Genomic DNA, 207888 nt, shown 5'->3' on the forward strand with positions numbered 1-207888 from the left:
TTTCTGTATTTCTGTATTTCTGTATTTCTGTATTTCTGTATTTCTGTATTTCTGTATTTCTGTATTTCTGTATTTCTGTATTTCTGTATTTACATCATAATCGAAATATGTTACTGTTTTTGATAAAATTTTATTTCATCTTTTTAGTCAGGAGGTTGTATGTCTAAAATTCAAAATCAACCTCATAAAGAGGGGAAAAAACTATCTGCAAAAACTGAAAGCTCATTAAATTTTAAGGTTAGTCCAGAAGAAAAAAGAGAATTTAAATTATTTGCAGTTGAACAAGGAATGACTATGCTCGCCTTGTTAAAAGAGGGATTTGAACTATCAAAGGAAAAGCGTAAAAAATGACTACTGATAGCTCTATTTCTGATAACAACACTGATTGGCTTTTTCAATTTAGCACAAATAGAGAACCACCCATTGTAGAAGGTTTGGTTTATGTAGATTCGTATACTCCTGTTGATCATCCTCCTGAAGTTGTTTCCGTAATGGAAAAGGCTCAGTTATTTGGTGCAAAAGCTGTTTTATTTGAATCTGAACAAAATGGACGGCTTACCCCTCAAGCTTTTATTTTTAGTGCTTCAGAAGGTGATTCTGATCAAGAATTTGCTATGTTACACAAACGCCTTTGGAGTTGGGGGGGAGTCCCTTTAATCTATAGGGCGACTTCTGGCTGTATTCAACTTTTTCGTTGCGCACATAAACCAGATTTTATAAAGAATAATAATGAACAACTTATTTTTAATCCTATCCGGACTTTAAAGTTAGGTACAAAAATTGCACAGAGCGAATTATGGTGGGATATTACACGACTTCGTAATGGTACAATTTGGGATAATAAACAGGCATGTGATTTGTTGTTATCTGCACACAAATCTGCACATCGTAAATTAGTAGAAGAAGTTAGGTCTCTAAGCAACTTATTAACAAAGAAAAATTTGCTAAATAGCAGTTTGCGCAGAAGACTACTTATTTTATCATTATTAATTGCTTATCTAGAAGAGCGCTCTATTTTATTACCTACCGATTTTGAAAAAATTAAAACTAATGCTAAAAGTTTTTTTGATATCTTACAGGATGGCTCTGCCCTTATAGACTTACTGTATGTTCTTGAAGACCGATTTAATGGGCATGTGTTTTCTTTAACAGATGAGGAACGCAGTTTACTTCTGAACAGTAATGATCTTCATTACTATGCCACATTAATTAATGGTTATACTGATTCAAATGGTCAACTTAACTTTTGGAAACTTTACTCATTTAAAGATCTTCCTGTTGAGTTGATTAGTAATATATATCAACTTTTTGTAAATGACACAGCTAGCTCTATCTATACTCCCCCTGCTTTAGTTCGATTAATATTAGATGAAACCTTAAGCTGGAAACGGCTTGATGATTTAATGGCAGGCACTGGTATAATTCTTGATCCTGCTTGTGGTTCAGGTGTCTTTCTAGTTGAAGCATTTAAAAGGCTTATTCTTCACTGGCGTTTACGAAATAATTGGAAAAAACCAAATGTTGATACTTTACGGCTATTAATCCAAAAAGTACATGGAATCGATCTGGAACGAGGTGCAGTCGAATTAGCTGCTTTTAGTTTATGTTTAAGCCTTTGTGATGCATTAGAACCAGAAGATATTTATAAAACCCATAAACTTTTTCCAAATCTAATGGGAAATACATTACATGCCAGCTGTTTCTTTGAAGCAAAAGAACTAGGTTTAGTTAAACAACCAATTTCCATTGTAATTGGTAATCCGCCTTTTATATCTTCACTATCGACAGAAGGAGCTAAACGTAGCTATCACTCATATTCTCTTCAACATGGAAAATTACCAGATAAACAATTAGCATACCTATTTTTACATGATGCTATGGAGATGATTTCCAGTGGTGGCATATTGGCGATGATTGAACCATCAGGGTTTATATATAATCAAAATGCTAATCAATTCCGCAATGATTTTCTTTTAAAATGGAAAGTACGGGAAATATTAGATTTCGTATCTATTAGAGGGTTATTTAAAAAAGGTGATGCTGATCCCAAAATTGTGATTGTTATTGCTGAGTCTTTAAAACCAATATCTGATGATAAAATACTGCATGCAGTATTTAGACGAAATGGTCGGGCAAAAGCGGAACAAAGATTTGATATTGATTATTACGATTTGCATTGGTTAACAAATGAGTTAGCTATTAAATCAAATTACATTTGGCGTGCGAATTTATTTGGTGGGAGACGTTTTTTATCCTTTATTGAAAGATTACAAAAATATCCTACTTTACGTGAATATGTAAAACAAAATGATTGGGATATTGGTGAAGGCTATATTGCAGGATTACAAAGCAAGCACAAACCTATAGATCATTTAATTGGTAAACCGTTACTACCCACAAATGCTCTTACAAATCAAGGGATTGATAATTCTTTAATTACCACTGTTCCTAATAGAACAATTGAAAGCCCTAGATCCGTAAGACGCTTCACTCCACCATTACTATTAATAAAAGAAAGTGAAAATTTACAAAATGATCTTTGGACTGATCATTATTTAACATATAAGAATGAAATTGTTGGCATCTCCTGCTCAACGAATGACATAAATAAACTTCAGAATGTAAAAACTTGGTTAGATAAAGAATCCATTGCTTTGCAAGCTTATGTTGCAGGTATAAGCTCTAGACTTATTACTCAAAGGGCTACTGTCATTTTTGCAGGCGATATTTTCTCTTTGCCATATTTAGAAAATGGAGATCTTGATCTTAGTATTAACGATAAAATAATTGCTGAAGATATTGTTAACTATCAAAGAGATTATATTCGTCTCGGCTTAGATTCTATTCTTATGGATCAGGTAAAAGAGGATGAATTAGCATCCTTTGATTCAGTCTTTACATCTCTAATTAATAAAATCTATTATAAAAATCAATTGAAAGAGATTGATTCTCACACTTGGTCTGGTGCAATTTGTAAAGTTTATGCTTTTGGCGAAGGTAAGATAGATTGGACAGGCTCTGAAGAGTTGCATAATAAAATCGACCTATTATTAAAAGAGCATCATGGGACATCTTTATCCATCACTCGTATAACACGTATTTATGATCAAAATTTTATATTTTTATTAAAACCAGATAATCATAGATTTTGGACTAGATCTATAGCCTTACGAGATGGTGATGATGTATTAGCCGATCTTCGGCTACAGGGGTTTTAAAATGTTGGCAGATAAAAATAACTACCAAAGCCTTACAGGAAGATTAAGCAAAGGAACTCATCTTCCAGGTGAGTGGCTAGCTACTTTAACTAAATTTATTTTCGATACATTAGTAGAATGGCGTGACAATCCTTTACGCCCAAAAGAAAGCAGTGAAACTATACTATCATCACAATTATGTAGTGATCTAAATAGTGCATCAAGACATCAAGGATGGGATTTTGTACAATTCAAACAAGAAGAACCTGACGGTGTCTACACAAATAGAAGAATTGATCTAGCTGCCACACCATGCGGTACTATAATTTGGCTCGAAGGAGTCCAATATAATCAATATCAAACTTTACTTCCCATAGAATGTAAACGCCTCCCAATCCCTACAGACCCCAAAAGAGACCCTAGAGAATATTTATATACCAATCTGTCAAGTACAGGTGGTGTTCAACGCTTTAAAACGGGGCATCATGGAGCAAAACATATACATGCTTTAATGATTGGCTATGTGCAAAAGCAAAATATTTTATATTGGAATAAACAACTAAATGAATGGGTTCAACAGCTATGTGATGAAAGCTTGCCAAATTGGTCACTAGATGATCAATGTATATTAACTGAACATAAAATGACGGAAAAAGTAGCAAGGTTAAATTCCATACATAGCCGGAGCACTCCACTTCCACCGATTAACATCACTCATCTCTGGGTGGAAATGTAAAAATCTATATCATCAACTTTAAGAAAATCTATAACGCTGATTAACTTTAACAAATTGCTTATTCAAGTATATATTAATCTGAACTTTTTTTGCTCATCGGCTCATTCAATTTAGCAATACTTAGTCCATATTTATGAGCATTGTATTGCCACACTACAAACTGCTCTAACAGCATAGCGTTTTCTTTTTCCAGTCTGGCATTCTTGACTTCCAAAGCCTCAATTCTAGTTTGAGCAATTTTTAAACTAGGAGGTAATTTCTGTGTTGGATTACTCTTAACCCGTGTAGATTTTGGTTTTTTGCATTGATCATAGGCATTCTTAATTCGTACATATTTCTGTAATGTTTGACGAGTTGGCGCAGGCACAAACTCTAGCTGTAGCTCAATAGCGTTACATAGGAGTTCCCAGGTCAATTTCTGATCTAAAGGCCAATAATCAAGAAGCTCTACAATATTCTCGATGTCTTTATCGGTTAAATGCTGTGCCATATCAAATCCATAAATCCATTTGCAATGCAGGACTGAGCAAATGTGGTTCATCCTCTATCTTTTTACGTTGAGTATTCTCAATAACGGGGATACGTTTATGACCTGCTTTTTGATATGCTAAATCGAGATGTGTAACATCGTCAGAAGGGGGCAGACTCAAAGGTGTTCCATCGGGAATGTTTGGATCATCCAGTAGAGTAATCATCTGTTCACAACGTTTGATTGTAAGCTCTCTAGTTTGCAACCAGACCGTTGCACCAGTAACATTTTTACTCACAGCCTCTTTATCCTTTACCCATAAGAGTTTTTCTTTTCTAAGTCGATCTTGAAGCCGTTTTTTCTTTTCTTCATCCCCCTTAATACAGACATGCTCTGTACAATTCAAACAGTTTCTATACTTTAGGCAGGGCTCATCAATATATGAATGTGTGCAAAGCCCAAACTCAGTTGTATGCATGGACAATGTTGTTCTAGTATTTAACTCCTGTAGAGTTCGAGGTGTAGCGATCTGGAATGCAAATGTACTATCAGTATTTACTGAACCAACCTCATTTTTCTGCATCTCAATTAAGCCATAATTACGATCTTCAACAGTTGTATGGTCATATACTCGATTTTGCTTCATATCAGCTCGGCCTGACCATTTGGCGAGTAATATGCTATCCATTCCATTAGTATTTGCTATCGTATTCAATAAATGTCGAAACTGATGGGTAGACATACTATAGTCACCATATCCCCACCGTTGAAAAATAGATTGGACATTTGATAACTCATCTTTTCCTCTTAATTTCTTTTTGGTTGGTGATAAATCTTCATTTAAGGTATCAATATGTGGTATCCATAATTCTGAGAAAATAGTCGCTTTATCACTATGGAATTGGTTTGCGAAACAACAAAATAAGGCTTCTGACCATTTAACCTGAATACCATTACCTGTTTTAAAAGGTATATAAGGAAAACCTTTAGGTAATCTATTTCTCAGAATAATATTTAAATCATTTAGGCAGACTTCGTAATCACTAATAGGAATACCTCTTGTTTTTAAAAACTTTATACCGGCGTTATTCGAGTTTTCATAAGAAGATATATCCAATCCCATCGCTAATAGTACATCAGAACGCTTTAAGAACTGATCATCAGGCACTTTAGGACAAAGCTCATGTCTTGGAAATTTATCGCTTGTCTCAAGCAAATATGCTAAATGTCTAGGCTTTTCTGACATCTTTTTTAAACGTGCAATTGCCCGTTTGGCCGTTGGAATCATGGTACTCGGAATATATTTAATGTCATACCCAAAATTTTTTTGTCCATACCATCTAATACCGAATACTTTTTCAAGATTAGAACCATCTGCCACAAGCCCTAAACTGCTCTTAGAGAGCGCTTGGACTTCTTCTTCGTGGATACAATTATGCTTTAAGAAAAACAGTTCTGATGCTCGTTCTGGTGCAGATAGAAGCAACCCAACAGCACTGGTGACAAAAATATCTCTATCTGACAACTCAGAATCTTTCCGTGAGAAAATATCAGCTAATGCAAAAATCGCATCTTCATCTGGAAGTTTAGATGCTCTATGTTCCTCGGACTCTGTATCTAATACAATTGATTTATCAGAAGGCTTTTTAATCGGATTTTTCCATTCTGGTAAAGCAACTATTTTTAATTTCCGAATAAAGTCCAATAGAATTTTTAATTGTCTACCTACATGATACGCAGAACTTGCTTTATAGTTTATCTTTGCATTCTCAGCAGCTAAGTCAAAATCTGCAATAACCAATTTAGTTAAATCAACTTCACCATATCGGTCTAAGCATATTTGTTCTATTGCCCGAATTGAAAGAATTGTATCTTGCGTTTTTAACTTACTATTAGTCCTTTGATACTTAACATACGCCTTGGCAAACTCTATAATTGAATGATGCAAAAGATTTTCAGGTGATCTATCTTTGGATGAAATACCTGTTTTGACAAAGTTTACTTCGCCTTTCCAATAATTCTTTTCAAATCTAATATCTTCATTTAATTCTGGTAACTGTTTAACAAAATCAATAAACCGCTTAATTTCGGAGTAAGGAGACTGGATTTTATCAGATAGAAAATATATTAAATTATCCATGATTAAACTCCTTACAAGCATCAATTACTTGCTGAACAGCAATAATTGTTCGATCATTCACGGCAACGATTTCAAGGTTACACCCCATCTTAACTAGATCATCTCGTTCTTGAATTAATTGCTCTAAAATCAGATGATGCGGTGCATTTGCCCAAGGCATAAACTTACTACATAGATAACATGCGATTGGCGCATAATCGTTACAGTATTGATGCGTACCACATGAGCCAACGTCACAATCCTGCTCTACGCAAGAAATTCTATTAGCATCTTTAATTTGTGATTGGGCTTCTATCTCATCCTTTACAACTTTTCCCTGAAAAGCATCTGCATATTTGCGTAAACTCTCATCCATGATAGATGATATTTGCTGTGCAATTTCTGGCACACTTTGTACATAGCAATGTGCATTTTGGGTGTCATGGTGATCCAATAATTTTGCAATGACATTTACGCCTGCTTTTTGCCTCGCAGCATTTGTACCAAGCGTATAGCGGAACCTATAAGAAGTTACGAATATTGGTTTACCTGTTTCCCTTGAACGAACCCCAAGCTTTCTTACCGCATCTTTTAATTTTTGGGTGAGTTGAACCGTGGGCAAATGAATAATTTCATTCGGTAAAATTTGCGAAATTTCCTTTTCATTGCCCCAATCTAACTCTGTTAGTTTTTCAAGATCATAAAATAATGGTAGTTCATCAACTTCCTGTTTTAATAATTCTCGATTAATTGCATTACTCAATATTTGTTCCAGAATCCGAATATGCTCAAATAAAATTTGAGCGATACTTTCACGAATTCCAACTTCACTAAAAGCAAATCGGAATCCACTAGCACTTCTAACTTTAGCTCTCGGAATGTTAAGTATATGAACTTCATTTTTATCATTAAAATTATACTTATCCGATACGTATAAGTCTTTTATCTTTAATCCTGCAATTTGGATTGGTCTTCTACCAGTCGCACAGAAAATACGAATTAAAGCAGCCTCGTAATAAGAAATCTTATTTTCTGCTAAATATTCGTTGGTTCTAGTGATAATTGCTTGAAATTCAAATGGGCTAAATGGGCCTTCATCTGGATCAAGGGAAAGGACTGCTGCTCCTTTTTCATTGCCACTTAATCTCCATGAATCCATTAAATCATAAATTTCATCATCTACTGAGGAAAAACCCAAATCATATAGTTTTTTCAAAAAAACTCTTAGCATTGCTACTTTGTATTCATCCTTTTTTGATGAATAAAAATTTTTATAATTTAAAAGACCTTTAATTGAAAAATGATCTTCTCCTGTAATATCGGAATATTTAACAATATATTCACACATGTTTGCTGTATGTGAACTTGAGCTATACTTAGCAAAATGAGCCAAAGTCATGACAATTTCTGATTGAACAGAAAATTCATAATTTCGTACTCGAGAGATATCTATAGTTTTATTGATATCTAATACCCATTTCTGATCATCGATAGTAAATTCATATCCTTTGAATGAGGTAAAGGTATTTTGTGATTCATCGAAACTATCGGTTTGAATTGATTTATTCATTTTCATCCTCAAATTTTTCTTGGATACTTAAATAAATCTCTACAGCACGCTTATTCTCTGCACGTCTTGAATATCTTCTTGCACTTTGTGAGTTAGGTATCCATCCCATCAGATATGCACGATCATTTTCAACTTGTGATTCTGTGGTTTTGCCTTTTTCCACTAGGATTTGTGACTTCTCAGAAAATTTATCATTCCAAGTATGTCTAAATGCATGAGCATGTACATTGAATAAAACAACTTTAGAAATTTCATAAAATATTTTATCTAAAGCATTGATTGATAAAGGCTGGCCTTTATTTGATAAAATCAAAAAGTCTGTTAGCTCTGCATTAGGTACTGTTGACCTATAATTTAAAATATAAGTTTCTAATTTTCTCTTCAGATTTTGATTGACTGCAATTGATCGACTTCTGGTTTTAACCAAAGGTTGATATAGCCTAGAATCACGTTCATCATGAGGATTACGCTTAATAGTAAGATATGATGTAACACCTTGAGAGGGGGTTATATCTGTAATCTTTAAATTTAATAATTCACCTTTACGACATCCAAGATATAAAAACAAATAGATAATTAGCTCATTTCTATAAGTAAGATAATCTGATGTCCAGATACGATTCTGATTATCAGGATCAACCGCCTTGAGAATTTTATTTAATTGATTACTATCAAAAGATTTGTATTCAGACTGAATATCCATGAACTTACGAGGTCTACGAGATTTTAACAAACGTTTTGTACTTGTTATTGCTGATGAATGAAGATGCGTCTCAAACCATCCAATATATTCAGCAAAATTAGTTAACCGCCTATATATTAATTGTTTAGATACATAGTCCTGAGTAACAACCAATTTTGCTCTAGATCGCTCTTTATTATTACTTTTTGGAAAACTTATGATCTTTGTTTTTGAATCTGCCCCACCTAATCGACTGCGATTGAAACTGGTTAAATTTACTATGGCTTCTATTTCGTTTAGTTTTAAAAAATCTTTACTTTTTATCCTTTGTTCCAAGTCAATTCCTAACTTATCCAACAACTGAAAGAGCAACTTAATATCTTCCAAAATAGCTGAAATTGTATTGATTGATTGACCACGATTTCTTAAATGAATGATCGTATATAAATTTGGATAAGTCATAGGAACACCATCACTATTCAAAAGAACAGCGAATCGCTCACCACTACTCATTACAAATCTTTTAACAGACATCATGGTTAAATTTAACAAAATATCTCAGTATCAAATATCATAATATATAAGTAAAAAAATTTACAGAACCATTTCTAGTATCTGTAAATTTTATTTGTAACTAACTACTAATAAAGAATAATTTAATAAACTTTACAAAACATAGTCTCTAGGGTGTGTCAGAACGGTAAATCGTCGTCTAAATCCGCAGGTGCTGCTGCAGCCGGTTGTGGTGCGGCTTTTGGTGAATTAAAACCATTACCTGCTTGAGGGCTACCTGCATAATTGCCTTGATTGCCACCAGCTTGACCATAACCACCTTGGTTGTTGTTATTGTTATAACCGGTATTTTGGTAACCGCCACCTTGGTTATTATTGTTGTTAAAACGGGGTTGGTTAAAATCACCACCGCTCTGCTCGCCTTGCTGACGGCTATCGAGCATTTGCATTTGATCACCACGGATTTCAGTGCTGTAACGCTCTTGACCATTTTGGTCTGTCCATTGACGGGTACGCAATGAACCTTCGATATACACTTTTGAACCTTTACGTAGATACTGCTGTGCAATTTCACCTAAACGGTTATGCAACACGATACGGTGCCATTCTGTTTGCTCTTTACGCTCACCCGTACTTTTATCCATCCACGATTCACTGGTTGCAATCGAGAATTGAGTTAATGATCCACCATTTGGAAAGGTTTTAGTTTCTGGATCTTTACCTAAAGTACCTACTAAAATAACTTTATTCACACCACGCATTAGCTGTCTTCATCCTATATATTTCTATGTTTTACTTTATAAGAGTTATGATTAAATGGCTACCTCTTTGCCAATCAAGTGCGTTAAATCTTGTCGCCCAGCATCATCAATGCACTGTTTATCGACTTTTATATACGCAACTTGCTGTTCTGGCATCACCACGACTTCTTCAATACCACGAATCGCCAACAGTTTTGAAGTCCATTCATCTGTTTGTATTGCTTGAGGTAAAGGCAACACAATGGAAGATAAATATCTTGGCTGAGCCAGACCAAAACTAATCAGCAGCCATATTATAGCAATCCCCGTCAGCACACTCCACCCGAGCGCAGTATTCTGTAACATCAAAAGCTGCCCACCCAAAGTTCCGCCAAAGAAGGCACCCAAGAACTGGCTACTGGCATTGACACCCATTGCAGTGGCTTTAGATTGAATCGGTGCGGCTTTAGACAGCCACGAAGGCAATAACGCTTCCATCACATTAAACGCGATAAAGAATAATCCCAACCCTGCCAGCAATACATATTTAGACTCATAGCCAAAAATCAGAATCAGCAAACCACCGATAAGCCCTGCAATTGCAGTAAGAAAAATGCCGCGCATTTTGCGATATTTTTCCGCAATGATAATGCTTGGAAAAGCAAAGAACAGACTAATCACTAATAGAGGTAAATAGACTAAACCATGCTTTGCTAAAGGAATTCCAGCATATTCGATTAGCTGTGAAGGCACATAAATAAACATGGCTGTTAGCAATAAATGTAGTGCAAACACCGACACATGCAAACGGTTCAACTCACCCATTTGGATGACTTGCTTGAGCTGATTCAGATAGCCTTGCTGATAGTTACGATGGTGTCGCGTGACTTTAGGCACCAATAACAACATCGAAATCGCAGCCAAGCCCATAATCGTGGTCACAAAAAATAAGCCCGAAATGCCGACTAAACTGGTCAGCCACGGCCCTAGACTAAATGCCACCACAAAAGAAAGACCAATACTCATGCCCATTACGGCCATGGCTTTGGTGCGTTGTTCTTCACGGGTGACATCGGCCAGCAATGCCATCACTACCGCTGAAACTGCACCTGCACCTGCAATCGCACGGCCAATAATCACGCCATAAATGGTGTCGGATAGACCAGCAATGGCACCGCCAATGGCGAATAACAATAAGCCAAGCACCACCAAAGGCTTCCGGCTGAAGCGATCGGCCAATAGGCTAAATGGAATTTGTAAAATTGCTTGGGTTAAGCCATAGACTCCCACCGCGAGACCAATTAAGGCAGGTGTGGCATATTGATAGGATTGTCCTGCAACTGAAAATACAGGAATAATCATGAACAAGCCCAACATGCGTAAGGCAAAAATGCTACTTAAGGCAAAGGTTGAACGGCGTTCTAAAGCATTCATTATTGATAAGACACTATAACTGGCTCAGCGAATTATAAGCCATTCGCCTACAAAGGTTGTAAGTAGATTATGAAAAACACAATCTTTCTGCAGAGAAAAAATAAAGGAGCGATATTCGCTCCTTTATTTACACTAGCTGATCAAACTGAAAACAAGCTTAAGAGGCTTGTTGTTCGCGCTTGCTATATTGAATCGAAGCCAACACCGCCCACACAATAAAGGCCACCCCGATCAAACCCGTGACCACTTCAGGTACATGTAAGCCTGTACCACTGGCAATCATGATGAATGCCAGTGCACCAATCGCATAATGCGCACCATGCTCTAAGTAGATATACGCATCCAAAGTGCCTTTCTCCACCAGATAAATGGTCATTGAACGGACAAAGATCGCGCCGATTGCTAGACCCAGCATGATGATTACCACATCACTGGTAATCGCAAATGCACCAATCACACCGTCAAAGCTGAAGGATGCATCTAGTACTTCAAGGTAGAGGAAACCACCAAAACCAGCTTTTACCACACCCGAAGCTGCACCACTTGAGTCATGGCCAATGGCATTGCCATTTTCATCAATCTCAGGCTCACCACCCAATAAATGACTCAAGACCTGTACACCGATATACACCACGATGCCCCAGATTCCGGCCATGGTCACAGCCAAACGAGCAGACTCATCGACATTCGCCGCCATGATAATCATCGCGATCAAGGCCAAGAACACCGACATGGCAGGCACGTTAGCCAAATGGGCTAATTTCGCTTCCAACCATTTAAACCAATGAGTTTCTTTACCATCGTCAAAGAAGAAGTTTAAGAACACCATCAATAAGAAGGTCCCACCAAAGGCTGAAATTTCAGCATGATGCGCCATCAAACGCTCTGAATAGGTTTTTGGATCATTCAGGGCCATTTTGGCGACTTCAACCATGCCCATATCGGCAGTTACCGCGACAATCACCACAGGGAAGATTAAACGCATCCCAAATACGGCAATCAGGATACCGACGGTTAAGAAGATCATTTTCCAGAAATGATCCCAACCCCGCAATACTGAGGCATTCACCACCGCATTGTCGAAAGAAAGAGACACTTCCATCACCGCTAGAATGGCAGTAATGGTCAGTGCTTTTAGCATGGTGGCGACACCCGCTTCAGGGCCATGCGTATAGCCCCAGTAGGCCGAAAGTGCTAAACACACAATCGTAAAAAATATTGAGAAACGGAAATGCTTCATGAGCAGCCTTTTATCCAAATGCAGAGTGATAAAAATGTGCTTATTGTAGGCGAGTTTTGACCCAAAAACAGAAAAGATTGTTGGACTTGTTTTGGCAAAAAAACCATCCCGACCAGACTCTGCTATAGTACGAACAGGTTTATTTTCGTGTTTTAAACAGGTTCAAATCCATGACGTTTTCTCAAGATGTTTGGCAACGTAATCAAGATTTATATCAAAAAATATTAGCACTGCCTTTTAATCAAGAACTTGCGGCGGGCACACTTGATCGTTCAGCCTTTTGTCATTATGTGATTCAAGATGCACATTACTTATTGGCCTATGGACGTGCCCTTGCTGTGGCTGCCGCAAAAGCCTATGAAGCCGATGATGTGATTCAATTTTCTGAAGCAGCAAAAATTGCCATTATTGTGGAACGCAGCTTGCACAATGATTTTATGCAGGAATTTGAGATCAGCAAAACCGAGTTTGAAAGCACACCGTTGACGTTGGCCTGCCATCATTACACCTCATTCTTGACGGCAACAGCATGGTCAGAAAGCTATCCTGTGATTCTGGCGGCACTCCTGCCATGTTTCTGGATTTATGCCGAAGTGGGTAAAGACATCGTCAGTCAATCGGTTGCCAACAACCCTTACCAAGCATGGATTGATACCTATGCAGGGGAAGAATTTAATACCGCGGTGCGTAATGTGATTGCGACGGTTGATAAAGTCGCTGCGCGGTGTGATGAGGATACCTTAGCCAAGATGCATGCGGCTTATACCATGGGCGCAAAACTGGAGTGGCTGTTCTGGGACAGTGCTTACCAACAACGTCAATGGTTAGGGCTGGATTAAATTATCCTTATCCATTCGCTCGTAAAAAGGAGGGGAAACCCTCCTTCTACCCAATAGATAAAAGCGGATTCAAATATTTAATGCCTGCGCCATTTTCCCCAATTCAAAAAAATGGTTGCGGCAATAATGACCAGAAAAATAAGAAATTTAGCCTCGAAACGGGCAAAACTCAATTCATAACTACGACTTTTTTGTTGGAACGAATTCTGCATTTGTTCAGCATCCATTTTCTGATGGATATTGAGTGCTAATACTTGAGGCGTTTTATCCCCTTCCCCGATCACCAAATAAGCTGCTTTGATTTCGAAATCTTGTCGATTTGCAATACCAAAGCTGATTTTAGCGGGCTTTTGTAAGTTATATTCAGGAATCCAATCCATTACCTGCCCATAAACACGAACATTATCGGCATCACTCAATACAGGGTCTTGCACTTTCTTTCCCGTTTGATCTTCAATTTCTTCAACCAAATCATCAAACTCTTTAAAAGAATAGTTTTGCCGTACTGATAAATTATTGGCAACTAAACTTACAAGCTCAGTTGGATTCGCTGGATGCTGTTTATTAATAACCCCCTCACCACTGATCACAAAATCAGCTTTTGTATCCATTGCTGCAGATTTTGGAACACCTATTAAATAAAAAGCAGTCCACAATTGGGAACTTGGATTGAGATTTTGTAGCTCTAATTCATAAAGTTCATCATGATTTAAATTAAAGACCTGATCAAATCCAAGAATTTTTGTCTCCTGTGCCGCCACCCCAAGGCAAAAAAACAATCCACATCCGAATAACACGATTTTTCTTAACATTATTATTACCCCATTTATCTTATTAATTTTAATGTATTTATTTAAAAATTCAGAAGACGATTTTTGATTTTATTCATACGATATGACCAAAAATGGTAACTTATGGCACTCCTTTATCCATAATTCCCAATCTTGCTCTTTATCAAGATGTCATTAGCACAAACGATTTTCTCCAGACATAAAAAAGCCCCAATTAAGGGGCTTAGTCGTATATCGTATCGTCCGATATACTGTATGAGGCTCATCTCAAACTGAGCGCATTAAAGCATAAATCAGCTTAAATGCCTACTTTTATTGCTGGGTTAAAAAACATTCACCACGATTAAAGCAATCAATGCAGGCACAGCCTGAATATAGATAATCTTTTTACTCGCAGTGAGTCCACCATAAATCCCTGCAATCAACACACAAGCTAAAAAGAAATTGGCAATTGCGGTCGCATAAGCGGTGGGTGCCAATAATGACCAAAATAAACCGGCGGCAAGGAAACCATTATACAGCCCCTGATTTTGTGCCAATACTTTGGTCAGTTGTGCTTTTTCCAGACTATTGCCAAAGGCTTTTAAACCATAAGGTTTGTCCCACAAAAACATTTCCAACACCAAAATATAGACATGTAATAATGCGATGAGTCCGATGAGTAATTGTCCAAGCATCTGATTTTTCCTTTTTATGATAACGAGATCGGAAGTGGCCAGCCTCACGGCTGGCGGTGAGTAGCTGAGTTATGGTTGTAACAACACCTTACCCTGACGCGCGCCTTGAGTTGCTTTCAACGCGGCAGTTTTAATCTGGTCAAAACTGAAGACACCTTCAACTGGTAAAATTAGTTTTTTCTGCGTCGCCAATGTAATCAGTTCTACAAACAAAGCCTTTTTACGTTCCACTGGCATTTCTTTATTGACCACACTGGCCCAGAATCCTTTAACTGTGGCTTGCTTAAAAATCAGATCACCCGATGAGATCTGCATGGTCTCGCCAGTCATACTGCCAAACGACACCAATAGGCTATTTTCACTGAGTAAACTCAACATTTCCCCGCTGGCGCTGCCGCCAATTGAATCCACGCCAGCAATTAATGGCTGATCTGCATGAATCGCTTTGACTTGTTGCTTCCAATCTGACTGATCCGTCGCCAGCACATGCTGAATCCCCAAGGCCTGCATTTCTGCAATCGCATCAGTACGGCGAACCAAATTAATCACTTGTAGTCCACGAGCTTGAGCAATCATGGCGACGGTTTTACCCACCGCACCATTTGCGGTATTTTGAATCAACCATTGGCCTGCTTGCAGATTAACAAAATCAAGTAGCATCAAGGCACTGATTGGCATGCCGATCAGTTGAGCTGCCGTTTCATTATCAATTGCATCATTTAATGGAATGATGCTTTGTGCAGGTGCAATAAAATATTCTGCCCAACTGCCATGTACGCCAGCAACCGCAACACGCTGTCCCAGTTTACTTTCATCGACACCTTCACCGACTGCATCGACAATCCCCACCGCTTCGCTGCCACCAATGGCTGGGAGCGTTGGCTTATAGCCATAGCTACCACGTACGGTCCAAACATCATGGTTATGCATAGGAGACATGATGGTTTTAATACGAACCTCACCTGCTTTAGGTTCAGGCTGTGGCATTTCTGCCAGCTGCAATACCTCTACAGGTTCACCAAAACTTTGATGGATAATACTTTGCATGGTTTATTCCTTAATCGGCTGTAACAGCTGTTGTGTGGTTTCTAAAGCTAAATGTAGCGGTGCTTTGTCTTGCGCTAACTTGGTCATCAGGGCCGCACCCAGCCACAATTGATACATCACCTGAGCTGTTTTAAGTGGGTCAAGATGGGCGGGAATCGAGCCTTGTTGTTGCCCTTCTTGTAATAACAAGGCCACACGTTGCGTCAATCGATGCACGCCGAGATTGAGAATTTCACGCATGTCCTCGGACAAATCAGCAACCTCTGCCGCCAATTTCACAATCAGGCAGTTCTCAGCCCAACTGCCATAAACTGGGTCCTCAATCCACGCTTGCCATAACGCCATCAAACGCGCATAGGCACTTTGTTCGGTATGTTGCCAAAGCTTTTCGACACGGACTTTATAATCCGCCATATATTGTTCGAGCAAAGCACAGCCAAATGCTTCTTTAGAAGCAAAATAATGGTAGAACGACCCTTTCGGGACATCACAGGCTTTGAGAATCTCTTGCAAACCAACACCGACAAAACCCTTACGCAACACCAATTCAAAGCTGGTATCGAGAATATGTTGTCGAGTGGTTTCACTTTTATTTGATCGTTTCATGCACACACTATAAATCAATATTAGACCAGTCGTCTAGTAAATTATGTATTTTAATCCGTGATCAATTTTTACATGGCAATCTGTGGCATTGAATGCTAAAAATACTAGGCGCATCGCGTGAGATAAATGTGAACCAGTTCATTAACCGTCACAATTTGTCGTTTTAATTATTTTTATACCACTTGAACGATTTTAAATCGCTATCATATACATGTTTTCATATTCAGCTTATTGAGATGTATTTATGAGTCAAAGTCATATCCGTATTCGAGGCGCACGTACCCATAATTTAAAAAATGTGTCACTCGATATTCCACGTGACAAGTTTGTGGTAATTACGGGACTTTCTGGCTCAGGAAAATCATCCTTGGCCTTTGATACCTTGTATGCCGAAGGTCAGCGTCGTTATGTCGAATCACTGTCGGCCTATGCGCGCCAATTCCTATCACAAATGGAAAAACCAGAAGTCGATTCGATTGAAGGTCTCTCCCCTGCGATTGCCATCGAGCAAAAGTCAACCAGCCATAACCCACGTTCTACTGTGGGAACGATTACTGAAATTTACGACTATTTGCGTTTGCTTTATGCCCGTGTCGGTACACCTTACTGCCCTGAACATGATTTGCCGATGGTGGCGCAAACCATTTCAGAAATGGTTGATGCAGTAAAAAGCCTTGAAGAAGGCACCGCCTTGATGTTGCTTGCGCCTGTGGTGCGCGAGCGTAAAGGTGAATACACCCAACTGTTTGAACAGCTGCAAGGCCAAGGCTTTGTGCGTGCCCGTGTCGATGGTGAAATCATTGATATTGATACCCCACCTGAACTGGACAAGAAGAAAAAACATACCATTGAAGTCGTGGTCGATCGCTTTAAAGTGCGTGACGATCTGGGTAACCGTATTGCAGAGTCGTTTGAAACCGCATTACGTTTAGGCGGTGATATTGCGGTGTTATCGTGGATGAACGGTGAGCATCCTGAACGTGTGTTTTCAGCTAAACACTCCTGTCCTGAGTGTGATCGTGCCGTAGCTGAACTTGAACCACGTCTGTTCTCATTCAACAACCCATTCGGTGCCTGCCCGGTTTGTGATGGTTTGGGTACGCGCAGCCATTTCAGTTCAGATAAACTGATTCCAAACCCTGAGGTTTCAATCAGCCAAGGTGCGATTCGTGGTTGGGATCGACAACGTCCGTATTACTACACCATGCTGCAAAAAGTCGCGGATCATTTCAATATTGATCTCGATCAACCGTGGAACACACTGGATAAAGACACGCAAAAGAAATTCCTACAAGGCTCAGGCAAAGAGAAAATCGACCTGAGTTATATTGATGAACGTGGTCGTAAACACAGTCGTGTGCAAGCCTTTGAAGGGATTTTGCCGCATTTAGAACGTCGCTATCGCGAAACTGAATCCAATTATGTGCGTGATGATCTGGCGCAATATCTGTCGAATGCAGCTTGTGATGCCTGTGGTGGTTCACGTCTCAATGAAATTTCTCGCCACGTGCGGGTCAAAGACAAAACCATTGCCCAAATCACTAAGATGTCAATTGGTGATGCGGAACACTATTATCAAGACCTGAATCTTGAAGGTGCCAAAGGTGAAATCGCCGATAAAATCTTTAAAGAGATTCGTGAGCGTTTACACTTCTTGGTCAGTGTTGGTCTGAACTATCTCAGCTTGGCACGTTCCGCAGAAACCCTTTCGGGTGGCGAAGCGCAACGTATCCGTTTAGCCTCACAGATCGGTGCTGGCTTGATGGGCGTGATGTATGTGCTGGATGAACCGTCAATTGGTCTACATCAACGTGATAATGATCGCCTGCTACAAACCCTAATTCGTTTACGTGATCTCGGCAATACCGTGTTGGTGGTTGAGCATGATGAAGATGCAATTCGTGCGGCTGACCATATTATTGATATCGGACCAGGTGCGGGTATTCATGGCGGTGCGGTGATTGCTGAAGGGACTTATGATGAGTTGGCCAATCATCCTGACTCACTTACAGGTCAATATCTTTCAGGTAAATTGAAGATTGAAGTGCCGAAACAGCGTACTCAATCGCCACGTCCAGATGAAGTCATCAAATTGTCTGGCGCAAGCGGACATAACTTACAGAATGTCGATTTGACTATCCCATTGGGCATCATGACCTGTGTCACAGGGGTTTCAGGTTCAGGTAAATCAACGCTGATTAACCGTACCTTATTGCCTTTGGCAGCGACTCAACTGAATGGTGCAACTACGCTGACTGCGGAAAAATTTGATTCAATCGATGGCTTACAACATTTGGATAAAGTGGTCGATATTGACCAAAGTCCAATTGGTCGTACCCCTCGTTCAAATCCAGCAACTTATACGGGTTTATTCACACCGATCCGTGAATTGTTTGCGCAAACGCCTGAAGCCAAAGCACGTGGATATAGTGCAGGCCGTTTCTCGTTTAACGTGAAAGGTGGACGTTGTGAAGCCTGTGAAGGCGATGGCATGATCAAGGTCGCGATGCACTTCCTACCTGATATGTATGTGCCATGCGATGCCTGTCATGGCAAGCGTTATAACCGTGAAACTTTAGAAGTCGGTTATAAAGGCAAAAACATTTCTGATGTACTGGAAATGACGGTAGAAGATGCAGCGGAATTCTTTAGTGCAATTCCAGTGATTCATCGCCGCTTAGATACCTTAACCCAAGTCGGGCTCGGCTATATTCGTTTAGGACAAGCAGCAACCACGCTTTCTGGTGGTGAAGCACAACGGGTCAAACTGGCACGTGAGTTGGCAAAACGCGATACAGGTCGAACCTTATATATCTTGGATGAACCGACCACAGGTCTGCATTTCCATGATATTGCCAAGTTACTCGACATCCTGTACGAGCTCCGCAATAAGGGCAATACCATCGTGGTGATTGAGCATAATCTGGATGTGATCAAGACTGCCGATTGGGTGATTGATCTTGGCCCTGAAGGTGGTTCGGGTGGTGGTCAGATTATTGCTGAAGGAACCCCTGAGCAAGTGGTGAAATCTAAAATTTCACATACAGCGAAGTTCTTAAAACCTTTGTTGAAATAAAAGATCACGTTCCAAGCCAAGTGATTAACATTTCATCAAATGACTCTATCTGTGCGAACCTTAAAGAAACCGAGTCAAACTCGGTTTCTTTTTTGACTTGATTTTATGCATGTGTGTCCTGAAGTTTATGTACAACCCCTGAATGTGGAAAAACAACATCATTCGATTGATAAATATGAAATTCAAAATCAGCAACCGTTTTCAGACGATCAAATTTAGCCTCAAAAACCTTATCCCCAAAGAATTTTTTGACATCATCTTTGGATGAAATGGCTTCAATATTGACAACCGTTTTACCATCAAGGCTTTTCGCTAAATTGCTCCATAAAAAGCCCTCTTTAAACGATGCATAATGCACAATTTCCTGAATAATTTTAAAAGCTTGCTCCTGTTTTTCTGGGTGAGCATGGATAACATTCACCACAAAAACAGTCGGTACAGGTTCTGATTGGAACTGGGTAGATGTAAGAATATGACTCATTTTTCTAACCTGATTCAAAATTAAGTAGAAATCAGAGTTTAGATTCACTTGGAATATTGAAAAATAGGTTAAGATTCTAAGGAATACGGAAAAATATTCCAGAATAAAAATTATGGATCGTTTTAGTTCTTTAAATGTCTTTATTCAAGTTGCTGAGTTTCGAAGCTTTACACTGGTGGGGCAAAAACTAGGTTTGTCTGCATCTGCTATTGGAAAAATCATTGCGAAACTTGAAAAGAAATTAAATGTCAGGTTGTTCCACCGCTCTACACGCAGCATTCAACTTACCCCTGAAGGTGCGCTCTTCCTTAAACGATGCCGTCAAATATTGACCGAAGTTGAAGAAGCCGAATTAGAATTATCACAGATTAATCATGTCCCTCAAGGACGGCTAAGAGTCAGTTTACCTTTAGTTGGAATGTTAATGATGCCAACGCTCACTCAGTTCATACAAGCATGGCCAGCCATCCATTTAGATCTCGATTTTTCCGACCATCTCGTTGATGTAATTGAGGAAGGGTTTGATGTTGTGATTCGTACAGGTGCGTTGACTGACTCACGCTTAATGGCAAAGGTATTAGGTACTTATCACTATCAAATAGTGGGCTCACCTGCTTATTTTGTTGAACATGGCATACCACAGGCTTTAGGTGAGCTTGCAACAAGACATTGCTTACGCCATCGTTATCCGAGTACAGGTAAAATCGAGGCTTGGCCCTTACAAGAACAAGGTAAACCCTACATCATGAATTTACCTGTCTCCACTGTGGCCAATAACATTGAATCTATTATTTATATGGTTGAACAAGGATTAGGTATTGCTTGTTTACCTGATTTTGCTATTAAAGATCAGATACAATCTGGACGACTCATCAGTATCATGCACGACAACATCATCCATGCTGGGCATTTCAATATTGTGTGGCCATCAAATCGCTACCTTTCGCCCAAAACTCGAGTATTTATTGATTTTATGCAGCAATATTTATTCCCTGAGGGCAAAGAAAATGACTCATTTCATTAAATAAAAGATGTGGTTAATGTATTAAAAGGTCATTCTTAATCACTTAGGTTGATTCAATCACGGGCAATTTAATATTCCACCACATTCTTCCCTTTTGCCTTCGCTTTTAACAATGACTGATCCGCTTTTTCTAACAGCTCTAACCAACTATTTGCGCCAATCGCAACCCCGATACTGACCGAAACATGAATCGACTCAGCTACATTCGGGATCACAATCCTTTCTTTTAAAATAGCCGAACGAATACTCTCTGCCACAACTTTTGCAGCGGTCATCTGAATATTCTCGATTACGACCAAGAACTCATCACCGCCATAACGCACAATTAAGTCAGATGCTCGAACATTATGTTTGAGCTGATCAGCAATCATGCTAATCACCTGATCCCCGACAATATGCCCATACTGATCATTTACAAACTTAAAATTATCAATATCAATCGCAATCACACAAGTCTGAGACAAAGCCTCAGGCTTGGATTCAAGAAACTGAATATATTCATCTAAAGCCAAGCGGTTTGCGACACCTGTTAAAACATCAGAATTTGCAATCTGCTTCAGTTGCAACTCCATGGCATCGCGCTGTTTTAACATCCCTTTTAATTTATCAATCGCTTCAAACAACGAGAAAAACTCTTCCTTATTATTTTTTCCTGAAGGAAGTTCATCCGAAGTTCCAGATAAGCGCAAAATCATATCACGGGCATGGATCAGTGGACTAAACACCTTGCGCTTGGCATAAATCATGGTGAAAATTGCAATCAATAAAGATAGGCTAGAAATAATTAAAGTAAAAATAAACTGCCGCTTTGCGAATTTATTTTCATTCACTGCAACTTGGATGCTGTAATCCAGAATATAGTTTTGCAAGTCCATGACTGGTGTAAATTTCCCCACCATTCGCTCTGTCAATTGTGTCCCAGACAGAAAGTACGCTTTATTATTTTTACTTTCATCCAATAAGCGCGCAATGATCGGTAAGCCTTTATCTAAAAACTCCGTTTTAACACGACGATATAAGTCTACATATTCAAGCGTCTTCGACTGTTCAGGCTGGATCGTATCAATTAACTCCCACAGATAAATCGCTTGATGTTGTGTCTGTAATGAGCGCGCTCGATTTTCATCCGAAATTTTATCCCCAAATGTCACTGGTGCCATGACATTAGATGCAACTCTACCTGCCTGATCACGCATATCAGTGAGTACTAAAATTGAGGTGAAATAATTCGACATCTTGCTGTTCTTACTATTGGAACGAACCAATAACCACGTTAAGAACTCACGGCTTTCATCCCAAACACTAAACATGGATAAAATCGCATGATCATATTGCTTGGATGTTCGCTCAGCATGTGGCGTGCTGGCATATGCATCAACAATGGCTCGTGCTGCAGCCAATTTAACTTTTAAATCAGTTTCCAGTTCATAAGCAATCAGCCTAAACCCGTTTTGTTTTAAAACTTCAATGCTGTTATCAATTTCTGCATCAACAATCTTGCGATACTCGAATAATTCTTTTTGATTTTCCAATAACGCATTCGCTTCGCTCGACATCACTTTATTGGAAGGTGCCCGTTCTCTGGAAATTTTATTGGCTGTTTTAACTAATGTGCGAAGGCAAGTAATTTCAGTGAGTGTTTGTTCTGATTTTATATATTCTTGATAACTATTAATAATTAAAGGGATGGAGAGATAAAAAATCGAAAAGATAATGACTATCATGCAGAAAAAGAGACGACGACTAATCTGCTCAGAACGTAATTTCGAGCTTTTTAATTCACGCCCCATTCATGCACCTTGTACTTTTCAAAAACGATCTCAATTGATTTTTAAATAGAACTTAATTTTACCTGAATTATAAAACGCACTACCACGCTTAAACCGAGGTTTTTGGTTACATTAATCGCGACTGACTTTATTAAATCGTTATTTCAGTCTGGCAATTATTTTTCAAAATTGATTATGAGAATGATTTTTATTTAATTAAATTTATCTAAGTGACTTATATTATTAAAATAAATTTTTTGAATTTAGGCCAAGGTTCAATAGTGAATCGGGAATCAAAGCATTTTTTTCTGAATCACCTTATCTAAAATGATCTTAGAATTAATACTCATAATGCCCTTAATCTTATTCAATTTATTAATAATGAATTGTGAAAAAGCATTCAAGTCTTTGGTGGCCACATGCAGCACATAATTCGACTCGCCTGTAATCACATAGGCATTCACCACTTCTTCAAAGTCCTCAATCTGTTTCAAGAACAAATTATGATCAGTTTCAGTAAGTTGAATCAATTTTATTTCAACTATTGCCTCAATTTTAATGCCTAATTTTTCATAATTGAGTCTGGCTTGGTACTTCTCAATAACACCATTGCTTTCCAAAAGCTTGACCCGTCGATGACAGGCAGAGGGTGAAAGATTCACCAGATCGGCCAATTCCTGATTGCTCAGGCGTGCATCGTTCTGCAAGAAATTTAGAATTTTAAGATCAATCGCATCAATATTCATATTCGGAAATTATTCTAATAATTTAAATATTATTGAAATCATATCCTAATTTTTAACTTTATCTACTGATTTTATCGGATAAAAAACAAAAATTGCAGTGATAAAATTTAACAGTGGAATTCAATAAATATAGGGATGCAATTCAATATGGTGACACAAGAACAATGTCTTTATTGGGATAAACAAGATGAGCTCAGCGCATTTAAAAATGACTTTGCCTTGCCTAACAATGTGATTTATCTAGACGGTAACTCTTTAGGTGCAAGACCGAAGCAGTCTTTAAATTATGCGCAGCATATTATTCAACAAGAATGGGGTGAAGATCTTATTAACAGTTGGAATAAAGCAGATTGGTGGGGCTTACCAACTCGTTTAGGTGATAAAGTCGGGCAACTAATCGGGGCCAATGCTGGCGAAACCGTGATTTCTGATTCGACCACCTTAAATTTATTTAAAGTGCTATCCGCTGCAGTCAAAATTCAGGCCGAGAAGCATCCACAACGTAAAATCATTGTCGCGGAAAAAGACGCTTTTCCCACCGATATTTATATTATCGAAGGCTTCATTGACTTGATCAATCAAGGCTATCAGGTCGAATTGATTGAGGGTGCGGCAGGTTTAAGCGAAATTTTAACGACTGAGGTCGCTGTGGTGGTGCTGTCTCATGTCAATTATCGCACCGGTTATTTCTATGATATGACCGCGATTAATCAGCAAATCCATGCCCATAATGCCTTAATCATCTGGGATTTATGTCACTCTGTTGGCGCTGTACCGATGGACCTCAATCAAAGTCACAGTGATTTTGCCATTGGCTGTACCTATAAATATCTCAACGGTGGTCCAGGCTCGCCTGCGCTGCTCTGGGTCAACCCCAAACATCGGGATCAGTTCTGGCAACCACTTTCTGGCTGGTGGGGACATCAAAAGCCTTTCGCCATGGCTCAGCATTATCAGCCAGCCAACAATATTCGCCGTTATCTATGCGGCACTCAGCCGATTATTTCCATGAGTCTAATCGAATGTGGGGTGGATATTTTCCTGAAAGCCAACATGCAGAAAATTCGTGAGAAATCGCTTCAATTAACCGACCTATTTATTGCGTTGGTTGATCAGGAATGTGCCGAGTATGGTTTCGAGCTGATCACACCGAAAGCGCATCAACATCGCGGCAGCCATGTCAGCTATCAACATCCACATGGCTATGAAATTATTCAGGCACTGATCGCCCGTGGCGTGATCGGAGACTATCGTGAACCTGAAGTGTTACGCTTTGGCATTACCCCGCTCTATCTTGGATTTGAAGATATCTGGCATGCGGTGCAACATCTCAAAGCCATCATGCAGCATCAAGAATGGAACAATGAAAGCTACCTGGTACGGGGGGAAGTGACCTAAGTCGTCACTTTCGGATTGAGCTGATGGCTAGGAGAGGCCGATGAATAATTTTGACAAGATTCAAGCACGTGAAGCAGGACTACATAAAAAATTATCCGCCAAGCAGATGGCAATGATTGCGATTGGTGGCGCGATTGGAACGGGGCTGTTTATGGGGAGCAAATTTGCAATTAGCTTTGCTGGCCCTGCTGTCATTTTGAGTTATGCCATAGGCGGGCTGATTGCCTTTGCGCTGATGGCATGTCTCGCCGAAATGACAGTACAGCACCCGACTTCAGGCTCATTTGGAGCCTATGCTGAACATTATATCAGCCCCTTGGCGGGTTTCTTGGTGCGCTACAGTTATTGGGCCTGTATCGTACTGGCGGTTGGAACCGAGATCACCGCCGTCGCAGACTATATGAAAATGTGGTTTCCCGATCTGCCCGCATGGATCTGGATCGTGTTTTTTTCAGGTACTTTGCTTGCAGTGAATGCTTATAGCGTCAAAGCATTTGGACTGGTGGAATACTGGTTTTCCACCATTAAAATCTTTGCCATTATCGTGTTTATTCTGTTGGCAATCGGCATTCTGACTCAAAACACTCAGCAAAGTCATCATGTGCTGACTAATCTGACTGGACACGGTGGCTTCTTTCCCAACGGATTCAGTGGCGTCTGGATTGGGGTGATTATTTCGATTTTTAGTTATTTAAGTATTGAAATGATTGCCGTCGCTGCAGGTGAAGCATCGAACCCAGAAAAAGCGGTCAAATACGCCTTTAAGAGTACCGCACTGCGTCTGATTTTATTCTATTTACTGTCCCTGTCTTTAATCGTGGCACTGGTTCCATGGACAGAACTGATTGGCAAAGATGCTAGCAGCCCTTTTGTGACCGTGATGAAAATTGTCGGGATTCCATATGCTGATAGCATTCTCAATTTCATTGTGATTGTCGCCGCCCTCTCTGCCATGAATAGCATGCTGTATATTTCAACCCGAATGTTATTTAGCTTGTCACGGGCAGGTGATGCACCTCAAATCTTCGGCAAAATCCGTCCTAATGGCGTGCCCATCAATGCACTATTTTTATCCGCCATGGGGATTGCTGTTGCAAGCGTGGTGTATACCATCAATCCTGAATCGGCCTTCCCCATCATGATTGCCTTATCGATGTTCGGCGCTTTATTTACTTGGGGCAGCATCTTTGTGACCCATATCTGTTTTAGACGGCATATGGCGAAAAATGGCATTGGATTAAAATACAAAATTCCAGCAAGTCAGTTCATTTCACTGTTTGGTTTATTCAGTATTCTGAGCATTACCCTCACCACGTGGTTTACTGCCGAATTTAAATCTACACTACAGTTTGGCATTCCCTTTATTGTGCTGTTAATCGTTTTTTATATGCTAAAACGCAGCTCGGCAAAGCTCGATTTAAGCACAAATACCGAAGCTTCTGAGTAAACACGCCATGAAGCTTTATGATAATTCTCGAACGGTTGCAAATGAGCAGGATATTCTGATGGACTTTCAACAGCGTAGTCTGTTGAGCTATCAGCAACACCCCTGTATTCAGAATATTGCCTATGCCGAAACAACTCGATCGTGCTTAGATCTCTTTCCTTTAGCGCAGGCACGCAAAACCGTCGTGTTTGTACATGGCGGCTATTGGCAATGGTGCAATAAATCCGATTTTGCCTTTATCGCCACTGATGTTCTTGCCAACAATATGCAGTGTGTCTTGCTTGAATATGACTTGGCTCCACAACGCAGCATCGGCGAAATCGTCAAGCAAATCCAACAAGCGCTTGATTTCATCCAACAACAAGCATGGAGAACTCAAGACATCATACTGGTTGGGCATTCTGCTGGGGCTCATTTATCTGCATTAATGCTCACCCATCCTGTTGTAACTGAAGCCGTTTTATTGAGTGGCATTTATGATCTCGCGCCCATTCAACAGACTCATTTAAATACAGCATTGAATCTCTCGGAACACGAGATTCGACAATATAGTCCCATCCTGCTCGAGGCCGCTGTCCCAAAGCCTTATGCCATTTTCTGTGGCGCGCAAGAGCTCGATGAGTTGATTGGGCAAAGCCAGTCGTATTTTCATAATAGGAAAGCCATCGACCCAGACTTTGTCTCCTTCCAACTACTGAATAACACACATCATTACAATATCTTAGATGAATATTTTCATCGGAGATTAACCGCTCACCCTTAAATCTATACACGGACGTATTTGAAAATGGTTAAGTTCAAACTTCAATACCATCGGGTTTTTATTGCCCTGAGTTTTGCACTCTGCTCTTCGGCATTTGCACAAATTGAATTGATCAATCAAGATCAGATTCTCAATGAGCAGGACAACTTTAAACTGAGCAGTGCCGGCAGTCTCAGACTGCAAGCCCTGAATTTCGATCAATATCAGCCTTCCAATGCAGGCCAGAAATATCGTCGCAATGGCTATAGCGCAACCAGCAGGATCTATCTGAATAGCGACTATAAAATTAATGATGATCTCCGTTTGATCACGGGTTATCAAAATTTTATTAATCCAGCCAAAATTTTAGATTGGGATGGGCATTATCAAAACAATGATGAGCGTCTAACCACAGAACAAGCCTATGCGGGAATCTCGAGCCATCATTATGGCAGCTTAAAATATGGAAAAATTTATAGTCTGTATTACGATGTGGTTGGGGCTAAAACCGATCTTTGGGATTACAGTACACTAGCGCAACCACAAACATGGAGCCCTTTTGCTTATTTCGATGGGACTCAAGCGGCCAGTAAGACTTTAAGATATGAGAAAAAAACCAAAAAAATTGATTTTTATGCAGCTTATTTATTTGAAGATCACACCTCGTTAGATCAGCTCCGTTATCAACGTAAATCTGGTCAAGAAGCCGCTGTCGATATTCACTTAAATAAAAACTTAAACTGGGCGATTTCATGGAAACACAACAAAGCTCAGCTGCAATCTGATCATGCAACATCTAAGCTCTCTCAAGACATGCTTGCGTCTGCCCTGTTCTATTTTGATGGGACATGGATGCTCAGTACAGGTGCAGGCTGGTATAAAAATCTATTGCCAAACTTTGATGCACTCAATCGAACATCCACACAATCTGTTGAAAGCCTGTTAGACACAGAGGCTTATGGACTTGAATATTATGCAGGCTACCATGTCGAGCTTGACCATCATGGCATGAAATACATCCAGCCTTATCTGATGGGAAATTATTTAAAATATCGTAGCGGCTATGATTTCTCTCGACGTGACCATGGCATTGGCGTGGCGATTCGTTTCAATCACGGTTTTGGCTTTGACTATGAACGTCTATATACCCAAGACAGCAACCATACGCCTGACATGCATTTATTTCGCTTACGCTACGAGTGGTAATCACGAAATTTAATTCACTCATCTGGGCCAAACGTTTTGAGTCTCATTACACATGCCAAGTGATCTAAACGTTTTGCCACTGAATTTATATTTTAAAGATAATCAATCATATTTCACTTGGGTTATGCGCTTGCTTTTCCACGCTTGAATGCATTTAAAAATCGAAAAAAACTATTCTAAGTATATAAATTATCAATTTTACAAATTACTTTCCAGAGAACATAATTTAAGCATAAAGAGATTACAGAATTTAAACCCCTAACCCTCTAGGATGTTTTCTCCCCCAAGCTAAACATCCTTTCTCAGCCCAGCTTTCCCCAAAAGCTGGGTCTTTTTTTGCGTATTTAATGGGCTAACAACCCCAACTCTTGCAAGGCTTGATACACAATCACTTTGCGTGCATCTGCATGTTCAGGCTGACTCATTTGCATATTCAGTGAGAAGGCAGTGATCTTACCATTTGGTTGTTCAATCCAGCCTGTCCACCATCCCACTTGCGGGCTGACATCCATGCCCCAACCACTTTTGGCATAGATTTTGGTTCCCTGAATTTGATCCACCAATAACATCGCTTTGACTTGTTGCTGGGTCGGCTGGTCAAAGGGCAGTTTCTGTTTTGCCAGCGCATAGGCAAAGCGAACTTCTTCTACGGGGGTGATTTTTAATGGGCCAACTAACCAGAAATTATCGACTTGCGTCCCGATATTTTTATTGCCATAACCCACACGCTTCACTTCATGGGTCATCAGTTCCAGACCAATACGTCGCGCCAGTTCTTGATAAACGGGTACCGCCGATGCCTGCATCGCCTCAGCTAAGCTTAAATCTTTTTCCCAACTGCTGAATGCCCGCTTTTTGCCATCCCATTTAAACACTTCATCTGATGTAGTCTTATGATGTTGTATCCCAATCAAGGCATTCAACATTTTAAAAGTTGAAGCAGGGATATAGCGCTGTTCTGCACGATCAAGATCATTGCCATAGCTGTGAATTTTCTTGCCATCATAAATCACCAAAACACCACTGGTTTGGGCACTCTGGAATAAACTTGAGATCTGCTGCTGCTCATTTTTTTGTATCGAGAGTTGTTGCTTTTGTTGGCTAAAATTTTGACAAGCGACCATGGGAATTGCAAAAAAGATGGCTGTAAAAAGGGCCAGACCTTTTAATTTTTTCGACATCATCATAAAGCTGGAAAAGTAGAATAATCTGTCACTATAAGTGTTTTGTCGCTGTTGTTCTGTAGTGTTATTTTCATCAATACTTTGTAAAAAACAGACAAAAAAAAAGCTCAGCCTTGGGGAAAGCCGAGCTAGTAAAACGATGATGTAAAAACATCAAAAAACTCAAAAGAAAATGTTATGAGATATTTAAATGCAAATTAGATATCCCTTGCTTTGTATTATGTGAATTAGCTCTCACAAAGTAAAGTTGATTAAATAGATCGGGTTTATCGTTACAATCGATTTTGTTGATTGTTCATTTAAAATCAGATTTATTCGATGCTTTTGGTTTATATTAATGCACAGTCAATAATATGAAATTATGCAAAGTAGGTCTCATAAAAACAGTAGAACAATATTTCAATACACACTTTTATCGTCAAAATTATGACAATAACAAGAATGACTTAAATGAAAAAATCGATCACAATGATTGAATAAACCAATTGAAATATTTACGGATGACATTATTATGACATCACTTATCTTGTTAAAAAATAAACATATCTATTTGTTAGATATATATTTTATAAAAGGTTGACAGTGTTTTTCCTAATTGTTCATTTATTATACACCGCCTGATCGGTATTTGTTCATTTATCGGAAGCTCAAATTTATTACATTGACTTCATACTTTGTTACAATACAATGACTCCAACTTTACTCTTTATTGTTTTAAAGCTGGAAATTATTATGAAAAAACTCGGTTTAGCCACTGCTTTAGTTTTAGCCATGACCGGTGCTCACGCATACCAAGTAGAAGTTCAAGGTCAGTCTGAATTCATCGATGCAAAAAGCAACAATGACAAAGACTTCACTGGTGCTGCTCAAGGTACTTACTACTTCAAAAATGTAGATGCTTCTAAAGGTCCTTTAGCTGAAGCTGCATTCTTAAACCAAGCATCTAATGTTTCTGTAGCTTATAGCTTTGCAGAATTAAGCGGTGACGAAGTTGCAACTGTTAAGAACAATTCTTTCGGTGCAAAAGGTGAAGCTTACCTTCCAACTCCTTACTTACCTGTGTATACAAGTGCTGCATACAGCCACTCACAAACTAAGTCTGAAGGCGAAAAAGACAATGGTGACCGTTTCGCATTAGAAGTCGGTACGATGCTTACTCCTAATTTCTTAGTTGCTGTTGGTTATACGAACATTGCTGATCAATTTGCTTTAGACGCAAACAGCGTCCTTTCAAATGGTATTGCTAAATCAGTCGCTCAACCATTAGTTATCGGTGAAGACCAAGATGCGATCACTGCACGTACTAAATACGTAGGTAACATCGATGGTACAAACATGGCTGTAGGTTTTGAAGCTGGCCTTGTTTACGGTGACTTCCAAGCATACGAATTGAAAACTGACGTATATGTGACTCCTAAGTTAAGCGTTGGTGCTTCTTATGCTGAAGCGAATTTCAGCTCTAACCCAGCAAATGAAGACAACTTCTCTGCAATCAATTCTGCTTGGGGTGCAAACGTAAACTACTTCATCACTCCAGCAATTGCTGTAGGCGCAACTTACGTTAACGCAAATGCGAAACATGAAAGCACTGATACACAAACTGTTGGCTTAAACGCGAAGTTCCGTTTCTAATATTGGATTTGGGTTCTACATAGAACATCTCATTCATCATAAAAAACCAGTTCCTAGGAACTGGTTTTTTATGATCTCGTATTCTACAAAATGAGAAATGGGCTTTCTCATTGCAATACATTACATCTTTTTATCTTCAATATTTAAGGCACTAATCGCCAAGACCGCCTGAGTACGATTTTGTACCCCCAGTTTACGGAAAATTGCGGTGACATGTGCTTTGATTGTGGCTTCTGAAACTTCTAATTCATAAGCAATTTGCTTATTCAATAAACCTTCGGCCACCATCATCAATACGCGGAACTGCTGTGGCGTGAGTGATTGTAAACGTTCGGCTAAAGCTGTTTCATCTGCTGCACGCGGATCAAAGCCTGCATGAGTCGGTAAGTTCGGTGGTAACCAGATCTCACCTTCCAAAACATGCTTAATCGCTTCACCAATATGGCTTGGATGTGAAGATTTTGGAATATAGCCCATTGCCCCATGTGCAATCGCACGCTGAATAATTGAAACTTCTTCATGTGCTGAGACCACAATAATCGGAATTGCGGGGTATTGTGCGCGCACATACACCAAAGCAGAGAAACCCGACGCACCCGGAAGATTCAAATCCAGCAACACCAGATCAGGCTCTGCACCATGCTCTAAACGTGCATAGAATTCATCTACATCTGCAGTCTCTTGGATCTGCGCCTGAGGCAGGCTATAACGAACCGCTTGAATCAAAGCATGTCTAAATAAAGGATGGTCGTCTACAATTAAAATATTCATAAGCGCTTAAGCTATCTGCAAGTACGTCACTGTACGATGTTTATTTAAATTCAATCCGCTTAAGCCTATTTTCAATTCAAGGCTAGGTCAAGCACAAGACATGATTTATTTCCTTTTCCCGCAAAATAAATCAAATATTGATATAACTTGATTAAAATCATCTTTGCATAAAACAGATTCGAAAATCTTGAATAGAAACAGAAAATTAACGACCTAAAATTTGATATTTATTGTGATTTATCGACATATCTTTAAAAAAGATAAGCTTGCAGCATTTCCTTATTTTACAGCTTGGCATGCGGTGTAGATAAATAAATAGCAATTCGAAATGATCTTTTAGGCCGTTATTATGTCCAATCACAATACCCTCTCAACCCCCCTTAATATTGTTGCCGTATCTGGTGGTTTAAATAGTCCCTCAAAAACAGAAAGTTTAGTTCAGGCGATTCTGGATGAGCTTTCTGAAGCGATTAATATCAAAGTGCATTTCGTCAAGCTCAGTGAAATTGGACCTTTATTGGGTGGGGCCATTTATCGTAATCAGCTGCCACAACGCGTACAAGATGATCTCGCAGCGGTAGAAGCCGCAGATGCACTGATTGTGGGTACCCCTGTTTACCGTGCTTCGTTTACGGGCTTATTTAAGCATTTCTTCGATTTTGTTGAACAGACGGCTTTGGTCGATGTACCCGTCCTACTGGCGGCTTCTGGTGGCAGTGACCGTCATGCACTGGTGTTAGAACATCAATTACGCCCTTTATTCAGTTTCTTCCAAGCACAAACCTTACCGATTGGCGTCTATGCCACTGATCGTGATTTCACGCCTGAATATACGGTTAAAAGCGAGCAATTGTCTGATCGCGTGACCTTAGCCGTGGCACGTGCCTTACCCATTTTAGAATGGGCACCAGCCAAAGGCCAACGTGCAGCGGCCATCAAAACCAAAACTGAGCAAGCCAATCAAAATCTCGGGATTAACAAACAGATTGAACAAGCAGAAGTCTTACCATCTGCGGCAGTACCCAATCTGGATGCAGCTGAATCTCGCTTACACCCGAAGTCAGCCAAGAATTTAACCCACGTCGCATAAACCATATCTGTTATGGAGGATACAACGATGACAATAACAGCATCCGCAATTAAATTTGCCTACTGGGTTCCGAATGTAAGTGGCGGTCTCGTTGTAAGCAACATTGAACAACGTACAGACTGGAGCTATGACTATAATGTGCGCTTAGCACAAGCAGCGGAACGAAGCGGCTTTGAATATGCCCTCACCCAAATCCGTTTTACCGCTGGCTATGGCGCAGAAAACCAACATGAATCAGTCAGTTTTAGCCATGCTTTATTAGCAAAGACCGAAAAACTCAAAGTCATTGCGGCGATCCTGCCTGGTCCTTGGAAGCCTGTACTCGCGGCTAAACAGCTGGCAACCATTGACTACCTTAGCCAAGGGCGTATTGCGATTAATGTCGTCAGCGGCTGGTTCCGTGGCGAATTTGATGCGATTGGCGAACCTTGGCCTGAGCATGATGAACGTTATGTTCGTTCCGAAGAATTTATTCGTACCCTCAAAGGTATCTGGACCACTGACAATTACAGCTTTGAGGGCAAATATTACCAATTCCAGAATTACACGCTTAAACCGAAACCATTGCAAAAACCTTATATCGAAGTGTTTCAAGGCGGCAGTTCCCGTGCCGCACGCGATATGGCTGCACGTGTATCGGACTGGTATTTTACCAATGGCAATAGCGTTGAAGAAATCAAAAAGCAAGTTGATGATGTCCGCAGCAAAGCAAAGTTAGCCAATCGACAAGTCAAGATTGGGGTCAATGCTTTTATTATCGCACGTGATACTGAGGAAGAAGCCAAAGCAGTCCTCAATGAAATCATTGCTCAAGCCAATGTCGAAGCGGTGAATGCCTTCGGTGATGCGACTCGTGAAGCAGGTGCAGCAGCCCCTGAGCGTGAAGGTAACTGGGCAAAATCGACCTTTGATGATCTGGTTCAATACAATGATGGTTTTAAAACCAATCTAATTGGTACACCGCAACAAATTGCTGAACGGATTGTGGCTTTGAAGAATGTTGGCGTTGATCTGGTTCTTTCAGGCTTTCTACATTTTATTGAAGAAGTAGAATATTTTGGCGAGAAAGTACTGCCACTGGTTCGTCAGCTTGAACAACAACAGGAAATTCAATTGGAGGCAAAATCAGCATAAGCTTGGCATTAAATAAGAAGAAAAATAAAAGCGATTGAATATTTCTCCCCAAGGCTCGGCTTGGGGATTTTTAATTTAAGCAGTCTCAATTTCCCGCATGACCGTTTCAACCGAATATCGGCACCACTGCGACAGTTGCTCAATAAACTCATTTAATTGTGATGGATTAAAATGGCTGACAATCATATAACAGGCATTACCGAGAATTTTAAAACATTCATCCACCTGCTCGTATTGTTTAACCAGTAATTCAACTTCGACAAACGCTTGCTGATCATTCATAAACAATTGAATAAACTGCTTATGTTCATACTTAATCGCAATGGTGTAATTTTTGATGATGCCTGCATCCATCAATTGAGCAATCCGCGCTCCAACAGCTTGCCCAGTACGGTGCACTCGCTGTCCTATTTCTTTATGGCTTAAACGCGAATCTTGTTTCAGCAATTCAATAATTTTTAGGTCAATCGGATCAAGTTCAATATTCATTTTTCATTAGGAAAGAAAACCAGCAACAATGCTTTCATCTGAATATAGCCGATTTCTGCATTTCACCCTACTCTTGTTTTATCTTAACGCTGGAAGAAAAAATGATGAAACAAGCCTTACTGATTATTGATGTCCAAAACGATTATTTTAAAAATGGCAAAATGGAATTGGTCAATCCAGACCTTGCTCTAGCGCAAACCAATCTATTAGAAGATCATTTTATTCAAAACAATTTACCCATTATTTACATTCAACACATAAACCCTGCCTCTGCCAGTTTCTTTCAGGAAAATACAGTGGGTGTTGAATTACATCCACAACTTAAAGTCACAGAAAGCTCACTCATTGTCGAAAAGCATTTTCCTAATAGCTTTCTAGAAACCAATCTTCAAGCCATCCTTGAACAGCATCAAGTTGAACAGTTAGTGATCACAGGTATGATGACCCATGTCTGTATTGATTCAGGGACACGTGCAGCCAAAGAACTCGGCTATCAACCGATTGTGATTGCAGATGCCACTGCAACCCGTGATCTCGAATATGCGGGTAAAACCGTCAAAGCAGCAGATGTGCAAACGGCGTTCTTATCTGCACTGGGTTTCTTCGCCACTGTACAAAACACGGCAGATTTTTTGGCGCACAATTAAATAATACAGATAAAAAAAAAGAGCGCTCCATCGAACGCTCTTTTCACATTTGCATCGGGTTTATCGGTTTGGATAAACCGTGGCAATCAAATGTTCAACCACAGCAGGTTCAGCCAACGTTGAGGTATCCCCCAAAGTATCCAATTCATTTGCCGCGATCTTTCTTAGGATACGGCGCATGATTTTACCTGAACGAGTTTTTGGCAAAGCGGGTGCCCAATGTAGTGCATCTGGGGTGGCCACAGGCCCAAGCACTTTACGCACCCAATTGACCAACTCTTTACGTAGCTCCTCAGATTCAGCCACATCGGCTTGTAAAGTGACAAAAGTACAAATCCCCTGTCCTTTAATATCATGCGGCATACCCACCACCGCAGCCTCAGCCACTGCCACATGCGAGACTAAGGCACTCTCAATTTCCGCAGTCCCTAAGCGATGACCTGATACGTTGAGTACATCATCGACACGTCCGGTAATCCAATAGTAACCATCAGCATCACGACGTGCACCATCACCTGTGAAATAGTAATTCTTAAAGGTCGAGAAATAAGCCTCGATAAAACGTTGTGGATCACCCCAAATGGTCCGCATTTGACCTGGCCAAGAATCCTTAATCACCAGATTGCCTTCAGTCGCACCGTCTAGCTCATTGCCCTCTCCATCCACCAGTGCTGGTTGAACACCAAAGAATGGACGTGTTGCAGAACCTGGTTTTAAGGCAGTTGCACCCGGTAATGGTGAAATTAGAATGCCGCCTGTCTCTGTTTGCCACCATGTATCGACAATTGGGCAACGACCTTCACCCACCACTTCATGGTACCAGTTCCATGCTTCTGGATTGATCGGCTCACCCACCGAACCAAGTAGGCGTAAACTACTCCGATCACTTTCACGTACATAAGCATCGCCTTCACGCATCATGGCGCGAATCGCAGTCGGTGCCGTATACAGAATGGTGACGTTATGCTTATCAATCACATGACCGATACGTGCCCAAGTTGGATATTGTGGAATCCCCTCAAACATCACCGTGGTGGTGGCATTACTGAGTGGCCCATAGAGTAAATAACTATGTCCTGTAATCCAACCGACATCTGCGGTACACCAATACACATCATCTTCACGCAGATCGAAGACTTCTCTAAAGGTGGTATTCACATACACCAGATAACCGCCTGTGGTATGTAACACACCTTTCGGTTTACCTGTTGAACCTGAAGTGTACAGAATGAAGAGCGGATCTTCTGCTTTCATCGGTTCTGGCGGACAGTGTTCGTCTACCTCCATGATGGCAAGGTGATACCAAACATCTCGTGGGGCATTAAACTGAATTGGATTCCCTGTACGATGCACCACAATCACGTTTTCAACACTGCTGGTACCATCAATTTCTAAAGCGGCATCCACGTTTTCTTTCAGTGGCAGTAACTTTCCACCGCGCATGCCAGCATCCGCAGTAATCACTAGTTTTGCTTGGCAGTCTTCAATACGACTGGCCAAGGAGTCTGGCGAGAAGCCACCAAACACCACACAATGCACGGCACCAATACGTGCACAGGCCAGCATGGCAATTGCCGCTTCAGGCACCATCGGCATATACAGCACTACACGATCACCTTTGCGAATACCTTGCTTCTTTAACACATTGGCAAAACGGCAGACTTCATCATGCAGTTCAGAAAACGAAATGATTTTATGACGCGAAGGGTGGTCACCTTCCCAAATAATCGCTGGCTTTAATGGATTATCTTTAAGATGTCGATCTAAGCAGTTGGCTGAGACATTCAGCTCACCATCCGCAAACCATTCAATTTTAAAATTATCTTGATTAAAACTGGTATTTTTGACCTGTGTAAATGGTTTGATCCATTCAATCTTGCTGGCTTCCTCTGCCCAAAATGCTTCAGGTTGCTCAATCGAATGCTGGTAACGTTTGAAATAGTCTGCTTCAGAGATTCTTGCCGTTTCTTTGAATTTATCAGGCACTGGGTAGATTTCTTTCATAGCTCACTTCCTTGGTTTTTTATCTCATACCTTAGATGTTCTCATCTATTACACGGGTATGTTTTGTTCTCACTTGCAGTATTGACACCATTTACAAGCGCAAACAATGCGGCTTTGGTCGTAGAAATGTCAGGGCTTTTAATCTTTCAATCTTGTCTTAGTTTTAGGCTAAAATAGCAAAACCGACGCTTTTACGATCCATTTCTTTTCAAAAATTTACTCAAAATAATTTAAATTTGAACTGCTTGTCTATGCTTTTTGTTCTTAAAATAAGTGATTATTTTGATCATTGCCAAAAGCTTAAAAGATTTAATAATCAAAAAAATAGGAATGCACTATGTTTGACCCTGTAATAACGCCCCAAGTACAACCAATCAATGACCATCCACTTTCTCCTAAAGGTCGTTTTAACCGTCTCAGCTATTTAGGTTGGTACGGTTTGCTCAGTTTGGCTTGTCTGGCTGCATTTATCTTGATCTTTGCTTTCGCGGGTATTTTTGCAAGCCGCAACGTCGATGAAGCCATATTTAGTGCGTTTCCAGGCATGCCTGTCTTTGCCATGATTGCAGTGTGGTTGGGTGCCTTTTATTTGCAAATCGTGCTTTTGATTCGTCGCTTACATGACTTGAATAAGACTGGCTGGCTATGCTTGTTGCTATTGGTGCCCGTGATTCAACTGCTGTTTACCTTATACGTTTTGCTTGCACCAGGAACACCGCATCGCAATGACTATGGTGATGTTCGCCCATCTCGTGGATGGGAAAAAATACTGGCATGGCTGATGATTTTGGTCACCTTACTGATGATGTCTGGTATCTTCATTTTTGCGTATTATTTTGCCAGTCCAGATCTCTGGGAAGCACCAACCCAAATCATTCAAAATACCACCGAATATTTTTAAACGACCGCATCCAGCGAATTGATTTAATCATCATGGGAAGTAAAGACTGAATTTTCACATGCGTAATGGGTATAAATTCATTATGATTGCTTCCCTCATTTACTCCTTCCTTTGCGAAATAGAGATCTTGCTGTGGCAAACGAACAAACAACATTGACTGAAGTGGCAAAAGATACAGGTGCGCTGATTCATCAAGCCAGCACCAAGACCACTGAAACGGTCTTGGCTCATACTGAAAAGTATCACGATGCCTATACCACCATTGATAAAATTATGGACAGTTTTTGGGAGCGTATTCCCTATATCGGTATCGCGATTACAGTTTTCATTATCTTTTGGCTGCTCACCAAGTTGTTTAAACTCTTTATTCGGAAGACTTTAGAAAATCGCAGCTATACCCGTCAAAACCTAGTCCTAGTACTCAATCGTGTCGGTAGTACCTTTATTATCTTCTTTGGCTTCTTGATTGCGTTGGTGATTGCCATCCCAGGCTTTACGCCAAGTCAATTGATTGGTGCTTTGGGGATTGGTTCGGTTGCGATTGGTTTTGCTTTCAAAGACATATTCCAGAACTTATTGTCCGGGATTCTGATTTTGATCAGCGAACCGTTTCGTATCGGTGATGATATTGTCGTAAATGGCTTGGAAGGAAACGTTGAAGATATTCAAATCCGAGCAACTTTCTTACGCTCTCCAGATGGCCGTCGCATCGTGATTCCCAATGCTACGGTGTACACCAGTGCAGTCACAGTCAACAATGCCTATCAACGTCGTCGTTGTGAATTTGTGGTTGGTATTGGCTATGAAGATGACATGCAAAAAGCCAAGAAGATTATTCTCGATATTCTGGATCGTAATTTGAATGTACTGAGTCAACCAGGTTTCTCGGTCAACGTCACCGCACTGGCAGATTTCTCAATTAATTTAACAGTACGCTGGTGGGTCAATACCACTGAAACCACTACCTCAGCCTCTATCAGCGAAATTCAAGAATTGGTGGTGACTGCTTTTGACGAAAAAGGAATTTCAATTCCTTATCCAGTGCAGGAAGTCAAAGTCTATCGTGGTGATCAATCTGAGCTGAGCGATGCTTTAGACAAATAATCGCCCTAAAATATTCGATACGGCTGTTTCAGTTCGCAAAATTCGGTTGCCTAAGCTCATCGCTTGGCAGCCGTTTTTTATCAGCAGATCAACCTCATAGGGAATAAATCCTCCCTCTGGACCAACGATCAAACTACAAGACTGTTGAATTGCATACGGCATTGGCTGCTCTGCATAGGGATGCGCCACAAAAGCAGGCTGTTCTGCGCTGATCAACGTCGGTAAAACATCTTCCACAAAAGGTTTAAAGCGTTTATACAGTTGGATTTCGGGTGCAATAGTATCGCCCGCTTGTTCTAAACCTAAAGTTACATAATCATTCAGTTGCTGTAAAAACGGTGTTTGCCAATAGCTCTTATCCACTCGATAACTATGAATCAGGCTAATCCGTTCCACGCCCAAGGTCACAGCATCCATAATGATGCGACGTAATACTTTAGGACGTGGCAAGGCCAGAATCAGATGCACGGGAAGCTTTGCAGGAACCACTTCTGTTTGTACTGGACGAACCCTAATGCATTCTTCGCTGATAGCCACCACCTCAGTTAAGTAGCGCTGATCTGCACGAATCCCAACCTTTAAGGTATCACCAACATTCAGCTGTAAGTGCTGAGCTAAATGCTGTAATTGTCTGGGCTGGCTAATCTGCCAGACCTCCGCCGAAACACACTGATCTGGCTCGAGTAAAACAATATTCATGACGATATGGTTTGCTGTAAATAGTGATCAAGACACTGAATATGCTGTTGTAGTGAGCCTTTATTTGCTTGTAGAACCCGCTGAGCCTGTGTAACCAGTTGCTGAGCCTGTGCAGTATCCTCAAGACAAGACAATAGCTGTTGCCCGACTTGCTCCGCATCCGCTCCAATCAAAATACCCTGTTGCGCCACAAACTCATCCACAATGGTTTGAAAATTGAAATAACGCGGACCAATGACGGTGGGTACATTCAATACCATCGGCTCTAAAATATTATGCCCACCACCTGGTTCATTCAGTGAACCACCGACAAAACAGGCTTGGCTGAGAGCGTACCATAACCACATTTCCCCCATACTATCAGCAAGGAAGACTTGAGTATCCGCTTGAATCAGTTGCTGCAGACTACGGCGTTGGGTTTTTAAATTTAAACTTTGGCAAACTTGATATACCTCATCAAAACGTTCAGGATGACGCGGCACCACAATACACAGTAAAGCTGGATTTGAATTTAAATGCGGCTGCAATTGTTGCAGTAAATTTTGCTCTTCGGGCGCATGCGTACTGGCTAAGCTAATAATCTGACGATCCGCCAATTGCCAATCTTGTTTCAACTGCTGTGCTTGTTGCAGACACTGTTCTGGTGCTGAAATATCAAATTTAATATTGCCAACCACCTGACTTTTGACCGAATCAAGACCTAGATCGACATAGCGTTGTTGCGTTGCCACATCTTGGGCCAGTAGCCAAGTCAACTGTTGCAGCATGGGTTGAGTTAAACGACGGACCTTGCCATAACCTTTGGCCGATTTTTCGGAAAGGCGTGCATTCAATAAAATACAGGGAATCTGTTGCTGTTGTGCTTCGGCAATTAAATTGGGCCAGATCTCTGTTTCAACCAATGCCAATAGCCGAGGTTGATACAGATTAAAAAAACGTTTTAATAATGCTTTTTGATCGACAGGCAAATATACCGCCTGAAATAAATCCAGATAGGGTGCTTTTAAAAACAGGGATTTTGCACGTGCTTGCCCCGTCTTAGTGGTATTGGTCACTAAAACGGGATGACCTAATTTTAGATAATGCTCTATCAAAGGTTGAGCCGCGTTGGTTTCACCGACAGATACCGCATGGAACCAAATTGCCCCTAAATTTTTAGCAGGCTGAAACGGCCCAAAACGCTCGATACATTCCTGCTGAAACAGCGCATCACTTTCTGCCCGTTGTTTGATTTTCCAGCGGTACAACGGTTTGATACAAGCCAGTAGAACGTTATACCAAAACGGTGTTTGCTGTGCTGCTGTGTTCTGCGCCATCCGAGACCATAATTGACAATCTGATTCCCGTTCATTATGCGGAAATTTGTGATGTTTTGACAGTTAGACTTTTAAATGTGTTTTGAAGGAATATGGATTTCCTGTCTATATGCTTAGGCCAAATTATCTTGTAAATTAGCCAATTGCGTGATTTAGTCAATGACTTAAAGAATTGATATGTTTTCACTCTAAAAGAAAAATCTATTTGAAATTTCATTAGATCACGACACAACCATGAAAAGAAAAAAACGAACAAGGGGGTTAAGCAAATGTATACTGTCAATAAACAAAAAGGATGTTTTCCAGCTGGAACTCGTATTATCACAGAGCAAGGTCTAGTTCCGATACAAGACATTAAAGTGGGTGATATGGTTCTGTCCAAGCCAGAATCTGGTGAGGGCGAGCTTTGCTACAAACCTGTTATAAGCACAGCTTCTTATGAAGATAAAGAAATTTGGGATTTATGGTATTTTGAAATAAAGGCTAATACAAATCTTGCACAGCTCAATAAGGACAAATTACTACGACTCTCTCGTAAAGGTAAATTGAACGGAATTGCTGCAACACCAAATCACCTATTTTGGGTCAAAGACATCGGTTGGACTCGTCTAGATAAATTAAAAAATGGTCAAACCCTCAGAACACATGACGAAGAAACTTTTGCTTTGATTCTTATGGTGAGTCCTTTACGTAGGACTACACTTTTAAATGTTGCTGGTAGTTATCATGTTCGTAATATTCTAGATGCTGAGCGTAAAGGTTTTGATGCTGACGATGTTGAATACTTTGATTTATGTGAATACGATGAAACAGGCTTATATAAAATTCTAGGATGCGATGTATCTAGTCCATTTAATGTGAATCATCAAGAAATTCATGTTTTAACGGGAACATTTCATCAAAAAGTCTATAATTTCGAAGTAGCTGATCATCAAACTTATTTTATTACAGAAAAAGGGCTATGGGTTCACGATACCAATTGTGTAGATATTCCTTCTGATTTATTACCTTATAATTTAGCCAATCATTTTGAGAGTTAAATAAAAAACTCATGCAATTTTGGTAAATCACATGAGTCATTTTTTTAAGTTTTAAAGCAAATTATGCTTCTAGCTGTTCAAAGGCCGGATAATCAGTATAACCCTCTGCACCATCACCATATAGCGTTTGTGGCTGAAGTGGATTTAAAGGCAAATCGTGTTGTAAACGTTCAAATAAATCCGGATTCGCAATATATTGTTTACCGAATGAAACTGCATCGGCTTGGCCTGTCGCCAAAATACGTTTCGCAGAATCCGCGGTTAAACCTTCATTGGCAATCCACACGCCTTTAAATTTCGGGCGTAATTTTGGTAACACACTATCCTCAGCTTCATATTCACGCGTGAAAATAAAACCAATCTTGCGTTGATCTAATTGCTCAACCACATAACCAAAAGTTGCTAATGGATTTTCATCGCCCATATCATGCGAATCACCGCGTGGCGCAAGATGTACACCCACTCGACCAGCACCCCATACTTCGATGAAGGTATCTACAACTTGTAGTAATAAACGCGCACGGTTTTCAATTGAACCGCCGTATTCATCATCACGTTGATTGGTTGTGCTTTGCAGGAATTGATCAATCAGATAACCATTGGCTGCGTGTAATTCCACACCATCAAAACCAGCTGCTTTGGCCTGTTCAGCTGCATTTCTATATTGCGCAACGATTTCTTGAATTTCTTCATGCGATAAGGCACGTGGTGTCACAAAAGGACGCTTTGGACGAAGTAAGCTTACTTCACCCGCAGGTTGAATCGCACTGGGTGCCACAGGCGTATCACCATCCAATAAGTCTGGATGTGAAATACGACCGACATGCCACAGCTGAACCACAATTTTTGAACCTTGTGCGTGCACGGCTTCAACAATTTTATGCCATGCCTGTGCTTGTTCTTGTGACCACAAACCTGGCGTATTGGCATATCCCGCTGCTTTTGGGCTAATCACCGTTGCTTCGGTAATAATAAGACCAGCATTGGCACGTTGTTGGTAATATTCCACCATCAAATCGTTTGGAATACGCTGTGCACCACTACGCGCTCTGGTTAAAGGAGCTAAAACCAAGCGGTTTTTAATCGTGAAATCACCTACTTGCAAAGTAGAATTTAGTTCAGCCATGATCGCCTCAACTTACACTTCTTCGATTTAAAGTGCTTGTTTTAAATGTTCGATATATTGCTGAATCAAAGCTTCATTGCGCGTGAAATAAGACCACTGTCCATATTTCTCAACCTTAATCAAACCTGCCTGTTGCAATACAGACAAATGATTCGACATGGTCGATTGTGCAACTTTTCCTAAACGTTCGATGTGCCCTGCACATACACCCCGTTCAAAACTACCACCACATTGCTCAACGGGTAGAAATTGCTCAGGCTCTTTTAGCCATTGCAAAATCTGTCGACGTAATGGATTGGCTAAGGCTTTGCTTATAACATCAATATCCATAGACACACCACGTTTCTCAAGCGGCAACGCTTTGTTCAGCACCTGAAACCAGTATATCGAACTTTTCAAATATTAATATCTATTTTTTTCGATATTAATATCATATTTTTTCGATTAACCAGCCGATGCTGAACGAGATTGCCGTTTTAATTGGATTAAAACTTATAAACCTTGCTTCAAACTTGCTTCGATGAACTTATCCAAGTCACCATCTAACACTGCTTTGGTATTGGAATTTTCCACACCTGTACGCAAGTCTTTAATGCGTGAGTCATCTAGGACATAGGAACGAATTTGACTTCCCCAACCGATATCTGACTTTGAGTCTTCTAAGGCTTGAGCAGCTTCATTACGTTTGCTCATCTCGAGTTCATAGAGTTTGGCACGTAATTGCTTCCACGCATGGTCACGGTTGGCATGTTGTGAACGTTGGTTCTGACAAGCCACTACAATGCCTGTCGGTGCATGCGTTAAACGAACCGCAGAATCGGTTTTGTTAATGTGCTGACCACCCGCACCCGAAGCACGGTAAGTATCGGTACGGACATCGGATGGATTGATATCAATTTCGATATTGTCATCAATCTCAGGCGAGATAAACACGGCTGAGAATGAAGTATGGCGGTTGTTGTTACTATCAAATGGTGACTTACGGACTAAACGATGTACGCCACTTTCAGTACGTAACCAACCATAGGCAAATTCACCATCTACACGAATGGTTGCTGATTTAATCCCAGCGACATCACCATCTGACACTTCCATCAATTCAGCTTTAAAGCCATGACGTTCGATCCAGCGTAGATACATACGTAATAACATTGACGCCCAATCCTGTGCTTCTGTCCCACCTGAACCAGATTGGATTTCAAGGAAGCATGGATTTGGATCCATTGGATTACTGAACATACGACGGAATTCAAGATTACCTAAGGCCTGTTCAGCACTGTCTAATTCTGCTTGAACATCCAACAATAAACTTTCATCATCCGCTTCAACCGCAAGGTCTAGCATCGCTTTGGCATCATCTAACTGTTCAGCAAGACGATCAAATACACCTAATGTGTTTTCTAAACTGCCCTTTTCTTTTGCGATGGCCTGAGCACGGCTTTGATCATTCCAAATCGCAGGGTCTTCTAATTCTCTTAAAACTTCTTCTAAACGCTCAGCTTTTAGATCGTAGTCAAAGATACCCCCGTAGTGTTTGGCTACGATCAGATAAGTCTTTCAATTGAATTAAATACGGATTAATTTCCACGCGTCTTTTCTCACACTATTTTTTCACTTAATCCGCTATTTTAACATAACTGTTTTAGTCGACACAGCCATGTCATTTTGAATACATTTATTTATTAAAATGGATTTTTTAAATTACTTAATTTTATGCCTGAAATGTTTAGTTAGATTTCTCCGACCCTAGTTTTTGTATAAAAATTAGACCAATTACACTAAAACACACAATCTCTCCTAAGTTTTAATAAATCAAAACATTGATTTTTTATTGATTAATATCAATTAGATAAAATGTCAAAATTACAAGTCAATTACATTCGTACTGTTCGATTACCTTATCAAGATTGACGATATTGAAAATTACTCTAGACTCAAGTTGTAACAAAACATGTATCAGTGTTTAACACTTGGTTTAAATCTTAATGAGGAAACAACCATGAAAAAATTAGCAATTGCATCAGCACTTTTATCTGCCATCGCAGTAACAGGCACTGCTCATGCTTATCAAGCTGAGGTAGGTGGTTCTTATACCTATAAAGACCAAGATCGTTTTGGTGACAATGATCGTTTCAGCGTAGACGGCAAATATTACTTTAACCCAGTACAAACACGTAATGCACCTCTTGCAGAAGCAGCGTTCCTTGACCGTGCGAGCAATGTAAAAGCACAATACGCTCATGAAAAAGATGATGCATTCAAAAACAATCAATATGGCGCAGGTATTGAATACTTTGTTCCAAACAGCGATTTCTATTTAAGCGGTAATATTGGCCGTGAAGAAATCAAACCGAATTCTAAATATGCAACTGACGAAGACAAATTAAAAATCAACCATTATTCAGCAGAAGTTGGTTACTTACCAGCACCAGGTTTATTGGTTGCTGCGGGTGCAAAAACGGTTGATGTGAAAGATGGCGACCGTGAAACTAGTCCAACACTTCGTGCCAAGTATGTAACTAAAATGGGTCAAAATGACGTAAATTTAGAAGCATATACTGCTTTTGGTGACAACAAAGAAGTGAAGTTAAAAGGTGATTACTTCATCGACAAAACTTTAAGCGTTGGTGTGGATTATCAAAAACTTAAGTATGACGACACAATCGTTAACTCAAATGAATGGGGTATTTCTGCGAAGAAATTCTTCAATCAACAAGTGAGCTTGGAAGGTCGTGTAGGTTTCGGTAACGATAAATCATATATTGATAATGACTACACTTCATTCGGTCTTCGTGGTGCATACCGCTTCTAAGACTTGAATAGCAATTTGTAATATCGGAAACGCCCTGAATCATTCAGGGCGTTTTTTATTGCCAACCCCGTTTTCTTATCATTTTCAATCCTCCCCATTTTGATTTTTTCCCAGCTTAATCCTGTATTTAAGAATTGACGCTTAGCTATTTTTGAATACACTACTCCGTGTAACAAAATATGTATGATTTTTAATCGGGGGAAATTCGAATGAAAAAACTAAGTCTTCTTGCAACACTGATAAGTGCTTGCTTTGCCATCAATGCCCATGCTTATCAAACCGAAGCCAACGGTGCATATGAACATATCAACATGGATGATGGGAAAGGCAACAGCGCAGTCATCAGCGGGAAATATTATTTTAACCCTGTGCAAACCCGTAATGCACCTTTAGCAGAAGCTGCTTTCTTAGATAAAGCATCGAATATCGGTGGCGGCTATGCCTATAGCAAACTGAAAGATGACGAAGATTTCGGTGACTTACAATTCAATATTATCGGCCTTCAAGGTGAGTTCTACGTCCCTAACTCACAATTTTATCTTTCTGGTGCCTTACATCGCACCAATGTCAAAGCAACAATTAATGGTTTAGGCTCTCATTCCGAAAATGGCGATGGCTATAGTCTTGAAGCAGGTTTCTTACCCATCAATGGATTACTCCTTGCAATGGGTGTTGCAGATTTATCTGATAGCCTAAATCCAGTTCAGGTTGCTCAATACGGCTTTACCAATACGCTTTCAAACGCTGCAATTGTGTCTGGCGAGAATGACGATACCGCCGTTTCTTTACGTGCAAAATATGTTTCACAGATTGGCGGTTACTATACCAATTTTGAAGCACTGAGTTATATTGGAGATGAAACGACCTATCGCCTAGGCGCTGATCTTTATCTTGATCCAACCCTCAGTGTCGGCATCTCATTTGCAGATTCTACCGCTGATGATTCAGACAGTGTTTTCAATATTCACGCGCAAAAATTCTTTACGCCACAATTTGCTTTAGGCGTCGGTTATACCACAACAGATGGTGTTGATTCTTATGGTCTCAACGGTACTGTCCGCTTCTAATCAATAGCGTGTAACGGTTAAAAAATCCGCTCATCAGAGCGGATTTTTTATTGTTTTAAATAAGCGATTTGCAATTGTAAACGGGTATTACCATTAAAGACATTCCGCTCCAAGGTATAGACTAAATCCACATAGCCCAGCATGGGATTAAATTCAAAACGGTCCATCGCATGAAATGCAATTGCATCTATGGAATGAGACCCGACTGCCAATTTGAGTTTTAAATGTTGCTCTTTGAGCCAACGATAATCGATCACTTTGAATCGCCCCTCAAATTGAGGCAGTGGAAACTTCTGCCCCCAGGGCCCAAGTTGTTCAATCCAATCCAAAGTCCCTAAATGTAAATCTGAATCGCCCAGCTCACCATCCGTCCATAAGGTCGCCGTGAATAATTCATCATCCATTTCGGCAATCGCTTGGGTGAAAGCCGTTTTGAATGCATCAAAATTTTCTTTCTTCAGGGTTAAACCCGCGGCTGCAGCATGCCCGCCAAAATGACTGACCAAATGTGGATATTGTTCTGCAACTTGCTCAATGGTATCGCGAATATGAATCCCATCAATCGACCGTGCTGAACCTTTAATATGGATCCCATCTTCATCAGGCGCAAACACTAAACTTGGACGATGAAATTGCTCCTTTAAACGTCCAGCCACGATTCCGATGACACCTTGGTGCCATTGTTGATCAAACATCACCAATGCTGCAGGTAAATGCTCTGTTTCCAACTGAATATGTTGCAAAGCACTTAGCGCTTGCTGCTTCATTTCAGTTTCAACTTGGCGGCGCTCGATATTGAGCTGATTCAACTGTTGTGCAATCGGATAAGCGGTTGCCATATCAGCCGCAAGTAAACACTCAATTCCGATCCGCATGCTTTCCATTCGACCTGCTGCATTGATTCGCGGGCCCACCACAAAGCCTAAATCTTGTGCACGTAAACTGGCTGCGTCACGTCCTGCAATATCCAGTAAGGCTAAAATACCTGCACGACATTGATATTGCTGAATCCGCTTTAATCCGGCATCAATCAAAATACGATTGTTATAATCCAAACTGGCGACATCGGCATAAGTCCCTAATGCGACCAAGTCGAGATACTGGGTCACTTTACTGCTGCTTTTAGCTTGCTGAGTTCGTAAACTTGCCAGTCGAGCCAGCACATAAAAAGCCACACCTACCCCAGCCAAAGCCTTACTTGAAAACCCACAACCGAGTTGGTTCGGATTAACCACTGCCTCAGCACTCGGTGTTGGCTTGGTGGTTAAGTGGTGATCAGTAATGATCACCTGCATCCCTAACGCTTGGGCCGTATCTACACCTGCATGGCTGGATATACCATTATCCACGGTAATCAAAAGATCTGGCTGATAGCTTTGCTTGGCCAATTCAGCAATGGCGGGCGTGAGCCCATAACCATACTTAAAACGATCAGGCACCAGATACTCAACCCTAGCACCCATATCTTGCAAGACAAGAACCATTAAAGCGGTACTGGTCGCACCATCGGCATCATAGTCCCCTACAATCACGATCTGTTTTTGCTGATCAATAGCTTGATCGATCAACGCAACTGCCTCTGCTAAGCCTTTAAGCTCAGGGGAAAGCAAATGCTTGAGTTTGAGTTCCAGCTCTTGCTCAGACTGTACACCACGTCTTGCTAAAATTTCGGCAATAAAAGCAGGCACGCCCTGAAACTGTTCAGGGCGTGTCAGCAGTGGTCTTTTTTGAATTTGAATCTGGGTCATTTATGGCATCAAACGTTGGATAGTCCAAAGACCATTTTGTTTTTCATAACTTAAACGATCATGTAAGCGATTTGGTCGCCCTTGCCAAAACTCATAATAATCAGCTTCTAAGCGATAACCGCCCCAAAACTCAGGCTTATCCAGTTCATCTTGAACTTGACTTTGCAGCGCTTGAAAGCGTTGTTGTAATAACTCACGACTTTCAATCACCCCACTTTGTGGGGTACTGATATGCGCAGCAATCTGACTGTCACGTGGACGTTTATGGTAGTAATCCGTCGATTCTTGTTCAGAAATCTTGATGACCTTGCCACCAATACGGATCTGACGCTCTAAACTTGGCCAGTAAAACAGCAGCTCAGCATACGGATTGTCAGTTAAGTCTACACCCTTTTGGCTGTCATAATTGGTATAAAAATCATAACCTGCTTCTGTCGCACCACGTAACAAAACTGTACGCACATGCGGTCGACCCTGAGCATTTGCTGTCGCTAATGACATCGCATAGGGTTCATGTAAATTGGCAGCTAATGCATGATTAAACCAATTCAGAAACTGTAAATGCGGCTGTACGCTGATCTGGGATTCATGTAATTCACCTTGCTCATAGCTCAAACGCAACTCACTCAGGTCTTTAATGACATCACTCATGATGGCTCCCCCTTAAGCAGCTTGGGCTTGAGCGCGTACTGCATCTGCTAAATGATTCGCCAACGCCTCAACTTCTTGTTGCTGATCACCTTCCACCATGACACGAATCACAGGCTCGGTACCTGACTTACGAATCAACAAACGACCACGACCTTTCAATTGCTGTTCCGCTTTTTCAAATTCTGCAACCAAGGCTGGAATTGAATATGGATCAATCATGTGTTGTAGACGAACATTGACCAGTACTTGCGGGAATAACACAAAGCCTTCAACCAACTCATGCAGTGCTTTGCCTTGTTCCACCATCACAGTGAGCACTTGTAACGCTGCAATGATCGCATCACCCGTCGTGCTCTTATCTAAAGTGAGAATATGACCTGAAGGTTCACCGCCTGTGACCCAATTATTTTCTTCTAGGGCTTGTAATACATAGCGATCACCAACTTTAGCACGAACAAAGCCAACCTTAGCTTGTTCTAGGGCCAACTCGAGTGCCATATTACTCATCACGGTACCTACAACACCCGCTGGCTTATTCTTCGCCTGTGTTGCAAGAATATAGAGAATATGGTCACCATCAATCAATTGACCATTTTTATCCACCATGACCACACGATCAGCATCGCCATCGAAAGCAATACCGACATCGGCTTGATGTTCCAACACTGCTTTTTGTAGTTGTTCTGGATGAGTCGAACCGCAATTTTCATTAATGTTTAAACCATCAGGTTCATTAAATAAAGGAATGACTTTAGCACCGAGCTCACGGAATACCGATGGGCCTACGCTATAGGCCGCACCATTGGCACAGTCCACTACGATTTTTAAATTACGTAAGTCAAAATTGTACGGGAAAGTCGATTTACAGAATTCGATATAACGACCATTGGCATCTTTAACACGAACACTTTTACCCAAATTTGCAGTGTCTTCAATCACTAAATCTTTTTCGAGTTCCTGATTGATTTCATCTTGCAAAGTATCAGGTAATTTCTTACCTGCACTTGAGAAGAATTTAATACCGTTATCAAAATACGGGTTATGTGATGCTGAAATCACGATCCCAGCATGTGCGTGTAATGCGCGAGTTAAATGTGCAATGGCAGGTGTTGGGAGCGGGCCCAATAAATGTACATAAACACCCGCTGCATTCAGACCTGCCTGTAAAGCCGCTTCTAAAATATAACCCGATAAACGCGTGTCTTTCCCCAACACCACAATCGGTTTATTTTTAGGACTATTTCTTTTTAATACTTTCCCTGCAGCAAAGCCAAGTTTTAATGCGAACTCTGGGGTAATTGGCATTTGCCCAAATTTGCCGCGAATTCCATCAGTACCAAAATAGCTCATCTTTTACTCACTTTCTTATCTTTTATATGGTGTGGAACCATATCTTTCTTCATCTGATTCACTTTACACCAAAACGAAAAAACCGTCAGTGGACTGACGGTTTTTCTGTCAACAAAATTACCAAAAATCAACCAACTCGATAGTTTGGCGCTTCCTTGGTAATTGTCACGTCATGAACATGTGATTCTGACATGCCTGCTGAAGTAATTTTCACAAATTTTGCATTTTGACGAAGATCTTCAATGACAGATGAACCCGTATAACCCATTGATGAACGTAAACCACCCATCATTTGGTGTACGATGTTACCCATTGGGCCTTTGTACGGCACTCGACCTTCAATACCTTCTGGTACCAACTTTTCCGCACCCGCTTTAGCGTCTTGGAAGTAACGGTCAGCAGAACCAGATACGCCTGCCATTGCACCCAATGAACCCATACCGCGGTATGCTTTGTAGTAACGGCCTTGGAAGAATTCAACTTCACCTGGTGCTTCTTCTGTTCCAGCGAGGAGTGAACCAACCATAATCGTGCTCGCACCTGCGCCAATTGCTTTCGCCATATCGCCAGAGAAACGAATACCACCATCTGCAATTAAAGGAATTTGATCTTTCAGTGCATTTGCAACACTATCAATTGCAGAAATCTGTGGCATACCAATACCAGCCACAATACGTGTCGTACAAATTGAACCAGGCCCGATACCGACTTTCACCGCATCTGCACCTGCATCAAGCAATGCCAATGCTGCATCACCAGTTGCAATGTTACCGCCAATGACTTGAACTTGTGGGTAGTTGGCTTTTACCCAACGAACACGTTCAATTACACCAGCTGAGTGACCATGGGCAGTATCCACCACAATCGCATCTACACCTGCATCGACCAAGGCTTCTACACGACTTGGTGTTTCTGCACCTGTACCCACCGCAGCACCCACACGTAAACGACCCAAATCATCTTTACAGCTGTTTGGATAACTTTCAGCTTTACGGAAGTCAGTTACGGTAATTAAGCCTTTAAGCTCATGGTTTTCACCAACGACCAATACTTTTTCAATACGGTGTTTTTGCAATAATGCTTGGATATTTTCTTTCGACTCGCCTTCACGAACAGTCACGAGGCGGTCCTGACCTGTCATGATGTTGCTTACAGGCTGCTCAAGATTGGTTTCAAAGCGTGTATCACGACCTGTGACAATCCCCACCACTTTGCCATCTTTTACAACAGGCACACCACTAATATTATTCGCTTGGGTAATCGCAATCAGCTCACGCACTGTCGTTTCAGGGCCAACAGTGATTGGATCTTTCACCATACCAGCTTCAAATTTTTTCACACGGCGAACTTCAGCGGCTTGCGCTGCGATATCCATGTTTTTGTGCAAAATACCAATACCACCATTTTGCGCCATTGCAATTGCCATACGTGACTCAGTCACCGTATCCATTGCAGCAGAAACGAGAGGGATATTAAGTTGAATTCCGCGAGTTAAACGTGTCTTTAAGGAGACATCTTTTGGGAGAACAGTTGAGTAGGCAGGAAGTAATAAGACATCATCGAAGGTTAGCGCTTCTTGAACGATGGTCAGCATAACAATCTCACTGGTAATTTCCGTGAGCTATTATAAACAAATTTCGATGTGATTTTCATTTTCTATGATGAAAATAATTTTAATTGATCCTATTAGTGATTTTCGAGACAATAACTTTTAGCTCTAAATCCTAAAAATTCAATTCAAGCAAAAATTAATTATTAATATAAATTTCAATAACATAAAAACAAAAATATCAAGTCAACCGATAGAACAGCGACGTCGCTGCCCTACCACGCATAAAACGTTACATTTCACTTACCATGAGTTAACTCATTTCAGTCGGTAAACTAAAAACATATTCATTCATCAAATCTACGCCACATTCCAGCGTTTCGATCCAGTCTAGAAATTGATTAATCATCTCTTTACCAACAAAAGCGGTTCCATGTTGCGGCACAATCATGTCGATATCCATTTGGCGAACCATATTGACCCATAAACGAATCACCTTATTGGAACACATATAACGTTGATGAAAGCCTTTCATCTTTTTAATATGGGCTTCAAAATCTGTAATCGGTAGGCTTGCATCATCAACGATCGAAGCCCCCATATCCCCTGAAAATAAGATTTTTGCTGTTGGATCATAAAACTGGAAATTACCAACGGAATGCAGGAAATGTGCAGGCACTGCAACAATCGTAGACTCACCTAAAGAAATAATTTGTCCCGTATCTGACAGTTCGATCAAGCGCTCTTCCCAATTCCCCTTCATACGCTCACTCATAAAAGCAGAGTTAAGATGCGGTAAAAAACGTGCCCACAGCTTAGAGGCCACCACTTTGGCATCGGTATAGACTAACCAACGCGGCATCGAGGTAATAATGTCAGGGTCTTGATGCGAGGCCATAACATAATCCAGATTTTTCAGTTTGGTATAGCGATTAAGTTCCATAGTTAAAGGAACATAAGTGAGATCACCACCCGGATCCAAAACCGCGGCACGCTCATGATCAATAATTAAAAATTGATTGGCCTGAATGCCTTCCCCCTTGACTAAACTGGTAAAACTAATGCATTTATGTGTGCCATTATCAAATAATATTTGCGATGTTGTCCGCTCAAAACTCATAACTACCCCAAAAAAATTCTTTAAATATGAAATATTTTTAATTCCATAATAAAATAATGGGATTTAGTTCATGTTTCAATCAGATATTTGACTTTTATCCTAAATTTATAAGAAAAAACCCATCTCTTCTAGATGGGTTTTGATGGATTTGAGATTCAATCCGATTAAAGGAAATAGTGTTGTACCAAAGCTGAAACACCAACGATCAAGAAAATTGCAGCCCCAATTTTATGAATCAATGAAATCGGCAATTTATCAGCTAATTTATCACCAATAAATACGGCAGGCGCATTGGCAAGCATCATACCGAACGTAGTGCCCAACATCACCCAAAACACACTGTCGAAACGTGCTGCTAAAGCGACTGTCGCAATCTGGGTTTTATCACCAATTTCAGCCAAGAAAAACAGGATGAAGGTTGCACCAAATACCCCAAACTTCTGCCATTTATTGATGTTTTCAGTTTCATCCCCCAATTCATCTGGAATCAACATCCAGATTGCCATACCAATAAATCCAAGCGCCAAAATCCATAATAGAATTTCAGGACTGAGTACAGTGGTAATCCATTGTCCCAAGACAGCAGAAATACCATGGTTGATCGTGGTGGCCAGTAGGATGGCAATTAGAATCGGAATTGGTTTACGGAAACGTGCTGCAAGCAAGAGAGCGAGTAGTTGCGTTTTATCGCCCATCTCAGCGAGGGCAACAATGGAAGTGGAGATGAGAAATTCATACATAGTTGAATGCTCTGGCTAGCAAAATATACCGATGACCTACCCCTCCTGCTAGCCAAAATCAAATAGATTGATGCAGAGTGGTAAATCAAAGGTCTTGCCAACAAAAGCACAGCTGAGAAGCTGTTCTTGGTTCTTTGCTATGATGACCATGTTCAGTTGAACAATTATGTTGATCATCACCTCTTTACTTTGCGTAAAGAGCGGCTACTCCCCAATGAAGTGAATCTATTCTATCAAACAATAAAATGCTTTTGAATGCTTATACCCAAAATTTTTGGTAACTCCAGATCAACACCCGTAAAAAACCAAGCAAAAAGGCCAAATAGGCACTTAAACCAAGAAATCCGAAACTGCCCCAACCGCTGGCTCCGCCTACATCTTGTGCTTGATATTCCATCGCCATCACAACAGTCGCAAGCAGGACTTCAAGTCCCATGACCACATACATCACCCAATCCCATGGAAAATGTAGAACGCTGACCCACAAGCCCATCGCCACAAAAACAACCAGCAATAAAGGCAGCATCACCCGATAAATCACCAACATCCCTGCTCCCTCTGGCAATGAAATTTTATTCTCAGCTCAACATAACATACATCTATTCATTTTTTGTTCAGCCTAAAAACAGAAAACCCCGCTTCTGCGAGGTTTTCCAAGTTCAAAAATAATTAGAGCAATAAACTACGAATATCTTTTAACAATTTAGTCAGCTTATTGGTAAAACGCGCTGCATCGGCGCCATTAATCACACGATGGTCATAAGACAATGACAACGGCAACATTAAGCGCGGATCAAAGTCTTTACCATTCCACACAGGTTGCATCGTGGCAGGTGAGATACCTAAAATCGCAACTTGCGGCCAGTTCACCAATGGTGTGAATGCTGTTCCACCAATACTGCCTAAGCTGGTAATGGTAAAGTTGGCACCTTGTAGATCTTTCGGTGACAATTTACGATCACGGGCTTTTTGGCTGAGTTCAGCCAATTCTGCTGCAATCTGCTTAATTGATTTTTGATCCGGATTACGCAATACAGGCACTGTTAAGCCATCTGGAGTCGCAACTGCAATACCCATATGAATTTCGTTACGCAACAACACTGACTTCTGATCATCAGCCAAATGCCCAGCAAAGTACGGCTCTTCTTTTAACAAATGTGCAACCGCTTTGGCAATAAAGGCCAAAATAGTTAAGCTCAAACCTTGCTTTTTAAAGCCATCTTTCAGTTCACCGCGCCACCCTTCAAGCTCGGTAATATCCGCCAAGTCAAACTGTGTCACTTGTGGAATGAAATTATTCAATGACAATTGCGGTACAGACACTTGCTGTAAACGCGTCATCGCTTTCACTTCACCGCCACCAAATGCATTAAAGTCTGGCAACTTTGGTAAGCCTGAAGCCACTGCTGCAGCTTGTGGGGCAGCGGCGGGTTGTGGTGCGGTCAGACGTGTTTTCACATAGGCAAAGACATCGTCCTTCATCACACGACCGTGCTCACCTGATGCTTTGACCTGTCCAAGAACCACACCTAACTCACGTGCCAGTTTACGCACGGCTGGACCCGCGTAGACTTTGGCATTGTCTGCTTCTTGCTGTTTAGTCAACTTCTCAGCTTGTGCAGGTTCAGTTGGTGCCGCTGTCACAGTTGCCGTTGGTTTTGCTTGCGCTGTCGTTGTTACTGGTGCAGAAGGAGCTTGAGTTTTTGGTGCAGATGCTGGAGCAGCAGCCTGACCACTCACTTCAATCGTTGCCAAAGCCACGCCTTGACGCACTTCTTGATTGGCAGAAACATGAATCGCTTTCACAATCCCCGCTACCGAGCTTGGCACTTCAACCGATGCCTTGTCCGACTCAACCACGCATAAGCTTTGTTGCGCTTCGACGCGATCACCCACATTGACCAGAATTTCTGAAACAAGTGCTTTTTCTACACCTAGATCAGGCACTTCAATTTCAACATTACCTGTTGAGGTATTCGTTGCAGTTGGTGCTTCTGTTGTTACTACTGGCGCTTCTGTTTGAGCGGGTGCTGCTTGTGGTTCTGGTGCAGCAGCCGAACTCGCAGTCTTGACCTGAATCAAGACCACGCCTTCCTTAATGCTATCGCCTTCTTTGATTTGAATGGCTTCAACCACACCTGCAACCGAGCTTGGTACTTCTACAGTTGCCTTGTCAGATTCAACCACAACAATACTTTGTTCAGGTTCAATCTGATCACCCACTTTGACCAACACTTCTGCAACCAACGCTTTTTCTACACCAATATCTGGAACTTTTACATCCACAATCTGGCTTGAAGTCGCTGCTGGAGCAGCAACTGGTTGCGCTTTTGTTTCAGCTGCCACAGGTTTTGCTTCGGCTTTCGGTGCTTCGTTCACAGGTGATTCAGCAGCAGACTCAGACTCTAATTCAATGAGTGCGACACCTTCAGTGACTTCATCGCCCTGTTGAACCAGAATACTTTTCACGATACCTGCCGCAGTACTTGGTACCTCTACCGTTGCCTTATCTGATTCTAGAACCAGAAGACTATCGTCAACTGCAACATGGTCGCCTACTTTGACTAAGATTTCTGCAACCAGTGCTTTATCTACGCCAATATCAGGTGCTTGGATTTGCATGATTATTTCCCCTCACCTGTTTGCGTTTCATTGTATTCAGCAACGGCCTGAACTTCTGGATGCGCTTGTGGCGCCCACGCCACTGGACGGTCCGTATCTAACTCAAAGTTAGAAATTGCATCTTTGACTAAACGTGCGTCTACTTCGCCTTCATCCGCTAATTTTTTCAATGTCGCAACCACGATATGTGCAGCATCAACCCCAAAGAAACTACGTAAGTTGGCACGTGTATCTGAACGACCGTAACCATCTGTACCTAATGCAACAAATGGACGACCATCCGGAAGATATGCACGGATCTGTTCGCTGTACGCACGCATATGGTCTGTCGCAGAAACGACGATACCTTCTGTTCCACGTAACTGTTTAGATACCCAAGATTCTTTCACATCTTCAGTCAGTGGGTGTAGGCGGTTGTATTCTTCACATGCCATACCATCACGTGACAACTCATTGAAGCTGGTTACGCTCCACACGTTTGAGTGAATCTGATATTCATCACGCAAGATTTTCGCCGCTTTAATCACTTCACGCAGAATGACACCTGATCCCAGTAATTGAACCGTTGCTTTTTCATCTTTTTCGAACAAGTACATACCACGTTTAATGCCTTCCTCAGCGCCTTCTGGCATTGCAGGATGCTCGTAGTTTTCGTTCATTACGGTTAAGTAATAGAACACTCGCTCTTGGTTCACATACATCCGTTGTAAACCATCGTGTACGATCACAGCCAATTCATAACCAAAACATGGATCATAAGATACACAGTTTGGAATAGTGTTCGCCAAGATATGTGAATGACCATCTTGGTGCTGTAAACCTTCACCGTTCAATGTGGTACGGCCAGCAGTCGCACCAAGCAAGAAACCCTGTGCCTGTGCATCACCAGCAGCCCATGCAATATCACCAATGCGTTGGAAACCAAACATTGAGTAGTACATGTACATTGGAATCATCGGCAAGTTATTGGTTGAATAACTGGTTGCCAACGCAGCCCATGCACTCATCGCACCCGCTTCGTTAATGCCTTCTTGAAGCATGTGACCATCACTTGCTTCACGGTAATGCATTAACTGTTCTTGGTCTTCCGGAGTATATTTTTGACCGTGAGCGGCATAAATACCGAGCTGACGGAACATCCCTTCTAAACCAAAAGTACGCGCTTCATCTGGGACGATTGGTACGACGCGGTCTTTAATTGCTTTTTCTTTCAGTAAAGCCGCAATTAAACGCACCATCAGCATCGTGGTCGATTGTTCTTTACCACCGGAACCATTTAATACAGCATCAAATACAGAGAGTTCAGGAATCGCTAAAGTGTCACTCTCACGACGACGTGCTGGTAGGTAACCCCCTAATGCTTCACGACGCGCCTTCATATACTTCATTTCTGGAGAGTTTTCACTTGGGCGGTAGAATGGGAGTTCTTCTAACTTATCATCTGTAAATGGCAGGTTAAAACGGTCACGTACATATTTCAAAGAGTCGATCTGCATTTTTTTGATTTGGTGAGTTTTGTTCACCGCTTCAATTTCCTCAGACAGACCGTAACCTTTAACCGTTTTCGCAAGAATAACGGTGGGTTGACCTTTGGCTTTCATTGCTTCTGCATAGGCAGCAAAAACTTTGTACGGATCATGACCACCACGGTTAAGATTATCGATATCTTCATCACTTAAATCTTTGACCAGTTCCGCAGCTTCTGGATACTTGCCAAAGAATTTCTCACGGGTATATGCACCACCTTTTACTTGATAGCGCTGATATTCACCATCAACTGTTTCGTCCATGACCGCTTTTAAAGCGCCTGAATTATCTTGAGCAAGGAGTGGATCCCAATGACGGCCCCACACCACTTTAATCACACGCCAGCCCGCACCACGGAATAAAGATTCTAATTCTTGAATAATTTTACCGTTACCGCGTACAGGACCATCGAGACGCTGTAAGTTACAGTTCACCACCCAAATGAGGTTATCAAGCTTTTCACGACCAGCAAGTGAAATTGCACCCGTACTTTCTGGCTCATCCATCTCACCATCGCCAAGATAAGCCCAGACTTTACGATCTTCTTCTTTGATCAAACCACGATTCATCAAATACTTTTGAATGTGTGCTTGGTAAATCGACATAATTGGACCCAAACCCATCGATACGGTTGGGAACTGCCAATAGTCCGGCATTAAATAGGGATGCGGGTAACTCGGAAGACCATTGCCACCCACTTCACGGCGGAAATTATTTAATTGATCTTCAGTTAAACGCCCTTCCAAGAACGAACGTGCATAGATACCAGGAGCACAGTGACCCTGATAATAGATCATATCACCGCCAAAGTTATTGCTGTTTGCGCGGAAGAAATGGTTGAAGCCCACATCATACAAAGTTGCAGATGATGCGAAACTTGCAAGGTGACCACCGAGGTCATCGCCTGTTTTATTGGCACGTAATACCATCGCTAAAGCATTCCAGCGAATCAATGCACGGATACGGCGTTCCATATCCTGATCACCAGGCATCGCTGGTTGCTCTTCAACTGAAATGGTGTTGAGGTAAGGTGTATTTAAGCGCTGGATTGGCACATGTTTCGCAATTGCCCGTTGATAGAGTTTTTCTAGTAAGAAGGCAGCACGTTCCGTGCCCATATGTTGTAATACTGAATCAAATGCTTCTTGCCATTCTTGGGTTTCTTGCGCGTCAGAGTCGCCATAAAACGCCATACAATTCACCTTTTCCCTTAAGTTATTTGTCGACCCTATTTTTATCATGTTTTGCTGTGATAGAACTATTGCCCCAGATGAATGCAAAACGCCTTATTATTTTCTGACAAAATAGTCATTGACCTAAATGAAACAAAACACATAAAAAATCGCCAATAAAGGCGATTTTTTTGAATATTTATATACAACTGTTAACAAATTACATTAAGGCAACATTGCTAAGTAAGTTGATGGATTTTTACGTTGGCCATCTTTTACAACTTCAAAGTGTAAATGTGGTCCAGTACAACGACCTGTACAACCGACATTGGCAATATGCTCACCAGCACTGACGCGATCACCCGCATTCACGATTAAACGTGATGCATGGGCATAACGAGTGATATAGCCATTACCATGATCAATCTCGACATACTGACCATAGCCTGTACCCCAACCCGACTTCGTCACGACACCAGGGCCAGTTGAGTAAATTGGCGTACCAGAGGGTGCAGCAAGATCAACACCAGAGTGATGACGTGTTGAACCTAATAGGGTGCGGTTACCCCAAGAAGAGCTGACTCGACCTTCTTGCAATGGATGACTCACTAACCAAGAATAACCTGTGTTTGCAGAGAATGAAGGGGCGTTGTCTTGAGATGAAATCGCTGAACGACCATATTTCTTCTCAATCGTTGCATTGTTCAATTCAATGGTTTTTTCACGTAATTTAACTGAGACATTCGATACGGCTGGCAGATCCATATCAGCAGAATGAGTATAAGAACCTTGAGCTAAGGTTTTTGATAATTGCTCTAAGCGGTCATCACCTGTGGCTTGACCAATGTTCTGATAATCTGCGAAAGCAACCGAAGCAGCTGAAGCAGCCAACGAAAATGCGAGTAAAATACGACGCGTATGATGCATAAAAAACCTCTTGAAACCGTCCTTCAAACGTTCCTTTATCATCTGTTCCTTGATAACAGCTGAAGCAAACGCTTAAGATGGACACATCACCTCCGAGGAAGTTCTATGTCTGACCCTAACAACGTTTTCCAACAGAAAGGACAACACATAAAAACTGGAAACTTAACGTTTCTGACGACGCAAGTCACACAATGGAAACAACTTACGAAAATTATTCAACCTTTACTGCCCCAACCAGAGCAATGGCAGGTTGTTTGTTATCAACATGGTGTGTTGATCATCACTGGTGAAAATCAAGCAATGATTAGTCAACTCAGCTATTTACAAAGCCACTATGTTGCGCAGTTAGCTCAGCTCGAAGGACTCAAGGAATTACGAAAAATTCAAGTTCGGTTAAGAAACAAAACAGTTGTCTCTCGTGAACCCTCTCCCCCAACAAAAACACTAACATCAGAGACCCAAGAGCAATTGCGCAGCGCCGCTGAATATGTGAGCGACCCTAAGCTTAGCCAAGCTTTACTACGTTTGGCAAGCAATAAAAAGTAAACTTCATATATTAAGTGTTGGAATACACACTCTTTTTATGTGACAAAATTCTCATATTCATTTGTTATAATATAACATAGGCAATAAAAGACAATGACTTATGTCACACTCACATAAGGAATTGGACAATCACTCTCGTTATTAAATGTTACAATTTCATAGCTGCTTGGGTCGTTTTGAACATTGCGTAATAGCTGATTGTTCAGCGCATGCCCTGATTTATAGCCATCAAACTTGGCAATAATTTGATGTCCAAGCAAATATAAGTCTCCGACCGCATCTAGAATTTTATGACGTACAAACTCGTCGGCAAAGCGTAAACCTTCTTCATTGACCACACCTGTGTCATCAACACCAATCGCATTTTCAAGACTCGCACCTAAAGCCAGATTATTGGCTTTTAAATAGTCCAAATCTTTCATAAAGCCAAAAGTTCGCGCCTCACTCACTTCGTAGACGAAAGTTTCCGTCGAGAAGTCGATCGTGGCTGATTGATATTCTTTGGCAAAGGCAGGATGATCAAAATCGATGGTAAAGTTCAGCTGAAAACCTGAATGTGGTGAAAAAATGGCCTTCTTGTCGTCAATTAAAGCCTCAACAGGCTTTAAAATGCGAATGAACTTCTTTGGCGCGTCTTGCTCCGCCAATTCACCTTGCATCAATAAATAAATAAAAGGTCCTGCACTGCCGTCCATAATCGGTACTTCGGATGCAGAGACTTCAACAATCAGATTATCAATTCCCAGTCCTGCAATCGCACTCATGACATGCTCAATCGTACCGACTTTGATATCTTCACGGACCAGATTCGAGCACATAAAGGCTTCTTGAATCAATAAAGCATTGGCGGGAAGGTCAATCGGGGGATTTAAGTCGATACGGCGAAAGACAATACCTCCATCAATATGATGTGGAACAAAATTAATCAGCACCTTTTGACCACTGTGCAGACCAATACCGCTCGCTTTCACCACACGTTTGAGAGTACGTTGTTTCAACATGCCATACCAACTTCATTTGCAAAAACCGATATAACTTAGCATATTTTGCCATTTTAAAAAAATAAAAAAGGGGGTAATTACTTACCCCCTTTCTCTAAATATATGATTTTATTATTTACGCTGTTGATTTTTCAGATAGTCTTGAATGCTCATTGGCGATGAACGTGGCGTAGAACTTGCCGTTGCGCCGACTGGTGCATCCGTATTTGCACGTTTGCTGATCGCAGGAACATCATCTTCATCAACAGGTTGCTGAGCTGCTTGAGCAGACGGTGCATGTAAAACTACAGCACGTCTTTTCTGATCAACTTCACTTGCATTACGCGTTAAGCCAGTTGCGATAACAGTCACACGAAGCTCATCACGCGCATCCGGATCAAATACCGTACCATAGAAGATCTCACCTTCATCCAAATCAACGATCTGGTTGACGACATCCGTAATGATTTCAGTTTCACGCAGGGTAATATCATCCCCACCCGTAATGTTAATCAATACACCTTTTGCATTAATAATATTCACATTATCAAGCAATGGGCTACGGATTGCTTGCTCAGCAGCTTGGCGAGCACGATCTTCACCACGACCTAAACCAGCACCCATCATGGCATAACCACGTGTACTCATCGCTGTTTTCAAGTCAGCAAAGTCAAGGTTAATATGACCACGGTTTACCACAAGATCAAAAATACTACGTACTGCATTCAGCAACACATCATCTGCCTTTTTATAGGCATCTTTCATTGAAATATCACCATAAACGCTGAGTAAGCGCTGGTTTGGAATGATGATCAATGAATCAACATGTGCTTCTAAGGCATCAATACCCTTTTCAGCAGACTTTTGACGACGACGGCCTTCAAAGTTGAATGGTGTAGTCACCACACCTACGGTCAGGATACCCATCTCTTTAGCAACTTCTGCAACCACTGGTGCAGCACCTGTACCTGTACCACCACCCATGCCGGCAGTGACAAACACCATGTCAGTACCTTCAAGATGCTGACGAATCACTTCACGACTTTCTTCCGCTGCGATTTGACCCACTTCTGGATTCGCGCCTGCACCTAAACCACGTGTACTTTGTTCACCCAATTGAATTTTGAATGGAGCGTTCATGCTATCCAATGCTTGTTTGTCTGTATTTGCACAAACGAACTTTACACCTTGGATATCAGATTGCGCCATGTGCTGCACGGCATTACCGCCACCACCACCAACGCCAAATACTGTGAAACGGGCTTGACCGTTGCCATTGTCTAGTTCATCTTCTATAAATTCAAATGAGGCCATGACCTTTAGATTTCCTAATATTAATGGCAGTTACTTCAGCCCGTTACTGCCCTGATTTTTAAACAACTGATGTTTAGGATGCTGTTCAATAATCGCTAGCTTGTCAAGTACAGTGGCTGATTTAGAACAACTTCCTAACAAATTTTCCCAAAAATAACTACAACTTAAAAGATGGCCTTTAATTTGCTATTTAATGCATTCCAACCATTGGCAACACGATCAACAAAACTACGATCATTTGCTTCTTCTGGCTCTTCAACCGTATCTTGCAAATCACTTTGGCTAAACATCAACAAGCCAGATGCAGTTGCGTACATTGAACGACGCAATGCAGCTAAATGTTGATCATCTGCATAAACCTGTAATGGCGGGTTGCCCAAATGCGCAGACACCCCCAACATTCGACGTGCCAAATTCACCATACCTTCAATTTGACAAGAATCGCCTGTGAGGACCACACCATGATAGAGACCATGAATCGCACCGCTATGTTCCAATTCTTCACGGATTAAAGTAAAGATTTCTTCATAACGCGCAATGATGATTTCTGCAAGCTCAATACGACTGATGGTTTGCGTACCATCAATCCCCTGCACCTGAATCATGTGATCAGGTTTCACCACACTCAAATCAACACAACCATGTAAAATCTTGATGCGTTCCGCTTCTTCCGTGGTGGTCTGCAAAACGGCAGCAATATCACGCGTCACATTCTCACCACCACGCGGCAAGGTCCGTGCTAAAGCCAAACGGCCATCCAGATACACCGCGATATTGGTAATACCTGCACCGATGTCAACCAGACACACGCCATATTCTTTTTCGTCTTTGAGCAGACTCGCTTCAGCGGTTGCCAAGCAAGACACCACCATTTTCTCCACCCCGATATTCGCCCCTTTCATGGCACGATCAAGGTTTTGCATGGTACTGATCGGCATCATCATTAACTGATAATGCCCCGTCATACTATGCGCCGACATATTGACTGGGTTTTGTACCCATTCCGCTGAATCACCCAACTCAAAACCCAATGGCACAGCACTGGCAAGATAGTAATCTGGCGAGACATGACTGGCTTTGGCCAACTCTAGCGCACGCACCACTTCATTTGTCGTAATAATATGATCGTGGTTGGCAACAGGCGTACGGCCTGAGGCATAAAAACTTTGTAATTCAGTACTTGGAATCGACACCCACGCACTATGAATACGACACTCAGCCATATCCTCGGCTTCGGATACCGCATTCTTAATCGCCGCAATGACCTTGTCTAAGCTAACAATCTTGCCTTTAACCATACCTCGGTTGCGAGCAGTTGCCATGCCAATGACTTGGATCTTATCTGGTGCATGGATCTTACCAATCAAAACTGAGACTTTATGAGTCCCAATATCAATCGCAACAACTGAGGGAACAGCTTCACTCATTACTTCAATACCATATCTTTAGTGTTGTTTAGGACGATTGCCCTTTATTTTAAGCCACGTATTATGGCTTTGCCTGAATTGCCCCTGCAAGGCTTGTGTCATCAATCGTTACAACTAACTGACCGTTGACAATCTTCGGCGGAGATGCGTTTTTCCACTGAATGGCAAGACCATTCCGATAACGCAAATCAATTGCCGTGATTTTTGACCATACAGGTTTTAAATCCGTTTGTGCCAAATGGCTTAAGCGTTGCAGCTTATTCATGGTCTGATCTTGGTCTACAATAATCCGTAAGCCCGAATCAAACTGCATGAACCACGTCATACGCTCGGTTAAATACAATTCTTTTAATCTCAAATTCGCTGGATGAAATAACTGATTAATTTCATTATAGCGACGCATCATCATTTTGGATTGGCTGGCTGGCCCATGTAAAAGCGGCAAGTTTGGATGTGCGGTTGGCACGGCCTCACTAAATACATCGCCATTGTCACTGAGCAAACGCCCTGTTCCCCAACGTGCAATCGCATGGCGCGGCATCACCCGTACCCGAATTGCATTTGGCCAAGCCCGTGACACTACCACACGATCAACCCATGACACTTTTAACGCTTGATCTCGAATTTGTTCTAAATCTGAAGTGAAATAGTTATCTTTAATAATTGGACTCAGATATTGAACCAACTGTTGGTTCTCAATATCAGAATTGGTTCCAACCACCTGCAACTGCGCCGCTCTTGCATCGGTCATGACTTTATATAAGCCAAACAAACCCAATCCCAAAACAGCAAACGCAATCACCAGCAAGATCCAACCGCCCGCATTCACCATTTTTTGTTTAGGCGAAGGCGGTTTCTCGTGAATCGAGCTAATGGCTGGCCGCGTTTTACGGCGCATCGAGGCAGGAAGCTGAGCCATAAATCGTTAAGCCGACGTAGCTAAGGTTTGCTCTAAAATTGCAACACAGAGCTGATCAAAACTATAACCTACAGCTTGCGCTGCTTTTGGCACTAAAGAGTGACTGGTCATTCCCGGAACAGTATTCACTTCCAACAACCAGAAGGCACCTTGCTCGTCTTGCATCGCATCAATACGACCCCAGCCTTCAGCACCGACCGCCTGGAAAGCACGTAAGCACAATGCTTGTAAGCTTTTCTCTTCTGACTCGCTTAGACCACAAGGAATGCCATATTCCACATCATTACGCTGATACTTTGCTTCATAGTCATAGAAGGCAACGTCTGCGGGTGGTTGTAAACGAATCACCGGTAATGGCTGACCATTCAAGAATGAAATGGTGAATTCACGACCTGTGATCCATTTTTCTGCCATCACCACTGCATCATGCTGCGTGGCTTTCTCAATCGCTGCAGCAAAGTCTTCAGCTTTTTCAACCTTACTCATGCCGACACTTGAGCCTTCATGTACAGGTTTGATAATTACTGGCAAGCCCAATTCAGCAATTACTGCATCAAGATCGGTATCTTTAGTGACAATACGATAAGGTGCTGTTGGCAAATCACTGCCTTGCCAGATTTGCTTGGTTTTGACTTTATCCATGCCGATCGCTGAACCTTGCACACCCGTACCAGTATAAGGAAGGTTTAACCACTCCAATACACCTTGGATCTGACCATCTTCACCACCACGACCATGCAATACGATAAAAGCACGATCATAAGCAACCAATTCAGTCACACTACGATCTTGTGGGTCAAATGCTTCTGCCTGAACGCCCGAACGTAATAACGCCTCTAAAACAGCTTGACCGCTGTCCAATGACACAGCACGCTCAGCCGACTTCCCACCAAACAACACAGCAACTTTGCCGAATTTTGCAGCATTTGACACGTTTATATCCTTAAAACTTTTAATATTCACAAAACAAAATTATTTGGCATACAAGCGATGCTGAGCCAATTCTACCGAAATTGCGCCAACGTTACCCGCGCCTTGTGTTAATAACAGGTCATTTGCTTGTAACACTTTTTGTAAAACGTTCGGTAAATTGCCTTCCACTGGATCAACCAAAATCGGCTCAACATCACCACGTAGACGAATACTACGCGCCAAAGCACGACTATCAGCACCCACAATCGGCTTTTCACCTGCTGGATAAACTTCCAGTAATAACAACTGATCCACTTGTGATAACACATCAACAAAGTCATCAAAACAATCACGGGTACGGCTAAAACGGTGCGGCTGGAACAGCATCACTAAACGACGGTCTGGATGGCTGGCACGCGCTGCCTTAATGGTTGCTTCAACTTCTTTTGGATGGTGACCATAGTCATCCACCAATTTCACCAAGCCTTCATCAACCTCAAATTCACCCTGAACTTGGAAGCGACGACCGACACCACTAAAACCTTCTAAGGCACGGCAAATCGCGCCATCAGACACGCCTTCATCAGTTGCTACACCAATCGCAGCCAATGCATTCAAGACATTATGCAAGCCAGGTTGATTAATGGTGACACGCAATGGCTCACGGTCTTTACGCAATACGGTAAAATGCGACTGCATACCTTCTTGTGCAACATCCACCGCACGGATGTCATTGTCTTCAGCAAAACCATAGGTTAAGACTGGACGACCAACACGTGGCAGAATCTCACGAATATTGGCATCATCGCCACAAACCACAGCCAAGCCGTAGAATGGCAAGTTATGTAAGAACTGAATAAAGGTATCTTTTAACTTATCAAAGCTGCCCTCATAAGTATCCATATGATCCGCATCGATATTGGTCACGATCGCAGCCATCGGTTGCAAATACAAGAATGAGGCATCTGACTCATCCGCTTCTGCCACGATAAAACGGCTTTCGCCCAATGCAGCATTTACACCCGTACTATTCAGCAAACCGCCAATCACATAAGTCGGATCAAGGTTTTCTTCTGCCAACATGGTGGTCAATAAGCTTGTCGTTGTGGTTTTACCATGTGTTCCGGCAACCGCAATCCCGTGGCGGTAACGCATCAACTCACCCAACATTTCCGCACGGCGTACAATCGGGGTACGTTGTTCAATGGCTGCTTTAATTTCTGGATTTTCAGGATCAATCGCCGTCGACACCACCAGTACATTGGCATTTTTAATATTGTCAGCTGAATGACCAATAAATACTTTAATCCCATTGGCTTCGAGTTGAGCCGTGGTTTTCGACGCTTTAATGTCTGAGCCTGAAATTTTATAACCTTGGTTACTCAATACTTCGGCAATACCGCACATCCCCGCACCACCAATACCAACAAAGTGGATATTTTTAATACGGCGCATTTCTGGCACTTTAATCAGCTTTTTGGCTTGGCTTGGATTTGTAGGAGACATAGATAAACTCGAATTACAATTTTTTAATCAGATCAACCACATGCTGTGTTGCATTCGGTTGTGCTTGTTGACGTGCTTTAACTGCCATTTCAGACAGGAGTTGGCGATTTAATAAGGTTGCTAACAACTCATCCAAAACAGCAGGTGTCATGTCTGCTTGCTGGCAAATCTTGGCAGCACCTGCATTGGCCAAAAATTTCGCATTTGCGGTTTGGTGGTCATCTACCGCAATCGGTAAAGGAACAAAGATTGCAGCCAAACCTGCGGTTGCCACTTCTGTTACCGTTAAAGCACCGGCACGACAAATAATCAAATCAGCTTCACTATAAGCCTTGGCCATATCCTGAATAAAAGGTTCAACCTGAATATTCAAACTGGCAGGGGCATCTTGATACAGTGCACGCGTGGCATCTTGCTTGTTTTGACCGCATTGATGAAATACCTGCAGCGGCACAGTGACCTTTTTCAAGGCCTCAGGCAAACGCTCATTCAGTGCCTGTGCACCCAGTGAACCACCCACAATCAAAACATTCAATGGCAGTTGTTCTTGTTCGCGAGTTTGATAGCGCCAAGAAGGATTCAAAATCGCAGTGATTTCCGCACGTACCGGATTGCCGGTGGTCACGACTTTATCACTGTTTGGGAAGGTATTTGGAAATGCCTGACATACGGTCTTGGCAATACGTGCCAATTGAGTGTTGGTAAAGCCTGCAATCGCATTTTGCTCATGAATCACGACAGGAATACCGAGTAAACGTGCAGCCAAACCACCTGGGCCTGCCACATAACCACCGAAACCCGCCACAGCATCAATCTTGAGCTGTTTCATATAGCGCATAGCGCTTAAAGTCGCTTTTAAAATTTTAAACGGTGCACTGATTTTACGTAACAGGCCATTACCGCGTACACCTTGAATATCAATCTGATAAATCGGAATATTTTGATCTTTGAGTAACCGATTTTCCATTCCTGTCGGAGTTGCCAGCCAAGAGACCTGACAGCCCTCTTGTTGCAGTTGTCTAGCAACAGCAAGTGCAGGAAAAACATGTCCACCTGTACCAGCGGCCATCATCATGACATGTTTAGGTTTGTTTTGTGGGGAATTGGTCACGGTGTAATTCTTCAACTCAAAAAAGAAGGTTATCGTCTATTGTTTTCGGCAGTTATTTTAATCCTAAAGCTTCATTCACGAAAAGCGAATTTCACCTGTTTACAACAGAAAGCTGTGCTTTTTTCGATTCTTTGTTAAAAACAAGGTTCTGCCGATATACAAAAGCCCGTTTGCCTGCCAATTATGCTGACATTCAAACGGGCAATTCGGTCAAAAATACAACTTTTTAGTTTTTACGACCAGCTTCTAAAACATCAAAAAGATCATCGGCAATTGACGTCCCAAACTGTGCATCAATCTCACGGATACAGGTTGGACTAGTAACGTTAATTTCAGTCACATAATTGCCAATCACATCCAAACCAACAAAGACCAGCCCTTTTTCACGCAGGAATGGACCGACTTTTGCCACAATCAATTTATCATTTTCAGTCAGTGGACGGGCCTGACCTAAACCACCAGCGGCTAAGTTCCCCCGCACTTCACCATTTTGCGGAATACGCGCCAAGCAATATGGAATCGGCTCACCATTGACCAACAAGATGCGTTTATCACCTTCGACAATTTCAGGGATATAGCGTTGCGCCATGATTGGACGCGTGCCCATTTCAGTGAGCATTTCCAAGGTTGAACCAATGTTCACGCCATCTTGGTATAGGCGGAAAATCCCCATGCCGCCCATGCCATCCAAAGGCTTCACAATTACATCGCCATGTTCTTTGATAAATTCACGAATCAGACTTTGTTGTGAGGTCACCAAGGTTGGTACTTGTAGTTCTGGGAATTGGGTCGCGAACAGCTTTTCATTACAGTCACGTAGCGATTGTGGTTTATTGATAATCCACACCCCTTCACGCTCGGCTTGTTCCAAAATATAAGTGGTATAGACAAAGTTCATGTCGAATGGCGGGTCTTTACGCATCAACACCACATCGTAATCCGCCAACGATTCTTTGCGCTGCTCGCCCAACTCATAGTAATGGTTATAGTCTTCAAATACTTTCAGCGGTGAGATCAGGCCAAAGGCTTTACCTTGATCGATATATAAATCGTGCTGTAATGCATAACCCAATTCATGTCCGCGACGGCTGGCCGCCCATAACATTGCCATGGTTGAATCTTTTTTGAGATTCACAGTTTCAATCGGGTCCATCACCACCAGTACACGCATATTCTGACGCTCGTATTTTTAATCTTGGCAAAAAGTATAGCGAAGTTTGCGGTCAATCGTGAAACAAGTTGTATAAATCTTAAAGATTAAAAAATCTATTTCGTTCAATTAATTACAACATATTAAAAATATTCAGCTTTATGATTTAATTTGTTTCGGATGAGGAAATCACCAGTGGATGCATCGTAGACCAGTTATTTCCATCTTCCTCATTTTCTAGGCTATTTATCGCAAAAGCTTTTGAATATCTTTGGCAATTTTTTCAGGTTTGGTGATTGGGGCATAGCGTTTGACCACTTCACCGTTTTGATTGATCAGAAACTTAGTGAAGTTCCATTTAATGCTGCTGCCTAATAAACCTTTGGCTTCAGAAGTGAGGTATTGATATAAGGGATGTGCGGTTGGGCCATTCACATCGACCTTGGCAAACATCGGGAAAGATACGCCATAGTTACGTTGACAGAAGCTGCCAATTTCTTCATTGCTGGATGGATCTTGGTTGGCAAATTGGTTACATGGAAAACCAAGAATCACCAGCCCTTGTTGTTGATAGTCCTGATATAACTTTTCCAAACCTTCAAATTGTGGTGTTAGGCCACACTGACTGGCCGTGTTCACCACCAATAAAACTTTGCCTTGGTAATCCGCAAGGTTCTTTTGTTCGCCTTCTAACAGTTCAGCCTGAAAATCATAAATCTTGCTCATAAGTGTTCTCTCATCTATCCAATGGTGGAATGGCTCATAATAATTTGCTGAATCATTCAGCTTGCTTATTTAATATTGCACACAACCATCTTGTGCGCAAGTTTATTATGCACAATGTACTTTTAAAGCAATCCAATTTATACTGAATGTTCAACAACCGAGTCGAGGACAGATCATCATGGCTGACGTTTCATTTTTGGATAACCAAGTGTGTTTTGCCATGTATTCCGCGACCAATGCGATGATTCGCCAGTATCGCCCTTTGCTGCAGGAATATGATCTGACCTATCCGCAATTTATTGTATTGCTGGCTTTGTATGAACAGGACAATGTGATGTTGTCTGAAATCGGGCAAAAGACTTTTTTTGATTCAGGAACGTTGACACCGATTATTAAAAAACTCGAAGAAAAACAGTTTTTAAAGCGTGTTGCGGTCAAAGAAGATGAGCGGATGAAAAAAGTTATCTTACTGAAAAAAGCACTGACTGCAAAAGATGAAATTACCCTCATTCCGTTTAAGCTCGCCTGCTCGTTGGGTATGGAACCGAATGATCTAGTGGCGATTCATAATCTTTGCCATCGTTTTTTAAAGGGTTTGGAACAATCTAAACTCGAGAGTCTGGAAAATTAAATGCAGCAAGCCATTGTCGGTTTTCATCTCGATGAGGAAGGACATTGGGTTGCTGATCTCGCCTGTGGGCATGGGCAACATGTGCGTCATGACCCACCTTGGCAGAATCGCTCTTGGGTGTTAACCGAACAAGGGCGTAGAGAGAAATTAGGGGTGATGTTGGAATGTAAAAAGTGTGAGGATGTATAATTCGGATAAGAGATTTTATGTTAAATGAGAAATTAGATAAAAATTTTGATATGGATATATAGGCAAAAATTTATTCGACCTTGAAAGTAATGAATTGGGTCATGTTATAGTTAATGGAAATTACAAAGTACCAATTTTCATAATGATTTTACTTCTTGACATAGATGGAGTTTTGGAAACTTCTCCTTCTTGGAAAAAACCAGAGTTCCTAGAAGACAAATTCTATAAATTCAATGAAAACTCTCGAAAAAACCTCATTGAAATTATTGACAAAATAAACCCTGAAATCATTTTGACAACCACTCACAGAATTAATTACAACTTAATGGAATGGAATCAAATTTTTGAATTGAGGGGTATACATGTTGGTAAAATATCTAAAATAAATGACGCGAAAAAAGCAATCGACATTAAGATGAGAAATGTTGAAATTGAAGAATGGTTTTCAAATAATAAAACTGCTGAATTTTTAATTCTTGATGATGATAAAAGTCTAAACGAACTAACGGATAATTTAAAAAACCGTTGGATACAAATAGACTCTATGCTTGGAATCACCGAATCAATAAAAAATCAAATATTGGAAAAAATAAATAATTTCAACTACCGCTAACATGGTATTGCCAAAAGCGGGGCTAAAGTGCAATTTTTTTATTGGCTAATGCTGTTTTTACTTCAGTTTCAGTGATTTTAGAATATTTTTCATCGATGTCATACTTTTCAAGATAAGTTTATATATATGCCAAAGCGAATTCTAGAACTATAGGTTTAAGTCTTGACCTCAAGTCGACTTGAGCTTTTATAGTGACCTTTTAATCTAAAATATGGATAGATGGATGGATAACTCAAATAAAACGTTTCTCATATACGGCGTCAGTAAAGGTTTAGGCAAAGCCATTGTTCAGGCTGTACCAAAGCCAACAGATACCATCTATGGCGTATCTCGCAGCCGACCACAAGAAATGCCGAATTTAAACTGGATTCGTGCTGATCTATCCAAACCAGATCAGGCTGTAAGCGATGTAAAAACAGCAATTGGGCAGCAAAAACTTGATGTACTGATTTACAATGTGGGCATTTGGGAGCAACAAGCTTTTAGCGAAAACTATAATTTTGAAGATGTCTCTGCTGCTGAAATCAACCAAATCATCAATACCAATATCAGCACATGTATCCAGTCGATTCAATCATTAATTGAAAATCTCAAACTCTCCGATAATGCCAAAATCATTCTAATCGGCTCAACGTGGGGTGTTGATAATCATAACGGTAAAGAGCTTGTTTTCTCAGCTACCAAATTTGCTCTAAGAGGTATTGCACAATCACTACGAGAAATCTTACGTGAGCACTTGATTGGTGTCAGCGTACTGAACTTGGGCTATCTGGCCAGTGAATATGAAATAGATAAACCAACTCAAGACGTTTTAGAAGAAACTAAATACTCTCTTATTCCATTGGCCGATGTGATTCAGGCGATTCATTTTATTATTTCAACCACTAAGGCAAGCTGTGTTAAAGAAATCTTGATGCCGGCGATGTTGGATCAGAATGTTTAAATTCTGGTCTACATGGTCACAGGCATCATCATCATTTTATATTCTCTTGTTTATAAAGACACCTCTGTATACTATGCTCTTGAAATAACCGCTTATAAGCTCAACTTTCCAAAACGATTAGATCAACGCAGATGTACAGAATAATTCCAATTCTCTTTTTATGTGGGCTATCTACCGCCTGTATGAATGCAAAATATATTGATGATCCAGATCAATATTTTGATCTTTTGGGTGAAACAACAGAAAGTAAAAATTTTGAGCTATTTGTTCATCAACTCGAACCCAAAGAAATGCCCCAGCTCAGCAATCAATTCTGGAATGACGAATTTCCTAAGCTTGATTTCTATGATCAAAGCTTAATGTTTCCTCAAAATGGCATCGAAATGCTGTTAAAGAATAAAAAAATTGTCTCGATCAAGTTATATCTACCTGATCAAGAGGTTTCATTTGCAAACTATAAAGGACACAAGTTACCCCTCGGTCTTTTCAGTGATGACAGCGAAAAAGAAGTGACGGAAAAACTAAAGACTCACAAAGACACCAATACCAATCCTCATCGGAACGTCAAAGAATTTGAAACTGAAAAAGCCAGTGTTGCGATTGATCAAGCAACCGGAAAAATAATTTACATCGAACTACATGAGCACCCCCTACAAGACTAAAACATTAAGCAATTAATTAAATTGGATAATTTTGAATGAAAAGCACACTTAAATATGTATTTGCCAGTATCGTTTTACTGCAATCGAGTCACAGTTTTGCAGATAAAAAGATCAGTACAGAAGAAAAGGCCGTTTATCAAGATATCGGTGCATTACTATTCGGTCAGTCAAAAGATACTCAAGTTACATCCACCCCCGATGGTGTTTATATTGAATCACTATTTTGTCGAAAACAGACGCCCCCTTTTACAACGTTATTAAAAGGGCAACTGGCTATCAAACAGGATCAGGCCTTAATTTCTCTTTTTCAAAATATGTTCTGCGCACCTGCAGATGCCGATTCGCAAGTAAGCTTAAGTGCTTTTTCAAACCAGATTCAGGATTCACTTCCCTTTAGTTTGGCCTCTTATATGGGGATGCAAGAGTTAGGACACTGGTCCCTCAAGGATTCTATTGTCCTTTCCAATACCCCAGCCAAACAAGTTGAAGTCAATATGTTTGGATTAAACCCTAGACAGGTTTCAAGCTCAGTGGTTTTTTGGCAGGTTATTTCACCCACACATGTCCGGGTGTGGTTTGGTATGTTTAAAATGGCCCCTTCAGATGCCATTATCTATGAATTTAAATTTAAAGATCAGCGCTGGAAACTTACCCATCTATGGATGAGTACTCGTTTGTAAAATATAGACGAGATAAAAAATTGCTCAGCGGAATAGTCGAATATTTTTTGTGAAAATACTAACTGGGAACGACTAAAAATAATGGTCCGATTCACGTTTATAGACGCGCTCTTTCTTATTCCTGTGCTATTTTGGCCAATCACTCAAGTTGTATTGGCGATTCAATCATTGATCGAAAATCTCAAACTCTCCGATAATGCCAAAATCATTCTAATCGGCTCAACGTGGGATGTTGATAACCATAACGGTAAAGAACTTGTTTTCTTCACAACCAAATTTTCGTTAAGGGGCATTGCGCAATCCCTTCGAGAAATCTTACGTGAGCACTTGATTGGGGTCAGTGTGCTGAACTTGGGCTATCTGGCCAGTGAATATGAGATTGATAAACCAACTCAAAACGTTTTAGAACAAACTGAATATTCTCTTATCCCTTTAACCGATGTGATTCAGGCGATTCATTTTATTATTTCAACTAATAAAGCAAGCTGTGCTAAAGAAATCTTGATGCCTGCAATATTAGATCAGAATGTTTAGGTTTAAATTTCACATTATTAATCACAAAAAATCAGCAAAAGCTTTGACACCCTATACAAAAACATATTAATCAATTATTCTCAACAGAAAATGCCAAAATAAATAAATATTAATTTTTCTATTTTTTAACAAAAAGAAAATATAATATATTGTTATTCATAAAAAATAAATTTTACCTTTTTTTCAAAAAAGACCCAAAATGACAATAAAAGTAGATTTATGCGTAAAAAAACAAATAGAAAAACCAACCACTTGATAAAATAAATTTTACATAACCATCAAAATATATAACATTAAAAAAACTAACAACCAGCCAAATGTGAGAAAAATAATGCTATCAATTGAATCCAATGAAAAAGAGAAAGTTATTAATGAAATAAAAGAATTTGGCTTTTCTAATGTAACAGGAAAATCATTTTCACTTTCAGGAGGTTTTCTTGAGTTCATTGAATTTAGTCAAAGTTGGGAAAATATGCCAGAGGATATCTATTTTGGGCAAAAAGATTCAGGACGTCGATTCAGAAGATATAGTGACTTTGACTATGACCCTGTCACAAAAAAAATTAGCCAACTTGAGCATAGGCTATACCATCAATCTACAGAATTAAATAAATATGTAGGGGGAAAAGATAGGCATTTTGGAGATTTCGAGACCGAAATAATAAAACACCCTATTTTAAAGCAACTAATTGATATTAATTTTGAAATTTTTTCTGGCTTATTAGATGAAAACCTAAAGAAAGAAATTTGGCAATGTCAAATCCATCAAATAAGAATTGAAATATATAAAAACAAAACTTTAGAAATCACACCAGAAGGTATCCATTCAGATGGCTATCCCTACAGTGGTGTACATTTCTGGGGAAGAGAAAACGTTAATGGTGCGGAAAGTCAATTGTTTGACAAGGATAAAAATCAATTAGCAGCAACCACTTATAGTCAAATATTAGATACGACTTTTTTCCTAGATAAAGAAATGCTTCACTACGTAACACCAACAACTGCTACACAGGAAAATGCATATCGCCAAATTATTGCTGTTTCATTTTCTCGACCGGGGACCGATTATGCCACTAAAATCTAAGGAAGATAATTTTAAATATCATTTAGAAAAAACAATGCCTCCCCAAGATATTGTAAATTTTTTTAGTCATCATTCAGAAGTATCGTTCGTATCCCAAAGTTCTATAGATGAATTTAAAAAAATTATACAAGAGCCTAATACTATTATTGTTACAGCAAGTAATGAGTTTAATCAAATAGTAGCTATCCTAATCGGTGGAACTTTAGGAACCCGAGCTACAATAAATCATGTCGCTATCAATAATGCTTATCGAAGATATGGTATAGGAACAGTATTAGTCAATAAATTTGAGATAGAGCTTCGAAATAGAGGTATAGCACGTTACTTTCTTTTTGTAGAAAAGAATAATGCTATTGCTAATAAGTTTTGGGAAAAAATGAACTTTTACACAACTTCTAACGCAGAAGTAACTTACGAAAAAAATTTGATCTAGATGAATATTAAAAGCTTTATCGAAGATTTTTCAGTTTCCGCTTTTGCAGCTGGTTTCACTACAGTCCTTGTGGGTGTGACCAGCTCGATTATTATCGTCTTTCAAGCAGCTACTGCTTTAGGAGCGAATTCAGCAGAAATTGCATCATGGATTTGGGCGCTTGGTTTAACACTCGGATTATCAAGTATAGTTCTATCCCTTTATTATAAGATTCCACTTATTGCTGCTTGGTCTACACCAGGTGCAGCATATTTAGCAATTAATGGCCATCAGACCACCTTAAATGAAGCTATCGGAGCATTTATAATAAGTGGCCTATTAATTACAATAGCTGGATTTTCATCATTATTTAAAAAAATAATTAGCCACATCCCTACTACAATTACATCAGCTATGCTAGCTGGAATATTACTTCCTTTCTGTTTAAAAATAATTGAAATGTATTCAAAAAATACAAGTTTAATCATAGCAATGACTATTTCATACTTTTTAAGCAAAGTATTCGTTCCAAGATATAGCATATTAACAACATTAACTATAGGCGTTTTTTTCACCCTTTACCAAGGAGGTCTCAACAATATACCAATATCATTTGAATTAACAAAGCCTATATTTATTAATCCAATTTTCAACCTTCATTCTATTTGGAATATCACTATTCCACTTTTTATTATCACAATGGTTTCTCAAAATCTAGTTGGCGTCTCCATAATCAAATCATTTGGTTATCCTTGCCCTACAAATCAAGCCGTTGGAATAACTGGTTTTTTCAATACCATTTTTGCACCTTTTGGGGCATTTTCAACAAATTTAGCTGCCATAAGTGCTGCATTATGCTTAAGCCCTGATGTACATGAAGATAAAAGTAAACGCTACATCGCTTCTGTTATTGCAGGCTTTTTTTACGTCTTGGTTGGTATTTTAGGTGCTACCATAACATCACTTTTATTTTTATTTCCTAAAGAGTTTGTGATCACATTAGCTGGTTTAGCATTATTATCAACACTTATAAATAGTTTCTTAGATGCTTTTAGTGTAAAAGGCGAACAAGAACCAGCAATACTCACTTTTCTAATTACAATATCTGATATAAAAATTTTTGGAATAAATTCAATTATATTAGGAATGCTTTTTGGAATGGTCTTATATTTTATTTTAAGAAAAAAACAGCAATTTATAAAAAAAATTAAACTTAGATCCTTATAACAAAAAAGGAAGCCTTTGCTTCCTTTTCTTTTACATCTAAAACTTAGATGCCATATTTTTCACGATACGCCTGCATATTGGCTAAAGCATCTTTTTCGCCTTTTGCATCTAAATAATCCATCAAATCTTTCATGGTAATCAATGCATGCACAGGAATTTCGAGTTCTTTTTGTACTTCCTGAATCGCAGAAAGCTGACCTTGACCACGTTCTTGGCGGTCTAGCGCCACCAATACACCTGCAATTTCAGCACCTGCATTTTTCAAGATCGTCACGACTTCACGAATCGCAGTCCCCGCAGTGATCACATCATCAATGATCCAGACTTTTTGACCTGCGACCGATGCACCCACCAACACACCGCCTTCACCATGATCTTTAGCTTCTTTACGGTTAAAGCCCCACGGTACACTTTTGCCATGCACTTGAGACAATGCCACAGCTGTTGCCGCAACAAAAGGGATTCCTTTATACGCTGGACCAAAAATCACACCAACATTGTCACACTGTACCAACTTATCAGCATAGCCTTGCGCTAATAAAGACAGTGCTTCACCATCGTTTAACAAACCTGCGTTAAAGAAATAAGGACTGACACGGCCTGATTTTAAGGTAAACTCACCAAATTTAAGCACTCCACGTGATAATGCGAGTTCGATAAAAGCTTGCGGATGAAATGACACAGGCGTTGTCATATAAAGTGCTCCAAATTCTTCAATTGAGGTTAAACAGACGTATGATACCAAAGGATAGCTATCCAAGTGATGTAAAAATTCTTCGAGTCGTTTCAATTAACGTAAATGGCTTGCGCTCATCAGTCACCAAAGGCCTGCTCGAATGGTTAGAACAGTCGGGTGCTGATGTGGTGTGTATGCAGGAAAGCCGCATCACCCATGAACAATGGACCGATAAATTTAAACCCGAAGGCTGGTATACCCACCTGTTCCCTGCTGAACGCGCAGGTTATGCAGGCACAGCGATTTATAGCCGTCTGCCATTCGTGTCGGTAAAAGATGGTTTAGGCTTTGAACTCGCCGATTCCCAAGGTCGTTTTATCAGCGCTGAATTTGATTTAGGCTTGTCACAAACTGTTCATATTGCCTCGTTATACTTACCATCAGGATCAAGTGGTGACGAAGCGCAAGCACGCAAAGACGTGTTTTTACAAGAATACGCCAAAATACTCAAACAGTGGCGAGATGAAAATAAATCAATCATTGTCTGTGGGGATTACAATATCGTGCATAAACGCATCGATATTAAAAACTGGTCAGGCAACCAGAAATCTTCTGGGGTACTGCCACATGAACGTGCTTGGCTCGATCATATCTATGATGAGTTGGGTTATGTGGATAGCTTCCGCGAAGTTCGCCCTGAAGCAGAATTGTATTCATGGTGGTCAAATCGCGGTCAAGCGCGTGCGAAAAATGTTGGGTGGCGTATCGACTACCACGCATGCTCTCCAGACTGGAAAGCACGCACAACAAATGCATGGGTGTATAAAGAACAATGGTTTAGCGACCATGCACCGGTGATTATCGACTATAAAATACACGAATAAGTGAACACTTGTTCACTTTGACCGCTTCTTTAGCTTACATAACTTGTCGCTTTTGTATATTTTTATTTCACTTCTAGAACGGCATTATAGCTTCACGGCACAGGGAAGCGGTCAGGATGACCAAAAAGGGATAGGACGCCGTAGGAAGATAAAATAAACTTAGATTAAGTTTATTTGCATGGATGAGACATTGGACGTTGAAATGAGACCCGCATAATCAGGAAGATTATATGCGGGTTTTCTCTTTTTTAGATCTTAGATTTTCTTGCTTTGATTTGTCTTTAGCGGGTTTGCTCAAAGCACATGATCATTTTCGTCATTTCTGCTTCATACACATGACCGATCAACATGATAAAAAATTTCAACTGGTACATCCCCCTTCTTTTACGTTAGGCTTTAGCTTATATCTTTTATTGTTTTCTATGGTTTTTCACATGTTCAAAATTTATGGTATTAAAAATTGTAATTCGATGAAAAAAGCCTTTGATGCATTACAAGCCAAAGGGATCCATTACGAATTTCATGATTATAAAAAACAAGGCATTGATGCAGACACTTTAACGATCTGGCTAAAAGACATTGGCGCAGATAAAGTCCTCAATAAAAAAGGCACCACATGGCGCAAATTAAGCGTGGATGAGCAAACACATGCCACCAACAATGAACAGAACCTGATTGACACCCTGATCGCACAGCCCAGCCTGATTAAGCGTCCTGTACTGCAAACCCCACAAGGTTTTGTGATTGGCTTTGATGAAGCCACTTATCAAGCTTTATCCGCTTAAATGCTATAAATAAGCGGCAATAAAAAACCGAGTCTCATGACTCGGTTTTTTTTATTATTTAAATCTGGCTTAGTTGGTACGAATCCAAGTCTGGTTACGACCTAAAGCAGCGACACCAATATAGCCACGTAATTTCAGCTTTTTACCACCTTCGATAATTTCAGCTTTCAATTTATAGGTTTTACCATTTTTAGGATCGATAATTGAACCACCATCATAATTCACACCACCGACATTTTTCAGGCTATGTACAATGGTGACACCTTTGAGTGGTTTGTTGTGATAGGTTCCTTCACATTTAGAGCAGGCATTTTCTTGGCCAGCCACTAAATACTTTTGAATCGACGCAGTCAGAGTTCCATCCTTTTGCTCCGTGAACTTCACGATCGCCTTTGGCTGTTTTGTTTCATCATCAATGGTCTGCCAAACACTGCCATTCAGCGCATCCGCTGCATTGGCAAAAGTTGTCAAACCGAGCAATCCAAATGCTAAAGCAATTTTCTTCATTTTTGTAATATCCTTAAGGGGTCTTTCAAACTGAAAGTATTGAGAACTTCAATCAATATTGCAATTCTTGATTATGACTATTTGGTATAACCTGAGTAAGAGTGTCATAGTGCACATTTTTTCAGATTTTATCGTCGTGCTTAGACATAGCTTATTTTCAAGAACTTTCTTATTGCTATACTGATCTAACAATATGGAAAAATTATGAAATTTGCTACTGTTTGGAAATATTATTTTACTGAATCCTTACTTAAAGCGACGATTCGGACACCCAGCCAATTTAACTTGGCCCCAAATGCATTACGTCCGTTACTCGATCAACTGTGTCGTCTCTTTCCCCAAGATCCAACAGTACAAGTCCGCCCAATCCGCTTGGCTGGTGTGCGTGGTGAAGAAATTAAAGCCCAAGCTGCGGCCACACAACTGATTTTCCACATTCACGGTGGTGCTTTTTTCCTCGGTAGTTTAAACACGCATCGTGCTTTGATGACCGATATTGCAGCACGTACTCAAATGCAAGTGATTCATGTCGATTATCCACTTGCGCCTGAGCATCCATATCCCGAAGCGATTGACGCGATTTTTGATGTCTATCAAGCACTATTGGTACAAGGCATTAAACCGAAAGATATCATTATTTCAGGCGATTCTTGTGGTGCAAACCTTGCCTTGGCACTGTGTTTGCGTCTCAAACAACAACCTGAACTGATGCCAAGTGGCTTGATTCTGATGTCGCCTTATCTTGATCTCACCTTAACCAGTGAATCGCTACGCTTTAACCAGAAACATGATGCCTTGTTGTCTATTGAGGCCTTACAGGCAGGTATTAATCATTATCTTAGCGATAATATTCAAACCGATGATCCACGTGTTTCACCGTTGTTTGATGATTTAAAAGGGCTTCCACCGACCTTGGTACAAGTCGGCTCTAAAGAAATTCTATTGGATGATTCAAAACGCTTTAGAGAAAAAGCGGAAAAAGCCGATGTCAAAGTTCAGTTCAAGCTGTATACCGGCATGTGGCATAATTTCCAAATGTTTAATGCTTGGTTCCCTGAGGCAAAGCAAGCTTTGGCAGATATCGCAGAGTTTGCGCATGCTCTCGATCGTGACTAAGCAAAATAAAATTGTGTAAAAAATGGTCAGCTATGTCTGACCATTGTCATTCTTAATTCCCTTTGGTCATCATAAAATAAAAGTCATTGGATATTCTGATAAGAGCTGATTTATCAAAGAATTTTTCCCGTCCTGATTTGCATTAAAAAGCTCAGAGCTAGACTTTTTTCTCATTCTAAAGATGTTATTGTTATTTCAATAATCGTTCTTCGGTATTTTGACGACAGATCTACAGTTACTCGGAATCTCATTGCATAAAAGGATGCATGCCAATGGTGAAGATTCGTTTTAATCGGTCAACTGACACAAAAGGATGGGGCTTTAAGCTTTCTTGGGAACATCATATTGTCGTCAATTGGACCATACTCAAAAAAAGTATTTTATTACTGATACTTGCTGCATTTATGAGCCTGTTTTGGATCAGTTGGGATATTTTTGTCCTGATACATCCACAGTATTCTGAATGGGTTAATCTTGGGATTGTGCGCTCGCACTTAATTACCAGTCTGATTACGCTAACTGTGATGCTGCTGCTGATTATTCCTTGCCATGTGTTTAAGGATCGAACTTGGGCGCAGAATGTTTTACCTATCTTCAGTGTGCAGATTTTTACTGCAATGCTATGCCATAAAGGCTATTTAGCAGGAAGTTTTAGCCCAGCGACTATGGTGGGTTATGTCAGTGTGGTGGGTGTGGGCCTAGTGCTGTTTGACCGCAGGATGGTGTATTGCGCTTTGATTCCAGCAACACTTGCCTTATTGCTATGCAACTACCTGAGCATGATTGGGATGCTGACTTATGCGCCTTTGTTTAATATGCAGCGCCTAAATGAAGTACCGATGCATCCATTCTGGGTCGGCAGTATGGTATTTTTTTTATTGCCAATTTTATTGGCATGTTTATTCTTATTTGAAATTTTACTGACGCAATGGCGAACGCGGGAAATGACCATTCAGATTCTCAGTCGTCTTGATCCGCTGACCAATGTACTCAATCGACGTAGTATCAGTAGCTATTTAAATAAATTGCATCAACACCCCCACCCGCTCTATTCCATTATTTTGCTTGATCTCGATCATTTTAAAACGATTAATGACCAGTATGGGCATAGCATGGGCGATCAAGTGCTGATCCAAGTCGCACGATGTTTGGCAAGTAATCTACGTGATCAAGATAGCATTGGTCGTTTTGGTGGAGAGGAGTTTATTTTATTGCTGCCCAACACGCCGACGATGCAAGCACAGAACGTAGCTGAACGCTGTCGTCATGCAGTATCACAACTGCGCTTTATTACAGAATATAAGCAGGAATTTAGCGTGAGCGCCAGCTTTGGGATTAGTAGTTCACTCAGTGCCGATGAGCCACATTTGATCATCAGTCAGGCCGATCAAGCCTTGTATGCAGTCAAAGCTGCGGGGCGTAATCAAGTGAAAATATTTACTGATCTTGTCATTGATTAGATATCTTCCAACCATTACCTGAAATGGTTGGAAAATTTTCTGATCAACCATCCTGAAAGAGTTGCTCTACATCAATAATTTCATCCGCTAACTTAATACATTCTCTAGAATGAGTAATCATAATCAGAGTCTCAACATGGCTTTTTAAAAAGATGATGATCTTTAATGCTGTATTTGAGTCTAGTGCCGAAGTTGGCTCATCTAAAATCAATAACTTTGGTTTTTTCAGAACAGCGCGAAGAATATTTAAACGCTGCTTTTCTCCCCCTGAAAAACTTTTTAGATATTCATTGATATCATCATCCAATGATAAATTTTTATCTAAAATGGCATCCTGGAGACCAAATAAATCCAACAACAGGTATATTTCATCATCCTGGTATGTATACCTTGAGTTATAGATTAAGTTTTCTCTCAAAGAGCCCGTAAAAACAGAATAATTTTGCCCAACAAAAGCAATTTCCTCAAAGATATATTTTGAATAAAGCTGACTAATATCCAGATTTTTATAACGTAACTGACCAGATTTAATTTTATAAAAACCCAATAGATAATTAATTAAGGTCGATTTACCCGAGCCCGTTTGCCCGATGATTGCATAAACCTTTCCCTTGTCGAAACTTAAATCAAAAGCTTGTTTTACACGCCCACCGACTTCCACTACAGCCTGATGAAATGAAAATAAGGATCGTTGATCCTGAAATTTTTCAGACCCGACCTCCTCTTTTGGCATATTTAAATAATCTGAAAACTTTTTGATTGCAACGATATGTCCTGCAATCAAATTAATTTGCTGTGAGATCATCAAAAATGGCATGGTGAGCATCATGATATAGGAGCTGATCATAACCATATCACCCGAAGTAATTTGATCCAATTCAAAAAGTTTGGTCGATATAAGCCAAAATATAATTAGAAAAATAAAGATTAAAAATATTTGGAAGACCATCAATTGGCCAATTTTATAGTGACTATGAAAAGTCTGATCAACATGATTTTTTACTTTTCTTTTGAATCCATCCACTTCAAATTCAATCGAATGGTTGGCTTTTATTTCATAATAGTGACTTACTTTTTCTAAAAACTTGCTATTTAAAGTATTTCTAACCGAGTAGAGAGGTTCATAATATTTTTTACTTTCACGATTAATCACATTGGTCACAAGAAAGATAAAAAGCGCCATGGCAATAAAGCCTAAAGCAAACAGCGGATCAATATTGACATATAAAATACAGGTAATAAAAATCAACTGAAAAACGATAGGGAAGAAGACCAGTAATAATGAAAGTGTAAGTTGAGCAAATGCATTACTTGCTCGCATTGCATCCGAGTTAAAAACACCAATATCCACCTTATCCTGCTGACTTTTCTCAATCTTTAAATAATTTTCAAGCGCAAGAATGAGGATCGATGATCCAAGTTTAGATGATACCAATCCGGTCAACACGTTTTTGGTCCATTCCAATATCTGTGAGAGTAACCATGCAAAACAATATGAAATGACCAGCAAATAAATATAGTGAATATTCTGATTATCTTGTGTACGGTCAACAATCAATTTAATCATGTAGGGTAAAACAGAATCGATTAAGCTAACCAAAGTCACCAAAACAACAATAGCAATTACATTTTTTTTTGATTTTTCATCAAATCGATGAGAGGCAAACCATATTTGTTTATATATTTTTAGAAACATGTATATATGTTCTCTCTATGGTTGAGAGAGAACACCATAATATAAATAAGCAATAAAAATCGATAGCTTTTGTTTATGATTTTTATGCTTTCAAAAATTCTTCTCGATGTTGACGATAAGGTTCATCAAAAGGCACAAACATCTGCTCTTGTTTGGCTTCGTCAATCCATTGCTGTACCGATGGCAAAGACAAGATTTTTTGCACATAGGCTTGGCTGGATGCGGAGAGTGGCAGTTGATAGCATTCAAAACGCATCACCACCGGTGCATAGAATGCGTCTGCAATACTAAACTCGCCACATAAAAAGCCGTCTTCGCTCGGACGTTCAGACCAGATCTGATCAATTCGAGCCACATCAGCACGTAACTGCGCATGTTCGGCCCAGAGTTGTTTGCCAATATGACCTAGATCCGCTTCTACATTCATGGGGCAGAGATTGCGTAGGCTTTGAAAGCTGCTATGCATTTCTGCACTAATACAACGTGCTCTAGCCCGTAATGTCTTATCTTGTGGCCACAAATCAAGTTCAGGATGCTGTTCCGCAATATATTCACAAATCGCCAAACTATCCCAGACCACCAGTTCGCCATTCACAAGCGCAGGGACTTTACCCGTTGGGTTGAGCTTTAGAATCTCTGTTTTAAATTGGCTGTCTGCGTCAAAACTATCAAATTGAAGCACATGCTCCTGAAAGGAAATCCCTGCTTGTGTAAGTAAAATCCATGGACGCATCGACCACGTGGAGTAATTTTTATTGCCGATAAAGAGCTGATACATTGTTATTGTTTCCCTTTAAATAAAGCCAATTGTTGTAATAGCTCAGCTTTTTGGAATGAACCCGTTAAGCGTAGCGAGCGAATTTCTTGTTGTTGCTGATCTAAGAATAAATACGTTGGTGGTCCTAAAATATCCCACTGTGCTAACAATACTTGGTGTGACGCATCATAATGGCTTAAATCCATTTTAATTAAATAATAACCCGATAACGCCTGCTGGACTTCGGCATCTTTTAGAATGCGATGCTCAATCGGCTGACAAGCCACACACCAATCCGCATAGACATCAATCACAATGCCACGGTCTTTGGGTGCATTGGCTAAAATCTGCTGAAATTCATCTGCTGTTTTTGCCACATGCCATTCGGCCAACTTATCAGCCTGAACTGAACTGAGACTTTGAAAATGCTGATATTGATTAAAAGCCAATGCTGGAATCGCTAAAATCAATAATATCGCATACAACCATTGCAACTTACTTTTCTGTGCAAACAGGCGATATGCCGCATAAATAATAAAAGCCAAACCAAGAATTAAGCTGAGAATTTGAATCGCTAACTCTGGCAGCAAAGGACGGATAAAGTAAATGCTCAATGCCAGCATTAAAAAGGCAAAGATCACCTTGATTTGGTTCATCCAGTCACCAGCTTTGGGTAAAGCTTTTGCCCCCAAAACGCTGGCCAATAGCAATGGAATGCCCATGCCAAAACCGAGCGTAAACAGCAACAATCCACCTTGCCATTGACTTTGTGTCTGCGAGATAAACAGTAATACCCCAGCCAAAGGTGCGGTCATACATGGCCCGACCAACAGTGCAGAGATCATGCCCATGACACTGGCACCAATCAAAGTACCGCCTTTTTGATTGGACTGTAGCTGATCCAGTCGATTGACCCAGTTCTGTGGCAGTTTCAACTCGAACAGGCCAAATAAATTGAGGGCAAACACCACAAACAATAGACTAAATGCAATCAGCGTTGCAGGTTGCTGTAACCAACGCTGAAAATTCAATCCTGCTGCTGAAGCAATTAGACCTAACACCGCATAGACCAAAGCCATACTCACGACAAAAGTCAGTGCAATTGACCACGCTTTAACACCTTTATTGTCACGCACAATCAATGAGGTCAGAATCGGTAACATTGGTAAGGAACACGGCGTAAACGCCAGTAAAATCCCTAAGCCCAAAAATAATAAAATACTATAGGCCAAGGAATGCTGTTCGAGTGCGCTGGACCATTTTTGGTCTTGTGCCATACCAGCCGAGTTATTTGAAGTTGAGCTTTGTGCAGTTGGCTCAGCTTGCACGTCATCATTGCTTGCTGCTTGAGCATTTAAGGCGCTCGATGAGCGAGCCACATCTAAAAAGCTTTTTTTGCTATTTGCACTGACATTCTGAACACTGACCAAGCCATCTGCATCGGTTTGAAATTCAATATTTTGCGGAGGATAACAAATACGGTCCTTGGCACAGCCCTGCCAAGTCACACGATAATGCTGAGAAGCTTGGGTTGGAATACTAAATTCAGCTTGTTGATAATAAACTTGGCTGTGACCATAGTTCTCATCATACTGCTCCACCGCTTTCGGTAAAGTCAATACGACAGGCTGATTGCCCTGCTGCACTTCAAATTTGTGTTGATATAAATAGTAATTCGGCTGAATCGACCAATGCAAGCGCGCTTGATTCTGTGCAGTCGACTCAACCGTAAATGCAAACGCCTGTTCGGGGCTGAGTAATGGCGCCGATGAATTTTCTTGAGCGTAAGTTAAAGACCCACATAACAACAATAAAGTCCCAAGAAAGTAACGCATCAGCGGGAAAGATTTCCCAGTCTGAACAGACATTTGCATGATTATCTCACTATCACTCTCCTGAACCTCCCTCCCACTTATGTAGAAGTAAATTTAAGAGAATTCAGGAGTATTCATTATTGTTAGAATAAAACCGATACGCCGAAGCCACCGTTATAACTTTTCTGATCGCCATTAAGATCAACGCCAATGCTGGCATCCAATTGCGTGCGATTATTCAAGGCATAAATCAGACCTGTACCAAGACCATATTCATAATCCTGGCTCTCGGCTTTACGGTAAACAAACTCTGAATAACCCGATAATTTACCGGCAATTTTATAATCAATGGTAGGAATTGCAGTCACTGCCCAATCACTGTTTTGCGCTTCATAACGCATGGTGATCGAAGTTCCAATCAAGTCGCTAAATTCATACGCAACAGCTGAGGTGAGACTATAAATATCATCATGGTTGGTGAATTCATCATTGCCCGTTGCAATAATGGCTTCAGCCAACAAAGCCATGGATAAACGATCATCTTTTAAATCAATGGCTTTTTTCAAACCAATGCTGACATCGCCCAGACCATTGGTCTCTTTTTTGGTGCCCGCACGTTTGTATTGCTGCCACACTGGACCTTGCCAACCCAATTGTAATTCGAGGCCATCAGCTAAACCTGTACGCAATAACATGTCACCATTCAAGGTCAAGGTCTTGTCTTTGACACCATCAACCTTGCCTTCTTGATAGCTGACACTCGGTAAACTTTGTTCCCATGCCAACTGCCCTACAGGGGTAATACCTGTCCCTATCCCCGCACCAGGGCGGTCAAAAGAAAAGTCAGCCGCAAAAACGGTACTTGTGAGCATAGATACAGCAATTAAGCTCGATATTTGCAATGTTTTCATTCTATTCCTCGTTCTATTTTTAATAGCTTGGCTTATGCGCTGAGCTCTTTTGACATTTTTGCACCGTGTTCACGTAGCAATTCCAGTGTTGCACGCTCTTCTGGCAATGATTCTGACCAATCAATTTCATCGAATTCACAATCAAAGAACAGCTGACTAATAGAAGATAAAACCGTTAGGCCTTCTTCATCACGGGTATTTGGATCTACTTTTTCATCGAGTAAGCGTTGGACCACAGGCACACAAGCCGAACTTGCCGCATCCCAAAGCGGACCATAAAACTCTTCGGTATCCCACAAATGTAAATTTGCCTTGGCTTGAATCAAGGCTTCTAAAATATCTAAATAAACTTTAAGTTGTTGTTGCTTTTCTTCGTCAGTGAAAGGCTTACCTGCTTCATAAGCTTCACAGATTCTTTCCCACCAAGCAAATAGACCATCACAAATCATGGACACAGGTGGTCCTTGTTCAGGATCAATAAAATTCGGGTCGAGTCCTTCAGCAAGTAAAGATTGCACCTGGTCCAAATCGAGTTGTTGTATGGCTTGCACCAAGGCCTGCTGTTGCTTATTTAACATGACCAATTCTCACAATATTTTTTAATCTGTCTATTATGCCGAATATCCTGACAGGATTTTATAAAAGCATCTAAAAAATCATGTATAAATTTGATACACGCATAAAAAAAGCCCCGAACAGGGCTTTTTTTATGCGTCGATTTTTATGCTTCATCATCCACTTTTACATCGTCATCTACATCGACATATTCAGGTAAACCACCACGATGCTGCTCTTTTTTCTCATACAAGTGCTCTAAACTACGTTTTAGCTTATCAATCGCACCATGAATCGAGTTATCAATATTTGCTGCTTTATGAGTCACTGCGACAGGTTTCATTCCTGCTGGGCGAGCTTCAATCATACAGCGTTTGTCATGATCGCCCGTTTTATCCCCATTTTCATCGCTAATATGAACCGAAAAATGTGTAATACGCTCGCTATAACGTTGGAATTCTTGTGTAAGTTCTGCACGAACATAACTGTTTAAGCGTTCACTACCTTGAATGTTTTTATCTGTACGGATTTCAATATTCATAAATATCTTCCTCTCTTTTCTGTGAGACGGTGCTACAAAACTTTCTTCTTTGCACACTTTGAGCATGCAGTCATTCAGTGCAGTTGTATATTCTGATTGTGTAAATGCGTGTTGTCTCCTCGCTTTGCATCTGTTGTTTTTCAGTATGTAAGAAGATCTTCTATAATTCCAATATCTGTCTTTCCTCCAAAATATGCAAGCTGATTTTTGACATTTTGATGAAATCTTCAACAAAAAGCTGCTTAACTTTAAGGTCTTTTAGGCGCGTCCCTGCATATACAATTCTTTTGTTCATTTGGTCAAATTTGGCTTTATTTTTGCTTAATACCTTGTATCCTTGACACGCCTTTTGGGGGGAGATTTTTTAAATGCAATTGAAGCAACTTGCAGCAACAGGTTTATTGGTATCTACAGCCGCTTTCACTCAAGCAAAGCCGATTTGGCAAGATTTTAGCTTGACCGGTTTGTACGGTGAAAACTACGAAGTTGTTGATGAAAAGCAAACAACGATCACAGTTGAATATGCGGCAAAAATAAAATATGCCGATGTATTCTTCTTTATGGATCGCATGCGTGGCAGCGATGACCACAAAAGCACCTATTTCGAGCTTTCTCCACGTTTAAGCTTGGGTGAAATTTCAGGTCAAAAACTTGCGTTTGGTCCAATCAAAGATGTGCTGATCTCAACCACTTGGGAAAGCAACAATGATGACTTCGCTAGTTTTGACAACTTCTTGTATGGTGTCGGTTTTGATCTTGCGATTCCATATTTCCAATATGCGAATGTAAACTTCTACCGTGCCAACAACGAAAATACCGCTGATGACTACCAAATGACCATTGCTTATGCTTTGCCATTTAAAGTATCCAACGAAGATTTCTTGGTGGATGGTTTCCTTGACTGGTCAACAGGCGAAAAAGATCACGCCAGTGAACTCAACTGGACCACACAATACAAGTGGAACTTGGGTAAACACATTTCACCAGACACCCGCCTCTATTTAGGTGTTGAGCATTCAGTTTGGAATAACAAATTTGGTATGAAAAACCGTGACGAAAACAACGTCAGCGCTTTGATCAAATACCATTTCTAATCTGATTAGAATGTTAAAAAAACAGCAAGGATTTCCTTGCTGTTTTTGTTGGTATCGCTGAATATAAACCTGAAATGATTTGCCGCTTTCCCAATGCCTTATCTTGTGTTTTGTCTGATTCGATGACCTTTGCCCATGTCTGAAAATATTGCACTTGCCCCTTCTAACTTAGCCACACATTTCCACATTCGTTTTGCCACAGTTGATGACCTCGAACAAATCCTCGCGATCTATAATAGAGAAATCCTGAATGGGACGGCGAATTGGAATGATCAGGCGGTTTCCTTAACAGATTATCAGCAACGTTTTCACGGCATGCAGCAACAACAATTTCCCATGATCGTGGTCGAAGACCTGAATAGCCATCAAGTGGCAGGCTATGCCTATTACACTGCATTTCGGACCATCAGTGGTTATCGCCAAAGCATTGAACATTCTGTTTTTGTTGACCCAAGCTATGCTCGTCAAGGTCTGGGTAAAGCCCTGATGCAACAGCTCATTCATCTGGCCAAACAGCAAAACATGCATATCATGGTGGCTGCGATTGATAGTGAAAATAAGGGCTCGATTGTGCTACACGAACAGCTTGGCTTTATTCAAACCGGTTATATGCCACAAGTGGGACAAAAGTTTGGCACATGGCGCGATTTGGTCTGGATGCAACTGCAACTCACAGAATCTCAATAAAAAGCTCACTTTTAGCGTACTGTCAGGCAACTCGATTATGGCTTAAAATGAAAACAAGACTTCATTTCAAAAATAGCCAACAATGATTAAAACATCTCAACTCGGTCTGTGCCTCGCCATGGCAATCAGTTCAAGCGCGAGCTTTGCCGAACTTTCTTTTGAACAAGAATTGCAGCAAGGTTGTGCCAAAGTAAAGCAATATGCGCAAACAGGTAAAAAGCTTTACGATCAAAAACAATATTTCAATGCAGCCAATCAATTTGAAGAGCAGGCTGCTTGGGCGCATTTCTGTCAGGCCAATGCAGATGAAAGCGGGATTGAGGTCAGTGACCGAGACATTGAAATTGCCAACAATAATGTCGGCTTGAGTTATGCCAAATTAGGCAAACCTCAATGGGCAAAAGTTTGGTTTCTCAGAGATAAGGATTCTAAAACCAGTCAATACAACTTAAAACAGCTCCCGAAGCCCAAATTATCTTCTGATCTACAAGGGACTTATGTCCGCGCCAATGGTTTTGGGCAATGGGATTACCTCAAGGTCAGTAAAAAGCAGAATCAATATCAGATTGCCTTTGATGGCTATTACTTCGGGCTGCGCGGCTTGATCTATGGACCCAATATGGGGCAGTTTGAAACGAGTATGCCACTCAAGTCAAAACAAGCCAGCTATCGCTATGAGGACTGTCAAATCAAACTTCAATTTGCCAATGACCCGAATCTAGGTCAAAAAATTGAGGTTGAACAAAACAATGGTGAGTCCTCATGTGGCTTTGGACACAATGTCTATGCTGGCGGTACGTTTTATAAGGTTGAAGGTTAACAAACCATCAAAAGTCAGCCTCAAATATGATACTCGGAAATGTCATCTACAACCTGCGTAGTATTCGCAAGAGACTGTCTTTGCAATATCATTTGACGTAGTGAAAGAAGCGAACAGGTTTTGTAGATGACAATGCCTTTGCCTACTTTGGGCGAAACCAAAGTAGGGCGAACCGCAGGTTTATCCTAAGATTAGATATAAAACAATAAGATTCCACAATGATCACTGTTTAATCAGGCCGTAGGTGGAAAATCTCTTTCGAGTGTTTTAAATCGCCACCAACTCCCGAATCCCCTTTTCAGGCATTTCTGCCCCTAGCCCCTGTGCAATCACCTGCCCACGCGCCATCACGGTATACGCATCCGCCAACTCTTCGGCAAAATCATAAAACTGCTCGACCAAAATAATCGCCATCTCGCCTTGATCTGCTAACTTACGAATCACCCGACCAATATCTTTAATAATCGAGGGCTGAATCCCTTCGGTCGGTTCATCTAGAATCAAAACACTGGGCTCCGAAGCCAACGCTCGAGCAATCGCAAGCTGCTGCTGCTGACCACCAGATAAATCTCCGCCACGGCGGTGCTTCATTTCATCCAGCACAGGAAAAATCTCGTATAAATGGCTCGGCACTTTACGGGTCTTAGCCCCTGAAAATTTAGCCATGCCAATTAAAATATTTTCTTCTACCGTTAAAGTCGAAAAGATATCGCGACCTTGCGGCACATACGCCAAACCAGCGCGCACCCGTTGCTCTGGGGACATTTTGGCAATGTCTTTACCATCCAGCAGAATTTGCCCTGACTTAATCGGCAGAATCCCCATCAAGCATTTCAGCAAGGTGGTTTTGCCCACCCCATTACGGCCTAAGACCACACTACATTCACCCACAGGCGCGTTAAAAGACACATCACGCAGAATATGACTGCCACCATAGAATTGATTAATTTGTTTCACTTCTAACATGTGCCTCTCCTAGCGTCCCAAATATTTTTCAATCACATCTTCATTGGCCTGAACCTCTGCCAATGTACCCTCGGCCAAGATTGCCCCTTGAGCCAATACCGTGACTTTTTCGCTGATGGTGTCAATAAAACTCATATCATGTTCAACCACCACAAGGGTGTGATTTTTTTTCAGTTCCAGACACAGTTCAGCGGTGCGCTCAGTTTCAGCATCGGTCATACCTGCAACTGGCTCATCCAGTAAAATTAACTTTGGTCGTTGCATCAGTAACATACCAATTTCCAACCACTGCTTTTGCCCATGTGACAGTAGACCCGCTGGCTTGTGTACAAACTCCTTTAAACGAATCTGTTCCAGACTTTCATCCAAAGCCAGTTGCGCTTCTGGGTCTAAACGAGAAAAGAAGCTTTTCTTCACCCGTTTATCTCGAGGTGCTGCCAACAGTAGATTTTCCATGACAGTAAAATTTTCAAATACTGTTGGTTTCTGGAATTTTCGACCGATGCCTGCTTCGGCAATTTGCTCGGTACTCATTTTGGCAAGATCATAGTTTTGCCCAAAAAATGCCGTGCCTGTGGTTGGACGGGTTTTACCAGTAATCACATCCATCAGCGTGGTTTTTCCTGCGCCATTTGGTCCAATAATGCAACGTAACTCACCCTCGGCAATGTACAGCGACAGGTCATTTAAAGCCCGAAATGAATCAAACCAGACACTGACTTTTTCCAGATACAAGGCAATGCCGTGGCTAAAATCCGCGCCTTGTGGCTTGGCACGACCATAGCCCTCGCCCAGTTGACCGCCATGTTGAGCTGAGTCTATTAATACATCACTCATTTAATCACGCTCCTTTTTAAAACGGTCAAATAAACCAATCACACCCTTAGGTAAGAACAAGGTCACCACAATGAACAGCGCCCCCAAGATCAATAACCACGCTTCTGGCGCAGCCACAGTGAAGTAGGTTTTTACTGCATTGATTAAACCTGCCCCTAAAATCGGCCCAATCAAAGTGCCACGTCCACCCGCAGCCACCCACACCGCCATTTCGATTGAGTTGACGGGGTTCATTTCACTTGGATTGATGATGCCCGCCTGCGGCACATATAACGCCCCTGCGATACCGGCAATCACCGCCGACAGTACCCATGCCGACAGCTTGTACCACAACGTGCGATAGCCAAGATATTGCAAGCGATTTTCACTGTCACGAATTGCACCCAAGACCCGCCCATAAGGACGATTCATCAGTTGGCGCAGACCAAGGAAGCACAACATCAACATCAACGCAGTCACAAAGCATAGCGTTGCGCGCATTGGTGCAGAGGTAATATCAAAACCCAAAATTGTTTTAAAGCCTGTAAAACCATTATTGCCCCCAAAGCCTGTTTCATTACGGAAGAATAGTAACGCTGCAGCAAAGGTCATGGCTTGGGTAATAATCGAGAAATACACGCCTTTGATTTTGGAGCGAAAAGCAAAAAAGCCAAAGATAAATGCGATCAAACCTGGTACAAGAATGACTAAAGCCAAGGCCCAAGCGATATGCTCAGTCCCGATCCAATACCAAGGCAACTCGGTCCAACTGAGGAAGCGCATAAAATCAGGCAGACCGTTACCTGCGGATTGACGCATCAGGTACATGCCAAAGGCATAACCGCCCAAGGCAAAATACAAACCATGCCCCAAGCTTAGAATTCCGGCATAACCCCAGACCAAATCCAATGCCAAAGCCACCAAGGCCAAACACATGATTTTGCCAATCAAGGTAATCCAATAAGCGGACAGATAAAAGGCCGAATCAGGAGACAACAGGTGTAGCCAAGGCAACAACAATAGCACGCCGAAACAGACTGCAATCGCCACGGCGCTATAGGGCTTGTCGGCAAATAAAGAAGTGATTTTCATTGGCTTACTCCACAAAACGGCCTTTGATGGCAAACAAACCTTGTGGACGCTTTTGGATAAACAAAATCACAAGAACCAAGAGAATAATTTTTGCGAGCACTGCGCCTAAGCCAATCTCTAAAACTGTACCGCTAATCCCCAGTCCGAGTGCTGCCAATACCGCACCCCACACTTGACCGACACCACCAACAACAACCACAAGGAAGGCATCAATAATGTAGTTTTGACCGAGATCTGGGCCAACATTCCCCACCTGCGCCAAGGCACAACCTGCCAACCCAGCCAAGCCTGAACCCAGACCAAAGGCCATCATGTCAATTCGCGCAGAACGGATGCCCACTGCACGAGCCATTTGACGGTTTTGTGTCACCGCTCGAACGAATAAACCAAAACGGGTTTTATTGAGTAAAAACAGCAACAGTAATAGCACTGCAACAGTAAAGCCAATAATGGCGATACGGTTATACGGCAGCATCAGGCTCGGTGTGAGCGCAATTCCGCCACTCAACCAACTGACATTGGAAACCTCGACATTCTGCGCACCAAACATCATTCGCACCAATTGCATCAAGATCAGGCTCACCCCAAAGGTGGCGAGCAAAGTCTCCAATTGACGGCCATAGAGTGGGCGAATCACGGTGCGTTCAATCAACATGCCCATCAAGGCACTGACCAGAAAAGCCGCAGGAATTGCCGCCAATAGATACCAGTCCACCAGCCCCGCGAAATGGGTTTTAAAAAAGCTTTGAATCACATAGGTGGTATAGGCACCAATCATGATGAGCTCACCATGTGCCATGTTAATCACCCCAAGCAGACCATAGGTAATGGCTAAGCCGAGTGCTGCGAGCAACAAAATGCTGGCCGTACTCAGACCTGAAAAGACATGGCCTGACCACTCACTGATTTGTAGTCGGGTTTTAATTTTATTGTGTGCATCCAGCAACGCTGCCTTCAATGCAGGATTGCTTTGCGGTTGTTCTAAAGTTTGGTTGATTAAGGCGAATACGTCAGGACGATTTGAATCAGCCAAGACCTTCACTGCTTCAAGCTTGGTGAACGCATCAGCACTGTTAAAATCCAAACGGGCTTTGAGCTGTGCTAAACGTGCTTTGACCTGATCATTTTTTTCATTCAGATAAAGCTGCTTCACCATCGCGACATCGAGTTCAGTCAAGTTATTTTCTAAAATATCCACCGCAGCTAAACGTTGCGAGGCATCGGTTGAATTCAGTTTAGCCTTAGCTTGACCAAAATTCAGCGCCTTGCGTAAGGTATTCACCAAAGTCACTTGGGATAAATCTGCTGGCCATTGTTCCAGCGCTTGCTGCTCAGGATAACTAAACAGCTTGTCATCATTTTTTAACAGATAGGTATTGCCTGCGCTATCGGTATACAGCTCGTTTTGATCAATATAGGCCACCAGTTGATCCAGTTGTTCAATACTGGCAGGCCATTGATTGAGCATGGCACGACGCGTCGCAAAATCGGACTTCACAAAGGTCTGAATGGCATCTTGAGAAGCTGTAGACGTCACGGTTGTTGCGGATGTGGCTTCTGCCCATGCAGGACTAAAAATCATCTGTGCCATGATGCAGAGCAGTGCCAAAACATAGTGTTTCGCCATAGAACTCCCCTTATTATTACAGTTTTAAATAGATCAAAAAAAATCAGAATAAAAATGCCTGCTGCCAATACAGCACAGCAGGCGAAAAAACTTTATTTCGGGATATACGGACTCCAAGGCTCCGCCTTGATGGTTTGCGGTGTTTTATAGACCACATCGAATTGACCATCGCCGCGAATCTGTCCAATCATTACGGGTTTATGTAGATGGTGATTGGTTTCATCCATTTTTAAGGTATAGCCCGATGGTGCGGCAAAGGTCTGACCTGCCATCGCATCACGGACTTTATCCACCTCAGTCGTGCCTGCTTTTTCAACGGCTTGCTTCCACATATTGATTCCGACATAGGTCGCTTCCATCGGATCGTTGGTCACCACTTTGTCTGCATTTGGAAGTTTGTATTCCACCGCATATTGTTTGAATTTATTCACAAACTCAGTATTTTTCGGATTTTTTACCGACATGAAATAATTCCATGACGCTAAATGACCCACCAATGGCTTGGTATCGATCCCACGTAATTCTTCCTCACCCACTGAGAAAGCCATCACAGGAATATCCGATGCTTTAATGCCTTGATTGCCTAGTTCACGATAGAACGGCACATTGGAGTCGCCATTAATAGTCGAAATTACCGCAGTCTTTTTGCCCGCAGAGAATTTTTTAATATTGGAAACAATGGTTTGATAATTGCTGTGACCAAATGGGGTGTACTCTTCCATGATGTCGGCATCAGCCACGCCCTTGGACTTCAAGAAGGCACGTAAGATTTTATTGGTGGTTCGTGGATAGACATAATCGGTGCCGAGTAATACAAAACGTTCTGCTTTACCGCCTTCATCCCCCATCAAGTATTCAACCGCAGGAATCGCTTGTTGATTTGGCGCTGCACCGGTGTAGAAGATGTTTTTAGATTGTTCTTGACCTTCATATTGCACTGGATAGAACAACAAGCCATTCAGTTCTTCGACTACAGGTAGAACTGATTTACGCGAAACGGATGTCCAACAACCAAAAATGACTGCGACCTTATCTTGAGTAATCAACTGACGGGCTTTTTCTGCAAATAATGGCCAATCCGACGCAGGGTCAACAATCACAGGTTCTAATTTTTTACCCAGTACCCCACCATTGGCATTGATCTCGTTAATGGTCATCAAGGCAGTGTCTTTCAGTGACGTTTCAGAAATCGCCATGGTGCCTGAAAGCGAATGTAGAATCCCGACCTTAATGGTATCGCCGCTTGCTGCGGGTGCAGTTTTGGCTTCTGTTTTGCTCTGTTCTGTTTTTTCTGCTGGTTTTGAACAGCCAACTAGACCGATCCCCATCATGGCTGCCATCAGTACAGACATCGACATCAATTTGTTTTGCATCTTTCTCTCCACCCATCAATATTGTGATTTTTACTGGGTGGAGTTATTCAATTTTTGTGCCAACACAACAAGCTATTGTTTTTAATTAATTTAAATAAAAATGAAGCCTTAATCCCTCAATCTTGTATACAACATTGCATACAAAAAATACGCAACGACCTAAAATGATGCAAATTTGTTCAGTTCGGACATTAAAAGTTCAATAAAAGAAAAAGCCAAGCTGATGCTTGGCTTGAATCCAACAATGAAACCAAGCGCTTAAACAGTAATATCCGCCAAATTACCCTTTTGTTCTAACCAATGCTTACGGTCGGCTGAACGCTTTTTCGCCAGCAATTTATCCAATAAACCTGCGGTTAAATGTGCATCATCCAAGTCCAACTGCACTAAACGACGGGTGTTCGGGTCCATAGTCGTTTCACGCAACTGGCTGGCATTCATCTCGCCTAACCCTTTGAATCGGGTGATCTGCGGATTTTTATTGCCTTTGACTTTTTTCAGGATGCTCTCAAGCTCATCATCATCCAAGGCATAGTACACTTCTTTGCCAATATCAATACGATAGAGCGGTGGCATAGCTACAAACAGATGCCCTTCTTCAACCAAGGTTGGGAAATGTTTCACGAACAGTGCACATAATAAGGTCGCGATGTGCAGACCATCCGAGTCCGCATCGGCAAGGATACAGATCTTGCCATAACGCAATTCAGACAGATCATCACTGCCCGGATCAACGCCAATCGCGATGGCAATATCATGCACTTCTTGAGAAGCCAAGACTTCGTCCGAAGAGACTTCCCAAGTATTCAGGATTTTCCCGCGAATCGGCATAATCGCTTGGAAATTCTTGTCGCGTGCCTGTTTGGCACTGCCGCCTGCAGAATCTCCCTCGACAATAAACAGCTCACTGTCTTCACGGGTTAAACCAACACAATCGGCCAATTTGCCTGGTAAGGCTGGGCCCGCTACAATCTTTTTACGTTCAACTTTTTTCGCAGCTTTGAGACGACGCCCTGCTTTGGCAATCGCCATTTCAGCCAGCTGTGTCGCAATCTCCGCATGTTGATTCAGCCATAAAGCAAACGCATCTTTGGCAATATTCAGCACAATATTAGAGGCTTCGCGACTGGATAAACGTTCTTTGGTTTGGCCTGAAAATTGTGGCTCTTGGAATTTCAGCGATAGAATAAAGTTTACCCCATCCCAAACATCTTCCGCAGACAGCTTCATATTACGCGGCAACAAATTGCGTAATTCACAAAACTCACGTAAAGCCTCCGTCACACCTGAACGCAGACCATTGACATGGGTCCCGCCTTGCGCGGTGGGAATCAAGTTGACATAGCTTTCCTGAATCTGCTCGCCACCTTCCACATTCCAGCAAATCGCAAATTCACAGGCTGCGCGGTCTGCTTGTCCACTACTGACAAAAGCTGGATCTGGCAAGATGTCTCGATCTTGCAGCTCATCCATCAAATAGTCGACCAGACCATTTTCAAACTGCCATTCGATCTTTTCGTTATTGATTTTATCGTCATAAATTATTTTTAGGCCCGCAGCTAAAACCGCCTTGGCTTTTAAATTATGTTTCAGTGCTTTAAGCGCAAATTTAGGACTATCAAAATATTTAGTTTCTGGCCAGAACCGTACTGTTGTCCCTGTGGCGCGCTTGGCTACTTTACCTTCTAAAACCGACAAAGGCGCAACAGGCTCACCTTGTTCAAAGGCCATTTGATACAAATTACCTTGACGCTGTACCGCAACTTCAACACGGGTCGATAAGGCATTGACCACCGAAATCCCGACGCCATGTAAACCACCCGAAAACTGATAGTTATCGGTGCTGAATTTACCGCCTGCATGCAGCTTGGTCAAAATAATCTCGATACCACTTTGCCCATATTCAGGATGGATATCGACTGGCATACCACGACCATTATCTTCAACCGACAATGAGCCATCTTCATAGACCGTGACACAAATCTGGTTGGCATGACCCGCAAGTGCTTCATCGACTGCATTATCAATCACCTCTTGCGCCAAATGGTTTGGACGTGAGGTATCGGTATACATGCCTGGTCGACGACGAACAGGATCTAAACCAGAAAGAACTTCAAGGGATTGGGCCGTGTATTGTGTCACTTGGTCTGACTTCCTTATTGGATCGCTGCCGATAAAAATTCGAGAATTAAAGGTAATTTTTCTTCAAAATCATCCATTGCATGATTACCATTAGCGTCGGTTAAAATCAATGATGATGGATGAACTGCACTATAATAACGTTGAGCTTGCTGATAATCCAAGACTTCGTCGCCTTGTTGCAATAGCACCAGAATTTTATCAGCATGCGCCAGTTTCGTGTCAGCAATCGATTGTAATTGCTGCAATTGATCGGCATCAAGCGTCCATGATGCAGTGACTTTGAGCGGGATTTGCTCAATCCCGAATAAATCTTCGAATAACTGCCATGGTTGCATAGCTGGATTAATCAGTACAGCAGGATAGCCATATTTTGCGACAAGGTATGTCGCATAAAAGCCGCCCAGACTGCTTCCAACTAAAACCACTTTATCGTTTGGTAAATTTTCGATAAGCTGTGACAGCCGTTGCAGCACTCGATCGGGTGATTGATTTAAATCAGGTAAATGCACCTGTATCGTCTCGTACTGTGCACAATATTGTTGCAGTTGTTGCCCTTTTATCGACATCGGACTACTGCGAAAACCATGTAGATAGATAATTTGCATACGCACCAAAATAGGCAATGGCTTGACATAAAGTGAAATAAATCACATTATTTTGATTAATAGTTAAACAAATAACAATATAAATTACATTTAAGCTCGATATTGTCTGACACAAAAAACGATACTGTACTCCGTTCATCAGTATTCTAAAAAAATTACGTATGAAAGACATAAGATGTAAGAGTTTGTTGTAGTTTATCTAAATAATATTCAGAAAAATCACTTCAAACCTTCGGTATATATCAAGGATGGGGAAATTAATATGCCAAGTTTAACGCCTCTGCATGAAACCTATTGTAAGTGGGATCGTACCCCCCCAAGTCAGGCAGATGTTTTGGAGGGTTTGGCACAGCTGGTCAGTACCAGTCTCAGTGGCGTACACGAACTAATTCAAGTGGTACAAACCGAGGTATTAAGGACAACGCTCGGTTTAAGTGCACAAAAAGCCAAACAATTACAAAAGCACCCACAACTGCAAAAATTTTATCAGTTCTCTTATGTGGCACTGCAAAAATATGGCAGTCATTTTCTAGCGCCTAATTTACGTCGCATTATTGAAAAATTTCCAGTCTTGCATGACAAGCCCTTAACCCCAACCCTGCATTTTGTAGTGGGTGCACTGAACGGAATTTTTGGTGATTTCTTTTTAAAGCAACACAATCCAATGGCTTTGCCGATGGTGCTTTATGATCACTATGGTTCTTTACAGCAAGGCGAACTGACTGGGCGTGTAGTGATTCTTGCACATGGTTTGTGTATGAACCATTTAACCTGGTCAAATCATCGCTATGGCGGGATTGGTGAACGCTTACTTGCACAACGAGATAACAACACCATGTTGTATCTCAACTACAACACAGGACGTCGAATTTCCGCCAATGGCCGTAGTTTTGCCAATACCCTAGAGGATCTGGTGCAGCGTAATCCACGTATCACCAGTATTGACCTGATTGGCCACAGTATGGGCGGCTTGGTTTCACGTAGTGCCCTGTTTTATGGCAAACAGAATCTGTATCAATGGGTGCATATGGTCGAGAATCTGGTCTGCATCGGTTCGCCTCATCATGGTGCAGTGCTTGAACGCTTTGGTTTCGTCTTGCAGGATAAACTCGGTGGCTTCCCCTTTATCAACTTGCTTGGTCAGTTGGTAAATGTGCGTAGTAACGGCATACTCGATTTGCGATACGGCAGTGTTCGTGATGATGACTGGGAACATAATGATGCCCGTATTGGCTTTGCCGATGACAATCGCAAACCCGCTCCGCTGCCGTCCCATATCAATACCTTCTTGATTGCAGGAACTTTAGAATTTGAGAAGTTACGCAATAAAGCGCTGTCTGTAATTGGGGATTATCTGGTCAGTGTGAAAAGTGCTTTAGGTGAACACCAAAATCCACGTTTTCAGTTGAAGTTGCCTGATACGCATAAAGCGGTTTTCTATGGGCTGAATCATTTTGAAATTCAGTATCATTCGAGTGTAGCCGAGCAGATTACCCGTTGGTTATACCCAGATGCCAGAGAAAAAGTTGAGGCAGGTGTACAAACCCATATGATCAATGTGCCACAAAACTATACTTTTGATGATTTAGAAGGCATTGTTGAGACCTAAACCATAAAAGCTCAGTTAGGTTCTAGCTGAGCTTTTCGATAGATGAAACTAACCGTAATTTTTACTCTTTAAATTTATCATAAACTCTATATTTGAAAATATTTCGAATCGATGTTTCTTGAAACAAATACCCATTAAGCACAGATACAATATTGCGATCATTTCCTGACTTCGCACAGGATAAATTCACATCCACTGAATCCTCTACTCTAAAGCCTTCTTTTTTAAGCTTAGTGCGATCTATCGCTCTCGAATACGCGAATGAGTTATTAGGATTATAGATCATAATCAGATCCGTTCGATTATGCTTCATATATGCCCAATAAATATAATAATCCGTATTTTTGTATAGAATATGATTACATGTTCCTGTAGACATCCAATTTTTATCTTTTAAGTTAAAACCAATTTCTTTTGCTAATTTTTTATTTTCCTTATTAAAACCATCCTCCCAGATATCAGGACATTCTGTATCTTCTAACACCTTCACTTTTACAGCAGTTTCATCCCAATACTTCGTACATTGGTTCGCACTTTCTGCATATAAGCCCATACTATTCAGCAGAATAGCTGAGGCTATCGTTAGCTTTATTTCCTTCATCTCTATCTCAAACGAATCCTAAATTATTGGAAAAAAACATTGTGATTATCTCACTTAACAAATTCACCTTGGTCATTTAATTTCAGTTTTAGATCTTTTCCATATTCTTTATATAAAACTTCATGCTTCTGATTAATAAAAATATTTTGAGATGCATCTAAGGTAATGCTTTTAACCAAGCCAAACTTGTTTACCGTTGTCAGATTTATTTCTGGATTTCCAGCTTCACTTGAAGAAGGAGATGCAATCAATAAAATGCCTGTACTTGTTTCTGGGAAAATGACTGAATCACCATAACGTGGGTTGATAAAGTTATAAACTTTAATCAGACGGCTGCTATCAATCAAATTGATTGAGCCACAGTTCATTCTTTGTGCCGATAAAATACAGTTAAGATGTGCATTTGAGTTATAAGGAAGTGAAGTGATCAGAAAGCCATTATTTTCTAGTTTTTCAGGAATTGATGAGGCCTTTTTTATTTGGCTTTGATCGGAAATTTCATGTTTTTTTTCTGGCACATTGCTACAGGAAGAAGCTAAGAGACTTAGGCTGACCAAACCTAGAATATAGGTATATTTTCTATAGGATGAAGTCATAATAAATTCCTTTAAAATTAACCACAACGGCCATAATATTCACTGAATTTAATCTTTTTCTTGGTTAAGCAATTTACCTGCTTAGGTACAAAATCATCAGGTGTTTCAGCTTTAGGATAAATTAAATAATCATCTTGAATTAAAACAGGCTCCTTACTCTTTTCTGTTTTAAAGGTTGAATACCTATGTCCGACTTCAGAACGATCTGCACAGGTACGATATTCCAAGGTAAAGTTATTTTTGCTAACAGCAATATTATCAAATGAGCTATAAATGCATCCATTATAAGAATTATTAAAAATTTGATTGTTTTCATACATTAGTGCTTTATCTATGCCACTCAAAATACGTATAGATGTCAACTGATATTTTTTTCCTAAAATTTCAATTGAATCAACAACACCATCACGATTAACATCCATTTTGTAAGACTGTAAAACCATTGCTTTCGCATTCAAAGAATCGTTTTCTGCAGAATGTGTCGACGCTGTCGCAAAACTTAAACTAACAGTAATTAACAATCCTTTGAGCAAAATATTAAATTTCATTTTTCCTCCAGAATAGAACAGTTTTATCATAATAGACTCAAGAAAAATGGCTTAGCCCTGCAAAATTTAAAATTAGATTCAGGAAGACTCTGTAAAATTAAAATAGTAATTGAGTTATGCTATCTTGAGTTTTCTCCATAATTTTGTTTAACTTTACCTCACTATTTTTTTGAAAAAATTTCTCTCGTTCAAATTAAATATATAACATTCATTCTCAACATTTACATTATTATCTTGATATGAAAATGTCGTACCTGATAAACAAATTTGATTGTTAATTTGACTAAACTTAACGATAGGTGGCTCTGATGCAATCTCTTCGAATTTATCATCAACAAAATAACCTACAGATTGCTCTAATGGATATACTTTTTTCGTTCTAGGATCCAATACAATAAAGTATTTAACTTTTCTAGGTACACCCTTTCCAGTATCTCTTTGCTTATCAATTATTAAAGCAATTTTATTTTGAGCAAAGTTTATTTTTCTACTCAATGCATTATTATAAAGATTTAAATAATCATCTGAACAAAAATCAATATATCCTTGTTCAAACTTACACTTTGAAACTTTTTCTCGTGTAATAACACCATTAAGAGTCTTTTTGTTTTCGACATCAAAATTTTGATTATTCTCTTTAGAAAAACTACAACTTGATACTACTAAACCAATAAAAAATATCATTAATGTTTTCAAAAAATTCATTTTAAATTTCCTGTTAGTTTAAAAAACACTTTTAATTTATTTAAAAAACACCCCAACTCAGTTAGAGTGTATCAACTCGACATTAAGTTATTCTTATTTTAAATCTCTCTTTAATAATTTTCCATTTTTATTCTTATAAGTTATTACTCCTAAGCTATCAATTGAGTAATAATCACCTATTTTTTCTATTTCCAGTTTTGGTTTAAGTGTAATCAGATAAAATTCAGAGCTAGAGTCTTCATCTGTTTCTATATACTTTTCAGCAATAGAATAAAAACTATCTTTCGTTTTAGGAAGAAATCTAAACGTATTTGTATTCAATGAATCTATTTTAGAATTATCAAATATATTCAAAAAATCAGGAGATATTTTCTTTAATTCAGATAAAGAATATGCTCTATTATTAGACCTTTCAAGCTGCTCACATTTTTTAACTGGATTTTTCTCAGTACATTTAGAGAAAAAATCAGATGAGATTGGTGTTTTCATAAAAACCAGGTTATTGCCATTATTTTTTTGACTTATATCCTCTATAATGCTTACCTTTACAAAAGCATTATCAATAATTTTAAAGCATGCCTTTGAGTTTAAATATGTATCTCTATAAGAATATAAATCCCCAGATATACACAACTCGTCTTTTTCAGCAGAGTAATTAAAATTAGCTTTTGCCTTATTTATTTGATAATTCAAAGGATAAACCTTATAACTCTTTTGATTTAAAACGGCTAACCTATAATATTTACCATCCTCAATTTTTATTACAGAGTAATCTTTATTAAAATCTGGCTTCATTCCAATATTTTTTTCAAAAACTTTAATTTTATCCGCTTTACAGTAATAGTTATTAACATCATAATCAAAACCACAAGGCTCAACTTTAATATTTTGACCATTCTCTTTAGAAAAACCAAAACTTGATACTACTAAACCAATAGAAAATATCATTACTTTTTTCAAAAAATTCATTTCAAATTTCCTATTAGTCTAAATCAACCACTCTTAATTTTTAATTTATTTTAAAGAACACCCCAACTCAGCTAGGGTATACCGATCCAATATTAAGTAATTTTCATTTCAAACTTCTCTTTAATAATTTCCCACTGTTATCTTTATAGGTTATTATTCCTGAGCTATCAATTGAGTAATAACCACCTATTTTTTCTATTTCCAGTTTTGGCTTAATTTTAATCAAATAAAATTCTGATTTAGCCTCTTCATCTGTATCTACATATTTTTCAGCTATAGAGTAAACTATATCATTACCCTTAGATATAAATCTAAAATTATCGACATTAAGATCTTTTATCTTACTATCTGAAAAAAAATTCTTTTCAACTGGAGTTCTTTTAAAATTTTCGTTGATTGATAAGAATAATCTTTTATATCACTTATTTTTCTGCATTCTTTTTCAGATTTATTTTTCCTACATTCTGAATAAAAATTTGATGATATAGGGTATTTAATTACTCTAACATTTTCTTCTGTTTTATTAATGTCCTTTGCTGCAATTGTATTACCTGAACACCCTAAAACTGATAAAACCACAAGTAGAGTTAAGCTAACAGATGTATTTTTCATTATTACTATTTCCACTATGATTTATTTCGGCTCATCAGTTCAGGGCTTAGTTATTAAAACTATTAATTTTTTTAAAAAATCAAATAGTGCCACCTAAAAACTTATAATTACACAAGACTAAAATCATCGCTTTATATAATTTATTTTTCCAACCACACAAATTAAATTGGTATAATGAAACATAGAATCAGCTGAATACAAACCTTTGCATGTTATTTGTGCGGGCTTATTATATTCAATTTTATATTTCACATCTAAATAATTCAACTGAATTTCTTTTATCTTCTTATACTCTTCACCCTCTTCTTTTAAATAAAAATTTCTAGCAGTTGGCAATAAAACAACATCATACGGATGTGCTTTATTTTGTTCATCTATACTTTTTTTATTTAGTATATGGCCTATTAATATTGTAAAATTATCACTCGCATATGTTGGTGATAAAAATATTATGTTCGCTATTATGGCGAAAAACAAGGTGTTTATTTTTAGGTTAATCATCATGGCTCTCAACTTTTACTAATTTACCTTCCTCATTCCACTCTCTCCAATTTAACATCTTTTTAACAAGTATCATCATAGATAAAGAATTGATTTTATATTTTTCAAATTAATAATTTTAGAGAGATTCTAAAAACTAAAACCCCTCTACCCTTGATCTATTAAGCACATCCTTCCATTAAAGTTAAATTACTATCACCAACTTTGATCCCCACGATATGCCCACTTTCAATATCATATCGTGTTCCCATTTTCTTAGTGTTATCATCCCAATCAATTAGAGAATAATCCTTTTTTGGATCGCCATAAGGATTTTTTCTCTTGTCCAAACCTTTTTTATTATATTTTTCATATATTTTTTGTTCTGAATCCCCTATCTTAATACCATTATAGGACGCTCTCGTATTATCCATAGATGAAATAATTGCAATTTTATTATTCATAATCTGGAATTCGACATCATCATTTCGAGTATCTTTTGCCATAAAACAATCACCTATACGACTATCCTCGACCTCCTTCAGATTCTGGGCTTCGTCTCCAATTTTGAAATTTTCAAAACCATTTTTAGTAAAGCCGCCGGCAGTACTTTCATCTTTTTCAAATGTATTACATGCGGAAAACAATAAACAACAGCAAACCAAATTTAAAAATTTTATATTTTTAAAACTACTATTGAAAAACATTATGTATCCTCTATATTAGGGTTAAAATCATGTAAGTGAACATGATTATGGTGCCCACTCCAACTTTTTGAATGTGGTAACAATGTATTCCCTTTAATTTTAACAGGATTGGAACCAAATAATTTATATCCAAATTTATATAATGCATTTACAAAGCTTACATTCTTATCCCAATCAAAGTGCTTATGACTAGTATATGTTAGCTCACTCATATGTCTATTATTAATTGCAATATACCTAAAGTCACCATTTTCACCATTTAGATGTGAAACACTTTCTCCTGGTGAACCATCTCGGCAACTAAATCCTGAACCAGTATACTCAGCATATCCAAGGCTACATATAGCACCTAATACAGCTGATAAAGCCGTACCTGAAAGATAATATCGTCCATCATCGCTATCTATTCTCCATAAATAACCAATATTTCCCATTTTATATTGCTTATGTTTTCTTTGATCCACTAAATATACTGAGCCTGTCCCTTTTTTCCCTTTACTAGCCCATCTATTAGCTACATAAAAACTTGATTTTCCTAAATTATGAGTCTTACCATTTTGGTCATAATAAATGAACTCAGCAAAACCAGTTGCAGCTTTATTCTCTCTTTTGATTTTTCCATCATGATAAATATGATATCGAGTCGTATCACTTGTTGGCGGTGATTGATTACTTACCGTTGTTAATGGCTTTCCTCCACTTTCAGTATACGTATTATTTTGCTTCGTTTGATTCTTCTGATCTGCCTCAGTTTTTGCTTTTTCTGCTTCTTCTTTTGCTTTCTTTTCCTGAACATCTTTCTGCTGCTGTTGTCTTTTTAGATCTTCAGCCTGTTTACGTTTTGCATCTGCAACTTCATATAATTTCGATGCCTGAATGGCACTACCATTTACGGTAAAGGGTTTCGTTGAGCTTGATTTTTCAACACGACTTAAAACTAAACTTTTTCCTTTTATACCAAAACCAAAAACAAAACCCGTTAACATTCGTACATTCATTACACCGCGATTATTTGTTCTTTTCGGTATTTCCCGACCTCGGTAAAAGAGACTAAACAATGTGTTTGGAACAGGTTTTCCGTCTTGAGTTACTGAAATATTAAAAGGATGTACAGGAAGCTTCACTTTGACTGTTGTATTTTTTAATGCCGTAGTTACTTGAAAATGATGAATTACCTGTTTCTGCCCATCACCTTCTACTGAAACCTCAACATCTTGTCCTTCCTCCGCAATAATGTCTTGCTTGACCCCACGACTATCAGCTGTATGTTTTTTAATATTACCTTTATAAGTAAGAAAAAAATTCATATTAGAGATTGCCTTACCAGAATCCCCTTCGACTATTTCAATATTAAAGTTTACATCTTTAGATGCAGGAGTTGCCTCTGCCTCTTGAGAAGTCGAAGATTGTCCCTGTTCATTTCTTACTTCTTGAGGCGTTTTATTAACCTGAGGTCTCGGTTGAGGTGCACTATCTGTCGCTAAAGTTGCTGAATGGCTTGTAACTTTAAAATCACTTAAAGTTGCTTTTTGTTTTTCATTTGCTTTTTGAATAATACTATTCGACTCTTTTCCATCAGCAACAATTTTTATTTCTGTATTTGGATGTCTAACAATAACAGGAAGATTACCATTCTCATCACTCTTAACCTTTACTTTGGTTTCACCAGAGAAACTCTTTCCCATATAATTAGAAACAACCACAACCTCTTTATTTGCCAATATATTTTTATCTACATCTTTTAAGCTAATATAAATTTTTCTATTACAACACTGTTCTAAATCAAACCCACCAAAATCCTCAATATATTTCTTAATATGAGTTCCATTGCCATCTACTTGTTTTATACCCTTAAATTTTGAAATCCCTAAAAAGGCACCTAGGCCTCCAATTCCAACAAGATGCATTCCTGCAATTGCACCGGACTCTGTAATTTCTACATTCTGAATAGTTCTGCCGAAATGCTCATTAAAATTATTATTTCTAAGTTGATTACATAAATATTTGACCCACTCTTTAATAATTTCATATTGGGTTTCAGGGTTTTTTAGAAAATCCTGTTTTGAGTTGATATTCCTTTTACCAGACCACTTACCTACCCAGTTATTAGAATTAAATTGATTTTTCCAGCTTGTACGTAAAGATGAGTTTTTATCTGCATTCTTGATATCAGCATAAGAAATACCTTGATCCCCTAAATAATAACCTAAATCATATAAAGCCTCTTCTCCCCATTGAAACAATCCCATAAAACCACTTTTGTTTACAATACTAGCTGATTCCATGTTCAATGGATGGTTTAGAGGTAATTGTAAAACTGCTGAAGATTCCTTAAAGCTAACAGCCTCAATAAAACCTGCTAAATTAGTCTCAAAACTTTTACTTGACTTTTTAAAGTTAATTGTTTTTTTCATAATCAATTCTCTTTATACCAATCACCCACTTTATAAAAACGCATATTTACTAATGTATTATTCTTTAAATAACTATTTAAAACAGTTTTTGCCTCTTCAAAATCTCCACTCTTTGCACAACTTAGCTCTACGCGAGAACTCTCATCTTCTTTCTGGGTAGAAGCTACTTTTCTAAAGTAGGAAAATGCATTTTTATCATTATATGCAATCCATATTTCATCTTTATCCTCTTTATAATAAGCTCGATAAATATAATAATTGTTTTTATTATATGCAACTTTGGCACAATTTCCTGTGGACATCCATTGATTATTCTTTGGCTTTAAATTTAGTTGGCTTAATAATTTCAATCGATTTTGACTAGTATTACTCTTTCCATAATCCCATATATGTTCACATTCTACTTCACCCATTTTTTTAATAGATACAACAGGCTTTTCATCCCAATATTTCATACATTCTTTAGCGCTTTCTGCATGTAAATTTATACTATTTATCAAAATACAAGCACCAATCATTATCTTTACAGTTTTCATTATTAAATTAATCCTTAAGTCCAAAATTTTCAAAATCTGCTTTTAAATCTGTATCATCAATATGTTCATCACTTTCGTGCTCATGGTTATGATCATCATCGCCACCGCAACAAGCCTCATCTGAACCATGACCTTGCCCTTCCGTGATCACTTCTTCAACCAGTTGTAGCTTATCCGAACTTTCATCATTCTTACCGAGTAAAAGAATTTCGACGCTATCTGGGTTATCGCTAAAGATCCGCCCCGTCCTTGCGAACTGATCAAGAAAACCGATGTATTCTGTTTTCTTAGCGTGATTAATAACTTTATATTTAAATCCATCTTTCAATAAATCAGCATTTACCAACTCGCTAAAATCAAATCGGCGGCTAAAGATTCCACTTTCTGGCATTTTAGGCAGTTCAGCATTTACGGTTGCCCCACTCACAAACAAATGCTGACCAGCCTTACTCTCAAACTTACCGCCTGTGGTTGAAAACACCCCGTTGGCATTGATCTTCAACTGAGAACCACCCGCTGTTAGTACAATCTCTTTAGGACTAGTGATTTCAATCTTATCTTCAGTAGAAATCAGTTTAATTACCTTCTTGGCAATCGCTTCAATCGCATCATCCTGCGCCTGCAACTCCAATTTCCCTTTTGCTGCATACGCTCTAAAGCCCTTTTGCGCGGCAAACAAACTGATCTTGTCCTGTGCATGCCCAATAATATTCTTCTGTGCGCTCAAGTTAATTGAGCCACTTGCACTCTCGGCAATATCCTGAGAGGCCTGCAAAATAATATTTTCAGGCGTGGTTAATGCAATTCCATTCGGTGATGCCAACAACATCAAGGCCTGTCTGAAAATCTTGCCTTGCTCTTGCTGTTTGGCATCGGAACTGCTTTCCAAACCTTGGGTATAACCCTCCATAAAGCCCTGTAACGAACCCAATGCTTTGGACGGGGTGATGTCTAACTTGCTGCCTTTACTAAAGGTTCCACAGGTACTCATCAGCTCAAAATCTTTAATATCGACATTGGCCAAAACCTTTCCGACTTCTTTAATACTCTCAAACGGGTTTTGCTGAATCCGATCTTTAATACTAGCAAGCTTGCCTTTGACAATATCAGCGCCATGCTCTTCTACGTTTTCAATAAACTCTTTCAGATTTTCAACCGCATCCTTGGCATCACTAAAGAATGCATTAAACTCTTCGACCGCCCCTTTGGCATTGCCGCCGAGTGCACCAATGTCCTCAATAAAACCACCACAATCCTTTAAAGCGTGAATTGGGTCATTACTCATCCCATCTTTAAATAAATTTAAAATGCTATCCAGTGCTTGACCTGTGGTTTTAAGTTCTAATGACTGAATAAACTTCGGTAAGCGATTAATCACATTCAGCGCATCTGTCTGTTGCTTTGCAGCCACTTCACTGAGCATTTTCATGCTGTCATAACCTTGTGACAGCAAAGATTGTGCTTGCGCAGCTTCCAGATGATCAGCAATGGCCTGTTCTTGGGCATAGGTGCTGATCAGCATGCCTTTGCCTGCTCGTACTGCCCCCCAAGCATCGGTTCTGAGCTCGAAGCCCTCACCACGACCGTTACTGCTTTCCTGCACTTTAGGGTGACTTAAATTGCCTAAATTCAATTGTGTTGCAGCATGGCTACTTTGTAACTGGGTACTGATTTGCCCTGTCGTATCATCAAAGCGTAACTGGTTAAAACCGCTACCATTGACTTCCTGACTACGGATACCACTGAGTTTTTTAGTATCGGGAAGCTGTCCTTTGACATCAAACTTGGTCGGAGAACGTTGCGCCTCATGAATTCGCCCTGTCACAAAAGGTCGGTCGATATTGCCATCAAAGAAGTCGATGACCACCACCTCACCAATCCTTGGCAAGAAGCGTGCACCATAGCCTTCCCCCGCCCAAGGCGTGAGGACATCCACCCATGCAGAGTCGGTGTCATTGTCATTACTGCCCGCACCACCATCATGTCCATGGTCATCGCTACGGGTAAACAGAAAGCGCACCTTGATCCGTCCCCATTCATCCACATAAATGGTTTCTCCTTCAGGTCCAACCACTTTGGCGCGTTGCGGATAAGCAATCGGACGATGCAACTCTGGATCATATTCAGGGGTGATCTTGATCTGACGGCGAATCAAGGTCAGTTCATTACCTTGACGCTCAGCATCATCGACCTGTTGATTCCAACGGCTTTGGCTGAGCAGCTGACTCACTTGTTGCTGTAAATCTTTCGGTAAATTATTTTGATTATAGAAATTCTTGGCAATAATCAGGAACTCCTGATCGGCCCCTTCATGCTGATCAATTTCAGGATGTTCTCTGAGATTAAACCAATAACCGACCTGACTATCCCGTACCGTGCTGTAAGCCTTAAAATATTTGGCTTGACTGGCGTACATGTCATTGAATTGCTGATTCAGTTTTTCTAACTGACTGTTCCCGGAAGCCGTCGCTTGGTCTTCACCCTTTAAGTCCTGCATCCAAGCTGGGCTGATATGCCATGCCTGCTCAAGACTTAAACTGGCAGAGTCGAAACTGTCCGAATGGTTATGGTTGGTGACGACTGAACCTGCGCCTTCTTCTTGTGCCAAGGCGTCGGGCTGCCAGCGTTGCAAATGCACGGCTGTGGGTTGCAGGCTTCGCACCGCCACAAAGCCTGTAATACTATCCTGAAATTCTGTGGCACTGCTGCGGTGATAACGAATACTCCGTCGAGCCAGAGCTTGATACTGGCTATTATCATCAATTAATCTTAGCTTCTGCGCTTTGACAGGCGTACTCGAATGCGGCACAAAAAGTTCAGCTTCATCAATCAGCCAGCTAATGCCTTCACTGCGCCATAATCGAGTCAGAAAGTCATAATCAGATTCATTCGAGCCCATCACAAAGGGCCGTATATCATAATTCTGGCTTAAGCCATTCAAATCCAAGCTCAGACTTGCTGCAAAAAGTGGGCTTCTTTGCTGCCATTCCTTGAATAAAACTTCGGTAATTTCCACAACCGTTTTATTCATAAATACACGGCTGTTACGGCGTTTATGCCATAAATGAGTCGCATCATTTAAGGTCAGCTTATACAGGGTTAATGCGCCATCACTTTGCCCATAACTGGCCTCAGTCACAATCCCCGTGGTGCGAAACAGTTGCCCTGAATCGGTGACCTGATCAACTGCAACCTGAACCCCAATAAACTGTTTGAGGGGAATTTGGGCATTGGTCGACAGACAAATCAGCTCTGCTTCCAAGCCCTCATTGAGTTGATGCTGGCCTTGTATGCGTTGTAAAAAAACTTGATTATTCAGTAGATGATTAGAAAATTGTACGTGGATGGCACGTTTCTGTGCATTTAGCCCTATTTTTTCTAATACATTAAATATATTAAAAAGCATTTTTTATAATCAGATCGTACGGGGAATCGGCTGAACTTTACAAAAAACAGACCTATCTGTCCATAAAAAAAGCCTTCAAGCAACAAAATGGCACATATTGTTTAGTTATTGAGAAAATAAAACCCGAAATAGGCATTCATATTTCGGGTTTTAGAATCATATAGAACAACGCTTTGCTTATTTTTGTGTAACGCGATAGTTTCTAAATAACTGCCATAAGCAGATCAATAAAATCAAACTGAAATAAGCTAGAGACCAAACGGGTAGCGATTGACCGAGGAAAGTCCAATCTATTGCGGCGCATTCACCTGAACCCGAAAGCACTTCTTGCAGTACGGTTTTCATTGGCAAGGCATCCACCAGATAGTTTAAGCCAGGTCCACAGCTTGGCACCTGATCAGGCGGTAAACTTTGCAGCCAAACATGACGTGCCGCAACACCAACCGACCAACCAATCGATAAAGTGGCCAAGAAGGCATAAAAACGTTTAAATCCGTTCGAAACTGGATTATGGATAAATGCCACAAGCGCAATTATACCCATTCCAATTAAGCCAAGGCGTTGGAAAATACAGAGTGGACAAGGATCCAAACCTTGCACATGTTCTAAATACAACGCAAATGAGATACCAATGATGCTGGTCAGTACCAAAACAGCGCTGACTAGGCGGTAATTCCAACGCATGGGAAATCCTCTAAAATATTAGCGATATTGTGCAAGATATTGTTCAAAACTCATGTCGTTATCTTGTTCAAGTTGCGCCTGTTTTTGCAACGATGTTTGCGCCAATTGTTCAAAATAGTGTTTGCGTTCTTCACTGAGTGGATGTTGGTCATAATGATCAACATGTTGCTGTGCCATGACACTACCAAAATTCCATGTACCACCATGCTGCAAGGTGTCTGCAATCACGTGCGCTGAAGGTGTATTTTCGACATGGTCTAGGCGTTGCTGCATCACTTGGATCGCATCTTGATACAGCTGGGTGTCATCCATTTGGTCTAGTAGCTTGGCACAGGCTCGAATCGCATTTAAATGGCTTTGCGCCCAGTCTTTTAACGAGATCGAACGATCTGCCTCTTCGATCTTGGCATCTGTCGCACGACCACGATTGACCACTTCCATTTGGTTACGATCAATCTGTTCTTGTTCTTCAGCAAATAAATCTGGACTGTCTTTGAGTAAGCAGTACAAGGCTAAACTTTCAAGGAAGCCTGCCGAAATTTCATCAATCCCAATCGCGCTATACGGATTCACATCCACTGCACGTAATTCGACATAGCCGACACCACGATTTTTTAAGGCTTGTGAAGGCGTTTCACCCGCTTGTGGTACCTGTTTAGGACGCACCAGACTGTAGTATTCATTTTCAATCTGTAACACATGATCATTGATCTGAATCGGCTCACCCTGCTCATCGTTGAGGCCCAGTGCCGTAAACTCTGGATAGGGGGTATGCACGGCTTTTTGTAAACCATCCAGATAATCATGCAGGTCGTTATAATGAATGCCGAGCTCTTTTTGCGCTGAGTTTTGATAACCCAAACGCCCCATCCGTAAAGCGGTTGCTTCAGGTAAATAGAGCGTACCCTTCACTAAGGGTTGTAAATGGTGCTGACGACCGGTCAGGAAGCAACGACACACCGATGGACTTGCGCCCAACATATACATCACCAAAGGAATCAGACGAATAAAATTACGGATCAAACCAAAATAACGATGACTACGATAATCTTGCAGGCTGAGCTGTTTTAATTGTGGGTTGCTTTCATGCTGCTGTAAAACAGCAAACAGTTGTTCTGGAAAGGATAAATTATAGTGTACCCCTGAAATGGTCTGCATACGGCGACCATAACGCACCCCTAAACCGCGGCGATATAGGGTTTTAAAGCGACCAATATTGGAACTGCCATATTGCGCCAGTTTAATATTTTCTTCGTTATCATCCAGCATACAAGGCATCGACAAAGGCCAAAGTTTTTCACCCTCTTCGAGCTGCTGGTGCACCACACTATGGATATCACTTAACTCAGTTAAGGCCGCGGCAATGGTACTTTGTGGCGTGGTGATAAACTCCATCAACGCTTCTGAATAATCGGTGGTGATATACGGATGTGTCAGTGCCGAACCTAAGGCAATGGGGTGATTTTGTTGTGATAAAAATCCATTGCTTTGCATGCGTAGGCTTTCACGCTCAATCCCGCGTAACATCCCCTTTAATAGCGAGGCATCTACCCAAGTTGGTATCACAGAGGAAGTAAGGCTGGGTTGATTCATATTCTATGCTCGCTTATTCAAGATCAGCCGACCAAATACATGGTAACGACGTCGTCGATGCTACAGACATGTTCAACATGCCAATCCCTTCGACTCAGCCAATTATAACGACAATTACAATCTAGTCATCTGATTTAGTTTGGCAATTTTTATCACAATCTTGTTACATAAGACACGCAAAAATTGTGATTTTATTGAAAAATAAATCTTCCAATGGATACTCGACCATGCAAGCCCAAGACATTCTTAATTTTTGGTTTGACCCCGAGCATCGTTCACTTTGGTTTGCCAAAAGTGATGATTTTGATGCAAAAATTCGTACGTCCTTTGCAGAGATTCATCATCAGGCCGCTCAGGCGGAGCTGTGGTCATGGCGCCAAACACCTGAAGGTCGTTTGGCTGAAATTATTGTCTTGGATCAGTTCTCACGAAATTTATATCGAGATCAGGCACAGGCCTTTGCCTACGACAGCTTGGCACTGACCCTGTCACAAGAAGCGATTAGCTTGCAGCTAGATGCACAACTCAGTCCTGAGCAACGCTCCTTTCTCTATATGCCGTTTATGCATAGCGAATCCAAACTCATGCATGAATTTGCACTGAAGCTGTTTCAACGCTTAGGCAATGAAATTAATTTAAACTTTGAGAAAAAGCATAAAGTGATCATTGATCGTTTTGGTCGTTATCCACATCGCAATGCAATTTTAGGCCGTCACTCAAGCGCTGAAGAACTGGAATTTTTAACTCAACCCAATAGTAGTTTTTAAGTCGATCTCCCTCGACACTGTACACAGGAATGGCATATGAAAGCTTTATTAATATGCACCCCGCTCCTTGTCGCACTGACATTTGCAGGATGTGCAACGGTTCCCTCCAAACCCAGAACCTTTGACCAACTCGGTCAATTCACCGCTTATCCGTTAAATAACAAAACTTACCGCGTTGGTTTCCAAGCGGATAATAATTTGAGTTATGGTACGGCAGAGGAAATTACCTTGCTCAAAGCAGCGCAAACCACGGTCAAAAATGGTTTCCGCTATTTTAGTGTGGTGGACGATCCAAGTAATGCCCGTCATAAAACACCTCGTCAGGCCGTGATTTATCCGACACCATCTTATTATCCATATGGTTATTATCGTCGCCATCCAGCCTTTTGGCCGGATCCCTTCTACGATACCCCACAAGTGGTCAATATTGATCCGATTCAAGTGTCGTATACTATCGAGTGCTTTAAGACGCAGCAGCAATCACCAGATGCCTTTGATGCACAGCTGATTTTGCAATCCTTAGGGCCTAAATATGGCTTGAGTCCAACAGGAGAGGTGTTGCAGCCCCCTGCACCACCTCAAAACAAGAAATGAAATTAAAAGGATGACTCAATGAGTTCAGTCGAAGAAATCCACGTCCCAAGCTTACAACGAAGTAAATACTTCGCCACCATGGCACTGATTATTGCAGTGGTGTCATGGGTCGCTTTAATGGTCGCGGCACATTTCCTACCTGAATATAAATGGCTCATCCATATTTTCATGCTTGGTGCAGAAGCCGGTGTGGTCGGTGGCTTAGCCGATTGGTATGCGGTGACGGTGTTGTTCCGTAATCCTTTTGGCAGAATACCGCTACCGAAACTATTGCGTGATCATACCGAAATTATTCCACGCAATAAGGCCCGTATTGCCGAGTCAATGGGTCGCTTTGTACAAGAAAATTTCCTCTCCCCACAGATCGTCGAACGTAGTCTACAAAATGCCGATATCAGTTTGGCGGTAGGTCAGTGGTTGGCCAACCCAAAAAACAACCAGCACGTGGTGCAAATGATTCAGCACACCGTGCCGAGAATTTTTGAGTTTGTCAGCCAAGATCAAATTGCCCACTTTGTTCAAAATAATAGTGTGCAATGGGTCAGAAGTACCAAGGTCAATAAATTGGCCAGTGAAATGCTGCGTGCCGTGCTGGAAAATGATTTCCACCAAGATGTGTTGCAGCGCGGTCTCGATCTGGCGCATGAATGGATGGTGTCTCACCCTGAAGAAGCACGTGATTTATCCCGTAAATTATTCCAAGAATTAGGCGTTTGGAAACTGGCCAAAGGTGCAAGCTGGATCGGCATTGATGTACAGCAGCGTACTATTGATTCTCTGATTGAAAAAGTTGAATCGATGCTGGCCAATCCCGACCATCCTTGGCGTCAGGATATTGAAGCCACTACGCATAACCTGATGCTGGAACTGGCAGAACCTGATAGTGAAGCCAGCCAGCGTCTAAATCGTGGCAAAGATGCCTTACTTGATAGTCCACAGGTATTGAACTTTATCAGTGGTGCTGTGGCGATTTTATGTGATGCGATTAAAACCGATTTAATGCAGGAAGATTCAGGCATTGCCACCAATTTACAGGCGGCGATACAGCAACTCGGTGAAAGTCTGATCCAAAATGAAAAAGTGCGTCAGGTACTGAATGAAAAGATGATCGGCTTGGCCACCAATTTCAGTGAGCAATATAGCGACAAGATCATTCGTTATATTAGTGAGCGTATACATGAATGGGATTCTCGTGAAATGATCGCCAAAATTGAAAGTGAAGTTGGCGGTGATTTGCATATGATCCGCGTCAATGGTGTGATTGTCGGTGCCTTTATTGGTTTAGCACTCGGCGTGATTCGTGCCATTGTTGAAAATGTTTTGTAATATAGCGTCAATATTGACTACAAAAACCTGTCATCAATAAGATACGCGAAAAAAGTCATTCGCAACCTGCGTGATTTCAATTAAGTGCTGTTTCTGCGATGTAATAAAACCAATGCAAGAAGTGAACAGGTTTTGCGAATGACAATGCTTTTGGTTACTTTGGGCGAATCCAAAGTAACTCCAGCTGAAGGCTTATCCTGAAATTAGATGAGCTCTCGGTAAGATACCGTCAAAATACATAATCCATTAAAATTCTATTAGGTCATTTCAATCATGTTGCAACTTCAGTCAAAACTCCCAAGCCAAGGCGTCACCATCTTTAGTGTCATGACTGAACTCGCACAACGACTCAATGCCCTGAACCTGTCCCAAGGCTTCCCCGATTTCCCTGCGCCACCAGCCCTGCTCGAAGCACTGAGCCAAGCCACGCTTTCAGGCTATAACCAATATCCTGCGGGTGACGGGGTACTGGCCTTAAGACAACAACTGGCGTCACAATTCTTAGCACGTGATCAGTTGCAACTCGATCCTGTCACTGAAATCACCATTACCCCTGGTGCGACCATTGCAATTTTCTGCGCCATTCAAGCCTGTATCCATGCAGGCGATGAAGTAATTATTTTCGATCCAAGCTATGACAGCTATGCCCCTGCGGTTCAGTTGGCAGGTGGAAAATCAATACATATCCATTTAGATGCACCCAGCTTTCAGGTGAATTGGCAAAAGGTCAAAGACAGTATCAATGCCAACACTCGCATGATTATTGTCAACACCCCACACAATCCAACAGGGGCGATTTGGTCAGAACAGGATTGGCGACAGTTAATTGAGCTGATTCAAGATAAAAATATCGTGGTGCTCTCCGATGAAGTCTATGAACATCTGATTTTTGATGGGCAAAAACACCATAGCGCACTGCAATTCCCTGAATTACGTGAACGCAGTTTTGTGATTGGTTCTTTCGGCAAAACTTACCATGTCACAGGCTGGAAAACTGGCTATTGTGTTGCTGCGCCACAACTTATGCGTCTGTTTCGCCAGATTTATCAATTTGCCAATTTCTGTGGCACCACCCCGTGCCAAATTGCACTGGCCAACTACATGCAGCAGCATCCTGAACATATTCAGGAGCTACCTGACTTTTATCAGGCAAAACGTGATTTATTCAATGCCCAAATTCAAAACTCACGTTTTGAATTCATTCCATCTCAAGGCACCTATTTCCAAAATCTGGATTACAGCAACATTCGTCCTGATCTCAATGATGTCGAGATGTGCCAATTCCTTGCGGAGCAGCATAAAATTGTGGCCATTCCAATTTCGGTATTCTATCAACAAGCACCAGCATCATTACGTCTGATTCGTTTCTGCTTCGCCAAGACCGATCAAACGCTGCAACGTGCCGGTGAAATCCTCGTACAGTGTTGATCAACAAAAAGAAACTGAACTCTCATCTTCAACACAATTGATCATGTTATGTTGAAAAAAATACCATCGTTTCAGGATGAAGCGTGAAGGAAACTGAATGACACCACGCCAACCTCTGGTGATGCAACCGAATCTCTGGAAAACCTTTTTTGTGTTTCTGGTGCCGCTGATTGCCACCAATATTTTACAAAACCTGTCGGGCACCATTAATACCATCTTTGTCGGTCAAATGATGGGCGTGAATGCGATTGCTGCAGTCTCGGTATTCTTCCCTATCTTGTTCTTTTTACTGGCCTTTGTGATCGGGATTTCTGCAGGCTCCACGGTGCTCATTGGGCAGGCATGGGGTGCACAAAATCTGGAAAAAGTCCGTTCTGTGATTGGCTCCACGGTCTATATGACCTTGATCGGTGGCAGCATTATTGCGGTCTTGGGTCTGATCTTCGCCAAACATATTTTAGAATTGCTGGGTACCGATCCTAAAGTGATGCACCTGTCCTTGCCTTATGTGCAATGGATGTTGGTGGGTAGCCCCTTACTGTTCGTCTATATTATTTACACCTCGATTTTACGGGGTGTTGGCGATAGCGTAACCCCTTTGATTGCCCTAAGCCTGACCAGCTTGATTGGTTTGGGTGTAACGCCCGTTTTACTGAAAGGTTATTTTGGTTTTCCTGCTTTGGGTATTGTTGCTCCTGCAATTGCAACCATTATCGGTTATGCCGCTGTGCTGATTTTCTTAGCAATTTATCTAAACTATAAAAATCATCCACTGAAAATTGATGGTCTATTGCTGCAACATATTCGCCATGATGCTGAGCTGAGTAAATTAATTTTAAAACTCGGAATTCCGACTGGGATTCAGATGGTCACCACCTCCTTAGCGGGTTTGGTGATTATTGGCTTGATTAACCATTATGGTGCACATGCCACCGCTGCCTACGGCGCAGTCAATCAGGTACTGAACTACATTCAATTTCCAGCCTTGTCGATTTCGATTGCTGCTTCAATTTTTGCCGCACAAGCGATTGGCGCAGGTAAGCCTGATTTATTGGCCAAAGTCACCCGTACCGCTTTGGGCATGAATTTCTTATTCACGGGTAGTTTGATTGCTCTGGCTTATTTGTTCTCAAAATATCTGATGGCGCTGTTTATTACCGATCACAGTGTGATTGAGCTGGGTCAACAACTGTTATTTATTGTGCTGTGGTCGATTCTGTTCTTTGGTGCCAGTGCCATTTTTGCATCGATTATGCGTGCCAGTGGTGCGGTCAATATCCCAATGATGATTAATATTTTGACCATTATTCTGATCGAAGTGCCATGTGCGTATTGGTTTAGCTCATTGTGGGGCTTAACTGGAATTTGGATTGCATATGCGCTGTCCTTTGTTTGTCTATGTCTGTTCCAAGCCTTTTATTATCAATTCTTTTGGAAAAAGACCAAGATTAAAGTCCTTATTTAACCTGAGTTCGAGGCTGAATATGATACTCGGAAACGTCATCTACAACCTGAGCAAGCCAAAGCGACTAAAGCTTTGGTGAAGCGCAAGATAAACACAGTGCGTAGTTTGTTATTCAAGCATAGCTTTCACCTTGCGGTACGGCAAAGATTATTAATCTTCGCTATTCGTCCCTCAGGTTTTGCCCTTACGGAGCATTCGCTCCTCATGCCAAAACAAAAGTAGGGCGAGCCTGAACAAAGTTGAAATATATTTCAACTGAAGTGCAAAGTACAAGACGTAGTGGCTGATCCCAAAATTGGGTGAGAACATAGCAAGATTCCACCAAGCTAATTATTTTTAATAGGTTAGAGAGGACTTCAACCGAACTCAGATTGTTTAATATCTGCTTGTTCTAAAGGATATAAAAAAGCCATTCCCAGGGAATGGCTTTTTTCATGCTGACAACTTACATCATCTTGGTTGCAAGCGCTGCAATACGTTGATAACCCGTCGGGAATAAACGTTGGAAAGAATCCACAATACGTGCATCAGTACCAATCAATAAACGGCGTTTATCTTTCAATACCGCATTTAAAATTTGACGTGCAGCTTCTTCTGGTGGAGTGCGCAGGAACTTATCGAATTGCTTGATTGATTTGTTTGGGTCCATGCCCAAGCTCTTCAAGCTGTCATTCATTTTTGCTGCTTTGGCGATATTGGTTCGAATCCCGCCCGGATGTACGCAGAGTGAGCTGACACCGCCCTTCTCAATATCCAATTCCTGACGTAATGATTCAGTAAAACCGCGTACCGCAAATTTAGTTGCGTTATATGCCGATTGTGTTGGTTGCGAAGTTAAACCAAAAATACTGGAGATATTGATGATATGACCATCTTTGCTTTGTTTGATAAATGGCAGGAATTCTTTGGTGCCATAGACCACACCCCAGAAATTAATCCCAACGATCCATTCCAAATCTTCATAGCTTGCGCCTTCCACTGTCGAGCCGAGTGCTACACCTGCGTTATTGAAGATCAAATTGACTGATCCATGATCCTGTACAGTCTCTTGCGCCCATTGTTTCACTGCATCGCGATTTGAAACATCAAGCACTTTGGTGGTTACAGTCACAGGATACTGTTTGACCAGTTCTACAGTTTGTGCCAAGCCTTTTTCATTGATATCACTCAATGACAAATGACAGCCTTGTTTCGCCAACAAAACGGCCAACTGCTGTCCAATCCCAGAACCTGCACCGGTGATCGCTGCGACTTTATTTTTAAAATTTTTCATTGCCTATCCTTTGTACTGCGAATGATACGCACATATTCGCTCAGACCATGTGCTGTTTAACCTGTAACCAATATAATTTTGACAATACGTGTTGTCAATATAGTACACTCTAGCTTTAAGACAAATGGCAATAACCAACACCCGACATGTCATAATAGGCCTATTTACATTTATGACCGAAGATGTTTAAAAGAGACAAGGCATATTTTCAAAATATGGTTATGCTAGTCGGCACAACACGTTTGAAATGCAAATATTAGACACACGATTTAAAGACTTTTTAGGGAACGGTTTTCTCAATGGCAACTCAAGATCAAACGACTCGCAAGAAAAACAATACGGAAGTGAAAGAGCGACAATTCAAAGGCCTCTCTTTAACTGAGCGCAAAGAAGCACGTCGTGAAAAATTGATTGAAGCAGGCATTGCAACTTACGGCACACAAGGCTTTTTCTCGGTCACGGTCAAAGATGTCTGTAATGAAGCCAAGCTGACTGAACGCTATTTTTATGAATCATTTAAGAAAAGCGAAGAACTGTTTCAAACCGTGTTCTTAAAAATGATTGAAAAAATGCAAACCTGTTTAACCCAAGCTGTTCTGATGGCTGCGCCTGAACCCAAGAATATGGTGACCGCAGGTTTGTCGGCTTTATTGAGTGCGATTAAAGATGATCCACGTATGGCACGGATTATTTATATTGATGCGATGCTGGTGCAAGATCTGCATAACCAAGCCACTATTCAAGAAACGCTGACCCAATTTGATCGCATTATTCAAGGCTTCGTGATGATCACCATGCCGAATGCACCGCAAAGTGCTGAAGAAGTCTCGCTCATGGCAACAGGCCTAAATGGTTATGTCACGCATATTATTATTCGCTGGGTCTCGGAAGGCTTCAAACAGCCCTTAGAAGATGTTTTATCCGCCTGCTGTGCTGTCTTTTTGTCTTTTATCGAAACAACATCGCAAAAAAATTAAAATCGTTTTACAGTTTTGTGACACACAAAGCTGTTAAACTACACTTCAGTTAAGCAAATGAATTCATTTGCTTTATTGCTAAGTAGATTGTCATAAATTCGTCACCATGCTGCCCTACGATTGTCACAATTTATTGCTAAATTCGACTTTATTAATTCTTTTGCAATGATATTGTCATAATTAATCTTTGTAATAAGCCTGTCATAACAACAAAACGGTTAAACCGTTACAGATTTTAAGGGTATTGCGCTGTGAAAGATGACTATATTTTAATTGTCGATGATGAGCTACCGATCCGCGAAATGATCCATACCTCTTTAGATATGGCAGGCTTCCAATGTTTACAAGCAGAGGATGCCAAACAAGCGCATCAGATTATCGTTGATCAGCGTCCTGCGCTTATTTTGCTGGATTGGATGCTACCGGGTGGTGTGAGTGGTGTAGATTTATGCCGCCGCCTCAAACGCGATGAAAACTTGGCAGAAATTCCTGTAATCATGCTGACTGCACGTGGCGAAGAAGACCATAAAGTACAAGGTCTGGATGCGGGTGCAGACGATTACATGACCAAGCCATTTTCAACCCGTGAACTGGTGTCTCGTATCAAAGCGGTATTACGTCGTGCCAATGCATTGAGCGGTGAGAAAGTGATTGATGCCAATGGCTTATTACTTGATCCTGTCAGCCAGCGCGTCAGTTTCGGCAACAGTATTTTAGAGATGGGTCCAACCGAATATCGTTTATTGGCCTTCTTTATGACGCACCCAGAACGCGCCTATACGCGTGCTCAACTCCTAGATCAAGTCTGGGGTGGCAATGTCTATATCGAAGATCGTACTATTGATGTGCATATTCGCCGTTTACGCAAAGTGTTAGAGCCATTTGGCGTCGATCGTTTTGTACAAACCGTTCGTGGCACAGGTTATCGCTTCTCGACACGAGCAGATTTAGCAGTAGGTTAAAAATCCTTTATGTATGAACCTTACCCCGTCCCTGAACTGGCACGTGAACACCAACGTTTTCGCTACAGCAGTTTGTGGACCTTTGCAAAGCAAGATTTAAGACTGTTACTTTTTTTCTTATTGATTGCAAGCTTAGTCGGATTCGGGGTGGGTTACTTCTGGAGCTGTATTTTTGTCGCCTTCGTGCTGTTTTTCATGCTACAGCTCCGCTCGCTTTATCTGGTCAATGAATGGATTTCCAATCGCCCTTATGATGTCCCCCCAAATCTGAATGGGATCTGGGGTGCATTGCTGTTCAATGTCTACCGTGCACAGCGTCAAGAACGCATTGTTCAAGCTGAAATGGTGGGATTGATTGATCGCGCACAATCCTCTTTGGTGGCATTGGCCGAGGCTGTGGTCCTGATTGATGATCAACATCAAATCGAATGGTGGAATCCTGCCGCTGAAAAACTGTTAGGGATTAGTCCCTTGGATCGTGGCCGCAATTTATTGTCGATTTTGCGCCAACCCAGTTTTATTGAATATTTTAACCACAGTGATCAATCTCCTGATGGGATTCGTCTGCAAGCACAGATGGATGAAGATCGTTATGTGCAAGTCAAACTAACCCGCTTCGGTGGCGAAAGTCGTCTATTGGTCGCTTACGACACCACACGAGTACATAATCTCGAGCAAATGCGTAAAGACTTTGTTGATAATATTTCACATGAATTACGTACACCGCTGACCGTACTTAGTGGCTACATCGAAACTTTTATTGATCAAGATGATATTACCCCACGCTGGAAACGTGCTTTCACACAAATGCAGTCACAAACCAAGCGTATGAATGCTTTGGTTAATGACCTCTTATTATTATCAAATTTAGAAAATAATAAAAAAGTCGCGAAAAATCAGATTATTGATATGGCCAATCTGATGAACCAAATCTTTGATGATGCGCGTGCCTACAATCTGGATTATGGTCATACCCTCAATCTGGATATTGATAGCCATTGTGACCTGATCGGTTCGGATATTGAAATTGCCAGTGCGTTCAGTAACTTAATTACCAATGCGATTAAATACACGCCTGCAGGCGGCATCATCACCATTGGCTGGCATGAAGATGGTGATCATGCTTACTTTACCGTACAGGATAATGGGATCGGGATTAACCCAAAACATTTGCCGCGCCTAACTGAACGCTTCTACCGTGTCGATAGCGCACGTAGCCGTCAGACAGGCGGAACCGGACTTGGTTTGGCAATTGTGAAACACGTATTGATGCAACACGGCGCACATTTGGAAATTACCTCTAAAGAAAATGAAGGTTCAACCTTTACTGCGGTGTTCCCGAAAGAACGCTTATACCGCATGATTTAAACACGATGGGGAACTGCCAAGTTCCGTAAAACATGCTGTGATCATTCCACTGAAATAATATAATAAATTGTTGTTTCATTTCACTATTTCTATTTTTTGATGCCATTCTCATGCTAAATACCCCTTTTCTTCGCGCTTGCGTTCTCTTACTTGGGCTCAATACGCCTTTGGCGATTCACGCTGCACCGACTGACCCACTGATTGGGACGTGGAAAGTCGTCGATGAGCGTACGGGCTCGTACCTGTCTGATATCGTGATCCGCAAACATTCTGCAACCGAACAATACAGTGCGGTGATTGTCAAAATGTATCCTTCTGCCAAGGAGGCTGCACTCACTGTATGTACGGCCTGTACAGGCACATTAAAGAATCAGCAGATTATCGGTATGGAAGTGCTAACGGGTCTAAAGATGTTGAGTCAAAATGAGGAATTTGGACAAGGTGTTTGGCTCAATCCTTATGATGGCCACAAATACAACCTGAATGCACGTTTAAGTAAAACAGGCAAAATGCTGAGTATCAATGCCAAGAATCCAGCCAATAATAGTTTCCGTAATATGACCTGGATTCGACTTTAATGATTTAAATTTAGCCACACTAATAATTTATATTTCACATAAAAAAGAGTGCATTTTATGCACTCTTTTTTATGAATTTAACGATAAAACTGTAGATTAAGAGCTGGTTTTGGCATTCAGCGCTGCTGGTTCAAGCAAATGGCTAGGCAAGCCAAAAATATGATCAAAAAAGTAATTATAAACAAAGGTATAACATGGGATCAGCACCATCAAACTAAAATCGAGCAAGAAGGCCTTAACTAGGCTGATCTGCATCCACCAGGCAATCAGGGGAATCAAAATCATCACCAAGACAATTTGAAAGCCAGTCGCATGTGCCACACGTCTGAGTACCGTACGTTTTTTTGATGTTTGCTTCTTTTCCCACATCTCAAATATATAGTTATAAAAGAAATTGACCGTCACTGCGATCACAGCAATCAAGATCGACAAAGGTCCTGTATGGCTGATCGTCGTGCCCGAAAGCACCGCCAATACCATCGCACAGATAAAAAAGCTCAAAACTTCATAGAAAAATACGTAAGTGACTCTTCTCTTGATTCCTTGCATGACCACACCTTAAAATCAATAATGAGTGGATTTTACGCTTTAATTTTGATAAAAAAAGTCAATCGTTATCAGTACAACTGACAAGGGAATGACAAATGAAATTGACCAGTGAACAGCTTGAACTGATTCTTGAAATTATTGATCGTGGTAATTTTTCCGCTGCGGCGCGCGCCCTAAATCGTGTTCCTTCAGCGGTCAGTATGGCGATTGCCAATCTCGAAGCAGAGCTGAATTTAAAATTATTTGAACGCAGTAAAAATCACCTTGCCCCCACAGAGGTCGCACTTTCAATCGAACCGCATGCCCGATTAATTCTGACCAAATTACGTCAGCTCGACCTACATTTGACCGAACTTTCAACTGGACTAGAAACCAGTCTCTGCATTGGCATTGCAGCAGATGTGAATCAAAAGTTTTTATTGGCAGGGATTGAACAGCTGATTCAACGCTATCCCTTGTTAAATATTGAAATAGTCAGTGCACCACAACAAGAGCTCAAAACACGACTGCATAATAACGAAATTGATCTGTATATTGCCTATAGTTCATCACAACTCGACAACAATGAACGCTTTCGTTTACTGGGCATGGAACAATTTGTTGCCGCAGTTTCCCCCAAAGATGCGCAACAACTCAAAGCGCAGAATAAAAATGAACTCACCATGCTGTCTGAACTCAGACAGATTATTGTAGCCAGCAAGCATTATCCATTACCTGACAGTCGGGTTTTGGTCTCCGATTCTTATTGGTACAGCGATAATTTATCCATGGCCATTGATATGGTGGAACAAGGTCTCGGTTGGGGTAATTTTCCGCTTTCCGTGGTGCAAACACATTTTGCCAAACAAAGTCTGGTTCGCTTAGCCTTTCTCGATACCACAAATGGGCTGGATATGCCGATTCATGCGATTTGGCCAGCTTATAAGCCACTGAGCAAATCCATGCAGCTATTGATTGAACTGTGGGAAAGCCAAATCCATCGCGCATAAAAAAAGCCCGACATCCAAGTCGGGCTTTTTTCATATTCCTTTCACTAGATACAACTCCTGTCATATCTCACATCCTGATGCGCAAACTTATCATTCTTGTTTTATGTTTTGGAACTTCCTGTTCCTGATGAGTTCATATTAGGCAATTCAGCTTAGGCTGAAAATGGGACATTGCCCCTAATCGTTGTAAGAAAAAGCGTACATGATTTATGTTTAAAAATCTGACAAGAAATATCTAAACCATTCATAAAGAATCTATCTTATTTTAAATCAATGGCTTTTTTAGATTTCTTAATATGGCCTAAATAAGCATTGAATTTAAATTTTTTAATTAATATTCCTTCGCATCACAGTGCTTCGCTTAAATAAGAGTATTGCAAAAACTAAATTTATCTATATTTTTAGAATAAATCTAAAGTTTTGGAACAGTATATGAATATTTTCCCTTTTCCATTTCAAGTGACTAATTGGGATAAAATAGAAACAGTAGAATACCGCGGAGAAACTGGAAATGCGTATTGGAAAACACAATACTTTGGTGAAGAAGAAAATAGAATTAGAGTAAGAATTGTAGAATACTCAGCTAATTACTTAGCTGACCATTGGTGCGAAAAAGGACATATTCTATTTTGTTTAGAAGGTGAGCTTGAAAGCAGATTAAAAGATGGAAGGACGTTTATTTTAACGCAGGGAATGAGCTATCAAGTTGGTGATCATGCAGAACCACATCAATCCTTCAGTTTGAATGGAGCGAAATTACTCATTGTTGATTAAATTAACATTATGTGGCGAATGTAAAATACATAATATTCAATCTTAAACCTCAGGTTTAGTAATACACCTATTCACTGCAATCTGTTGGTTATAAAACAGTAAGCCAACGCACTCAGCCACTTGTTAGATTTGCAATAAAAAAGCCCGACATCCAAGTCGGGCTTTTTCGTATTCCTTTCACTAGATACAACTCCTGTCATATCTCACATCCTGATGCACAAACTTATCATTCTTGTTTTATGTTTTGGAACTTCCTGCTCCTGATGAGTTCATATTAGGCAATTCAACTTAGGCTGAAAATGGGACATTGCCCCTAATCGCTGTAAGAAAAAGCGTACACTGCCGAGCTTTCTCACCCTTTAAAAAGTCAGTGATTATATGGAACGGAACACGGAGAACGTATCAATCTCCCAATAAATCAATCGACTGCTCTGTCGTCATCACACCCATATAGTGATCATAGCTTTGTGCCAGTAGACAAATCACTACAGCAGCAATTAAAGTCAAAATCTTATTTCTCATTGTCATCGTCAGCGACCTGAATCAAGGATTTATAAAAAAGGTATAAGATTTCTTCCATCTAATCTAATATAGAAAAAACAAGCACTGATCTAATTTTGAGATATGTGGACCTTCAAACAATTTAATTATCTAATCACGATTGTCGAAACTGGAGGCTTTATTGCCGCTTCAGAGAAACTATTTATTGCTCAATCTGCCTTGAGCAGACAAATTAAAAATTTAGAAGAAGAAATCGGTTTTGAAATTTTTGATCGATCTGAGAAGAAAATTAGGCTCACACCTGCAGGTGAAGCCCTGTATAAAAGTTTAAAAACCAATATTGATCATTTAAAAAGTTCCATTGTCAGCGCCCAAAGTATCAGCCGTGGTGAAGGTCGAATCATTAAAATTGCCCATTCCAGTAGTATCGTATTAGATCAAAACAAGCTGGAAATTTTTGAACAGCTCTGTGATACCCATCATATTGATATCGAAATGAACACCCTATCCTCGGAATTACAGCTCGAATATTTGTTGAATGGGACAATTGATCTAGGTTTTATCCGCCCCCCGATTTATCATAATTTGAATGATGTCAATTCGATCAGTTTATACACTGCTCCCTTATACGTCGCTGCGCATATTTCAGATCCATTTTTAAGTGAAAAAGAAAGTATATCGATTCGTGAGTTGGAACCTTTGGATTTTGTTTCTGTGCCACATAAAGCCCGTGGTGGCTTGAGCTATTTGGCCGCCAATTTATGCTTGGTCAATGGTTTTAGTCCCAAAAGAACCAGAATCTACTCAAGAAAAAGATCTCAACTGGAACTGGTCGCCAATGGTTTTGGCGTTTGTATTGTGCCTGAAGAATTTAAAGTGATTTTGCCTAGCAATGTCAGACTGATTCCGATTCAAGACCAGAATACCCTCAGTGAAGTCAAGCTCATCTGGAAAAAGGATGATGATCTAATCGTTGAACGTTGTGCAGCATCGATTCATGCCTATTACAGTGCAAAGCAAATCAACTAACTGTGTTTCAGCTCAAATGAAAAAAGCCCGACATCCGAGTCGGGCTTTTTCGTATTCCTTTCACTAGATACAACTCCTGTCATATCTCACATCCTGATGCGCAAACTTATCATTCTTGTTTTATGTTTTGGAACTTCCTGTTCCTGATGAGTTCATATTAGGCAATTCAGCTTAGGCTGAAAATGGGACATTGCCCTGAATTGATGTAAGCAAAAACGTACATGGTTTTTTAGTTTATTAATTAAATGAAAATTTCACCTTCAAGATATAAGCGACATTCTCCTGAAATTTCAATTCGATCATTTTCAAGTAACTTGCAATACAGTACGCCCCCTCGTTTTGAAGCTTGATAAGCAACAATATTTCCTTTGTTTATGAATGACTGCCAAAGCGGTATCAGTGACGTATGTAATGAACCCGTGACAGGATCTTCATCAATTCCCATTGAGGGCGTAAAGTAACGGGAGACAAGGTCAAACTGAGCAAAGCCTTCATCTATAGCATCATTTAATGTGGTAATCGCGACACGTCGCCCACCAAGTTTTTTTATCAGATCAAAATTCGGCTGTTCATTTAAAACGGTTTGGGTATTTGGATAGATCACGATATAGGCCTGTGGATTGATATACACTTCAGTAATTTCTTGAGATAGGCTGTCTTTTAAGGCTTGGGGAATCACCTCTAATCGATGAGGAATCTGTACAGGAAAATTCATTTTGATTCGGCCCTTTTCACTGCGAGTAATAAAAAACTCGCCCAAGTTCGCCACATGAAAAACTAACGATTCAATTTCAGGTTGATTTTTAAAAATAATAAAACTGGTCGCTAGCGTGCCATAACCACAAAACTGCACTTCTTTGACGGGTGAAAACCACTTAATTTCATAATTTTGATCATCAATTTTTCTGGCAAAACTGGTCTCCGACAAATTGTTTTCTAATGCAATATTCTGCATTACCTGCTGATCTAACCACTGTTCTAATAACACAACCGAAGCAGGGTTTCCTTTAAATACTTGATCACTAAATGCATCGACTTGGTAAATTTTCATGATTTCTAGCAGCAATAATTTTTAGATAAGATACTCAACTCATGCACCCAATAATGTTTATTTTTGATGAATAAAATGCGTTACCGTTTCACTTTAAACCCTCAAAAAATCAAAATCTAATTTTGATAAAACCAGACTAATCTTATTTAAACCAAACGGTATCATCTCATTTAAAGCTTTAATTAAAAAAGATATCAGTAATGTCTCTTTCTATAGTTATCAGTATGTTTGTTTTCTCATTCACCATGTCCATTTCACCTGGACCAATTAACATTACCATTCTTTCATCCAGCTTAATGCATGGATTTAGAAAAACACTGCCTTTTATTTCAGGTGCAAGCATTGGCTTTAGCTTACTGCTCATATTTTTAGGTTTTGGGGTGTATAAAACCATCGTAAATTACCCTCTGTTTTTCCTGATCATTGAGATTTTAGGTAGCTTATTTATTTTCTATCTAGGTCAAAAAATTATCTTTTCAAAAGCAGAAGTTGAAATATCAAAGAATATCGCTACTGCTAAATTTATGGATGGATTTCTCTTACAGTGGCTCAATCCCAAAGCATGGATTGCCTGCCTCTCTGGTATCTCATTATTTTCCTCCCCCGTGAGTTATCATCCCTTGATTTTGTTTATTCTGATCTATTTCTTTACTTGCTATATCTGTTTAATCCTTTGGGGCATTTCGGGGCATCATCTCGCTAAAATATTTACCAACTCACACCAGCTCAAAATCCTGAATATTTTAATGGGCGGGTCTTTAATCATTCTATCCATTTATATGCTGATCAAACTCTTTTGGCATTAAATGATTGATACAACTGCTCAAGCAAGGCATAGGCAATCCCATTCATTGGAATATTAGCAGGCCAAACTGCATAAACACGCAACGGCTCTAGTATCCAAGCGGGTAAAACTTTCACAACGTTCCCCTGTTCAAGATCGGCTTGGATTAAATCATCAGGAGGTGCTGCCAGCCCTGCATTTAATTTTACCAGTTCATATGAGGCTTCAACATTATTCACATAAATATAAGGCTGATATGAAATTTCTATTTCTTCTCCTGTATGTTGATGCCGCAATATTCTCTTATTTTTTCTCATACTCAAACCAATCCATTTCATATGGATCAGATCTTTAGGATGAGTAATGGGTTGCTGCTGATTTAAAAACTCAGGGGTTGCAACGATACTTCGGGCTAAAGGAAATAGATAGCGAGCTTTAAATGAACTATCTGGAAGCTCGCCAATTCGAACAGCAATATCCACATTCTCAGCGATCAAATCTGTCCGACTATCATCACAGGTGATATGCACAGTTAAGTCCTGATATGCCTCACAAAATTTTGTGATACATTGCATTAGCTCACTATGAATAAAAACCGCAGGAATCGAAATATGCAATTGTGTCTTTCTAAGAATGGAACGTTGCTTAAAATCTAAAATACCTGATTCATAGGTTGCCAACATGACTTGGGCGGTATCTAAAAGTTTTTGCCCATCGTGAGTTAAGGTCATTTTCCGTGTATTTCGATAAAATAAGGCACACTCTAAATTCTTTTCCAATTTGGCCAAATGCAGACTAACCGTTGCGGTAGATAAGCCTAATGCTTTAGCACCTTTTGAAATTGAACCAAACTCAGCAATTTTTGCAAAAATAATTAAATATCTGATATCTTCAATCATATGTTTGATCTACCGAAGATGAGCCTATACACAGCAACCGTAATTAATCAGAAATAGCGGTATTTCTTTTATAACGGATATACAAATTTAAACTGGATAATATCCCTGCAAAAATACAATACAGCATAAAAACAGTCATATTGATCAGTGGTCGATCCAGAAAGTAGTTACTGAATATGGTTGCGAAAGTTAAAATTCCTAAAAATTCAAAAAATGAAAATTGTGGTATTAAAAATTTCATCATTATTTGCCTTTATTTTAAATTATCTGAGATTATTTCAAGTACTATAAAATATATAAGATTTAAACTATAAATAAAAAGCCCCAATTTTGGAGCTTTTTAAAAATTACATCTAAATTAAACCGAATGACCTAAACGCTCACCCATCACCACCGTCGAATTGGCTTTAAACTGCTCTTCCCAAACCATTTTATCTTTTTCAAATAAAACCACAGCGGTTGAACCTAGGTAGAAGCGCCCTAATTCCGCACCTTTATCCAATTTCAGTTGATGATGTTGCAATTCAACTTTGCCAGAGGGTTTCACTTTACCTGTCGCAACTGTTTCAATCCCTGCCACAATCATTGCACCAACCAAAACCACCGCCATACGACCCAGCTCGGTATCAAACAGACAGACCATACGTTCATTACGTGCAAACAAGCCCGGTACGTTTTCAGCCGTGGTTTGGTTAACTGAGAACAACTCACCCGGAATATATAAGGTTTCGGTCAATGTCCCCGCCAATGGCATATGGACGCGGTGATAATCTTTCGGCGATAAATACACGGTTGCAAATTGACCATCAATAAATGGTTTCGCCAACTGCGGATCACCAATCAATTTCTCAACAGAAAAGCTTTGACCTTTGGCTTGAAAAATATCACCCGCTTCAATTTTACCGAGCTGTGAAATCACACCATCCGCAGGACATACAATGCTATCCGCTTGTTCATCAATGCCACGGACACCTTCTTTTAACGCACGGGTAAAAAATTCATTAAATGACTTATATTGCAGTGCATTGCTTTGCGCCGCAATGCTCATATCAATACCGTATTTTGCTTTGAATGCCTGAATCACAGCAGTTTTTACCAAGACATTTTCACTTGCGGCAACCTTACCAACCACACGACTCAGTTGATGTTGTGGCACAAGATTCTGTGCTTTGATAAAGAGTTGTTTTTTTAAATCTGCTGCAAAACTCAAGACGGTGACTCCCCTGAAATAATAGGACTATCGAGGCGATTGCCCCATTCACTCCACGCACCATCATAGGCCCTAACTTGCCAGTTGAGCAATCTTGCCAAAATATACGCCAAGCCAGAACGGTGATGAGACTGACAGTACACCACCACAGGTTGTTGTAAATTAAAGCCTAATTGTTCTAAACGTTGTTGTGTGCGTTCAAGCGGGTGTAATTTTAGATGATTTTCACGGTTTAGGGCAGTACTCCATTCAAAATGCAGTGCATTTGGGATGTGACCGCCGCGTCGCGCAGCGAGGCGTAAGCCTGTATATTCCTCGTTAGTACGGCAATCCCAGAGTTGAATATTGTCTTGTTCAACTTGTTGTAACAATTCATGATATTCAATCCGATGCTGCTGTACCGTATCCAAATCAATTTGAAATAGATCAGCAACGGGTTGAACTGGATCAACTTCAGCTGTGGTCGGCAAAACTGCGCCCAACCAGCCGTGAATGCCGCCATTAATCAAACTGGTGCGGTTAAAACCCAAGCAATGTAAATTCCAGATTAAACGTCCAGCCCACGCCCCACCTTCATCGTCATAAACCACGACATGATGCTGAGGTGAAATATTTAACTTCTCAATTAAAGCCTGTAAGCCTGCTAACTCAGGCAACACCCCATTGGCTTGTTCTTGTTGTGCAACCAAATATTTAGGCTGTAAATGAATTGCATGGGGAATATGCAATTGTTCATATACCGAAGCTCGGCTTAAATCGACAATACGAATCAACTCGCTGCCCAAATAAGGAACAAGTTGTTCAGGCTCAATCAGTAAACCCAGTTTAAAATCTACGTCAGTCATGGTTATGCTGTTTTATCATCCGCATTAGGGGTGATATTAACATAGCCGACTTTTTATCTTTGTCTGATTTTTTGCATTCATTTAGCAGAAAAGAAGATATAGCGAAGTTAAATAATTGAATTTTCATTACAGAGTCTTACTGTGTTCTCATCCTATTTCGGGATAAGCCTTCGGCTCGACCTACTTTTGTTTCGACAAAAGTAGGCAAAACCATTGTCATCCACAAAACCTGTTCACTTCTTTCATCTATTTAGCTATATCGCAAAAAAGGTTTCTTGCTTATATCACGCAGGTTGTGGATGACGTTTACGCGTATCGAATTAAAGTTATAAAGTCTCACTTGTTTCTTCAATATCAAACACCTGACGCAAATACGCCAAGAAGGTATCATTATCCGTCATAGTCTTACCCGGACTATCCGAAATCTTCGCCACCGACTGACGATTACACTCCACCAATTTCAACACAATATTCAACGGCTTCTGCCCCATATCATTGGTCAAATTGGTGCCAATCCCAAAACTCACTTGGAAACGATCTTTAAAATACTGATGCAAGGACCATGCTTTTTCTAAATTTAAACCATCACTAAAGGTCAACATCTTGGTCTTGGTATCAATCTTGAGTTTGCGATAATGTGCATACGCCTTATCACCCCACTCATATGGATCGCCACTGTCATGACGTAAACCATCAAACAATTTGGCAAAATACAAATCAAAATCACGCAGGAAGGCATCCATTCCCACCACATCGGTCAGAGCAATACCTAAATCACCACGATACTCTTGCACCCATGCTTCCAATGCGGCTTTTTGGAAATTACGTAACCGCACATCAAGCGCCTGAAAAGCCTGCAAGAATTCATGCGCCATGGTACCAATCGGGCTAATCCCCAATTGCTTGGCCAACAATACATTACTGGTACCGCGGAATACTTTGGGTGCCACAGCCTGAAAGGCTTGCACCACATGTTTCTGCCATTCAAAACTATAACGACGGCGTGTGCCAAAATCAGAGACTAAGAACGGTGGCTCTTTATCTTGTTGTTCTTGGGCATAGTGCTGTAACTGTAGCAATTTCTGTTGCAGACGGCGTTCACCCTCAAGCAATACCTCATCGCTACGGATACGACGGAAATACAATTCATTGACGATGGCCAAAACAAAAATCTCAAACATCATGGCCTGAACCATCGGGCCTTCAATGCGAATATCTAAACGCCCAGCCTCATCAATACTGGCTTGAATAAAACGACGCTTGAGTTGGAACAGTTCCAGATAATCAACAAAATCACTTTTAATAAAACGCAATGAACGCAGGTACTGTAATTCATCTTCTGCGAAACGCAGTTCACAGAGTAAATCCAGCTGCTGATTCAAGTCATCCAAAATATCAACTAAAGGATAAACCGTATCTTCTAAATTGCGGCAACGAAATAAATAAACACTATGCGTTTGCGGAAACTGATGCAACACCACCTGTAACATGGTGAATTTATATAAGTCGGTATCCAGTAAAGATTGAATAATTGGTGTAGACATGACTGAATTAGGATCTATTCTATTTCAAGCATTAAAGCATACTTTTATCCAGAAATGAGACTGTCTACGACGATGGATATTTTTCTCAAAATCATCTGACGCGGTGTCTTTTTAAATTCAATAGCTTAGGAAAATAGCAAAGCTTAGTTGGAGAGCTCAGCCTGAATCTGTTTTAAGCGTTGCTGTTGTCCGAATTGAATTGCAAACTGTTCAGCGCTGAGTTGACCCGTTTTTGCGGCATTAACATCACAATCGACCTGACGCAATTGTTTGGCAATGCTCCATTCTGGTTTAACAATCGCACCCATCAGTGCCGTATGCCCCCGTTTGTCCCGAAGGCAACGATTCGCATGATGCTGTAGCAATATTTTTACGGCATCTTTCTGCCCATAATAACTCGCCATCATCAATGCGCTATAACCAGAATGATCTTGAATATCAATCGGAAAACCATACTTTAAAAACTCTTGTAAGACCTCAACATTACCCACTTTGGCTGCGGAGAAGAACAACTCAACCACTTCTTCAGAACCATTGCTCTGTTCAGATGGTGTTATCGCATGAACCGAAACCAAGAAATTGTTACAGATCATACTGATGGCAAAAAATACCGAGCGTAAATGGAGCATGGCAATATCCTTAAAATCTGAAATGAGTGCCTGTAACACTCGCCCTAGGTGCAGGAAAGGCTATTGAGGTTACAGGACTTTCTGGGGGTAACTTTCAGGCACCTGTTACCACATCAACAAAACGTTTTATTCATCTTTCAGTTGAGCTGCTTTGCTTTGCACATTGTTCAGATTCACTTTTAGTGCTTTGGCAAGACGTGTTCCATAATCAGCATCCGCCTTATAGAAGTAAGACAGCATAATGGTCTTGGTCTCTACATCTTTGACTTGTCCAAGGTCTGCCGCAAGATTACGAATCAAGTCATTTTTTTCTAGCGCAGAATAGCTACGGTATAACTCACCTGCTTGCTTGAAGGGTTGCTGTTTCTGAATTGCCTGTTGTAAAACCGTTCCTTGCAATGGTGTTGCGACCGCTCTTGCAAGCTCCGTTGCAGGTTTAGGCTCAATCGTGCTTGGCTCATAATTGACCTGAGACTCGGTTTGCCCCATGTTCATAAAGCCGTCTTGGTTGTTGTTATTCACCGCAACCCGAGGACGATTCACTGGAATCTGTTGATGATTGGCACCTAGACGATATAACTGGGTATCCGAATAAGAGAAGATACGACCTTGCAGTAAGCGGTCTTCTGACGGTTCAATCCCAGGAATCAAGTTGCCTGGTGCAAAAGCCGATTGTTCCGTTTCCTGAAAGAAGTTCTTCGGCATACGATTCAGGGTCAAGGTTCCGACTTTGACTTCAGGCAGCAGATCAGTTGGCCAGATTTTGGTTGCATCTAATGGATTGAAATCAAATTTATCTAAGTCTTTTGGATCAAGCACCTGAATGTACAAGTCCCATTTCGGATAATTGCCTGCATCAACATTTTTATACATATCATTAGTCAAATGATTCCAGTCACGACCTTGAACTTCACGTACCTGATCAAGATTCAACCCTTTCACACCTTGTTTAGAACGCCAGTTGAACTTAACGTACTTATATTCACCTTTGTCGTTATAGAGTTTAAAAGCATGCACACCAAAGCCGTCTAGCGTGCGATAGCTTTCTGGTGTGCCTAAGTTTGAATAGACATAGGTCAACATATTGATTGACCAAGGCTGGCTTTTTAAGAAGTCAAAAATACGGTTCGGATCTTGGACATTGCTGACTGGATCAGGCTTCATGGCATGGACAAAATCAGGGAACTTGATCGCATCACGGATAAAGAATACCGGCAGATTATTGCCGACCAAATCCCAATTGCCCTGCTGCGTATAGAATTTCACGGCAAAACCATGCGGATCACGTGCGGTTTCAGGCGAACCCTTCGGATGGATGACGGTTGAGAAGCGGACAAAAACAGGTGTAGTTGTACCAGCTTTAAACATCGATGCGACAGTTAAATCAGACAAATCTTTTGTTGCGACAAAATCACCATAGACGCCTGTACCACGTGCATGCACCACACGCTCGGGAATACGTTCACGGCCAAAACGTTGTAATTTTTGAATCAGCTGGACATCTTGCAACAAGGTTGCGCCATTGGCACCCGCGGTCATGGAGTTTTGATTGTCACCTACAGGTGCACCATTGTCTTTGGTTAAAGGGGCTGCATACGCTGTGCTCAGCGTTGCTGCCATTATTGTGAATAAAAATGTTCGCTTAAACATACTGTTAAATCCAAAATCTAAATACCTTTCCTGCACGGGGACTATACAAAGATTTAGACAATAGATAAAAAAGATAATTTTAATAAAATAAATCGAAAAATAAGATCAAAGACAATCTAGTGCCTTGATGAGGTCATGCTGAATAAGCAAATCTGTTAGACTACTGCCCTGATTCAATACCGATCTTCATTTTTATGCGCGCATTAATTCAACGTGTCCTCGAAGCCAAAGTTGTGGTTGAAGGGCAAACCACAGGCGAGATTCAACACGGCTTATTGGTGTTTTTGGGTCTAGGTAAAGACGATACTTTAGAAAAAGGCCAAAAGCTAATTGATAAAATCTTGAAGTATCGTATTTTTGATGATGAACAAGGCAAAATGGGCTGGAATGTCAGCCAAGCCAATGCTGGGATTCTATTGGTTTCGCAATTTACCTTGATGGCACAAACGCAAAAAGGCTTACGTCCTGACTTTGGACCCGCCATGCCTCCAGCAGAAGCCAAAGCCTTGTATGAACAATTAGTTGAATATGCGCAACAACAATTCGACCACGTGCAAACAGGTATTTTTGCAGCGGATATGAAAGTTCATTTAATCAATGATGGCCCTGTCACCTTTAATTTAGAGATTGAATAATTCTAGGCAATAAAAAACTCCCGATTTGGGAGTTTTCTATCAGCTTATTATTTGCCAGTTTTTTCTTTAATAAAGGCACGTGCTTGACGGATTTTTTCTTTGACTGGTTTTGGCACTTTAGGTGGAATCAATTTCGCCGCTTGGTTAAACCACACTAACAGACTAAAGTCGCCTTCCATTTTGATGCTGCCATCTTGCATACCCGTCATAAATGCGGTCGGGTCACCTTTCAACAAAGTTTTAACACCTTGCTCGCTTGATGCAAATTGTAAAATAAAATCTGCTTTTTCTGGGCTGCCTGCAACCGTATCAATCTTGCCACGATTCACAAGAATCTGACGGGCAAAACCTAAATCTGTACCAATCTGAATACGAAATTCACGGTCATGCACCAATTCAATAAACTTTGGGCTGGTACGTGCCAATTGCTTCATACGTAACGCCAAACCTGCCACTAATAAATCAAGTGGATCAGTACTTACATCAACGATAGGTAACTTAACCACAGGTAAAGAAGAAAGCTTCATGACATTTATGCCTACAGTATTATGATGAAAATTAAGACAACCGTATCCTAGCACAATTGTATATAAGTCTGTAAAAGCTTTGTTGCAGAAAATTAGTACAAAAAAGGCATGCTGAGCATGCCTTTGATGTTATTCAAATTATTATAATTTATCTGCTAGAACATTGCTGCTGGTCGTCCTTATATACAGGTGTATGTTCAATATACTGACGATTTGCCAGCTGTTTTTGTGCTTGTTTGTCTTCACGTAAAAGGATAAATGTAACCGTTATCATCGCAAGGCTTAACGCAGTCAAATAACTATAGGCGACGGACATCTCGAATATGGTTTGCGCGCCAAAGCGCACCACTTCTAACAGTCCCCAGCACAGCATACCCGCCAACATAAAACCTAACCAACGACGATAAGGAGAAAAGAAAACAGCAATAACTGCGACAGCGATTAAGCCAAATCCAACCCACATGGTGAAATTCGCTGCTTCCATAGAAACCTCCGTCTTAAAAGGGGTGGCCTGTATTTAATTCAGACCTCTATATTGTTCTGTAATCTCTAACAGTACTTCGTATTGCATTAACGTCTTTATGCATTATGGAGCGTTTTTTTTAGAAAAAAAGAGCCTGAAATTAACCTTACGACACAAGCTGTCGCAATATGCTTTTGTCATTACATTTTTAAAACATATAAAAGTCTTGAATGTCCATATAGCATCAATTACAGCGTGTCATTACAAAAAACTATGCCTCTTTTTTGCTGCAAAAAAACTTTTTTCGGAATTTTTTTATCGTTGTTTTTCTATACATTTAGACATAATTATGACGAATAAATGACGTACAAAAAATGAATAAGGCCGCAGTAAAAGCGACCTTATTTAAACCCTATAAACTTTGGGCTAAGCGCGGTTTAAATCTTTATCGTGCATCCCCAACAAGTACAGCACACCATCTAAACCAACACTTGAAATGGCTTGATTGGCATTTTGGCGGACCAAAGGTTTAGCACGGAATGCAACGCCTAGACCTGCAATTGAAAGCATCGGTAAATCATTGGCACCATCACCAACGGCCATCGCCTGCTCTAGCGAAATTCCCATTTTTTCGGCCAGTTGACGCAGTAGCTCTGCTTTACGGGCACCATCAACAATCGCACCTTTCACTTCACCCGTTACAAAGCCATCTTCTACATCAAGAATATTGGCATGTACTTCATCAATCCCAAGTTTTGCTTGTAAGTACTCAGCAAAGTACTGGAAACCACCTGATAAAATTGCGGTCTTATAACCCAAGGCTTTCAAGGTAGAGATCAAACGCTCTGCCCCTTCAGTCACGGTCAAACGTTCTGCAATTTTCGGCAATACAGAAGCATCCAAACCTTTTAATAAAGCAACACGGGCACGGAAACTTTGTTGGAAATCAAGTTCACCTAACATGGCACGCTCAGTAATTTCAGCCACTTGTGCACCGACGCCTGCTTCTAATGCCAGTTCATCAATCACTTCTTGCTCGATCAAGGTGGAGTCCATATCAAAGCAGACTAAACGACGATTACGGCGATAGGCATTGTCTTCTTGCACAGCGACATCAATATTTAACTCGCCAGATAGGCTTAAACATGCTGCACGCATCGCTTGTGCATCCAACATCTGTCCGCTGAGGCCAAACTGCACACAGGCACGACGTGGAAATTGGCTTTCTGCATCCAGATCTAAACGCCCCGATAAACGGGTGACCGTTTCAATATTAAAGCCTTGACTTGACACAATTTTAGTCACGGCTTGCAGATGTGCAGCAGTAAGTTCAGGTGCAAGCGCAGTCACGATATAGCGAGTTCGACCGCCTTCACTTACCCATTGATCATATTCTGCGTTGGAGATTGGTTTAAATCGCACAGTTAAGCCAATATCATGTGCTAAAATCAAAATCTCTTTCATTGCTAATGCAGTTGCAGTCTCATTATCCGATGCAACAACGATCCCAAGGGTCAGTTGATTATGGATAACTGCCTGCCCCACATCGAGTATTTGCAAAGAATGTACGGATAGTACCTGCATTAATCGAGTAAACTGATTCGGTTGATCTGGTCCTAGAAAGGATATAAGAATGATTTCTCGCATGAATTGACTCGTGGTTGAGCGACAACTATTGTAAGAATCATAACATAACCCATGAATCTATTTGCCTTGGAAATTTAACTTGAATGCGCCTCGCCAAGGGCTATTTGCTAGCCTACTGATCGTAAGTTTTGCATTGCATACCTTTTTATTGGTGATTGCAACGACACATCAACTCAATGAAAATCGCGCTAGCCAAGGACAACTGATGACCAGTCAGTTAGTGGCAGATAGTCTTGCCGAGTTGGAACCAGCCAATACCGTTTCACTGGCATTGGTGGCGAATCGTTATGCAACCAATCCGAGTGTTGCATCCATTCGTATTTTAGATGCCAATAAACAAGTGCTTGCAACCAGTGGCATGGCCAAAACCCGCCAAGGTGAAGGGTTCGTTCGTGATGCACTCCAAAATGAAAAGAAAGTCGGTACGGTTGAAATTACCCTTATCCAGCCGAGTATCGGTGAGATTTTACGGACTCAATGGTTAGCGATTTTAGTTTCACTCTTCATTCATGGGCTGATTTGGTTGGCCTATCGTGCCATCGCACGTCCAACACGCAGCGAATACTTGGCACGTATCAATCAAGAAAATCATCTCAAACATGAGATTCAACGTTTAACCCAAGCCCTTGCACTTGAAAAACAAAATGCCGTGACCTTGGTCGCTCAGGCGCAACAGCAGGCAAAAGCTCAAGCCAAACCACGTGTTGAAAAAAATCCAGTTGAATCCGTATCACTGGATGATCAAGCTTTGGCGCTCAATATTCAGTTTTATGATCCTAAGCAATTATTGAGTAGTGTGAATCAGTCTGTTTCTGTCCCATATTTCAAACTATGCCAATTATTTTTAGATAAAAGTATTGCGCTCTGTACCAAGCATTACCAGATTGATCCTGCTCAGATTCAGGTGGTTCAAGAATTCAATGCAGATGGTGCAAGCTTGGCGACTACATCAGACAAAACACATGCGCTGGAGTGTCTGATGATGGTCGGTGCCGTGTTCCAATTATTGGCTGATGTACTGTATAAACGTTATCGTGAAGATAAACGTTTTGCTTTACAAACCCGTGGTGCTGTTGCAAGTGCAGTCGATGCCATGCAGTTAGATGCAGTTGAAGCCGCGAAACGATTGGCACAACACTTACATGCCAAAGAAGCAGCTTTGCATTTAAATCATGAACAGCTCAAAAGCATTCAAAACAGCTATGAATTAGTGGCAATGCCAAATCCAAGTAATATCATGACCCGTCATGCTTTTATGATTAATGGCATGAATGAAGAATGTGCAACGTTGGCGCAAACGCTACGTACCGAAATTTTAATGGGTAAAAAAGCCAGAGCATCAACAGAGCTGGAATAAATAGCTCTTAGGCTACGCTAATCGAGTCATTCAAAACACAAGGCTTTGTCTAGATACAAAGCCTTGTGTTTTTTTGTTTAGCCCATAGATATAAAGCTTACAATCGCATCACACTGTGTTTTAAAGTGGCAAAGCTGGGCAGGATAATGTGTTGCAAGATAATTTGTTTGGCCTGACTTTTTATTGATAAAGAAGCACAGGCGAAATTTTTTAAAATGCGGTAAACTATGCCAGATTTATCGAATACTAGTGCCAAAAAAGGCAAGATAAAAGGTGAAAGCGAATGCCGCTGAGTCATGTTGAAGAGCTTGTTGCAGATATTCGTGCAGGCAAAATGGTCATCCTGATGGATGATGAAGATCGTGAAAATGAAGGTGACCTCGTCATCGCCGCAACGCATGTTCGCCCTGAAGATATTAACTTCATGATTACCCATGCACGTGGTTTGGTTTGCTTAACACTCAGTCGCGACCGCTGTAAACAACTCAACCTTCCGTTGATGGTTGATCAAAACGGCGCGCAGCACGCAACTAACTTCACGCTTTCAATTGAAGCTGCAGAAGGCATCAGCACAGGTATTTCAGTTGCGGAACGCGCCCATACTATTCGTACTGCGGTTGCGGCACATGCCAAACCAAGTGATATCGTTCAACCGGGTCATATTTTCCCATTAATGGCACAACCAGGTGGTGTTTTGCACCGTGCAGGTCATACCGAAGCAGGTTGTGACCTCACCCGCTTAGCAGGTCTAGAGCCAGCTTCTGTGATCTGTGAAATTATCAATGATGACGGTACAATGGCGCGTCGTCCTGATTTAGAAGTCTTTGCAGAAAAACACGGCTTAAAAATTGGAACCATCGCGGATCTGATCCATTACCGCATGACCAATGAACAAACCGTTGAACGCTTGTCTCAAGAAACCATTGAAACTGAATACGGTACATTTGAACTATATAAGTACCGTGAAATCGGCAATCCTGATATTCATGTTGCCTTAGTTAAAGGTGAACCAAAACAAGGCGTCACCACTGTACGTGTGCATGGTTTCAGCCCAATTCGTGATTTATTGAAATTGAATAAAGCCGACGGTTCTCCTGCTTGGAACTTAGACCTTGCCATGCAAACGATTGCTGCAAGTGATCGCGGTGTACTGGTATGGATTGGTCAGGGTCAATTAGAAGACCTTGGTCCTGCATTACAGAGTTTAAATCAGCCAAAACCACTGAAATCCAATGCCGCACTTTCCCACCAATATCAAACCATTGGTGTGGGTGCACAGATTTTACGTGATTTAGGCGTTGAGAAAATGAAGTTGTTGAGTTCCCCTCTTCGTTTCAATGCCTTATCCGGATTCAATTTAGAGGTAGTGGAATACATCACTGCCGATCAAATCACAGCAAAATAATCGAGGTTGCTATGGCAATTCGCCGAATTGAAGGTTTATTACATCTCGCAAGCGAAGGTCGTTATGCGATCTTAGTCGGTCGTTTCAACAGCTTCGTTGTTGAACATTTACTTGAAGGCGCAATCGACACTTTAAAACGCCATGGCGTTGCAGAAGAAGCGATTACCGTTATTCATGCACCTGGTGCATGGGAACTGCCGATTGTTGCGAAAAAATTAGCAGCTTCAAATAAATTTGATGCCATCATTGCTTTAGGCGCAGTGATTCGTGGCAGCACACCTCACTTTGACTTTGTTGCTGGTGAATGTGCAAAAGGTTTAGGTGTGGTTGCACTTGAAAGCACAATGCCTGTGATCAATGGTGTCTTAACCACAGACAGCATTGAACAAGCAATTGAACGTTCTGGTACGAAAGCAGGAAATAAAGGTAGCGAAGCTGCATTGACTGCAATCGAAATGGTTAACTTATTAAAGGCAATTTAAAGCATGTCGCAAACACTTCAGGCCGCTTATGCAGCGAAACGCAAAGCACGTCGTTTTGCTGTACAAGGGATTTATGAATGGCAAATGAGTCATAACCCAGTTCATGAAATTGAAGCACGCACGCGTGTTGAAAATGCCATGCACAAAGTTGACCTTAACTATTACCATGAATTGCTCACTCAAGTGGTTGCTCAACATGAAGCTTTAGATGAGTTACTCATCCCTGTACTTGACCGTGAGTTAAATGCCCTGGATGGCGTAGAACTTGCAACCTTACGACTAGGTGCTTATGAACTCCGAGATCATCTTGAAGTTCCATACCGCGTTGTACTTGACGAAGCGATTGAGCTAGCTAAACACTTTGGTGGTGCAGACAGTCATAAATACATCAATGGTGTATTAGACCGTCTTTCATCAAAGCTGCGTGAAGCTGAAAAACAGCAAGCAAAATAATAGGCTTGTGTTAAATGGCTGAGTTTTCAATTATTGAGCATTACTTTAAACGCACATCCAATACGGATGTCAGTTTAGGCATCGGTGATGACTCAGCCATTATTACCCCACCATCTTCACAACAACTGGTGATCTGTGCAGATACACTGGTTGCTGGTCGTCATTTCCCTTTAGACACCGCTGCCCATGCCATCGGCTGGAAAAGCGTCGCCGTCAATTTATCTGACTTGGCAGCAATGGGGGCAAAACCTCATAGTATTTTACTCGCATTGAGTCTGCCGACTGTTGATCATGACTGGCTGGCTGGATTTAGTCAGGGCTTGTTTGATTGCTGCGATCAATTTGATGTCAGCCTGATTGGGGGTGATACCACCCAAAGCACTCAACTCACGATTAGCGTGACTGCGCTAGGCTGGATCGAACATGGTCAGGCCATTACCCGTGCAGGTGCACAAGTCGGTGACTATATCTGTGTCAGCGGCCAAATCGGTGATGCTGCATTTGGATTACAACATCTTGGTCATGCCTTGCAACAACGTTTGGATTATCCAACCCCACGTTGTCATTTGGGTCAACAGCTCAAAGGGTTGGCATCGAGTATGATTGATATCTCGGATGGATTGGCGCAAGACTTAGGCCATATTTTAAAAGCATCCAATGTCGGTGCAAAATTACGGCTTGAGCAACTTCCGTTAGATTCATCACTCAAACAACTGGATCTGCAACAAGCGTGGCATTATGCGCTTGCAGGTGGTGATGATTACGAATTATGCTTTACAATATCGCCGCAAAACTTTAAACAACTGTCGCGACAACAATTAGATGTTCCGCTTACAATAATCGGCAAAATTACCCAACAAACTGGATTGTTATTTGAGTATATGGGCAAAGCACACCCATTACATGTTCATGGATACCAACACTTTGCATAAGCCTCCCATTCACTTTAGCCAAATGACTTGGTTTGACCGCTTCATCGTATTCTGCGGTGTCGGTTTTGGTTCTGGTTTAGCACCCAAAGCCCCTGGAACCTTTGGTTCTGCCTTTGCGCTGTTATTTGTCCCACTGTGGTTGTACCTTGGCTTGTCAGCAAGCCTGATTGCGATCGTATTCATGTCCTTCATTGGCATCTATATCTGTGGACATACTGCAAAAGTCATCAATGTGCATGACGATGGTCGCATTGTCTGGGATGAATTTGCAGGACAATCCATTACCCTCCTACCTTTGCTGTATTTACAGCAAATGAATTGGCTATGGGTCATTGTCGGGTTCATCTTATTCCGTATATTTGATGTCTGGAAACCATTCCCAATTAGCTGGGCTGACCAAAAAGTGTCTGGCGGCTTAGGGATTATGCTGGATGACATCATTGCTGGCCTTTGGGCGGCACTCTGTATTCTTATTTTTCATTTTTATCTTTTGACTTAAGCCACTATTAGAGTTAGTTATGTCAACAACTGCTATTATTCTTGCAGCAGGGAAAGGAACGCGAATGCGTTCACAATTACCAAAAGTATTACAACCACTTGCAGGTCGTCCTCTGCTTGGACATGTGATTCAAACTGCAAAAAAACTCAATGCCCAAAACATTATTACCATATATGGACATGGCGGTGAGCTGGTTAAACAAAGCTTTGCAGCAGAACAGATTGAATGGGTTGAGCAGGCAGAACAACTTGGAACAGGTCATGCCGTGCAAATGACTTTGCCTGTTCTACCGCAAGAAGGTGTTTCACTGATTTTATCAGGCGATGTACCTTGTATTCAGGCAGATACGCTACAAAAATTATTGGATGCATCAACTCAAACAGGCATTGGCTTAGTGACACTCACAGTCGATGATGCAACCGGTTATGGTCGTATTGTTCGCAAAGATGGTAAAATTCAAGCCATTGTTGAACATAAAGATGCCAATGAAGCACAACGCCAAATTAAAGAATTTAATACTGGCATTTATTGTGTCAGTAACGCAAAACTGCATGAGTGGTTGCCTCAACTTTCCAATGAAAATGCGCAAGGCGAATATTACCTCACCGATATTGTCGCGATGGCAATTGCAGATGGCTTAGAAGTTGCCTCAGTTGAACCAGAGCTTGCATTTGAGGTTGAAGGTGTGAATAACCGCTTACAACTTGCGACCTTGGAGCGTCAGTTCCAGCAGCAGCAAGCCAAAGAATTGATGCTACAAGGTGTTCACTTAATTGACCCAAATCGTTTTGATTTACGTGGTACCTTAAGCTGTGGGCAAGACGTACAAATTGATGTCAATGTCATCATCGAAGGTGTCTGCGAGCTCGGTGATAACGTACAACTTGGCGCAGGCTGTATTCTAAAGAATACCCGTATTGCTGCGGGTACAAAAGTTCAACCCTATAGCATTTTTGAAAATGCAGTGGTTGGTGAAAGTGCTCAAATTGGGCCTTTCGCGCGTTTACGCCCAGGTGCCAATCTCGCGAATGACGTACATATCGGCAACTTCGTAGAAGTAAAGAATACCAATATGGGCCTAGGCTCAAAAGCCAATCACTTCACTTATTTAGGTGATGCAGATATTGGCGCGGGCTGTAATATTGGTGCAGGTACCATTACCTGTAATTATGATGGTGCCAACAAACATCGTACTATTATCGAAGATAATGTATTTATTGGTACCAATAACTCATTGGTTGCACCAATCAAAATTGGTCAAGGCGCAACAACAGGTGCAGGATCAACCCTCACTCGAGATGTGGCTGAGCATAGTTTGGCTGTCGAACGATCAAAACAGTTTGAAAAAGCAAATTATCAACGTCCCCAAAAGCTGAAAAAATAAGAGGATAAAATTATGTGTGGTATTGTTGGTGGCGTTGCTGAACGTTGTGTAACCGATATTCTGATTGAAGGACTAAAACGCCTTGAATACCGTGGCTACGACTCTGCTGGTTTAGCATTACTCAATAATCAAAAAATCTTACGTGAACGTCGTGTTGGTAAAGTTGCCAACTTGGCTGAAGCCGTGTCAGAACAGCACTTAACTGGAAATGTCGGGATTGCACACACACGTTGGGCAACTCACGGTAAACCGACAGAAAATAATGCACATCCGCACGTTTCGGGTGATGTTGCAGTGGTTCATAACGGCATCATTGAAAACTACCAAGAGCTGAAAGATGAATTGCAAGCCTTAGGCTATGTGTTTACCTCACAAACCGATACTGAAGTTGTTGCGCACCTGGTTAACGATGCATTAAAGCAAACAGATAGCCTATTGGAAGCAGTACAAAAGATCACACCTCGCCTTAAAGGTGCTTATGCACTTGGGATTGTGCACACGGCACATCCAGACGAGCTAATTACGGTTCGTGAAGGTTCGCCTCTGGTGATTGGTGTCGGTATTGGTGAAAACTTTATCAGTTCAGACCAATTGGCGTTATTGCCAGTCACCAATCGCTTCGTTTATCTAGAAGAAGGTGATATTGCGCGCTTAACCCGTACCAGCATTGAAGTTTTTGCAAATGGTCAGCCTGTAGAACGCCCAATGAAAGAATTAGATGCAACAGTAAGTAATGTATCTAAAGGCGAATACAAGCACTTTATGCTTAAAGAAATTTATGAGCAGCCTGAAGCAATTCAGCAAACCATTTCTCAAGCATTGAATGGCAATAACTTACGCGAAGATTTCCTTAATCACGCCAATGCTGATTTTGCTAAAATTCAGCAAATTCAAATCATTGCTTGTGGTACTAGCTACCATGCAGGCATGATTGCCAAATATTGGTTTGAACAACTGATTGGTGTGCCTTGCCAAGTTGAGATTGCAAGTGAATTCCGCTACCGCAATCCAGTGATTGTAGCAAATACCCTATATGTCTGTATTTCACAATCAGGTGAAACAGCTGATACCTTAGCCGCATTACGTGAAACCCAAAAGCGTGCCAAAGCTAATAACATTGACATCAGCACCATGACGATTTGTAACGTTGCGACCTCCTCTATGGTACGCGAAACAGATCATCACTTGCTGACGCTTGCAGGTCCTGAAATTGGGGTGGCGTCAACCAAAGCCTTTACCACTCAACTTGCGGCATTGATGCTATTGATCTTAAAAATTGGTCAAGTCAAACAACGCCTTTCCGCTGCCCAATTTGCTGAAATCACTGAAGCCTTGTGGCATTGCCCTAAAGTCATTTTAGATACTTTACAAGGCAATACTGAAATCCTGCGTTTATCAGCATTATTCGTTGAGAAAAATCACTGCTTATTCTTAGGTCGTGGGACTCATTTCCCGATCGCACTCGAAGGTGCATTGAAACTGAAAGAAATTTCATATATCCATGCTGAAGGTTATGCCGCAGGTGAATTGAAGCATGGTCCATTGGCATTGGTGGATAATGAAATGCCTGTGGTTATCTTGGCACCACAGGATGACATGCTCGATAAACTCAAATCGAACATGGAAGAAGTTCAAGCCCGTGGTGGCGAATTATTCGTCTTTGCAGATGAAAACAGTGGTATTCACGGTAAAGACCGTCAACACGTGGTTCATGTTCCAGCGGTAAATGAATGGTTAGCACCGATCGTTTACAGCGTGCCTGTACAACTGCTGTCTTATCATGTTGCAGTGTTACGTGGTACTGATGTCGATCAACCACGTAACCTCGCCAAGAGTGTGACGGTCGAGTAATTCGATACGGCTATCAGCGTCGTTTGTGTATGAGAGTAATAAAGTACTCCGTACAGTTTGTACCACGCTGATATCTAAAAAAGCGCCATAAAGAGATTCTTTATGGCGCTTTTTTACTGCTGGATTTGTCATGACATCAATCATTTAATGGGTTGGATCACATCTAGCATCTCATGATCGATATCGATTGAGTTTTTTAACAGTCAGGTTAATAGCAGAAATGCGCATGCATCAAGCCACATAACGCGTGCTTTTATGATTCAATAACACAATCGAATTAAGAATAATCACACCCAAAATTGAAATTAGAATTAATCTCCAATCGACAAAGAACAATGACGCTAACAAGATTGCGAGATCAATACCTAACTGTACTTTGCCTGCAGGGATCTGAAAGCGTTCCTGCAAATACAACGCCAGTAGGTTGATACCACCCAAGCTCGAACGATGTCTAAACAGGATCAAAAAACTCACACCCATCAAGACATTAGCAAAAATCGTAGCGTAGATTGGATTCACATCGGAGAGATGAAAAAATTGTGGAATGATTTCAGTAAATCCGGCCAACAATGCAACAGCGATAAAGGTTTTGACCACCAGTGCAATGCCCATCTTTTTATAGGCAAAATAATAAAATGGAATATTGATCAGGAAAAATAATACGCCGAACTTCAGATCGGTAATGTAGTGAATCAGCAAAGATAAACCTGCTGTCCCTCCCGTCATAATGCCTGCCTGCTGCAATAAGGTCATTGCAAAAGACAGAATGAATGTTCCGATCAACATCGCCAATGCATCTTCAATTTTAGAGTGCTGCTCAATCACAGGCATGACTGGACTTACCAGAGATACATTTTGCTCGGTATTCATAACGGTACAACTCAAATAGGAGAACAGCTAAAGGGAGAGAGATCTTTCAAAGAAAGACATAGCATATTTGATCATTTTTATTAAAATTTCGCAATTTATTCTTATATTTTTGCCATAAATGCAATTTATATTCAAAATAATCCATTTCGAATAGTCTATGCGCTTCGATCAGCCTTGTTATGAATTCGTCTCAGATCAAACGGCTATAAAATCCTGTCTTTATTTAATCGCAATTCCATTTTCTTTTAATTTTTCCAGCACAATTGAAGTGTTCAGATTACTGACACCAAAGTTCTTGGAAGACAAAATCCCGATGAGTTTGACCATCTCATCCAGATTTTTAACTGCCACTTTAAGGGCAAAATCATAACTGCCTGTTAATTTATGAATATCCTTCACGGCAGGCTCATGCATGAGAAACTCTACAAAACGATCATGCGTTGCATCACTATAGTTCTGTAATTTCACTTCAATAATGCCCATGATCGGTGCAGGATCTGCACTCAACGCGATTTGAGCATAATAGCCTGTAATAATTTTTTTCTGTTCAAGCTGAACCCGACGGCGTGAACATTGCGAGGTCGATAAACCAACCAATTCAGCCAATTCCTGATTGGCCAAGCGTCCATTCATTTGTAAATGATGGATAATTTTTTGATCAAAATCATCAAGTTCGACGGTCATAAAACGCTCAGCTTAGGTTTAAGGCATAATTTAACTGATGCTGGTGCACCAGCCTGAGAAGTTTAACGCCTTTAGATCAAACAGCTCAAGCTTATGCCAAAATTGCAGCAGACTGAATCCGTTGAATGCCATGTTCTAACATATTTTGCCATGCATTGTGCAATGAACCATTCAGATCAATCGCTTTACAGGCATCTTCAATCACATAGGTTTTAAAACCCATCTGTGCGGCATCCAAAGCTGTCCATGCCACACAAAAATCAGTGGCAATCCCCACAATATAGACTGTATTAATTTGGTGTTCTTGAAGATAGCCCTTTAATCCCGTCGGAGTTTTACGATCGGCTTCCATAAAGGCAGAATAGCTATCAATATTAACGTGAAAGCCTTTACGAATAATCAATTGCGCCGTTGGAATATCTAAAGCAGGGTGAAATTCGGCATCTTGCGTACCCTGTACACAATGCTTTGGCCATAATACCTGCGTACCATAAGGTAACTCTATTGTTTCAAAAGGCACTTTTTGCGCATGATTGTCAGCAAAAGAAATATGTTGATCTGGATGCCAGTCTTGCGTCAGCACCACCGTTTCAAACTGATGCGCCAATTGATTAATCACAGGGATAATCTGATCGGCACCGATGACTGCCAAGTTTCCACCTGGGGTAAATCCATTTTGCACATCGACAACAATTAATGCGCTGTGTTTTGAGTCGTTTTGCATCTCATTATTCAACCTAGATTGCTCCTTGTACAATACGCTGCCTCTCCGTTTCTGACTAGCCAACCAGACCTAAACTTTTTCATAAGATGAAAATCATTCAGGACAAAGATGAATGAAAGTTTTCGGCTGTTTGACTAAAGCATATTGTTCTTATGCCGCCGATCAGTCATAATTTGCATAATTGTCATTCAATCGAATTCATTATTGAACGACGAATCAAAATACTGCAACCATCCAATATTTCGTTTCAACTAATTCAATCTCGGATGGGAAAATAGGATAGTTTTTTAAAATGACTCAGCTAGCACAGAATATTCAAGGCTCAATTGTCGCACTCGTCACCCCTATGTTTGAAGATGGTCGCGTAGATTGGAAGAGTCTTGAGAAGCTCGTTGAGTGGCACATCCAACAAGGTACACATAGTATTGTTGCTGTTGGCACAACGGGCGAAGCGTCTACATTAAGCATGGAAGAACACACACAAGTCATCAAAGAAGTGATTCGTGTAGCCAATAAACGCATTCCAATTATCGCGGGTACAGGTGCAAACTCAACACGCGAAGCCATCGAATTAACCAAAGCAGCCAAAGAACTCGGTGCAGATGCGGCATTGCTCGTGACACCATATTATAATAAACCCACACAAGAAGGCTTATATCAACACTACAAAGCAATTGCTGAAGCAGTTGATATTCCACAAATTCTTTATAATGTCCCAGGTCGTACTGGCGTTGACATGCAAAACGAAACCGTGATTCGTCTTGCCGATGTTAAAAACATTGTTGGGATTAAAGATGCAACAGGTGATGTGCCCCGTGGTCAAGCCCTCATCGAAGGTCTAAATGATAAAATCGCAGTGTATTCAGGCGATGATGAAACTGCTTGGGAACTAATTTTGCTGGGTGCAAAAGGTAATATTTCAGTTACTGCTAACGTTGCACCAAAACAAATGAGCGAAGTTTGTGAAGCAGCTTTAGCTGGCGATCAAGCCAAAGCACAAAGTTTGAATCAACAAATTGCAAATCTACACAATATTTTGTTTTGCGAATCAAACCCAATTCCTGTGAAATGGGCGTTGCATGAGATGGGATACATTAGTACAGGTCTACGCCTGCCTTTAACCGCTCTCGCAGAACAATATCGTGAACCGCTCCGCACAGATTTAAAAACTGCGGGCATTATTTAATACGAGCAATTTATGATGCAATTACGTCTTGGTGTTGTCCTTGTCATTTCAGCTTTAAGTTTGGCTGGTTGTGGTCGTTTTGCCCTCAATAATCATTCTTTAGATTATAAAAAAGCGCAAGCGCTTGAACCACTCAAATTCCCTGAGAATGCAACGGTAAGACCATTCACGCCATTGTATCCAGCACCAACGGTTGATCCGCTTGCGATTCAACATGCGCCAACATTTGAGAGCAAGACTGGCAACCGTTATGCATTGCCTCGTCCAGAATCAATGAAAACTGCAAGCAATAGCACTGAGGCGGCAGCAACGACTTTAGGCCGTCCACAATTGGTGATGGATGGGAATAAAAACCCATTACTGAAAGTGGAAGGTCCAACAGCAACTGCTTGGCAATATGCCTTTGCCACCGTGAGCAGCCTCAACTACAAAGTCATCTCTCAAGCAGATCATGGCTACGAAGCAACGATTAAGGTCGGTGAACAAAACTACCTGTTGAAGCTTTCTGCGGTTGGCTCAAGCAATACCATTGCCCTCTTCAAACTCGACACCACTTTTGCAGAACCAGCAGTTGCAACTGAAGTGTTAGCCCAGATTTACCAAAATTGGCCAGCCTAGTCGTTTACTAGGCATTTTTTTCAAAAGGTTCCTCCATGTTAAAACAAACCTTGCTCTATACTGGTAAAGCTAAATCTGTATACGAGACAGATAACGCTGATCACCTGATTTTGGTCTTTCGTGATGATGCTTCAGCATTCAATGGCGAAAAAATCGAGCAACTCGATCGTAAGGGCAAGGTCAACAACCGTTTTAACGCCTTTATCATGGACAAATTAGCTGCTGCAGGTATCGAAACGCATTTTGAAAAATTGCTTTCTCCAACTGAAGTGCTGGTTAAAAAACTTCAGATGATTCCAGTTGAATGTGTGATTCGTAACTTTGCTGCTGGTTCACTTTGCCGTCGTTTAGGCGTTGAAGAAGGTAAGGAATTAACTCCGCCAACATTCGAATTATTCTTCAAAGATGATGCGCTTGGCGATCCTATGGTGAATGAATCTCAAGCGATTGCTTTAGGTTGGGCGACTGCAGAACAGCTTGAAAAAATGAAAGAATTGACTTACCAAGTGAATGATGTACTTAAAGCATTATTCGATGCAGGTAATATGATTCTGGTTGATTTCAAACTTGAATTTGGTGTGTTCCATGATCGTATCGTATTGGGTGATGAATTCTCTCCAGACGGTTGCCGTTTATGGGATAAAGACACCAAGAAAAAATTGGATAAAGACCGTTTCCGCCAAGGTTTAGGTGGTGTGGTTGAAGCTTATGAAGAAGTTGCTTCTCGTTTAGGTATTAACTTAGATGACATCTAAGTCTGACTAAACTTTTGTTTCTAAAAAACCAGCCCAATCGGGCTGGTTTTTTATTTTCCATTCAAAAAAACGAACATCATTTTAAATATCAATACCATATAAATCATTCACTTAAAATTCATCAATTGAGCTTTGCAAATTTTTTTCTAACCTTATGTTTTTATATTGTTTTTGAAAATATTTTGATCCTCCTACCATGTTCACAAATGTTTACAAAACTTGAGTTAGAAGATCAAAATGAATGCTCCCTTTATAAAAACTTTCCCTTTAAGTCTAAGTAGCAGCCTGATTTTGCTTGCCCTGTATAGCAATGTTCATGCCGCTGAGAATAGTCCAATAGAGCCCGAACAAGTTAAAACACTCGCAACCATTGTGGTCACCGGAACCCGCACCAACAATCGTTCGCAAACAGAGTCCTTACAACCCATTGATGTGATTAGTGCCAAAGAGCTGACCGAACGCACCGGCTCCAATGAACTCGGCACAGCGCTATCTCGAATTATCCCTTCAATTAACTTTCCACGCCCAACCGTGGTGGATGGAACTGAACTGGTTCGTCCTGCCCAATTAAAAGGCCTTGCACCAGATCAGGTGCTGGTTTTAGTCAATGGCAAACGTCGTCACACAGGCGCCTTTATTAACCTCGGCGGGACCATTGGTCGTGGTTCTGCACCGACTGATTTAAATGCAATTCCGATCTCTGCAATTAGTCGTGTCGAAGTACTCCGTGAAGGTGCATCGGCTCGCTATGGTTCGGATGCGATTGCTGGGGTGATTAATATTATTTTGAAATCCAATCCAAAACATGGCGAAGCTGGGATTAAATACGGCATCTATAACAAGGGCGATGGTGAGCAAAAACAATCTTTTGTTTCAGGTGGCACCCAACTGAATAATTACGGTTATGCAATCTTTAGTGGTGAATGGCAAGATAGCCAAGCCACCAATCGTGCAGGGCCTGACTTGCGTGAACCAACCTCAACGACCTATGGGCAAAAAACTTTCCGTTTTGGCGACCCAGATTCCGATGAAGTCAAAGCAGCCTTTAACTTAGGTTACGACCTCAATGATACTGCTGAATTATATTCTTTTGCGACCTATAGCCACCGCAATGCCGAGACCGCTGGCTTCTATCGTTTAAGCAATGCCTCTAATAATGTACCTGCCCTATTTCCCAATGGCTATCTACCCATCATACAAGGTCAACTCGATGATTTTGCTGCGGTAGCAGGGATCAAAGGCGATTGGTCTACGTGGCGTTATGATGCATCGGTGAACTATGGTTTGAATCGTTACGATGTCGATACCAAAACCATTAATGTCGATCTCTATAAAGACACCGCCACTACACCTTTCGGCTTCCAAAATGGCACATTGAAAAACGCACAAACGGTGGTGAATTTTGATGTTTCTCGAGCGTTTAATCTTGCAGCACTCGCCAGCCCACTGAATGTTGCCTTTGGTACGCAATATTTGAATCAGAAGTATCTAATCCAAGCGGGTGATCCAGCCTCCTATTATAAAAGTGGCTCTTCTGGATTAGCGGGCTTTCGCTCTGCCGATGCCGGTGAATGGTCTCGCGACAGTTATGCGGCTTATCTGGACTTAGAGGCCAATTTAACTGAAAAACTGTCTGCCTCTACAGCCTATCGCCATGAATATTACAATGATTTTGGTCATACCGATAATGCATCATTGTCTTTGCGTTATGCGATTCATCCAGCGATTGCGCTACGGGGTAGCGCCTCTACGGGTTTCCGAGCACCAAGTTTGGCTCAACAATATTTCACCCAAACCTCTTCACAACTGATCAATGGTCAATTTGCTGAAGCAGGAACCTTCCCCACCACGTCATACGTTGCTCAACTACTTGGTGCGGAACAACTTAAACCAGAAAAATCTAAAAACTATAGCGTGGGTTTGGTCTTGACGCCGACAGATCAACTATATGTGACTTTGGATGCTTATCAAATCGACATTGATAATCGAATTAGTCTGTCTTCCAATATCAATGCCAGCAGTGCGACCGTTCGCCAGTACCTAAATTCAAAAGGGATCACCGACACCAACTTCAACACGATTCGTTATTTCAACAATGCCAGCGATACCCGCACACGCGGTGTTGACTTAGTTGCAACCTATAAATGGGCTGCATTGCCTTATGGTGAACTGAATACCTCACTGGCCTACAATTACAATAAAAATAAAGTAACCCACGTGGATGGAAATCCAGCCATCTTAGATGCGCTGGGCATTAACCTCACGCGTCTGGATCGTCGAGAGCAATACGGCTTATTGGCTGGTAGTACCCCTGAACATAAATTCAGTTTAGCGAATGACTATAAGCTTGGAAACTTCACTGTGAATACCAATGTCACCCGCTACGGCAGTTTTAAAACCTTTAGTAATTCTGGCGAAGCCAAAGACCAAAAATTCTCAGCCAAATGGTTACTCGATTTAGCCTTGTCGTATCAATATCAAAACTGGAACTTCACTGTCGGTGGCGACAATATTACCGATGTATATCCTGATAAAGATGTCTACGATATCAACCAACCCACAGGCGGCAGCTTGCCTTATAGCCAGTTCTCGCCTTTTGGCTTTAATGGCGCGTTCTATTACGGCAAGATCAATTATCGTTGGTAGTAATCAAAAACCGAGCCTTCTGGCTCGGTTCTTACTTTAATTCTGCTCGTTCTGATAAACCAGTTTACCTTCTTTATAAGTGGCCAATACCTTAATGTTCTTAATTTCACGACTTGGGACAGTCAACGGGTTCTGATTCAGAATGACTAAGTCAGCCAATTTACCTTGGCTTAAAGTACCCTTGGTCTGATCCTCAAAGTACTGATACGCAGCCCAATCTGTCATCGACTTTAATGCCAGATATGGGCTAATGCGCTCATCTGCACCCAAAACATAATTGCTCCGCGTTACTCGGTTCACGGTGGCATCGAGCATCATCATACTACTCGGTGGTACTACAGGTGCATCATGATGTTCGGTAAAGATCAGATGCTTTTTTAAAGCGGTTGCAGTTGGCGAAATATGGGCAGCTCGGGTTTCACCTAAGGTTTGCTGACGATGCCAATCACCCCAATAAAAGGTATGCAACGAGAAGAACGAAGGAATAATATCTAAGGCCTTAAGCTGATCCAGTTGATCATCACGGATGGTTTGCGAATGGATCAATACACTACGACGATCTGCCTGCCCCTGTTTCACTGTGGCATCTTTTACCGCCCCGATAAATTGATCAATCGCAGCATCACCATTGGCATGCGCAAGCACCTGCCAACCTTGCTTAAAAGCTAAATTGATATAGTCCTTGACTTGCTGATCATTACTCATGGCAGGATAGCCCTTGTAAGTCTTATCTTTACCTTCAGGCGGTACCAGATAAGGCTGGGTCAGCCAAGCAGTCTTGCCTTGAGGTGAGCCATCTAAACTGATTTTCACTCCACCAATACGAAAATGATGATCATACTGTCGCTGGCTACCTTGCTTGAGCATATAGTCTTGGCTGGTGGTGATATCAGGATAAGACACCACATCAATTGGCAGCCGATTCTGCTTGGCTAAAGCGTACCACATTTCAGTGGTGCCCTGATCAGCCCGCCCTTCTTGTACCGTGGTAAAACCATTTTTTACATAGGCATCAATGCCTTTTTCTGCAATTTGGAACATCACAGCAGGGGGTACATCTTTAAAAATTGAGCCAATTGCAGTAAATAAAGCGGATTCCTCTAACACACCATTCGGCACATTAGAACCCGCTTCACGGCGAATCACCCCACCCGCTGGATTCGGCGTATTTTGATTGATCTTCAGTAATTCAAGAGCTTTATGATTGACTGATGCTAAATGCCCCGATTGATGCAAAATCATCACCGGTTGGTCTAGAGATACCCGATCTAGATCTGTTGCAGTCGGATGACGCTGCTCATTCAGTTGCGCATCATCATAGCCATTACCCAAAATCCAGCCGCCCATAGTTTTAATCACGGATGGATTTTGAACTTTCCAACTATTCAGCACATTCACCAAAGAGTTGATATCTGAGACCTGACCATCAGGCGTGGGGTAGAGATTAGCCACCATTTGATGGAAACCAACCATATTCACATGACTATGCGCATCAATAAAGCTGGGCAATAAGGTTTTATTGTTTAGATCAATCGACTGAACTCTTTTATCCGCCAAGCGTTCGGCTTGCTGCTTTGGGCCCACAAAACGGATTTTTCCATCCTTCACCAATAGGGCTTCTGCATATTCAGGGCTATTGCCTGACATGGTCAGAATTGGGCCACCATAAAACAGTTGTTCTGTTGCAGTAACAGGCACTGCCGTAGTTGCACAGCCCGCAACAACCAGTGAAATAGAAGTGAATAAGGTGCACTGTTTGAGATAAGTACGGTTCATGAATTAAAATCCATATTTTTATTATGTCTTTTTTGATTAAAGCTGATTCCGCTGGTAATAGGAAGCATTCACTGATTATTTTTGTAATGTTTGGTCAAGTTCCGAGTAGCCCTACACAGGCTATGCACACGACTTAGTGCGAGGTTTAAAACATTTTTGCCAATTTATTCGAGATTTTAATCGCGGCATCATCGACATAACGGCTATAGGGTTGTGCCAAAATAATGCTCAGCAACACGATCAGTAAACTTGCCACTAATCCCGCATTGAGATAGGAAAAATCGCCTTGTACATGTAAAAAATTAAACAATGGAATGCCCAAAGCGTACAACACTGCCAAGTGGATCAGATAAATTGAAAATGAGATTTTGCCTAAAAACACCAAAACAGATCGATCAAAAAACTGTGCTAGCCATTTGCCTTTGAGTACTGCATAAACAATGCAAAAGCCGCCAATAAAGTTGAGGTAGTCATATGTTTGTTCACCGAGGAACTGGCTAAAAAGCTGATAGCTTGAACTACTGTTATGTGCGCCACAAAAATACAATCCCAACAAAAATAGCAGTACCGAAACTGCTGTACTCAGTTCTGCGGCATAGAGAAACAGCCCCATCCCTAAAACAAAACTGAGAAGACCCAACAACACGGTTTGCGAGATCATATACGCGATCACAATACTGATGATGAGAAATAGACCGCATAGAATCGGTAGCTTGCCATAAAAATAACAGGCCAGATAAATCACCAGTGACCCAAGCAGCTCAATTTGCATGGTCCACAGCACCCAGTTATAACTGGAATCGCCAAACAAAAATGCACCAATACTGCCTTCATATAAGGCGGTACCCAGTTGCGGATGTGGGTTGGCGAGTGCAGCTCCCCATTCGGAAACATGCGAGACATCCACAGGCACAAAACACACCAGATAAGCAATAATACAAGAGATGAAGGCTGGAATTGCCAAGCGTGGGTAACGTTTAACCAAGGAATTTTTCAATTGCGTTGCAGTATTGTGCTTTTTAAAACTGGATAATGTCAGTACAAAACCACTTAAAACAAAGAACACAAAAACCGCACCTGTTCCTGAATAAAAGAAGGCAAACGGTGAGTGATGTAACTGCGCAAAAAAATCATATTGCGGTACTGCACTGACATCAAAATGATGCAATTGCGGAAAAAAGGTCAGTGAGATATGTGACAACACAACGGCGAGACATGCCAAGCCTCGGATACTTTCCGCAGCATTAATTTTGTTTGTGGTCATGGTGGAGCTTGATCATCCTTGATAAGCGGGATGATGCGACCTTTTATCTGTAGTGTCTAGAGGTCGCTTACAAAAATACAGTGACTGTTCAGCGCATCAGCAAGACCAAACAAAACCAGACAATGTTTTAATGTTTTTTCTGCGTTGCTAGCCAACATAGAATCGAGCCTAAACACACCATAAATGCGCCATACCAGAAAGAAAGGCCTAATGGCGTACTGAGTAAAATTGCCGAGAAAAAGGCAGATAAAACTGGAATAAAATAGGATGCACCGGCCAATAGCGTCACATTGCCATGCAAAATCCCAACATTCCAAGCGGCATAACCAAAGCCCATCGCTGCTGCCGCAAAAAATAATGAAATTGAAGAAGACCAGTCAAAATTAAAACTGCCGCCGCCCATCAATGCATATTTAATCCAAAGCACCACCGAGACCAGAATAAAAAATAGGGTGATGCCATTGGTTCCCTGCGCAATTCTCGCTGTGAGCGTGCAATAGGCAGCCCAGAGTAATGTTCCAATAAAGGCAAGCCCATAACTGAATGGATTGTGCTGAATATTTTGCAGCATACTGGCCAAATCAAAACCCTGCTCTCCTCCCAACACCCAACAGATCCCCAATATTGAAAGGATAAAGCCAGGAATAATCAGGACATTGGCTTTTTGCTGATTAAAAACAATGGCAGCCACCATGGTAAAGGTCGGCCATAAATAATTAACCATTCCCACTTCAATCGCCTGTCGATTATTACTGCTATAGCCAATCGAAAGCGATAAACAAATTTCATAGGCAACAAATAGAATACTGCCCCAGATCAAATAGGTTTTGGGAAAGCTTTTGAGACTGGTCCAACCGACCGAGAAAAACAGAAAAATTGAGGCCAGTGTATAAATCAGTGCTGCACCGCCCACTGCGCCAAAATGACTACTGACATCCTTAATCAAGGCAACGATCAAACTCCAGAGCAAGATCGCGACCAATCCAATCAGTGTTGCTTTTTTTACATTCATTTTTATACAAATAGCATATTGAGGCCAAAGCAAAATCTATCAATGCGATTCGGAATCTTGCTCTGGACAATTTTAAAATGATCGGTGAATCAACCGAATTTTTGATTACTGCTGCTGTTGTTCCTGTTGCCAACGGCGCTGCTGCAAACGTTCGCCTTCAACTTCACGCTTATTTAAGGCTCGCTCGTACAGTTTGGTACCGCGTAATTCTGGTGGCAAATAGTCCTGTAACACGAAGTGTTCAGGATAGTTGTGCGGATACAGATAATCCACGCCATAACCTTGCTGCTTCATCAATTTGGTTGGCGCATTGCGTAAGTGCAAAGGCACTGGCAGGTTTGCGGTTTTTTCTGCCAGCTCTAAGGCTTTGTTAATCGCAAGATAGGTACTATTACTTTTCGGGCTAGTGGCCAGATACACGGCACATTGTCCTAGAATAATGCGCGCTTCAGGCATCCCCACTGCTTGGACTGAACGGAAACACTCTCCCGCCAGCAACAAGGCATTTGGATTGGAATTGCCAATATCTTCCGATGCGGCAATCAGCATACGGCGCGCAATAAAGACTGGGTCTTCGCCACCTTTCAGCATACGTGCCATCCAGTACAGCGTCGCATCTGGATCACTACCACGAATCGATTTAATAAAAACCGAAACCAGATCATAATGCTGCTCACCTGATTTGTCATAGCGTGCAATATTTTGCTGCGCAACTTTAACGACGATGGCATTGGTTACAATATTCTCAATGTCAGGCTCAAAGGTACTGGCAATCAGATCAATCAGATTAAGCGCCTTGCGTGCATCACCTGCCGCAAATTGAATCAGCGCATCATATTCTTCAATCTGGATAAAACGTTCTTTTAAAAATTTGTCCGTTTGAATGGCTTTATTCAATAGGGTTTGAATCGCCTCAGCACTCAGGTTATTCAGGGTATACACCTGACAACGCGACAATAAGGCACTATTCACTTCAAAAGAAGGATTCTCTGTAGTTGCCCCAATCAAGGTGATTTTGCCTTTCTCAACCGCATTGAGTAAGGCGTCTTGCTGCGATTTATTGAAACGATGGATCTCGTCAATAAATACCACAGGGGTCAACAAGTCCCCACTTTCCGCAATTACCTCACGCAGTTCTTTTACGCCTGTATTGAGTGCAGACAGACTGATAAAAGGACGATCCACGGCCTGCGCCAATAACAATGCAATCGTGGTTTTCCCTACCCCAGGAGGCCCCCAAAAGATGATCGAAGGCAAATGTCCCTGATCAATCATCTGACGTAAGGGGGCATTGTCACCCAGCAAATGATCTTGTCCGATAATTTCGGACAAGTCACGAGGACGTAAACGTTCAGGTAAAGGAATATGCGTATCTGACATCATCACTGGCTTTATGATCTTTTACCCTAGTCTATTGTGTCTGGCTCAAATCTACAATTTGAATCTGCAATCACTGCGACATTCTATTGCGCGCTGTTGTTTTGAACCAGCTGTTGCATCACCCGATAGCTGGCTTTGATCCGCTCTTCATTCGGAAAATTGGTATTGGCCAACATCACAATTCCAATTTTTTGCTGCGGAATAAAGGCCACATAGGCACCAAAACCATTGGTCGCTCCAGTTTTATTAAAGAAGGTCGCAGACGGGGCAAGCTTCGGCTGTTTAATCGGTATGATTGCATGACTCTCTAAAGCCATTTTGCTCGAGTTACCTTGTAAAAGTGTTTCAAGTGATACTGGATAGGCATACTGCTCCCAACCCAGACCTTGGGTCATTGCACCGACTTTAAAATAACCCACATGGGTATTTTCAATCGCTTGGCGAAGCGGTTGTTTGAACTGCTGAGGATTGATTTGTGCATCGAGGAATTTCAACATATCCGCACTGCTACTTTTTACCCCATACGCTTCTGCATCAAACATGCCTGGTGAAACACGCAGGGCTTGATCTGCTTTATATCCCCAAGCGTATTGCGACATATGCTGCTCAGGCACTCGAATAAAACTTTGGGTCATTCCCAATTGCGGCAGCAAGGTTGTTTCAATCAGTTCACTATACGGTTTTTTCATTGCCAAGGCAGTGACATAGCCCATCAAACCAATGCTTGGGTTGGAATATTGCCGCGCAGCACCGACTTTGGTTTTTGCTTGCCAAGTCTGAAAATACTTGATCATATCCTGCGGCTGAACCACTTCATCGGGGAACTGCAACGGAAAACCACCTGCGTTATAGGTCCCCAGATTCAATATCTTGGCACGATTGACCGCAGTATTTTTCAGTTCAGGGAAATATTTGGCAGGATGATCCGACAAAGACAGTTGTCCTTGTGCCTGTGCGTAGCCTGCTAAAGTCGCATTAAAGGTCTTACTGACCGAGCCAAGTTCAAATAAAGTACTGTTGCTGACCGCTTGCTGATTTTGCTTTGAAGCAAGCCCATAATTCACGAAATAATGTTGACCATTCAGGGTCACAGCAACAGCCATACCCGGAATTTTATATTGCGCCAATAAAGGCTTAAATTGCTGGTCAACAATCGTTTTAACCTGTTGCTCGGTCAAATTTCCAGCCCAAAGCGCCGAACTGCAGGACAACAATCCTGTTAGTAAAGATAGTTTTTTTAAAGTCATAGAAAAGGCTTTCGGCTGATTCATTGTGTATATCACTTGGAGTTAGAATTTAATTGGCATGAAGTTTCAGTAGCTTGGCTTTCGATCCATCTTCGATCACCCAGATTGAACCATCTTGGGCTTGATGTAGCCCACGAATTCGTTGTTTCATCTCGAGTCGTTGAACTTCTTGCACAGGTCGAGATTGAATATCCACAACCACAATGGCTTTAGAGGATAAACCACCAATCAAAGCCTTGTGTTGCCATAAAGGAAACTGCGCCCCCGAATAAATGATCAAGCTAGACGGTGAGATCACAGGGGTCCAATCGATTTCAGGGGCTTTAAACTCTGGACGGGTATCATGATCAGGAATAGGTAAACCTGAATAATGGTCGCCATTCGAAACCGTTGGATAGCCATAGTTTTCCCCTCTCACAATACGGTTTAATTCATCACCACCTTTAGGGCCCATTTCAACCACCCACAACTGTCCTTGCTGATCGAAAGCCATGCCCAATGGATTACGATGACCCAGTGACCAAATCTCTGCCGTTACACCACCTTGCTGATAAAACGGATTGTCTTCCGCAGCAGTTCCATCTGCATTTAAACGTAAAATTTTACCTAAATTACTGTTTAAATCTTGGGCAGGATCAAACTTTTGGCGTTCACCCGAACTGACCCAAAGTTTGCCATCGGGACCAAACTGCATACGATGACCGTAATGGCCTTGCCCTGACACTTTCGGCACTTGCTGCCAGATGGTTTTTAAATCCGTGAGCTTGGGTTGCTTAGGATCAGATAAATCCAGTGTTGCATGTGCAATCTCCGCACCATAGCCACCCAGACCTTTGCTGGCATAACTCAAATATAATTGGTGATTCTGCTGAAAATCAGGATGCAAAATGACATCACCTAAACCACCTTGCCCGCCATAACTGACGGTTGGAACGCCATTCACATTGATACTGGATTTGGTTTTAGGATCAAATAATTTTAATTGTCCTTTACGTTGCGTAATCAGCAAACGTTGATCGGGTAAACTCACAATCGCCCAAGGCTCATCAAACTCAGCGACCGTCTCAATCCGATATTTTTGAGCAACTGTCTGTATGGAAGTTTGCTGTGTATCCATTCCATCTGGCGTTTTAGAATTGCTATTATTGGCACCGCAAGCCAGTAAAAATAAAAAGCTACTACACAACACAGGCGTCATTAACCGTTTATTCATTGTATTTCTCCCTCTCTTATTCTCATCTTAGGGAGTTCAGTCCAGAAAAATACTGCAAAAGTGTAGTTTTATGATCAACAAGTACCAAGCCTTGTTTATTGGAATTTCAACGGATCCAACGCACAATATAATCTTCAATCTGTTCTTCATCGATCTCGCTTTCAGAGATACAACGTCCTGCTGCCGACTTTTTTGCCTTAATCACACTTTGACGTGAGCCTGTATTCAGGTAATGCCATGAGGGTAAATTTTTACCTTCATTCAAACGACGGTAGGCGCAACTCGGTGGCAACCACGAAATGGTGCTGAGTCGCTCTGGGGTTAATTGGATGCAATCAGGCACTTGCTGCTGACGGTTGGGATAATCTGAACAACGCGCGGTTTTACAGTCCAGTAATTTGCATGCCACTTTGGTATACGCAACCTCTGCGGTTTCCTCATCTTCCAACTTGATCAAACAACATAAACCACAGCCGTCACACAATGCCTCCCACTCCGCATTGCTGAGCTGATCAAGCGGATAGTGTTTCCAAAAGTTGGGGCGCAATTCGACGGACATACAGAGCTTTCAATATTAAAAAATGAGCGTCCTATTATAGCATTCATCTTTGCTTTGCTGACTTCAATCTCTTTTAATTGATTTAACACTTCTTTAAGTATTAAACATTTAAACCACATAAACACCACATTTTGTGCAAAAAACACACGTTATAGTGGACACATAACGAAAAATTAGGAGGACACGACATGTTCCGTTGGGCCATTATTTTTGCAGTCATCGCACTCATTGCCAGTTTATTAGGTTTTGGTGGCGTAGCAGGTTTATCCAAAGATTTCGCGGTAATCTTATTGGTTGTTGCCGTCATCTTAGCAATCGTCGGCTTCTTATCCAGAGGCAAAGTCTAGTCGTTTTGACCTACGCAAAATAAAAAAAGAAGAATCTTGGTATTCTTCTTTTTTTATTTTGGTCATCACTAAAACAAGCGTATTTATTCTGTTTTTACGATGCCATCCATTTTCCTTTTTATGTTTTAATCAATGCATTCTAAAAATATAGATCAGGATTAAACAATGAGCTTCCCGATTAACACCCGTGAAATTGAATATACCGCTCCCGATGGTCAACGTCTCATTGGCTATTTCGCTGCACCTGCAATTGATATGCCCGTTGCTGGGGTGATTGTGGCACCGGAATGGTGGGGCCGTAATGAATATACAGAACAACGCGCGCGCGAGTTGGCAGCGCATGGTTTTGCTGCGCTCGCGATTGATATGTATGGCGATAAAAAAGTTACAACGAGTGTGCCTCAAGCCTCTGAATGGATGAACCAAACTTTTGAACATGCTGATACCATTGTTGACCGTGCTCAAGCAGGCTTAGATGCTTTAGCGGCGCAAGTAGAGGTCAATGCCGACAAATTGGCAGCGGTTGGTTTCTGTTATGGCGGTAAAGTAGTGCTAGATTTGGCGCGTTCAGGTGCAGATATCAAAGCCGTTGCCACGTTCCATGCGATATTAAGTCCGAAAGCTCTTGCTGAGAAAGGCAAAGTCAAAGCCGAAATTTTAGTCCTGCATGGTGAACTGGATAGCATGGTGACCTTGGACAATGTTGCCAGCTTCCGTCAAGAAATGCATGATGCTGCCGTGGATCATGAGGTGATTATTTTTGAAGATGCCAAACATGGTTTTAGTAATCCTCTTGCAGATGAACGTGCCAAAGCCAACAATGTTGACTTAGGCTATAACGCTGAAGCAGAACGTCAAAGTCTTGAAGCGATGTATGAGCTGTTAGATAAACATTTAAAGTGATTTGAAAAGCGATCTCTAAAAAACCCCCATCAACACGGAATTGAGCGAATATATAGTTTGTTTAAATCCTAGAAAATTTCTACTCGTGCAAGGCGACATGAATGTCGCCTGTTTGGCTGCCTTACTCTGCTTTCAATTGGGCAGTGCAAACTTAACGGAGTCGTGCCAAGTTCTCATCGAATTTCACACTATGTCTTTGACGACCTACATCTCGTTGATGTTCCAATAGAATTTTAACGCCTAAAAAAACCTATTTCCGCTATACTATGCCTCTGCTTTTTACTGTTCTGATTCATGTCTGATTTCTCATTTTCTGATGCACTACTTACATGGTTCGACCAACACGGTCGTCACGACCTGCCATGGCAAGTGGTCGATGATCCCTACAAAGTTTGGGTTTCAGAAATCATGCTGCAACAGACGCAAGTCAAAACCGTACTGCAATATTTTGATCGTTTTATTGAACGTTTTCCAACGGTCGAAACATTAGGTCAAGCCAGTTGGGAGGATGTCGCACCTTATTGGGCAGGCCTCGGCTACTATGCCCGCGCACGCAATCTACATAAAGCGGCAGGCATTGTCAGTCAACAAGGGAAATTTCCAGAAACACTCGAACAATGGATTGAGCTGCCAGGCATTGGCCGCTCCACTGCTGGTGCGCTCATGTCACTTGGCTTACGTCAGTATGGCGTGATTATGGATGGCAACGTAAAACGTGTATTGGCTCGTTTTCTTGCCATCGAGGATGATCTGTCCAAGCCCCAACATGAACGGGCACTCTGGCAAATTGCGGAAGATCTCTGCCCAAAAGAGCGCAATCATGATTATACCCAAGCGATCATGGATTTAGGGGCAACCGTTTGTACCCCGAAAAAGCCGCTATGTTTATACTGTCCAATGCAGCAACACTGCCAAGCCTATCAACAAGGCATGGAACAGGAACTTCCTTTCAAAAAAGCCAAGAAACCCGTTCCAGTCAAAACAGCCAATGTGTTACTGATCCAATCTGGAGATGAATGGCTATGGCAACAACGTGAAGCACATGGCCTATGGGGAGGATTATATTGTCTTCCAATCATTGAACAAGCAACCGAATTACAACAGATTGAGCAACACTTCAAACTACAAGCTCAAGTATCATCATTGCAGATTAGCCATAGCTTTACTCACTTCACTTGGTTACTACATGAAAAACTGTTCCACGTGGAACACGATCAAAAAGAACAGTTGAGTATCGAATTAAATGGCATATGGCTAAGTCCAGAAAATGCGATTGCTAAAGGCATTCCAACAGCCATGAAAAAACTGATGACAGCCAAACAAAAGGCTTAACGCCCAAAACGCTGTATATCAAACGCAAGGAGTTTGTGTGCGTCATTCGATTTCCTATACGGTTCTAGGTGTGTTGATGATTTTATTATCAGCCTGTGCCACCACCCCAAAGAAACCTACCCCCTTACCCAATGCTCAGGTGAATAAGCTCAAGAGCATGCGTTTAGACAGCCGCCTTCCTGTTCCGGTCAAAGGGGTGAGTCGCAATCAATTACGGGATACTTGGGGCGCGGCACGAAGTCAGGGCCGTAGCCATGAGGGAATCGATATCATGGCAGAGCGTGGTACGAAAGTGTATAGTGCTACCGAAGGCTTAGTTGCTGATTTACGTAATAATAATTTAGGTGGCAAGGTGGTCTGGATCATGGGTCCAGCTGGCACTTGGCACTATTATGCGCATCTGGATGGACATAAACGCGGTCTCAATGTTGGCGACTATGTCCGTAAAGGTGATCTGATCGGTTATGTGGGCAATACGGGTAATGCCCGCTATACCGCTCCGCATTTACACTACGGCATTTATTTAAATGGCAAAGGGCGTGGTGCAGTCAACCCATACCCATATTTACGTTAGGAACACACAATGTCAGAAGCATTGATTGAACGTCTGGTTGAATTTGCAGAGTCTGGAAATCAGCAAAAAATCATCCTGAATGGCACCAGCTATCAGGGTTGGATCATGGAAATTACCGAAGATGCTTTGTTGATTAGTACAGGTTTTGCCGATAAATCAGGTAAAGACTTTTGGCTTAAGTTTACTGATTTAAATAGCGCAGAACTGTATTATTGGGATACTCGCCCAAATGAATGGGTGGCATTCCAACTTTAAATTATACGGTTCAAATAACAACAAGGAGCATCAAATATGTCAACTCAACGCTGTGGCTGGTGCTCCGATGATCCCCTCTATATTGCCTATCATGATCAGGAATGGGGCAAGCCTCAACATGATGAAAACCATTTGTTTGAGATGCTCTGTCTGGAAGGACAGCAAGCTGGTCTTTCTTGGATTACGGTACTGAAAAAACGTGAGCACTATCGCTCACATTTCTTTCAACATTCCATCGCAGACGTCGCAGCACTCACCGATGATCAACTCGAACTCAAACTCAGTGATGCAGGCTTAATCCGTCACATCGGTAAACTTAAGGCCATTCGGGATAATGCCATTGCTTGGCTCAAACTCAAAGATGAAGTCAATGATGTGCCCGCTTGGCTATGGAATTTTGTTGACCATCAAACCGAAAATAATGATGTCGTGAATTATCGTGAAGCACCTGCGCAAACTGAGCTGAGTCAAAAACTATCCAAGACCTTAAAAAAACGTGGCTTTAAATTTGTGGGCCCAACCACCTGCTACGCCTTTATGCAGGCGGTGGGTATGGTCAATGACCATGAAAATGATTGCCAATTTAAATAACCAATCATCATCGATTTTCCTTGAATGGGAGTTCCAATGAGCAATAATCAAATTCGCGCTTATGCTGCAATGCAAGCAGGTGAGCAAGTGGTGCCTTACCAATTTGATGCGGGAGACTTAAAAGCCCATCAAGTTGAAGTCAAGGTTGAATATTGTGGTCTGTGCCACTCCGATCTTTCAGTCATCAATAATGAATGGCAATCGTCGGTTTATCCTGCGGTGGCTGGGCATGAGATCATTGGTACCATCCTTGCACTGGGATCAGAGGCCAAAGGACTCAAAGTCGGTCAACGCGTTGGAATTGGCTGGACTGCGGAAACCTGCCAAGCCTGTGATCCCTGTATTGGCGGCAATCAGGTGTTATGTACAGGCGAAAGAAGCGCCACCATCATCGGACATGCAGGTGGTTTTGCCGACAAAGTTCGTGCAGGTTGGCAATGGGTTATTCCCCTTCCAGATGATTTAGACCCTGAAAGTGCTGGCCCACTCCTCTGTGGTGGCATTACCGTCTTTGATCCTTTGCTCAAGCACAAGATTCAAGCGACCCATCATGTCGGTGTGATTGGGATCGGTGGTCTCGGTCATATTGCGATTAAATTACTCAAAGCATGGGGCTGTGAAATCACCGCTTTCAGCTCGAACCCAGATAAAACCGAAGAACTCAAAGCCATGGGCGCTGACCACGTAGTCAATAGCCGTGATGCGCAAGCCATTAAAGCACAACGTGGCAAGTTTGATTTATTGCTCAGTACAGTCAATGTAACACTGAATTGGCAAGCCTACTTAAACACTTTGGCACCGAAAGGCAGCCTACATTTCCTAGGCGTGACTTTGGAACCGATCCCTGTTTCTGTCGGTGCAATCATGGGCGGCGCTAAATCTGTCACCTCATCACCAACGGGCTCACCGTTAGCGCTGCGCCAACTTTTACAATTTGCTGCACGGAAAAATATCGCACCACAGATTGAGCTATTTCCGATGTCACAGCTGAATGAAGCGATTGAACGACTGCATTCAGGCCAAGCACGTTATCGCATCGTACTCAAAGCAGACTTCGACTAATTCATACTCTGCCGCAATCCGCCAATTGTTGAATCGCTTGGCGGATTTCATCTCAGTCTTTTATTCAACTCAGCCCCAGAGATATTCTCTGAAAAACAGTTGAAATGACCAGTTTCCGCAATCGAAGTGGCTGCTTGAATAAAAGCATGCCATGTGGTCCGTGCCAATGCACTCCCTACACTGATTCGTCGAACGCCTAAAAATGCCAGCTCTTGCACACTCAGTTCACTGTCCCATGCAATCAGAACATTCACTGGTTTAGGTGCTACAGCTTGAACCACCGCAACAATCTGATCTGCTGTTTTTATACCAGGCGCATAAAGACAATCAGCACCCGCAGCAGAATAGGCTTTCAGTCGAGTAATGGTATCGTCTAAATCTGGAACGCCAATAAAAAAATTTTCAGCACGTCCGATCAACATCACGTCTTCACCACTTTCATCAATCGCTTTACGTGCTGCGGCTATCCGATTAACAGCCTCCTCAAGCTCTCGTAATGGCTTTTCCGTATTTCCAGCCGAATCCTCAATCGATATACCTGCAACCCCTGTTGCAATCGCCATCGTTACGCTTTCAACAACGCCCTCGATCGTTTCTGCAAAACCACTTTCAAAATCTGCATTCACAGGTTGATCGGTTGATTGAACCATATAACCAAGATGAGCGAGTACCTCTGCTCGTGACAACTGTCCATCCGTCTTTCCACAAGACCATGCATAACCCGCACTGGTGGTTGCTAAAGCCTGATAACCGAGTTGCTGCAACATTTTTGCACTACCTGCATCCCATGGATTGGGCAATACAAAACATCCTGCCTGATGCAGATCACGAAATATTTTTCTTTTTTCAGCAATCGTAGCTTCCATTCTCTCATCCCTCTTTTTTAATTCTCGCGGTAAATTCGAAATCAATATACTTAGGAATTCAGACTCGCCCGTGTCCACTCAGCTAACTTTTGAATGGCTTGACGGATTTCTGCTGTTAAGGCATGGCCGGCATTTAAGCGGATAAAATGCTGATAACGGCGATCTTCACCAAACACTTCACCAGGCACAATGTTGATCCCCTGTGCTTGTGCCAAATAATAGAGTTCCAACCCCGTAATACTGTCTGGAAGCTGTAGCCATAAGGCATAACCACCTTGTGACTGGCTCAGCGCAATCGGAATGCCGTGAAAGCGCTCTAAAATATATGCTCGGTACTGCTCCACTTGCTGCATCAACTTGGGTCTCAGCCGATCTAAATGCTCCCGATAACCTCGGCTATAAATAAAGTCTGCTAAACCTAACTGTAACGGCGTATTTACCCCCACATTGTTGGCCAATAATTGTGGTCTTAAATATTGCAGCTGTTGACCCAAACAAAACCAACCGACCCGATAGGCGGTTGATAATGACTTGGATACCGAGCCACACCAGATCACATAGCCTTCCTGATCCCAGTAGCGAATGGGTAAAGGTCGTTCCTTTTGAAAGCTACATTCGCCATAGATATCATCTTCCAAAATAAAACATTGATACTTTTGTGCCAGTTGAGCAATGTGCTGTTTTTGTTCATTGCTGAGACAATAGCCCAAAGGATTCTGAAAATTGGCGGTCAGCAAACACAGTTTGGCATCACCCTGTTTCATAAAAAATTCTAAGCGCCCTAGATCAATGCCACGATGATCTGCTGGAATCTCAATAATTTTGCGTTTCAGGCTGGCCAACATTTGCAGCTGACCATTAAAAGTCGGCGTCGGTACTAAAATACTATCGCCCTCTTTGCTGATTTGTTGAATCAGTAGCGATAAGGCAGGCATACAGCCATTGCTAATAAAAATATCATCGGTCGCAACATAGATACCATCTTCACGCCAATGATCAGATAAGGCTTTACGAAGTTGCTGATGTCCCTGTTTATTACAATATAAAAAATCTTCAGGCTGGCAATGTTTCAAAGCACGTTGTAAAGAACGACGCAATCCATCGACAGGAATCAAATGGGGTGACAATTGGATTGCACCCAACGGCGTTAAATGATGCTGGATCGAAGCAGTTTGAATTTGATTTTGCAGGTCTAGATTTGAAACCTGACGGGCTTTGGACTCAAAGTTCGGACTGTCAGGTACGGCACTTTGATATTGTCTTGAATTGACAAAATAGCCCGATTTGGCTTTTACATAGATCAGCCCTTTGGCTTCCAGTAGCTCGTAACACTGTTGCGCTGTACTCAGGCTGATACTTTGCTGACGTGCAAATTCCCTTAAAGAACTTAATTTCTGTTGTGGCTGTAACTCATGCTGGTAGATTTTATGCGCCAGCTGTTCTGCTAAACGTTGATATTGGAAGCTCATCTCTGTACTGCTTTTTTATAAATTTCTGTATCTGTATTGGTTTATACAACACCGTTAAGCTATAAAAATCAACAGCCAAAGGATAAGACCATGAAAAATAATATCTTATTTATATTAAGCGCCGTTTTATTTACAGGCTGCAATCTGACCGACCAAGCCACCTACCAGCAACAACAAGTGTGTAAATCGCTTTCTCAGGGCTACCTGCAAATTCAAAACCAACCAACCTATGAGTTATGGAAAATGGAAAAAAGTGAGGCACCAGAGCAGACTCGTATCATCAAAATGACCTATAAGAAACCCAATGAAAATGGTTTGATACTCTCAAGCAACTTTCTGCCAACGGTCGAACTTGAATGCAAGTTACAACAGCAACATATTGTTGTTTCAGTGATACAAAAAACTGGACCATCAATTCCAGTGCTAAATGTGCAACTTCAAAATGATGCTATTGGCAAACCGAGAAGCCCTGACTTAGTTGCTCAGTCAAAAACTCAATAAATAAACGGACACGTTTCGGCAAGTGCTCTTGTTGATAATAAACAGCATGGATGCTTTGATAAGAGTGCTCGATCTGATCTTCAAATAGGGCCTCAAGACGCCCTTCTCGAATGTCCTGCCAGATTTCAAATTCAGATAACCGAGCAATACCCTGCCCACGTAAACACAGTTGTCGCACGGTTTCACCGCTAGATGCTCTCACTTTAGGTTGTGCTTGAAAATATTCACCCTCAATTTTAATCGGCCAAGTGTTGATATAGGTTGGACGGGTAAAACCAATCACATCATGTTCAGGCAATGCTTGAGGCTGTAAAGGCCTGCCCTTGCGTTTTAGATATTCAGGACTGGCAACAATATAGATACGACTTTTACACACCAATTTAGCGTGTAAGCTGGAATCATGTAATTCACCAAAACGAAACGCCACATCGGTTTTATGTTCCAGTAGATCAATCACCAAATCATTGCTATTCAATTCGATTTCAATATTGGGATAACACTGCCGAAACTTATGTACCAATGGTGTGATCACATGCAAGATAAATGGTGTCGCGGAGTCAATCCGAATCACCCCCGACGTATCCTGATCTGATTTCTGTAATGCTTCTTCGGCCGCATTCAAATCACTCAGGATTTTACGGGCCTGTTGCAGGAATTGCTGCCCTTCTTGTGTCAGTTTTAATTTTCGCGTGGTCCGTTCCAACAAAGTGACTTCGAGCTTGGATTCTAAGCGGCTGAGTGAACGACTGAGCCCAGATGCAGTCTGCCCCAATCGTTCAGCAGCGGCAATAAATGAACCTGTATCGACGATGGTCATAAAAGCAAGCAGTTCTTCTACCGTAGACTTCATTGCCACCCTCTCAATTATTGATATTTAGTCAACTGTATTTTGCAAATTCCTCTATTTTTTAGCAACAATAATCATCGCAAAATAACAGCCATCCACAAAACAGCTCTTTAGAGCATGAAAAAAGATTAGGTGAAAAATATGCGTATCCCTCAATTTGGTTTAGGTACTTTCCGTCTTAAAGATCAAGCAGTGATTGACTCAGTTAAAACCGCTCTGGAAGTGGGTTATCGTGCCATTGATACCGCACAGGTCTATGAAAACGAAGCAGCAGTAGGTCAAGCCATTGCTGAAAGTGGTGTAGCACGCCAAGATCTGTTCCTCACCACAAAAATCTGGGTCGACAATTTTGCTGAAGATAAGTTCATTCCAAGCTTAAAAGACAGTCTGCAAAAACTAGGTACCGATGCAGTTGATCTCACCTTGATCCACTGGCCAGCTCCAGCACTGGGTGTCTCCATCCCAAGCGTGATGCAATTGTTATTAGAGGCAAAGCAACAGGGTTTGACTAAACAAATCGGGATTTCAAACTTTAATATCGCCTTGACCCAACAAGCGATTGATAGCATTGGTGTAGAACACATTGCCACCAACCAGATTGAACTCAGTCCTTATTTGCAAAACCGCACCTTGGTCAATTTTTTAGGTGAACAAAATATTGATGTGACTTCATACATGACTTTGGCTTATGGCAAAGTACTGCAGGATCCTACCTTAGTTGAGATCGCTGCACAGCATCAGGCAACGACTGCACAAATCGCTTTGGCTTGGGCCTTACAAAATGATTTTGCTGTGATTCCATCATCAACCAAACGTGAAAACCTGATCAGCAACTTAAAAGCGCAAGACTTAACTTTAAGTGCAGAAGAAATGCAGCTGATCGCTCAACTTGAACGTAATGGTCGAGAAGTGAGTCCTGAACCATTTGCACCTAAATGGGACAAATAACATGAGCAGCCGCATCAACCTTCCTTTGCTGGCACTGGCGATTGGTGCATTTGCCATTGGCACAACAGAGTTCTCTCCCATGGGGCTGTTGCCCAATATTGCCAATGATCTTGGGGTGTCGATCCCAAGTGCGGGCATGCTCATTACAGGTTATGCACTGGGCGTGATGCTCGGTGCGCCGATCATGACCTTATGGTTTGGTGGCTTTGCCCGTCGTAATGCCCTGATTCTACTGATGGCAATCTTCACCATTGGTAATCTGATCGCAGCCTTTGCACCCAACTATATGAGTTTAATGGGCGCTCGCCTGATTACCAGTCTGAATCACGGTGCCTTCTTCGGAATTGGTTCTGTGGTGGCCGCCAGTGTTGTTCCAGCAAATAAACAGGCCAGTGCGGTGGCAACCATGTTTATGGGCCTCACCATCGCCAATATTGGTGGTGTACCACTGGCAACATGGGTAGGACAAAACATTGGTTGGAGAATGTCTTTCCTTGCGATTTCTGCACTCGGTGTCATCACCATGCTGGCGCTCTGGAAAGCACTGCCTGTCGGATCTGTCGGTCAAAAACCGAATGTCAAAATGGAACTGAAAGTTCTGACTCGCCTGCCTGTGCTGTTGGCACTCTTAACCACAGTATTTGGTGCTTCCGCGATGTTCACCCTATACACCTACATCGCGCCAAGCTTGGTTGAATTTAGCCATGCTTCACCGACCTTTATCACCATGATGCTGGTCTTGATCGGAATTGGTTTTTCAATCGGGAACCATTTCGGTGGAAAGTTTGCAGACTTATCGATTGATAAAACCTTAATTGGTTTCTTAGTGCTACTAATCGCGTTGATGGTCATCTTCCCAATCCTTGCTCAAAATCAATTGGGTGCAGCAATCGGTTTGGTGATCTGGGGTGCGGCAGCCTTTGCCATTGTTCCGCCATTGCAAATGCGCGTGATGTCGGTGGCACATGAAGCCTCGGGCCTTGCTTCTTCAGTGAATATTGGTGCGTTTAACTTAGGCAATGCCATTGGAGCTGCAGCAGGCGGTGCAGTGTTAAGTCTCGGCTTAAACTATGCGGCTGTTTCCATGATTGGTGCTGTGCTGGCAGGTATTGGTTTAATCTTGGTGTTCATTCAAATGAAATTAGCAAGCAAACCAGAGTCGCCATTACAACAATGTCCTCAAGCTTAAACTCAAATAAAAAAGCCTGATTTAAATCAGGCTTTTTTATTATTTCAATAAATCTGGTAACTTCGGTTGTGCATATAAAGGATTATTCACTTCTTTTTTCATTTTCATCAGCATTTGATAAGGTTGCTGCTGCACAAACATGTTCACAAAGCTCAATGGAATTGCCCCTGCTGGATCGGCATAGCCACTGGTCGTCACTTTTACTTTGTTATTTGCCAGCCGCTGGAACGTCCAGTCACCTGCGTATTTGCTTAAGCGCACCACATCAGGCTGCTCAGGGTAATTATTCTGAATGGCATTGTTTTTAATACTGATGCTGCCATCCGCATTTTTAGTCATTTTGCCTTTAATCACCACATCACGGTCTTTTAAAGGAAATGGGAAGTCCAAAACCATATACAGGGTAAATTCACCTTTCTTATCATCACGTGATAGCATTTGTGCCTTGCCCACATACGGCACCCATTGCGGTGTACGTTCTACATCCAGTACTACTGCTACAGCACGTTCTAAAGGCACATCAAATGTGGTTTCAGCTTTATATTGAATAATCGGATTGTTTTCTGTTTGGTACGTCCAAACCTTAATATTGTTCCGATGCAAACTGAGTTTGGCTGTATCTGTTGCTGCAGTCACCGCAAAGCTGCTGAGACTGAGCAATGTGGCAAGAACGATATGTTTTTTATTCATGTCATGCTCAATTGTTGTAATAAGGGCGAGAGCTTGTTTCACTCCTCTCGGAAAGAAAGCTCAACAAGCTCTTTTATAGTACAAAAAAGGAACGTTTTAAACGTCAATCTCGTTAAAGCCTAAAACATCTTTCATATCATATTTACGCGCTTCACGGCCAACCACCCACGCCGCGGCACGGACTGCACCTGAAGCGAAGTTCATACGGTTGGTGGCTTTGTGTGTCACTTCCACACGCTCACCTTCACCAATAAACATTACCGTATGTTCGCCGACAATATCGCCACCACGAATGGTTTCAAAACCAATGGTCTGGCGATCACGAGGACCGGTATAACCTTCACGTCCATACACCGCCACTTCTTTCAAGTTACGACCCAACGTATCGGCAATCGCCTCACCCATCATAAAGGCAGTACCTGATGGTGCATCCACTTTATGGCGGTGATGCGCTTCAATGATTTCAATATCCACTGTATCGCCAAATACTTTCGCTGCGAGTTCCAGCAATTTAATCGAAACGTTCACTCCAACTGAATAATTGGCAGCGTACACCACAGGTGTCTGTGTTGCTGTTTCATCAAGGAATGCCTTTTGCTCATCCGACATTCCTGTGGTTCCAATCACCATGGCCACGCCCGCTTCACGGCATAACTTTAAGTGCTGTTCAGTTGCAACCGGCGCAGTGAAATCAATCACCACATCACAGTCTTTCAGCACTTCACTCAAACTTCCCACGATCTTGACGCCGATGCTGCCAATACCAGCAAGCTCACCTGCATCTGCACCGACTAAACTGCTTTCTGGACGCTCAACAGCTGCTGCCAGTTGGTAGCCTGCTTGTTGTACCGCTTGAATCAGAATACGCCCCATGCGTCCGCCTGCACCCAAGATTCCAATGCGTGGAGAAGTTGACATAATTTTTCCCAGTCTTTTATTTAAACAATCGAGCTACTATAGCAAAACTCTGTGTTTGTAAAAAAGTTAAAATAAGGCATTTAAGAAAATTGAAATTTAAGGCACACGATGTCAGTCAAACCTTATGATGCATTTGAAATAGATAAACTGGTTAAATATTATCGAAATATTCCCAATTTCCCCAAGACGTCTCAGGAACTCTATCTAGATGATGCGGCAATGATGGCAGGTCTATATATAGACCCGATCTCCAACTTAGAAGATCGGTTTCGTGATATTTTCGTTTTTTCAGAATATAAAAAACCAGTCGATATCAAACAAGCCCAAACGATTGGCGGAGTTGATCAATTTGACATACAGGAAATAGCTTATTTTATCAGCGATATTTTAGTCCATGAAAAATACCATACTGGGCTCTTCGGCTCTATGATTATCAATGGTGTGATTGAAAATATGATCTGTCGTTTAGAAACGCTCTTACAAGATGAAAAATTACTACATTCCCCACAAAAATCTTGGTGGAAATTTTGGCGTTAATCTGTTGCCATTTCCCATAAAAAAACCTGCCGCAGCAGGTTTTTTTATTGATGTCTAATTAGTCAAATAGACGATCAAAGAACGATTTTTTCTTTGGAGAGGCAGCATGTCCATCACCATCAAAAGACGCTTGTAATTCTTTCAATAATTCACGCTGGCGACTGTTTAAATTCACAGGCGTTTCAACCACAATACGGCAGAGTAAATCACCGACCATACTGCTACGTACAGGACGAACGCCCTTAGCACGTAAGCGGAACAATTTACCTGTTTGTGTACCTTCTGGAATTTTTAAGCTGACACGACCATCAAGCGTCGGGATTTCAATTTCTTTACCTAAAGCTGCATCTGCAATGCTAACAGGTACGTCCATATAAAGATCTGCACCATCACGTTGGAAAATTTCGTGTTCACGAACTACGACTTCAACGTATAAATCACCCGCCTGACCATCACGAATCGCTTCGCCTTTACCGGTTAAGCGTACGCGATCACCATTGTCCACACCCGCTGGAATAGTAACTTCAAGGGTTTGCTGACGATCTGCAACACCTGAACCATGACAGCTATTACATGGATTCTTGATGATTTTACCTTGGCCACGGCAGGTGCTACAGGTTTGCTGAACGGAGAAGAATCCTTGTTGCATACGCACTTGACCTGCACCATGACAGGTACGACAAGTTTCTACATCGTTTGGATTTTTTGATCCTTTTCCATCACAGGTTTCACATGGCGCTGGGGCAGTAAAGGTAATGGTTTTTTTCACACCTTTTACAGCTTCTTCAAGTGTGAGTTCCATGACATAACGAAGGTCTGAACCACGGCGTTGACGTTGTTGACGACCACCGCCACCAAACGCACCACCAAAGATATCGCCAAACTGACTGAAAATATCTTCTGCGCTAAAACCACCGAAGCCACCACCCGCACCACCATAGCCGCCTTCAAAAGCACTGTGTCCTGCGCGGTCATACATGCTGCGCTTTTCATCATCAGAAAGCACTTCATAGGCTTCTGCAGCTTCTTTGAACTTTTCTTCAGCTTCAGCGTTGTCCGGGTTACGGTCTGGATGATACTTCATCGCCAACTTACGATAGGCTTTTTTGATCTCATCATCACTTGCGGTTTTCGAAACGCCTAAAACCTCATAATAATCACGTTTAGCCATGGTTGGCGATGCTCCTCACGGAATTTATTTAAATCTAAAAAAACAAATAGGCTCTGCCGACTTTCAAAATAAAAAGTCAACAGAGCCTTAATAGGGACTGTACGATAAATTTACAAGGTCTATTGCAATAAAAAAGCGATAATTTTAGAAAACGGCTTTATTCTTGAAGTACTTGGCAATACCTTTCAGCCAAGCATTCAATAAAAATAACCATGCAATTGAACTAAATACTACACCTGCGACCGTCATTGCCGTTACCCAGAGTGCACTATCCCAAGCGAAAAAGAACAGTGGAATAAACCATAACGCTGCAAACAAAGCCATCAGTAAAAACAACATCACATTACGCATAATCCAGAGTGCATGCGCATGTATCCATACTTCGGCATTATCCACAATCGCAACTTTTCGTGCTAATAGGTACGCAAATACAGCAAACACTATTGTAAATAATGCAAGAAACATGAACACATAAGAAATCGCCACATAGCGGCGATGCTGCTCAATACCGTCTTGCCCCATGCTCTCTATCACCTCATTCACAGCATTATGCAAAATTTGTCATGCTATGAAATTCAATTATTTTTTGGTCTTAAAATATAGGTGCTACTATATTGAAATTTTCAATCTTTCGCACCTTTATTCACAAAATAATTACGATAGTTGTGTTGTTTTTCTAACCTTAAACCATGCTGCATACAGTGCAGGCAGGAAAAATAAGGTTAATAAGGTGGCAACAATCAAGCCACCCATAATCGCAACCGCCATCGGACCAAAGAAAATACTGCGTGATAAAGGGATCATCGCCAACACCGCAGCCAATGCCGTCAATACAATTGGACGGAAACGACGCATAGTTGCACCAATCACCGCATCCCAAGGCGCATGCCCAGCCTGAATATCTTGCTCAATCTGATCAATCAGAATCAGCGAATTACGCATAATCATCCCAGACAATGCAATCGTCCCGAGCATTGCGACGAAACCGAAGGGTTTGTTGAATAACAGTAGGAATGCAACCACACCAATCAAACCCAGTGGTGCTGTCAGTAACACAATGGTTGCCCGCGACATACTACGCAGCTGGATCATTAATAAGGTCATCACCACTGCCAAGAACAATGGCATACCGGCATTCACCGAATTCTGCCCCTTAGCCGATTCTTCAACCGTCCCCCCCACTTCCAGTAGATAGCCACTTGGCAGATCTGCACGTAAGCTCTGCATCTGATCAGCCAACTGTTGCACCACAGTTGCAGGTTGTAAGTGGGTGCGAATATCTGCACGAACGGTAATGGTTGGCAGGCGATTACGATGCCAAATCAAACCTTCTTCAAAACGAGATTCAATGTTGGCAATTTGCGCCAACGGGACTGTTGTGCCTTTGCTGGTCGGCACGGCTAAGCTTGCCAAAGATGCCACTTCAACCCGTTCAGATTTATCCCCACGTAAGCGGATTTCGATCAATTCACGTTTTTCACGATATTGATTCATCACCGCACCCGTCACCGACGCATTGAGGAAATTAGCGAGATCAACACTGGAAACACCCATTTGACGTGCGCGATCCTGATCAATTTCAATCGCAATGATTTTGCTTGGCTCACCCCAATCCAAATGCACGTTGGTGGTATTTGGATCTTCACTTAAGACTTTGGCAACTTTTTGCGCCCATTGACGTACTGTGCCAAGGTCTTCACCCGACACACGATACTGCAATGGATAACCGACTGGTGGGCCATTTTCCAGTAACGACACCCGTGTTCTTACTTGAGGCAATAACTGCTTAATCTGCTTGTCCAAAGAGCGACGGATTTCATCACGATCATCTAAAGACGAAGCCAACACGACGAATTGGGCAAAACTGGCTTGCGGTAATTGCTGATCTAACGGTAAGTAGAAACGCGGTGAACCTGTTCCCACATAGGCCACATAGTTATCAATGCCCTTTTGCTTGGACAGGAACTGCTCCACTTTATGTACCGCCTGTTCAGTTGCGGTCAGTGATGCCCCCTCTTCAAGTTTTAAATCCACCAAAATTTCAGCACGGTTCGATGGCGGGAAGAATTGTTGCGGCACCAACTTAAACATCGCGACCGAGAGCAAAAATATCCCGACTGTCACTGCAATCACGGTTTTACGGTAGGTAATACAAATTTCCACCACCCGACCAAAGGACTGATAGAACTTGGATTGATATGGATCGTGATGCTGCCCATGTGCTTCAACCACAGGGGCAGGCTGCTTACGCAGTCGCGTCCATAAACGGAGATACCATGCCGCCTGCTGATTCTGTTTGCTGAAATCGGGTAATAGCTTTTCACCTAAATAAGGCACAAATAAAACCGCCGCAATCCATGACACCATCAGGGCAATGGTCACCACTTGGAAAATAGAACGGGTGTATTCACCTGTACCCGATTGTGCGGTGGCAATCGGCAAGAAGCCTGCTGCGGTAATCAAAGTTCCCGTCAGCATTGGAAAAGCGGTGGTTTGCCAGGCAAAACCTGCCGCTTTCAATCTGCTATAGCCCTGCTCCATTTTAATCGCCATCATTTCAACAGCGATAATGGCATCATCAACCAACAACCCGAGGGCCAGAATTAATGCCCCCAAGGAAATCTTATGTAGCCCCACATCAAATAGATTCATGCCTGCAAAGGTCATGGCCAATACCAGTGGAATAGACAATGCCACTACCAAACCAGTACGGAAACCCAGTGAGAAGAAGCTCACCAATAAAACAATAATAACTGCTTCTGCGAGAACCTTTAAAAACTCGTGAATACTGCGTTGTACCGCGACAGGCTGATCAGACACTTTTTGCAGTTTCATGCCCAAAGGTAAGGTTTTTTGTAGGCGATTGAATTCGGTTTCAAGGTTTTTACCCAATGCAATGATGTCACCGCCTTTACGCATCGAAACGGAGATACCAATACCATTTTCGCCCATAAAACGCATACGTGGTTGAGCAGGTTCACTAAAGCCCCGATAGACCTCAGCAACATCACCAAGTTGAATGGTTTTATCCCCCACCAACAACGGCATTTTTTTCAGGTCATCAACACTATGTAAGTGTCCACTCACTCGGATTTGAATACGATCTGTACCTGTTTCAAAGAAACCAGCACCCGCCATGTCATTTTGTTTTTGAATGGCTTCCTGAATCGCAGTGACAGGCACACCCAGCTGTACCGCTTTAGTATTGGACAATTCAATCCAGATTTTCTGATCTTGTAGACCCACCAGATTGACCTTGTTGACATCTTTGACCCGTTGCAATTGCAGTTGCAAACGGTCGGCATATTCTTTCATTACCGCATAGTCAAAGTCTTTGCCTGTCAGTACATAAATATTACCGAAGGTGTCACCAAACTCATCATTGAAAAAAGGCCCTTGTACACCACTCGGTAACTGCGAACGGATGTCGTTGACCTTCTTGCGCACGTTATACCAAACATCGGGAATGGCACTAGACGGTAAACTGTCTTTGGCCACAAAGGTCACCAGCGACTCACCTGGTCGTGAATAGGCCATGATGCGGTCGTACTGCCCTGTGGTCATCAATTCTTTTTCAATTCGATCTGTGACCAAGGTCGACACTTCTTTGGCTGTTGCGCCCGGCCAATAGGTCTGTACCACCATCACCTTAAAAGTAAACGGCGGATCTTCACTTTGCGAAAGTTTGGAATAAGACATGATGCCGACGATGCCGAGCAACAGCATAAAATAAAGGATAATGCCCTTATTCTTGAGTGCCCATTCTGAAAGGTTAAATTTCATCTCTAACCTCCCGCTTTTATGGTGACTTCACGATTATCACGATCAACTGGATGAATTTTTTGCTGGTCACGCAGTAAATGAACGCCACCAACCACGACCCAGTCTGTGGCTTTTAAACCAGACACCACGGGTACGCTATCTCGACCATAAGTGCCTAAAGTCACAGGCACTTTGCGTATGCTTTGATTGGCATTCACCACCCAGACATAGGCTTGCTGCTCATTGGCTGTAACACTGGATAAAGGCACGCTCAACACGTTATTGTCCTGTGCCACAAAGAACACCCGTGCGCTTTGCCCGAGTTGAATACTCGATTGCCCTTCCAGTAAAGAAACCTTCACCGTAAAAGTGCGCGATTGATCGGCAGCAGGTGAAACCTCGCGGACTTTAGCTGCAAAACGTGCATCAGGTTGCGACCATAAAGTGACCCATACAGGTTGTCCAACCTTGATGGTACTGACTGCTTGCTCAGGTACACCGAACACCACTTCGCGCTCACCATCAATCGCCAATTGATAAGCGGCTTGCCCTGCGGCAAGCACTTGGCCAATCTCAATTTGGCGCTGGGTAATCACCCCATTTTTATTGGAGATTAACTGGTTATAACCGGTTTGGTTCGATGACACTTCATAGTTCGAGCGTGCTTGTTGCAAACTGGCTTGCGCAGATTCATACTGATTTTTGACTGCATCAAATTGTGAACGACTCACTGCATTGACAGGCAGTAACTGCTGATAACGCTGATATTCTTCCGCCGCAATTTTTGCTGCAGCCTGTGCACTTTGTAACTGCGCCTTAGCTGCATTCATTTGCAATTGCGCATCTTTGACGTCCAGTTTCGCCAGCACTTGGCCGACTTTGACCCGATCACCGACATCCACATAACGTTCGGTAATCTGTCCCCCGACACGGAAGGCCAAAGCGGTTTGTTGTCTTGCCTGTACATCCCCTGCATAGCTTTTCTGATCGATATGATTACGACTGGGTTGAGTCACCATGACATAGGGAATTTCCTCAGTCTTTGGCAGCTCTTTCTGACAGGCGCTGAGGAGTACACTACTGACAATGAGTAACCCCAATATGATACGATTGATCTGATTCATCTGTTTGCGCTCTTATTCAAATTGATTTTTAAGGCGTGATCTGAGCATTATCATAGATTGTTTATTTTTTAATTAATATACTCATGGGTACATTAATTAAAAAATAAAGCGATTTTTTTGATTTCTACATTGATTAAAAGAGAACGATAACGTGCACATCAGCAGTGGCCGCCCTAAAGATTTAGAAAAAAGAGCCAAAATTTTACAGGCCGCAAAATCTATTTTTTTAAAAATGGGCTATCACGCCACCAATATGAATCAGATTGCCAAAGAGGCTGGCGTCACCAAACTCACGGTGTACAACCACTTTCAGGACAAAAGCAATCTATTTATGTGCGCCATTGAAGAAAGCTGTGAAGAATCGATTCGAACCAAACAGATTGAACTGACCGCCGATGCTGATTTTAAACAGGCACTGGTGCTCATGTGTCAGCGTGCATTAAGTATTATTTATCTGCCTGAAGCACTGAAATTGGATTGTTTACTGTTTGAACTGGCGGCGGAACAAAGCCCCTTAACCCAACAGTTTTTTGATGCCTCACATAGTCGCATGTGTCATGTCTGGTGTGATTTTTTTGAACAGGCCATCGGCTTTAAATTTATTCAGGCAGATGAACCCATTAAGCAAACCGAGCTGATCATTTCACTCATGTTAGGCATCCGTCATCAACAAGTGTTGCTGGGTTTAGCACCTGTGCCAACGGCAACTGAAATCGATCAGATGATTCAACAGGCCATCGAGATTTTTTTGCTTAAATATCAACCCATAAATTAGAGAATATTCACATTTTTTTACGTTCTGCTCTTGGAATGTCTCCCAATCGCGCTATAGTCGAGTAAGAACAACAGGAGAATTAGAATGATTCAGCAAATCACTGCTCCACTACGTGAAGATGTCCGTTTACTCGGCAATTTACTTGGAGAAACCTTAAAGCAACATGCTGGGCAAGATTTGTTTAATCAGATTGAACAAATTCGCGCATTAGCCAAAGGTGCACGTGACGGCCAGATCGAAGCAGAAAAACAGCTCGAACAATTGTTTCTCGGTTTAAAAGATGAAGAGATTTTGCCGCTGACCCGCGCATTCTCACATTTTCTTAACTTCGCCAATATTGCTGAACAATATCATGTGGTACGTAGCCGCCGTCAGGCCGAGTTCGATGAGCATGCGCCTAGCCCGAACCCATTGCCACATTTATTTGAAAAATTCAAAACCCAACAGATCAATGCACAACAACTATTTCAACAAATCTGTGACCTCAAAATCGAATTAGTGTTGACAGCGCATCCAACCGAGGTCAGCCGCCGTACCCTGATTCAAAAATATGATGATATTACCGACTGTCTCTCCCAGCTGGATCAACAAAAACTGACACCAAGAGAACGTCAACAGACCATCGCTACACTGAAGCAATTGGTCAGCTCAGCTTGGCAAACCGATGAGATTCGTCAGCATCGTCCAACGCCTGTCGATGAAGCCAAATGGGGCTTTGCCACCATCGAGCAGTCGCTCTGGGATGCAGTACCGAAATTCGTACGTGAACTGAATGAACTCACACAGCAGCATTGTGAGCATGCCTTGCCTTTGAGCATCGCACCAATTCGTTTTGCCTCTTGGATGGGCGGTGACCGTGATGGCAACCCGAATGTGACCCATCAAGTCACCCAAGAAGTGCTGTGGTTATCACGTTGGCAGGCGGCGGATTTATATCTACGTGATATTGAAAATCTGCGTTGGGAATTATCCATTCAAAGCTGTTCTGAAGAACTGACACAAGCTTTAGGTTATGAACACCCTGAACCCTATCGTGAGTATTTGCGTGATACGCGTGAACGTTTAAAAGCCACTCGCTATTGGTTGGGACAACGCTTACAAGGTGCTGAAGCCGATGACAGCAATATCATCAAAAATAAAGATGAACTATTAGCGCCACTGCTACTCTGCTATCGCTCGTTGATTGACAGTAACTTAGCCGAAATCGCCAATGGACAATTGCTGGATTTCATCTATCGGGTCAACTGTTTCGGCATTGAACTGCTCAAACTGGATATTCGTCAAGAATCAGGCCGCCATCGCCAAGCCATTTCAGCCATTACCGAATATCTGGGCCTAGGCAATTTTGAATCGTGGACCGAACAAGCGCGTCAAAATTTCCTGATCCAAGAGCTACAAAGCAAACGTCCATTATTACCGAAGTTCTTCAATGAACCTGAAGGTAGCCTAATTCAGCATCCTGATGTGCTTGAAGTATTTGCCACCATGCGTACCTTGGCGGAACAGCCGACCGAGAGCTTGGGTGCCTATATTATTTCGATGGCAGAATATCCAAGTGATGTCCTTGCGGTGCTGTTGCTACAAAAAGAAGCTGGGATTCAACATCCGCTACGCGTCGTGCCTTTATTTGAAACCTTAAAGGATCTGGATGGCGCAGCCAAAACCATGAATACCTTGTTCAATATGCATTGGTATAAGCAACATATTCAAGGCAAGCATGAGGTGATGATTGGCTATTCAGACTCAGCCAAAGATGCAGGCTTTATGTCTGCCAACTGGGCGCAATATCGCGCTCAGGAAGAATTGACTGCAATTGCCAAACAGCATGGTGTGCAATTGACCTTGTTCCATGGTCGTGGCGGTTCAATCAGCCGCGGTGGTGCACCAACCCAGCAAGCCCTGTTTTCACAGCCACCGGGTTCAATTTCTGGTGCGATTCGAGTCACTGAACAAGGTGAGATGATTCGTTTCAAGTTCGGCCTAGAAGGTATTGCGCTGCAAAATCTGGAAATTTATACCGCAGCGACCTTAGAAGCAACTTTGCTGCCGCCGCCTGAACCGAAAAAACAATGGCGTGACTTGATGAATCAAATGACTGATTTATCCGTCAAAGTCTATCGTCAAACCGTGCGCGACAATCCAAACTTTGTCAGCTACCTACGCACGGTTACGCCTGAACTGGAATTGCAAATGTTGCCATTGGGTTCACGCCCAGCCAAACGCAAAGTCAGTGGTGGTATTGAATCACTGCGCGCCATTCCTTGGGTGTTTGCATGGACACAGATCCGTTTGATGCTGCCTGCTTGGTTGGGTACAGGTACCGCAATTAATCAGGTGCATGAACAGCATAAAAACACTTTGAATGAGATGCTGGAACAATGGCCTTATTTCCAGACCTTAATTGATATGCTGGAAATGGTATTGTCTAAATCGGATGCCGATATCGCCCTGTATTATGAATCGCATCTGACCCAAGATCAGGACTTAAAGGTGCTTGGCGTGGAATTACGCCAACGTCTGCAGAATGCTGTGGATACTCTGCTCCGTTTGAAAGGTGAATCCAAATTGCTCAGCAATAATGAGGTCTTGGATCAATCCATGCAGGTACGCAAACCCTATTTATTGCCACTGCATTTATTACAAGCGGAGTTGATGAAACGTCGTCGTCTATATCTGTCGGAACATCAAACCGAACACAGTCCTGTTGATCATGCCTTGATGGTCAGTATTGCAGGGATTGCTGCGGGTCTGCGTAACACTGGTTAAGTCGAAAGCCAGCCTCGCCATCCATAGAAATCACAACGATTGATGGCGAGATTGGCAAAATATGCCACTTCAATTCAAAAAACAGAAAAAATTCAAAAAATATTTTGAAAATAAGAGCGTTAACTTTTCAAAGCATCAGCACAAAAATAAATAATAAAACCGCTAGCTTATTTGGAAACAAATTTTACCAAAAGGTAAAAACACAAACCCGCAATGCCTTTTCTGGCAATATTCTCAATGGCTTATAGGTGAAAGCTCGTTTTAAGACAGGGTATCATACGCGCTGATATCACATAATGAGTCTAATTTATGTCAAGTTGGTTTCCAAAATGGCAGCCGTATCAGGGGAAGATCGATCATCGTCCTGTTGCGACAAATGAATATTTACCGCCCTTACAAAGTGCGGTGCTCGGGGTTCAGCACGCATTTGCAATGTTTGGTGCAACGGTTCTGGCACCCTTATTAATGGGCTTTAGCCCAAACCTTGCCATCTTAATGTCAGGGATTTGTACCATTATTTTCTTCCTGATCACGGGTGGGCGCGTACCAAGCTATTTAGGTTCAAGTTTTGCCTTTATCGGTGTGGTTGCTGCGGCAACAGGACATATCACCGGCTCTGGGGCCAATCCTAATCTTTCAGTTGCACTTGGCGGGATCGTGGCTTGTGGTATTTTTTATGCCTTGATCGGTTTTGCGGTGATGCTGACAGGCACACGTTGGATCGAAAAACTAATGCCACCGGTGGTGACTGGCGCGATCGTGATGATCATTGGTCTCAACCTTGCACCTGTCACCATTAAAGGTGTTGCGGGTCAACCCTTTGAGATGTGGATGGCACTCATCACTGTACTGAGTATGGGCATCATTGCGGTCTTTACCAAAGGCTTATTACAACGCTTATTACTGCTGGTCGGCCTACTGATCGCCTATGCGATTTATGCCATTGCCACCAACGTTTTAGGCTATGGCAAAGCCATCGATTTCTCTCAAATCGCTGCAGCGCCATGGTTCGGTATTCCAAGCTTTTCGCATCCAACTTTTGATTTAAATGCGATTCTGATTATTGCCCCTGTGGCTCTGATCTTAGTGGCAGAAAACTTGGGCCATATCAAAGCGGTCGGCGCAATGACTGGTGAAGATCTGACCCCGCAATTGGGCAAAGCCTTTGTTGCCGATGGCCTAGCCACCACCTTATCCGGTAGTGTCGGTGCACCGGGTATGACCACTTATGGTGAAAATATCGGGGTGATGGCTGTGACCCGCGTGTATTCCACCATCGTGTTCGTAATCGCTGGTGTGTTTGCGATTTTCTTGGGTCTTTCTCCAAAGTTTGGCGCAGTGATTAGTACTATTCCAACTGCAGTCCTCACTGGGGCTTCGATTGTGGTGTTTGGTTTGATTACCATTGCAGGTGCCAAAATCTGGATCGAAAACAAGGTCGATTTTTCGAATAATAAAAACCTGATCATTGCCTCAGTCACCATTATTTTAGGTGCAGGCAATTTTGAATTGTTATTTGGTAGCTTCAATTTAGGTGGTATTGGCACCGCAACGTTTGCTGCAATTCTCCTGAACCTGTTGTTCAGTTTAAAAGATAAAAACTAGAATGTTCAAAGGCAGCGCAAGCTGCCTTTTTTTATTTTGAAAAGGATGCCACGACTAAATAATACCTCCGTTGGCTCTAATCACCTGTGCATTGATCCAGTTACTGGCATCACTCACGGCAAAATCAAGCACCGCAGCAATATCTTCCACTGTGCCTAAACGCTCTAAAGGAGCTGCTTTGGCCAACTGTGCAATCAATGCCTCGCTCTTGCCTTCAAAAAACAGTTCGGTTGCGGTCGGACCTGGTGCAATCGCATTGACGGTAATGTTTCTGCCTCTTAATTCTTTGGCAAGGATAACCGTCAAAGCTTCGATGGCTGCTTTAGACGCGGTATAAACGCCATACCCTTCCAGCTTCATACCAATCACACTACTGGACAAATTGATAATTTTTCCACCCTGCTCAAGTCGTTTTGCCGCCTCACGCATGGTATAGAGTGCGCCTTTTAAATTAATTGCTAAAACTTTTTCGATCGTTTCATCCTTGAGCGCTTCAATTTTTTCAAGAGACATGATGCCCGCATTGTTAATCAGAATGTCGATACGCCCATAATTTTGGATCACATAATCAAACAGCTGCACAACCTGATCAGATTGACTGATATCCGCTTTAAATGCAGTTGCCGTCCCGCCTGCCGCTTTAATTTTTTCAACCAGCTGATCTGCCTCCAAGGCATTATTTGCATAATTGATCACGATCTGGTGTCCTTGCTGTGCCAATAAATTCGCGGTAAAAGCACCAATCCCTCTCGATGCACCGGTAATCAAAATTACTTTCTTCGGATTGATCGCATTTGCTGGTGTATTCATGTCTAACCTCAATCAAATCAACTTATCACTGGATACGATCTATGATACTGTTCAGTGATAACAAGATAATCCATCAAGTTTCGGCTTCTTTATCCGAATAGAGCGAACAAAAGAATTAAGCCTATGGACAAGTTAAATGCAATGTCAGCATTTGTGCATGTGGTTGAACAGCGCAGTTTTACCAAAGCAGCTCACATTTTGAGTCTGCCACGCTCGACCCTGACCGATGCGATTAAACAATTGGAAGCACAGCTGAATACGCGTTTACTGTTTCGAACCACACGGCAGGTCAATCTGACTGACGAAGGTCAACTTTATTATCAACGTTGTAAATTTATTCTGGCTTATATCGACGAATCCGACCATGATTTTCTACATGCAAAACCACAAGGCAGTTTAAAAGTCGAAGTCCACGGTATTTTTGCCGCTCATTTTATTATTCCAAAATTACATGAATTTCTCAGTGAATATCCACAGATTCAAGTGCAACTGACCGAAAGTGACCGCTATGTCGATATTATCAAGGAAGGTATTGATTGTGTGATTCGGATTGGACATCTAAATAATAGTGAATTAGTGCTGAGACCCTTGGGGCACATTCAACAAGTCACTCTTGCAAGTCCTGCATATCTGAAAAAATATGGTACACCGAACACACTCAGCGATTTAAAGCAGCATGTGATGGTGGGCTTCTATTCCAGCGCACGACAAAAACCGCTTCCCTTAGAATTCATCATCCACCAGCAAGTGAAACCTTATGATTTAAGTACATTGATTCAGGTCAATGGAGCGCATACCTACTCAGCAGCGGCAGAACAAGGCTTTGGTCTTATCCAAGTTCCGCGTTATGGACATGTCAAGCAAATCGAAAATGGCCGACTCTGCCCTGTGTTAAGCCAATACGCTGTGCCTTCTTTACCCGTTTCGTTGCTTTATCCCTCAAAAACACGGGTTTCACCCAGACAAAGGGTGTTTATTGAATGGATTGTGCAATTGTTTAAAGATCACCCGTTGGATCAGCATGAATAGATCTGGCTCAGTAGCACTTTGCTGCTGCACTTAAGTCCACTATCTTTATTGAAGCGATGTTTAGTATGATGGCTTTTTATATTTCAATACGTTGCCATCATGCGTTTTGATTTTTTTGATTTACAGCTCGTTCTGCACATCGTCAACACAGGCAGTCTGACCAAAGGGGCGGAACGTTCTGCAATTTCCTTGCAAGCGGCCAGTGAGCGCATCAAAAAACTTGAACAATATTTCGATACGCCTTTATTCATTAGACACACCACAGGCGTTGAGCTCACCAGTGCAGGCCATGCCTTAGCCGAACATGCGCGACGTTTGCTCCGACAAAAAGACCAACTTGAACAAGAGATGCAACGCTTTCGGCTGCAACAACCCGAATCCATAACCCTGTGGTGCAATTCCTCTGCACAAAGCGAATATTTGCCACCGCTATTACCGCAATATCTAATGCGCCATCCTGACATCAATATCGATCTGCATGAAGCTGAGAGTTCCGAGATTATTGCGGCTCTCGGTAAAGGCATTGCCAAATTAGGCTTGGTTTCCAGCTTTTTTGATATTCGTCCTTTACAAACTCAGGAATTTGCCAGTGATCCCTTGGTGCTGATTTGTCCTGCCTCACATGCTCTCGCCCAACACGCACAGTTGAATTTGGTCGAAGCCTTGAACTACGGCTTTATTGGGTTGATGCCGCATCATTCTTTGCAACAATCCATCGAAACCCAAGCCAAACTGCTGGGCTTTAATATTCAGTACCGTTTGCGCTTACCCAATTTTGCTGCGATTGCCGAGGTGGTGGCAAAAGGTGTTGGTATCGCGATTATGCCTGCCCGTGCCGCGCAACGTTTAGCACCAGATTATCATTTCCACACCGTACAACTCATGGGCGCATGGGCCAATCGGAAACTTTTGTTGGCAACACAGGATTTCAGTCAACTGCCCGAGACTTATCAGCAATTTTCAGATTTTTTATTGCAACATCGTCCTTAGTTCAGACCCAAGTTAATGCGATAGCATATAAGCACCTAATGCGACCAACCCCATAAAAAATAGGCGGCGGAAGCGTTGCTCATTCAATTGATAGCGGATTTTTTTACCCAACCACATGCCAATTAAAGCTGCGACCAACGCCACGACCGATAGACGATAATCGAGGGTGATGCCTGCCATCGGATTATGCTGTAAAAACACGGCGAGACAAATGGTGGACACGGTAAAGGTCAAGCCCAAAGCCTGAACCAGCTCATCTCGTTTTAAATGCAAAGACTGTAAATAAGGCACCACGGGAATAATCACCACACCTGTCGCTACGGTCACCGCCCCACCGATATAACCAACTACGGGTGAGAGCCAACGCTCATATTTGCCCAAATGAGGTAGATTCTTAACGCATAGGCCATAAAGCCCGTACAGTATCAGCATCGTCCCCAAGAGAATTTCACTACTTTGGCCATGACTTTGGCTTAACGTGGGTAAAAAACTCCAAATCGACCCAACCACTATACCGACCAACAAAGACCAGAAACGGCGTACAAAGGTCCAGACCCGACCCTCGGCAAACAGCTGCCAGATATTGGTGATCATGGACGGAACGATCAGCAGTGAGGCGGCCTGAAACGGACTCATGGCAATCGTCAGCAGTCCCATTGAGACCGCAGGTAAGCCTAAGCCGATCATGCCTTTAATCATGCCCGCAAAGACAAATACCATCACAATAATTGCTAAAAAAGTCACAGCCGAATCTCCGATATTGCATCGGAGCTATGCTACGAAAAAAAGCGCAGCTTGCCCTATTCTTATTTTTGGGAGTAGGCCTCAGGCAGAGCTTGAGGCAGTTCTATATTTATCTTCCAACACATTGCTGATGATGCTTTCAATCATCCAGACCCGATACAGGCTGTTAAAGACATAACTTTGCCCATCAATACGCAATTCTAACACTGGAAAATCAGGCTGATGCTTTTGCTGACACAATTCATCATTCTGCTTCAGCAAAGCTTCGACATCCTGCTCAGTGATGTGCTCGATCTCTAAACGTTTTTGCATGCGCTGGAAATGGGCTTTAAATGACAGGTCTTTACCTCGTGTCCACACCCCTTCAAAAATCTGATGAATACAATCGACTTGCTGTTCTTCAGGCACGCTATAAAACAGTCGTGCCATCTCATAGGTCGCTTCTTTGGTCGGACGGCAGAACGGCGTAAACGCCACTTGGGTCCGTTTGGAAACACGAGTAGCCAAGCTCCAGTCAAACCAGTCTCGCCCGTGGTAACTGAGCGGATAGACTTTCAGCTGAATATTATAATAATTGGCCAGTTCTTCTTTGATATAGGCCAGTAATAACCAGCTCATGGGATCTTCAAGCGCAATGTATAAATCTAGCTCGGGATGCATGGCCTGCACTTCATTGAGCGCTTCACCATCATTAATCAAATGCTCGCGCCATTCGATATGATTAATCAGGAAAATTGGATTTCCGGTCAGCAGTTTTTGTTGTTTCAGACGACGCGTCAGACGCAATAAATCATCGACTGCTTGATATTTCCGCTCACCAAATTCGAAATAGCTGGCGGCAACGGGCACATCTTTAAAAATGCGTTCAGGATAATCTTGCGGGCTTTGGTGCCGACTGGCCATGGCATACAGGGTACGTAATTTGCCGTATTGTTGTTGCCACAGCATATGGAACACGTCTTCCAGTAAATGTAAGAAGTTCTGTTCACGTAAGGGGGTATTTCGAAGAATGGTTTCAGCTTGTTGTAGTGCTTCTACGCTGGGGATTTCTGGGGTGTCATCAAAGCCAAACCGATGTTGCTTGGCCAGAATCTTGGCATCATTTAAACAGTAACTGAGCCATTCCTGTGTGGACATTCCATTCGGAGGCTCTGCGTCCTGCCTCGAAATAATCACTTTTAATGGTTTCAACTCATCACTCAGGATTTCATTGAGCTGATCCAGTTGTTGTACCGCAAGATAGCTATAAACATCGTCTAGACGCAGGTAAATACTCAAACCCTGTTCCGTAGGTAACACCGCCTGACGTGAAGGTTTCTGATAGAACCAACTCGATCGAATGGGGTCAAACCAACGACGTAACAAAGACATGTCGATAGCCTCTAATGGTCATAAATTTATAAATGGAAAAGTTTTTTCAAACTTGTGCTCTAACAAGTGAGCCAATAAGTGTATTCAGTATCTTATAAAATAACAAAAAAGTCCCCCTTAATTGAAAGAGGGACTAAATGGGATTACAAAACTCGTACTGCGCCTTTGGCTGCGCTGGTCGAATGCATTGCGTAAATCTTCAATGACTTAGACACTTTACGTTTACGCTCTTCGGCAGGATGCCAGCCTTTTGCTTCCTGAACGGTACGGCGATGCGCCATAGTCGCATCATCCACATTCAAATGAATGGTACGGTTTGGAATATCAATTTCAATGGTATCGCCATCTTCAACCAAACCAATCGCACCACCTTCTGCTGCTTCTGGGGACACGTGACCGATCGACAAACCTGATGAACCACCCGAGAAGCGACCATCAGTAATCAAGGCACAGTCCTTACCTAAGCCTTTCGACTTCAAGTAACTGGTTGGGTACAACATTTCCTGCATACCTGGTCCACCACGTGGCCCTTCATAGCGAATCACCACGATGTCACCCGCTACGATTTTATGATCCAGAATCGCTTCTACTGCGGCATCTTGGCTTTCAAAAACGCGTGCTGTACCAGTAAATTTAAGAATTGACTCATCCACACCCGCGGTTTTAACGATACAGCCATCCAGAGCGATGTTGCCGTAAAGGACGGCCAAACCACCATCTTGAGAGAAGGCATGTTCAGCATTACGAATCACGCCTTTTTCACGGTCACCATCTAAGGTAGAGTAATAACGGTTCTGCGAGAATGCCACTTGGGTTGGAATACCACCCGGAGATGAACGATAAAACTCATACACGTCGGCATCTTCAGTGCGGATAATATCCCATTTGTCTAACGCATCTTTCAGCGTAGGTTCATGTACGGTTGGACATGAAGTATTCAGTAAGTTGGCACGATCGAGTTCACCCAAGATCGCCATGATGCCACCCGCACGGTGTACATCTTCCATATGCACGTCTTGTTTAGCTGGTGCAACCTTTGACAATACTGGAACTTGACGAGACAGACGGTCGATATCATCCATGGTGAAATCAACTTCTGCTTCATGTGCAGCAGCAAGCAAATGCAATACGGTATTGGTTGAACCACCCATTGCGATATCCAAGGTCATGGCATTTTCAAATGCGGCTTTGGTTGCAATTGAGCGTGGCAAGATGCTGTCATCATTCTGTTCATAGTAGCGTTTCGCCAGTTCAACCACTAAGCGACCGGCTCTTAAGAACAATTTTTCACGGTTGGCATGGGTTGCCACGATCGAACCATTGCCCGGTAGAGACAAACCTAAAGCTTCGGTTAAGCAGTTCATTGAGTTGGCCGTGAACATCCCTGAACATGAACCACACGTCGGACATGCTGAGCGTTCAAACGCAGCCACTTCTTCATCGGTATAGCTTTCGTCGGCTGCAACCACCATGGCATCAACCAGGTCAATCGCCTTTTCGTCACCACGGAATTTAACTTTACCCGCTTCCATCGGACCACCAGACACGAACACCACTGGGATGTTCAAGCGCATTGCCGCCATCAGCATTCCCGGAGTGATCTTGTCACAGTTCGAGATACATACCATTGCATCGGCGCAATGGGCATTGACCATGTATTCCACAGAATCGGCAATCAAATCACGTGATGGCAGTGAATACAGCATCCCGTCATGGCCCATGGCAATGCCGTCATCGACAGCAATGGTATTAAATTCTTTTGCCACACCACCAGAAGCTTCAATTTCTCTCGCAACAAGTTGACCTAAATCTTTAAGATGCACGTGACCGGGAACAAATTGGGTAAATGAGTTGACCACCGCAATAATTGGCTTGCCAAAATCTTCATCTTTCATACCGGTTGCACGCCATAAACCGCGCGCGCCCGCCATATTTCTTCCATGTGTTGATGTTTTCGAACGATAATCAGGCATTTTGTATTCCCAACAAGTGTGTGCTCGAGAAAAATAAGAATTTCTCTCTGGCGAAATGATACTGAGCTGTTTGCATCATACTACAAGTTATCGTTTAACAGATGACCAACAGGCCTATCTTTTTTTGCACAAAAGCAATTCAACCCGTGAATTAGGGGCTCGTGGCTTTTTCGCTTATAATTTGAGATAAGTTTTATTTGGATTCCATTTGTGAAAATCATTTTTGCTGGTACGCCTGAGTTTGCGGCAACCGCATTGGCGGCATTATTAAAAACATCCCACCAGATCATTGCGGTTTATACTCAACCTGACCGTAAATCAGGACGTGGGCAAAAATTAACGCCATCGCCTGTTAAACAATTGGCACTTGAACACGGTTTAGCTGTTTATCAACCTTTGAATTTTAAAGCATCTACCGAAGAAGGTTTGGCAGCTCGACAAGAACTTGCTGCACTTGGCGCAGATGTGATGGTAGTTGCGGCCTACGGCCTGATTTTACCGCAAGCGGTTTTGGATACACCGAAATACGGTTGTTTAAATATTCATGGTTCATTGCTGCCACGCTGGCGTGGTGCTGCGCCAATTCAACGTGCCATCGCGACAGGTGATGCTGAAACAGGGATTACCATCATGCAAATGGCGGCAGGTTTAGATACGGGCGATATGATGTATAAAACCTATTGTCCAATTACCGCGGAAGATACCTCTGCCAGCTTGCATGACAAATTGGCTGCTCAAGGTGCAGAAGCGATTTGTACTGTGCTTGAATCAGAACAAAGCTTGCAGGGTTTTATTGAAAAACGTGAAGTGCAAGATGAAGCACTCACCGTCTATGCACACAAATTAGTTAAAGCCGAAGCACGGATTGATTGGCGTGTGAATGCGATTCAAATTGATCGTAATATTCGTGCCTTTAATCCTTGGCCAGTGGCTTTTATTCAGCTCGATGAAAACAATGCCTTACGTGTTTGGGGTTCTACACTTTCACCTCTCAGCACAACCGATGCACAAGCGGGTGAAATCCTTGCCATTGATAAACAAGGCGTACACGTTGCCTGTGGCGACAATAGCGCAGTGTGCCTCACCAGTTTGCAATGGCCGGGTGCTAAAGCCCTCAATCCAGTGCAAATTGCCCAAACCCAAAAATTACATATTGGACAAATTCTCCCATGAGCCAATCGAATCAATCATCTGCAAAAAATTTAAATCTGCGTGCGCAGGTGATCAAAACACTTTTGGCGGTTCAAAATGGGCAATCTTTGTCTTCCGTTTTGAATCAACATATCAATATCGTTTCTGAACGTGACCGTGGTTTATATCATGAGCTTACTTTAGGTTGTTTGCGCCAATGGTATTCGTTAAAAGCCATTACCTTACCCTTGCTCACAAAACCATTAGACAATGAAGTCCTAGAAAGTTGTTTATATCTTGGTTTATATCAAATTTTATGTACGCGTATTCCGGTACATGCTGCGATTTCAGAAACGGTAAATGCGGCTAAGCAACTCGGTTTCGAGCCAATGAGTGGTTTGGTCAATGCGATTCTGCGTCGTGTTTCACGTGAAACAGATGAATTTCAAACCGCGTTGAATAATACCCATGGTTTACCAAGTTGGTTATTCAAACGACTCAAAAAAGATTGGCCTGAGCAAGTAGAGCCGCTATGCCAAGCCTTAAAACAAGTCGCGCCACTGACCCTGCGCGTCAATGAACGCCAAGTCAGTCGTAACGAATATTTAGAGATTTTGGACGAAGAACAGATTGATGCTCGTCCTTGCACGCTTTCAGATGTGGGTATTGTTTTGGAACAAACAGGCAACATTACCCATTTACCCGGTTTTGAAGAAGGCGGTTTTTCTGTTCAGGATGAGCATGCACAATTGTGCGCCACGCTTTTACCGAACCTAGATAACAAAGTTGTTGTCGATGCTTGTGCTGCCCCAGGGGGTAAAACTGCACACATCCTTGAGCGCTTTAATCCTAAAAAATTGATTGCACTTGATCATGATGCAAAGCGTTTACTGCGTGTTTCTGAAAATTTAGAACGTCTGGCCCTAGAGCAGGACAATGTTGAGATTATTACAGCTGATGCCACCACCTGGCAGGCACAGCAACTGGTCGATTGTATCGTGCTAGATGCGCCTTGTTCCGCGACAGGCGTGATTCGCCGCCATCCCGATATTCGTCTGCTTAGACAGTCGACCGATATCGCGCAAACCGTGGCCTTACAGCAACAGATTTTGCAGCAAATGTGGCAACAGCTTAAAGTCGGCGGCACTTTACTGTATATCACCTGCTCAATTCTAAAAGCTGAAAATGAGCAGCAAATGGCGGCATTCTTTGCAGAACATGCCAATGCTGAAGAAATCAAAATCGAAGCCGATTGGGGAATTGAACAGACTTATGGTCGTCAATTATTACCGTCTGCGCACTCTGGCGATGGTTTCTATTATTGCCGAATTAAAAAATTGGCGTAATCAAAATAAAAAAGCAGGCTTCAAAGCCTGCTTTTTTATTCATTTTATTTAGAGTGTATGCTGATCTTTGACTTCTTCCAGAACGTCATCCAGTTCTTCTGGGTTTTTGGATAAGTGCAGAATAGACAATGCCAATCCACCCCATAAAAACACCATTGAAATCACCATCATTACGATTGCTGAAGTATTCATATTTGTTCTCCTAGCGATCTTTGATTCGGCTGAGTACAATTGCAACGACAGCACAGAAAATCACGCTGCCCCATCCAAAAATGCCTTGTAAGCTCATGCTATAACTATCGTAACCGTTTTTCACCAAGTTAAATACGGTCATGCTTAAGGTGGTTAACAAGATCAACGAGGTGATCACCGTTAAAGTGAAATCCCACCCTTTGCCCAATTGAATGGTCGAAATACGGTTGACGTGATCACGCAGTTCAAGCAAGGCGGAACGTTTAAACCAAGCAATACTGATAATCGAGATCAATGCACCACCAATAATACCGATGTTATTGATGAAGTGATCGACGATATCTACCAGTTTAATCGCATTCACACTTGAGAATAAGATCACTGAAACCAGCGCACTACCACCACCAATAATCGTTACAGCTTTGGTACGGCCCCATTTCAACTTGTCCTGCATTGCAGCAATCGGCACTTCCAAGATACTGACCATGGAAGAGATACCCGCAACAAACAGCGAAGAGAAGAATAAGAAACCAAATAAATCTGCACCCGCACCTAAACTTGAAATGATTTTAGGGAATGCGATGAATGCCAGACCAATACCACCACTGACAACATCATGTACTTCTTTACCTGCCGCATGTGCCATAAAGCCCAACGCAGCAAAAATACCAATACCCGCCAAAATCTCGGTTGATGCATTGGCAAAACCAACGATCAAACCTGAACCTGTTAAGTTGGTTTTAGGTTTTAAGTAAGAGGCATAGGTCACCATGATCCCGAAGCCAACCGACAAGGAGAAGAAAGTGTGGCCATACGCTGCTAACCAAACTTTATAGTTCATCATGGCTGACCAGTTCGGGGTAAAGAATGCATTTAAGCCTTCTACCGCACCCGGTAAACGCAATGACTGAATCACCAGAACCGTAAACAAGACAAATAACAACGGCATGAAAATCTTATTGGATAATTCAACACCCTTCTTCACACCGCCGTACAAAATGATTAAGGTCAGTGCCCAGATACCAACGATTGGCCAGAACAAATGGCTCACAAATTGTAGATCGAAGCCAGTTGCTTTCGAGGTCTGCAAATAAGTATTAAAGAAGAAGCTTTCCGGGTCACTACCCCACGCCTGACCAATTGAGAAGTAGACATAACTCCCCGCCCACGTCAGTACACTGGCGTAGTACAAACCAATGATGATACAGACACAGACTTGCCACCAACCGAGTGTCTCACCGCCTTTAAATAGCGCACGATACGCCTTTGGAGGTGAATTACGCGCACGGTGTCCGGTTGCATAATCTAAGAATAAAAGAGGTAAACCAGCGGTAATCAACGCCAGTAAATAAGGGATAAGAAACGCCCCGCCGCCATTTTCATAAGCAACATAAGGGAAACGCCAAATGTTACCTAAACCTACAGCTGAACCAACAGCTGCAATAATAAAACCAGATCGTGATGTCCAGTTTTCACGAGAATCTGCCATAAAACACCTAAATTGTCCTGCTGGCCATTCCATGCTGTGTTAGGTTTTTATTATCCAACAGACATGAAAAGTGCCATAAAAAATCTTGTTTTGCTTGCATGAAATTTCAACCTTGTGGGCCTCCGTTTGCATGGACAAACAAAGCAAAAACCAAACCATCTTCCTTAAAGATTGGGCTTTGTTTTTCTGCTTTTAATAGCCGAACAATACCTGTTTTTATTTCTTTTTACTGTAAATTCTGAAAGAAAAAGTCATCTTTTTTAAACAACTGATTATTTTTCAACAGACTGTAATTTTGACCTTGCAGTCAACTTATAAAAATCAAGTACATAAAACAATCAAGCGAAGCTAAAACTCCGCTTGGGCCACAATCTTTTTTATTGTTTGATGGCTAATAACCTTTCCTCTTGCATATCCCGAATTGCAGAATGAATCCCTTCCCGACCAAGGCCAGAATCCTTCACCCCGCCATAAGGCATATTATCGACACGGAAAGTTGGGACATCGTTAATAATCACACCTCCAACCTGTAAATGATCCCATGCATACAGCATCTTATTCAGATTCTGCGTATATACGCCCGCCTGTAAACCAAAGCGACTTTGGTTAATCGTGGCAATACCCTGCTCAAACATCTTAAACTTTTCTAAAATTGCCACAGGGCCAAAGGCTTCATCTTTATAGATTTCCAGCTTGGCATCTACATTTTCTAGCAAAGCAGGTTCAAACAACATGCCTTGTAAACTTCCTCCTGTCAGTATTTTTGCTCCTTTTTTCTCGGCTTTATCCAACCATTTTTTTAGGCGAACAGCCTCAGCTTCCTTAATCATTGGTCCAACCAATGTCGTTGCTAAAGCTGGATCATCCACTTTTATTTTTTTCAATTTTGCGACCAGTTTCTTTTTCACTTCTGCATAAATATCAGCATGAATTAAAATCCGCTGCACACTGATACAGACCTGCCCCGCATGCCCATAAGCCGCACTAATCAGACGATCTATGAGTGCTTCATCAATCACAGTATCTGCATCAATCAGAACCGCAGCATTACCGCCCAGTTCTAAGGTGACTTTCTTGCGACCTGCGCGCGCTTTCATATCCCAACCGACCTGATCTGAACCGGTAAAGCTGAGTAATTTAAAGCGATCATCGGTCACTAAAATATCTGCTGCTTGACGGTCACATGGCAAGATTGACCATGAACCTTTAGGTAGATCTGTTTCAGCTAATACCTTGGCTATCATTAATGCGCTGATTGGGGTCAAACTGGCTGGTTTCAGCACAAACGGACAACCTGCTGCAATCGCAGGTGCAATCTTATGTGCCACCAAATTTAAAGGGAAATTAAATGGACTAATTAAGGAAATCGCACCAATTGGCACATGCTTGACCATCCCTCTAAAACGGGCTGCCGCAGGGGTCACCGCCAAAGGTAACATGCGACCATCGTCCAACTGCGTCACCGCATCCGCAGCCAATTGGAAGGTGTTAATCAGGCGTTCAACTTCGGCGCTCGCTGCCCCGCGTGGCTTGCCGCCTTCAGCAATCAAGATTTCAGTCAGTTCTTCACGGAGTTCATTAAAGCGCTTCACGCAATGCAATAAGATCTGTTGTTTTTGAAAGGGCTTTAATGCTGCCATTTCCTGTTCCGCTTTTACTGAAGCAGAAATGGCTTTTTCAAGCACTTTGGCATCGGCCAGAGCAACACGTGCATAGACGGTATTTCGATACTTATCATGTACTTCAAGCCATTGCCCCGTGCTCACTGCTTTTCCCGCGACATATAGTGGATAATCCCGCACGCTTGTTGTATCTGTCATTATTCTTGATCCCGTTATAAAAATTTAAAATTAGACTACTGCATATTTTCCAAGATCACTATATGATTCGCCCATTCGCTGATGAATTCACAACAATTCATTACGGTTTTTGATACTGATTAGGACAATGCAATGAAAATATTAAAAATATCAATGCTTGCTTTAGGGACAAGCTTTTGTGGTCTGGCGCAAGCGGATATGATTGGTGTAAAAGGCGATCTTAGCTATTGGAATTACAATGGTGAAGCCAATATGGCTGCGCAAACTTCTGCACCAGATCAAGACCTTGATCGTAAAGGTTCTGCACAAGTTTCTCTTGCATTTGAACACCCGATTCCACTGATTCCAAATGCAAAAATTCGCTATGTGAATTTAAAATCACAAACTGAAAATGAAGTTGCAGGTCAGCCAGTTTATGATCTGAATATCGATCATACCGATTTCATTTTGTATTATGAAATCTTAGATACCATCGTAAATGCAGATGTTGGTCTAGGTGCAACCAATCTGAACGGTGATGTAAAAACACTAGGCTTAAGCAAAACTGATATCGATAAAACGGTTCCTGTGATTTATGGGTCAGCTGGGGTAAAACTACCTTTCACAGGCTTAAGCGCTAAAGCTGAGTTGTTATATAGCAACTTTAACGACGCTAAAATCACTGATGCCCAAGCCGAGTTACAATACAACTTTATTGACAATCTCTTGGTCGATGTTGGCTTAAAAGCGGGCTATCGTATCCTCGATGTCAAACTAGATGATTACGAAAAAAATGACCTTAAATTTAACTTTAAAGGTCCTTATATCGGCTTAGATATCCATTTCTAAATCGTAATAAAGTGAGAAACGGAATCTTTAGATTCCGTTTTTTTATATCCAACCATTAAACTCTCCTCCTTCATGTAAGCCAAAACCTACAACAATCGCAGTGATTGGCGAATACCCCAATACAAAATTTTCACCTATCATACAAATCATAGAGAGACAGGAAGTCTCATTGAGAATAAGAACAGACACAGGATGTGGTCGTTAATAGGATATCAACGACATAAACTGAATATGAAGAAGCCCCGTCAGGATGATGGGGCTTCTTTTTATCTATCATTTTATAGGTGATTTAAAGACTTTTTAGATACGCAACCACTTCGCTATGCTCCGCCATTTCAGCAAGCTGTAATGCCGTATATTCGCCTTTATACGCGACATTTGCACCCTTACTCACGAGTAGCTTCACCACCGCCAAATGATCGTTCTCAGCAGCAGCCTGTAATGCACTATAACCTTCATCATCGGTCTGGTTTGGATCTATCCCCTCTGCCAATAGTTGCTCGACTTGTTCCACATCACCAAGGGATGCCCAATACACAAGTTCAGGCAGATGCAGTTCATCTTCAGGGAGCGGTGAAAAGGAGTTAAGTTTCATTTAGTTCCTCTCATTTAAAAGTTAGCACTCTCTCCATAACAATTACGGGAGCTACATATTCACTGAGTTCTTTACGATAAAGTTCAATAAAACCTTGCTTTGACCAAAATGCAAATGCAGGTTCATTTGATTGAACCACTGCAATTCTCAACCGATCACATCCCCAAGCATGAGCAAGACCCGAAATAAAATGGACTGCTTGCGGGCCATAGCCTAAACCTTGATGAGACTCGATAAATAATAGCAATCCAATAAATACTATTGATGACTCGGGATAACCTTGCAGAATATCAATACAACCAATCATCTGTTCTTTATGATAAATCGCGTAAAAAAACTTTGCAGTACATGGATGTCCACTAGGTACAGCTTTTAGATCGTTTCGAGCAGCATTTTTCTCTGCGCTATATCCTTGAATGAGTTTAAAATAATTTGGAGTAGCCTCAAATACAGCTTGGATACTGGCTATATCAGTTTCATTATCAGGGCAGAGAAGACGATAACTCAGCATATACTTACTATCCTGATGCTTTAAATACGGACAACTTTTGCTTATACCGTATCAAAGCTGTACTCCATTCACAATCGACCAATGGTAGGGCATCAGTTCTCTTAAGGATTTAAATAATAATTTGTTCTCAGCCGTACTTACTGCCACTAGAACATCTCCTCCCCAATAGGAAAGACGCTCTTGGCAGATTCCACAAGGCGTTAAAATTAGAATATTTGAATGTTCCGACGCTCTGCATATACAGAGGGAATGTGTTATTTTTTCATTGATTTTATGTGCCTCCAAACATGCCCCAACTTCCATACAAAGTGATAAAGCATCATTTCGTGTTTCAGGCGCAACACTAATCAAAATTTTTCCACTCTCTGTGGCTAGTGCAGCAATACCACCCCAGCCTGTAGGATAACGGCTCTCCATAAAAACTTTCGCAGCTTGAAATAACTTTTGTTCCATCTTATCTCCAAACAACGTCATAACTTCACAATTTTTATTGTTGATATCTCATAATTGTTGCTTCTACCGTATGGTGATTGGCTTGATGCAGCACTTTAAAACCATGTCTTTGGTAGAGTGAAATATTATGGCTTTCACATTGTAAATAAAGCATGGTTACACCTAATTCTTTAGCTTTTTCTTTTGCCATAGTAATCATTCTGCTTGCAACACCTTGTCCTCGCCATAAAGGATCAACAAAAATCCCACCGATCCAATGCTCATATTCTGGATAGTTTTTATTCTCTCGTAGCTTAAGTTCTAAGGCACCGATCAATTCTTTTCCATGATGAGCTACGATTGCCAAAGGAATAACATCACGATTAGCTGCTTTTTCCAGCACTTTTTGGTGCATCATTTCTTCGGTAATCTGTAAAGAGAGATAAGCCCATTCGTTATAATACCACTTTGCAATTTTTCCAATCGCTTCTGGGTGATCTACGAGCAAAGAAATTTTCATCGTATTGTTAATTTTGAGAATGATTTAACCGATTTTAGCCGATTTCTTCTACCTATTTTCCTCTGCGCCATAAAAAACACCCCCTCTGCGTTAGCGGAGGGGGTGTTTAGATTTAAAAGCTGGCGATGACTTACTCTCACATGGCAAGTGCCACACTACCATCAGCGCTAAGAGGTTTCACTTCTGAGTTCGG

Annotated in this window: 193 protein-coding genes, 2 pseudogenes and 1 riboswitch; of the genes and pseudogenes, 83 read left to right on the forward strand and 112 right to left on the reverse strand. The window is 41.6% G+C overall.

All coding sequences use genetic code 11. The features are described from left to right. Positions 1-159: 159 nt before the first annotated feature. The 3 genes from MN869_RS12810 to MN869_RS12820 are packed head-to-tail and all read left to right on the forward strand — an operon-like array spanning position 160 to position 3933. Positions 160-351, forward strand: coding sequence for a hypothetical protein (locus MN869_RS12810; RefSeq protein ID WP_016651362.1), 192 nt, complete (start codon positions 160-162; stop codon positions 349-351). Next, positions 348-3218 carry an N-6 DNA methylase gene (locus MN869_RS12815; RefSeq protein ID WP_016651361.1) on the forward strand — a complete coding sequence of 957 codons (2871 nt, stop codon included), beginning with the start codon at positions 348-350 and terminating at the stop codon, positions 3216-3218. The genes MN869_RS12810 and MN869_RS12815 overlap by 4 nt, the downstream gene beginning before the upstream one ends. A gap of 1 nt (position 3219) precedes the next feature. Next, positions 3220-3933, forward strand: a complete 714-nt coding sequence (locus tag MN869_RS12820; RefSeq protein ID WP_016651360.1) for a hypothetical protein — start codon at positions 3220-3222, stop codon at positions 3931-3933. Positions 3934-4006: 73 nt separating this feature from the next. Here the strand turns inward: MN869_RS12820 and MN869_RS12825 are convergent, their stop codons facing one another. The 7 genes from MN869_RS12825 to MN869_RS12855 form a co-directional block, all read right to left on the reverse strand. Further along, on the reverse strand, positions 4007-4423 hold the full coding sequence (locus tag MN869_RS12825; protein WP_016651359.1) for a hypothetical protein: 417 nt from the start codon (positions 4421-4423) through the stop codon (positions 4007-4009). Between the two features lies 1 nt (position 4424). Beyond that, positions 4425-6542, reverse strand: coding sequence for a hypothetical protein (locus tag MN869_RS12830; protein WP_016651358.1), 2118 nt, complete (start codon positions 6540-6542; stop codon positions 4425-4427). After that, complete coding sequence (locus MN869_RS12835; protein WP_016651357.1) at positions 6535-8091, reverse strand: site-specific integrase; 1557 nt, start codon at positions 8089-8091, stop codon at positions 6535-6537. The genes MN869_RS12830 and MN869_RS12835 overlap by 8 nt, the downstream gene beginning before the upstream one ends. Beyond that, the gene (locus MN869_RS12840; RefSeq protein WP_016651356.1) at positions 8084-9310 is read right to left on the reverse strand and encodes a site-specific integrase; all 1227 of its coding nucleotides are present in this window, start codon (positions 9308-9310) and stop codon (positions 8084-8086) included. Before MN869_RS12840 ends, MN869_RS12835 begins: the two co-directional genes overlap by 8 nt. Before the next feature lie 155 nt (positions 9311-9465). Continuing rightward, positions 9466-10047, reverse strand: a complete 582-nt coding sequence (gene ssb / locus MN869_RS12845) for a single-stranded DNA-binding protein (protein ID WP_016651355.1) — start codon at positions 10045-10047, stop codon at positions 9466-9468. A gap of 51 nt (positions 10048-10098) precedes the next feature. Further along, positions 10099-11463 carry an MFS transporter gene (locus tag MN869_RS12850; RefSeq protein WP_243308210.1) on the reverse strand — a complete coding sequence of 455 codons (1365 nt, stop codon included), beginning with the start codon at positions 11461-11463 and terminating at the stop codon, positions 10099-10101. Between the two features lie 154 nt (positions 11464-11617). Next, entirely contained in the window at positions 11618-12700 is a 1083-nt protein-coding gene (locus tag MN869_RS12855; RefSeq protein WP_004657231.1) for a DUF475 domain-containing protein, read from the reverse strand. A 170-nt stretch (positions 12701-12870) separates the two neighbouring features. Here MN869_RS12855 and tenA point away from each other — a divergent pair, with 170 nt between their 5' ends. Beyond that, positions 12871-13539 carry a thiaminase II gene (tenA, locus tag MN869_RS12860; RefSeq protein WP_243307904.1) on the forward strand — a complete coding sequence of 223 codons (669 nt, stop codon included), beginning with the start codon at positions 12871-12873 and terminating at the stop codon, positions 13537-13539. Between the two features lie 77 nt (positions 13540-13616). Here tenA and MN869_RS12865 read toward each other — a convergent pair whose 3' ends face one another. The 4 genes from MN869_RS12865 to MN869_RS12880 form a co-directional block, all read right to left on the reverse strand. Beyond that, positions 13617-14351, reverse strand: coding sequence for a hypothetical protein (locus MN869_RS12865; protein ID WP_243307906.1), 735 nt, complete (start codon positions 14349-14351; stop codon positions 13617-13619). Between the two features lie 302 nt (positions 14352-14653). Continuing rightward, positions 14654-15007: a DUF1304 domain-containing protein gene (locus tag MN869_RS12870; protein ID WP_171550823.1), complete on the reverse strand. Its 354-nt coding sequence runs from the start codon at positions 15005-15007 to the stop codon at positions 14654-14656. Positions 15008-15076: 69 nt separating this feature from the next. Next, positions 15077-16054, reverse strand: coding sequence for a zinc-binding dehydrogenase (locus tag MN869_RS12875; RefSeq protein WP_243307908.1), 978 nt, complete (start codon positions 16052-16054; stop codon positions 15077-15079). A 3-nt stretch (positions 16055-16057) separates the two neighbouring features. Beyond that, positions 16058-16660, reverse strand: coding sequence for a TetR/AcrR family transcriptional regulator (locus MN869_RS12880; RefSeq protein ID WP_243307919.1), 603 nt, complete (start codon positions 16658-16660; stop codon positions 16058-16060). 244 nt (positions 16661-16904) lie between these two features. Between MN869_RS12880 and uvrA the strand changes: the two genes are divergently transcribed. Further along, complete coding sequence (gene uvrA / locus MN869_RS12885; protein ID WP_171550826.1) at positions 16905-19736, forward strand: excinuclease ABC subunit UvrA; 2832 nt, start codon at positions 16905-16907, stop codon at positions 19734-19736. A gap of 103 nt (positions 19737-19839) precedes the next feature. Here uvrA and MN869_RS12890 read toward each other — a convergent pair whose 3' ends face one another. Further along, positions 19840-20217 carry an antibiotic biosynthesis monooxygenase gene (locus tag MN869_RS12890; RefSeq protein WP_171550827.1) on the reverse strand — a complete coding sequence of 126 codons (378 nt, stop codon included), beginning with the start codon at positions 20215-20217 and terminating at the stop codon, positions 19840-19842. A 112-nt stretch (positions 20218-20329) separates the two neighbouring features. On the opposite strand from MN869_RS12890, the gene MN869_RS12895 reads away from it, so the two are divergent. Beyond that, complete coding sequence (locus MN869_RS12895) at positions 20330-21241, forward strand: LysR family transcriptional regulator (protein ID WP_243307922.1); 912 nt, start codon at positions 20330-20332, stop codon at positions 21239-21241. Positions 21242-21309: 68 nt separating this feature from the next. Here the strand turns inward: MN869_RS12895 and MN869_RS12900 are convergent, their stop codons facing one another. Beyond that, the gene (locus MN869_RS12900) at positions 21310-23031 is read right to left on the reverse strand and encodes a GGDEF domain-containing protein (RefSeq protein WP_243307925.1); all 1722 of its coding nucleotides are present in this window, start codon (positions 23029-23031) and stop codon (positions 21310-21312) included. Positions 23032-23303: 272 nt separating this feature from the next. Beyond that, positions 23304-23756 carry an Lrp/AsnC family transcriptional regulator GigD gene (gene gigD, locus MN869_RS12905; RefSeq protein WP_243307927.1) on the reverse strand — a complete coding sequence of 151 codons (453 nt, stop codon included), beginning with the start codon at positions 23754-23756 and terminating at the stop codon, positions 23304-23306. Between the two features lie 147 nt (positions 23757-23903). Here gigD and kynU point away from each other — a divergent pair, with 147 nt between their 5' ends. From kynU to MN869_RS12925, 4 genes are read left to right on the forward strand one after another with little or no spacing between them, the layout of a single operon-like run. Further along, a complete protein-coding gene (kynU, locus tag MN869_RS12910; protein WP_243307929.1) occupies positions 23904-25154 on the forward strand; it encodes a kynureninase in 1251 nt (416 codons plus the stop codon). Positions 25155-25194: 40 nt separating this feature from the next. Beyond that, positions 25195-26601 (forward strand): amino acid permease, encoded by a 1407-nt coding sequence (locus MN869_RS12915; protein ID WP_171550831.1) that lies wholly within the window; start codon positions 25195-25197, stop codon positions 26599-26601. Between the two features lie 7 nt (positions 26602-26608). Then, a complete protein-coding gene (locus MN869_RS12920; protein WP_243307931.1) occupies positions 26609-27364 on the forward strand; it encodes an alpha/beta hydrolase in 756 nt (251 codons plus the stop codon). Positions 27365-27388: 24 nt separating this feature from the next. After that, entirely contained in the window at positions 27389-28549 is a 1161-nt protein-coding gene (locus MN869_RS12925; RefSeq protein ID WP_243307933.1) for a porin, read from the forward strand. 344 nt (positions 28550-28893) lie between these two features. Here MN869_RS12925 and blaOXA read toward each other — a convergent pair whose 3' ends face one another. Continuing rightward, positions 28894-29736 carry an OXA-286 family carbapenem-hydrolyzing class D beta-lactamase gene (blaOXA, locus tag MN869_RS12930; RefSeq protein WP_243307935.1) on the reverse strand — a complete coding sequence of 281 codons (843 nt, stop codon included), beginning with the start codon at positions 29734-29736 and terminating at the stop codon, positions 28894-28896. Between the two features lie 684 nt (positions 29737-30420). Between blaOXA and omp33-36 the strand changes: the two genes are divergently transcribed. Further along, complete coding sequence (gene omp33-36, locus MN869_RS12935; protein ID WP_279324149.1) at positions 30421-31365, forward strand: porin Omp33-36; 945 nt, start codon at positions 30421-30423, stop codon at positions 31363-31365. A 120-nt stretch (positions 31366-31485) separates the two neighbouring features. On the opposite strand, the gene MN869_RS12940 is transcribed toward omp33-36, so the two are convergent. Then, positions 31486-32136 (reverse strand): response regulator transcription factor, encoded by a 651-nt coding sequence (locus tag MN869_RS12940; protein ID WP_004657203.1) that lies wholly within the window; start codon positions 32134-32136, stop codon positions 31486-31488. Positions 32137-32485: 349 nt separating this feature from the next. Between MN869_RS12940 and msuE the strand changes: the two genes are divergently transcribed. Both msuE and sfnG read left to right on the forward strand, forming a co-directional pair. Then, complete coding sequence (gene msuE, locus MN869_RS12945; protein ID WP_005297521.1) at positions 32486-33226, forward strand: FMN reductase; 741 nt, start codon at positions 32486-32488, stop codon at positions 33224-33226. A 27-nt stretch (positions 33227-33253) separates the two neighbouring features. Then, on the forward strand, positions 33254-34360 hold the full coding sequence (sfnG, locus tag MN869_RS12950) for a dimethylsulfone monooxygenase SfnG (RefSeq protein WP_243307962.1): 1107 nt from the start codon (positions 33254-33256) through the stop codon (positions 34358-34360). Between the two features lie 75 nt (positions 34361-34435). Here the strand turns inward: sfnG and MN869_RS12955 are convergent, their stop codons facing one another. Further along, positions 34436-34849: a winged helix-turn-helix transcriptional regulator gene (locus tag MN869_RS12955; protein WP_243307964.1), complete on the reverse strand. Its 414-nt coding sequence runs from the start codon at positions 34847-34849 to the stop codon at positions 34436-34438. A 104-nt stretch (positions 34850-34953) separates the two neighbouring features. On the opposite strand from MN869_RS12955, the gene MN869_RS12960 reads away from it, so the two are divergent. Beyond that, positions 34954-35496: a cysteine hydrolase family protein gene (locus tag MN869_RS12960; protein WP_243308217.1), complete on the forward strand. Its 543-nt coding sequence runs from the start codon at positions 34954-34956 to the stop codon at positions 35494-35496. A gap of 60 nt (positions 35497-35556) precedes the next feature. Here the strand turns inward: MN869_RS12960 and acs are convergent, their stop codons facing one another. After that, on the reverse strand, positions 35557-37500 hold the full coding sequence (gene acs, locus MN869_RS12965) for an acetate--CoA ligase (RefSeq protein ID WP_243307967.1): 1944 nt from the start codon (positions 37498-37500) through the stop codon (positions 35557-35559). Between the two features lie 337 nt (positions 37501-37837). Between acs and MN869_RS12970 the strand changes: the two genes are divergently transcribed. Both MN869_RS12970 and MN869_RS12975 read left to right on the forward strand, forming a co-directional pair. Beyond that, entirely contained in the window at positions 37838-38401 is a 564-nt protein-coding gene (locus MN869_RS12970) for a DUF805 domain-containing protein (RefSeq protein ID WP_243307970.1), read from the forward strand. A 132-nt stretch (positions 38402-38533) separates the two neighbouring features. Further along, complete coding sequence (locus MN869_RS12975) at positions 38534-39505, forward strand: mechanosensitive ion channel domain-containing protein (protein WP_004803649.1); 972 nt, start codon at positions 38534-38536, stop codon at positions 39503-39505. Here the strand turns inward: MN869_RS12975 and MN869_RS12980 are convergent. Next, positions 39494-40204, reverse strand: a complete 711-nt coding sequence (locus MN869_RS12980) for a 16S rRNA (uracil(1498)-N(3))-methyltransferase (RefSeq protein WP_171550839.1) — start codon at positions 40202-40204, stop codon at positions 39494-39496. The genes MN869_RS12975 and MN869_RS12980 overlap by 12 nt on opposite strands. Continuing rightward, positions 40201-41520 (reverse strand): 3-deoxy-D-manno-octulosonic acid transferase, encoded by a 1320-nt coding sequence (locus MN869_RS12985; RefSeq protein ID WP_243307971.1) that lies wholly within the window; start codon positions 41518-41520, stop codon positions 40201-40203. The genes MN869_RS12980 and MN869_RS12985 overlap by 4 nt, the downstream gene beginning before the upstream one ends. A gap of 269 nt (positions 41521-41789) precedes the next feature. On the opposite strand from MN869_RS12985, the gene MN869_RS12990 reads away from it, so the two are divergent. Beyond that, positions 41790-42560, forward strand: a complete 771-nt coding sequence (locus tag MN869_RS12990) for a Hint domain-containing protein (RefSeq protein WP_243307975.1) — start codon at positions 41790-41792, stop codon at positions 42558-42560. Between the two features lie 61 nt (positions 42561-42621). On the opposite strand, the gene MN869_RS12995 is transcribed toward MN869_RS12990, so the two are convergent. The 3 genes from MN869_RS12995 to prfB all read right to left on the reverse strand — a co-directional run bounded on the left by MN869_RS12995 (position 42622) and on the right by prfB (position 45274). Continuing rightward, the gene (locus MN869_RS12995; protein ID WP_243307977.1) at positions 42622-43686 is read right to left on the reverse strand and encodes an alkene reductase; all 1065 of its coding nucleotides are present in this window, start codon (positions 43684-43686) and stop codon (positions 42622-42624) included. Positions 43687-43713: 27 nt separating this feature from the next. Continuing rightward, positions 43714-44016, reverse strand: a complete 303-nt coding sequence (locus MN869_RS13000; RefSeq protein ID WP_010590065.1) for a helix-turn-helix transcriptional regulator — start codon at positions 44014-44016, stop codon at positions 43714-43716. A gap of 162 nt (positions 44017-44178) precedes the next feature. Next, a protein-coding gene (gene prfB, locus MN869_RS13005; RefSeq protein WP_096089470.1) for a peptide chain release factor 2 occupies positions 44179-45274 on the reverse strand; the annotation gives its coding sequence in 2 pieces (ribosomal slippage) (positions 44179-45201 and positions 45203-45274; 1095 coding nt in all). Positions 45275-45685: 411 nt separating this feature from the next. Between prfB and MN869_RS13010 the strand changes: the two genes are divergently transcribed. Next, positions 45686-46498 carry a putative porin gene (locus MN869_RS13010; RefSeq protein ID WP_171550843.1) on the forward strand — a complete coding sequence of 271 codons (813 nt, stop codon included), beginning with the start codon at positions 45686-45688 and terminating at the stop codon, positions 46496-46498. 209 nt (positions 46499-46707) lie between these two features. Further along, the gene (locus MN869_RS13015; protein WP_243307979.1) at positions 46708-47565 is read left to right on the forward strand and encodes a putative porin; all 858 of its coding nucleotides are present in this window, start codon (positions 46708-46710) and stop codon (positions 47563-47565) included. A gap of 47 nt (positions 47566-47612) precedes the next feature. On the opposite strand, the gene recJ is transcribed toward MN869_RS13015, so the two are convergent. The 10 genes from recJ to MN869_RS13065 form a co-directional block, all read right to left on the reverse strand. Next, entirely contained in the window at positions 47613-49313 is a 1701-nt protein-coding gene (gene recJ, locus MN869_RS13020) for a single-stranded-DNA-specific exonuclease RecJ (protein WP_243307981.1), read from the reverse strand. Beyond that, positions 49314-49964, reverse strand: coding sequence for a pyridoxamine 5'-phosphate oxidase (gene pdxH / locus MN869_RS13025; protein ID WP_243307986.1), 651 nt, complete (start codon positions 49962-49964; stop codon positions 49314-49316). Between the two features lie 12 nt (positions 49965-49976). Beyond that, positions 49977-51314: a phosphoglucosamine mutase gene (gene glmM, locus MN869_RS13030; protein WP_243307987.1), complete on the reverse strand. Its 1338-nt coding sequence runs from the start codon at positions 51312-51314 to the stop codon at positions 49977-49979. A gap of 127 nt (positions 51315-51441) precedes the next feature. Further along, a complete protein-coding gene (gene guaB, locus MN869_RS13035; RefSeq protein ID WP_004803627.1) occupies positions 51442-52908 on the reverse strand; it encodes an IMP dehydrogenase in 1467 nt (488 codons plus the stop codon). A gap of 268 nt (positions 52909-53176) precedes the next feature. Beyond that, positions 53177-53983: an MBL fold metallo-hydrolase gene (locus MN869_RS13040; RefSeq protein ID WP_243307988.1), complete on the reverse strand. Its 807-nt coding sequence runs from the start codon at positions 53981-53983 to the stop codon at positions 53177-53179. A 164-nt stretch (positions 53984-54147) separates the two neighbouring features. Further along, positions 54148-54723 carry a TMEM165/GDT1 family protein gene (locus MN869_RS13045; RefSeq protein ID WP_171550849.1) on the reverse strand — a complete coding sequence of 192 codons (576 nt, stop codon included), beginning with the start codon at positions 54721-54723 and terminating at the stop codon, positions 54148-54150. Positions 54724-54807: 84 nt separating this feature from the next. Beyond that, a riboswitch (yybP-ykoY riboswitch) is annotated at positions 54808-54948 on the reverse strand. A gap of 34 nt (positions 54949-54982) precedes the next feature. Beyond that, positions 54983-55270: a hypothetical protein gene (locus MN869_RS13050; RefSeq protein ID WP_171550850.1), complete on the reverse strand. Its 288-nt coding sequence runs from the start codon at positions 55268-55270 to the stop codon at positions 54983-54985. A 122-nt stretch (positions 55271-55392) separates the two neighbouring features. Next, positions 55393-57345 (reverse strand): 2-oxo acid dehydrogenase subunit E2, encoded by a 1953-nt coding sequence (locus MN869_RS13055; RefSeq protein WP_243307989.1) that lies wholly within the window; start codon positions 57343-57345, stop codon positions 55393-55395. 2 nt (positions 57346-57347) lie between these two features. After that, positions 57348-60065: a pyruvate dehydrogenase (acetyl-transferring), homodimeric type gene (aceE, locus tag MN869_RS13060; protein ID WP_243307990.1), complete on the reverse strand. Its 2718-nt coding sequence runs from the start codon at positions 60063-60065 to the stop codon at positions 57348-57350. Between the two features lie 204 nt (positions 60066-60269). Next, positions 60270-60971 carry a M23 family metallopeptidase gene (locus MN869_RS13065; protein WP_005201593.1) on the reverse strand — a complete coding sequence of 234 codons (702 nt, stop codon included), beginning with the start codon at positions 60969-60971 and terminating at the stop codon, positions 60270-60272. A 105-nt stretch (positions 60972-61076) separates the two neighbouring features. On the opposite strand from MN869_RS13065, the gene MN869_RS13070 reads away from it, so the two are divergent. Beyond that, positions 61077-61517: a hypothetical protein gene (locus MN869_RS13070; RefSeq protein WP_004803613.1), complete on the forward strand. Its 441-nt coding sequence runs from the start codon at positions 61077-61079 to the stop codon at positions 61515-61517. 98 nt (positions 61518-61615) lie between these two features. Here MN869_RS13070 and lpxC read toward each other — a convergent pair whose 3' ends face one another. The 9 genes from lpxC to MN869_RS13115 form a co-directional block, all read right to left on the reverse strand. Continuing rightward, on the reverse strand, positions 61616-62518 hold the full coding sequence (gene lpxC, locus MN869_RS13075) for a UDP-3-O-acyl-N-acetylglucosamine deacetylase (RefSeq protein ID WP_004803611.1): 903 nt from the start codon (positions 62516-62518) through the stop codon (positions 61616-61618). A 111-nt stretch (positions 62519-62629) separates the two neighbouring features. After that, entirely contained in the window at positions 62630-63811 is a 1182-nt protein-coding gene (gene ftsZ, locus MN869_RS13080; RefSeq protein ID WP_243307991.1) for a cell division protein FtsZ, read from the reverse strand. A 164-nt stretch (positions 63812-63975) separates the two neighbouring features. Continuing rightward, the gene (gene ftsA, locus MN869_RS13085) at positions 63976-65238 is read right to left on the reverse strand and encodes a cell division protein FtsA (RefSeq protein ID WP_243307992.1); all 1263 of its coding nucleotides are present in this window, start codon (positions 65236-65238) and stop codon (positions 63976-63978) included. A gap of 61 nt (positions 65239-65299) precedes the next feature. After that, a complete protein-coding gene (locus tag MN869_RS13090) occupies positions 65300-66157 on the reverse strand; it encodes a cell division protein FtsQ/DivIB (RefSeq protein ID WP_171550855.1) in 858 nt (285 codons plus the stop codon). Positions 66158-66163: 6 nt separating this feature from the next. Then, a complete protein-coding gene (locus MN869_RS13095) occupies positions 66164-67090 on the reverse strand; it encodes a D-alanine--D-alanine ligase (RefSeq protein ID WP_243307993.1) in 927 nt (308 codons plus the stop codon). A 39-nt stretch (positions 67091-67129) separates the two neighbouring features. Beyond that, a complete protein-coding gene (gene murC / locus MN869_RS13100) occupies positions 67130-68575 on the reverse strand; it encodes a UDP-N-acetylmuramate--L-alanine ligase (RefSeq protein ID WP_243307994.1) in 1446 nt (481 codons plus the stop codon). Between the two features lie 13 nt (positions 68576-68588). Beyond that, on the reverse strand, positions 68589-69686 hold the full coding sequence (murG, locus tag MN869_RS13105) for an undecaprenyldiphospho-muramoylpentapeptide beta-N-acetylglucosaminyltransferase (protein WP_243307995.1): 1098 nt from the start codon (positions 69684-69686) through the stop codon (positions 68589-68591). Positions 69687-69912: 226 nt separating this feature from the next. Continuing rightward, on the reverse strand, positions 69913-70857 hold the full coding sequence (gene gshB, locus MN869_RS13110) for a glutathione synthase (RefSeq protein WP_243307996.1): 945 nt from the start codon (positions 70855-70857) through the stop codon (positions 69913-69915). A gap of 225 nt (positions 70858-71082) precedes the next feature. Beyond that, positions 71083-71562 carry a glutathione peroxidase gene (locus MN869_RS13115; RefSeq protein WP_004803595.1) on the reverse strand — a complete coding sequence of 160 codons (480 nt, stop codon included), beginning with the start codon at positions 71560-71562 and terminating at the stop codon, positions 71083-71085. 178 nt (positions 71563-71740) lie between these two features. On the opposite strand from MN869_RS13115, the gene MN869_RS13120 reads away from it, so the two are divergent. The 10 genes and pseudogenes from MN869_RS13120 to MN869_RS13165 all read left to right on the forward strand — a co-directional run bounded on the left by MN869_RS13120 (position 71741) and on the right by MN869_RS13165 (position 78537). Beyond that, complete coding sequence (locus tag MN869_RS13120) at positions 71741-72193, forward strand: MarR family transcriptional regulator (RefSeq protein WP_243307997.1); 453 nt, start codon at positions 71741-71743, stop codon at positions 72191-72193. Then, the gene (locus MN869_RS13125; protein ID WP_243307999.1) at positions 72194-72382 is read left to right on the forward strand and encodes a DUF3565 domain-containing protein; all 189 of its coding nucleotides are present in this window, start codon (positions 72194-72196) and stop codon (positions 72380-72382) included. It abuts the gene before it with no gap. Positions 72383-72524: 142 nt separating this feature from the next. After that, on the forward strand, positions 72525-72995 hold the full coding sequence (locus MN869_RS13130; RefSeq protein ID WP_279324150.1) for an HAD domain-containing protein: 471 nt from the start codon (positions 72525-72527) through the stop codon (positions 72993-72995). A 223-nt stretch (positions 72996-73218) separates the two neighbouring features. Next, complete coding sequence (locus MN869_RS13135; protein ID WP_243308003.1) at positions 73219-73938, forward strand: SDR family oxidoreductase; 720 nt, start codon at positions 73219-73221, stop codon at positions 73936-73938. Between the two features lie 182 nt (positions 73939-74120). After that, positions 74121-74600, forward strand: coding sequence for a hypothetical protein (locus MN869_RS13140; protein WP_243308005.1), 480 nt, complete (start codon positions 74121-74123; stop codon positions 74598-74600). 35 nt (positions 74601-74635) lie between these two features. Next, positions 74636-75280 carry a hypothetical protein gene (locus tag MN869_RS13145; RefSeq protein WP_023271115.1) on the forward strand — a complete coding sequence of 215 codons (645 nt, stop codon included), beginning with the start codon at positions 74636-74638 and terminating at the stop codon, positions 75278-75280. 150 nt (positions 75281-75430) lie between these two features. Then, positions 75431-75814 (forward strand): annotated as a pseudogene (locus MN869_RS13150) (hypothetical protein); the annotation flags it as partial. Between the two features lie 331 nt (positions 75815-76145). Further along, positions 76146-76898 carry a 2OG-Fe dioxygenase family protein gene (locus tag MN869_RS13155; RefSeq protein WP_243308007.1) on the forward strand — a complete coding sequence of 251 codons (753 nt, stop codon included), beginning with the start codon at positions 76146-76148 and terminating at the stop codon, positions 76896-76898. After that, positions 76882-77331, forward strand: a complete 450-nt coding sequence (locus MN869_RS13160; RefSeq protein WP_243308009.1) for a GNAT family N-acetyltransferase — start codon at positions 76882-76884, stop codon at positions 77329-77331. The genes MN869_RS13155 and MN869_RS13160 overlap by 17 nt, the downstream gene beginning before the upstream one ends. After that, positions 77332-78537 carry a benzoate/H(+) symporter BenE family transporter gene (locus MN869_RS13165; RefSeq protein WP_243308018.1) on the forward strand — a complete coding sequence of 402 codons (1206 nt, stop codon included), beginning with the start codon at positions 77332-77334 and terminating at the stop codon, positions 78535-78537. Positions 78538-78580: 43 nt separating this feature from the next. On the opposite strand, the gene pyrE is transcribed toward MN869_RS13165, so the two are convergent. Continuing rightward, positions 78581-79231: an orotate phosphoribosyltransferase gene (gene pyrE, locus MN869_RS13170; protein ID WP_004657130.1), complete on the reverse strand. Its 651-nt coding sequence runs from the start codon at positions 79229-79231 to the stop codon at positions 78581-78583. 41 nt (positions 79232-79272) lie between these two features. On the opposite strand from pyrE, the gene MN869_RS13175 reads away from it, so the two are divergent. Next, positions 79273-80097 carry an exodeoxyribonuclease III gene (locus MN869_RS13175; RefSeq protein WP_243308020.1) on the forward strand — a complete coding sequence of 275 codons (825 nt, stop codon included), beginning with the start codon at positions 79273-79275 and terminating at the stop codon, positions 80095-80097. A 434-nt stretch (positions 80098-80531) separates the two neighbouring features. Continuing rightward, complete coding sequence (locus MN869_RS13180; protein ID WP_243308021.1) at positions 80532-80882, forward strand: Spx/MgsR family RNA polymerase-binding regulatory protein; 351 nt, start codon at positions 80532-80534, stop codon at positions 80880-80882. Between the two features lie 69 nt (positions 80883-80951). Here the strand turns inward: MN869_RS13180 and MN869_RS13185 are convergent, their stop codons facing one another. Further along, positions 80952-81389 carry a DUF2147 domain-containing protein gene (locus tag MN869_RS13185; RefSeq protein ID WP_241328434.1) on the reverse strand — a complete coding sequence of 146 codons (438 nt, stop codon included), beginning with the start codon at positions 81387-81389 and terminating at the stop codon, positions 80952-80954. Positions 81390-81593: 204 nt separating this feature from the next. On the opposite strand from MN869_RS13185, the gene MN869_RS13190 reads away from it, so the two are divergent. Together MN869_RS13190 and MN869_RS13195 are read left to right on the forward strand one after the other, a co-directional pair. Then, the gene (locus MN869_RS13190) at positions 81594-82505 is read left to right on the forward strand and encodes an alpha/beta hydrolase (protein WP_243308024.1); all 912 of its coding nucleotides are present in this window, start codon (positions 81594-81596) and stop codon (positions 82503-82505) included. Positions 82506-82777: 272 nt separating this feature from the next. Beyond that, positions 82778-83965 (forward strand): GGDEF domain-containing protein, encoded by a 1188-nt coding sequence (locus MN869_RS13195; RefSeq protein ID WP_243308026.1) that lies wholly within the window; start codon positions 82778-82780, stop codon positions 83963-83965. 43 nt (positions 83966-84008) lie between these two features. Here the strand turns inward: MN869_RS13195 and MN869_RS13200 are convergent, their stop codons facing one another. From MN869_RS13200 to MN869_RS13225, 6 genes are all read right to left on the reverse strand, one after another. Next, positions 84009-85661: an ABC transporter ATP-binding protein gene (locus tag MN869_RS13200; RefSeq protein ID WP_243308035.1), complete on the reverse strand. Its 1653-nt coding sequence runs from the start codon at positions 85659-85661 to the stop codon at positions 84009-84011. 82 nt (positions 85662-85743) lie between these two features. After that, positions 85744-86439 (reverse strand): glutathione S-transferase family protein, encoded by a 696-nt coding sequence (locus tag MN869_RS13205; RefSeq protein WP_243308037.1) that lies wholly within the window; start codon positions 86437-86439, stop codon positions 85744-85746. A 2-nt stretch (positions 86440-86441) separates the two neighbouring features. Further along, positions 86442-88292 carry a protein-disulfide reductase DsbD gene (dsbD, locus tag MN869_RS13210; protein WP_243308039.1) on the reverse strand — a complete coding sequence of 617 codons (1851 nt, stop codon included), beginning with the start codon at positions 88290-88292 and terminating at the stop codon, positions 86442-86444. 83 nt (positions 88293-88375) lie between these two features. Then, the gene (locus MN869_RS13215; protein WP_243308042.1) at positions 88376-89143 is read right to left on the reverse strand and encodes a transporter; all 768 of its coding nucleotides are present in this window, start codon (positions 89141-89143) and stop codon (positions 88376-88378) included. A gap of 32 nt (positions 89144-89175) precedes the next feature. Continuing rightward, complete coding sequence (locus tag MN869_RS13220) at positions 89176-89721, reverse strand: ankyrin repeat domain-containing protein (RefSeq protein ID WP_171550874.1); 546 nt, start codon at positions 89719-89721, stop codon at positions 89176-89178. A gap of 143 nt (positions 89722-89864) precedes the next feature. Beyond that, positions 89865-90239, reverse strand: coding sequence for an HPF/RaiA family ribosome-associated protein (locus tag MN869_RS13225; protein WP_171550875.1), 375 nt, complete (start codon positions 90237-90239; stop codon positions 89865-89867). 368 nt (positions 90240-90607) lie between these two features. On the opposite strand from MN869_RS13225, the gene MN869_RS13230 reads away from it, so the two are divergent. From MN869_RS13230 to MN869_RS13240, 3 genes are all read left to right on the forward strand, one after another. Beyond that, positions 90608-91333 (forward strand): outer membrane protein OmpK, encoded by a 726-nt coding sequence (locus MN869_RS13230; RefSeq protein ID WP_243308044.1) that lies wholly within the window; start codon positions 90608-90610, stop codon positions 91331-91333. 135 nt (positions 91334-91468) lie between these two features. Further along, positions 91469-92020, forward strand: coding sequence for a GNAT family N-acetyltransferase (locus MN869_RS13235; RefSeq protein ID WP_243308047.1), 552 nt, complete (start codon positions 91469-91471; stop codon positions 92018-92020). Between the two features lie 82 nt (positions 92021-92102). Beyond that, entirely contained in the window at positions 92103-92840 is a 738-nt protein-coding gene (locus MN869_RS13240; protein WP_243308049.1) for a hypothetical protein, read from the forward strand. Between the two features lie 267 nt (positions 92841-93107). Here the strand turns inward: MN869_RS13240 and urtE are convergent, their stop codons facing one another. The 7 genes from urtE to MN869_RS13275 all read right to left on the reverse strand — a co-directional run bounded on the left by urtE (position 93108) and on the right by MN869_RS13275 (position 101461). Next, positions 93108-93806 (reverse strand): urea ABC transporter ATP-binding subunit UrtE, encoded by a 699-nt coding sequence (urtE, locus tag MN869_RS13245; RefSeq protein ID WP_243308050.1) that lies wholly within the window; start codon positions 93804-93806, stop codon positions 93108-93110. A gap of 9 nt (positions 93807-93815) precedes the next feature. Next, a complete protein-coding gene (gene urtD / locus MN869_RS13250) occupies positions 93816-94643 on the reverse strand; it encodes an urea ABC transporter ATP-binding protein UrtD (protein WP_004657105.1) in 828 nt (275 codons plus the stop codon). Next, the gene (gene urtC, locus MN869_RS13255) at positions 94644-95714 is read right to left on the reverse strand and encodes an urea ABC transporter permease subunit UrtC (RefSeq protein WP_243308059.1); all 1071 of its coding nucleotides are present in this window, start codon (positions 95712-95714) and stop codon (positions 94644-94646) included. Positions 95715-95718: 4 nt separating this feature from the next. Continuing rightward, the gene (gene urtB / locus MN869_RS13260; protein WP_243308062.1) at positions 95719-97341 is read right to left on the reverse strand and encodes an urea ABC transporter permease subunit UrtB; all 1623 of its coding nucleotides are present in this window, start codon (positions 97339-97341) and stop codon (positions 95719-95721) included. 92 nt (positions 97342-97433) lie between these two features. Beyond that, positions 97434-98714, reverse strand: coding sequence for an urea ABC transporter substrate-binding protein (gene urtA / locus MN869_RS13265; RefSeq protein ID WP_243308073.1), 1281 nt, complete (start codon positions 98712-98714; stop codon positions 97434-97436). A gap of 258 nt (positions 98715-98972) precedes the next feature. Next, complete coding sequence (parE, locus tag MN869_RS13270) at positions 98973-100856, reverse strand: DNA topoisomerase IV subunit B (protein WP_004803540.1); 1884 nt, start codon at positions 100854-100856, stop codon at positions 98973-98975. A 14-nt stretch (positions 100857-100870) separates the two neighbouring features. Then, positions 100871-101461, reverse strand: a complete 591-nt coding sequence (locus MN869_RS13275) for a YqiA/YcfP family alpha/beta fold hydrolase (RefSeq protein ID WP_243308075.1) — start codon at positions 101459-101461, stop codon at positions 100871-100873. Positions 101462-101723: 262 nt separating this feature from the next. Between MN869_RS13275 and MN869_RS13280 the strand changes: the two genes are divergently transcribed. Next, on the forward strand, positions 101724-103070 hold the full coding sequence (locus tag MN869_RS13280; RefSeq protein WP_171550885.1) for a hypothetical protein: 1347 nt from the start codon (positions 101724-101726) through the stop codon (positions 103068-103070). Between the two features lie 61 nt (positions 103071-103131). On the opposite strand, the gene MN869_RS13285 is transcribed toward MN869_RS13280, so the two are convergent. The 13 genes and pseudogenes from MN869_RS13285 to gshA form a co-directional block, all read right to left on the reverse strand. Then, positions 103132-103671 (reverse strand): hypothetical protein, encoded by a 540-nt coding sequence (locus MN869_RS13285; RefSeq protein WP_243308078.1) that lies wholly within the window; start codon positions 103669-103671, stop codon positions 103132-103134. 50 nt (positions 103672-103721) lie between these two features. Then, positions 103722-104267: a hypothetical protein gene (locus MN869_RS13290; protein WP_243308081.1), complete on the reverse strand. Its 546-nt coding sequence runs from the start codon at positions 104265-104267 to the stop codon at positions 103722-103724. A gap of 17 nt (positions 104268-104284) precedes the next feature. Further along, on the reverse strand, positions 104285-104815 hold the full coding sequence (locus MN869_RS13295) for a hypothetical protein (protein WP_243308083.1): 531 nt from the start codon (positions 104813-104815) through the stop codon (positions 104285-104287). Between the two features lie 153 nt (positions 104816-104968). Then, positions 104969-105520, reverse strand: coding sequence for a hypothetical protein (locus MN869_RS13300; RefSeq protein ID WP_243308084.1), 552 nt, complete (start codon positions 105518-105520; stop codon positions 104969-104971). Positions 105521-105613: 93 nt separating this feature from the next. Further along, positions 105614-106489, reverse strand: a complete 876-nt coding sequence (locus MN869_RS13305; RefSeq protein ID WP_243308085.1) for a hypothetical protein — start codon at positions 106487-106489, stop codon at positions 105614-105616. 103 nt (positions 106490-106592) lie between these two features. Beyond that, positions 106593-107101, reverse strand: a pseudogene (locus MN869_RS13310) (hypothetical protein). 123 nt (positions 107102-107224) lie between these two features. Further along, positions 107225-107605, reverse strand: coding sequence for a hypothetical protein (locus MN869_RS13315; protein WP_243308088.1), 381 nt, complete (start codon positions 107603-107605; stop codon positions 107225-107227). 158 nt (positions 107606-107763) lie between these two features. Then, positions 107764-108288, reverse strand: a complete 525-nt coding sequence (locus MN869_RS13320) for a hypothetical protein (RefSeq protein ID WP_243308089.1) — start codon at positions 108286-108288, stop codon at positions 107764-107766. After that, a complete protein-coding gene (locus tag MN869_RS13325) occupies positions 108288-110702 on the reverse strand; it encodes a hypothetical protein (protein ID WP_243308090.1) in 2415 nt (804 codons plus the stop codon). Before MN869_RS13325 ends, MN869_RS13320 begins: the two co-directional genes overlap by 1 nt. Positions 110703-110704: 2 nt before the next feature. Then, a complete protein-coding gene (locus tag MN869_RS13330; RefSeq protein ID WP_243308091.1) occupies positions 110705-111238 on the reverse strand; it encodes a hypothetical protein in 534 nt (177 codons plus the stop codon). A 7-nt stretch (positions 111239-111245) separates the two neighbouring features. Continuing rightward, a complete protein-coding gene (locus tag MN869_RS13335) occupies positions 111246-114644 on the reverse strand; it encodes a type VI secretion system Vgr family protein (RefSeq protein WP_243308092.1) in 3399 nt (1132 codons plus the stop codon). Positions 114645-114821: 177 nt separating this feature from the next. Next, on the reverse strand, positions 114822-115328 hold the full coding sequence (locus MN869_RS13340; protein WP_243308093.1) for a disulfide bond formation protein B: 507 nt from the start codon (positions 115326-115328) through the stop codon (positions 114822-114824). Between the two features lie 18 nt (positions 115329-115346). After that, positions 115347-116921 (reverse strand): glutamate--cysteine ligase, encoded by a 1575-nt coding sequence (gene gshA / locus MN869_RS13345; RefSeq protein WP_243308094.1) that lies wholly within the window; start codon positions 116919-116921, stop codon positions 115347-115349. A 227-nt stretch (positions 116922-117148) separates the two neighbouring features. Between gshA and MN869_RS13350 the strand changes: the two genes are divergently transcribed. The 5 genes from MN869_RS13350 to MN869_RS13370 all read left to right on the forward strand — a co-directional run bounded on the left by MN869_RS13350 (position 117149) and on the right by MN869_RS13370 (position 122501). After that, entirely contained in the window at positions 117149-117688 is a 540-nt protein-coding gene (locus MN869_RS13350) for a DUF924 family protein (protein WP_243308096.1), read from the forward strand. 36 nt (positions 117689-117724) lie between these two features. Further along, positions 117725-118282 carry a hypothetical protein gene (locus MN869_RS13355; protein ID WP_016542268.1) on the forward strand — a complete coding sequence of 186 codons (558 nt, stop codon included), beginning with the start codon at positions 117725-117727 and terminating at the stop codon, positions 118280-118282. Between the two features lie 18 nt (positions 118283-118300). Continuing rightward, positions 118301-119608 carry a DUF445 domain-containing protein gene (locus MN869_RS13360; RefSeq protein WP_243308098.1) on the forward strand — a complete coding sequence of 436 codons (1308 nt, stop codon included), beginning with the start codon at positions 118301-118303 and terminating at the stop codon, positions 119606-119608. A 273-nt stretch (positions 119609-119881) separates the two neighbouring features. After that, a complete protein-coding gene (locus tag MN869_RS13365) occupies positions 119882-121036 on the forward strand; it encodes a pyridoxal phosphate-dependent aminotransferase (protein ID WP_243308099.1) in 1155 nt (384 codons plus the stop codon). Between the two features lie 97 nt (positions 121037-121133). Then, a complete protein-coding gene (locus MN869_RS13370) occupies positions 121134-122501 on the forward strand; it encodes an MATE family efflux transporter (RefSeq protein WP_171550901.1) in 1368 nt (455 codons plus the stop codon). 445 nt (positions 122502-122946) lie between these two features. Here the strand turns inward: MN869_RS13370 and MN869_RS13375 are convergent, their stop codons facing one another. After that, a complete protein-coding gene (locus tag MN869_RS13375; protein WP_171550902.1) occupies positions 122947-123774 on the reverse strand; it encodes an SDR family oxidoreductase in 828 nt (275 codons plus the stop codon). Between the two features lie 299 nt (positions 123775-124073). Between MN869_RS13375 and MN869_RS13380 the strand changes: the two genes are divergently transcribed. The 4 genes from MN869_RS13380 (at position 124074) to MN869_RS13395 (ending at position 127659) form a co-directional block, all read left to right on the forward strand. Next, positions 124074-124751: a TetR/AcrR family transcriptional regulator gene (locus MN869_RS13380; RefSeq protein WP_243308100.1), complete on the forward strand. Its 678-nt coding sequence runs from the start codon at positions 124074-124076 to the stop codon at positions 124749-124751. Positions 124752-125002: 251 nt separating this feature from the next. Continuing rightward, positions 125003-125713: a phosphate regulon transcriptional regulator PhoB gene (gene phoB / locus MN869_RS13385; protein WP_004803505.1), complete on the forward strand. Its 711-nt coding sequence runs from the start codon at positions 125003-125005 to the stop codon at positions 125711-125713. 9 nt (positions 125714-125722) lie between these two features. Continuing rightward, positions 125723-127081, forward strand: coding sequence for a phosphate regulon sensor histidine kinase PhoR (gene phoR, locus MN869_RS13390; protein ID WP_171549854.1), 1359 nt, complete (start codon positions 125723-125725; stop codon positions 127079-127081). A 110-nt stretch (positions 127082-127191) separates the two neighbouring features. Next, a complete protein-coding gene (locus tag MN869_RS13395; protein ID WP_243308102.1) occupies positions 127192-127659 on the forward strand; it encodes a DUF2147 domain-containing protein in 468 nt (155 codons plus the stop codon). 96 nt (positions 127660-127755) lie between these two features. Here the strand turns inward: MN869_RS13395 and MN869_RS13400 are convergent, their stop codons facing one another. Further along, positions 127756-128208 (reverse strand): PACE efflux transporter, encoded by a 453-nt coding sequence (locus tag MN869_RS13400; RefSeq protein WP_243308104.1) that lies wholly within the window; start codon positions 128206-128208, stop codon positions 127756-127758. 95 nt (positions 128209-128303) lie between these two features. Between MN869_RS13400 and MN869_RS13405 the strand changes: the two genes are divergently transcribed. From MN869_RS13405 to MN869_RS13415, 3 genes are all read left to right on the forward strand, one after another. Continuing rightward, entirely contained in the window at positions 128304-129197 is an 894-nt protein-coding gene (locus MN869_RS13405) for a LysR family transcriptional regulator (protein WP_243308108.1), read from the forward strand. A gap of 432 nt (positions 129198-129629) precedes the next feature. Then, positions 129630-129971 (forward strand): DHCW motif cupin fold protein, encoded by a 342-nt coding sequence (locus MN869_RS13410; protein ID WP_016542258.1) that lies wholly within the window; start codon positions 129630-129632, stop codon positions 129969-129971. Positions 129972-130595: 624 nt separating this feature from the next. After that, on the forward strand, positions 130596-131501 hold the full coding sequence (locus tag MN869_RS13415) for a LysR family transcriptional regulator (RefSeq protein ID WP_243308109.1): 906 nt from the start codon (positions 130596-130598) through the stop codon (positions 131499-131501). Positions 131502-131742: 241 nt separating this feature from the next. Here MN869_RS13415 and MN869_RS13420 read toward each other — a convergent pair whose 3' ends face one another. After that, the gene (locus MN869_RS13420; RefSeq protein WP_243308111.1) at positions 131743-132552 is read right to left on the reverse strand and encodes a PhzF family phenazine biosynthesis protein; all 810 of its coding nucleotides are present in this window, start codon (positions 132550-132552) and stop codon (positions 131743-131745) included. A 200-nt stretch (positions 132553-132752) separates the two neighbouring features. Between MN869_RS13420 and MN869_RS13425 the strand changes: the two genes are divergently transcribed. Beyond that, positions 132753-133358: a LysE family translocator gene (locus tag MN869_RS13425; RefSeq protein WP_243308113.1), complete on the forward strand. Its 606-nt coding sequence runs from the start codon at positions 132753-132755 to the stop codon at positions 133356-133358. On the opposite strand, the gene MN869_RS13430 is transcribed toward MN869_RS13425, so the two are convergent. The 6 genes from MN869_RS13430 to MN869_RS13455 form a co-directional block, all read right to left on the reverse strand. Next, positions 133339-134235, reverse strand: a complete 897-nt coding sequence (locus tag MN869_RS13430) for a LysR family transcriptional regulator (protein WP_243308114.1) — start codon at positions 134233-134235, stop codon at positions 133339-133341. The genes MN869_RS13425 and MN869_RS13430 overlap by 20 nt on opposite strands. 358 nt (positions 134236-134593) lie before the next feature. Beyond that, positions 134594-135445 carry an archaetidylserine decarboxylase gene (gene asd, locus MN869_RS13435; protein WP_243308122.1) on the reverse strand — a complete coding sequence of 284 codons (852 nt, stop codon included), beginning with the start codon at positions 135443-135445 and terminating at the stop codon, positions 134594-134596. Next, positions 135442-136290 carry a rhodanese-like domain-containing protein gene (locus MN869_RS13440; RefSeq protein ID WP_243308126.1) on the reverse strand — a complete coding sequence of 283 codons (849 nt, stop codon included), beginning with the start codon at positions 136288-136290 and terminating at the stop codon, positions 135442-135444. Before MN869_RS13440 ends, asd begins: the two co-directional genes overlap by 4 nt. A 326-nt stretch (positions 136291-136616) precedes the next feature. Further along, positions 136617-137834 (reverse strand): nicotinate phosphoribosyltransferase, encoded by a 1218-nt coding sequence (gene pncB, locus MN869_RS13445; RefSeq protein ID WP_243308127.1) that lies wholly within the window; start codon positions 137832-137834, stop codon positions 136617-136619. 143 nt (positions 137835-137977) lie between these two features. Then, entirely contained in the window at positions 137978-138463 is a 486-nt protein-coding gene (locus MN869_RS13450; RefSeq protein ID WP_243308129.1) for an ankyrin repeat domain-containing protein, read from the reverse strand. A 126-nt stretch (positions 138464-138589) separates the two neighbouring features. After that, positions 138590-140113: a catalase gene (locus tag MN869_RS13455; RefSeq protein ID WP_243308131.1), complete on the reverse strand. Its 1524-nt coding sequence runs from the start codon at positions 140111-140113 to the stop codon at positions 138590-138592. Between the two features lie 194 nt (positions 140114-140307). Between MN869_RS13455 and dtd the strand changes: the two genes are divergently transcribed. Further along, entirely contained in the window at positions 140308-140748 is a 441-nt protein-coding gene (dtd, locus tag MN869_RS13460) for a D-aminoacyl-tRNA deacylase (RefSeq protein WP_243308133.1), read from the forward strand. Between the two features lie 47 nt (positions 140749-140795). On the opposite strand, the gene MN869_RS13465 is transcribed toward dtd, so the two are convergent. The 3 genes from MN869_RS13465 to serB all read right to left on the reverse strand — a co-directional run bounded on the left by MN869_RS13465 (position 140796) and on the right by serB (position 143385). Further along, entirely contained in the window at positions 140796-141275 is a 480-nt protein-coding gene (locus MN869_RS13465) for a hypothetical protein (protein ID WP_004657026.1), read from the reverse strand. A gap of 148 nt (positions 141276-141423) precedes the next feature. Next, positions 141424-141759 (reverse strand): ciprofloxacin tolerance protein AciT, encoded by a 336-nt coding sequence (gene aciT / locus MN869_RS13470; RefSeq protein WP_004803470.1) that lies wholly within the window; start codon positions 141757-141759, stop codon positions 141424-141426. 405 nt (positions 141760-142164) lie between these two features. Next, on the reverse strand, positions 142165-143385 hold the full coding sequence (gene serB / locus MN869_RS13475) for a phosphoserine phosphatase SerB (protein WP_004803468.1): 1221 nt from the start codon (positions 143383-143385) through the stop codon (positions 142165-142167). A gap of 61 nt (positions 143386-143446) precedes the next feature. On the opposite strand from serB, the gene MN869_RS13480 reads away from it, so the two are divergent. From MN869_RS13480 to glmS, 8 genes are all read left to right on the forward strand, one after another. After that, positions 143447-144742 carry a hypothetical protein gene (locus MN869_RS13480; RefSeq protein ID WP_243308134.1) on the forward strand — a complete coding sequence of 432 codons (1296 nt, stop codon included), beginning with the start codon at positions 143447-143449 and terminating at the stop codon, positions 144740-144742. Positions 144743-145025: 283 nt separating this feature from the next. Continuing rightward, positions 145026-146147 carry a bifunctional 3,4-dihydroxy-2-butanone-4-phosphate synthase/GTP cyclohydrolase II gene (ribBA, locus tag MN869_RS13485; RefSeq protein ID WP_243308136.1) on the forward strand — a complete coding sequence of 374 codons (1122 nt, stop codon included), beginning with the start codon at positions 145026-145028 and terminating at the stop codon, positions 146145-146147. A gap of 11 nt (positions 146148-146158) precedes the next feature. Continuing rightward, on the forward strand, positions 146159-146629 hold the full coding sequence (gene ribE, locus MN869_RS13490) for a 6,7-dimethyl-8-ribityllumazine synthase (RefSeq protein ID WP_004803462.1): 471 nt from the start codon (positions 146159-146161) through the stop codon (positions 146627-146629). Positions 146630-146632: 3 nt separating this feature from the next. After that, positions 146633-147082, forward strand: coding sequence for a transcription antitermination factor NusB (gene nusB / locus MN869_RS13495; protein ID WP_004657014.1), 450 nt, complete (start codon positions 146633-146635; stop codon positions 147080-147082). A 14-nt stretch (positions 147083-147096) separates the two neighbouring features. After that, entirely contained in the window at positions 147097-148014 is a 918-nt protein-coding gene (thiL, locus tag MN869_RS13500) for a thiamine-phosphate kinase (protein WP_171550916.1), read from the forward strand. Next, on the forward strand, positions 147992-148513 hold the full coding sequence (locus MN869_RS13505; RefSeq protein ID WP_171550917.1) for a phosphatidylglycerophosphatase A: 522 nt from the start codon (positions 147992-147994) through the stop codon (positions 148511-148513). The genes thiL and MN869_RS13505 overlap by 23 nt, the downstream gene beginning before the upstream one ends. A gap of 19 nt (positions 148514-148532) precedes the next feature. Beyond that, the gene (gene glmU, locus MN869_RS13510) at positions 148533-149897 is read left to right on the forward strand and encodes a bifunctional UDP-N-acetylglucosamine diphosphorylase/glucosamine-1-phosphate N-acetyltransferase GlmU (protein WP_243308138.1); all 1365 of its coding nucleotides are present in this window, start codon (positions 148533-148535) and stop codon (positions 149895-149897) included. 12 nt (positions 149898-149909) lie between these two features. Further along, entirely contained in the window at positions 149910-151748 is a 1839-nt protein-coding gene (gene glmS / locus MN869_RS13515) for a glutamine--fructose-6-phosphate transaminase (isomerizing) (RefSeq protein WP_171550919.1), read from the forward strand. A gap of 231 nt (positions 151749-151979) precedes the next feature. On the opposite strand, the gene MN869_RS13520 is transcribed toward glmS, so the two are convergent. From MN869_RS13520 to pncA, 3 genes are all read right to left on the reverse strand, one after another. Then, a complete protein-coding gene (locus MN869_RS13520) occupies positions 151980-152618 on the reverse strand; it encodes a YitT family protein (protein WP_243308140.1) in 639 nt (212 codons plus the stop codon). 219 nt (positions 152619-152837) lie between these two features. Beyond that, a complete protein-coding gene (locus MN869_RS13525) occupies positions 152838-153302 on the reverse strand; it encodes an Lrp/AsnC family transcriptional regulator (protein WP_004803451.1) in 465 nt (154 codons plus the stop codon). Between the two features lie 91 nt (positions 153303-153393). Further along, positions 153394-154026, reverse strand: a complete 633-nt coding sequence (gene pncA, locus MN869_RS13530; protein ID WP_243308142.1) for a bifunctional nicotinamidase/pyrazinamidase — start codon at positions 154024-154026, stop codon at positions 153394-153396. A gap of 292 nt (positions 154027-154318) precedes the next feature. On the opposite strand from pncA, the gene dapA reads away from it, so the two are divergent. The 4 genes from dapA (at position 154319) to MN869_RS13550 (ending at position 159231) form a co-directional block, all read left to right on the forward strand. Further along, complete coding sequence (gene dapA, locus MN869_RS13535; protein WP_005317184.1) at positions 154319-155212, forward strand: 4-hydroxy-tetrahydrodipicolinate synthase; 894 nt, start codon at positions 154319-154321, stop codon at positions 155210-155212. A gap of 15 nt (positions 155213-155227) precedes the next feature. Beyond that, positions 155228-155830 (forward strand): lipoprotein-34 precursor (NlpB), encoded by a 603-nt coding sequence (locus MN869_RS13540; protein WP_243308219.1) that lies wholly within the window; start codon positions 155228-155230, stop codon positions 155828-155830. Between the two features lie 35 nt (positions 155831-155865). Then, entirely contained in the window at positions 155866-156585 is a 720-nt protein-coding gene (purC, locus tag MN869_RS13545) for a phosphoribosylaminoimidazolesuccinocarboxamide synthase (protein ID WP_243308144.1), read from the forward strand. Positions 156586-156822: 237 nt separating this feature from the next. Next, positions 156823-159231 (forward strand): TonB-dependent receptor, encoded by a 2409-nt coding sequence (locus MN869_RS13550; RefSeq protein WP_243308146.1) that lies wholly within the window; start codon positions 156823-156825, stop codon positions 159229-159231. A gap of 36 nt (positions 159232-159267) precedes the next feature. Here MN869_RS13550 and MN869_RS13555 read toward each other — a convergent pair whose 3' ends face one another. The 7 genes from MN869_RS13555 to MN869_RS13585 form a co-directional block, all read right to left on the reverse strand. Then, positions 159268-161007 carry an amidohydrolase gene (locus tag MN869_RS13555; protein WP_243308148.1) on the reverse strand — a complete coding sequence of 580 codons (1740 nt, stop codon included), beginning with the start codon at positions 161005-161007 and terminating at the stop codon, positions 159268-159270. Between the two features lie 145 nt (positions 161008-161152). Beyond that, positions 161153-162271, reverse strand: a complete 1119-nt coding sequence (locus MN869_RS13560; protein WP_243308150.1) for an acyltransferase — start codon at positions 162269-162271, stop codon at positions 161153-161155. Positions 162272-162398: 127 nt separating this feature from the next. Next, the gene (gene yddG, locus MN869_RS13565; RefSeq protein WP_243308157.1) at positions 162399-163283 is read right to left on the reverse strand and encodes an aromatic amino acid DMT transporter YddG; all 885 of its coding nucleotides are present in this window, start codon (positions 163281-163283) and stop codon (positions 162399-162401) included. A 105-nt stretch (positions 163284-163388) separates the two neighbouring features. Continuing rightward, positions 163389-164663 carry a replication-associated recombination protein A gene (locus tag MN869_RS13570; RefSeq protein WP_243308220.1) on the reverse strand — a complete coding sequence of 425 codons (1275 nt, stop codon included), beginning with the start codon at positions 164661-164663 and terminating at the stop codon, positions 163389-163391. A gap of 83 nt (positions 164664-164746) precedes the next feature. Next, on the reverse strand, positions 164747-165934 hold the full coding sequence (gene ampC, locus MN869_RS13575; RefSeq protein WP_243308158.1) for a class C beta-lactamase: 1188 nt from the start codon (positions 165932-165934) through the stop codon (positions 164747-164749). A 25-nt stretch (positions 165935-165959) separates the two neighbouring features. Next, positions 165960-167123 (reverse strand): PQQ-dependent sugar dehydrogenase, encoded by a 1164-nt coding sequence (locus tag MN869_RS13580; RefSeq protein ID WP_243308159.1) that lies wholly within the window; start codon positions 167121-167123, stop codon positions 165960-165962. A gap of 106 nt (positions 167124-167229) precedes the next feature. Continuing rightward, positions 167230-167682, reverse strand: coding sequence for a YcgN family cysteine cluster protein (locus MN869_RS13585; protein WP_243308160.1), 453 nt, complete (start codon positions 167680-167682; stop codon positions 167230-167232). Between the two features lie 188 nt (positions 167683-167870). Between MN869_RS13585 and MN869_RS13590 the strand changes: the two genes are divergently transcribed. From MN869_RS13590 to MN869_RS13620, 7 genes are all read left to right on the forward strand, one after another. Further along, complete coding sequence (locus MN869_RS13590; protein ID WP_004656956.1) at positions 167871-168029, forward strand: DUF1328 domain-containing protein; 159 nt, start codon at positions 167871-167873, stop codon at positions 168027-168029. A gap of 165 nt (positions 168030-168194) precedes the next feature. Continuing rightward, positions 168195-168932, forward strand: a complete 738-nt coding sequence (locus MN869_RS13595) for a dienelactone hydrolase family protein (RefSeq protein WP_243308161.1) — start codon at positions 168195-168197, stop codon at positions 168930-168932. Between the two features lie 294 nt (positions 168933-169226). After that, the gene (gene mutY, locus MN869_RS13600; protein ID WP_243308162.1) at positions 169227-170264 is read left to right on the forward strand and encodes an A/G-specific adenine glycosylase; all 1038 of its coding nucleotides are present in this window, start codon (positions 169227-169229) and stop codon (positions 170262-170264) included. Positions 170265-170301: 37 nt separating this feature from the next. Continuing rightward, positions 170302-170838, forward strand: coding sequence for a M23 family metallopeptidase (locus tag MN869_RS13605; protein ID WP_016542224.1), 537 nt, complete (start codon positions 170302-170304; stop codon positions 170836-170838). 9 nt (positions 170839-170847) lie between these two features. Next, positions 170848-171093, forward strand: a complete 246-nt coding sequence (locus MN869_RS13610) for a hypothetical protein (RefSeq protein WP_243308164.1) — start codon at positions 170848-170850, stop codon at positions 171091-171093. Between the two features lie 36 nt (positions 171094-171129). After that, positions 171130-171684, forward strand: coding sequence for a DNA-3-methyladenine glycosylase I (locus MN869_RS13615; RefSeq protein ID WP_243308166.1), 555 nt, complete (start codon positions 171130-171132; stop codon positions 171682-171684). A gap of 36 nt (positions 171685-171720) precedes the next feature. Next, positions 171721-172746 (forward strand): NAD(P)-dependent alcohol dehydrogenase, encoded by a 1026-nt coding sequence (locus MN869_RS13620; RefSeq protein ID WP_243308168.1) that lies wholly within the window; start codon positions 171721-171723, stop codon positions 172744-172746. Positions 172747-172793: 47 nt separating this feature from the next. On the opposite strand, the gene MN869_RS13625 is transcribed toward MN869_RS13620, so the two are convergent. Continuing rightward, on the reverse strand, positions 172794-173612 hold the full coding sequence (locus MN869_RS13625; RefSeq protein ID WP_243308170.1) for an isocitrate lyase/phosphoenolpyruvate mutase family protein: 819 nt from the start codon (positions 173610-173612) through the stop codon (positions 172794-172796). Positions 173613-173662: 50 nt separating this feature from the next. Beyond that, positions 173663-175081, reverse strand: a complete 1419-nt coding sequence (locus tag MN869_RS13630) for a PLP-dependent aminotransferase family protein (protein ID WP_243308172.1) — start codon at positions 175079-175081, stop codon at positions 173663-173665. A 90-nt stretch (positions 175082-175171) separates the two neighbouring features. Between MN869_RS13630 and MN869_RS13635 the strand changes: the two genes are divergently transcribed. Continuing rightward, positions 175172-175582 (forward strand): hypothetical protein, encoded by a 411-nt coding sequence (locus tag MN869_RS13635; protein ID WP_243308174.1) that lies wholly within the window; start codon positions 175172-175174, stop codon positions 175580-175582. On the opposite strand, the gene MN869_RS13640 is transcribed toward MN869_RS13635, so the two are convergent. Continuing rightward, the gene (locus MN869_RS13640; RefSeq protein WP_243308175.1) at positions 175530-176432 is read right to left on the reverse strand and encodes a LysR family transcriptional regulator; all 903 of its coding nucleotides are present in this window, start codon (positions 176430-176432) and stop codon (positions 175530-175532) included. The two genes, MN869_RS13635 and MN869_RS13640, sit on opposite strands and share 53 nt — an antisense overlap. Before the next feature lie 138 nt (positions 176433-176570). Between MN869_RS13640 and dkgB the strand changes: the two genes are divergently transcribed. Together dkgB and MN869_RS13650 are read left to right on the forward strand one after the other, a co-directional pair. After that, entirely contained in the window at positions 176571-177377 is an 807-nt protein-coding gene (gene dkgB, locus MN869_RS13645) for a 2,5-didehydrogluconate reductase DkgB (protein ID WP_243308176.1), read from the forward strand. A 1-nt stretch (position 177378) separates the two neighbouring features. Next, complete coding sequence (locus MN869_RS13650) at positions 177379-178566, forward strand: MFS transporter (protein WP_243308177.1); 1188 nt, start codon at positions 177379-177381, stop codon at positions 178564-178566. A gap of 39 nt (positions 178567-178605) precedes the next feature. On the opposite strand, the gene MN869_RS13655 is transcribed toward MN869_RS13650, so the two are convergent. After that, positions 178606-179256: an START domain-containing protein gene (locus MN869_RS13655; protein ID WP_004803420.1), complete on the reverse strand. Its 651-nt coding sequence runs from the start codon at positions 179254-179256 to the stop codon at positions 178606-178608. A 96-nt stretch (positions 179257-179352) separates the two neighbouring features. After that, the gene (gene dapB / locus MN869_RS13660; RefSeq protein WP_171550939.1) at positions 179353-180174 is read right to left on the reverse strand and encodes a 4-hydroxy-tetrahydrodipicolinate reductase; all 822 of its coding nucleotides are present in this window, start codon (positions 180172-180174) and stop codon (positions 179353-179355) included. Positions 180175-180282: 108 nt separating this feature from the next. Between dapB and MN869_RS13665 the strand changes: the two genes are divergently transcribed. Beyond that, a complete protein-coding gene (locus tag MN869_RS13665; RefSeq protein WP_171550940.1) occupies positions 180283-180711 on the forward strand; it encodes a hypothetical protein in 429 nt (142 codons plus the stop codon). A gap of 58 nt (positions 180712-180769) precedes the next feature. Here MN869_RS13665 and dnaJ read toward each other — a convergent pair whose 3' ends face one another. The 4 genes from dnaJ to MN869_RS13685 form a co-directional block, all read right to left on the reverse strand. Further along, positions 180770-181882 carry a molecular chaperone DnaJ gene (gene dnaJ / locus MN869_RS13670; protein WP_171550941.1) on the reverse strand — a complete coding sequence of 371 codons (1113 nt, stop codon included), beginning with the start codon at positions 181880-181882 and terminating at the stop codon, positions 180770-180772. 144 nt (positions 181883-182026) lie between these two features. Further along, positions 182027-182404, reverse strand: a complete 378-nt coding sequence (locus MN869_RS13675; protein WP_171550942.1) for a hypothetical protein — start codon at positions 182402-182404, stop codon at positions 182027-182029. Positions 182405-182536: 132 nt separating this feature from the next. Further along, the gene (locus tag MN869_RS13680) at positions 182537-185665 is read right to left on the reverse strand and encodes an efflux RND transporter permease subunit (RefSeq protein WP_243308178.1); all 3129 of its coding nucleotides are present in this window, start codon (positions 185663-185665) and stop codon (positions 182537-182539) included. A gap of 2 nt (positions 185666-185667) precedes the next feature. Further along, a complete protein-coding gene (locus MN869_RS13685) occupies positions 185668-186768 on the reverse strand; it encodes an efflux RND transporter periplasmic adaptor subunit (RefSeq protein WP_016542211.1) in 1101 nt (366 codons plus the stop codon). Positions 186769-186919: 151 nt separating this feature from the next. Between MN869_RS13685 and MN869_RS13690 the strand changes: the two genes are divergently transcribed. The 3 genes from MN869_RS13690 (at position 186920) to MN869_RS13700 (ending at position 191914) form a co-directional block, all read left to right on the forward strand. Then, on the forward strand, positions 186920-187543 hold the full coding sequence (locus tag MN869_RS13690) for a TetR/AcrR family transcriptional regulator (RefSeq protein ID WP_016542210.1): 624 nt from the start codon (positions 186920-186922) through the stop codon (positions 187541-187543). Between the two features lie 84 nt (positions 187544-187627). After that, positions 187628-190309 carry a phosphoenolpyruvate carboxylase gene (gene ppc, locus MN869_RS13695; protein WP_243308180.1) on the forward strand — a complete coding sequence of 894 codons (2682 nt, stop codon included), beginning with the start codon at positions 187628-187630 and terminating at the stop codon, positions 190307-190309. Positions 190310-190618: 309 nt separating this feature from the next. Next, a complete protein-coding gene (locus tag MN869_RS13700) occupies positions 190619-191914 on the forward strand; it encodes a solute carrier family 23 protein (protein WP_243308183.1) in 1296 nt (431 codons plus the stop codon). 54 nt (positions 191915-191968) lie between these two features. On the opposite strand, the gene MN869_RS13705 is transcribed toward MN869_RS13700, so the two are convergent. Next, a complete protein-coding gene (locus MN869_RS13705) occupies positions 191969-192724 on the reverse strand; it encodes an SDR family oxidoreductase (RefSeq protein ID WP_065343081.1) in 756 nt (251 codons plus the stop codon). Between the two features lie 123 nt (positions 192725-192847). Here MN869_RS13705 and MN869_RS13710 point away from each other — a divergent pair, with 123 nt between their 5' ends. After that, positions 192848-193753, forward strand: a complete 906-nt coding sequence (locus tag MN869_RS13710) for a LysR family transcriptional regulator (RefSeq protein WP_243308185.1) — start codon at positions 192848-192850, stop codon at positions 193751-193753. Between the two features lie 99 nt (positions 193754-193852). Next, complete coding sequence (locus MN869_RS13715; RefSeq protein ID WP_243308187.1) at positions 193853-194743, forward strand: LysR family transcriptional regulator; 891 nt, start codon at positions 193853-193855, stop codon at positions 194741-194743. Positions 194744-194755: 12 nt separating this feature from the next. Here the strand turns inward: MN869_RS13715 and MN869_RS13720 are convergent, their stop codons facing one another. The 3 genes from MN869_RS13720 to ilvD all read right to left on the reverse strand — a co-directional run bounded on the left by MN869_RS13720 (position 194756) and on the right by ilvD (position 198831). After that, the gene (locus tag MN869_RS13720; RefSeq protein WP_016542205.1) at positions 194756-195487 is read right to left on the reverse strand and encodes a sulfite exporter TauE/SafE family protein; all 732 of its coding nucleotides are present in this window, start codon (positions 195485-195487) and stop codon (positions 194756-194758) included. Positions 195488-195568: 81 nt separating this feature from the next. Further along, the gene (locus tag MN869_RS13725) at positions 195569-196858 is read right to left on the reverse strand and encodes a hypothetical protein (protein WP_243308190.1); all 1290 of its coding nucleotides are present in this window, start codon (positions 196856-196858) and stop codon (positions 195569-195571) included. A 143-nt stretch (positions 196859-197001) separates the two neighbouring features. Then, entirely contained in the window at positions 197002-198831 is a 1830-nt protein-coding gene (ilvD, locus tag MN869_RS13730) for a dihydroxy-acid dehydratase (protein ID WP_032882001.1), read from the reverse strand. Positions 198832-199041: 210 nt separating this feature from the next. On the opposite strand from ilvD, the gene fmt reads away from it, so the two are divergent. Further along, positions 199042-200004: a methionyl-tRNA formyltransferase gene (gene fmt, locus MN869_RS13735; protein WP_243308192.1), complete on the forward strand. Its 963-nt coding sequence runs from the start codon at positions 199042-199044 to the stop codon at positions 200002-200004. Next, positions 200001-201308, forward strand: a complete 1308-nt coding sequence (gene rsmB / locus MN869_RS13740) for a 16S rRNA (cytosine(967)-C(5))-methyltransferase RsmB (RefSeq protein ID WP_243308195.1) — start codon at positions 200001-200003, stop codon at positions 201306-201308. Before fmt ends, rsmB begins: the two co-directional genes overlap by 4 nt. Before the next feature lie 48 nt (positions 201309-201356). Here the strand turns inward: rsmB and MN869_RS13745 are convergent, their stop codons facing one another. The 3 genes from MN869_RS13745 to MN869_RS13755 form a co-directional block, all read right to left on the reverse strand. Continuing rightward, positions 201357-201500, reverse strand: coding sequence for a methionine/alanine import family NSS transporter small subunit (locus tag MN869_RS13745; protein WP_159885716.1), 144 nt, complete (start codon positions 201498-201500; stop codon positions 201357-201359). A gap of 10 nt (positions 201501-201510) precedes the next feature. Next, a complete protein-coding gene (locus MN869_RS13750; RefSeq protein ID WP_032857363.1) occupies positions 201511-202989 on the reverse strand; it encodes a sodium-dependent transporter in 1479 nt (492 codons plus the stop codon). Between the two features lie 377 nt (positions 202990-203366). Further along, a complete protein-coding gene (locus MN869_RS13755) occupies positions 203367-204809 on the reverse strand; it encodes an aldehyde dehydrogenase family protein (protein WP_243308197.1) in 1443 nt (480 codons plus the stop codon). A gap of 132 nt (positions 204810-204941) precedes the next feature. Between MN869_RS13755 and MN869_RS13760 the strand changes: the two genes are divergently transcribed. Then, entirely contained in the window at positions 204942-205637 is a 696-nt protein-coding gene (locus tag MN869_RS13760) for a TIGR04219 family outer membrane beta-barrel protein (protein WP_004803376.1), read from the forward strand. Positions 205638-205926: 289 nt separating this feature from the next. On the opposite strand, the gene MN869_RS13765 is transcribed toward MN869_RS13760, so the two are convergent. From MN869_RS13765 to MN869_RS13780, 4 genes are read right to left on the reverse strand one after another with little or no spacing between them, the layout of a single operon-like run. Continuing rightward, positions 205927-206232 carry an ankyrin repeat domain-containing protein gene (locus tag MN869_RS13765; protein ID WP_243308205.1) on the reverse strand — a complete coding sequence of 102 codons (306 nt, stop codon included), beginning with the start codon at positions 206230-206232 and terminating at the stop codon, positions 205927-205929. Between the two features lie 10 nt (positions 206233-206242). Further along, positions 206243-206743 carry a GNAT family N-acetyltransferase gene (locus tag MN869_RS13770; protein WP_243308207.1) on the reverse strand — a complete coding sequence of 167 codons (501 nt, stop codon included), beginning with the start codon at positions 206741-206743 and terminating at the stop codon, positions 206243-206245. Positions 206744-206794: 51 nt separating this feature from the next. Further along, complete coding sequence (locus MN869_RS13775) at positions 206795-207196, reverse strand: cytidine deaminase (RefSeq protein WP_243308208.1); 402 nt, start codon at positions 207194-207196, stop codon at positions 206795-206797. A 34-nt stretch (positions 207197-207230) separates the two neighbouring features. Next, positions 207231-207695: a GNAT family N-acetyltransferase gene (locus MN869_RS13780; RefSeq protein ID WP_243308209.1), complete on the reverse strand. Its 465-nt coding sequence runs from the start codon at positions 207693-207695 to the stop codon at positions 207231-207233. Between the last annotated feature and the right edge of the window lie 193 nt (positions 207696-207888).

The sequence above is a fragment of the Acinetobacter sp. NIPH1876 genome (assembly GCF_022808535.1).
Lineage (GTDB): Bacteria > Pseudomonadota > Gammaproteobacteria > Pseudomonadales > Moraxellaceae > Acinetobacter > Acinetobacter higginsii.

Bases quoted from the DNA above. Each gene is read 5' to 3' on its own strand.
- MN869_RS13760 (WP_004803376.1), top strand. From the start codon at position 204,942: ATGAAAATATTAAAAATATCAATGCTTGCTTTAGGGACAAGCTTTTGT.
- MN869_RS13620 (WP_243308168.1), top strand. From the start codon at position 171,721: ATGAGCAATAATCAAATTCGCGCTTATGCTGCAATGCAAGCAGGTGAG.
- MN869_RS12865 (WP_243307906.1), bottom strand. From the start codon at position 14,351: ATGTTAAGAAAAATCGTGTTATTCGGATGTGGATTGTTTTTTTGCCTT.
- MN869_RS13330 (WP_243308091.1), bottom strand. From the start codon at position 111,238: ATGAAAACTGTAAAGATAATGATTGGTGCTTGTATTTTGATAAATAGT.
- MN869_RS13195 (WP_243308026.1), top strand. From the start codon at position 82,778: ATGGTGAAGATTCGTTTTAATCGGTCAACTGACACAAAAGGATGGGGC.
- MN869_RS13125 (WP_243307999.1), top strand. From the start codon at position 72,194: ATGCAGCAAGCCATTGTCGGTTTTCATCTCGATGAGGAAGGACATTGG.
- MN869_RS13415 (WP_243308109.1), top strand. From the start codon at position 130,596: ATGTGGACCTTCAAACAATTTAATTATCTAATCACGATTGTCGAAACT.
- MN869_RS13325 (WP_243308090.1), bottom strand. From the start codon at position 110,702: ATGAAAAAAACAATTAACTTTAAAAAGTCAAGTAAAAGTTTTGAGACT.
- ampC (WP_243308158.1), bottom strand. From the start codon at position 165,934: ATGAATCAGCCGAAAGCCTTTTCTATGACTTTAAAAAAACTATCTTTA.
- MN869_RS13295 (WP_243308083.1), bottom strand. From the start codon at position 104,815: ATGAAATTTAATATTTTGCTCAAAGGATTGTTAATTACTGTTAGTTTA.
- MN869_RS13770 (WP_243308207.1), bottom strand. From the start codon at position 206,743: ATGCTGAGTTATCGTCTTCTCTGCCCTGATAATGAAACTGATATAGCC.
- gigD (WP_243307927.1), bottom strand. From the start codon at position 23,756: ATGAATATTGATGCGATTGATCTTAAAATTCTAAATTTCTTGCAGAAC.
- MN869_RS13300 (WP_243308084.1), bottom strand. From the start codon at position 105,520: ATGAATTTTTTGAAAACATTAATGATATTTTTTATTGGTTTAGTAGTA.
- MN869_RS13635 (WP_243308174.1), top strand. From the start codon at position 175,172: ATGAAAAATAATATCTTATTTATATTAAGCGCCGTTTTATTTACAGGC.
- MN869_RS13350 (WP_243308096.1), top strand. From the start codon at position 117,149: ATGCAAGCCCAAGACATTCTTAATTTTTGGTTTGACCCCGAGCATCGT.
- MN869_RS13430 (WP_243308114.1), bottom strand. From the start codon at position 134,235: ATGATTGAAGATATCAGATATTTAATTATTTTTGCAAAAATTGCTGAG.
- MN869_RS13555 (WP_243308148.1), bottom strand. From the start codon at position 161,007: ATGAACCGTACTTATCTCAAACAGTGCACCTTATTCACTTCTATTTCA.
- MN869_RS13420 (WP_243308111.1), bottom strand. From the start codon at position 132,552: ATGAAAATTTACCAAGTCGATGCATTTAGTGATCAAGTATTTAAAGGA.
- urtE (WP_243308050.1), bottom strand. From the start codon at position 93,806: ATGTTAGAAGTGAAACAAATTAATCAATTCTATGGTGGCAGTCATATT.
- mutY (WP_243308162.1), top strand. From the start codon at position 169,227: ATGTCTGATTTCTCATTTTCTGATGCACTACTTACATGGTTCGACCAA.
- MN869_RS12840 (WP_016651356.1), bottom strand. From the start codon at position 9,310: ATGATGTCTGTTAAAAGATTTGTAATGAGTAGTGGTGAGCGATTCGCT.
- MN869_RS13585 (WP_243308160.1), bottom strand. From the start codon at position 167,682: ATGTCCGTCGAATTGCGCCCCAACTTTTGGAAACACTATCCGCTTGAT.
- MN869_RS12820 (WP_016651360.1), top strand. From the start codon at position 3,220: ATGTTGGCAGATAAAAATAACTACCAAAGCCTTACAGGAAGATTAAGC.
- thiL (WP_171550916.1), top strand. From the start codon at position 147,097: ATGGCTGAGTTTTCAATTATTGAGCATTACTTTAAACGCACATCCAAT.
- MN869_RS12985 (WP_243307971.1), bottom strand. From the start codon at position 41,520: ATGGCGCAGAACACAGCAGCACAGCAAACACCGTTTTGGTATAACGTT.
- gshB (WP_243307996.1), bottom strand. From the start codon at position 70,857: ATGCGTGTACTGGTGGTGATGGACCCGATTGAAACTGTGAATCTCAAA.
- MN869_RS13710 (WP_243308185.1), top strand. From the start codon at position 192,848: ATGGACAAGTTAAATGCAATGTCAGCATTTGTGCATGTGGTTGAACAG.
- MN869_RS13665 (WP_171550940.1), top strand. From the start codon at position 180,283: ATGTCAGTCAAACCTTATGATGCATTTGAAATAGATAAACTGGTTAAA.
- MN869_RS13015 (WP_243307979.1), top strand. From the start codon at position 46,708: ATGAAAAAACTAAGTCTTCTTGCAACACTGATAAGTGCTTGCTTTGCC.
- MN869_RS13165 (WP_243308018.1), top strand. From the start codon at position 77,332: ATGAATATTAAAAGCTTTATCGAAGATTTTTCAGTTTCCGCTTTTGCA.
- kynU (WP_243307929.1), top strand. From the start codon at position 23,904: ATGGTGACACAAGAACAATGTCTTTATTGGGATAAACAAGATGAGCTC.
- MN869_RS13705 (WP_065343081.1), bottom strand. From the start codon at position 192,724: ATGAATACACCAGCAAATGCGATCAATCCGAAGAAAGTAATTTTGATT.
- MN869_RS13315 (WP_243308088.1), bottom strand. From the start codon at position 107,605: ATGATGATTAACCTAAAAATAAACACCTTGTTTTTCGCCATAATAGCG.
- MN869_RS13090 (WP_171550855.1), bottom strand. From the start codon at position 66,157: ATGGCTCAGCTTCCTGCCTCGATGCGCCGTAAAACGCGGCCAGCCATT.
- dkgB (WP_243308176.1), top strand. From the start codon at position 176,571: ATGCGTATCCCTCAATTTGGTTTAGGTACTTTCCGTCTTAAAGATCAA.
- yddG (WP_243308157.1), bottom strand. From the start codon at position 163,283: ATGAATGTAAAAAAAGCAACACTGATTGGATTGGTCGCGATCTTGCTC.
- phoR (WP_171549854.1), top strand. From the start codon at position 125,723: ATGTATGAACCTTACCCCGTCCCTGAACTGGCACGTGAACACCAACGT.
- MN869_RS13145 (WP_023271115.1), top strand. From the start codon at position 74,636: ATGAAAAGCACACTTAAATATGTATTTGCCAGTATCGTTTTACTGCAA.
- MN869_RS13610 (WP_243308164.1), top strand. From the start codon at position 170,848: ATGTCAGAAGCATTGATTGAACGTCTGGTTGAATTTGCAGAGTCTGGA.
- lpxC (WP_004803611.1), bottom strand. From the start codon at position 62,518: ATGTTGAAACAACGTACTCTCAAACGTGTGGTGAAAGCGAGCGGTATT.
- MN869_RS13630 (WP_243308172.1), bottom strand. From the start codon at position 175,081: ATGAGCTTCCAATATCAACGTTTAGCAGAACAGCTGGCGCATAAAATC.
- MN869_RS13580 (WP_243308159.1), bottom strand. From the start codon at position 167,123: ATGAATAAACGGTTAATGACGCCTGTGTTGTGTAGTAGCTTTTTATTT.
- MN869_RS13775 (WP_243308208.1), bottom strand. From the start codon at position 207,196: ATGGAACAAAAGTTATTTCAAGCTGCGAAAGTTTTTATGGAGAGCCGT.
- pyrE (WP_004657130.1), bottom strand. From the start codon at position 79,231: ATGACAACGCCTGTGTCATTTCATCCGCAAGCTTTTATCGAACTCGCA.
- MN869_RS13370 (WP_171550901.1), top strand. From the start codon at position 121,134: ATGACACCACGCCAACCTCTGGTGATGCAACCGAATCTCTGGAAAACC.
- MN869_RS12855 (WP_004657231.1), bottom strand. From the start codon at position 12,700: ATGAAGCATTTCCGTTTCTCAATATTTTTTACGATTGTGTGTTTAGCA.
- MN869_RS12830 (WP_016651358.1), bottom strand. From the start codon at position 6,542: ATGGATAATTTAATATATTTTCTATCTGATAAAATCCAGTCTCCTTAC.
- MN869_RS13395 (WP_243308102.1), top strand. From the start codon at position 127,192: ATGCTAAATACCCCTTTTCTTCGCGCTTGCGTTCTCTTACTTGGGCTC.
- MN869_RS13590 (WP_004656956.1), top strand. From the start codon at position 167,871: ATGTTCCGTTGGGCCATTATTTTTGCAGTCATCGCACTCATTGCCAGT.
- MN869_RS13725 (WP_243308190.1), bottom strand. From the start codon at position 196,858: ATGTCTTTGTTACGTCGTTGGTTTGACCCCATTCGATCGAGTTGGTTC.
- MN869_RS13570 (WP_243308220.1), bottom strand. From the start codon at position 164,663: ATGTCAGATACGCATATTCCTTTACCTGAACGTTTACGTCCTCGTGAC.
- nusB (WP_004657014.1), top strand. From the start codon at position 146,633: ATGTCGCAAACACTTCAGGCCGCTTATGCAGCGAAACGCAAAGCACGT.
- dnaJ (WP_171550941.1), bottom strand. From the start codon at position 181,882: ATGGCTAAACGTGATTATTATGAGGTTTTAGGCGTTTCGAAAACCGCA.
- aciT (WP_004803470.1), bottom strand. From the start codon at position 141,759: ATGGAAGCAGCGAATTTCACCATGTGGGTTGGATTTGGCTTAATCGCT.
- urtB (WP_243308062.1), bottom strand. From the start codon at position 97,341: ATGGCGAAACACTATGTTTTGGCACTGCTCTGCATCATGGCACAGATG.
- MN869_RS12920 (WP_243307931.1), top strand. From the start codon at position 26,609: ATGAAGCTTTATGATAATTCTCGAACGGTTGCAAATGAGCAGGATATT.
- dsbD (WP_243308039.1), bottom strand. From the start codon at position 88,292: ATGCAAATGTCTGTTCAGACTGGGAAATCTTTCCCGCTGATGCGTTAC.
- MN869_RS12875 (WP_243307908.1), bottom strand. From the start codon at position 16,054: ATGCAAAGTATTATCCATCAAAGTTTTGGTGAACCTGTAGAGGTATTG.
- MN869_RS13120 (WP_243307997.1), top strand. From the start codon at position 71,741: ATGGCTGACGTTTCATTTTTGGATAACCAAGTGTGTTTTGCCATGTAT.
- MN869_RS13275 (WP_243308075.1), bottom strand. From the start codon at position 101,461: ATGCAAATTATCTATCTACATGGTTTTCGCAGTAGTCCGATGTCGATA.
- dtd (WP_243308133.1), top strand. From the start codon at position 140,308: ATGCGCGCATTAATTCAACGTGTCCTCGAAGCCAAAGTTGTGGTTGAA.
- MN869_RS13615 (WP_243308166.1), top strand. From the start codon at position 171,130: ATGTCAACTCAACGCTGTGGCTGGTGCTCCGATGATCCCCTCTATATT.
- MN869_RS13220 (WP_171550874.1), bottom strand. From the start codon at position 89,721: ATGTTAAATAAGCAACAGCAGGCCTTGGTGCAAGCCATACAACAACTC.
- MN869_RS13745 (WP_159885716.1), bottom strand. From the start codon at position 201,500: ATGAATACTTCAGCAATCGTAATGATGGTGATTTCAATGGTGTTTTTA.
- MN869_RS13410 (WP_016542258.1), top strand. From the start codon at position 129,630: ATGAATATTTTCCCTTTTCCATTTCAAGTGACTAATTGGGATAAAATA.
- MN869_RS12915 (WP_171550831.1), top strand. From the start codon at position 25,195: ATGAATAATTTTGACAAGATTCAAGCACGTGAAGCAGGACTACATAAA.
- MN869_RS13045 (WP_171550849.1), bottom strand. From the start codon at position 54,723: ATGTATGAATTTCTCATCTCCACTTCCATTGTTGCCCTCGCTGAGATG.
- MN869_RS12870 (WP_171550823.1), bottom strand. From the start codon at position 15,007: ATGCTTGGACAATTACTCATCGGACTCATCGCATTATTACATGTCTAT.
- MN869_RS13225 (WP_171550875.1), bottom strand. From the start codon at position 90,239: ATGAATATTGAAATCCGTACAGATAAAAACATTCAAGGTAGTGAACGC.
- MN869_RS12825 (WP_016651359.1), bottom strand. From the start codon at position 4,423: ATGGCACAGCATTTAACCGATAAAGACATCGAGAATATTGTAGAGCTT.
- MN869_RS13525 (WP_004803451.1), bottom strand. From the start codon at position 153,302: ATGACCGTCGAACTTGATGATTTTGATCAAAAAATTATCCATCATTTA.
- guaB (WP_004803627.1), bottom strand. From the start codon at position 52,908: ATGCTGACCATCGTTCAAGAAGCGCTAACCTTCGATGATGTCTTATTA.
- MN869_RS13540 (WP_243308219.1), top strand. From the start codon at position 155,228: ATGCAATTACGTCTTGGTGTTGTCCTTGTCATTTCAGCTTTAAGTTTG.
- MN869_RS13405 (WP_243308108.1), top strand. From the start codon at position 128,304: ATGAAATTGACCAGTGAACAGCTTGAACTGATTCTTGAAATTATTGAT.
- MN869_RS13655 (WP_004803420.1), bottom strand. From the start codon at position 179,256: ATGAATAAAAAACATATCGTTCTTGCCACATTGCTCAGTCTCAGCAGC.
- MN869_RS13160 (WP_243308009.1), top strand. From the start codon at position 76,882: ATGCCACTAAAATCTAAGGAAGATAATTTTAAATATCATTTAGAAAAA.
- uvrA (WP_171550826.1), top strand. From the start codon at position 16,905: ATGAGTCAAAGTCATATCCGTATTCGAGGCGCACGTACCCATAATTTA.
- MN869_RS13765 (WP_243308205.1), bottom strand. From the start codon at position 206,232: ATGAAACTTAACTCCTTTTCACCGCTCCCTGAAGATGAACTGCATCTG.
- ftsA (WP_243307992.1), bottom strand. From the start codon at position 65,238: ATGAGTGAAGCTGTTCCCTCAGTTGTTGCGATTGATATTGGGACTCAT.
- pncB (WP_243308127.1), bottom strand. From the start codon at position 137,834: ATGTCTACACCAATTATTCAATCTTTACTGGATACCGACTTATATAAA.
- MN869_RS13440 (WP_243308126.1), bottom strand. From the start codon at position 136,290: ATGACTGACGTAGATTTTAAACTGGGTTTACTGATTGAGCCTGAACAA.
- MN869_RS13700 (WP_243308183.1), top strand. From the start codon at position 190,619: ATGTCAAGTTGGTTTCCAAAATGGCAGCCGTATCAGGGGAAGATCGAT.
- MN869_RS13000 (WP_010590065.1), bottom strand. From the start codon at position 44,016: ATGGATATTGATGTTATAAGCAAAGCCTTAGCCAATCCATTACGTCGA.
- MN869_RS13340 (WP_243308093.1), bottom strand. From the start codon at position 115,328: ATGCGTTGGAATTACCGCCTAGTCAGCGCTGTTTTGGTACTGACCAGC.
- MN869_RS13375 (WP_171550902.1), bottom strand. From the start codon at position 123,774: ATGAAAAATTTTAAAAATAAAGTCGCAGCGATCACCGGTGCAGGTTCT.
- purC (WP_243308144.1), top strand. From the start codon at position 155,866: ATGTTAAAACAAACCTTGCTCTATACTGGTAAAGCTAAATCTGTATAC.
- MN869_RS12970 (WP_243307970.1), top strand. From the start codon at position 37,838: ATGTTTGACCCTGTAATAACGCCCCAAGTACAACCAATCAATGACCAT.
- MN869_RS12880 (WP_243307919.1), bottom strand. From the start codon at position 16,660: ATGAAACGATCAAATAAAAGTGAAACCACTCGACAACATATTCTCGAT.
- acs (WP_243307967.1), bottom strand. From the start codon at position 37,500: ATGAAAGAAATCTACCCAGTGCCTGATAAATTCAAAGAAACGGCAAGA.
- MN869_RS13135 (WP_243308003.1), top strand. From the start codon at position 73,219: ATGGATAACTCAAATAAAACGTTTCTCATATACGGCGTCAGTAAAGGT.
- MN869_RS13675 (WP_171550942.1), bottom strand. From the start codon at position 182,404: ATGGGGCAAGACGGTATTGAGCAGCATCGCCGCTATGTGGCGATTTCT.
- MN869_RS13715 (WP_243308187.1), top strand. From the start codon at position 193,853: ATGCGTTTTGATTTTTTTGATTTACAGCTCGTTCTGCACATCGTCAAC.
- murC (WP_243307994.1), bottom strand. From the start codon at position 68,575: ATGTCTCCTACAAATCCAAGCCAAGCCAAAAAGCTGATTAAAGTGCCA.
- MN869_RS12835 (WP_016651357.1), bottom strand. From the start codon at position 8,091: ATGAATAAATCAATTCAAACCGATAGTTTCGATGAATCACAAAATACC.
- MN869_RS13755 (WP_243308197.1), bottom strand. From the start codon at position 204,809: ATGACAGATACAACAAGCGTGCGGGATTATCCACTATATGTCGCGGGA.
- recJ (WP_243307981.1), bottom strand. From the start codon at position 49,313: ATGACCCAGATTCAAATTCAAAAAAGACCACTGCTGACACGCCCTGAA.
- MN869_RS13750 (WP_032857363.1), bottom strand. From the start codon at position 202,989: ATGGCAGATTCTCGTGAAAACTGGACATCACGATCTGGTTTTATTATT.
- msuE (WP_005297521.1), top strand. From the start codon at position 32,486: ATGTCCAATCACAATACCCTCTCAACCCCCCTTAATATTGTTGCCGTA.
- MN869_RS13010 (WP_171550843.1), top strand. From the start codon at position 45,686: ATGAAAAAATTAGCAATTGCATCAGCACTTTTATCTGCCATCGCAGTA.
- tenA (WP_243307904.1), top strand. From the start codon at position 12,871: ATGACGTTTTCTCAAGATGTTTGGCAACGTAATCAAGATTTATATCAA.
- MN869_RS13400 (WP_243308104.1), bottom strand. From the start codon at position 128,208: ATGCAAGGAATCAAGAGAAGAGTCACTTACGTATTTTTCTATGAAGTT.
- MN869_RS13780 (WP_243308209.1), bottom strand. From the start codon at position 207,695: ATGAAAATTTCTTTGCTCGTAGATCACCCAGAAGCGATTGGAAAAATT.
- MN869_RS13505 (WP_171550917.1), top strand. From the start codon at position 147,992: ATGGATACCAACACTTTGCATAAGCCTCCCATTCACTTTAGCCAAATG.
- ssb (WP_016651355.1), bottom strand. From the start codon at position 10,047: ATGCGTGGTGTGAATAAAGTTATTTTAGTAGGTACTTTAGGTAAAGAT.
- sfnG (WP_243307962.1), top strand. From the start codon at position 33,254: ATGACAATAACAGCATCCGCAATTAAATTTGCCTACTGGGTTCCGAAT.
- glmM (WP_243307987.1), bottom strand. From the start codon at position 51,314: ATGAGCTATTTTGGTACTGATGGAATTCGCGGCAAATTTGGGCAAATG.
- urtA (WP_243308073.1), bottom strand. From the start codon at position 98,714: ATGCAAAACAAATTGATGTCGATGTCTGTACTGATGGCAGCCATGATG.
- MN869_RS13070 (WP_004803613.1), top strand. From the start codon at position 61,077: ATGTCTGACCCTAACAACGTTTTCCAACAGAAAGGACAACACATAAAA.
- MN869_RS13155 (WP_243308007.1), top strand. From the start codon at position 76,146: ATGCTATCAATTGAATCCAATGAAAAAGAGAAAGTTATTAATGAAATA.
- MN869_RS13455 (WP_243308131.1), bottom strand. From the start codon at position 140,113: ATGTTTAAGCGAACATTTTTATTCACAATAATGGCAGCAACGCTGAGC.
- MN869_RS12940 (WP_004657203.1), bottom strand. From the start codon at position 32,136: ATGAATATTTTAATTGTAGACGACCATCCTTTATTTAGACATGCTTTG.
- MN869_RS13305 (WP_243308085.1), bottom strand. From the start codon at position 106,489: ATGAATTTTTTGAAAAAAGTAATGATATTTTCTATTGGTTTAGTAGTA.
- MN869_RS13055 (WP_243307989.1), bottom strand. From the start codon at position 57,345: ATGCAAATCCAAGCACCTGATATTGGCGTAGATAAAGCACTGGTTGCA.
- MN869_RS12995 (WP_243307977.1), bottom strand. From the start codon at position 43,686: ATGGCTGAACTAAATTCTACTTTGCAAGTAGGTGATTTCACGATTAAA.
- ppc (WP_243308180.1), top strand. From the start codon at position 187,628: ATGATTCAGCAAATCACTGCTCCACTACGTGAAGATGTCCGTTTACTC.
- MN869_RS12955 (WP_243307964.1), bottom strand. From the start codon at position 34,849: ATGAATATTGAACTTGATCCGATTGACCTAAAAATTATTGAATTGCTG.
- MN869_RS12895 (WP_243307922.1), top strand. From the start codon at position 20,330: ATGGATCGTTTTAGTTCTTTAAATGTCTTTATTCAAGTTGCTGAGTTT.
- MN869_RS13560 (WP_243308150.1), bottom strand. From the start codon at position 162,271: ATGACCACAAACAAAATTAATGCTGCGGAAAGTATCCGAGGCTTGGCA.
- MN869_RS13175 (WP_243308020.1), top strand. From the start codon at position 79,273: ATGATACCAAAGGATAGCTATCCAAGTGATGTAAAAATTCTTCGAGTC.
- MN869_RS12925 (WP_243307933.1), top strand. From the start codon at position 27,389: ATGGTTAAGTTCAAACTTCAATACCATCGGGTTTTTATTGCCCTGAGT.
- glmS (WP_171550919.1), top strand. From the start codon at position 149,910: ATGTGTGGTATTGTTGGTGGCGTTGCTGAACGTTGTGTAACCGATATT.
- MN869_RS13425 (WP_243308113.1), top strand. From the start codon at position 132,753: ATGTCTCTTTCTATAGTTATCAGTATGTTTGTTTTCTCATTCACCATG.
- MN869_RS13355 (WP_016542268.1), top strand. From the start codon at position 117,725: ATGAAAGCTTTATTAATATGCACCCCGCTCCTTGTCGCACTGACATTT.
- MN869_RS13625 (WP_243308170.1), bottom strand. From the start codon at position 173,612: ATGGAAGCTACGATTGCTGAAAAAAGAAAAATATTTCGTGATCTGCAT.
- MN869_RS13685 (WP_016542211.1), bottom strand. From the start codon at position 186,768: ATGAATCAGATCAATCGTATCATATTGGGGTTACTCATTGTCAGTAGT.
- MN869_RS13115 (WP_004803595.1), bottom strand. From the start codon at position 71,562: ATGAGCAAGATTTATGATTTTCAGGCTGAACTGTTAGAAGGCGAACAA.
- ribBA (WP_243308136.1), top strand. From the start codon at position 145,026: ATGCCGCTGAGTCATGTTGAAGAGCTTGTTGCAGATATTCGTGCAGGC.
- MN869_RS13595 (WP_243308161.1), top strand. From the start codon at position 168,195: ATGAGCTTCCCGATTAACACCCGTGAAATTGAATATACCGCTCCCGAT.
- MN869_RS13290 (WP_243308081.1), bottom strand. From the start codon at position 104,267: ATGACTTCATCCTATAGAAAATATACCTATATTCTAGGTTTGGTCAGC.
- MN869_RS13235 (WP_243308047.1), top strand. From the start codon at position 91,469: ATGTCTGAAAATATTGCACTTGCCCCTTCTAACTTAGCCACACATTTC.
- MN869_RS13050 (WP_171550850.1), bottom strand. From the start codon at position 55,270: ATGTTGGTGATTTATCGGGTGATGCTGCCTTTATTGCTGGTTGTTTTT.
- MN869_RS13465 (WP_004657026.1), bottom strand. From the start codon at position 141,275: ATGAAGCTTTCTTCTTTACCTGTGGTTAAGTTACCTATCGTTGATGTA.
- MN869_RS13680 (WP_243308178.1), bottom strand. From the start codon at position 185,665: ATGAAATTTAACCTTTCAGAATGGGCACTCAAGAATAAGGGCATTATC.
- ftsZ (WP_243307991.1), bottom strand. From the start codon at position 63,811: ATGGCCTCATTTGAATTTATAGAAGATGAACTAGACAATGGCAACGGT.
- MN869_RS13520 (WP_243308140.1), bottom strand. From the start codon at position 152,618: ATGAATACCGAGCAAAATGTATCTCTGGTAAGTCCAGTCATGCCTGTG.
- MN869_RS12980 (WP_171550839.1), bottom strand. From the start codon at position 40,204: ATGAATATTGTTTTACTCGAGCCAGATCAGTGTGTTTCGGCGGAGGTC.
- MN869_RS13380 (WP_243308100.1), top strand. From the start codon at position 124,074: ATGGCAACTCAAGATCAAACGACTCGCAAGAAAAACAATACGGAAGTG.
- MN869_RS13185 (WP_241328434.1), bottom strand. From the start codon at position 81,389: ATGAAGAAAATTGCTTTAGCATTTGGATTGCTCGGTTTGACAACTTTT.
- MN869_RS13205 (WP_243308037.1), bottom strand. From the start codon at position 86,439: ATGTATCAGCTCTTTATCGGCAATAAAAATTACTCCACGTGGTCGATG.
- MN869_RS13140 (WP_243308005.1), top strand. From the start codon at position 74,121: ATGAATGCAAAATATATTGATGATCCAGATCAATATTTTGATCTTTTG.
- dapB (WP_171550939.1), bottom strand. From the start codon at position 180,174: ATGTCAACTTCTCCACGCATTGGAATCTTGGGTGCAGGCGGACGCATG.
- pncA (WP_243308142.1), bottom strand. From the start codon at position 154,026: ATGCAAAACGACTCAAAACACAGCGCATTAATTGTTGTCGATGTGCAA.
- gshA (WP_243308094.1), bottom strand. From the start codon at position 116,921: ATGAATCAACCCAGCCTTACTTCCTCTGTGATACCAACTTGGGTAGAT.
- MN869_RS13200 (WP_243308035.1), bottom strand. From the start codon at position 85,661: ATGTTTCTAAAAATATATAAACAAATATGGTTTGCCTCTCATCGATTT.
- MN869_RS13285 (WP_243308078.1), bottom strand. From the start codon at position 103,671: ATGAAGGAAATAAAGCTAACGATAGCCTCAGCTATTCTGCTGAATAGT.
- blaOXA (WP_243307935.1), bottom strand. From the start codon at position 29,736: ATGATGATGTCGAAAAAATTAAAAGGTCTGGCCCTTTTTACAGCCATC.
- glmU (WP_243308138.1), top strand. From the start codon at position 148,533: ATGTCAACAACTGCTATTATTCTTGCAGCAGGGAAAGGAACGCGAATG.
- MN869_RS13065 (WP_005201593.1), bottom strand. From the start codon at position 60,971: ATGCATCATACGCGTCGTATTTTACTCGCATTTTCGTTGGCTGCTTCA.
- pdxH (WP_243307986.1), bottom strand. From the start codon at position 49,964: ATGAGTGATGTCATTAAAGACCTGAGTGAGTTGCGTTTGAGCTATGAG.
- MN869_RS13365 (WP_243308099.1), top strand. From the start codon at position 119,882: ATGTTGCAACTTCAGTCAAAACTCCCAAGCCAAGGCGTCACCATCTTT.
- aceE (WP_243307990.1), bottom strand. From the start codon at position 60,065: ATGGCGTTTTATGGCGACTCTGACGCGCAAGAAACCCAAGAATGGCAA.
- MN869_RS12815 (WP_016651361.1), top strand. From the start codon at position 348: ATGACTACTGATAGCTCTATTTCTGATAACAACACTGATTGGCTTTTT.
- MN869_RS13360 (WP_243308098.1), top strand. From the start codon at position 118,301: ATGAGTTCAGTCGAAGAAATCCACGTCCCAAGCTTACAACGAAGTAAA.
- MN869_RS13190 (WP_243308024.1), top strand. From the start codon at position 81,594: ATGAAATTTGCTACTGTTTGGAAATATTATTTTACTGAATCCTTACTT.
- MN869_RS12890 (WP_171550827.1), bottom strand. From the start codon at position 20,217: ATGAGTCATATTCTTACATCTACCCAGTTCCAATCAGAACCTGTACCG.
- MN869_RS13215 (WP_243308042.1), bottom strand. From the start codon at position 89,143: ATGAAAACATTGCAAATATCGAGCTTAATTGCTGTATCTATGCTCACA.
- MN869_RS13320 (WP_243308089.1), bottom strand. From the start codon at position 108,288: ATGTTTTTCAATAGTAGTTTTAAAAATATAAAATTTTTAAATTTGGTT.
- MN869_RS12990 (WP_243307975.1), top strand. From the start codon at position 41,790: ATGTATACTGTCAATAAACAAAAAGGATGTTTTCCAGCTGGAACTCGT.
- MN869_RS13640 (WP_243308175.1), bottom strand. From the start codon at position 176,432: ATGAAGTCTACGGTAGAAGAACTGCTTGCTTTTATGACCATCGTCGAT.
- ribE (WP_004803462.1), top strand. From the start codon at position 146,159: ATGGCAATTCGCCGAATTGAAGGTTTATTACATCTCGCAAGCGAAGGT.
- omp33-36 (WP_279324149.1), top strand. From the start codon at position 30,421: ATGACTCCAACTTTACTCTTTATTGTTTTAAAGCTGGAAATTATTATG.
- MN869_RS12810 (WP_016651362.1), top strand. From the start codon at position 160: ATGTCTAAAATTCAAAATCAACCTCATAAAGAGGGGAAAAAACTATCT.
- MN869_RS13650 (WP_243308177.1), top strand. From the start codon at position 177,379: ATGAGCAGCCGCATCAACCTTCCTTTGCTGGCACTGGCGATTGGTGCA.
- MN869_RS13230 (WP_243308044.1), top strand. From the start codon at position 90,608: ATGCAATTGAAGCAACTTGCAGCAACAGGTTTATTGGTATCTACAGCC.
- urtD (WP_004657105.1), bottom strand. From the start codon at position 94,643: ATGAGTGATGTATTAATAGACTCAGCTCAACATGGCGGTCAACTGGGC.
- MN869_RS13040 (WP_243307988.1), bottom strand. From the start codon at position 53,983: ATGAGTTTTGAGCGGACAACATCGCAAATATTATTTGATAATGGCACA.
- MN869_RS13335 (WP_243308092.1), bottom strand. From the start codon at position 114,644: ATGCTTTTTAATATATTTAATGTATTAGAAAAAATAGGGCTAAATGCA.
- MN869_RS13180 (WP_243308021.1), top strand. From the start codon at position 80,532: ATGTTCAAAATTTATGGTATTAAAAATTGTAATTCGATGAAAAAAGCC.
- serB (WP_004803468.1), bottom strand. From the start codon at position 143,385: ATGCGAGAAATCATTCTTATATCCTTTCTAGGACCAGATCAACCGAAT.
- MN869_RS12960 (WP_243308217.1), top strand. From the start codon at position 34,954: ATGAAACAAGCCTTACTGATTATTGATGTCCAAAACGATTATTTTAAA.
- urtC (WP_243308059.1), bottom strand. From the start codon at position 95,714: ATGAAAATCACTTCTTTATTTGCCGACAAGCCCTATAGCGCCGTGGCG.
- MN869_RS13240 (WP_243308049.1), top strand. From the start codon at position 92,103: ATGATTAAAACATCTCAACTCGGTCTGTGCCTCGCCATGGCAATCAGT.
- dapA (WP_005317184.1), top strand. From the start codon at position 154,319: ATGACTCAGCTAGCACAGAATATTCAAGGCTCAATTGTCGCACTCGTC.
- rsmB (WP_243308195.1), top strand. From the start codon at position 200,001: ATGAGCCAATCGAATCAATCATCTGCAAAAAATTTAAATCTGCGTGCG.
- MN869_RS13550 (WP_243308146.1), top strand. From the start codon at position 156,823: ATGAATGCTCCCTTTATAAAAACTTTCCCTTTAAGTCTAAGTAGCAGC.
- MN869_RS13450 (WP_243308129.1), bottom strand. From the start codon at position 138,463: ATGCTCCATTTACGCTCGGTATTTTTTGCCATCAGTATGATCTGTAAC.
- MN869_RS13280 (WP_171550885.1), top strand. From the start codon at position 101,724: ATGCCAAGTTTAACGCCTCTGCATGAAACCTATTGTAAGTGGGATCGT.
- MN869_RS13130 (WP_279324150.1), top strand. From the start codon at position 72,525: ATGATTTTACTTCTTGACATAGATGGAGTTTTGGAAACTTCTCCTTCT.
- MN869_RS12900 (WP_243307925.1), bottom strand. From the start codon at position 23,031: ATGGGGCGTGAATTAAAAAGCTCGAAATTACGTTCTGAGCAGATTAGT.
- ilvD (WP_032882001.1), bottom strand. From the start codon at position 198,831: ATGCCTGATTATCGTTCGAAAACATCAACACATGGAAGAAATATGGCG.